The sequence below is a fragment of the Hydrogenophaga sp. PAMC20947 genome (assembly GCF_004795855.1).
Taxonomy (GTDB): Bacteria; Pseudomonadota; Gammaproteobacteria; order Burkholderiales; family Burkholderiaceae_C; genus Hydrogenophaga.
Genome location: NZ_CP039252.1, coordinates 2,759,339 through 2,988,009 on the forward strand (window position 1 = coordinate 2,759,339; position 228,671 = coordinate 2,988,009).

213 protein-coding genes and 3 pseudogenes (2 of these 216 running past the window's edge) are annotated in these 228,671 nt (G+C 61.3%); 114 read left to right on the top strand and 102 right to left on the bottom strand.

Annotated features, from left to right (window positions below; translation table 11 throughout):
- The 3 genes in view from E5678_RS12450 to E5678_RS12460 are tightly spaced (at most 54 nt apart) and all read right to left on the bottom strand, a layout consistent with a single transcriptional unit that may run on beyond the window.
- On the bottom strand, nt 1-1,421 hold the 5' portion of the coding sequence (locus E5678_RS12450) for an ABC transporter substrate-binding protein (RefSeq protein WP_136178820.1). Its footprint begins 157 nt before the window's first position; the window shows 1,421 of its 1,578 coding nt (coding positions 1-1,421); its start codon is at nt 1,419-1,421; its stop codon lies beyond the left edge, outside the window.
- 54 nt (nt 1,422-1,475) lie between these two features.
- On the bottom strand, nt 1,476-2,702 hold the full coding sequence (locus tag E5678_RS12455) for a M20 aminoacylase family protein (protein WP_136180760.1): 1,227 nt from the start codon (nt 2,700-2,702) through the stop codon (nt 1,476-1,478).
- 17 nt (nt 2,703-2,719) lie between these two features.
- Nucleotides 2,720-3,700 carry an ABC transporter permease gene (locus E5678_RS12460; protein WP_136178821.1) on the bottom strand — a complete coding sequence of 327 codons (981 nt, stop codon included), beginning with the start codon at nt 3,698-3,700 and terminating at the stop codon, nt 2,720-2,722.
- 397 nt (nt 3,701-4,097) lie between these two features.
- Between E5678_RS12460 and E5678_RS12465 the strand changes: the two genes are divergently transcribed.
- Nucleotides 4,098-4,463, top strand: a complete 366-nt coding sequence (locus E5678_RS12465) for a helix-hairpin-helix domain-containing protein (RefSeq protein WP_136178822.1) — start codon at nt 4,098-4,100, stop codon at nt 4,461-4,463.
- 138 nt (nt 4,464-4,601) lie between these two features.
- Here E5678_RS12465 and E5678_RS12470 read toward each other — a convergent pair whose 3' ends face one another.
- Complete coding sequence (locus E5678_RS12470) at nt 4,602-5,528, bottom strand: porin (RefSeq protein ID WP_136178823.1); 927 nt, start codon at nt 5,526-5,528, stop codon at nt 4,602-4,604.
- Nucleotides 5,529-5,827: 299 nt separating this feature from the next.
- Nucleotides 5,828-6,787, bottom strand: a complete 960-nt coding sequence (locus E5678_RS12475) for a porin (RefSeq protein WP_136178824.1) — start codon at nt 6,785-6,787, stop codon at nt 5,828-5,830.
- 601 nt (nt 6,788-7,388) lie between these two features.
- On the opposite strand from E5678_RS12475, the gene coq7 reads away from it, so the two are divergent.
- On the top strand, nt 7,389-8,024 hold the full coding sequence (gene coq7, locus E5678_RS12480) for a 2-polyprenyl-3-methyl-6-methoxy-1,4-benzoquinone monooxygenase (RefSeq protein WP_136178825.1): 636 nt from the start codon (nt 7,389-7,391) through the stop codon (nt 8,022-8,024).
- Between the two features lie 242 nt (nt 8,025-8,266).
- Here coq7 and E5678_RS12490 read toward each other — a convergent pair whose 3' ends face one another.
- Nucleotides 8,267-8,716: an OsmC family protein gene (locus E5678_RS12490; RefSeq protein WP_136178826.1), complete on the bottom strand. Its 450-nt coding sequence runs from the start codon at nt 8,714-8,716 to the stop codon at nt 8,267-8,269.
- A 301-nt stretch (nt 8,717-9,017) separates the two neighbouring features.
- Here E5678_RS12490 and ilvA point away from each other — a divergent pair, with 301 nt between their 5' ends.
- On the top strand, nt 9,018-10,562 hold the full coding sequence (ilvA, locus tag E5678_RS12495; protein ID WP_247597031.1) for a threonine ammonia-lyase, biosynthetic: 1,545 nt from the start codon (nt 9,018-9,020) through the stop codon (nt 10,560-10,562).
- A 13-nt stretch (nt 10,563-10,575) separates the two neighbouring features.
- Complete coding sequence (cobT, locus tag E5678_RS12500; RefSeq protein WP_136178828.1) at nt 10,576-11,661, top strand: nicotinate-nucleotide--dimethylbenzimidazole phosphoribosyltransferase; 1,086 nt, start codon at nt 10,576-10,578, stop codon at nt 11,659-11,661.
- A 146-nt stretch (nt 11,662-11,807) separates the two neighbouring features.
- Here the strand turns inward: cobT and E5678_RS12505 are convergent, their stop codons facing one another.
- Nucleotides 11,808-12,311, bottom strand: coding sequence for a type II secretion system protein N (locus tag E5678_RS12505; protein WP_247596764.1), 504 nt, complete (start codon nt 12,309-12,311; stop codon nt 11,808-11,810).
- A 125-nt stretch (nt 12,312-12,436) separates the two neighbouring features.
- On the opposite strand from E5678_RS12505, the gene gspG reads away from it, so the two are divergent.
- The 13 genes from gspG to E5678_RS12575 all read left to right on the top strand — a co-directional run bounded on the left by gspG (nt 12,437) and on the right by E5678_RS12575 (nt 27,089).
- A complete protein-coding gene (gspG, locus tag E5678_RS12510; RefSeq protein WP_281728073.1) occupies nt 12,437-12,880 on the top strand; it encodes a type II secretion system major pseudopilin GspG in 444 nt (147 codons plus the stop codon).
- 364 nt (nt 12,881-13,244) lie between these two features.
- The gene (locus E5678_RS12520) at nt 13,245-13,667 is read left to right on the top strand and encodes a type II secretion system protein GspH (protein WP_136180763.1); all 423 of its coding nucleotides are present in this window, start codon (nt 13,245-13,247) and stop codon (nt 13,665-13,667) included.
- Nucleotides 13,664-14,041 carry a type II secretion system minor pseudopilin GspI gene (gene gspI / locus E5678_RS12525; RefSeq protein ID WP_136178830.1) on the top strand — a complete coding sequence of 126 codons (378 nt, stop codon included), beginning with the start codon at nt 13,664-13,666 and terminating at the stop codon, nt 14,039-14,041. Before E5678_RS12520 ends, gspI begins: the two co-directional genes overlap by 4 nt.
- A gap of 71 nt (nt 14,042-14,112) precedes the next feature.
- Nucleotides 14,113-14,805: a prepilin-type N-terminal cleavage/methylation domain-containing protein gene (locus tag E5678_RS12530; RefSeq protein WP_247596765.1), complete on the top strand. Its 693-nt coding sequence runs from the start codon at nt 14,113-14,115 to the stop codon at nt 14,803-14,805.
- Nucleotides 14,802-15,803: a type II secretion system minor pseudopilin GspK gene (gspK, locus tag E5678_RS12535; protein ID WP_247596766.1), complete on the top strand. Its 1,002-nt coding sequence runs from the start codon at nt 14,802-14,804 to the stop codon at nt 15,801-15,803. Before E5678_RS12530 ends, gspK begins: the two co-directional genes overlap by 4 nt.
- Before the next feature lie 141 nt (nt 15,804-15,944).
- Entirely contained in the window at nt 15,945-17,186 is a 1,242-nt protein-coding gene (gspL, locus tag E5678_RS12540) for a type II secretion system protein GspL (RefSeq protein WP_136178832.1), read from the top strand.
- Entirely contained in the window at nt 17,183-17,743 is a 561-nt protein-coding gene (gene gspM, locus E5678_RS12545; RefSeq protein ID WP_136178833.1) for a type II secretion system protein GspM, read from the top strand. The genes gspL and gspM overlap by 4 nt, the downstream gene beginning before the upstream one ends.
- 23 nt (nt 17,744-17,766) lie before the next feature.
- Complete coding sequence (gspN, locus tag E5678_RS12550) at nt 17,767-18,537, top strand: type II secretion system protein N (RefSeq protein ID WP_247596767.1); 771 nt, start codon at nt 17,767-17,769, stop codon at nt 18,535-18,537.
- 35 nt (nt 18,538-18,572) lie between these two features.
- Nucleotides 18,573-20,738 carry a type II secretion system secretin GspD gene (gene gspD / locus E5678_RS12555; RefSeq protein WP_136178835.1) on the top strand — a complete coding sequence of 722 codons (2,166 nt, stop codon included), beginning with the start codon at nt 18,573-18,575 and terminating at the stop codon, nt 20,736-20,738.
- A 15-nt stretch (nt 20,739-20,753) separates the two neighbouring features.
- Complete coding sequence (gspE, locus tag E5678_RS12560; protein ID WP_136178836.1) at nt 20,754-22,196, top strand: type II secretion system ATPase GspE; 1,443 nt, start codon at nt 20,754-20,756, stop codon at nt 22,194-22,196.
- Between the two features lies 1 nt (nt 22,197).
- Nucleotides 22,198-23,424 (top strand): type II secretion system inner membrane protein GspF, encoded by a 1,227-nt coding sequence (gspF, locus tag E5678_RS12565; RefSeq protein ID WP_136178837.1) that lies wholly within the window; start codon nt 22,198-22,200, stop codon nt 23,422-23,424.
- A 666-nt stretch (nt 23,425-24,090) separates the two neighbouring features.
- Complete coding sequence (locus E5678_RS12570; RefSeq protein WP_136178838.1) at nt 24,091-24,984, top strand: 5'-nucleotidase; 894 nt, start codon at nt 24,091-24,093, stop codon at nt 24,982-24,984.
- 344 nt (nt 24,985-25,328) lie between these two features.
- Complete coding sequence (locus E5678_RS12575) at nt 25,329-27,089, top strand: ABC transporter ATP-binding protein/permease (protein WP_136178839.1); 1,761 nt, start codon at nt 25,329-25,331, stop codon at nt 27,087-27,089.
- A gap of 22 nt (nt 27,090-27,111) precedes the next feature.
- On the opposite strand, the gene E5678_RS12580 is transcribed toward E5678_RS12575, so the two are convergent.
- Both E5678_RS12580 and E5678_RS12585 read right to left on the bottom strand, forming a co-directional pair.
- Entirely contained in the window at nt 27,112-28,191 is a 1,080-nt protein-coding gene (locus E5678_RS12580) for an ATP-binding protein (RefSeq protein WP_136178840.1), read from the bottom strand.
- Entirely contained in the window at nt 28,188-28,928 is a 741-nt protein-coding gene (locus E5678_RS12585) for a response regulator transcription factor (protein ID WP_136178841.1), read from the bottom strand. The genes E5678_RS12580 and E5678_RS12585 overlap by 4 nt, the downstream gene beginning before the upstream one ends.
- Nucleotides 28,929-29,192: 264 nt before the next feature.
- Between E5678_RS12585 and xopAW the strand changes: the two genes are divergently transcribed.
- From xopAW to E5678_RS12610, 6 genes are all read left to right on the top strand, one after another.
- On the top strand, nt 29,193-30,047 hold the full coding sequence (gene xopAW / locus E5678_RS12590; RefSeq protein WP_168708553.1) for a XopAW family type III secretion system calcium-binding effector: 855 nt from the start codon (nt 29,193-29,195) through the stop codon (nt 30,045-30,047).
- Nucleotides 30,048-30,585: 538 nt separating this feature from the next.
- Nucleotides 30,586-30,933, top strand: a complete 348-nt coding sequence (locus E5678_RS12595; protein WP_136178843.1) for a metalloregulator ArsR/SmtB family transcription factor — start codon at nt 30,586-30,588, stop codon at nt 30,931-30,933.
- A gap of 20 nt (nt 30,934-30,953) precedes the next feature.
- Complete coding sequence (locus E5678_RS22465) at nt 30,954-31,199, top strand: hypothetical protein (protein WP_210731908.1); 246 nt, start codon at nt 30,954-30,956, stop codon at nt 31,197-31,199.
- Entirely contained in the window at nt 31,192-31,620 is a 429-nt protein-coding gene (arsC, locus tag E5678_RS12600) for an arsenate reductase (glutaredoxin) (RefSeq protein WP_136178844.1), read from the top strand. Before E5678_RS22465 ends, arsC begins: the two co-directional genes overlap by 8 nt.
- Nucleotides 31,621-31,657: 37 nt before the next feature.
- Nucleotides 31,658-32,347 carry an arsenical resistance protein ArsH gene (arsH, locus tag E5678_RS12605; protein WP_136180765.1) on the top strand — a complete coding sequence of 230 codons (690 nt, stop codon included), beginning with the start codon at nt 31,658-31,660 and terminating at the stop codon, nt 32,345-32,347.
- A gap of 37 nt (nt 32,348-32,384) precedes the next feature.
- Nucleotides 32,385-33,452, top strand: a complete 1,068-nt coding sequence (locus E5678_RS12610) for an alcohol dehydrogenase family protein (RefSeq protein WP_247596768.1) — start codon at nt 32,385-32,387, stop codon at nt 33,450-33,452.
- Between the two features lie 56 nt (nt 33,453-33,508).
- Here E5678_RS12610 and queC read toward each other — a convergent pair whose 3' ends face one another.
- The 13 genes from queC to flgB form a co-directional block, all read right to left on the bottom strand.
- On the bottom strand, nt 33,509-34,285 hold the full coding sequence (queC, locus tag E5678_RS12615; protein ID WP_136178845.1) for a 7-cyano-7-deazaguanine synthase QueC: 777 nt from the start codon (nt 34,283-34,285) through the stop codon (nt 33,509-33,511).
- Between the two features lie 42 nt (nt 34,286-34,327).
- Nucleotides 34,328-35,572 (bottom strand): HDOD domain-containing protein, encoded by a 1,245-nt coding sequence (locus E5678_RS12620; RefSeq protein WP_136178846.1) that lies wholly within the window; start codon nt 35,570-35,572, stop codon nt 34,328-34,330.
- A gap of 65 nt (nt 35,573-35,637) precedes the next feature.
- Nucleotides 35,638-36,852: a flagellar hook-associated protein FlgL gene (gene flgL / locus E5678_RS12625; protein ID WP_136178847.1), complete on the bottom strand. Its 1,215-nt coding sequence runs from the start codon at nt 36,850-36,852 to the stop codon at nt 35,638-35,640.
- Nucleotides 36,853-36,873: 21 nt separating this feature from the next.
- A complete protein-coding gene (gene flgK, locus E5678_RS12630; RefSeq protein ID WP_136178848.1) occupies nt 36,874-38,784 on the bottom strand; it encodes a flagellar hook-associated protein FlgK in 1,911 nt (636 codons plus the stop codon).
- A 138-nt stretch (nt 38,785-38,922) separates the two neighbouring features.
- Nucleotides 38,923-39,813: a flagellar assembly peptidoglycan hydrolase FlgJ gene (gene flgJ / locus E5678_RS12635; protein WP_136180767.1), complete on the bottom strand. Its 891-nt coding sequence runs from the start codon at nt 39,811-39,813 to the stop codon at nt 38,923-38,925.
- Between the two features lie 256 nt (nt 39,814-40,069).
- Complete coding sequence (locus tag E5678_RS12640) at nt 40,070-41,149, bottom strand: flagellar basal body P-ring protein FlgI (RefSeq protein ID WP_247597032.1); 1,080 nt, start codon at nt 41,147-41,149, stop codon at nt 40,070-40,072.
- Nucleotides 41,150-41,281: 132 nt separating this feature from the next.
- A complete protein-coding gene (locus tag E5678_RS12645) occupies nt 41,282-41,989 on the bottom strand; it encodes a flagellar basal body L-ring protein FlgH (protein ID WP_136178850.1) in 708 nt (235 codons plus the stop codon).
- Between the two features lie 41 nt (nt 41,990-42,030).
- Nucleotides 42,031-42,813 (bottom strand): flagellar basal-body rod protein FlgG, encoded by a 783-nt coding sequence (gene flgG / locus E5678_RS12650; protein ID WP_136178851.1) that lies wholly within the window; start codon nt 42,811-42,813, stop codon nt 42,031-42,033.
- A 37-nt stretch (nt 42,814-42,850) separates the two neighbouring features.
- Complete coding sequence (gene flgF / locus E5678_RS12655; RefSeq protein ID WP_136178852.1) at nt 42,851-43,591, bottom strand: flagellar basal-body rod protein FlgF; 741 nt, start codon at nt 43,589-43,591, stop codon at nt 42,851-42,853.
- 133 nt (nt 43,592-43,724) lie between these two features.
- Nucleotides 43,725-44,939 carry a flagellar hook protein FlgE gene (flgE, locus tag E5678_RS12660; protein ID WP_136178853.1) on the bottom strand — a complete coding sequence of 405 codons (1,215 nt, stop codon included), beginning with the start codon at nt 44,937-44,939 and terminating at the stop codon, nt 43,725-43,727.
- A gap of 66 nt (nt 44,940-45,005) precedes the next feature.
- A complete protein-coding gene (locus tag E5678_RS12665; RefSeq protein WP_136178854.1) occupies nt 45,006-45,662 on the bottom strand; it encodes a flagellar hook capping FlgD N-terminal domain-containing protein in 657 nt (218 codons plus the stop codon).
- Nucleotides 45,663-45,679: 17 nt separating this feature from the next.
- Nucleotides 45,680-46,084, bottom strand: coding sequence for a flagellar basal body rod protein FlgC (gene flgC, locus E5678_RS12670; RefSeq protein ID WP_136178855.1), 405 nt, complete (start codon nt 46,082-46,084; stop codon nt 45,680-45,682).
- A gap of 164 nt (nt 46,085-46,248) precedes the next feature.
- The gene (gene flgB, locus E5678_RS12675; protein ID WP_136178856.1) at nt 46,249-46,647 is read right to left on the bottom strand and encodes a flagellar basal body rod protein FlgB; all 399 of its coding nucleotides are present in this window, start codon (nt 46,645-46,647) and stop codon (nt 46,249-46,251) included.
- Nucleotides 46,648-46,899: 252 nt separating this feature from the next.
- On the opposite strand from flgB, the gene flgA reads away from it, so the two are divergent.
- From flgA to E5678_RS12710, 7 genes are all read left to right on the top strand, one after another.
- Nucleotides 46,900-47,688 (top strand): flagellar basal body P-ring formation chaperone FlgA, encoded by a 789-nt coding sequence (gene flgA, locus E5678_RS12680; RefSeq protein WP_136178857.1) that lies wholly within the window; start codon nt 46,900-46,902, stop codon nt 47,686-47,688.
- Nucleotides 47,689-47,815: 127 nt separating this feature from the next.
- Entirely contained in the window at nt 47,816-48,178 is a 363-nt protein-coding gene (gene flgM / locus E5678_RS12685; protein WP_136178858.1) for a flagellar biosynthesis anti-sigma factor FlgM, read from the top strand.
- Between the two features lie 28 nt (nt 48,179-48,206).
- The gene (locus E5678_RS12690; RefSeq protein ID WP_136178859.1) at nt 48,207-48,566 is read left to right on the top strand and encodes a hypothetical protein; all 360 of its coding nucleotides are present in this window, start codon (nt 48,207-48,209) and stop codon (nt 48,564-48,566) included.
- 610 nt (nt 48,567-49,176) lie between these two features.
- Nucleotides 49,177-51,654, top strand: a complete 2,478-nt coding sequence (locus tag E5678_RS12695) for a hypothetical protein (protein ID WP_136178860.1) — start codon at nt 49,177-49,179, stop codon at nt 51,652-51,654.
- On the top strand, nt 51,651-52,952 hold the full coding sequence (locus E5678_RS12700) for an NTP transferase domain-containing protein (protein ID WP_136178861.1): 1,302 nt from the start codon (nt 51,651-51,653) through the stop codon (nt 52,950-52,952). The genes E5678_RS12695 and E5678_RS12700 overlap by 4 nt, the downstream gene beginning before the upstream one ends.
- 25 nt (nt 52,953-52,977) lie before the next feature.
- On the top strand, nt 52,978-54,330 hold the full coding sequence (locus E5678_RS12705) for a hypothetical protein (RefSeq protein WP_136178862.1): 1,353 nt from the start codon (nt 52,978-52,980) through the stop codon (nt 54,328-54,330).
- A gap of 102 nt (nt 54,331-54,432) precedes the next feature.
- Nucleotides 54,433-55,128: a TylF/MycF/NovP-related O-methyltransferase gene (locus E5678_RS12710; RefSeq protein WP_136178863.1), complete on the top strand. Its 696-nt coding sequence runs from the start codon at nt 54,433-54,435 to the stop codon at nt 55,126-55,128.
- A gap of 166 nt (nt 55,129-55,294) precedes the next feature.
- Here the strand turns inward: E5678_RS12710 and E5678_RS12715 are convergent.
- From E5678_RS12715 to flhD, 13 genes and pseudogenes are all read right to left on the bottom strand, one after another.
- Nucleotides 55,295-56,201: pseudogene (locus E5678_RS12715) on the bottom strand (IS5 family transposase).
- Between the two features lie 288 nt (nt 56,202-56,489).
- Nucleotides 56,490-57,206 (bottom strand): RNA polymerase sigma factor FliA, encoded by a 717-nt coding sequence (locus E5678_RS12720; protein WP_136178864.1) that lies wholly within the window; start codon nt 57,204-57,206, stop codon nt 56,490-56,492.
- Between the two features lie 5 nt (nt 57,207-57,211).
- Entirely contained in the window at nt 57,212-58,006 is a 795-nt protein-coding gene (locus E5678_RS12725) for a hypothetical protein (protein ID WP_136178865.1), read from the bottom strand.
- Nucleotides 57,999-59,507 (bottom strand): flagellar biosynthesis protein FlhF, encoded by a 1,509-nt coding sequence (gene flhF / locus E5678_RS12730; protein ID WP_136178866.1) that lies wholly within the window; start codon nt 59,505-59,507, stop codon nt 57,999-58,001. The genes E5678_RS12725 and flhF overlap by 8 nt, the downstream gene beginning before the upstream one ends.
- Nucleotides 59,504-61,585, bottom strand: coding sequence for a flagellar biosynthesis protein FlhA (gene flhA / locus E5678_RS12735; protein ID WP_136178867.1), 2,082 nt, complete (start codon nt 61,583-61,585; stop codon nt 59,504-59,506). The genes flhF and flhA overlap by 4 nt, the downstream gene beginning before the upstream one ends.
- A complete protein-coding gene (gene flhB / locus E5678_RS12740) occupies nt 61,582-62,739 on the bottom strand; it encodes a flagellar biosynthesis protein FlhB (protein WP_136178868.1) in 1,158 nt (385 codons plus the stop codon). Before flhB ends, flhA begins: the two co-directional genes overlap by 4 nt.
- Nucleotides 62,740-62,847: 108 nt before the next feature.
- Nucleotides 62,848-63,903: a glycosyltransferase gene (locus E5678_RS12745; RefSeq protein ID WP_136180768.1), complete on the bottom strand. Its 1,056-nt coding sequence runs from the start codon at nt 63,901-63,903 to the stop codon at nt 62,848-62,850.
- 62 nt (nt 63,904-63,965) lie between these two features.
- Entirely contained in the window at nt 63,966-64,538 is a 573-nt protein-coding gene (locus E5678_RS12750) for a protein phosphatase CheZ (protein WP_136180769.1), read from the bottom strand.
- 58 nt (nt 64,539-64,596) lie between these two features.
- A complete protein-coding gene (gene cheY, locus E5678_RS12755) occupies nt 64,597-64,983 on the bottom strand; it encodes a chemotaxis response regulator CheY (protein ID WP_136178869.1) in 387 nt (128 codons plus the stop codon).
- 62 nt (nt 64,984-65,045) lie between these two features.
- Nucleotides 65,046-66,065 carry a flagellar motor protein MotB gene (motB, locus tag E5678_RS12760; protein WP_136178870.1) on the bottom strand — a complete coding sequence of 340 codons (1,020 nt, stop codon included), beginning with the start codon at nt 66,063-66,065 and terminating at the stop codon, nt 65,046-65,048.
- Between the two features lie 267 nt (nt 66,066-66,332).
- On the bottom strand, nt 66,333-67,193 hold the full coding sequence (gene motA, locus E5678_RS12765) for a flagellar motor stator protein MotA (protein WP_136178871.1): 861 nt from the start codon (nt 67,191-67,193) through the stop codon (nt 66,333-66,335).
- 171 nt (nt 67,194-67,364) lie between these two features.
- Nucleotides 67,365-67,898: a flagellar transcriptional regulator FlhC gene (flhC, locus tag E5678_RS12770; protein ID WP_136178872.1), complete on the bottom strand. Its 534-nt coding sequence runs from the start codon at nt 67,896-67,898 to the stop codon at nt 67,365-67,367.
- 44 nt (nt 67,899-67,942) lie between these two features.
- Complete coding sequence (gene flhD, locus E5678_RS12775; protein ID WP_136178873.1) at nt 67,943-68,278, bottom strand: flagellar transcriptional regulator FlhD; 336 nt, start codon at nt 68,276-68,278, stop codon at nt 67,943-67,945.
- A gap of 911 nt (nt 68,279-69,189) precedes the next feature.
- Here flhD and E5678_RS12780 point away from each other — a divergent pair.
- From E5678_RS12780 to E5678_RS12795, 4 genes are all read left to right on the top strand, one after another.
- Nucleotides 69,190-69,990 (top strand): flagellin, encoded by an 801-nt coding sequence (locus tag E5678_RS12780; protein WP_281728074.1) that lies wholly within the window; start codon nt 69,190-69,192, stop codon nt 69,988-69,990.
- A 271-nt stretch (nt 69,991-70,261) separates the two neighbouring features.
- The gene (fliD, locus tag E5678_RS12785) at nt 70,262-71,677 is read left to right on the top strand and encodes a flagellar filament capping protein FliD (RefSeq protein WP_136178875.1); all 1,416 of its coding nucleotides are present in this window, start codon (nt 70,262-70,264) and stop codon (nt 71,675-71,677) included.
- Between the two features lie 226 nt (nt 71,678-71,903).
- Nucleotides 71,904-72,335: a flagellar export chaperone FliS gene (fliS, locus tag E5678_RS12790; RefSeq protein ID WP_136178876.1), complete on the top strand. Its 432-nt coding sequence runs from the start codon at nt 71,904-71,906 to the stop codon at nt 72,333-72,335.
- Nucleotides 72,336-72,337: 2 nt separating this feature from the next.
- The gene (locus E5678_RS12795; RefSeq protein ID WP_136178877.1) at nt 72,338-72,634 is read left to right on the top strand and encodes a flagellar protein FliT; all 297 of its coding nucleotides are present in this window, start codon (nt 72,338-72,340) and stop codon (nt 72,632-72,634) included.
- A 252-nt stretch (nt 72,635-72,886) separates the two neighbouring features.
- Here E5678_RS12795 and fliE read toward each other — a convergent pair whose 3' ends face one another.
- Complete coding sequence (fliE, locus tag E5678_RS12800) at nt 72,887-73,159, bottom strand: flagellar hook-basal body complex protein FliE (RefSeq protein ID WP_247597033.1); 273 nt, start codon at nt 73,157-73,159, stop codon at nt 72,887-72,889.
- A 242-nt stretch (nt 73,160-73,401) separates the two neighbouring features.
- Between fliE and fliF the strand changes: the two genes are divergently transcribed.
- The 14 genes from fliF to fliR all read left to right on the top strand — a co-directional run bounded on the left by fliF (nt 73,402) and on the right by fliR (nt 84,797).
- Nucleotides 73,402-75,075: a flagellar basal-body MS-ring/collar protein FliF gene (gene fliF, locus E5678_RS12805; RefSeq protein WP_136178879.1), complete on the top strand. Its 1,674-nt coding sequence runs from the start codon at nt 73,402-73,404 to the stop codon at nt 75,073-75,075.
- 35 nt (nt 75,076-75,110) lie between these two features.
- Complete coding sequence (gene fliG, locus E5678_RS12810; RefSeq protein WP_136178880.1) at nt 75,111-76,106, top strand: flagellar motor switch protein FliG; 996 nt, start codon at nt 75,111-75,113, stop codon at nt 76,104-76,106.
- A gap of 70 nt (nt 76,107-76,176) precedes the next feature.
- A complete protein-coding gene (locus tag E5678_RS12815; RefSeq protein WP_168708554.1) occupies nt 76,177-76,791 on the top strand; it encodes a FliH/SctL family protein in 615 nt (204 codons plus the stop codon).
- A complete protein-coding gene (fliI, locus tag E5678_RS12820; protein ID WP_136178882.1) occupies nt 76,781-78,208 on the top strand; it encodes a flagellar protein export ATPase FliI in 1,428 nt (475 codons plus the stop codon). Before E5678_RS12815 ends, fliI begins: the two co-directional genes overlap by 11 nt.
- Nucleotides 78,209-78,247: 39 nt before the next feature.
- The gene (fliJ, locus tag E5678_RS12825) at nt 78,248-78,718 is read left to right on the top strand and encodes a flagellar export protein FliJ (RefSeq protein WP_136178883.1); all 471 of its coding nucleotides are present in this window, start codon (nt 78,248-78,250) and stop codon (nt 78,716-78,718) included.
- The gene (locus E5678_RS12830; protein ID WP_136178884.1) at nt 78,715-80,115 is read left to right on the top strand and encodes a flagellar hook-length control protein FliK; all 1,401 of its coding nucleotides are present in this window, start codon (nt 78,715-78,717) and stop codon (nt 80,113-80,115) included. Before fliJ ends, E5678_RS12830 begins: the two co-directional genes overlap by 4 nt.
- Nucleotides 80,116-80,371: 256 nt before the next feature.
- A complete protein-coding gene (locus E5678_RS12835) occupies nt 80,372-80,944 on the top strand; it encodes a flagellar basal body-associated FliL family protein (RefSeq protein ID WP_136178885.1) in 573 nt (190 codons plus the stop codon).
- A gap of 18 nt (nt 80,945-80,962) precedes the next feature.
- A complete protein-coding gene (gene fliM, locus E5678_RS12840) occupies nt 80,963-81,967 on the top strand; it encodes a flagellar motor switch protein FliM (RefSeq protein ID WP_136178886.1) in 1,005 nt (334 codons plus the stop codon).
- Nucleotides 81,957-82,409 carry a flagellar motor switch protein FliN gene (gene fliN / locus E5678_RS12845; RefSeq protein WP_136178887.1) on the top strand — a complete coding sequence of 151 codons (453 nt, stop codon included), beginning with the start codon at nt 81,957-81,959 and terminating at the stop codon, nt 82,407-82,409. Before fliM ends, fliN begins: the two co-directional genes overlap by 11 nt.
- A 30-nt stretch (nt 82,410-82,439) precedes the next feature.
- Nucleotides 82,440-82,811 (top strand): flagellar biosynthetic protein FliO, encoded by a 372-nt coding sequence (locus E5678_RS12850; protein ID WP_168708556.1) that lies wholly within the window; start codon nt 82,440-82,442, stop codon nt 82,809-82,811.
- Nucleotides 82,812-82,869: 58 nt separating this feature from the next.
- Nucleotides 82,870-83,580, top strand: a complete 711-nt coding sequence (gene fliP, locus E5678_RS12855) for a flagellar type III secretion system pore protein FliP (protein ID WP_210732063.1) — start codon at nt 82,870-82,872, stop codon at nt 83,578-83,580.
- Between the two features lie 34 nt (nt 83,581-83,614).
- Nucleotides 83,615-83,884, top strand: a complete 270-nt coding sequence (gene fliQ, locus E5678_RS12860) for a flagellar biosynthesis protein FliQ (RefSeq protein WP_136178890.1) — start codon at nt 83,615-83,617, stop codon at nt 83,882-83,884.
- Nucleotides 83,885-84,031: a hypothetical protein gene (locus E5678_RS22315; protein WP_168708557.1), complete on the top strand. Its 147-nt coding sequence runs from the start codon at nt 83,885-83,887 to the stop codon at nt 84,029-84,031.
- Between the two features lies 1 nt (nt 84,032).
- Nucleotides 84,033-84,797, top strand: coding sequence for a flagellar biosynthetic protein FliR (fliR, locus tag E5678_RS12865; RefSeq protein WP_136178891.1), 765 nt, complete (start codon nt 84,033-84,035; stop codon nt 84,795-84,797).
- A gap of 26 nt (nt 84,798-84,823) precedes the next feature.
- Here fliR and E5678_RS12870 read toward each other — a convergent pair whose 3' ends face one another.
- From E5678_RS12870 to E5678_RS12880, 3 genes are read right to left on the bottom strand one after another with little or no spacing between them, the layout of a single operon-like run.
- On the bottom strand, nt 84,824-85,261 hold the full coding sequence (locus tag E5678_RS12870; protein ID WP_136178892.1) for a hypothetical protein: 438 nt from the start codon (nt 85,259-85,261) through the stop codon (nt 84,824-84,826).
- Nucleotides 85,258-85,887, bottom strand: a complete 630-nt coding sequence (locus E5678_RS12875; RefSeq protein ID WP_136178893.1) for a response regulator transcription factor — start codon at nt 85,885-85,887, stop codon at nt 85,258-85,260. The genes E5678_RS12870 and E5678_RS12875 overlap by 4 nt, the downstream gene beginning before the upstream one ends.
- Entirely contained in the window at nt 85,865-87,004 is a 1,140-nt protein-coding gene (locus E5678_RS12880) for a response regulator (RefSeq protein WP_136178894.1), read from the bottom strand. Before E5678_RS12880 ends, E5678_RS12875 begins: the two co-directional genes overlap by 23 nt.
- Before the next feature lie 169 nt (nt 87,005-87,173).
- Between E5678_RS12880 and E5678_RS12885 the strand changes: the two genes are divergently transcribed.
- The 6 genes from E5678_RS12885 (at nt 87,174) to E5678_RS12910 (ending at nt 93,049) form a co-directional block, all read left to right on the top strand.
- Nucleotides 87,174-87,605, top strand: coding sequence for a hypothetical protein (locus E5678_RS12885; protein ID WP_136178895.1), 432 nt, complete (start codon nt 87,174-87,176; stop codon nt 87,603-87,605).
- 57 nt (nt 87,606-87,662) lie between these two features.
- Nucleotides 87,663-88,025 carry a response regulator gene (locus E5678_RS12890; protein ID WP_136178896.1) on the top strand — a complete coding sequence of 121 codons (363 nt, stop codon included), beginning with the start codon at nt 87,663-87,665 and terminating at the stop codon, nt 88,023-88,025.
- Between the two features lie 34 nt (nt 88,026-88,059).
- Nucleotides 88,060-90,237, top strand: coding sequence for a chemotaxis protein CheW (locus E5678_RS12895; protein WP_136178897.1), 2,178 nt, complete (start codon nt 88,060-88,062; stop codon nt 90,235-90,237).
- Between the two features lie 40 nt (nt 90,238-90,277).
- The gene (locus E5678_RS12900; protein ID WP_136178898.1) at nt 90,278-91,162 is read left to right on the top strand and encodes a CheR family methyltransferase; all 885 of its coding nucleotides are present in this window, start codon (nt 90,278-90,280) and stop codon (nt 91,160-91,162) included.
- Nucleotides 91,163-91,184: 22 nt separating this feature from the next.
- Nucleotides 91,185-91,835 carry a chemoreceptor glutamine deamidase CheD gene (cheD, locus tag E5678_RS12905; RefSeq protein ID WP_136180770.1) on the top strand — a complete coding sequence of 217 codons (651 nt, stop codon included), beginning with the start codon at nt 91,185-91,187 and terminating at the stop codon, nt 91,833-91,835.
- A 119-nt stretch (nt 91,836-91,954) separates the two neighbouring features.
- Nucleotides 91,955-93,049, top strand: a complete 1,095-nt coding sequence (locus tag E5678_RS12910) for a chemotaxis response regulator protein-glutamate methylesterase (RefSeq protein WP_136178899.1) — start codon at nt 91,955-91,957, stop codon at nt 93,047-93,049.
- Nucleotides 93,050-93,204: 155 nt separating this feature from the next.
- Here E5678_RS12910 and E5678_RS12915 read toward each other — a convergent pair whose 3' ends face one another.
- The 6 genes from E5678_RS12915 to E5678_RS12940 all read right to left on the bottom strand — a co-directional run bounded on the left by E5678_RS12915 (nt 93,205) and on the right by E5678_RS12940 (nt 99,890).
- Nucleotides 93,205-93,879, bottom strand: a complete 675-nt coding sequence (locus E5678_RS12915; protein WP_136178900.1) for a hypothetical protein — start codon at nt 93,877-93,879, stop codon at nt 93,205-93,207.
- A 184-nt stretch (nt 93,880-94,063) separates the two neighbouring features.
- Nucleotides 94,064-94,528, bottom strand: coding sequence for a universal stress protein (locus E5678_RS12920; RefSeq protein WP_136178901.1), 465 nt, complete (start codon nt 94,526-94,528; stop codon nt 94,064-94,066).
- A gap of 85 nt (nt 94,529-94,613) precedes the next feature.
- Nucleotides 94,614-95,048, bottom strand: a complete 435-nt coding sequence (locus E5678_RS12925) for a response regulator (protein WP_136178902.1) — start codon at nt 95,046-95,048, stop codon at nt 94,614-94,616.
- Entirely contained in the window at nt 95,045-96,964 is a 1,920-nt protein-coding gene (locus E5678_RS12930; RefSeq protein WP_168708558.1) for a PAS domain-containing protein, read from the bottom strand. The genes E5678_RS12925 and E5678_RS12930 overlap by 4 nt, the downstream gene beginning before the upstream one ends.
- A 662-nt stretch (nt 96,965-97,626) precedes the next feature.
- The gene (locus E5678_RS12935) at nt 97,627-98,343 is read right to left on the bottom strand and encodes a response regulator (RefSeq protein ID WP_210731909.1); all 717 of its coding nucleotides are present in this window, start codon (nt 98,341-98,343) and stop codon (nt 97,627-97,629) included.
- Nucleotides 98,340-99,890 (bottom strand): ATP-binding protein, encoded by a 1,551-nt coding sequence (locus tag E5678_RS12940; protein ID WP_136178904.1) that lies wholly within the window; start codon nt 99,888-99,890, stop codon nt 98,340-98,342. Before E5678_RS12940 ends, E5678_RS12935 begins: the two co-directional genes overlap by 4 nt.
- 85 nt (nt 99,891-99,975) lie before the next feature.
- Here E5678_RS12940 and E5678_RS12945 point away from each other — a divergent pair, with 85 nt between their 5' ends.
- The 4 genes from E5678_RS12945 (at nt 99,976) to E5678_RS12960 (ending at nt 103,582) form a co-directional block, all read left to right on the top strand.
- Entirely contained in the window at nt 99,976-100,245 is a 270-nt protein-coding gene (locus tag E5678_RS12945) for a hypothetical protein (RefSeq protein ID WP_136178905.1), read from the top strand.
- Between the two features lie 52 nt (nt 100,246-100,297).
- A complete protein-coding gene (locus E5678_RS12950) occupies nt 100,298-101,269 on the top strand; it encodes a YHYH protein (protein ID WP_136178906.1) in 972 nt (323 codons plus the stop codon).
- Between the two features lie 76 nt (nt 101,270-101,345).
- On the top strand, nt 101,346-102,473 hold the full coding sequence (locus E5678_RS12955) for a HupE/UreJ family protein (RefSeq protein ID WP_136178907.1): 1,128 nt from the start codon (nt 101,346-101,348) through the stop codon (nt 102,471-102,473).
- 65 nt (nt 102,474-102,538) lie between these two features.
- Entirely contained in the window at nt 102,539-103,582 is a 1,044-nt protein-coding gene (locus tag E5678_RS12960) for a YHYH protein (protein ID WP_136178908.1), read from the top strand.
- A 296-nt stretch (nt 103,583-103,878) separates the two neighbouring features.
- Here E5678_RS12960 and E5678_RS12965 read toward each other — a convergent pair whose 3' ends face one another.
- The 5 genes from E5678_RS12965 to E5678_RS12985 form a co-directional block, all read right to left on the bottom strand.
- A complete protein-coding gene (locus E5678_RS12965; RefSeq protein WP_136178909.1) occupies nt 103,879-105,393 on the bottom strand; it encodes a tripartite tricarboxylate transporter permease in 1,515 nt (504 codons plus the stop codon).
- Between the two features lie 10 nt (nt 105,394-105,403).
- The gene (locus E5678_RS12970; protein ID WP_136178910.1) at nt 105,404-105,865 is read right to left on the bottom strand and encodes a tripartite tricarboxylate transporter TctB family protein; all 462 of its coding nucleotides are present in this window, start codon (nt 105,863-105,865) and stop codon (nt 105,404-105,406) included.
- A 138-nt stretch (nt 105,866-106,003) separates the two neighbouring features.
- On the bottom strand, nt 106,004-106,984 hold the full coding sequence (locus E5678_RS12975) for a tripartite tricarboxylate transporter substrate binding protein (RefSeq protein ID WP_136178911.1): 981 nt from the start codon (nt 106,982-106,984) through the stop codon (nt 106,004-106,006).
- A 25-nt stretch (nt 106,985-107,009) separates the two neighbouring features.
- On the bottom strand, nt 107,010-107,498 hold the full coding sequence (locus tag E5678_RS12980) for a heme-binding protein (protein WP_136178912.1): 489 nt from the start codon (nt 107,496-107,498) through the stop codon (nt 107,010-107,012).
- Nucleotides 107,499-107,566: 68 nt separating this feature from the next.
- Entirely contained in the window at nt 107,567-108,427 is an 861-nt protein-coding gene (locus E5678_RS12985; RefSeq protein ID WP_136178913.1) for a fumarylacetoacetate hydrolase family protein, read from the bottom strand.
- A 157-nt stretch (nt 108,428-108,584) separates the two neighbouring features.
- Between E5678_RS12985 and E5678_RS12990 the strand changes: the two genes are divergently transcribed.
- Both E5678_RS12990 and E5678_RS12995 read left to right on the top strand, forming a co-directional pair.
- Nucleotides 108,585-109,172: a malonic semialdehyde reductase gene (locus tag E5678_RS12990; protein ID WP_136178914.1), complete on the top strand. Its 588-nt coding sequence runs from the start codon at nt 108,585-108,587 to the stop codon at nt 109,170-109,172.
- Between the two features lie 74 nt (nt 109,173-109,246).
- Nucleotides 109,247-109,969: a GntR family transcriptional regulator gene (locus E5678_RS12995; RefSeq protein ID WP_136178915.1), complete on the top strand. Its 723-nt coding sequence runs from the start codon at nt 109,247-109,249 to the stop codon at nt 109,967-109,969.
- A 77-nt stretch (nt 109,970-110,046) separates the two neighbouring features.
- Here the strand turns inward: E5678_RS12995 and E5678_RS13000 are convergent, their stop codons facing one another.
- The 10 genes from E5678_RS13000 to E5678_RS13045 form a co-directional block, all read right to left on the bottom strand.
- Complete coding sequence (locus E5678_RS13000; protein WP_168708559.1) at nt 110,047-110,676, bottom strand: cupin domain-containing protein; 630 nt, start codon at nt 110,674-110,676, stop codon at nt 110,047-110,049.
- The gene (locus tag E5678_RS13005) at nt 110,673-111,650 is read right to left on the bottom strand and encodes a tripartite tricarboxylate transporter substrate binding protein (protein ID WP_168708560.1); all 978 of its coding nucleotides are present in this window, start codon (nt 111,648-111,650) and stop codon (nt 110,673-110,675) included. The genes E5678_RS13000 and E5678_RS13005 overlap by 4 nt, the downstream gene beginning before the upstream one ends.
- 79 nt (nt 111,651-111,729) lie before the next feature.
- On the bottom strand, nt 111,730-112,710 hold the full coding sequence (locus E5678_RS13010; protein WP_136178918.1) for an MBL fold metallo-hydrolase: 981 nt from the start codon (nt 112,708-112,710) through the stop codon (nt 111,730-111,732).
- Nucleotides 112,711-112,786: 76 nt separating this feature from the next.
- Nucleotides 112,787-113,251 (bottom strand): OsmC family protein, encoded by a 465-nt coding sequence (locus E5678_RS13015; RefSeq protein ID WP_210731910.1) that lies wholly within the window; start codon nt 113,249-113,251, stop codon nt 112,787-112,789.
- A 31-nt stretch (nt 113,252-113,282) separates the two neighbouring features.
- Nucleotides 113,283-113,675, bottom strand: coding sequence for a YciI family protein (locus E5678_RS13020; RefSeq protein ID WP_136178919.1), 393 nt, complete (start codon nt 113,673-113,675; stop codon nt 113,283-113,285).
- A 90-nt stretch (nt 113,676-113,765) separates the two neighbouring features.
- On the bottom strand, nt 113,766-115,085 hold the full coding sequence (locus E5678_RS13025) for a TRAP transporter large permease (RefSeq protein ID WP_136178920.1): 1,320 nt from the start codon (nt 115,083-115,085) through the stop codon (nt 113,766-113,768).
- A gap of 93 nt (nt 115,086-115,178) precedes the next feature.
- On the bottom strand, nt 115,179-115,706 hold the full coding sequence (locus E5678_RS13030; RefSeq protein WP_136178921.1) for a TRAP transporter small permease subunit: 528 nt from the start codon (nt 115,704-115,706) through the stop codon (nt 115,179-115,181).
- A 24-nt stretch (nt 115,707-115,730) separates the two neighbouring features.
- A complete protein-coding gene (locus tag E5678_RS13035) occupies nt 115,731-116,819 on the bottom strand; it encodes a C4-dicarboxylate TRAP transporter substrate-binding protein (protein WP_210731911.1) in 1,089 nt (362 codons plus the stop codon).
- A 57-nt stretch (nt 116,820-116,876) separates the two neighbouring features.
- Nucleotides 116,877-117,746 (bottom strand): dioxygenase, encoded by an 870-nt coding sequence (locus E5678_RS13040; RefSeq protein WP_136178922.1) that lies wholly within the window; start codon nt 117,744-117,746, stop codon nt 116,877-116,879.
- A complete protein-coding gene (locus tag E5678_RS13045) occupies nt 117,743-118,603 on the bottom strand; it encodes a fumarylacetoacetate hydrolase family protein (RefSeq protein ID WP_136178923.1) in 861 nt (286 codons plus the stop codon). The genes E5678_RS13040 and E5678_RS13045 overlap by 4 nt, the downstream gene beginning before the upstream one ends.
- A 267-nt stretch (nt 118,604-118,870) precedes the next feature.
- On the opposite strand from E5678_RS13045, the gene mdcA reads away from it, so the two are divergent.
- Genes mdcA through E5678_RS13080 form a run of 7 tightly spaced genes read left to right on the top strand, consistent with a single transcriptional unit; the run spans nt 118,871 to nt 124,996 of the window.
- Entirely contained in the window at nt 118,871-120,559 is a 1,689-nt protein-coding gene (mdcA, locus tag E5678_RS13050; RefSeq protein ID WP_136178924.1) for a malonate decarboxylase subunit alpha, read from the top strand.
- 14 nt (nt 120,560-120,573) lie between these two features.
- Complete coding sequence (mdcC, locus tag E5678_RS13055) at nt 120,574-120,906, top strand: malonate decarboxylase acyl carrier protein (RefSeq protein ID WP_136178925.1); 333 nt, start codon at nt 120,574-120,576, stop codon at nt 120,904-120,906.
- Nucleotides 120,903-121,811 carry a biotin-independent malonate decarboxylase subunit beta gene (locus E5678_RS13060; RefSeq protein ID WP_136178926.1) on the top strand — a complete coding sequence of 303 codons (909 nt, stop codon included), beginning with the start codon at nt 120,903-120,905 and terminating at the stop codon, nt 121,809-121,811. The genes mdcC and E5678_RS13060 overlap by 4 nt, the downstream gene beginning before the upstream one ends.
- A complete protein-coding gene (locus E5678_RS13065) occupies nt 121,808-122,509 on the top strand; it encodes a biotin-independent malonate decarboxylase subunit gamma (protein WP_136178927.1) in 702 nt (233 codons plus the stop codon). Before E5678_RS13060 ends, E5678_RS13065 begins: the two co-directional genes overlap by 4 nt.
- Before the next feature lie 39 nt (nt 122,510-122,548).
- Nucleotides 122,549-123,205: a malonate decarboxylase holo-[acyl-carrier-protein] synthase gene (gene mdcG, locus E5678_RS13070; RefSeq protein ID WP_168708561.1), complete on the top strand. Its 657-nt coding sequence runs from the start codon at nt 122,549-122,551 to the stop codon at nt 123,203-123,205.
- Between the two features lies 1 nt (nt 123,206).
- Nucleotides 123,207-124,079 (top strand): triphosphoribosyl-dephospho-CoA synthase, encoded by an 873-nt coding sequence (locus E5678_RS13075; RefSeq protein ID WP_136178929.1) that lies wholly within the window; start codon nt 123,207-123,209, stop codon nt 124,077-124,079.
- Nucleotides 124,076-124,996 carry an acyltransferase domain-containing protein gene (locus E5678_RS13080; protein ID WP_136178930.1) on the top strand — a complete coding sequence of 307 codons (921 nt, stop codon included), beginning with the start codon at nt 124,076-124,078 and terminating at the stop codon, nt 124,994-124,996. The genes E5678_RS13075 and E5678_RS13080 overlap by 4 nt, the downstream gene beginning before the upstream one ends.
- A gap of 38 nt (nt 124,997-125,034) precedes the next feature.
- On the opposite strand, the gene E5678_RS13085 is transcribed toward E5678_RS13080, so the two are convergent.
- The 3 genes from E5678_RS13085 to E5678_RS13095 are packed head-to-tail and all read right to left on the bottom strand — an operon-like array spanning nt 125,035 to nt 130,800.
- Entirely contained in the window at nt 125,035-126,420 is a 1,386-nt protein-coding gene (locus tag E5678_RS13085; protein WP_136178931.1) for an efflux transporter outer membrane subunit, read from the bottom strand.
- Nucleotides 126,417-129,557, bottom strand: coding sequence for an efflux RND transporter permease subunit (locus tag E5678_RS13090; RefSeq protein ID WP_136178932.1), 3,141 nt, complete (start codon nt 129,555-129,557; stop codon nt 126,417-126,419). The genes E5678_RS13085 and E5678_RS13090 overlap by 4 nt, the downstream gene beginning before the upstream one ends.
- 13 nt (nt 129,558-129,570) lie before the next feature.
- Nucleotides 129,571-130,800, bottom strand: coding sequence for an efflux RND transporter periplasmic adaptor subunit (locus E5678_RS13095; protein ID WP_136178933.1), 1,230 nt, complete (start codon nt 130,798-130,800; stop codon nt 129,571-129,573).
- 149 nt (nt 130,801-130,949) lie between these two features.
- Between E5678_RS13095 and E5678_RS13100 the strand changes: the two genes are divergently transcribed.
- The 3 genes from E5678_RS13100 to E5678_RS13110 all read left to right on the top strand — a co-directional run bounded on the left by E5678_RS13100 (nt 130,950) and on the right by E5678_RS13110 (nt 134,847).
- A complete protein-coding gene (locus tag E5678_RS13100; RefSeq protein ID WP_247596769.1) occupies nt 130,950-132,335 on the top strand; it encodes an ATP-binding protein in 1,386 nt (461 codons plus the stop codon).
- Nucleotides 132,332-133,027 carry a response regulator gene (locus tag E5678_RS13105; protein WP_136178934.1) on the top strand — a complete coding sequence of 232 codons (696 nt, stop codon included), beginning with the start codon at nt 132,332-132,334 and terminating at the stop codon, nt 133,025-133,027. Before E5678_RS13100 ends, E5678_RS13105 begins: the two co-directional genes overlap by 4 nt.
- 125 nt (nt 133,028-133,152) lie before the next feature.
- Complete coding sequence (locus E5678_RS13110) at nt 133,153-134,847, top strand: Na/Pi symporter (RefSeq protein ID WP_136178935.1); 1,695 nt, start codon at nt 133,153-133,155, stop codon at nt 134,845-134,847.
- Between the two features lie 133 nt (nt 134,848-134,980).
- Here the strand turns inward: E5678_RS13110 and E5678_RS13115 are convergent, their stop codons facing one another.
- From E5678_RS13115 to E5678_RS13125, 3 genes are read right to left on the bottom strand one after another with little or no spacing between them, the layout of a single operon-like run.
- Nucleotides 134,981-135,175, bottom strand: coding sequence for a DUF2783 domain-containing protein (locus tag E5678_RS13115; RefSeq protein ID WP_136178936.1), 195 nt, complete (start codon nt 135,173-135,175; stop codon nt 134,981-134,983).
- A gap of 1 nt (nt 135,176) precedes the next feature.
- Complete coding sequence (locus E5678_RS13120) at nt 135,177-136,793, bottom strand: FAD-dependent oxidoreductase (protein ID WP_136178937.1); 1,617 nt, start codon at nt 136,791-136,793, stop codon at nt 135,177-135,179.
- Between the two features lie 19 nt (nt 136,794-136,812).
- Nucleotides 136,813-137,364 carry a VOC family protein gene (locus E5678_RS13125; RefSeq protein ID WP_136178938.1) on the bottom strand — a complete coding sequence of 184 codons (552 nt, stop codon included), beginning with the start codon at nt 137,362-137,364 and terminating at the stop codon, nt 136,813-136,815.
- Nucleotides 137,365-137,557: 193 nt separating this feature from the next.
- On the opposite strand from E5678_RS13125, the gene E5678_RS13130 reads away from it, so the two are divergent.
- On the top strand, nt 137,558-137,998 hold the full coding sequence (locus E5678_RS13130) for a MarR family winged helix-turn-helix transcriptional regulator (RefSeq protein WP_136178939.1): 441 nt from the start codon (nt 137,558-137,560) through the stop codon (nt 137,996-137,998).
- Between the two features lie 225 nt (nt 137,999-138,223).
- Here E5678_RS13130 and E5678_RS13135 read toward each other — a convergent pair whose 3' ends face one another.
- Nucleotides 138,224-138,430: a hypothetical protein gene (locus tag E5678_RS13135; RefSeq protein WP_136178940.1), complete on the bottom strand. Its 207-nt coding sequence runs from the start codon at nt 138,428-138,430 to the stop codon at nt 138,224-138,226.
- A 170-nt stretch (nt 138,431-138,600) separates the two neighbouring features.
- On the opposite strand from E5678_RS13135, the gene E5678_RS13140 reads away from it, so the two are divergent.
- Nucleotides 138,601-139,188 (top strand): hypothetical protein, encoded by a 588-nt coding sequence (locus E5678_RS13140; RefSeq protein ID WP_136178941.1) that lies wholly within the window; start codon nt 138,601-138,603, stop codon nt 139,186-139,188.
- A gap of 198 nt (nt 139,189-139,386) precedes the next feature.
- Here the strand turns inward: E5678_RS13140 and E5678_RS13145 are convergent, their stop codons facing one another.
- The 4 genes from E5678_RS13145 to fumC form a co-directional block, all read right to left on the bottom strand.
- Nucleotides 139,387-140,826, bottom strand: coding sequence for an aldehyde dehydrogenase family protein (locus E5678_RS13145; RefSeq protein ID WP_136178942.1), 1,440 nt, complete (start codon nt 140,824-140,826; stop codon nt 139,387-139,389).
- A gap of 218 nt (nt 140,827-141,044) precedes the next feature.
- The gene (locus E5678_RS13150) at nt 141,045-142,262 is read right to left on the bottom strand and encodes a potassium/proton antiporter (protein ID WP_136178943.1); all 1,218 of its coding nucleotides are present in this window, start codon (nt 142,260-142,262) and stop codon (nt 141,045-141,047) included.
- Nucleotides 142,263-142,335: 73 nt separating this feature from the next.
- The gene (locus E5678_RS13155) at nt 142,336-142,812 is read right to left on the bottom strand and encodes a BON domain-containing protein (protein WP_136178944.1); all 477 of its coding nucleotides are present in this window, start codon (nt 142,810-142,812) and stop codon (nt 142,336-142,338) included.
- A 296-nt stretch (nt 142,813-143,108) separates the two neighbouring features.
- Complete coding sequence (gene fumC, locus E5678_RS13160; protein WP_136178945.1) at nt 143,109-144,503, bottom strand: class II fumarate hydratase; 1,395 nt, start codon at nt 144,501-144,503, stop codon at nt 143,109-143,111.
- Nucleotides 144,504-144,852: 349 nt separating this feature from the next.
- On the opposite strand from fumC, the gene E5678_RS13165 reads away from it, so the two are divergent.
- The 10 genes from E5678_RS13165 (at nt 144,853) to E5678_RS13205 (ending at nt 158,301) form a co-directional block, all read left to right on the top strand.
- Nucleotides 144,853-146,988, top strand: a complete 2,136-nt coding sequence (locus E5678_RS13165; protein WP_136178946.1) for an acyl-CoA dehydrogenase — start codon at nt 144,853-144,855, stop codon at nt 146,986-146,988.
- Between the two features lie 808 nt (nt 146,989-147,796).
- Nucleotides 147,797-148,354 (top strand): hypothetical protein, encoded by a 558-nt coding sequence (locus tag E5678_RS13170; protein ID WP_136178947.1) that lies wholly within the window; start codon nt 147,797-147,799, stop codon nt 148,352-148,354.
- Nucleotides 148,355-148,378: 24 nt separating this feature from the next.
- Entirely contained in the window at nt 148,379-149,035 is a 657-nt protein-coding gene (locus tag E5678_RS13175) for a hypothetical protein (protein ID WP_136178948.1), read from the top strand.
- Nucleotides 149,036-149,049: 14 nt separating this feature from the next.
- Nucleotides 149,050-150,339: a hypothetical protein gene (locus tag E5678_RS13180; protein WP_136178949.1), complete on the top strand. Its 1,290-nt coding sequence runs from the start codon at nt 149,050-149,052 to the stop codon at nt 150,337-150,339.
- A gap of 25 nt (nt 150,340-150,364) precedes the next feature.
- Nucleotides 150,365-152,494: an 8-amino-7-oxononanoate synthase gene (locus E5678_RS13185; RefSeq protein ID WP_136178950.1), complete on the top strand. Its 2,130-nt coding sequence runs from the start codon at nt 150,365-150,367 to the stop codon at nt 152,492-152,494.
- 12 nt (nt 152,495-152,506) lie between these two features.
- Nucleotides 152,507-153,580, top strand: coding sequence for a pyridoxal phosphate-dependent aminotransferase family protein (locus E5678_RS13190; RefSeq protein WP_136178951.1), 1,074 nt, complete (start codon nt 152,507-152,509; stop codon nt 153,578-153,580).
- Between the two features lie 57 nt (nt 153,581-153,637).
- Complete coding sequence (locus E5678_RS22320) at nt 153,638-154,381, top strand: hypothetical protein (protein WP_168708562.1); 744 nt, start codon at nt 153,638-153,640, stop codon at nt 154,379-154,381.
- A 19-nt stretch (nt 154,382-154,400) separates the two neighbouring features.
- Nucleotides 154,401-155,732 carry a penicillin-insensitive murein endopeptidase gene (locus E5678_RS13195; RefSeq protein WP_168708563.1) on the top strand — a complete coding sequence of 444 codons (1,332 nt, stop codon included), beginning with the start codon at nt 154,401-154,403 and terminating at the stop codon, nt 155,730-155,732.
- A 118-nt stretch (nt 155,733-155,850) separates the two neighbouring features.
- The gene (locus E5678_RS13200) at nt 155,851-157,158 is read left to right on the top strand and encodes a peptidoglycan-binding protein (protein ID WP_136178953.1); all 1,308 of its coding nucleotides are present in this window, start codon (nt 155,851-155,853) and stop codon (nt 157,156-157,158) included.
- Nucleotides 157,159-157,452: 294 nt separating this feature from the next.
- A complete protein-coding gene (locus tag E5678_RS13205; RefSeq protein WP_247596770.1) occupies nt 157,453-158,301 on the top strand; it encodes an amidohydrolase family protein in 849 nt (282 codons plus the stop codon).
- On the opposite strand, the gene E5678_RS13210 is transcribed toward E5678_RS13205, so the two are convergent.
- Nucleotides 158,249-159,610, bottom strand: coding sequence for a sigma 54-interacting transcriptional regulator (locus E5678_RS13210; protein WP_136178954.1), 1,362 nt, complete (start codon nt 159,608-159,610; stop codon nt 158,249-158,251). The genes E5678_RS13205 and E5678_RS13210 overlap by 53 nt on opposite strands.
- Nucleotides 159,611-159,736: 126 nt before the next feature.
- On the opposite strand from E5678_RS13210, the gene E5678_RS13215 reads away from it, so the two are divergent.
- The gene (locus E5678_RS13215) at nt 159,737-160,003 is read left to right on the top strand and encodes a hypothetical protein (RefSeq protein ID WP_136178955.1); all 267 of its coding nucleotides are present in this window, start codon (nt 159,737-159,739) and stop codon (nt 160,001-160,003) included.
- Nucleotides 160,004-160,283: 280 nt separating this feature from the next.
- On the opposite strand, the gene E5678_RS13220 is transcribed toward E5678_RS13215, so the two are convergent.
- The 5 genes from E5678_RS13220 to E5678_RS13240 all read right to left on the bottom strand — a co-directional run bounded on the left by E5678_RS13220 (nt 160,284) and on the right by E5678_RS13240 (nt 165,115).
- The gene (locus tag E5678_RS13220) at nt 160,284-160,649 is read right to left on the bottom strand and encodes an HPF/RaiA family ribosome-associated protein (protein WP_136178956.1); all 366 of its coding nucleotides are present in this window, start codon (nt 160,647-160,649) and stop codon (nt 160,284-160,286) included.
- A 609-nt stretch (nt 160,650-161,258) separates the two neighbouring features.
- Nucleotides 161,259-162,002, bottom strand: coding sequence for an ABC transporter permease (locus tag E5678_RS13225; RefSeq protein ID WP_136178957.1), 744 nt, complete (start codon nt 162,000-162,002; stop codon nt 161,259-161,261).
- Nucleotides 161,995-162,957, bottom strand: coding sequence for an ABC transporter ATP-binding protein (locus E5678_RS13230; RefSeq protein ID WP_136178958.1), 963 nt, complete (start codon nt 162,955-162,957; stop codon nt 161,995-161,997). The genes E5678_RS13225 and E5678_RS13230 overlap by 8 nt, the downstream gene beginning before the upstream one ends.
- Complete coding sequence (locus E5678_RS13235; protein WP_136178959.1) at nt 162,950-164,161, bottom strand: ABC transporter permease; 1,212 nt, start codon at nt 164,159-164,161, stop codon at nt 162,950-162,952. The genes E5678_RS13230 and E5678_RS13235 overlap by 8 nt, the downstream gene beginning before the upstream one ends.
- 30 nt (nt 164,162-164,191) lie before the next feature.
- On the bottom strand, nt 164,192-165,115 hold the full coding sequence (locus tag E5678_RS13240; RefSeq protein WP_136178960.1) for an ABC transporter substrate-binding protein: 924 nt from the start codon (nt 165,113-165,115) through the stop codon (nt 164,192-164,194).
- Nucleotides 165,116-165,474: 359 nt separating this feature from the next.
- Between E5678_RS13240 and E5678_RS13245 the strand changes: the two genes are divergently transcribed.
- The 7 genes from E5678_RS13245 (at nt 165,475) to E5678_RS13275 (ending at nt 174,402) form a co-directional block, all read left to right on the top strand.
- On the top strand, nt 165,475-167,547 hold the full coding sequence (locus E5678_RS13245) for a [FeFe] hydrogenase, group A (RefSeq protein WP_136178961.1): 2,073 nt from the start codon (nt 165,475-165,477) through the stop codon (nt 167,545-167,547).
- 253 nt (nt 167,548-167,800) lie between these two features.
- A complete protein-coding gene (locus tag E5678_RS13250) occupies nt 167,801-168,160 on the top strand; it encodes a TraR/DksA family transcriptional regulator (protein ID WP_136178962.1) in 360 nt (119 codons plus the stop codon).
- A 588-nt stretch (nt 168,161-168,748) separates the two neighbouring features.
- Nucleotides 168,749-169,813: a LacI family DNA-binding transcriptional regulator gene (locus E5678_RS13255; protein WP_247596771.1), complete on the top strand. Its 1,065-nt coding sequence runs from the start codon at nt 168,749-168,751 to the stop codon at nt 169,811-169,813.
- A gap of 367 nt (nt 169,814-170,180) precedes the next feature.
- Complete coding sequence (locus E5678_RS13260) at nt 170,181-171,161, top strand: tripartite tricarboxylate transporter substrate binding protein (RefSeq protein WP_136178964.1); 981 nt, start codon at nt 170,181-170,183, stop codon at nt 171,159-171,161.
- Between the two features lie 92 nt (nt 171,162-171,253).
- Nucleotides 171,254-171,748, top strand: coding sequence for a tripartite tricarboxylate transporter TctB family protein (locus E5678_RS13265; RefSeq protein ID WP_136178965.1), 495 nt, complete (start codon nt 171,254-171,256; stop codon nt 171,746-171,748).
- Nucleotides 171,749-171,782: 34 nt separating this feature from the next.
- Complete coding sequence (locus tag E5678_RS13270; RefSeq protein ID WP_136178966.1) at nt 171,783-173,261, top strand: tripartite tricarboxylate transporter permease; 1,479 nt, start codon at nt 171,783-171,785, stop codon at nt 173,259-173,261.
- A gap of 262 nt (nt 173,262-173,523) precedes the next feature.
- On the top strand, nt 173,524-174,402 hold the full coding sequence (locus tag E5678_RS13275; protein ID WP_136178967.1) for an NAD(P)-dependent oxidoreductase: 879 nt from the start codon (nt 173,524-173,526) through the stop codon (nt 174,400-174,402).
- 110 nt (nt 174,403-174,512) lie between these two features.
- Here E5678_RS13275 and E5678_RS13280 read toward each other — a convergent pair whose 3' ends face one another.
- The 3 genes from E5678_RS13280 to E5678_RS13290 all read right to left on the bottom strand — a co-directional run bounded on the left by E5678_RS13280 (nt 174,513) and on the right by E5678_RS13290 (nt 177,389).
- Complete coding sequence (locus E5678_RS13280; RefSeq protein ID WP_136178968.1) at nt 174,513-174,698, bottom strand: CsbD family protein; 186 nt, start codon at nt 174,696-174,698, stop codon at nt 174,513-174,515.
- A 393-nt stretch (nt 174,699-175,091) separates the two neighbouring features.
- Nucleotides 175,092-176,219: a TauD/TfdA family dioxygenase gene (locus E5678_RS13285; RefSeq protein ID WP_136178969.1), complete on the bottom strand. Its 1,128-nt coding sequence runs from the start codon at nt 176,217-176,219 to the stop codon at nt 175,092-175,094.
- Nucleotides 176,220-176,825: 606 nt separating this feature from the next.
- Nucleotides 176,826-177,389 (bottom strand): hypothetical protein, encoded by a 564-nt coding sequence (locus E5678_RS13290; RefSeq protein WP_136178970.1) that lies wholly within the window; start codon nt 177,387-177,389, stop codon nt 176,826-176,828.
- A gap of 329 nt (nt 177,390-177,718) precedes the next feature.
- Between E5678_RS13290 and E5678_RS13295 the strand changes: the two genes are divergently transcribed.
- From E5678_RS13295 to E5678_RS13305, 3 genes are all read left to right on the top strand, one after another.
- Entirely contained in the window at nt 177,719-177,973 is a 255-nt protein-coding gene (locus E5678_RS13295) for a ParD-like family protein (RefSeq protein ID WP_136178971.1), read from the top strand.
- Nucleotides 177,973-178,767 (top strand): type I methionyl aminopeptidase, encoded by a 795-nt coding sequence (map, locus tag E5678_RS13300; RefSeq protein WP_136178972.1) that lies wholly within the window; start codon nt 177,973-177,975, stop codon nt 178,765-178,767. Before E5678_RS13295 ends, map begins: the two co-directional genes overlap by 1 nt.
- A 261-nt stretch (nt 178,768-179,028) precedes the next feature.
- The gene (locus E5678_RS13305; protein WP_210731912.1) at nt 179,029-179,682 is read left to right on the top strand and encodes a class I SAM-dependent methyltransferase; all 654 of its coding nucleotides are present in this window, start codon (nt 179,029-179,031) and stop codon (nt 179,680-179,682) included.
- A 153-nt stretch (nt 179,683-179,835) separates the two neighbouring features.
- Here E5678_RS13305 and E5678_RS13310 read toward each other — a convergent pair whose 3' ends face one another.
- Nucleotides 179,836-180,741 (bottom strand): TauD/TfdA family dioxygenase, encoded by a 906-nt coding sequence (locus E5678_RS13310; protein ID WP_136178973.1) that lies wholly within the window; start codon nt 180,739-180,741, stop codon nt 179,836-179,838.
- Nucleotides 180,742-181,037: 296 nt separating this feature from the next.
- Between E5678_RS13310 and E5678_RS13315 the strand changes: the two genes are divergently transcribed.
- On the top strand, nt 181,038-181,640 hold the full coding sequence (locus E5678_RS13315; protein ID WP_136178974.1) for a hypothetical protein: 603 nt from the start codon (nt 181,038-181,040) through the stop codon (nt 181,638-181,640).
- Nucleotides 181,641-181,811: 171 nt separating this feature from the next.
- Here E5678_RS13315 and E5678_RS13320 read toward each other — a convergent pair whose 3' ends face one another.
- Nucleotides 181,812-182,270 carry an RcnB family protein gene (locus E5678_RS13320; RefSeq protein WP_136178975.1) on the bottom strand — a complete coding sequence of 153 codons (459 nt, stop codon included), beginning with the start codon at nt 182,268-182,270 and terminating at the stop codon, nt 181,812-181,814.
- Between the two features lie 686 nt (nt 182,271-182,956).
- On the opposite strand from E5678_RS13320, the gene E5678_RS13330 reads away from it, so the two are divergent.
- The 6 genes from E5678_RS13330 (at nt 182,957) to E5678_RS13355 (ending at nt 189,214) form a co-directional block, all read left to right on the top strand.
- A complete protein-coding gene (locus tag E5678_RS13330; protein ID WP_136178976.1) occupies nt 182,957-183,160 on the top strand; it encodes a hypothetical protein in 204 nt (67 codons plus the stop codon).
- A 389-nt stretch (nt 183,161-183,549) separates the two neighbouring features.
- Entirely contained in the window at nt 183,550-183,801 is a 252-nt protein-coding gene (locus tag E5678_RS13335; RefSeq protein WP_136178977.1) for a type II toxin-antitoxin system ParD family antitoxin, read from the top strand.
- Between the two features lie 112 nt (nt 183,802-183,913).
- On the top strand, nt 183,914-184,129 hold the full coding sequence (locus E5678_RS13340) for a type II toxin-antitoxin system RelE/ParE family toxin (RefSeq protein ID WP_348770379.1): 216 nt from the start codon (nt 183,914-183,916) through the stop codon (nt 184,127-184,129).
- 556 nt (nt 184,130-184,685) lie between these two features.
- Nucleotides 184,686-185,735: an IS30 family transposase gene (locus tag E5678_RS13345; protein ID WP_136177545.1), complete on the top strand. Its 1,050-nt coding sequence runs from the start codon at nt 184,686-184,688 to the stop codon at nt 185,733-185,735.
- 44 nt (nt 185,736-185,779) lie between these two features.
- On the top strand, nt 185,780-187,609 hold the full coding sequence (locus E5678_RS13350; protein WP_136178978.1) for an ATP-binding protein: 1,830 nt from the start codon (nt 185,780-185,782) through the stop codon (nt 187,607-187,609).
- Between the two features lie 72 nt (nt 187,610-187,681).
- A complete protein-coding gene (locus E5678_RS13355; RefSeq protein WP_136178979.1) occupies nt 187,682-189,214 on the top strand; it encodes a DUF2130 domain-containing protein in 1,533 nt (510 codons plus the stop codon).
- Between the two features lie 158 nt (nt 189,215-189,372).
- Here the strand turns inward: E5678_RS13355 and E5678_RS13360 are convergent, their stop codons facing one another.
- A complete protein-coding gene (locus tag E5678_RS13360) occupies nt 189,373-192,891 on the bottom strand; it encodes a pyruvate carboxylase (RefSeq protein ID WP_136178980.1) in 3,519 nt (1,172 codons plus the stop codon).
- 170 nt (nt 192,892-193,061) lie between these two features.
- Entirely contained in the window at nt 193,062-194,072 is a 1,011-nt protein-coding gene (locus tag E5678_RS13365; protein WP_136178981.1) for a hypothetical protein, read from the bottom strand.
- Between the two features lie 29 nt (nt 194,073-194,101).
- On the opposite strand from E5678_RS13365, the gene E5678_RS13370 reads away from it, so the two are divergent.
- On the top strand, nt 194,102-194,461 hold the full coding sequence (locus E5678_RS13370) for a hypothetical protein (RefSeq protein WP_136178982.1): 360 nt from the start codon (nt 194,102-194,104) through the stop codon (nt 194,459-194,461).
- A 49-nt stretch (nt 194,462-194,510) separates the two neighbouring features.
- Here the strand turns inward: E5678_RS13370 and E5678_RS13375 are convergent, their stop codons facing one another.
- The gene (locus tag E5678_RS13375) at nt 194,511-194,726 is read right to left on the bottom strand and encodes an RNA-binding S4 domain-containing protein (protein ID WP_136178983.1); all 216 of its coding nucleotides are present in this window, start codon (nt 194,724-194,726) and stop codon (nt 194,511-194,513) included.
- A gap of 648 nt (nt 194,727-195,374) precedes the next feature.
- Here E5678_RS13375 and E5678_RS13380 point away from each other — a divergent pair.
- The 4 genes from E5678_RS13380 (at nt 195,375) to E5678_RS13395 (ending at nt 200,280) form a co-directional block, all read left to right on the top strand.
- Entirely contained in the window at nt 195,375-196,370 is a 996-nt protein-coding gene (locus E5678_RS13380; RefSeq protein WP_136178984.1) for a TRAP transporter substrate-binding protein, read from the top strand.
- A gap of 360 nt (nt 196,371-196,730) precedes the next feature.
- Nucleotides 196,731-197,633: a LysR substrate-binding domain-containing protein gene (locus E5678_RS13385; RefSeq protein WP_136178985.1), complete on the top strand. Its 903-nt coding sequence runs from the start codon at nt 196,731-196,733 to the stop codon at nt 197,631-197,633.
- Between the two features lie 443 nt (nt 197,634-198,076).
- The gene (locus E5678_RS13390) at nt 198,077-199,294 is read left to right on the top strand and encodes a CoA transferase (RefSeq protein WP_136178986.1); all 1,218 of its coding nucleotides are present in this window, start codon (nt 198,077-198,079) and stop codon (nt 199,292-199,294) included.
- Nucleotides 199,291-200,280, top strand: coding sequence for a hydroxymethylglutaryl-CoA lyase (locus E5678_RS13395; RefSeq protein WP_136178987.1), 990 nt, complete (start codon nt 199,291-199,293; stop codon nt 200,278-200,280). Before E5678_RS13390 ends, E5678_RS13395 begins: the two co-directional genes overlap by 4 nt.
- A 341-nt stretch (nt 200,281-200,621) precedes the next feature.
- On the opposite strand, the gene E5678_RS13400 is transcribed toward E5678_RS13395, so the two are convergent.
- Together E5678_RS13400 and E5678_RS13405 are read right to left on the bottom strand one after the other, a co-directional pair.
- Complete coding sequence (locus E5678_RS13400) at nt 200,622-201,842, bottom strand: NADH:flavin oxidoreductase/NADH oxidase family protein (RefSeq protein WP_210731913.1); 1,221 nt, start codon at nt 201,840-201,842, stop codon at nt 200,622-200,624.
- 193 nt (nt 201,843-202,035) lie between these two features.
- Nucleotides 202,036-202,245, bottom strand: a pseudogene (locus tag E5678_RS13405) (IS3 family transposase); the annotation flags it as partial.
- A gap of 408 nt (nt 202,246-202,653) precedes the next feature.
- Between E5678_RS13405 and E5678_RS13410 the strand changes: the two are divergent.
- Nucleotides 202,654-202,986, top strand: coding sequence for a DUF3301 domain-containing protein (locus tag E5678_RS13410; protein ID WP_136178988.1), 333 nt, complete (start codon nt 202,654-202,656; stop codon nt 202,984-202,986).
- A gap of 211 nt (nt 202,987-203,197) precedes the next feature.
- Here E5678_RS13410 and E5678_RS13415 read toward each other — a convergent pair whose 3' ends face one another.
- The 7 genes from E5678_RS13415 to E5678_RS22470 form a co-directional block, all read right to left on the bottom strand.
- On the bottom strand, nt 203,198-203,440 hold the full coding sequence (locus E5678_RS13415; RefSeq protein ID WP_210731914.1) for a hypothetical protein: 243 nt from the start codon (nt 203,438-203,440) through the stop codon (nt 203,198-203,200).
- A gap of 5 nt (nt 203,441-203,445) precedes the next feature.
- Nucleotides 203,446-203,976 carry a TIR domain-containing protein gene (locus E5678_RS13420; RefSeq protein ID WP_210731915.1) on the bottom strand — a complete coding sequence of 177 codons (531 nt, stop codon included), beginning with the start codon at nt 203,974-203,976 and terminating at the stop codon, nt 203,446-203,448.
- Nucleotides 203,977-204,196: 220 nt separating this feature from the next.
- Nucleotides 204,197-206,764 carry a patatin-like phospholipase family protein gene (locus tag E5678_RS13425; protein WP_136178991.1) on the bottom strand — a complete coding sequence of 856 codons (2,568 nt, stop codon included), beginning with the start codon at nt 206,762-206,764 and terminating at the stop codon, nt 204,197-204,199.
- Nucleotides 206,765-207,062: 298 nt separating this feature from the next.
- On the bottom strand, nt 207,063-207,707 hold the full coding sequence (locus E5678_RS13430; RefSeq protein WP_136178992.1) for a hypothetical protein: 645 nt from the start codon (nt 207,705-207,707) through the stop codon (nt 207,063-207,065).
- A gap of 2 nt (nt 207,708-207,709) precedes the next feature.
- A complete protein-coding gene (locus E5678_RS13435; protein ID WP_136178993.1) occupies nt 207,710-208,207 on the bottom strand; it encodes a TIR domain-containing protein in 498 nt (165 codons plus the stop codon).
- A 10-nt stretch (nt 208,208-208,217) separates the two neighbouring features.
- Entirely contained in the window at nt 208,218-208,892 is a 675-nt protein-coding gene (locus tag E5678_RS13440) for a uracil-DNA glycosylase (protein WP_136178994.1), read from the bottom strand.
- Nucleotides 208,889-210,109: a nucleoside triphosphate pyrophosphohydrolase family protein gene (locus tag E5678_RS22470; RefSeq protein ID WP_210731916.1), complete on the bottom strand. Its 1,221-nt coding sequence runs from the start codon at nt 210,107-210,109 to the stop codon at nt 208,889-208,891. The genes E5678_RS13440 and E5678_RS22470 overlap by 4 nt, the downstream gene beginning before the upstream one ends.
- A 407-nt stretch (nt 210,110-210,516) precedes the next feature.
- Between E5678_RS22470 and E5678_RS13450 the strand changes: the two are divergent.
- The 3 genes and pseudogenes from E5678_RS13450 to E5678_RS13460 form a co-directional block, all read left to right on the top strand.
- Nucleotides 210,517-210,615, top strand: a pseudogene (locus tag E5678_RS13450) (IS481 family transposase); the annotation flags it as partial.
- Nucleotides 210,616-210,742: 127 nt separating this feature from the next.
- Nucleotides 210,743-212,677 (top strand): toll/interleukin-1 receptor domain-containing protein, encoded by a 1,935-nt coding sequence (locus E5678_RS13455; RefSeq protein WP_136178995.1) that lies wholly within the window; start codon nt 210,743-210,745, stop codon nt 212,675-212,677.
- A gap of 443 nt (nt 212,678-213,120) precedes the next feature.
- Nucleotides 213,121-213,423 carry a hypothetical protein gene (locus E5678_RS13460; protein WP_136178996.1) on the top strand — a complete coding sequence of 101 codons (303 nt, stop codon included), beginning with the start codon at nt 213,121-213,123 and terminating at the stop codon, nt 213,421-213,423.
- 25 nt (nt 213,424-213,448) lie between these two features.
- On the opposite strand, the gene E5678_RS13465 is transcribed toward E5678_RS13460, so the two are convergent.
- Nucleotides 213,449-213,952, bottom strand: coding sequence for a hypothetical protein (locus tag E5678_RS13465; RefSeq protein WP_136178997.1), 504 nt, complete (start codon nt 213,950-213,952; stop codon nt 213,449-213,451).
- Nucleotides 213,953-214,149: 197 nt separating this feature from the next.
- Between E5678_RS13465 and E5678_RS13470 the strand changes: the two genes are divergently transcribed.
- Complete coding sequence (locus E5678_RS13470) at nt 214,150-214,695, top strand: SUKH-4 family immunity protein (protein ID WP_136178998.1); 546 nt, start codon at nt 214,150-214,152, stop codon at nt 214,693-214,695.
- A 420-nt stretch (nt 214,696-215,115) separates the two neighbouring features.
- Here E5678_RS13470 and E5678_RS13475 read toward each other — a convergent pair whose 3' ends face one another.
- The 4 genes from E5678_RS13475 to E5678_RS13490 are packed head-to-tail and all read right to left on the bottom strand — an operon-like array spanning nt 215,116 to nt 221,560.
- On the bottom strand, nt 215,116-215,937 hold the full coding sequence (locus tag E5678_RS13475; protein ID WP_136178999.1) for a hypothetical protein: 822 nt from the start codon (nt 215,935-215,937) through the stop codon (nt 215,116-215,118).
- Nucleotides 215,934-217,187, bottom strand: a complete 1,254-nt coding sequence (locus tag E5678_RS13480) for a hypothetical protein (RefSeq protein ID WP_136179000.1) — start codon at nt 217,185-217,187, stop codon at nt 215,934-215,936. Before E5678_RS13480 ends, E5678_RS13475 begins: the two co-directional genes overlap by 4 nt.
- Complete coding sequence (locus E5678_RS13485; RefSeq protein ID WP_136179001.1) at nt 217,180-217,860, bottom strand: hypothetical protein; 681 nt, start codon at nt 217,858-217,860, stop codon at nt 217,180-217,182. Before E5678_RS13485 ends, E5678_RS13480 begins: the two co-directional genes overlap by 8 nt.
- Nucleotides 217,850-221,560, bottom strand: a complete 3,711-nt coding sequence (locus tag E5678_RS13490) for an ATP-binding protein (RefSeq protein WP_168708564.1) — start codon at nt 221,558-221,560, stop codon at nt 217,850-217,852. The genes E5678_RS13485 and E5678_RS13490 overlap by 11 nt, the downstream gene beginning before the upstream one ends.
- A gap of 159 nt (nt 221,561-221,719) precedes the next feature.
- Here E5678_RS13490 and E5678_RS13495 point away from each other — a divergent pair, with 159 nt between their 5' ends.
- Nucleotides 221,720-222,424: a histidine phosphatase family protein gene (locus tag E5678_RS13495; protein WP_136179003.1), complete on the top strand. Its 705-nt coding sequence runs from the start codon at nt 221,720-221,722 to the stop codon at nt 222,422-222,424.
- Between the two features lie 215 nt (nt 222,425-222,639).
- Here E5678_RS13495 and E5678_RS13500 read toward each other — a convergent pair whose 3' ends face one another.
- Complete coding sequence (locus E5678_RS13500; protein WP_136179004.1) at nt 222,640-222,870, bottom strand: helix-turn-helix transcriptional regulator; 231 nt, start codon at nt 222,868-222,870, stop codon at nt 222,640-222,642.
- A 147-nt stretch (nt 222,871-223,017) separates the two neighbouring features.
- On the opposite strand from E5678_RS13500, the gene E5678_RS13505 reads away from it, so the two are divergent.
- From E5678_RS13505 to E5678_RS13515, 3 genes are all read left to right on the top strand, one after another.
- Nucleotides 223,018-223,500, top strand: coding sequence for a hypothetical protein (locus tag E5678_RS13505; protein ID WP_136179005.1), 483 nt, complete (start codon nt 223,018-223,020; stop codon nt 223,498-223,500).
- 154 nt (nt 223,501-223,654) lie between these two features.
- Nucleotides 223,655-225,391: a TnsD family Tn7-like transposition protein gene (locus tag E5678_RS13510; protein ID WP_136179006.1), complete on the top strand. Its 1,737-nt coding sequence runs from the start codon at nt 223,655-223,657 to the stop codon at nt 225,389-225,391.
- 42 nt (nt 225,392-225,433) lie between these two features.
- Nucleotides 225,434-225,811: a hypothetical protein gene (locus E5678_RS13515; protein WP_247596772.1), complete on the top strand. Its 378-nt coding sequence runs from the start codon at nt 225,434-225,436 to the stop codon at nt 225,809-225,811.
- A gap of 1,214 nt (nt 225,812-227,025) precedes the next feature.
- Here E5678_RS13515 and E5678_RS13525 read toward each other — a convergent pair.
- Nucleotides 227,026-228,285: an ATP-binding protein gene (locus tag E5678_RS13525; protein ID WP_136179008.1), complete on the bottom strand. Its 1,260-nt coding sequence runs from the start codon at nt 228,283-228,285 to the stop codon at nt 227,026-227,028.
- A protein-coding gene (locus E5678_RS13530; RefSeq protein WP_168708565.1) for a DDE-type integrase/transposase/recombinase crosses the window boundary here: on the bottom strand, nt 228,282-228,671 show its end. Its footprint extends 1,815 nt past the window's final position; the window shows 390 of its 2,205 coding nt (coding positions 1,816-2,205); its start codon lies off the right edge, out of view; the stop codon is at nt 228,282-228,284. Before E5678_RS13530 ends, E5678_RS13525 begins: the two co-directional genes overlap by 4 nt.

Here is a 228,671-nt window from a genome sequence, read left to right on the forward strand (position 1 = left end):
CGCTTGCCCTTGTCGGTTTCCGACTGGATTTTTGCAGTCAGCTCGTCCAGCTTGGGATTGCAATACGCGCCCAGATTGAACTGGCCTGCCCCCTTGTCATCGACGCAATGCAGCAAGGCATTGAGCACGTTGTGGGCGTCGTAGGTGCTTGGTGTCCAGCCCAGCAGGTAAAAGCTGGTATCGCGCTTGAGCACCTTGGGGAAATAGGTGCCCTTGGTTTCTGCCTGCAAGTTGACCTTGACACCGATGCGCGCAAGATTGGCCGCCACGGCCTGGCAGATGTTGCTGTCGTTTACGTAGCGGTCGTTCGGGCAGTTCATGCCCACTTCAAACCCATTGGGGTAACCCGCTTCCACCAGCAGTTTTTTGGCTGCCTCGGTGTCGTAGGGCAGTCGTTTGTTCATGCCCTCATCAAACCCGTTGATGCCCGGCCCCACCATCAGGGCGGTCGGGCGTGAAGCGCCACGCATCACCGTCTTCTGGATGCCGTTGATATCGATCGCCTGATAAAACGCCTGGCGCACCCGCTTGTCTTTGAAAGGGTTCTTCCCTTTGACGTTGGAGTACAGCAGTTCGTCACGCTTCTGGTCCATGCCCAGAAAGATGGTGCGCAACTCAGGGCCCTGCAAGACCCGCGCCTTGCCACCCGAGGCGATGCGGGCCACGTCTTGCAACGGCACCGGCTCGATCACGTCCACCTGCCCCGACAGCAACGCGGCCACCCGGGTGGCATCGTTGCCAATCGGCGTGTACTCCACGTTCACCACATTGCCCTCGATCTTGCCCCAGTAGTTGCCATTGCGGACAAACGTGGTCTTGACGTTGGGCTGGCGCTCGCGCAAGCGGTAAGGGCCTGTGCCGTTGGCTTTGAACGAAGCCGCATTTTCGATACCTTTGCGGCGGTCCACTGGCCGCGTGGCCTGGTTCTTCTCAGACCAGTCCTTGCTCATGATGTAGAACAGCGTGAACACCTCGGGCAGGATCGGAAACGGCGCTTTGGTCTCGAATTCGACTGTGTGGCTGTCGACTTTTCGGACTTCCTTGATGTCGTTGGTGTACGACTTCATGTCCGAACCTTCACCCGAGCCCCGCGCAAAGCTGAACACCACATCATCGGCCGTGAAGGGTGTGCCATCGTGAAACAACACACCTTTGCGCAACTCGAAGCGCCACACGTTGGGCGACATCTGTTTCCAGCTGGTCGCCAAACCGGGCGTGAGGGCGAGATTCTTGTCCCGAGCCACAAGGGGCTCATAGACATTGCCTGTCACGCTGAGCTGTGTGGTCTCGTTCAGTGAGTGTGGATCCATCGACAGCGCATCACCCTGGTTGCCAATGCGCACTGTCTGCGCCTGTACCAGACCCGCCGACAAAAATGCCGCCGATACCAGCGCAGCGCCTAGCGTGGGTTTGAACATCATGAATCGCTCCTTCAAAACAGGGGTTACACAAATAGAATCTGCAGGCTGCTGGCCTCACGCCAGCTCAATCAAAGGCAGCCCATGCTCAACAAGGCCGGCGTGCAAAGCCGAGCCCAGGGGCAGAACCTCATCATTAAAATCGTACCGGCTGTTGTGCAGCGCGCAGCTCCCGATACCGTTTTCCGAGCGCTGTCCCAACCGAAGGTAGGCACCGGGCTTGGTCTGCAGCATGAACGAAAAATCTTCCGCGCCCATGCTGGGATCCATGGCTCGGTCCACATTTTCGACACCCACCAGCTGCTCAGCCACATCGGCCGCAAATCCGGCTTCGAGTGGGCTGTTGAGTGTGGCCGGATAGATGCGCTCGTATGTCAGATGGGCGGTAGCGCCCATGCCCAGGGCCACACCTGAACAAACTTCATTCAAGCGCCGTTCAACCATGGTTTGCACTTCAGGATTGAAGGTGCGCACGGTCCCGACCAAAGTCGCTGTGCCCGGGATCGCACTGAAGGCCCCCAGGTCCCCTGCCCGCATCGCACACAAGCTGATCACCGCGCTGTCCACCGCCCTGACATTGCGGGAAACAATGCTTTGAACAGCCGTGATGATGTGAGCCGCTACCAGCACCGGGTCCACCGTGTTGTAAGGGTGCGCACCGTGGCCACCTCTGCCCGTGATTTCGATCGTGATGCGGTCGGCAGCCGCCATCATGGGACCCGGGTTCACGCCCACGCACCCCGACTGCATGGACGGCCAGTTGTGCATGGCAAAGACAGATTGCACAGGAAAACGGTCAAACAGGCCATCCTCGATCATGGCCTTGGCGCCAGCAAAACCTTCCTCACCGGGTTGAAAGATCAGCACGGCTGAGCCGTTGAACCGGCGCGTCTCGGACAGATAGCGCGCCGCTCCGATGAGCATGGCGGTGTGCCCATCGTGTCCGCAGGCGTGCATCATGCCTTGCTTGGCCGATTTCCAGGTCACCTCGTTGTGCTCGATGATGGGCAATGCGTCCATGTCGGCGCGCAAACCCACCATATGACCGCTCTGCCGCTGCCGGCCATGGATCACAGCCACCACGCCGGTGCGCCCGATACCGGTGTGGACCTCGTCGACGCCACAAACCTTCAATGCTTCGACCACACGTCCCGCCGTGTAATGCTCTTCAAAACCTATCTCCGGATGGGCATGCAAATCCCGGCGCAGGGCAATGAGCTCAGGGTGGAATGCCGCAATGTGCGCGAACGCACGTCCATGGGCCTTGATGCGGGCAGGTATCAACATCGAATCAGCCCCCTTCAATGGCCCGCAACGCGCTCGATGCGCAGCCGGGGATCCACCACAAAGTACAACAAGTCCACCACCAGATTGATCACCACGAAAATCAAGGCGATCAGGCACAAATAGGCGGCCATGATGGGAATGTCGGCGAAAGTTACCGCTTGCAAAAAGAGCAACCCCATGCCCGGCCACTGAAAAACGGTTTCGGTGATGATGGCAAACGCAATCAATCCACCCAACTGCAGACCCGTGATCGTCATCACAGGAACCAGCGTGTTTTTTAAGGCATGACCAAAATGGATGGCCCGATCACTCAGGCCGCGGGCCCTGGCGAATTTGATGTAGTCGGTACGCAAGACCTCGAGCATCTCGGCCCGCACCAGTCGCATGATAAGGGTGAGCTGAAAGATTGCTAGCGTGACGGCCGGCAAGGTGATGTGGAGCCAACCGTTGGCGGTCAACAAACTGGTGGTCCAACCACCCAGCGCGACGACATCGCCTCGTCCGAAACTCGGAAACCAGCCAAGGTTCACCGAGAAGACCAGGATCAGCAGGATGCCAATGAGGAAGGTCGGCAATGACACGCCCAGCAAGGAAACCGTCATGAAGAGCTGACTGAGCCAGTGCCCCCGTTTCAAGGCGGCATAGACCCCCATCGGGATCCCCACCACCAAGGACAACACACCGGCGACCAGGGCCAGCTCAAGTGTGGCCGGCAACCGCTCGGCGATCAGGCGCGACACCTTGGCGCCCTGACGAAGGCTCAGACCAAACTCGCCTTGCACCGCATTGACCAAGAAATGCCAGAACTGCACAAACACCGGCTGATCCAGGCCAAGATCCGACCGCAGTTGGCGAATCTGGTCGGGTGTCGCATCCTGACCCAGCAGGAACACCACCGGATCACCGACGTACTGAAACAGCACGAAAGCGATCAATGCCACGCTGATCATGACGATGGCGGCCTGCGCCAGTCGTTGAAAGATGAAAGCAATCATCGGCGTGAAAAAAAATGGTGGCCGGGCAAAACGGGCACTCGGCCAAACTCAAAATGAATGACTGCTGAATGCACACGTTCAGTGTACCTGCGCGATGCCGCTTGAGCAGGCAGGGTTTGCGAGTGCTGACAGTTGCGAGCGCCAGTCCGAGCACAGGCTGCACCTCCGCAGGCCCTCGGCCCGCAAACAGCGCAGACGGCACCGGCAAGCGACGTGAAGCAAGCCACATCAAAGGCGCCGCTCATCCTTTGGAGGGATGCGCGCAGATCAATCATCGACTAAAGTAATTCCAAAGTTCTCTCATGCGAAAAACAAGGGAACAGGCTTGCAGATGGCTTCGGCTGCAAGCACTGAGGAGAACGGCACGCAGTTCAGTTAAACGAAAGGAGACGGCAGCATGTCCATCGTCAAACACATAATCGTCGCGTTCGGCGCGCTGCTGGTCAGTGCGGCCATGGCAGCTGTTGACGTGAATACTGCCAGTGAAAATGATCTTGAAAGCATCAAAGGCATAGGCCCGAGCACCGCGACCAAGATGATGGCCGCACGCAAACAATCGCCGTTCAAAGACTGGTCTGACCTCATTCAACGCCTCAGCGGCATCGGCGAAAGGCGAGCGGCCAAACTCTCAGCCGGGGGGTTGACGGTCAATGGGGCGCCCTACAAAGCAGGCACGGGTTCTGGCACCGATACCGCTTCGGTTGCAAGCCAATCCAAGGCACCTCAACGCAACCTCCCCATCGCCATGGCACCCCGCTACTGAACCCGGAAGGACGTGGAAAGCAGGGCTTCAATGCAGCACAACAACACCGCATCGGTCGCCGCATAAAACGAAAAAACCGCCTGGATACCAGGCGGTTTTTTCTTGTATCAGATCACAACGGCCCAAGGGCCGCAGTCATCAGAACGTGTGGCGCAGGCCCAGGGCGAAACGCGACTCAACACCACCGAAGCTGCTAACAGCTGCGTCGTTGTCTTTGCGGAAGCCGGTGTACACGTTGGTACGCTTGGACAAAGCGTAGTTCACGCCCACAGCGAAGCTGTTGCCATTGTCGCCAACGTCAGGACGCACTTGCGTGAAGCCGGTGGACAACACCAGAGCGCCACCCAGGGGAACGTCAACGCCGACGGTGATGTCTTGAGCCACGTCTTTCACGTCACCGAAGCCAGCCAGGATCTTGGCTGCGCCCAGATCATAGGAAGCGTTCAGGCGGGTGAACTTGACGGTATCGGCAGAAGAGGTTGCCTCTTGCTGGTGGCCCAAGGCCACATAGACTGGGCCGCCTTCGTAGGCAACGTTGAACGAGGTCACGCGCAGGTCGTCAGCGCTAGCATCCTTGAAGGAGGTAGCAAAAGCACCGCTGAAGCCACCAAAGCTAGGCGACGAGTAGTACACGCCGCTGTTGGGGTTGGAGGTGTAGTTCTGGTAAGAAGGAGCGATGCCCATAGGCGACAGCAGCGAGTCAAACACAGGGTCGGTTGCGCCGGCGACGTCGTCATAAGCCGTCCAGGTCTTGCCCAGCTTGACCACACCGAAAGCACCGCTCACGCCCACGTTGGCTTGGCGGGTAAAGCCAGAAGCTGCGCCGGTGGTCAGGTTAACGCCTTGTTCGAAGTTGAAGTTGGCTTTCAAGCCACCACCCAGGTCTTCCGAACCCTTGAGGCCCCAACGGCTGGTGCTCATGCCGCCGGATTTCATGTAAGCGCTTTCGCCTTTGTCTTTAACGACAGCGACATCAGCGATGCCGTAAAGGGTCACGCTGGATTGGGCCATGGCGGCGCCGGAGACGGCCAGAACGGCCAGAGCAATCAGTGTCTTCTTCATCATGATGAGGTTTCCTTATAAGAACAATCCGACCGCGAATCTCGGAGTCGGGGGTGAGTGGAGATCACAGACCAAATGGTAATACTGCTCGGATGGCTCATGAGGGTTTTCCCTCAAAAGCCACAATCAAATACAAATTTTGTCGGTTTTTTCAGACACTTGTCCTGCACACCCCCCTAAAGTTGGTACTTAGTCATTCAATTTTAATCAATTTGCAGGGGCACCAAAAAAAAACCCTGGCAAGAGGACCCTGCCAGGGTTTTTTTGGCTTGATGTCAGAGCTGGCTCACGCCAGCATTGCATCAGAAGTTGTGGCGAATGCCCAAACCAACGTTGTTCACGTTCATAGCGGTCTTGCCCTTGCCATCGCGCAGGAAAGCGGCGTAGGCGAAGGTGCGCTTGCTCAGAGGGTACTTGGCTTCCAACAGCAGGTCGGTGTCTTTGTAGTCGGTGTCACGAGCGACGTCGACCACCAGGTACACAGGGCCGGCTTGCATGCCTGCGCCGATGGTGAAACCCTTGCCTTTACCGGAAGCATCAATCACCGAACCAGCGATGGTTGCAGGACCCACTTTGTAGCTCGCGCCCAAAGCCACGTTCTTCTCTTGATCTTGCGTCTTGTTGTAACCCAGGGACACAGCCACAGGGCCATTGCGATAGATGGCGTTCAGGTCAACCTTGGCGCGCTCGACACCAGCCACAGCTGGCGTGGTGGCAGTGGCAGCCGTGGCGCCAACGATGTTGTTGCCCTTCATGATGTAACCCAGCGTTGCGCTGAAACCGCCCATGTTGGGGGTGGTGTAAGCGACTTGGCTGCTGTTACGAACGCCACCGGTGACGCCACCGAACTGGCTCATCACAGCGGAGTAGTTGGCGGTACCGGTCAATTCCCATGCGGCCACCGAATAGAACGATGGGTTCAGGGTACGGCCCAGACGCAGCTCACCGAAGCCGCCAGACAGGTTCATCCAGGCTGCGCGGGAGAAGTAGTTGCCACCGCTCAGGTTGGAGGCACCGGTGTTCAGGCTCAGGCCGTCTTCAAAGTTGAAGCCAGCCTTCAGGCCGCCACCCAGGTCTTCGGAACCGCGCACGCCCCAACGGCTGGTGCCGTTGTTCATGACGCCCGAGCTGCTCAGGACGGTCGATTTGTCGGTGGTCTTGACGATGGATGCATCGGCAACGCCGTACAGGGTCACGGAGGATTGTGCAAAAGCGGCACCGGTGGCAGCCACGGCAGCCAAAGCAATCAGGGTCTTTTTCATTGAGGGTATCTCCAAGGTTGAGCAACGAGGTCAGGGTCTTTTTCCCTTGACCAACCTCCATTTGGGAAGCTGACTCGATTCGACCAGAGTGCGCCCGGGACCGCCACGGGTAAAGGGAGTACCCGGGGGTATTCCCCTACCGTCTTGTTGCAGCATTACCACAGCCACAGCGTTCGACACACCGATCATTAGTACAAATTGATACAAGTACGGAAGATGGCCTTCCTGAGGGGCTACCTGATCGGCTCAGCATGGATCGGTGTGAAATGGAGACCCTCGCCACCTCCGTGTTAAAAATGGTTTGCGGCTTATTGGACGCGACAGCGCTTTCTAGACACCCACCCGAACGACGGTGACCCGCAGGACGGCTGAAAAATGAGATCGGCGGCGAACTCAGTCCGTTTCAGGATTGAGGCTCCAGGCGAAACTGCGGCCCCGCCGGAACCCGTTTTGAGCGGATTCGCCACGCCATGGCCCGGTTGGGAAGCAAGCAGACCGAGAAAAACACCGTTGCGGGCGATTTGCAACAGACAACGTCCCGATACGAGAGTCTTCTAGACTCGACACCTGCTCAGACACACCATCAGAAAGAGGAAGCGCCATGACCATGGACGCCGTACTAACCGCCGCAGACGCAGCGCTGAGAACCTTGTTCGTTCCACCCCGAGCCAGCCGGGTGTGCGCCACATTGCCCCACGAAACAGCCGACCTTCCCGAAATGGAGCGGCGTTTGTCAGGCGCCTTGATGCGGGTCAACCACGTGGGTGAGATCTGCGCCCAGGCGCTGTACACCTCCCAGGCGCTTGCAGCCCGCATGCGCGGGCAAGAAGACCGGCTGGTACAGCAGCTGGAAGCAGCAGGCCAGGAAGAGGTGGATCACCTCGCATGGACACAGCACCGCCTGGACGAGCTTGGAGCCCGCCCCTCCTTGTTGAATCCACTCTGGTACACAGGCGCCTTTGGCCTGGGACTGGTTGCCGGGAGCCTGGGGCCCCGATGGAGTCTGGGTTTTGTGGTGGAAACCGAAAGGCAGGTTGAGGCCCATTTGGCCGACCACATGGACCGACTGCCCGCTGCTGACCAGGCGTCAAGGGCGATCGTGGCGCAGATGAAGGAGGAAGAAGCCCACCACGCCCGAGAAGCCGAGCGGGCGGGCGCAGCCCCTTTGCCCCCACCCGTCAAGGGGCTGATGCGGCTCGCAGCCAGGGTGATGACCACCGTGGCTCACCGCATCTGAAGGGCATTGCCCCCACGCTCCACCGCTTCGCGGGTCGCTGCCCCCCGAGGGGGCGGATTTCCCTTGGGGCGGCCCGACGGGAAATCGCCCTGCCCCCACGCTCCACCGCTTCGCGGGTCGCTACCCCCCCCCGAGGGGGCGGATTTCCCTTGGGGCGGCCCGACGGGAAATCGCCCGGCCCCCACGCGCCGTCTCTGCACGGCGACGAAACGCTGGCATCAGTCGGGAAACGGGCACAGAAATCAGGCCTCGATCACTTCGAAGCCCGTGGTGATGGTGGCTGTTTTGCTCAACATGATGCTGGCTGAGCAGTATTTTTCGTGACTCATGGCAATGGCCCGCTCCACGGCGGCAGGCGGTATGCCCTTGCCAGTGACCGCGAACTGCATGTGAATGCTCGTGAACACTTTGGGATCGGTTTGTGCACGCTCAGTGGTCAGCTGCACGGAGCACCCCCGCACGTCGTGCCGGCCACGCTTGAGAATCAGCACCACGTCATAGGCGGTACAGCCACCGGTCCCTGCGAGCACCATTTCCATGGGGCGGGCAGCCATGTTGCTCCCCCCATTCTCAGGTTTCGCGGCATCAGGCGCGCCATCCATGGTGAGCACATGACCGCTACCGGTTTCGGCGACAAAGCCCATGTTTGAGCGGGTGCCGGTCGCGCCGGTCCAGGTAACTGTGCACTCCATCGAACGCTCCCAACGTGAAATAAGCAACAAATCTGAGGTTTGCTCCCTAAAAAGGAGCAGTTTTCCGCGTCCGCATGTTGCAATGCAGCATGCGAGCGATATACTGGCGTCATTGTATTGAAGGTTGTCTCCTCTACCCTCCTCGGGTGGATTTAAACCCGGACTGGTTCTACCAGTTCGGGTTTTTTTTGCCCGGCTGCGTGCTGGCTATGATGCTTGGCAAGGAAACCCCATGACTGCCAGCTCCAGAAAACCCTCGACCACATCGGCGCGCATAGCCGAAAACGCCGCCCCAACCCATATGGGGCCTGCCGACTACCTCAAGAAAATTCTCACGGCCCGCGTCTACGATGTGGCGGTGGAGTCGCCCTTGGAGCCAGCAAAAAACCTGAGCGCCCGTTTGAACAACACGGTTCTGCTCAAGCGGGAAGACCAGCAACCCGTGTTCAGTTTCAAGCTGCGCGGTGCTTACAACAAAATGGCGCACCTCTCGCCGGCTCAGTTGAAGAAGGGCGTGATCTGCGCGTCGGCCGGCAACCACGCCCAAGGCGTGGCGTTGAGCGGTCGCAAGCTGGGCACCCGAGCCGTGGTCGTGATGCCCACGACCACACCGCAACTCAAAGTCGACGCTGTGCGGGCCCTGGGTGGTGAAGTGGTGCTGCACGGGGAGAGCTACTCAGATGCCTACACGCATGCGGTGGTGCTGCAGAAGAAGCATGGCCTCACTTTTGTCCATCCGTTTGACGACCCGGACGTGATTGCTGGCCAGGGCACGATTGCCATGGAAATCCTGCGCCAGCTTCAAAGCCTGGGCACAACCCGGCTGGACGCGGTTTTTGTGGCAATTGGCGGTGGCGGCCTGATTTCGGGCGTGGCCAACTACATCAAGGCGGTTCGACCGGACATCAAAGTCATTGGCGTGCAAACCAACGACTCCGACGCCATGCTGCAGTCGGTGAAAGCAGGCGAGCGCGTGACTCTGTCCGACGTGGGCCTGTTCGCGGACGGCACCGCGGTCAAACTGGTCGGCGAAGAGACCTTCCGGATCGCCCGCAATCTGGTGGACGACTATGTGGTGGTGGATACCGATGCCGTTTGCGCCGCCATCAAAGACATTTTTGTGGACACCCGCAGCATCGTTGAGCCCTCCGGCGCGCTCGCTGTGGCGGCTGTGAAGCAATACGTAGCGCGCCATAAAACCCGCGGAGAGACCTACGCTGCCATCCTCTGCGGCGCCAACATGAATTTCGACCGCCTGCGTTTTGTCGCCGAGCGGGCTGAAGTCGGCGAAGAGCGCGAAGCTTTGTTTGCGGTGACCATTCCCGAAGAACGCGGCAGTTTTCGCCGCTTCTGCGAATTGATCGGGGATCTGCCCGGCACACCACGCAACGTCACCGAATTCAATTACCGCATACACAACGACAGCGAGGCCCATGTTTTTGTTGGACTGACAACCCAAGGCAAAGGCGAGTCCACCAAAATCGCGAAAAGCCTGGGCAAGCAGGGCTTCAAGACCCTGGACCTCACACACGACGAGCTGGCCAAAGAGCACATCCGGCACATGGTGGGCGGCCACTCCCCGCTGGCGCACGATGAACGTCTGCTGCGCTTCATCTTCCCTGAGCGCCCTGGCGCACTGCTCAAGTTTCTGAGCCTGATGCGCCCCGGCTGGAACATCAGCCTCTTTCACTACCGCAACCAGGGCGCAGACTATGGTCGCATCCTGGTTGGTCTGCAAGTTCCCCCCAAAGATGACAAGGCTTTTGCGAAGTTTCTCGAGGCTTTGGGCTACCCCTTTGTGGAAGAGACGCAGAATCCGGTGTACCGTCTGTTCCTGAAAAGCTGACCCCCCACTCAACATGAACGCCATCCCCTTGCCCGCTGTCGATGAAACCGAAGCCAAAGAGGCTGGCCCTGAACCCCGGCTGCCTTCCATTGCAGGGTTGTCCTCGCCAGGCCTAGACGACGCATTTCTGCCGCGATTCCGCTCAACGCTGGTCCCGGAGCGGGCATTGGGTCGCATGGAAACGTTGGCGCTGCAACTCGCCCGGATCCAGCACCCCGAGCCCAAACCACACCATGTGGTGGCGCTGAAGAATCCACAGTTGTTGATTTTTGCGGGTGACCATGGCATTGCCGACGAAGGGGTGTCCCATTTCCCACAAGAAACGACCCGACAACGGGTGCTCCAGATCTTGCGCGGCAAAGCCCAGATCAATGCCATGGCCGAGCACAATGGCTTCGATTTGAGCGTGGTGGATGCCGGTGTCGCGTCGCCGCTGCTGGACAGCAACCACGGCATGACCGAAGTCCCTTTGCTGGAGCGCAAGATCGGCTACGGCACCCGCAATATTCTCTTGAGTCCGGCCATGTCTGCGACGCAGGCCATCTCTGCGCTGCACGCGGGCATGGATGTGGTGCGCCACTTGCCCGGCAACGTACTGGCGCTGGGCGACGTCGGCGTCGGCAGCACTTCGATCGCAGCCTTGCTGCTGTCTCGCTTGTGTGGTGTTCCTCTGGGGGACGCCTGCGGCAAAGGCAGCGGGCTCGACGATGCACAGCAGGCGCGAAAGCTGGAGAAACTGTTCAATGCGGCGGGGCGCCACCGCAAATCCGTCAAGCCCATGGCAGTGCTGGCCTCGATGGGTGGATTTGAGATCGCCATGATGGCCGGCGCCATGCTGCAGGCCGCCAGCGAACGCCGGGTGGTGTTGGTCGATGGCTTCGTCGGGGGTTCAGCGGCATTGGTCGCGCGTGCGTTGGTGCCCGAAGTCATGGACTACCTGGTGTTTGCACAGCGGTCGTCCGAAGTGGGTCATCGCCTGATGTTGATTCACTTGCAAAACCAGCCACTGCTGGACATGGAGTTGCGCATGGGTCAGGGCATGGGCACCATGCTGGCCTGGCCACTGCTCAAGGCCGCTGAGCACCTGATCAACGACTGATACCCATTCGCCTTCAAAACGATCACTGCGTTGTTCGGCCTCGCCATGCTGCAGCACGGCCTGGGGCTTCTCGCCTGGTACTCCTTTGAAGGCAAATCTCTGTGCGTCAGCCTTTCCCGGATCTGTACCCAGGATCGACTGCCCGATCACGGGCCTGTCGGAAGCACCGCAGGCAAATTCAATTCAATGGTCGTGGGGCCCTGGCGGGATGGCCCGAGTCGGGCGATGCCCTTGGCCACCGACTGCAGCACCAACCCATCGCTCACGGCGTCACCCACCTGAACAGGACGGGGAGGCTCGTCGCCCACCGCAATAAGGGCCGCTCCACCTTGCCGAGCGGGCTGGGCCACCATGCCCCACAACCGATACCGGGTCTGTGCGGCGGGCGCTGCAGGGGTTTCGGCGACCACAGCCGCCGCACCGAGTGCACGCGCGATGGTGGCAATATCGGCTTGAGGAACGCTGGATGCGAGCGCAGGCACAGGCTCCCACTGCTTGCGTCCCACCGATTGAAGCACCCAATAACCCATGCTCAATCCTGCCGCCAGCCACAGCAAGCCTGTGACCACCAAGGGTGCCGCCGCAGAGCGGGCAGTGCCGGGGGCAGGCGCCATTCGCGCCATGCGTTGGGAAAAGGGCATCGCTTTCATGCCCGCATTATGATCCACCCACTGCCACGAACTTGTGGGCATGAGCCGGATCAACGCACTGTGCGAGTGCCTCCATTTTCTCGCCACATTCCTGTATTTGAATCTGCTTTCCGGGAGGATTTTTTTTGAATTACACCATCCAACGACCGTTGCGCAGCGCACCGCAGCGCGGCTTCACTTTGATCGAACTCATGGTGGTGCTGGTGATCATCGGCGTGCTGGCCGCCTTGATTGTCCCCAACGTACTCGATCGAGCAGACGATGCGCGGGTGACGGCGGCCAAGACCGACGTCAACAACGTCATGCAGGCGCTCAAGCTGTACCGGCTGGACAACCAGCGTTACCCGACCAGCGAGCAGGGTTTGGTAGCTTTATTGAACAAGCCCACGAGCAACCCGGTTCCACCCAACTGGCGGCGCTACATTGAGAAGCTGCCAGCAGACCCATGGAGCCGGCCATACCAGTATCTCAACCCTGGGGTTCATGGCGAAGTGGACGTCCTGTCGCTGGGGGCGGATGGTCAAGCGGGTGGAGAAGGACGCGACGCGGATATTGGCAGCTGGGAGTGATGACAAAAGCCCCCATGCTCCACCGCTGCGCGGGTCGCTGCCCCCCGAGGGGGCTGACCTTGCTTGGGGCGGCCCTGCGCTGTGGTCCTCGCGCCCTCACGTTCCGCCGCTTCGCGGGTCGCTGCCCCCCCGAGGGGGCTGACCTTGCTTGGGGCGGCCCTGCGCTGTGGTCCTGGCGCCCCCACGCGCCACCGTTGCGCGGGTCGCTGCCCCCCGAGGGGGCTGACCTTGCTTGGGGCGGCCCTGCGCTGTGGTCCTGGCGCCCCCACGCTGCACGAATCGCTGCAACACCGATAGCCGACACCCCTTGAAGCACACTCCGTCCTTGCGCCGACCGTCCTGCGGCTTCACGTTGCTGGAGCTGATGGTGGTGGTGGCCATCATTGCTTTGGCCACTGCGGGGGTGAGCCTGGCCCTGCGCGATGACGATGGCGGTCGACTGGAAACAGAAGCCCTGCGCCTCTCCGCGCTGCTGGAGTCTGCGCGGGCGCAATCGCGCAGCAGTGGCGTGCCAATTTACTGGCGGGCCACGCCAGATGGATTCGAATTCCTGGGCTTGTCGTCCAAAGGCAAGGCGCTCGATGACTTGATGGGTATGCGCCATTGGTTGCAGACGGAGACTGTGGCTCAGGTGGTGTTGCCGGCCGACGCAGGCAACCTGGTGTTGGGGCCCGAACCCTTGATCGCTGCCCAGCGAGTGGCGTTGCAATTGGGGGACCGTCAGCTGATCCTGGCAACCGATGGGCTGGCGCCCTTTGCTGTGCTCCCCGCAGGAGTGGCGCCGTGAGGTGCAAACGTCGTTCCGGGGGGTTCACGCTGATAGAAGTGCTGGTCGCACTGGCCGTGGTGGCGGTTGCATTGGCGGCAGGTGTAAAAGCGTCAGGCGCCCTCACCCGGGCTGCGGAGCGGCAAAGTGCCCAATGGCTGGCACAACTCTGTGCGGAAAACGCGCTGGTGCAGCTGCGACTGGCGCGTCAACTGCCGAGCACGGGTGACAACAGCAGTGCCTGCGTCCAGGCGGGCCAGACGATGCAAGTGCGCATTTCGGTGCAACCCACGCCCAACCCCATCTTTCGGCGCGTGGACGCCGTTGTCACGCAGCCGCAGGATGGCCTGGACGTGAACTTGCTGACCGTTTCGACCATCATGGGACGCTATTGATGCCTCGACGCTCCATGGTTGCAAGGCTACGCTCGCGCACCTGTTTGCACCCTGCCGGTTCGAGGCGGAGGGTGACCGTTGCGGGTTTCACGCTGATCGAGCTGCTGGTGGCTCTGTCCGTGATGGCCATGCTGGCCTTGTTGAGCTGGCGCTCGCTGGACAACCTCAAGCGCGCTCAAGATGTCACCCAGGAAAGGTCCGACCAGATCTTGCGCTTGCAGGCCTCACTGGGACAGTGGCGTGCGGATCTTGATGCGCTGGCCGAAACGGGTGAGCTCGACGCTCTGAGTTTCGATGGACGTGTGCTGCGCATGACACGGCGCGACAGCACTGAAGGCGGCATACAGAGCCCTGGCCTGCGGGTTGTGGCCTGGACACGCATGCAACCCCGCGCCGGAGATCAAGGGGCAGCCCAATGGATGCGGTGGCAATCGGCGCCCGTGCGTCAGCGCGACGAACTTGCACAAGCGTGGGAACGCGCTGCCATCTGGGGCCAGGGTGAACAACAAACGCCCGAGAACACCAACGAAGCCGACAGCGCCATTCAGCTGGTGCCGATCGACCAGTGGGAGCTGGCCTACCACCGGGGCAGCTCCTGGGGGAACCCGTTGTCTTCGGTCGGCAATGAAGGCGACAAGCTGGAGGGCAACGCCCGCTTGCCCAACGGCGTGCGCCTGACGCTCACCCTTTCAACGGGCCAGAGTCTTTCTGGGCCGATTGTCGTGGACTGGGTGAAGCCCACTCTCGCGGCCGGATCACCGTGAAGCTGCTTCGCACGCGCCCCGCCAGCACGAACGCTCAACGCGGCGCAGCCTTGTTGCTCGCGATGTTGGTCGTCACCCTGGTCGCCACTCTGGCGTCTGCAGCGCTGTGGCAACAATGGCGTTCGGCCGCGGTGGAGGCGGCCGAACGACAACGGGTTCAGGCCAGCTGGATCTTGACGGGTGCGCTCGACTGGGCGCGCCTGATCTTGCGTGAAGATGCGCGCAGTAACCGCAACAGCGGCAACGCGGACCACCTGGGTGAGCCTTGGGCCACGCCTCTGGAGGAAGCCCAGCTGTCGAGCTTTCTTGCTGCAGACAAAGACAACAACGCCGACGATCTGATGCCGGCCTACCTGTCGGGTGAAATCGTGGATGCGCAATCGAGGCTCAATGTGATGAACCTCATCAAGACCAGTGGCGAGGGGGCTGACGCCAAAGTCGAGATATCGGAGCCCGATCTGGCCGCCTTCACCAAGCTCTACCAGTTGCTGGACCTGCCCGCGGCCGAACTGAGCAATGCGGCGGAGTCTCTGGTGGCGACCACTCGGCTAGCGCAAGACGATCCCATGCCCTCGTCAACACCTATTTTGCCGATGCGCTTTGCGCAACTGAGCTGGCTGGGATTCAGCGAGGGCAGCCTGAAGGCCTTGAGCCCGCATGTGGGGGTCTTGCCCGAACGCACCCCCCTCAACCTCAACACCGCCAGCGCCGAAGCTTTGAGCGCCAGCATTCCCCAGATTGACCTCGCCATGGCCCAACAACTGGTCAGTGAGCGGGCCAACAGTCCGTTCAAGGACTTGCTGGATGTCATCAGCCGGATCCCGGGGGCGGAAAAAGAGTGGGTTAACGCCCGGCAACACGATGTTCGCAGCCGGTTCTTTGAAGTGCATGTGCGCATGCGGCTGGACGACCACACCACCGAGGAGCGATCGCTGGTGGTGCGCAGCGGGCTGAACGTGGGCGTGCGGTGGCGGGAGCGCGTGGCCACCCTCCCATGACAATCCGCTTGGAGCACACTGGTTGGCACACACTTCCTCCACAGACACGGCCTACCCTGATCCGCCTCTCTAAAATGTAGATTTTCCGCTGCAGAAATCCAACCTCCGACTGTTGCCCACCCCACACCCTGCAAGACCTCTGTGCTGATCCTGACCCCTTCCGCTTTTTCGCTCGCCAGCGCCGGCACGCCTTCAGCGGCCCTGGACTGGGCGAGCTCGCCCAACGGGCAGCAGTTGGACGACCAAGGCACCTGTGCGCCTGGCCTGCTGCCCGCCGACCAGGATGTTGTTCTGGTGTTGCCGCCATTGGCCGTGTCCTGGCACCGGGTCGATTTGCCCAAGGTCCCGGCGAACCGGCTGCGGGCTGTGCTGGACGGTCTGCTGGAGGAGCAGTTGCTCAACGACTGCGCCGACCTGCATTTCGCCTTGCCGCCAGGGGCAAGGTCCGGACAAACCGTCTGGGTTGCGGCCTGTCACAAGGCTTGGCTGCGGGGCTGGCTGCAAACCCTCGAAGAAGCCGGTCACCCCGCGTCGCGCATCGTCCCATCACTCTGGCCATTGGCGCCAGCCGGAGCGGAGCCTTCTTCCGAGCCCGGTGTCACGCACTGGGCTCACCTTCAATCGGGCCAACCATGGTTGGCCAGTGCCAGCGAGCTGGGCGTGTGTTGCGTGCCCTTGAGTTCTGCCGCCGACCCCACTGCCCTGCTGCAGCCTGCCAGCACAGAAAGCGCTGCGCCGGCCCGCTGGATGAGCGAACCCGGCACGGCAGCCCAGGCCGAAGAGATCATGGATCAGCGATTCGAGCTCGTTGCGCAAACCGACTGGCTGCTGCGCTGCGCGCAGTCCACCTGGAACCTTGCGCAATTTGATCTGCGCCTGTCAACGTCAGCCCGACGTGGCCAACGCTGGCGCCAGGTCTGGCGCGATTGGCGCAGCGCACCGGCCTGGCGCACGGCGCGATGGGGCCTGGGTGCGCTGGTGGCGGTGCAATTGCTGGGCGTCAACGCGGCTGCCTGGCAAGAGCGCCGAACGCTGGCGCACAAACAGGCGGCGGTACAACAGACGCTGAAACAGGCGTTTCCCAACGTGGGACTGGTGCTCGATGCGCCCATGCAAATGCAGCGTGAACTCACCCAACTTCAACAGGCGGGCGGACACCTCGCCATGCACGACCTGGAAGCGATGTTGAGCGCGCTGGCCCTCGCGGGCGCTGAACAGCCGCTGGTGGTCGAGAAGATTCGTTACGACGGCAAGACGGCCTATTTTGACGCTGGCGCCAGTGCAGACGCCCAGTGGCCAGCCCTGCAGGAGCCTTTGCAGCGTGGCGGCTGGAAGGTCTTGCGCGAAGCCAGTGAACTGGGCCTGACCCCCGACCAGCCATGACGCCCAAAAATCGCAAACACACGCCGGCTCTGACGGCCCGAAAAGACCCGGCCACTGGCCTGGGCCACCGTTTGAGCGCCACCTTGGTCGGCATGACTCCGCGAGAACGGCAAGCGGTGTTGATGGCCGCCTGGACAGTGGGGTTGGCCCTGCTCTGGTGGGTCGCGCTGGGTCCGGCGCTGAACACCTTGCGCCAGGCCCCCGCGCGGCAGGCCGCCGTCGATACGCAACTGACACAAATGCTTCGCATGGCCGCGACAGCCGAACAGGTGCGCGCTCAAAACAGCACGCCGCCACCCACGCGCCGCGGGGCTCAGGCTGCCATCGAAACCGCGACCGCCGCGCTGGGCGCCGAGGCGCAGGTGTCGGTGCAAGGCGACCGCGCCATCCTGACGCTGCGCGGCGTGGCACCCGAAGCCCTGGCCCAATGGCTCAGCCAGGTGCGTGTCAACGCCCGATTGCTGCCCATCGAGGCGCAGGTGCAGCGCCAGCCCAACTCTGCGGGATGGGCTGGCCAAATCACACTCGCAGGCCCCGGACTGGGGCCCAACAACTGATGGCACATCGTTGGACCACCCGCATGGCCTGGCTGGCAGCCTTCCTGGGGCTGACACTGGCGACCGCCCTGTTTGCGCCCGCCCGCTGGCTGGGCACTGCGCTGGCGTGGGGCACGAAAGACCAGGTCCGCCTGGTCAACACCCGGGGCAGCGTCTGGCACGGTCAAGGCGATTTGCTGCTCACGGGGGGCGAAGGGAGCCGCACCGAAAGCGCACTGCCCCAGGGACTGCGCTGGCGCCTCAAACCGACGTGGGCAGAGGGCCGTCCAGCCATCGCCTTGCAACTGGAAACGCCGTGCTGCTCACCGCGCCCGGTGAATCTCAAATGGATCCCGGCCTGGAAAGGGTTCACACTGCGGGTGGCCGCCTTTGGGAGCCAGTGGCCAGCGGTGTTGCTGACCGGCTTGGGCACGCCCTGGAACACCTTGCGCCCTGAGGGCCAGCTCGGGGTGCAATCAAGCGGATTGAGTATGCAGCTGCTCAGCGGCCAGCTCTCACTGCAAGGCGGCTTGCGCGTGGACGCGCTGGACATGACGTCGCGCTTGTCTACCTTGCGCCCCCTGGGCAGCTACCGTGTCAACCTGGAGGCAACACCCGATGGCAACAGCGCGCAACTTCAATTGACCACATTGCGTGGCGGGCTTCAACTGCAGGGCAGCGGCCAATGGATCGGTGGGCGCCTGCGGTTCCAAGGAGAGGCCCAAGCCGCACCCGGGCGCGAAAACGCGCTAGAGAACTTGCTCAACATCATCGGACGCCGCCAGGGGCCGCGCTCGATCCTGAAGGTGGGCTGAAGCCCACCTCACCGAACACGCGATAGGAATTCACCATGACCCGACTCCCTTTTCGATCCAGGCCTGGACACCGAGCGCCAGCGCTCGGCTCACTCGCCCTGGCTGTCAGCCTGGGCTTGAGCCTGTTGACCAGTCCCTTGGCGTGGGCTCAAAGTGGCGGCCGCGAACCTGTGATGCTGAATTTTGTCAATGCCGATATCGAAGCCGTGGCCCGGACCATGGCCACCATCAGCGGGCGCAATGTCGTGGTGGACCCGCGCGTCAAAGGCACGGTCAGCCTGGCCACCGACAAGGCAGTGCCTCCGCCCGTGGCGCTCAACCAGTTCAGCGCGGCGCTCCGCCTGCAAGGTTTTGCCCTGGTGGACACCGGTGGTCTGTACAAAATCGTGCCGGAAGCTGATGCCAAATTGCAGGGCAACCCGGTCAATGCAGGGCCGGTGAGCAAGCTGGCCTCGTCCAACCAGATCGTGACCCAGATCTTCAATCTGAACCACGAATCGGCCAACAACCTCGTGCCGGTTCTGCGTCCACTGATCGGACCCAACAACACCATCAACGTCAATCCGGGCAACAATTCGCTGGTCATCACCGATTACGCCGACAACCTCCAGCGCATCGGCCGGATCATTGCGGCACTCGACGTGTCGGGCGCGACCGACGTGGAAGTCATTCCCTTGCAATACGCCATCGCAACGGATCTGGTGAATATGGTATCTCGCCTGATCGACCAACCCACAGCGGGAGCAGCAGGCCAGGCCGGGGACCCTTCGTACAAGACCACCGTGGTGGCAGAGCCACGCAGCAACTCGGTGGTGATGCGCGCGGCCAACCCGGCGCGCATGGCGCTGGTGCGTTCCTTGGTCACCAAACTTGACCAGCCCACCTCGGCCAGCGCGAGCGGCAATATCCATGTGGTGTACCTGAAAAATGCCGAGGCCACTTCGCTGGCCACCACGCTGCGTGCGGCAATGGCGGGGGAGGGTTCAACGGCTTCCGCGGGCGGTGGCTCTGCGAGTGCATCGCCCACCGCTGCACGCGCGACCACGGCCAACCAGGCCACGGCTCCCGTGGCTGCCGCAGCAACCCCGTCCACGGGTGGGCAAATCCAGGCCGACCCCGCGACCAACTCGCTGATCATCACCGCGCCCGACCCGCAATACCGCCAATTGCGGGCCGTGATCGACAAACTCGACGAGCGCCGCGCCCAGGTGTATGTGGAAAGCCTGATCGCCGAAGTCAACGCCGACAAAGCAGCCGAATTCGGCATCCAGTGGCAGAGTCCGCTTGGCAGCATCGGCAACAGTGTGGTCGGCTTGTTGGGCACCAACTTCGGAACCGGCGGCAACAACATCCTGACCAACCTGATACCGATCGCTGAGAGTGATACGGCCAGCATCACAGCGCCGGGCACGGGTTTCAACCTGGGGCTGGCGACACAGCGCAACGGGGTCTATATCCTGGGTATGCTGGCGCGCTTCCTGCAAACCAGCGGCGAGGGCAATGTGTTGTCCACGCCCAACCTGCTGACCCTGGACAACCAGGAAGCCAAAATCGTGGTGGGGCAAAACGTGCCTTTCGTCACAGGGCAATTCACCAACACCGGAACAACCTCGTCCACCGGTACGGTCAACCCGTTTCAGACCATCGAACGCAAAGACGTGGGCATCACGCTGCGCGTCAAGCCACAGATCAGCGAAAACGGCACGATCAAGATGACCATCTACCAGGAGGTGAGCGCTGTCCAGGCTTCGTCGCTCACGTCCGCCACCGGCCTCATCACCACACAGCGCACCATCGAATCCACCGTGCTGGTGGAGGATGGCGGTGTGGTGGTGCTCGGTGGGCTGCTGCAGGATGAATACGGCGGCAGTGCTGAGAAAGTACCCGGGCTCGGCGATATTCCGCTGTTTGGCAACCTGTTCAAAAGCGAATCCCGCTCCCGAAAAAAGACCAACCTGATGGTGTTCTTGCGCCCTGTGATCATGCGCGATGCACGGGCCACCAACGCCCTGACGCTCGACCGCTACGACATGATGCGTGCGATGCAAAAAGACGCCCAGCCTGAGCGCAGCCGCGCCCTCGGGATCAACGAGGCACCGGTATTGCCCCCCCAGCGTGCGCCCCTTGCCGCACCGGCCGCCGCGCCCGTGCCTGCGGCGGCGCCCGCCTTCTTGCCGTATGAAACACCGCTGGCGAACTGAGGCTGCAGCACCACGATGAAACACCCGCTGCCCTACGCCTTTGCCCGGGAACACCTGTGGCTGCTGGAAGACGACGGCCAAGGCCTGGTGCTCATGGGCAGCAACACACCTGCCGCCACGCCCGCGCTGCAAACCCAGAAGCTCTCGGCCTTGTCTGAGATCCTGCGCCGCCACGAGGTGCGTGAGGTGGTCTGGGAATCGGGCGACACGCTGAGCCAGCGCATCAGCGCCGCCTATGCACAAGGGGAGTCCAGCGCGGCTGCCGTGGTGAGCGAAGTGCAGAGCGATGCCGACCTGAGCCGCATGATGCAGGAGCTGCCGGCGATTGAGGACTTGCTGGAGACGTCGGACGACGCGCCCATCATTCGCATGTTGAACGCGCTGCTGACGCAGGCCGCACGCGATGGCGCCAGCGATATCCACATCGAACCGTTTGAGCGCATGTCCAGCGTGCGCTTCCGGGTCGACGGCATGCTGCGCGAAGTGGTGCAGCCCAACCGCGCCTTGCATGCAGCCCTGATTTCGCGCCTGAAGATCATGGCCGAGCTCGATATTTCGGAAAAGCGCTTGCCACAAGACGGCCGCATTTCCCTGCGCATCGGCACCCGCGCGGTGGACGTGCGCGTCTCTACCCTGCCCAGCGCCCATGGCGAGCGTGCCGTGCTGCGTCTGCTCGACAAGAGCGAGAGCCGATTGACGCTGGAAGCGGTGGGCATGCAGGGCGATGTCTTGTCGCGCTTCGAGCGTCTGGTGAAGCAGCCCCACGGCATCATTCTGGTGACCGGCCCCACCGGCTCGGGCAAAACCACCACGCTGTACGCTGCCTTGCAAAAGCTGGATGCCAGCGTGCAAAACATCATGACGGTGGAAGACCCGATCGAGTACGAGCTGCACGGCGTGGGGCAGACCCAGGTCAACGCCAAAATCGATCTGGATTTTGCCAAGGCTTTGCGTGCCATCCTGCGCCAGGATCCCGACATCATCATGATCGGCGAGATCCGCGATTTCGAAACCGCGCAAATCGCCATCCAGGCGTCACTCACCGGCCACCTGGTGCTCGCCACGCTGCACACCAACGACGCGCCGAGTGCGGTTACCCGGCTCACCGACATGGGCGTGGAACCCTTCTTGCTCTCCAGCAGCCTGCTGGGTGTGATGGCGCAGCGCCTGGTGCGCAAACTGTGTGTGCATTGCAAACGCCAGGATCCCGAAGGAAGGTGGGTTCCCGTGGGCTGCACTCATTGCAACCAGACCGGCTACAAAGGTCGCACCGGTATCTACGAGTTGCTTGTCACCGACGACGCCATCCGCGCCCACATCCACAACCGCAGCGCCGAGAGTGAGCTCGTCGCCGCAGCCAAAGCGGCGGGTTTGCGCTCCATGCGGGAAGACGGCCAACGCCTGATCGAAGGCGGCATCACTTCTGAAGCCGAAGTCATGAGCGTGACACGAGACTGACATGCCCGCCTACGCCTACGAAGCCCTGGACGCCAAGGGCGCCACACTCAAAGGTCTGATCGACGCCGACACGGCCCGGGCTGCACGCGGACTGCTGCGGGCACGCTCCCTTGTGCCCCTGTTGGTCGAACCCGCCATGAATGCCCAAGGCGGCAAAGGCGGCGGCCTGAACATGACGCTGTGGGGTGGTCATGTGTTCAATGCCACCACCTTGGCGGTCTGGACGCGCCAGCTGGCAGGGCTGGTCGCAGCGGGACTCCCGCTGGAGCGCGCATTGGCGGCGCTGGCCGAAGAAGCCGACAAGGAACAACAGCAACGCCTCGTGGCCTCTCTTCGAAGCGAAGTGAATGCCGGTGCCCCGTTTGCCAGCGCGTTGGCGCAGCATCCCAGGGAGTTCTCCCCCATCTACACCTCGGTGATCGCGGCCGGCGAGCAAAGCGGCCAGCTCGGCACCGTGCTGGAGCGACTGGCCGACGATCTGGAGGAACGCGAAGCACTGAAGAACAAGCTGATCGCGGCCTCACTCTACCCCGCCATCGTCACCATGGTGGCGATCGTGATCGTGGTGTTTCTGGTGAGTTATGTGGTGCCCCAGGTGGCGGGCGTGTTCGCTGGCAGCAAACGTGCCCTGCCCTTTCTCACCGTGGCCATGCTGGCCATCAGCGCTTTTGTGCGCAACTACGGCTGGCTGATGCTGATCGCCATCGTGTTAGCCGCCGTTGGATTTGGTGTGGCACGAAAGCAGCCGGCCTTGCGCATGCGCATGGACGCCGCCTGGTTGCGTTTGCCATTGGTGGGCAAGCTCGCCAGGGGCTACAACGCCGCCCGGTTTGCCGCCACCCTGGCCATGCTCGCCGCGGCTGGGGTTCCGATTCTCAAGTCGCTTCAAACCGCGGCAGAGACCCTGTCGAACCAGGCCATGCGCGAAGATGCGCTGGACGCTTTGGTGCTGGTTCGCGAGGGTGCGCCCCTGGCATCGGCCATGGCCAGCAAGAAACGTTTTCCCCCATTGGTCGCCATGTTCGCCCGGCTGGGCGAGCAGACAGGGCAGCTGCCCGTCATGCTCGGACGCGCTGCCAAGCAGCTGAGCGCCGAAGTGCAACGCCGCGCCATGCACCTGGCCACCATTCTGGAGCCCTTGCTGATCGTGGGCATGGGGCTGGTGGTGATGTTGATTGTGCTGGCGGTGCTGATGCCCATCATCCAGCTGAATCAATTGGTGAAATAGGCCCACCCCCGCGCCGGCTTCGCCGTCACCCCCTCAAGGGGGCAACGCTGGCGGCCCGGCGAAGCCGGTTCCGCGGCGTTCTGGGTGGACTTCCCCTCTTTGACTCTGCAGATGGGTAAACCCCGCGCCGGCTTCGCCGTCACCCCCTCAAGGGGGCAACGCTGGCGGCCCGGCGAAGCCGGTTCCGCGGCGTTCTGGGGAGCTTCCTCTCGTTGGCCCTGGTGGTTGGTACTCCCCCCTGCGCCGGCTGTGCCGTCACCCCCTCAAGGGAGCAACGCTGGCGGCCCGGCGAAGTCGGTTCCGCGGCGTTCTGGGGAGCTTCCTCTCGTTGGCCCTGGTGGTTGGTACTCCCCCCTGCGCCGGCTGTGCCGTCACCCCCTCAAGGGGGCAACGCTGGCGGCCCGGCGAAGCCGGTTCCGCGGCGTTATGGGGGGCGGCCGTTCGATGACCCCGATCCTTGATTCACCCTGCGCTGGCCACGCTTTCACGCTCTCAAAGGGGGGCGGCTGACCGTCTAATCAGGATGATCTCCGATCGTTTTGGTTAAGCCTTCTCTCAGCCTTGACGTGCATACTCCGTGTGAATATGGCACAGCACAATCCTCTTTCGGGTGGATACACCGGTTCACTGATACGCTTCACTTTTTTACTTGGACACTCCGACAACATGGCAGCATCGCTGGACGGTCAATTGGTGGTGGCGATTTCTTCTCGGGCTTTGTTCGATTTTGAGGAAGAGAACCGCCTGTTCGAATCGAGCGACGACCGCTCCTACATGCAAATGCAGCTGGACCGGCTGGAGATCCCTGCGCCACCCGGCGTGGCGTTCTCTTTGGTGAAAAAACTGCTGGCCTTCAACGACTCCAAGACACAGCGGGTCGAGGTGGTGATCCTGTCGCGAAACGACCCGGTGTCAGGCATGCGGGTCTTCCGCTCAGCGCAGCACTACGGATTGCCCATCCAGCGCGGCAGCTTCACCCGGGGTCAGCCACCCTGGCGCTACCTGCGTCCGTTGCGCGCCAACCTCTTTCTCTCCACCCATCTGGCCGACGTGCGCGCCGCTCTCGCTGCCGGTGTGCCAGCCGCGCAGGTGTATCCGCAATCGGTACACGCCAGCGATGCACACCCCAACGAAGTGCGCATCGCCTTTGACGGCGACGCCGTCCTGTTTTCCGATGAAGCCGAACGCGTGTTCCAGGCAGAAGGTTTGTCAGCTTTTCAGGCCCATGAGGCGTCTCACGCCGCCCAGCCGCTGGCCGGCGGCCCGTTCAAGCCACTGCTGGAGGCGCTGCACCGCCTGCAAGCGGAAGGCACGAGCGACATGCACGTTCGCACCGCCTTGGTCACCGCCCGCAGTGCACCGGCTCACGAGCGCGCTATTCGCACATTGATGGACTGGAACATCGAAGTGGACGAAGCCATGTTCCTGGGTGGCTTGCCCAAGGGCGAGTTCCTGCGCGAGTTCGAACCTGACTTTTTCTTTGACGACCAGACTGGCCACATAGAGCACGCTTCGCTGCACGTGCCTTCTGGACACGTGGCTTCTGGAGTGTCGAATTAGCCCACCCCCGCGCCGGCTGTGCCGTCACCCCCTCAAGGGGGCAACGCTGGCGGCCCGGCGAAGCCGGTTCCACGGCGTTCTGGGTGAACTTCCCTTCTTTGACTCTGCCGATGAGTACACCCCGCGCCGGCTGTGCCGTCACCCCCCCAAGGGGGCAACGCTGGCGGCCCGGCGAAGCCGGTTCCACGGCGTTCTGGGGGCTCCTGCTTGTTGATCCAGAACACTGAAGGCATCCCCGACGCGGGTTGATTGAAAGCGGCCCTGGCGTCAACAACCATTGAACTTCTCTCCAGTGTCCCCTGTCTCATTGCCTGCTCCGTTCGACATCTTCAAGCCTTCCCCACATGTCAAAACTCAAAGCCTTTCGTGACTTCATGGGCCAGGTTGCAAAACTCGCCCTGCCCTACTTCCAGTCCGAACAAAGGTGGAAGGCCCGTGGCCTGCTGGTGGCCATCATTGCCCTGAATTTGGCGGGCGTTTTTATGCTGGTGCAGCTCAACGACTGGAACCGGGTGTTCTACGATGCGCTGCAAAACAAGGACCAACCGGTGTTCTGGCAGCAGCTGGGGCGATTCACCTATCTGGCGTTTGCGTTCATCGTGATTGCGGTCTACCGCTTCTACCTCACCCAACTGCTGCAAATGCACTGGCGAGACTGGCTGACGCAGCACTACTTGACCCGTTGGCTGGCCAACAAAGCCTTTTACCAGCTGGAGCTGGCGCGGTTTTCCAAGAGCGAGAACGCACCGCCGGACAACCCGGACCAGCGCATCGCGGAAGACGCCAACCTGTTCACCAACTACACCGTGAGCCTGAGCATGGGGCTGCTCAACGCGGTGGTCACCTTGGTCAGTTTTGTGGGCATTCTTTGGTCGCTCTCGGGTGATTTTGGTTTCAATTTCCGGGGAGAGAGCTACAACATTCCCGGCTTCATGGTGTGGATGGCGGTGCTGTACTGTCTGGTCGGCAGCGTCATCACCCACTACATCGGGCGCCCTCAGATCGCGCTCAACTTCAAACAGCAGCGTCTGGAGGCCGACTTTCGCCACCACCTGATCCGCGTACGGGAGTACAGCGAGTCCATCGCGCTGGACAAAGGCGAGGCGGTGGAGCGACAGCAGCTCGGCGGACGCTTTCGCGATGTGCTCGGAAACTACCTCACCTTGATCCGTGCCCAGAAGCGCCTGATCTGGTTCACCAACGGGTTTGGGCAGGCTGCGGTGGTGTTTCCATTCGTCGTCGCCGCGCCCCGCTTTTTCAGCGGTGCGATCCAGCTGGGCCAGCTGATGCAAATTTCGTCTGCTTTTGGCCGGGTACAGGATTCGTTGGCCTGGTTTGTGGACAACTACAGCAGCCTGGCCGAATGGCGTGCCACCACCGACCGGCTGACCAGCTTTGAAGCCAGCTTTCAGGCGTTGCAATCCCAGCCACGGGATACACCCCAGGTGGGTGAGGGCGACCGCCTGGAGTTGGCGCGGGTGAGCTTGTCGCTCCCCAACGGTCAGAGTCTGGTGGAAGCGCAAGGGTTGGCGGTGAAGGCGGGTGACAGCCTGCTGGTGAAGGGGCCATCGGGCAGTGGCAAATCGACCTTGTTCCGCGCCTTGGCGGGCATCTGGCCCTGGAGCCGCAGCCAGATCACGCTGCCGGCCGACTTCACCGAGCGCGGCATGTTCCTGCCCCAGAAACCCTATTTCCCCAACGGTCCTTTGCGCAACGCTCTTGCTTACCCCCAGGTGCCAGGGGCCTACACCGATGGCGATTTGCGCAAGGCGCTGCGCGATGCGATGCTGCCCCACCTCGCCGATCAGCTCGACACACCCGACACCTGGGGCCAGAAACTCTCTGGTGGTGAGCAGCAGCGCCTGGCCATGGCCCGGGCCTTTCTCAAGAAACCCCGTTGGCTGTTTGTAGACGAAGCTACCAGTGCACTGGATGAGGCTGCCGAAGCCACGCTCTACGGGCGTTTGAAAGACATGGTGGAAGCGTCAAATGGCGCCCTGGTGTCCATCGCCCACCGGCCAGCGGTGGCGGCCTTTCATGAGCGGCAGTGGACACTGGAGGCCGATGCCAATGGGCCCGCGGCGTTCCGTTTGAACGCGGCCTGAACGCCCACTGAACATGGAAGTCTTAGCGGGGAAACACCAGCTCGGCCTGCAGGCCGCCACCCGGGTTGCGGTTGCTGAGCAGCAAGTGGCCCCCATGGCGGCGCGCCATGTCGTTCACCGCCGCCAACCCCAGGCCCACACCACCGGTGTGGCGGTTGCGTGAACCTTCAAGGCGCACAAACGGGAGCACCACCTGGGCCATCGCCTCTTCGGGGATGCCGGGCCCTGAGTCCAGCACAAACACACGCACATCGGGTCCGTTGTCAATCACGCCGACCTCGGCCGAGCCACCATAGAACATCGCGTTATCAACCAGGTTGTCGATGCTCCGGCGCATGGCCGACAGCTGAGCCTTCAGCCGGATGGGCGGGCCACTGACATCGGACTCAAAACGGCCAAACCGGGTGACCTGTTGCCCCATGTCCTGGCGGTCAGCCACGATGCTGTCGACCAAGGAACCCAGATCGAGCATCACCGCAGGTTCAGCATCAGCGGTGCCACACAGGTAGTCCAGCGTGGAACGGATCATGTTGTCCATCTCACGGATGTCCTTGCCGAACCCTTGGCGGTCACCCTCGTGGGTGAGCGACTCCACCCGAAGCGCCAGGCGCGTGAGCGGCGTGCGCAGATCGTGGGAGACGGCAGCAACAAACTGGTCGCGCTCTTCGAGCTGGGTCAGGATGTGTTGCTGCAACTGGTTGATCACGGCGCCGGCCTCCCGGCACTCCCGAGTGCCCACCAGCGCCAAGGGGGCTGCGTGAATGTTGGAAGCCATGGCCTGGGTGGACCGGGCCAGGCGGCGCAGCGGGGCAGAGAGCCAGCGTGCACCGACCCACGCCGCGAGAATCACGGCGCCCAGCCGCACCACGATATCCAGCACCAAGCCGTGCAGCGGAGGCTGGTGGGGCGGTGGGGGCTGCAGATGCATGCCGGGCGGGGGTGGAGGCGGCGGGTGGTCAGGGCGCAACTCGAACATCAGCGCCAAGGCCATCGCATGGCTGGCTATCGCCACCACCACCAGCAAGAGCGCCAGACGCGAAAACAGGGTGTCTGGCCAGAAACGGTTCCAGCCCTTGTGCAGGCGTTGTGCCAGCGCGCTCATGTGCGCCACCCGACCCTGGCCTGCACCGACTGGGCATTGAACATGTAGCCTGCGCCGCGCACGGTTTTGATCAGGGACGACTCGCTGGACTGATCGGCGAGTTTGTGACGCAGGCGCGAGACCAACAGGTCGATGCTGCGCTCAAACGCGTCCATGGCGCGACCGCGGGCGTGTTCCATGAGCTGATCACGGCTGAGCAAGCGACGGGGCTTTTGCAGGAAGGTATTGAGCAGGCGGAATTCGGCGTTGGACAAGGCCGCGACCAAACCCGAGGGCGAGACCACGGTGCGTTCTTCGCGGTGCAGCTCCCAGCCGTCGAAGCAAACCACGTCGCTGGAGGCCAACGTGGTGGGCAGATCGACTGCGCCCTGGGCCCGGCGAAGAACCGACTGGATGCGGGCCACCAGTTCACGGGGCTCGAACGGTTTGCTCATGTAATCGTCAGCGCCGCTCTCTAAACCCAGCACCCTGTCCAGGGTGCTCACACGGGCCGTGAGCATGATGACCGGCAGGCGGGACTGTGAGCGAATGTGCCTGGCCAGGCTGAGCCCATCGGTACCAGGCAGCATCACATCCAGCACCACCAGATCCACCGTGTGAGCCTCCAGCTGCGCCCACATGGAGGTCGCGTCGCAAGCGCAGTGGACGTCAAACTGGAAGCGAGCCAGATAGGCGCTCAGGAGTTCGGTGATCTCCTGGTCGTCATCGACCAACAGGATGGAGGGCCTTGGGTTCATCGGGGCGGTTCTTCGTGGGGTGAATGGGGGCACCAGCGGGGAGCTGGGACACGCCTTCACAGCAGTTTATGAAAGGGCCTCGCAACAAGCGCAGGGAGATAAGGGGGAAACCACGGCCATTCCTGCGCCTTGCCCTGGCTTGTGTATCCACCTTGATACAGAGCTGAAAAGCTGGGCATACACAGGCGACCAACAATGGACTTGCTGCCCCAGGACCCTGTCTGGCGGGTGGCTCCCTACCACCTTCCTGAAAGGAAACACACCATGAGCAGCGTCAGCGGTACCAGCAATGCCTGGGCCACGGCCAGTAATGCACGCAGCCAGCATCAAGCCAAGATGTTCGCCAAGACCGACAGCGATGGCAGCGGCGGCATCGACAAATCCGAGCTCAGCACCATGCTGAGCAAAATCAGCCAGACCTCAGGCACCCAGGCGGGCGACGCCACCGAACTGATGGGAAAGATGGACAGCGATGGCAACGGCAGCCTGTCGAGCGCCGAGTTGGGCGAAGGCATGAACAGCTTCATGCCACCGCCCCCCTCAACCATGGAGTTTGCGCAGTCACGCAGTAGCAGCAGCAGCGACGGCGGCCCGGGCGAAGTGCTCTTCAACACAGCCGACGCCAACGGTGACGGATCACTGAACAGCGACGAGTTGAAAACCCTCACCGAACAGATGTCCAGCCAGACCGGCGAAGACGTCAGCGACAAGCTCGCTGCGCTGGACAGCGACGGCGACGGCAACCTCTCAATGGCCGAATTTGATGCGGGCCGACCCGAAGGGCCGCCTGGCGCTGGCGGCCCAAGCGGTGCGGGGGGGCCCCCACCCGGCGGTGGACCAGGCGGGCCCGGGGGCCCCGGCGGTCCGGGTGGGGTGGGCGGCGCGTCCGGGAGCAGCAGCTCCACCACCTACGACGCGCTGGACACCAACGAGGACGGCACGGTGTCGGAAATGGAGCGCCTGGCCGGCGCGCTGGATGATCTGGTTGAGTCCCAGGCCAGCGGCGAGGGGAGCAGTGGCATCAACGCTGAGATTGCCAAAATGGCGCAGCAACTGTACGAGCAGATCAGTGGCAGCGGCCAAAACGCCGTCAGCAGCCTCTTCAGCGAAGCGGTGTGACCTGACCTGGCGCTGCCGGCGTGCCCTGGTGTTGTGGCCGTTGCCAGCCATTCGGTGCTTGGCGCCAGATCGAGCTACGGTGTGTGTCCCAGGGCGGCAACGCCGGGTCGGCCTCGATCTGGTGAGACTGAAACGTCCACAGCACACACGGATTGCTGAGGCGGGTGAGCTCAAAACCGCCTGAGATCCCTGTCGGCGCTAGGGTGAAAGGGGCCCGCCAACGGAACACGGTGGGCCGGTCGTGCGGGGTACCCGAACGATCCTCCTCGTGGAGATCGCGCTGCAGCTGCTGCTCGAGACGCTTGCGGGTACAGGGCACACACCGGGAGGGGCAGCGCTCTCTCAAGCGCCTCGATATGCGCCCGCCATGCATCAAGACCCATGGCGAGTTCTTTCGTCAACAGCCTGCCAGCTGGCCTGCACTTGGGTTGGATGCGCTTGGGCATCACAGGGTTTTCAGCCGGGCATTGTGCCTGCCGCACTGGCCATGTTCCTGGATGGCTACAATTACTTCATCATTTCATGAATTAATAAAATAATGCATTCCCACCAAGCTGTATCGGCACTGAGTGCCTTGGCCCACGAGGCCCGCCTGGCGGTGTTCAGGCTGCTGGTGCAGGCCGGTCCCGCCGGCTTGCCCGCAGGAGCCATTGCCGATCAACTGGCGCTGGCGCCCTCGGGGCTCAGCTTTCATTTGAAAGAACTCACCGCCGCGGGCCTCCTGATCCGCCAGCCCGACGGCCGGCAGGTGCGCTACAGCGCGGGCTATGCGGTCATGAACGACCTGATGGCGTACCTGGCATCCCACTGCTGTCAGGGCGATGCCTGCGCACTCGTCAGCCGCACCGCCTGCCCGACCGACACCCTGGTGCATCCTCATGCCTGAACAGCCCAGCCCCATGCCCGGTGTCCACCACCGTGGGCGCCCACAACACGGCCAACGCATCCCCCTCGTTCGCCCACCCGCCGGTCACGACCCCCCGCAACTTGACCAGCACGTTTTTCGCCGTAGGCTCCATCGGCGTGCCCGGATTCGCTGGCGAACCCCTGGCGAGCGCGGCCATTTCCCCAGGCGTGTTCCGCTGGTTCTGTGCTGGCACCCCGATTTCATCAAAACCCGACCCCCAACAAGAGATTTCCCACCATGTCTGATACCAGCATCACGATTTACCACAACCCCCAATGCGGCACTTCGCGCAATGTGCTCGCCATGATCCGAAACAGCGGAGCTGAGCCAACCGTCATCGAATACCTGAAGACGCCGCTGAAGGCCGAACAACTCCAAGTCCTGGTCCAACAACTCGGCATGCCTGTGCGCGATCTGCTGCGCCAGAAAGGCACACCCTACGAAGAACTGGGCTTGGGTGCCGCACACTGGACCGACGCCCAGCTGATTGACCAGATCGAAGCCCACCCCATCCTGATGAACCGTCCTGTGGTGGTCACGGCCAAAGGGGCCAAGCTTTGCCGCCCCTCTGAAGCGGTGCTCGACCTCCTGCCCAACGAGCTGCAAGGCGGATTCACCAAAGAAGACGGTGAAGTGGTTGAGCCAGGGAAGGCGTCGAATGTCTGATCCGCGCCCCGCCTTGCTCGAACACTCACCGCTGGACATGGCGAATTTTCGGGCCCCTTCACCTGCGCACCTGCGCCCCGCCGCACCGTCTACCCACGCACCGCGCATCTTGCTGCTGTACGGTTCGCTGCGCGAGCGCTCTTACAGCAAATTGCTCACACTCGAAGCCGCCCGCCTGCTGCAAGCCATGGGCGCCGAGACCCGCATCTTCGACCCGGCCGGACTGCCCCAGCCCGACGCCGCGCCTGACACCCACGCCAAGGTGGCCGAGTTGCGAGCGCTCGCCGCCTGGAGCGAAGGCATGGTGTGGACCTCACCCGAGCGCCATGGCGCCATGACCGGTATTCTGAAGAGCCAGATTGACTGGATCCCGCTGAGCGTGGGTGCCGTGCGCCCCACCCAGGGCAAGACGCTGGCGGTGATGGAGGTCAGCGGTGGATCGCAATCGTTCAATGCGGTGAACCAGATGCGCATACTCGGCCGATGGATGCGCATGCTCACCATCCCCAACCAGAGCTCGGTGGCCAAGGCCTTCCTGGAATTCGAGGAAGACGGCCGCATGAAGCCCTCGGCGTACCACGACCGGGTGGTGGACGTGATGGAAGAGCTGGTGAAATTCACCCTGCTCACGCGAGACGTGTCGCCCTATCTGGTTGACCGGTACAGCGAGCGCAAAGAAAGCGCCGCTGAATTGAGCAAACGCGTGAACCACGCGCCCAGCCGCTGATCCATTTTTTACAAACCAACCACCTGCACATCCCATTTTGCAAAACACGAAAACCATTCCCACCCACATGAAGGGCGTCCAGCTCACCGGCCACGGTGGCCTGGACCAGCTCGCGATCCGCGACAACATCCCCGTGCCCACCCCAGGGCCGCGCGACGTGCTGATCCGGGTGCGCGCCGCGGGCGTGAACAACACCGATCTCAACACCCGCATCGGCTGGTACGCCAAATCCGAAGGCGACAGCAGCGACGCGGGCTGGAACGGCGAAGGCTTGAAGTTTCCACGCATCCAGGGCGCGGACGTCTGTGGCGAGGTGGTGGCCGTGGGGGCTGAAGTTGACCCTGCGCTGTTGAACAAACGGGTGCTGATCGAGCCCTGCCTTCAGGAGGCGAATGGAAAAGCTTTGGAGCAGCCCTGGTATTTCGGCTCCGAGTGCGACGGCGGTTTTGCGGAATACACGGTGGTGGCCGCGCGCCACGCCCATGCCATCAACAGCCCGCTCAGCGACGTGGAGCTGGCTTCGTTCCCCTGCTCCTACTCCACCGCTGAAAACATGCTCACCCGAGCGAACGTGGGCGCCAACGATGTGGTGCTGATCACAGGCGCTTCAGGCGGCGTGGGCTCGGCCGCGATTCAACTGGCGAAAGCCCGGGGAGCCCAGGTGATCGCCGTCACCTCGCCGACCAAAGCCGACGCCTTGCTGGCCCTCGGCGCCAGGCAAGCGCTGGACCGCAACGATGACATGGTGAAGGCGCTGGGCAAAAACAGTGTCACCGTGGTGATCGACCTCGTGGCAGGCGCCCAGTGGCCCAGCTTGCTGGACGTGCTCAAGCCTTTCGGCCGATACGCCACCGCAGGCGCCATCGCTGGCCCGATGGTCGAACTCGATGTGCGCACGCTCTACCTCAAAGACCTGAGCCTGTTCGGTTGCACGGTGCTGGGCGAGACCGTGTTCGCCAACCTGGTGCGCCGCATCGAGTCGGGCGACATCCAGCCGCTGGTGGCGCAGACGTTTCCCCTGGACCACATTCGGGAAGCGCAGACCCAGTTCGAAACGAAGGCTCACATTGGGAAGCTGGTGCTGGACATCGCCAGCCACCCCTGAATTCGCTCGGGCCACCGCAGCCGTTGGTTTCAGAGCACCATCCCCGGCAGCACAGGTCAACCCCCGACAAACCCCACCCAGCCCCGCGCCCGCAACTCGCACGCGGGGCAGGTGCCACATCCATAGCCCCAGGCATGGCGGTGTTCCCGGTCGCCGAGGTAGCAGGTGTGGGTGTGCTCCACGATCAAATCCACCAGCTGTTGTCCTCCGCCTTCGACGCCTGAAGCCGCGCCCACATCGTGAGCCAGCCGCCAGGTGGCGGCTTTGTCGATCCACATGAGGGGGGTGTCGATCAGGAAACGGTGGTCCATGCCCAGCGACAGCGCGACCTGCAACGCCTTCATGGTGTCGTCGCGGCAATCAGGGTACCCGGAGAAATCCGTTTCGCACACACCGGTGATGATCACTTGAATACCGCGCCGGTAAGCCAGCGCGGCGGCGAGCGTCAAAAACAGCAGGTTGCGGCCCGGCACAAAGGTGTTGGGCAGGCCGCTTTCCTCCATGCGAAACGCCATGTCCCGGGTGAGCGAGGTTTCGCTGACCTTGCCGAGCACGGCCAGATCCAGCACATGGTCCTCCCCCAGGCGGGTGGACCAGTCCGGGAACCGGCCTCGCAATTCACCCAGCACCTGCAGCCGAGCGGTCATCTCCACGCTGTGGCGCTGACCGTAGTCAAAGCCCAAGGTCTCTACGCGCGGATAACGCGCCAAGGCCTGAGCCAGGCATGTGGTGGAATCCTGGCCGCCCGAGAACAGCACCAGCGCACTGGTGTGGTGTGGGATGGCGGACGGGCGCAGGGGGACGGAGGAAGGGGGCGTGAGAGCGTCGGACATAGCGCGATGGTAGCGCGCCACGATGGACCTGCGCGCAGGCTCTCAACCGCGGTGGTGCGCGGGGATCGGTTCGACATCTCGACTGGTGGCCAGCATGCGCAGCAATGCCCGGTTGGCCTGTTCCAGAGAGATTTCATGTTCGGCACAGAGCGCAGGCAGGTGGTGCAGGCGCTCGATGCTGCTTTGCGCCCGGGACACTTCCAGCAGGCCGTGGTAGGGGCCGTCCTGGCGCAACAAGGCGTCCATCGTGCGCCCCGGCAGCGGGACCCGGTGCAGCACCGGACCCAGCGGTTCATGCAGCAACCGGTCCATCTGGCTCAGCAGCGAGGTGAAGTACACCTCGGCCCGCAGGTCTTCGTCAGAGCCCGAGTCCAGCAGGTGTTGTGCCAGACGCGAGCGCAAAACCTGAGCGTAGCGCACGGGGTGCAAGGCGTTGTCGGTTTCGCTGCCGTGCAGCTGCTCACTCAGCCACTGGCCCAGCGCTGTCAAGCCCAGCATCATGATGGCGTGGCGCAACGAATCGATCTCTCGGCGCAGGCCCATGGCCGCCGAATTGACCAGCGCCAGCAACCGGTAGACCAGCACCGGGTCTTGCCGCACGAACCGTTCCAGTTGCTCCAGCGAACAATCCTCCTGGATGGCCTTGCGGCATTGCAGGATGATGACCGCATCACAGCCCATGGGCTTGTCACGCCAGGCGTGCAGCACATCGTCTTCTGGCCAGCCCGAAACGCCCCACGCCCCCGCTGCGTCCAGGCAATGATCGGCCAGCAAGCGCCCGCCAATGCCTTCGTACAACTGACCCGCCAGCATGGGGCTGGTGCGACCGGGCACAGGCGTTCCATCGGCCGCGCACGACTGCAAAGCTTCCAGTGATTCGGCCGCGCTGGGTTGCAAAAGGCTGCGCACGCCCAGCGGAGCAATCACTTCGCCATGCATATCGGCCAGGGGCAATCGCCGCAACAGCTGATGGCCACCACGGACCGCCACGGCAAGCGCTGCCAAGCGGCCCGGTTCGGTGAAAGGCTCGGGGCCCAACTCAATCCAGGTATGGTGGACCGGCGGGCAGCGCGTGGCCTGCCACTGCAAATCGGGTGACTGAAAAGAAACGATCAGCAACGGTGCGCCTGCGGGCCAATCCTCTCCCAGGACCTGCATCACATGGGCGGCGTCCACCGATGCCGGCCGGGTTTCGAGCACGCCCACCCGAACGGCGGCGAGCCGGCGGCGCCGGTTCCAGACCGGCTGGTAAGCCATGGCCACACTGTCCAGTACGCTTTTGCTCATGGTTTAAGGCCTGTGAACACTGTTTGTTCCAAGTGCGAATGGGGTGAGAATAGTGTTCACAGGCCCTAGCTGATGTACTGGAACAAGGACAGGTTCTGAATCTTGGCGTAGGACTGCAAGGCGACCTCCAGGGCAGTCTGCTTGTTCTGGAAATCGGAAATGCCCTGGATCATGTCGAGATCTTCAAGGTTGGACTGCTCGGTTTTGTGCGCAACCGCGCGACCGGTGAGCAAAGCCTCGGTGGCATCAGCCCGGTTGAGCCAGGCGCCGGTCTGGCTCCGTGCCTGCGAATTGCGATCCAGGCTGGCATCGATTTCGCCCATGGCGCGGTCGATCACATGGGTGCGCGACGCGCCATTGCCGGTTGACCGCAACGCATCAATAGCGTTCTGCATGACTTTGAAGATATCGGTTGGGGACGTGGGCGTCGCCACAGCGATGGAGTCTAAGTCTTGTGGCGCTCCACTCACCACAAGCGACATGCCATCGAATTCAATGGCACTGCCTGCCACATAAGGCACACCGATCATGCCAGCCACCGGCGCACCAGTCGTGGTGTTGGTCACGCTGAACTGCATCACGCCACCGACATCGGCAAACGTTAGGTTGTAGTTTTGGCCAGTCAAGGCCGTGGGACTGGTCACTTTGCCGGAGTCGGTGCGCACACTGCCGGTGTTGCCTGCGCCCAGATCAACAGCAAAGGTGCCATTCCCTTTGGGCACCTGCATCCAGATGGCCTCACCGTCCAGCGACTGGGGCAGCGTGTTGTTGCCAGTGGCTTCCTGCCCGCGCTGTCCATCGAAGCGCACGTCGCCGCCCCCGGAGGGACCGTACACCTCAACAAAGGGTGTCTGCGAACCACCCAGCCCGCCAAACAAGGTGCGGCCAGAAGAATCGCGCTGGTTGGCTACGCCGAGCAGGCGCTCGCGCAGGCCCTCGATCTGCAGGGCAATATCGGCCCGCTCCCGGTCACTGTAGGAGCCATTGCCCGCCGACACCAGCAGCGTACGCACATCCTGGATGAGCTCATTGGCCTCGCCCAGCGCGCTCTCGGCCTGGGTGAGGCTGGCACGCGAACTTGCCAGAGCGCGTTTGTCGGACTCCACCCGGGCATAGCGGTTTTGCACCGCCTCGGACATGACCGCCGAGACCGGATCATCGCTGGCCTTTAGCACGCGTTTACCGGTCGAGATGCGGTTTTGCTGGTCCACCAGATCCGACTGGCGCTTGCTCAGATTACCGATGGTGTTGTCATAACTGTTGGCGGTGGCGACTCTCATGGTGTCCTCTCATTCGCTGAATCAGCGACCCACAGATTGCATCAGGGTGTCAAACGTGCTCTGGGCAATTTGCAGGAATTTGGCCGACGCCTGGTAAGCCTGCTGGTACTGCAACAACCGGGCTGCTTCCTCGTCCAGGTTGACACCAGAAACCGACGAACGCGCCGCCTCGGTATTGGACGCAACTTGCGCCGAATAGCTGGCTGAGAATTTCGCGCTCTGCACCTGGGTACCCAGGTGCGAAAGCAAAGCGCCATAGCCATCGCTGAGCGAAACGCCATCAAAGGTGGCCAAATCGCGCAAGGCCAATACCGCTTCTGCATTGCCCCCGTTCTGGCTGTTTCCTCCAGCGGGCGACGCGGTCACGGTGAAGCTTTCCCCGGCCGTGGGCGAACCTCGCAGGGTCAGGCTCCAGCCGTTGAACTGCAAGGGCTGCCCGGGTGTGTAGTTGTAGCTTGAGAGCGCGGCGTTGTCGGGCGGGGGATTGCCCGGCCCGAGGCCGGTGGCTGTGAAGCTACCGTCTGCAAGGAAAGTGATCGTGACCGGATCGGTCAGGTTGGCGGAAGGCTCCACCGCGTAGAGCTTTTCAATGGTCATGCCACCGGTGTTGCCCGTGCCGGGGGTCACCATCACTGGGCTGCCCACCGCCAGTTGGTTGGGCGCTCCGATGGCGAGCTGCATGTTGCGTGCAGCCGCAGAAAAGGGACGCACCTTGAAGCTGTCGCCCACGGCGCCGGCGCCCGAGTCGAGCTGGAAGCTCAATCCGTCAACCTCGGCCGGCAGGCTGGCAAATGACGAAGTCGTGCCATCGGACATGCGGGTCACCGTGACGCCGCTCGCCACAAAACTGACCTTGTAGTCCGAAGCCTTTAAAGCCGCCGGATCCGTCACTTCACTGTGGATTTGCGCAGTACCCGAGTTCGTGTTCGCAGGTGTTCCCACCACCGGCGCAGCAGGGACAAAGAAATTGCCACCCGCATTGCCCTGCAGATCCACGCCCAGCGTGTGCTGGGTGTTCATCTCGGTCGTGAGCGCCAGCGACATGCGCCCCAGCAGGTTTTCCATCTTGGGCAGATCGTCTTTCAGAAAGCCCATCAAGCCGCCCAGGCTGCCTCCCAGCGAAGCATGCGCCATGGTGTGCGACACCCCCCCCTGCACAAAATTGATCTGGATCTGGGCAGGGTCGGTGTTGTCGGCCACCACCTGGAGCTTGTTTGCACTCTGCCCCAGGACCAGCGGCTGGCTGCCGCCCACAAACACGCTGACACTGCCGTCGTCGGCAGACACGGTGCTGATCTGCACGTATTGGCTGAGCTCGGCAAGCGCAGCGTCGCGCTGATCGAGCAAATCGTTGGGCTGCCCCTGGTTGCCCTGGTTTTCAATCACCTTCTGGTTGAGTTTGGCGATGTCGGAAGCAAGGCGGTTGATGTTGTCAACCGAAGTTTTGGCCTGAAGGCGGCCACTGTTGACCATGGTATCGAGCTGCGTTGCCGTGTCGCGCATGCGAGCGGCCAGATCATCGCCACGCGAGATCGCCACCACACGGGCCGACAGATCAGATGGCGAGGACGCCACATCGTTCCAGGCGTTGAGCATGGAGTTGACGGCCGCTCCCAAGCCCTCTTCACCAATCGGGAACAGCGACTCCAGCTGGCTCATGCGCGTATAGCGTTCGCTGTCGGCAGCCGCCACGGAGCTGGCCACTTGGGCTTCCCGGGTCAGGTAGGCACTGTGCGAACGCGTCACACTGGACAGCTCGACGCCTTTTCCGAAATACATGCCACCCAGCGTCTGGTAGCCCGCCGACTGGGTCTGCACCGTTTGCCGAGAGTAACCCGAGGTGTTCACATTGGCAATGTTGTTGCCAATGACCTGCAAGGCCGCCAGGTTGGTGGTGAGGGCGCCGGCGCCAATGCTCAGTGAAGAGGTCATTTCAACGTTCCTCGTTTCCAGGCGCAAGCTCTCGCCGCCACAATGCCATCAACACCACCGGCAACACCTGCAAAACCGGACGCCTGCGGGTCCGTGAAGCATTGCCAAATTCAGCGTGAGAAACGGCGAAAGCGGTGCTCATAGCGAACTCCGTTGCAGGCTCAGGGTCGTGTTGATGGCCTGGCTGAGCTTGGCCGCATAGCGCGGATCGGTGGCGTAACCGGCCTTTTGCAACCCGGTGGTGAACCCTTGCACCGAGTCCAGCTGATCCATCACCTGGTCGTACCGCGGGCTCTTGCTGATCAGCTTCGCGTAATCGCGGAAAGCGTCTTCGTAGGAATCGTAGGCCCGGAACTTGGCCGTGGTCTTGTGGGGCGTTCCGTTGCTGTACTCGGTGGTCCGCACTTCGGCGACCTTGCCTTTCCACCCACCGGTGGCTTTGATACCGAACAGGTTGAACGATGGCGCCCCATCGGCATGGCGGATTTCGCTCTTGCCCCAACCGGTCTCGTGGCCAGCTTGCCCAATCATGTAGCTCGCAGGAATACCCGAATCCCGCGACACCGCTTCAGCCGCCTGGCTGTGCTGGTTCACGAAACCCGCCTGACGCGAATTGCCCGAAGCGCGCGAGACGGTGCTACCGCCTGAGACCCAGGGCGCTTCTGACATCTTGGCCGAAGGGGCTTTGACCGCGTCACCCGCGTCACCCGCCTTGCCCCCTTGATCCGTGATTTGCTGGCTGAGCTGGCGCTCAATGGCGCCCGACAAGCCCCCAGGGAGGCCCGACATCTGCACCGCAAACTGCTGGTCGAGCAAATCATTGCCCAGGCTGCTGCCCTGGCCTTCCAGAATGCCCGACTTCATCGTCGCTTCGCGCATGCTCTTGATCACTTCGCGCATGAACAAGGCTTCAAATTGCTTGGCCGCCTGTTTGAGCGCAGCCTTGCCATCGTCGCCCGATTTACTGGCCTGGTATTTCAGACCGTTCAGCGAAGAAGGATCGGCCGACAAGGCCTGCTGCATGCCCATCGAAACGGTGTTCACACCCAGGCCCTCCCGAGCGGCATGGATGCGCGACGATTCGAAACCGCCTCAACACGCAGCATGCCCGTGATATGCCCGCCACAAGGCTGCGAATGACACAAGCTGGACTCAGAAGCAGCAACCAGACGACGTACTTTCCGTAGCGATGTGCCGGAACCCGGAATGCCGCTGGACCGGCTTTGCCGGGCTGCAGGCATTGCTGCCCCCTTGAGGGGGCGACGCGAAGCGGCGCGGGGGCGGGTCATATCACCTCCAGCTCTGCATTCATGGCACCGGCGGCCTTGATGGCCTGCAGAATGGCCAGCAAATCCTGGGGCGTGGCGCCCAGGCCGTTGAGCATGCGCACGAGGTCCGACAGCTTGGGGGATGCCTCCATCTGCACCAGCGCCCCGCCTTCCTGTGTGATCTTGATATCGGTTTTTTCAGCGACCACGGTCTGGCCGCCTGACAACGGGTTGGGTTGGCTCACCACGGGTGTGGAGCTGATGCTCACCGACAGGTTGCCGTGGGCCACGGCACAAGGGCCAATGGTCACAGCCCCGTTCATCACAATCGAGCCCGTACGGGTATTGATGATCACGCGCGCCGCGGGCACACTGGTTTCCAGCTGGATTTCTTCCACCTCGGCCAGAAAGCTCACTCGGGCGTTGGGATCGATGGGTGCGCGCAAGCGCACCAGGCGCCCGTCCATGGCATTGGCCGTGCCCTTGCCCATGCGGGTATTGATGGCTTCAGCCACCCTGCGGGCGGTTTGAAAATCGGAAGCGTTGAGGCCAAGGTCGATGGTGTCGCCCAAAGCAAATGCGGTGGGCACCGTGCGTTCCACCTGCGCGCCCGAGGGAATCCGGCCCGCGCTCAAGTGGTTGATCTGCACCTTGCTGCCGCCGCCCGAAGCGCCAGCGCCACCCACCAGCAAGTTGCCCTGGGCCAGGGCATAGATTTCACCGTCCACCCCCTTCAACGGGGTGGTGATCAGGGTGCCACCCCGCAAGGACTTGGAGTTGCCCATGGACGACACCGTGACATCGATCATCTGCCCGGGTTGGGCAAAAGCGGGCAACTGCGCGGTGACCAGCACAGCCGCCACGTTCTTCATCTGCACCTTGGCATCGGCGGGCAGGGTCATGCCCAGTTGCTGCAGGTAGTTGCTCATGCCCTGGGAGGTGTAGGGCATCTGGGTGGTTTGGTCGCCTGTGCCATCCAGCCCAACCACCAGACCAAAGCCGGTGAGCTGGTTGGTGCGCACACCCTGAACCGCGGCCACTTCCTTGATCCGGATCGCATGGGCATCCAGCGGCCAGCCCAGCCACACCGAACCCATCAACAGCAGGGTGCTGCAGACCACCACACGGCGCATGCGCGCCAACCAACGTTCTCGCTGGCCATACAGGCGGCGAATGAACTCGGCGGTGGGGACTGGTGCGTGTTTCATGGTTTCCATGCTACGGGAGCATCAGAAGGGGAAAACGCTCAAAAAGGCCCGTGACAACCAGCCAATTGAAAGCGCTTCGTCCACCGGACCTCGTCCACGCGATTCAATTCGCGCGTTGGCGACCTGGGTGGAGGCCACCGTATTGCCGGGTTTGATGTGGCGCGGATCAACCGTGCCAGAGAAACGCAACACGTCGACGTTGTTGTTGACACCGATCTGTTTGTCTCCAGCCACCAGCAGGTGGCCGTTGGGCAGCACCTCTCGCACGGTGACGGTGATCACACCGGAAAAATCGTTGGCATTGGTGTTGTCACCTGAGCCTGCAAAAGTGTTACTGGATTCGGCGCCCAGCGTCAGGTTGTTGATTTTGGCCAGATCGGCCGGCTTGATCAGGGGAACTGCGGTGACGGTTCCACCCACACTGCCGCTTCGATCCACATTGGAGGAGGAGGACTGGTTGGCACTCACCTTTTCGGTGATCTGGATCGTGAGGGTATCGCCGGGCCAGCGCGCGCGCGGGTCTTCAAATCCGGGTCGGTAGCTGCTGGCCTGAAACAGGCTGCCATTGGTGGGTGTACCCCAGGCTTTGGTGTGGGCGTAATCGATGGGCTTCAAAGGCTCGAACTCCACCGGCGTGCTTTGACAAGCGCCCAGCAAGACTGCCGCCCCCAACCAGGCCAGGCGGCCCAGGTTGGCCACAAAATACAGCACAGTTTCGCGCAAGGTCATGGCAGGCTTTCGATGCGACTCGCAATCGGTCGTCACGGTGATCACAGTTGTGCCAGGCGCTGCAGCATCTGGTCGCTGGTCTGGATCGCCTTGGAGTTCATCTCGTAGGCGCGCTGGGTCTGGATCATCGTCACCAGTTCCTGCACCACGTTGACGTTGGACGTCTCGACATAACCCTGCATGATCTGGCCCATGCCTGCGCTGCCGGGTGCGCCCGTGATCGGGTTGCCCGATGCGACGCTCTCGGCATAGAGGTTGCCGCCCAGCGGCTCAAGACCGGCCGGATTCACGAACGTGGCCAGCTCCAGAGTGCCCACCTGCTGGGGCGTGGCATTGGCGGGGAGCTTCACGGTCACCACACCGTCTTTGCCCACCGTGATGCTCTGGGCTTCTGCGGGGATGGTGATTCCACCAGCCACAGCCAGGCCGCTGGAAGTCACCAGGCGGCCATCTGCGTCAACCTGCAGGCTGCCATCCCGGGTATAGCCCGTGGTGCCGTCGGCCATGGAAACCTGCAGGAACCCGCTCCCGTTGACCGCGAGATCCAGCTGGTTGCCCGACTGTTGCAAGCTGCCTTGCGTGAACGAACGCGAGGTGGCCACGGTGCGCACGCCCAGACCCACCTGCAAGCCGGTGGGCAAGTTGTTTTGCTCGGTGTCGGCCGCACCCACCTGCCGCAGGTTCTGGTACATCAGGTCTTCGAACACGGCACTGGAGCGCTTGAAGCCATTCGTCGAGACGTTGGCCATGTTGTTGGAAATCACGTCCAGCTGGGTTTGCTGGGCCTGCATGCCGGTCTTGGAAATCCACAGCGAATTGATCATGGTGTGCTCCGGGGAATGGGGTTGTCTTCAGAGGGAATCAGCCGTTCATGCTGAGCAGCTGGCTGGCGGTCTTGTCGTTGGTCTCGCCGTTTTGCAGCATGCGCATCTGCAATTCGAACTGGCGGGAGACGGCGATCATGCCGACCATCGCCTCAATGGGGTTCACGTTGCTGCCCTCCAGGGCGCCGCCCTGCACGCGGGCCTGCGCATCGCCCGGCAGGGGCTGCCCTTGAGACCCCCGAAACAGGCCATCGACGCCACGCTTGAGAGCGTTCTCTCCATCGGGCGTCACCAGCTTGAGCTTGCCCAGGCTTTGCGGTGGCGCTTCGCCCACACGAGCGTTCACCGTTCCGTCGGAGCCTATGTCGAGTTGAGCATTGTTGGGCACCACGATGGGAGCGCCCCCTTCGCTCAATACCGTGTAACCCTGCGCCGTCACCAGCGAGCCGTTGGCGTTGACTTCGAATGCACCGGCCCGTGTGTAGGCCTCAATGCCATCCAGACCCTGCACACCAAAATAGGCGTTGCCTTTGGCGGCCACGTCCAGGTTGCGCCCGGTGGGATTGATCGGGCCGGGCGCTTCCAGGTGGCCTGCCGTGGCCTCCAGCGCAAATACCCGCGTGCTCGAACCATCGCCGCGCACCGGCACCGCCCGAAATGTCGCCAGCTCGGCCCGAAAGCCAGGCGTAGAGGCGTTGGCCAGGTTGTTGGCCAGGATCTGCTGCCGCTGCGAAGCGGCATTGGCACCGCTCATGGCGGTGTAGATCATGCGGTCCATATCGGGCTCCGGTCGTTTTCTTGGTTTCGAAACAGCTCCGACGCATGGGCTGAAGCCCAGGGCGCCGTGGAACCGGCTTTGCCGGGCCGCCAGTGCCACCCCCATTCAAAGGGTCACACACGGCTCGGCCGGGTTATCTCATGTTCAACAGCGTGCTCATGATCTGGTCTTGCGTCTTGATGGTCTGGGCGTTGGCCTGGTAGGCCCGTTGCGCCGTCATCATGTTGACCAGCTCACCGGTCAAATCGACGTTGGAGTCTTCCAGAGCGCCCGATTTCAGCGAGCCAAACTTGCCCTCGCCCGGGGCGCCCGCAATCGGCTCGCCTGATGCGGCCGTTGCGACCCAGTTGCCTCCACCTGTCGGCGAGAGGCCCTGCGCATTGCGGAAGTTGACCAGCGCAATCTGGCCGGCGGCCTGGGACTGACCATTGGAATAGCGGGCCGTGATCACGCCGTTGTCGCCAATGCCCAGGCTGGTCAGTTCACCAGGTCGGTAACCGTCCTGCGACAGATTGGACACCGCAAAATCTGCACCGAATTGGGTGATGTCATCGAAACTGATGTCGACGTTGAATACCTCAGCAGGGTCGTTGGGCGAGGCCAGCTGCAACTGGGGAATCACCGTCGCGGGATCCAGCGTGCCGTCGGCCAGGAAGTTGACGGCAAAAGGCACCGAAGCCGCAGGATCCGCGCCGTTCACGCCCGGATAAACGTTCCACTGGTTGTTGCCAACCTTTTCAAAAACGAAGGTCACCGGCACTTCCAGGCCCTGGGCATCAAACCCGTTGAGCGAGGTGCTGTAGGTTCCAAATGGCGTGGGGGGAACCACGGCCGCGGCGATGGGTGCCCGCGCATCCAGATTGAACTCGGCGGTGATGGCGGTCGTCAGCTTCGCCGGAATGGGGCCGCCCGTCGGCAGCTTGAGTGGCTGCGACTCAAATGCGGTCCGCACACCTGCGGCATCGGTCGGATAACCCATCAGGTTGGCACCTTCGTTGGTGATGATATTGCCAACGTTGTCCAGCTTGAACATACCCGCTCGCGAGTAGGCCATGGAACCATCGGGCATGGTCACTTCGAAAAAGCCGTTGCCGTTGATGGCCACGTCCATGTCATTTCCGGTGACCGTGATGTTGCCCTGAGTGAACATCTGTGACACCGTGGCCACGGTCACACCAATGCCCGAATTGATGCCGCCCGAAGCGTTGATCGAGCTGGCGTACAACTCAGAGAATTCAGCTCGCGACGTTTTCATACCCACGGTGTTGGCGTTGGCGATGTTGTGGCCAATCACGTCGAGGTTGCGGCTGGAGGCGTTGAGGCCAGAGAGGCCATGCTGGAAAGCCATGATGATGTCCTTTGGAGGCGGGTGATGGGGGGTCAGAAAAGAACGATGGAGCGGGTCTGCAAGGGGTTACATGAACGCCCTGGCCTGGTCGTAGGCGACCGAACGGCCGTTTTGCAACTGCAGCGTCATGGCGCCATTGGTCATGCCGACCGAAGCCACCTTGATGCGCGACAGCGGCGTCGCTTCGATCACCTGGGTGCCTTGAGAAGCGCGCACGGAAAAACTGGCAATACTGGCTGGCGGAATGGCACCGGCGTTCCACTCAAAGGCATGCTGCCCAGCGCCCTGCGCGCCCATGTCCACGGTGTCAATCAGCGCGCCGTTGACGCCCACGATGTCGACATAGACCTGGCTGGCGCCCGACGGCAGCGACAAGGCGCCCTTGCCTACCGTGCCCTCAAAGCTGAGTTCTTTGCCATCGATCAGGACTTCGCGCCCGATCAACGAAGCACCCTGCAGGGACTGTGTGGCGCTCATCTGACTGGCCATGCCCTTGAGCGTGGCGTTGAGTTCCTGGATGCCGCTGACCGTGTTGATCTGCGCCATCTGGGTCGTCATCTGCGCGTTGTCCATCGGGTTGAGCGGATCCTGGTTGTTGATCTGTGCGACGAGCAACTTGAGGAAGCGGTCTTGCGAGGCCTCAGGGTCCGTGGCGCTGTTGCTGCTCGTGGATGTGGTGGAACCCACGGTGTTACCGAGGTTGCTGAGATCAATCGGCGTCATGGTTTTTCAGTTCTCGTTTATTGACCCATTTGAAGGGTCTTGAGCAGCAGGGACTTGGCCGTATTCATGACCTCAACGTTGTTCTGGTACGAACGCGAAGCCGACATCATGTTGACCATTTCTTCCACCGGATTCACATTGGAATGGGTCACATATCCTTCGGCATCAGCGCTGGGGTGGTAGGGGTCGTGCACCTTGCGCCCGGGCGCTTCGCTCTCGGTGATGTTCTTCACCTTGACGCCCGCATCACCCTGCCCGCCCATGGGCACGCTCTGAAACACCACCTGTCGCGCCTTGTAGCTTTGCCCGTCAGGCCCGGCCACCGCATCGGCATTGGCCAGATTGCTGGCCACCACGTTGAGACGCTGCGACTGCGAGCTGATGGCACTGCCGGAAACCCCAAAAATGGCAAACATCGACATGACTGATTCCTTTCAGAAACCGCACAGACGCAGGAGCGAGGTGCATTGAACCAAGGACACCGCAGAACTGGCTTTGCCAGGCTGCAGGTGTCGCCCCCTGGAGGGGGTCGCGCGCAGCGCGGCGGGGGTGAGGCAAAGAACTGCGATGCGGGGGGTGCTCATATTCACTGCCCCGTGATCGCGCTGAGCATGGTTTTCACATGCGAGTTGATGAAACGCAGCGTGGACTCATAGCGGATGCTGTTGTCCACAAAATTGGCCCGCTCGCGGTCCAGGTCCACCGAGTTGCCATCCTGGCTGGGCTGGGTCTGCACCGTGTAGGCCATGGCGGGGTCCCGTGCATCGCGGGTGCCCAGGCGCATGTGTTGCGCGTTGGTCTGGGTCGGCGCTGTGGTGCTGGTGCCTGACACATCTTTGAGCGCCGCCGCAAAGTCGAAATCGCGAGCAATGTAGCCCGGCGTATCGGCATTGGCAATGTTGCTGGCGATCACCTGCTGACGCTGGGAACGCAGCACGAGCGAGTTGGCGTAATTGCCCAACTGGCTGGTCATTTGCTCAAGCATCTGGCACTCCTGACTTGTTGATGGGGCGGTGCAAAACTGCGAAAAACGCATTTATCGACCGGGATGAAAGTGAGTATGGGAAAACTTGAGCCTGAGCAATGGCAGGAACAAGCGCTGCTTTTGCAGGTATTTCCCGGCTTTCCCCGTCAGCCACCCGCACTACAGTCGTTTTCAACGGGCAAGGGTCCGGGTTTCACCGCCCGCCTCTGAAACCGGCCAATCGGCCGAATCTGCTGCCCACGTCTGGAAGCCATGAAACACGATCACCATCTCCGTCCAGTCCGCAGCCGCCTCCAGGCGCTGTGCTGGCCGATGCTGGCCGGCGTGTGGCTGGCCATGGCCAGTACCGCCGGCCTGGCCCAGGTGCCGTTCGCCTCGGGCGCGGCGGTCACCGCCAACGACCGCGCCCACCTCGCCCAGATGGCGCGCGACTGGATCGAGCCAGCCTTGGTCAACACCTTGTCCGAAGTTCCCGACAATGTGCTGCGCCCTGAAATTCTCATGGGATCGCTGGACTCGCGATTGCGCCTCGCGCCTTGCGCGCGCATCGAACCCTACCTGCCCAGCGGCACCCGGCTCTGGGGCCGCAGCCGCATCGGTTTGCGATGCATCGAAGGCCAGGTGCATTGGAACGTGTTTGTGCCCGTCACCGTCAAAGCCTGGGGCCCCGCCTGGGTGCTCAAGCGCCCCGTGCCAGCCGGCACCATGCTGACTCAAGATGACGCCGACATAGCCGAAATCGACTGGGCGGAGCAGTCGTCCAACGTCCTGGCCACCCCCGACAGCTGGGTGGGACAACAGGCTGCTTTTTCCCTGGCGCCTGGTCAGGCGCTTCGCTTTAATATGGTGCGGCCCACGCCGGTCTTCACCCGTGGCTCCCAAGTTCGGGTCAAAAGCGTGGGCTCGGGCTTCCATGTGGTGGTGAGTGGTCAGGCCATGGATGAAGGCATCGTGGGCCAGGCCGCACGGGTGAAACTCAGCAGTGGCAAAATCATCACCGGAACGGTGCGCACTGGCCAGGTCGTTGAGGTCCGGCTGTGAACGGGCGTTTATTTAGTGCATTTGCTTACTTTTTCGTGATTTACTCGTCGAAAAAGACCTCAAGTTCCCGTTCTTTTGAGCCGATAGTCTTTCCACAACGCCCCTGTTTTGGGGTTTGGAGAGTGAAATGAAAGTCGATTCGTCCCCTGATTCCTATATTGGATCGGTTGCCGGTGGCCCGCAAAGAGCGGCCGCACAGCCTCCTGCTGGCGCCGAATCGGCGGCGGCAGCCAGCGCTGCGGCCAAGCCGCAGGCCAGTGCAGGCGTTACCGTCACCCTGTCGTCGTCCACCACCCAGGCGCTGTCAGGTGCAGGTGGCAGCAACAACGATGTGTTCAACGCCGACAAGGTTGAGTCCATGAAGGCTGCCATTGCCAATGGCACCTTCGAGGTCAACGCCGAAGCCATCGCCGACAAGATGCTGTCCAACGCCGCTGAAATGCTCAACAGCAGCAGTGGCGCAGGTGGCAGCGGCGGCGCCTCAAGCTGATCTGCCTCATTGACAGGGTTTCTTCACCATGAGCACCACCGCCCACCCCTGGACCATCGAGTTGCGCAACCGGCTGGACGCGCTGGAAGCGGCTTTGATTCGCGGTGATGCCAACGAGGTGGAGAGCGCCAGCGCCCAGGTGCAAGCGGTCTTGCAGCATGCCCCCAAAACGGCTGAATTCGGCCAGGCGGGTGGAACGCTGCGCGCGGAGATACTGGATCAGGCGCAACGTTTTGGCCAGTTGCGCCAGGCTGTGATGCGCGCCAACGGCCTCAATGAGCGCGCCTTGCTGAGCCTGTTGCCCGGCCATGCCCGGAAACCCACCTATGGGCGCCTGAACGGCGCCAAACAGGGCGGCGGGCCAAGCCAGGCCTACCTGAGCGCCTGACCCGAACGGCAGTCCTCTATTGCTCACGCCAGTCGTCGCTGGCGGATGCATTGGCGGCCACTTCCGTCACCCCGTGGCGCGCACTGCCAACGGAAAAACACGCACACATCGCATTGTGAAATCGCGCTTGTGGCAGATTTGAGGCGGCTATTCAACCCCGAAGGGGCAGCGCTCTCGATCTGGATCACCCAATGCGCCACCAAGCCTAGGGGTTCAATCAACACGCCCAGATCTCGGCCCAATGCTGTGGCTCCAGCTGACCGGGCATTGCATCGTGATCACAGCGGTGCCAGCTCACGGCACCTTTGCTCGCAGCGAGGCAAACCGGCGGTGGCACGGTGGGCCTGGTCGCGTGGCCCGATCCGCAGCAAGGGGCGATCTCCTCGCAAAGCAAATTGGTGTGAACAGCCCCAGTCCGACGAGACGGCCTTGCCGTATCCGCGTTCCGACGCCGCACGGCCCTAGGGCGATCACCCAAACAACCGCACTCAGGTTGACTTGTTCAGTGCTTCAGCGTGTGAGCCGCGCTGCTACATTGACTTTCACTCAGCAAGGCGTCGCCACAGCGCGCCTTTCGCTCACGGCTTGACGCCCTGTAGGAAGCCTCCCCATGAATCAAGAAATTGGCGCTCACGAACTGGACACACTGCTGGAGCGGCTCCCGCCACAGACCAAAGTGCTTTCACTCGATTGTTTTGACACCCTCTTGTGGCGCAAGGTGGTTCGACCGACCGATGTGTTTTTCAGTCTGCAGTCTCTGGAGCCATTCCGCTCCGCTGGAATCACCGCAGCCTTGCGGGCCAAAGGTGAATCTGGTCTGCGCCGCAAGCATCTCATGCTCACCGGAACCAGCGAGGTGACGCTGGAAGAAATTCACCGGGAGCTGCTGCCTCAAGCGAACCCGCAAGGTATTGCCGAAGCGGGAGAGGTCGAAATCGCCTGCGAAATCGCACACGCTTTCATCTTTGAACCGATCGCGCAACTGATCCGACGCGCGCATGCCAAAGGGTTGCGCGTGATCGTGGTCAGCGACACCTACTTCACTGGCCGGCAACTCGGTCACATGCTTGGCACACTGATGGGAGACGCGGTCGACGCCATTGCGCACATCTATTGCTCGTGCGACTTTGGTGCCTCCAAGACCACGGGCATCTGGAAAGAGGTGTTGCGGCGGGAAAAGGTCCAGCCCCAACAGTTGTTTCACCTGGGGGACAACCGCCAAGCCGACTTGCAAGGACCGGCACCCCATGGCATCGCCTCGGCCTGGCTCAGGCAACATCCGGAGTCGGTCACCAGTCAGCTCGACCAGCGCGCCAGCGCCGCCGTTCAGCTCATGCCTGAACTTCGCTACACCCACGCGCTGCCCAGCTACTTCCATGGCCTGCTCGCCGCCACCGACACAGAAACGCTGAGTGCGCCGCAGCAAATCGGTTACCGCTCGCTGGGCCCCATCCTCTATAGCTTTGGCCGCTTCATCGACCAGCAACTCCAGACGCTCAAGGCGGCCGGCAAGAATATCAAGATCGCATTTTTGCTGCGTGATGGCTACCTGCCCGCCAAGGCGTGCGAGATCCTGATGGGTTCCGAGGGATTGCATCAGGTCAACCTATCGCGATTCACGGCCATCGCCTCATCGCTGCAGACAAAGGCCGACGTCGTCCGGCTGCTCACGAGCAGCCTGTCGGATAGCTCCATGCCGGCCATCGCCAAACAACTGCTGCTCCCGCCGGCCAAGGCCAAGGCGCTGCTGGACCAGGCCGGCCGTTCGGACCAGCCGGCTCAGGCCTTCGCCCGTATGGTTTTGCGCGACGACACCTTGAAACTGGTGTTCCAGCAATCGGCCGCCTTTCGCGAGCGCATGGTCACTCACGTCAGGCAGCGCACCGGGCTGGCAACAGGCCACACCTTGGTCCTGGTTGACCTCGGCTACAGCGGCACGGCACAAACCTTACTGGCTCCCGTGTTCAAGCAGGCTATGGATGTCGATCTTTTCGGGGTCTACCTCATTGCCAGCCGCGTCAAGGGCCAACAGACAGACCGCAAAGGATTGATCGATGCCAGTTGGGCAGACGAGCGCTTGATCCTGACCTTGACGGCGTACATCGGTCTGTTCGAGATGATGTGCACCACCCCTGAAGCCACCACCGTGGACTACACGGCGCAAGGTGCGCCCATCCGAAGCCAGTCCAATACCGCAGGCCCTCAAGCAGCGGTTGTGGCCGACATCCAGGCCGCCTGCCTGCGTTTCGTAGCCGACATGGCCCGCACACCCACACGCCATCAGGGGCGCGAAGCCCCGCTGGAACTGGCACAGCAGGCCGCGGCCGACCTCGGCCGACTGCTCTACTTTCCCAGCGAACCAGAAATCGCCTGCCTCTCTTCATTTGAGTTCGACTTCAACCTGGGCACCGACCTGTTGCTGCCCACGGCCAACCTCGAAGCCGGTATCAGCGAGTACCGCAAGGAAGGCTTCGCCCTCATGACGCAGGAACTCAATGAGATGCGCATCAGCTACCCCATGGAGATGCGGCAAATGGACATCTCGCTGGCCACCACGCTGATATCAGCTCAGCGGTTTGGCTATAACCTTGCGCCATCAGAAGCCAGTTTCCGGACCACGACCATTCCAACCTTGATCGCCAATCTCAACCAACACGCACTCGGCCAGACTCAGGCTACCGCCACCTTCGACGGCTACTACCGCGTGCACCTCCCCATGAGCGCAACATTCGACCAAAGCCTGCTGCTGGGGCGGACATTCGAGTGGTTGCAGCTCGATGCGATCGAGAAACTCCCCATTGAGAAAGACAGCGGTGGGCGGCGGCAGGACATGGTGCTGGGCGAGTCGGTGATGCTCGACGGCGTCGCCGCATGCGAAGGCAACCTGATCAAATTCGACGAAGCCGGGATGATGTTTTTCCCGGCCTGCAGTTCGGAGGAGCACGGGAAATTCATGATCCGCCTGGTATTTCGGCCGGTGTTGACCCGCGCTGAATCGACCAGTGAGCCTTCCCTCTGCGTCCAAGAAACAGCGGCTCCAGCCCAGCCTCTGAACACCACCCCACGTCCCATTGAGGAGTCTGTATGAAGGTCGTTGCATTCCTGCCAGCCAAGGGCGCCAGTTCACGGATCAACAACAAAAATACCAAGTTGCTTGATGGAAAGCCCCTGTTCCTGCACACCCTGGAAAAGCTGGTGGCATGCGACTTCATCGACGAGGTGTACCTCGACACCGAGTCCGAAGAGATCATGGCTATGGCCAGCGAGGTGCATTGCAAATTCATGCGTCGCGATCCGGCTCTCGCATCCAACCAAACCGACGGCAACCGCCTGTTCATGAACGAGGTGGCCCATGCCGAAGCGGACGTCTACGTACAAATTCTAGGAACCAGCCCATTCATAGAGGTGGAGACCTTGCGCCGTGCGGTAGACATCGTCGCCGCGCCCGGCGCCACCCACGACTCAGCGGTGCTGGTCCGCAAGGACAAGCACTACCTCTGGGCCAACGGCCGCCCTGCCTACGACGTTGAGCGCATTCCCAACAGCGTGGACCTGCCCGATGTTGTTGCCGAAACCATGGGCATGTATGTCATCACCCGCGATGCTGCACTCAAAACCCGGCGGCGCATCGGCGACCACCCGGCCATGATCGAGGCGTCACCGCTGGAAGCCTTTGATGTGAACTGGCCCGAAGACTTCGAGATGGCCAATCTGATTGCTGCGGGCATGCGCGAGAAAGACCGCTACCTGCTCACCAACATCAAGAATCACCTCAACAGCTGCCTGCTGTCTGACCTGCTGGACGACATGGGGTACAGCGACCAGGTCGTCCGGGGACTGGCGCCCAACATCGCCAGCGCCAAGTTCCTCGGTCGGGCCAAGACGCTGAAGCTGCGCCTGCTCGAAGAAGGAGAAGATTTCAAGGGCATTTACAACGCACTGCATTCCTATAAGGAAATCGTGCCTAACGACATCATCGTGGTGGAAAACGAGGCAGCGGACTACGCATACTTCGGCGAGCTGAACGCCAACCTTGCGATCCGCTCAGGCGCATCGGCGGTGGTCGTGGGCGGCAAGACGCGCGATTCCGTGGAGGTACAACGCATCGGACTTCCAGTGTTCGCTGCGGGGTACTCCTGCCAGGACGTTCGCAAGCGCGCCACCGTGGCCCACATGAACAAGAAAATTCAGCTCTATGGCGTGAGCATCAGCCCGGGCGACCTGGTGTTTGGCGACGCGGAGGGCGTGGTAGTCATTCCCAATCAGATCGAAAAACAGGTGCTTGAGGAGGTGTACCGCCGCATCTCGAACGAAAAAAGGATCCTGGTCGACATTTCATTGGGCGTGGAAGTCGACGCCCTGGTCAGCGATTACGGCTTCTTCTGAACCGCCCGTACGCCCTTTCTCAGACATGAACAACCCGATCGAATCCAGCCACCCGCAGCCCACGGCGCAAGCGGCACTGGCCGTTCCGACCCGTGGCATCGTGCTGGCGTTGAATTTTGTGCCAGAAGCCGTGGAGCCCGGCATACATGCATTTTGGCAAAGCGTCTCAATTGTGCTGGAAGCGCAAGGGCATTCCCTCGTCATGGCCAGCACGACACCCATGGCCCCAGCGCTCAACAGCCTGCCGGTCCCCTACCTCCTGACCGATTTCACCACCCGTTATTCGGCCAGCATTGACCTGGCATCTGCAGTCCTTCCGTGTCCGTTGTTTGAGCGCAAGGTACAGGATTGGTACGGTTGCGACCAGACACTGGCCCGCACGAGCATCCAGATCGCCTCGGCATTCCTCAACCAACTCATCACGGCCATGGGCCCCGTCGCGGTGATCGCCTGGCAATCGACCCATCCGTTGAGTCATCTGATGCTGGAAGTGGCTCGCAGCCACAGCCTCCCCACTTGGTCTGCGGAGCGCGGCTGGTTTCCGCAAACACTGATGTTCGATGTGGCGGACAACAACTACCTCTCCGAAGTGGGACGCAGCTTGGTGGCTCAAAGCCTGATCAACAGCTACTCGCCGAGTCGCGACGAACTGGACAACATGGCGCTGCGTCTCATGAACGACAAAAACGGTCGATACGCAGCCGCCCCAACACAAAGCGGAGCTGAACTGCGTCAGCGCCTGGGTATCGCGCCAGAAGCCAAGGTGTTTGCGCTGTTTACGCATGGCGAGCCCTTCCTGTTTGCTGGCGACGGCACCTTGGCAGAACTCCATGGCCTCAGCCGCAGCAACTACCTCAATATGTTTCAGGACATCAAGCGCTATTGCACGGAGGGTGGCCACTATCTGCTTGTTCAGGAGCACCCATTCAACCGTGACCAACCGCATGAGCTAAGTATCAATGATGAACCAGGCGTCATATCGTTGCGTGAAAACGTGCACACATTGCTCGATGCAGCTGACCACTTCATTTTCACCCTAAGCACGGTTCAAGCCTACGCTGTAGCCTACAAAAAAAGCTTTGGACTGCTAGCCAAGAGTTTCTTGCATGTCAGCGACGGTCCTTATTACCACGGAGACTATCCAGACATCCGCGAATTTATGAATACCATCGTGAGTGGCGCTGACTGGCAGTCTCGTCAAGCAACCATCGAAAAGCGAATGGCATTCTATCTAAAGCATTTTCTTCTGGATATATCGCCTGACCAGATCAACTCCAGCGCACACCGCCTCGCAACCCTGATGAAAAACTTCGAGCGTCCTTTGCGTACAGATTTTGATGAGGCCATCAATGAATTTATTCTGACGTGGGCATCTTAAATAAATATTTTCTCAATCCCGCCTTAGGCGCTGATTTTGGGTGACCGCAGACGCCTGCAGTCGCCAAACGAGCCCAAAACACCTGCACGAACTGAAACAGCAATGGATGAACACACCAAGCAAGACTCCCCAGCGATAAGAGGTCTACTCAAGAGCAACGTTTGGGACCACGAAAATGCATTTTACTGGTTTAGTCATCCAACACGAATCAACAAAATGCTTGCTCACTACGAGCTATACAAAAGCATCGTCGATCTGCCGGGCGATATCTTTGAACTTGGCATATATAAAGCAGCCTCGCTAATTCGACTCGCCACATTCAGAAATCTGCTCGAAAATGACTTTTCAAGAAAAATTGTTGGGTTCGATGCCTTTGGGAAATTTCCTGTCGACAACATTACTCTTAAAATTGATCTGGATTTTATTGAAGCATTTGAATCGACTGGTGGTGAAGGGCTTTCACTTCAAGAGGTAAAAAACATTTTCAAGGACAAGAATTTTCAGAACGTCTTACTCAATGAGGGCAATGTATTTGAAACCTTGCCTGAGTTTCTAGAAAATTACCCGGCAACACGAATCGCTTTGTTGCATTTGGATATGGACGTAAAAGAGCCAACATTTTTTGCTCTTGAACTTTTGTATGAACGGGTCGTGCCAGGTGGGCTGATTGTTTTGGACGACTACAACTCTGTAGCCGGAGCGACAGATGCAGTAGATGAGTTTCTAAAAAAACATCATCTGAAAATTGAAAAAACCAGTCACTACTATGTGCCGTCGTTCATACGTAAACCGCTATAAATAGCGCCAAAACTAGTTTTTGAAAATACCCCGGACACAGCACGAATCCAAATGCTTCCAGTGGCCTCTCGAGATGGTCTGCGCAACATCCGCCAAGGCGTGAGTTGATGCGTTCGATTTCAGATGGCTGCGGTTGAAGGCTCGCGGGTGCCGTTTGAAGGCCGATTTAGCCCCCCGTTTTGCGACCCTCTTGCCGCAAGACGCACTCAGCCCGGATCTCCTGCAGCAATATGAGCCGCACCATCCACAGGTTTGAGAGTGCAAACAGCGTGTGCAGCTGCGCCGCGTTCTTGGCCAGCGCCCGATAGCGCGGCTTCACATGCCCGAACTGGAGCTTGATTGCTCGAAACGGGTATTCGACTTAGGCCCGGATGCGCGCCGTGGCCTGCTCCAGCTTCTCGATGATCGCGCCCATCGGCGTAGCGCTGTCCGTTACCCGGCGCTTGACCGGGCGTCGTGACGTCGTTGACGTTGGCCGCCGTACCCACAGCCGTGTGCACCCGGCCCGAGTCCGCATCAAGCCCAATGTGCGCCTTCACCTCTGAGTGCCACTGATGGCCCTTCTTGGTCTGGAGCATCTCGGGGTTTCGCTCGCCGCTGTTGTTCTTAGTTGAAATCGGTGCGGCAATGAGCGTGGTATCGACCACCGTGCCGCTCTTCAAGAGCTACCCCGTGGCTGCCAGCATGGCGTTGATGGTGGCCTGGATCTGAAGGTCCAGGTTGTGGGTTTCGAGCAGATGGCGAAGCCGAAGGATGGTGCTCTCGTCGGGCAGGGTACTTTCACCGGCGTCCGGGACCACGAATTCACGAAGCAGCGCCATGCCGTACAACGCTTTTGCCATCGCAGGGTCCGAGAGGTTGAACCACGGCTACATGAAGTGGAAGCGTAGCATGGTCTTGACGGCAAGCGGTGGGCGCCACCCTTGGCACCGGGCGCAAGTGCGTGCGAGGTGATCCGCGAGACCCGCTCAACCGCGGGGCACAGCCAGATTCATTTCGTCGACGAGCTCCCGCTTGCGCGTTCTCTGGGTCTTGCCCTCGAATCCGCCCTCTCCCAGGCTCGATTTCTCCATGCCGTTACTGGCTCACATCGGGCGCGGGCGCCGACGTTTTGCAGACCTTCCCGAGTGCTGTGCGAGGTGGGCCAAATATTCGCTGACTGCTGCTGTGCTTGACCTCACGAAGGGGTTTGGACCTCTTGTGGCGGCTTTTTTTATGCCTGTGCCTGTGCCAACCTGCGGCCACCTCGCCGAGTTGGTCCAGCACGCCGCGCCCTATCGACTGCACGCTTCCAACGAGGATGCGCCGTTTCTATCGGCCGCTTGAGATGAACGACTCAAGGCCGCTCATTTTCTCTCACGCTAATGTTCGCGCAACTTGGAACGCAAACGGGCGATGGACTGGCTGTGCAGCTGGCAGATCCGGGATTCGGTCACGCCCAGAACGGCGGCGATTTCCTTGAGGTTCATGTCATGTTCGTAGTACATGCTCATGATTTTCTGCTCGCGGTCGGGCAAGACCTTGATGGCAGCCACCAGGGCCGTGCGCATGCGCTGATCCTGCAGGCGCACGGAGGGCTCGGCCTCGGTGTCCCCCATGTGGCGGTCGAGAAAACTGTCCTCGTCATCGCCCTGTCCACTGATGTCTTCCAGGTACACCAGCTGGGTACCCCGGACCTTGGCCAGGAGGTGCTGGTATTCGGCCAAGCCGAGTCCCAGCTCCTGGGCAATCTCGGACTCCATGGGCACGCGGTGCAATTTTTGCTGCAGGCGGTGTACTGCCTGCTCGATATCTTTCTGGCTCTTGCGCGACCCACGCGACATCCAGTCGCCTTCCCGCAGCTCATCGATCATCGCGCCGCGGATGCGCTGGCTGGCGAAGGTCTCAAACTGCACACCCTGCGAGGGCTCGAAGCGCGAGATGGCTTCGGTCAAGCCAATCATGCCCACCTGGATCAGATCGTCCACTTCCACACTCGGGGGTAGCTTGGCAATCATGTGGTGCGCGAGACGGCGCACCAGGGGACTGTATTTTCGCAGTTGGGCGTCCCTGTTGAGGGTGCCTTTGGAGGTATACATCGTCATCAACTCCAGGTGGTTTGAGCGGTCCACGGCCGCATGCTCTGCGCCTCGGCCCATGCGTCGCGACGCTGGGTGGGCTGTGTGGGAACACCCAGTGCGGCTTCTTGCACACGCAAGCCCCAGGTGTGCAAAGGCCAGGTTGAGGCCTCCAGATTCAGGTGGCGCCGGGCACAATCGATCACGGTCTTGACCACCTGCTGCAGCGGCAACTCAGCCAAGACATCGCTTTGCTCCAACGGTGCGAGCACGGGCGAAAACCCCGCTGCGTACAACGACTTGAGAGAAGCGTAAGCATCGATGCTGGCCTGTTTCTGGGGCAGCACCGGCACCATGACCTGGACCGGCATGCCCGCCAGGATCGACACCAGAGTCGATGCTGGGGCGTACAACAGCACCACCACCTTGGCGGCGAATGGCGCCAGCAGGCGCGACAGCGCCACCTGACCACCGGCCGCACGCGCGGTCTGCTGCAGTGCCTGCAATCCCAGCGCACCCGGCATGACGAGCCACTCCGTCCCGTCGGTGGGCCGGTCGAGCCCCGCCAGCGAAGCATCGTTCAGCACCTGCAACAAGCCCACGTGGCTGCCTGCGGCCTGGCGCCATTCCCCCGACTCCTGGGCGCTGCCGTCCACAATGACTGGATGACACCCCATCGAGCTCAGGTGCGAGGCCAGTGCACACAGCATTTCGTAAGCGCGTGCCGGCTGTGCCGGGCTGGCCACCGGCATCAGACGTGCCTCACTTTGCCGAGATTCGCCGCGCAGCCCCGCTGCCTGGTTCCAGCCGACCTCAAACACGGGCGCCTCCCAGGTTGATGCCGCGGGCTGTGGCCTGCGAATAGTAGAAACCCATGTCGGTCGACACAGGGTCGTGGGCCTTTTTGCCCTCGCTGCCCAAGGACAGGCGCACCAGGGCATGTCCGTCAGGGGCCTGCCAGTCTTCGGGCACGCGCTGGCCATTGGCCACGCCGCGCAACACCGCCTGATGGCGAATCAACGCGTCGAGTGCCGGACCCAGTTTGACCGCTTCGTCCACTTTGCTGAGCACCACGCCATGGAGCGTGCTGGCCTTGAAGGCGTTGAACACATCGTCCAGCGTGTCGCCATGGGCGCCGGCATTGACCACCAGGGTCTTCTTGATTTTGGGCATGTCCAGCACATCGAACATGTCCTGGATGCGTTGATCGCGTTGCCCCAGGCCAGCCGTGTCCACGATGACCATGCGCTTGGTGGACAGGAGATTGAGCAGATCCTTGAGCGCGGCGCGGTCGTGGGCCAGGTGAGCGACCACGCCCAGCATGCGGCCGTAGGCCCGCAACTGTTCGTAGCCCGACACGCGGTAGGTATCCAGCGTGATCAGGCCCACACTGCCTTCACCGTAGGTCTTGACACATTGCGCTGCGAGTTTCGCCGCGGTGGTGGTTTTGCCCACACCGGTGGCGCCAATCAGAGCGATCACGCCGCCTTCATCACACAGGCTGCCGCCCGCGGCCGGCACTTTCAGGTTGCGGATGAGCACGTCTTGCACCCAGCGCACGGCTTCGGCTGGCGATGCATCAGACGGCACACGCTCCAGCACGGCGCGCGACATGGACGGCGAATACCCCGAACGAATCATCTTCAGCATGAGCTGGGACTGGATGGGGTTCTGCTTGGACGAGCCAAGCCAGGCCAGGGTGTTGAAGCGCTCTTCGATCATGTCCTTGAGCGCGGACAGCTCCACCGCCATATTGGGACTGGCGGCCTCGGTCATGCGGGCAGGGGGAAGCGGCAGCGAATCCTCCCACGCGGGCGGCGCTGCCGATCGGGTGCGGATGGGGGCCGGGGCCGCCTCGGGCATGGCCATGGGCTCATTCATGCGCTGAACAGGCACTTGCACGGGTGGCGCCGCGCGGCGCGGTTCAGGCGCCGTCCGGATTTCGGGCGCCAGGTCGGGCGCGATTTCATTGGAGAGCGCGGCTTTGCGTTTGCGCAGCATGCGTTCGCGCACATACTCTTGAAACGACAGCGTGCTCATGGACATGGCTTCGGTATCGCTCTCCACGGAGTCGGTCGCTACCGGGGCCCGCGCTGTGGTCCGCTCAAGGCCTTTGCCGTCGCGGGTGACGATTGAGGGCATGCGATCGTTGCGCGCCGCAGACGGTGTTGGCGGCGCCAGGCTTTCTTCGGCTGCCGCCATGACCTCAAACCCTTCGTCGGTCGCCCGGCTGGAGAGGATCACGGCGCTGTCGCCGAAGGTATTGCGGGCCTTCGACATGGCTTCGCGGGATGTGGCGGCGATGAAACGCTGGATGTTCATGATGCTAGCTCTCCAAGGATCGGGCCAATGCGGATGAGATGGGTTTCGGGAATTTCACTGTGCGCCAGCACCTGCAGGCGCGGCGCGGCCCGGCGCAACAGGCGCGCCATGGCGGTACGGATGGCATCGGGCACCAGCAAGCAGGCTGGAACGCCCTTTTCCTCTTGCTGGTTGGCGATATCGGTGGCCGACTTGCTCAGCATTTCAGCCACGCCAGGATCAAGCGCACCAGTGGCATTGGGCGAAAGCGATTGCATCAGCAGGCGCTCAAGGCCGGGCTCGATCGCAATGACTTCCAGCTCTTTGACCGGGCCATAAATCTGCTGCACGATGGCCGGTGCCAGCGCCATGCGCACCCGCCGGGCCAGTTCCACGGGGTCTGTGGTGGCGCTGGCGTGCTCGGCAATGGCTTCGATGATGGTGCGGATATCCCGCACGTGCACCGACTCTTCCAGCAGCAGCTGCAGCACTTTCTGGAAGATGGCGACGGAAATCATCTTGGGTACAACTTCTTCAATCAGTTTGGGGGCCAGGCGGGTCACGTGTTCAACCAGTTCCTGGGTCTCCGTCCGGCTCAGCAACTTGGCTGCCTGGACTTGCATCAAGTGTGAAAGATGGGTGGCCAGCACAGTCTCGGAATCAACCACCGTAAAACCCGCCATTTGCGCGTTCTCTCTTTGTTTGTCTTCGATCCAGTGCGCAGGCAAACCAAAAGCGGGGTCGGTGGTGGGGGTGCCGATCAGGGGCATGTTCACACCGCCCGGATCGATCGCCAGGTACATGCCGGGGAACACCTCGCCCTCGCCCACCACCACACCCCGCAAGGTGATGCGGTAGCCGCTGGGCTTGAGCTCCAGGTTGTCGCGCACATGCACCGCTGGCGGCAGAAAGCCCACCTCCTGTGCAAACTTCTTGCGCACCCCTTTGATCCGGGTGAGCAAGTCGCCCTGGCGGTTTTTGTCCACCATGGCGATCAGGCGATAGCCCAGCTCCAGCCCCAGCAGGTCCACCGGCTGCAGGTCGTCCCAGGTGGCTTCTCCATCGGGATTGACGGGTGCTTGCGCTTCCACCGCGACGGGCCTGCGGGATTCCTGCAGGCGCCACCAGGCCAGCGCACCAAAAATGGCGGCAAACGACAGGAACACCACATGGGGCATGCCGGGGACCACGCCCAGCATGAAAAGCACCGTGGCCGTGATGCCCAGCACCTTGGGTGAGGAAAACATCTGGCCCACAATCTGACCGCCCAGATCGGCGTCTTTGCCCACCCGTGACACCACCATGGCCGCGGCCACCGAGATCAACAAGGAAGGAATCTGCGCCACGAGCGCATCGCCCACCGCCAGCAAGATGTAGCTGTCAGCCGCTTCGCCGGCGCTCAAACCGTGTTGCGCCACGCCGATGATCAGGCCACCGATGATGTTGATGAACAAAATGATGATGCCGGCGATGGCGTCGCCTCGTACAAACTTTGAAGCACCGTCCATGGAGCCGAAAAACTCTGCTTCTTCGCCCACTTCCTGGCGGCGGCGCTTCGCTTCCTTTTCATCGATCAGGCCCGCGCCCAGATCGGCATCGATGGCCATCTGCTTGCCTGGCATCGCATCCAGGGTGAAGCGTGCCGACACTTCGGCGATGCGCTCCGATCCCTTGGTGATCACCACAAAGTTGATCACCACCAAAATCGCAAACACGATGAAACCCACGGCAAAGTTGCCGCCAATGAGAAAGTGGCCAAAAGCCTCGATCACCGCACCGGCGGCACCGGGACCGGTGTGTCCCTCCATCAGCACCACCCGGGTAGACGCCACGTTGAGCGACAGGCGCAACAAGGTCGTCAGCAACAAAACCGTGGGGAAGACCGAGAAGTCCAGCGGCCGGCGCATGTAAGCCGAGACCATCATCACCATCAGAGCCAGTGCGATGTTGAGCGAGAAAAAGGTGTCCAGCAGCCAGGCCGGCAGCGGCAGCACCATCATGGACAGCACCGTGATCACCAGCAGCGGTGCCGCCAGGCCCTGTGCCCAGCCCGCGTTGTTGTCAAACCAAAGCTGGATCTGTTTCAGTTGCGCATTCATGGGCGGGCCTCTGAGGCGGGGTTCTTCCAATGGGGATCCAGCTCCCGCGGCACTTCGGGCGTGGGCGCGGCTCCGGGCATGGCGCCTTTGCCGTTCATCGCGGCCTTGAGCTGGTACACATACGCCAGCACCTGTGCCACAGCGGTGTACAGGGCCGAGGGAATTTCGCCGTCGATCTCGGCGTGTGCAAAGAGAGCGCGCGCGAGCATGGGGGCCTGCAATACCGGAATCTTGTGCTCTTTGGCTACATCGCGGATCTTCATGGCGATCAAGTCGGCCCCCTTGGCGATCACCCGAGGGGCGTTCATGGTCGTGTCGTCGTACTGAAGCGCCACGGCGTAGTGGGTCGGGTTCATCACGATCAGGTCGGCGCGCGGCACGGCACCGATGCTGTTGCGCTGGGCCATTTCGCGCTGGCGTTGGCGGCGTTTTCCCTTCATCTGCGGGTCGCCCTCACTCTGTTTGTGCTCCTGCTTCACTTCCTGCATCGACATCTTCATGCGCTCGCCATAAAGGTACTTCTGCATGGGGAAATCCACCATCGCCACCACGACGACCACCGCCATGAGTGAAGCCACACCGAACATCAGCCACTGACCCAGCTGTCCCAGGGCGCCTTCCAGCGGCTGCATCAGCAAGGTGGCAAAAAGTGCCAGATGGGAAGACAGAAAATGCCAGCCGACCATGCCGACGATGGCGGTGAGTACCGAGAGCTTGCCGGTCTCAAACAACTGCTGCTTGGAAAACAAGCGGCCGATGCCCTTGAGGGGGCTCAAGTGCGAGAGATCTGGCGTCATGGGCTTGGTGCTCAGGGCCCAGCTGCCCGCAACAAAAGAAGTGCCCACCGCCACCGCCAGCATCAGCACGCCCAGCGGGAGGTAAATCATCAAGCCGCCGCCAAAAGCGCCGATCATGACTTCGATGACCTGGGACGGGTCCTCCAACTGCTTGTGGTCAAAGTGGAGCTGGTTTTTCAATGCCGAGCGCAGGGCCTCAAAGCCCATGGGCATCAGCGCCACCAGCAGCGCGGCTCCGCCCCCCAACACAGCCAGGTTGGACAAATCTTTGGAGCGCGGAATATTCCCGTCCTCGCGCGCCTTTTTCAGGCGCTGCGCGGTCGCGGGTAAATTTTTGTCCTGACTGGAAGAATCCATGGCTCTGCTTCACCGGGTTGATGAAACAGATTGTGGAATTCGGGTCAGAAAACTAAAGGGGAATAAGCCGCTTTGCGACCCCGCTTTTCATCGACAAGCGGTGGGGCATTAGTTCGGCCTGGCCGAAAACCCGTCTGCAGCCGCTCGCATATGGCCACTCATCTGCAGGTACCTTGCGGCCTCCCCAGCCTCACCAAGACCGCCGTGAACCACCGACAGGTTGTGCGCGGCCAGGTAGCTGCCTCGCCCAAGGACGCTGCCATCTTGCTCGGCTCGCTCGCCGATCTCCAGGCAGCGCTCCCACGCGGCCTTGGCCATGGGCAACCATTCGGCCGCGGCATCCTGCGGACAGGCAACGGCGGCATCCAGACACAGGTCGCCCACGGTAAAGAAATAGTCGGGCGAATCAGCGAGTTCGGCAAGAAAGTCACCGGCCATGGCCAAAGCTTTTTGCAGACGGCCAGATTTTCCCAGGCAATGAAGGGTGCGAACGATCAACGAGGTGCGGCTGTTGGCGATGGGCCTGGCCGCGCCCAGGCTCCTCAGGTAGAGGTTTGCGGCTTCTTCCAGCTCGCCATAGGCTTCGAAATCCTTGCCCAGTTGAAACAACAGATAGGCATCATCGCCGCCAGCTTGCACGAGCATGGCCTGCAGCAAAGCCTGATTGCGCCCCTTCTTGGCCACCATCGCGTCGGGCTCATAGCCGTCATGGCCCACAACGAGTGCCATTCGGTGACGTGGCAAGGCCGATTCCGGCTGTTCGTGTACAGCCCCGATATACCGGACCCCGCGGGGCAGCCAGCGTGTCAACCAATCGACACCGACACCCGGGTTCGCAGCACCTCCGCACGAACTCTCCACGCGAATGGTGCCCAATCCGGCCGTTTGGTGAACGGTCTCCCGCAGACACTCACCGCCAGAAACAATCCACTCGTCGGCGTCCAGGATCAGATTCCAGTCCGCATTCGCGAGGACGAGGGCCTTGTTGCGGGCAAGGGCAAAACTGCCCGGCCACTCCATGTGCTGAATTTCGGCGCCACACGCTTGCGCCAGGGCGACCGTGTCGTCGCGCGAACCCGTATCGAGCACCAACATGCGATCCACATAGGGTGCCGCACTGCGGAGGCAACGCTGGATGCAACGGGCCTCGTCCCGGGCAATCATGACCAAAGCCGATGAGGTGGCTGCTGGTTTTTCGAGGCCGAAACGGACCACAGGAAGATCCCTCAGAAGCCCAAGCTGGCCAGCAAATCATCCACAGCGGCCTGGTCATTGACCACATCGGTGCGGCCCTCGCTTTCGACCACCGGCCCTTGCAGGCCAGGCGCCAGATCGGGCACGCTCTGCACGCTGGGCGCCGATTGCAGCAACAGCTCCATCAACTGCTCTTCGATGGTGGCCGCCAACTGGACCACACGCGCGATCACCTGGCCGGTGAGGTCGTGGAAGTCTTGCGCCATCATGATCTCCGTGAGACGCTCATCGGACTTGCGGCTGTTGTCGGCCACCTCCTGCGCCCACTCGGTGAGCTCGGGCATGGCCGCAGCCAGGCCGGGAACGCCTTTGATGGTCTGGCTGAGCAGGCCTGCCCGGTCCATCACCAGCGCTTGTTCGGCCTTGGCCGCATCGACATGGTTCAGCACCTTTTCGGCAGCCTCGCCGGTCAGACGCGCAATGTAATTCAGTCGGCTCTTGGCATCAGGCAGCTGACCCATCGTGCCCTGCAGCTTGTCTGCGTGCCCCAGCTCCTGCAGCGCATTGTGCAGTTGCCGCGTGATGCCACCCAGGCGTTGGTACATCTCTGGGTTGCCGGCTGCGTTGTTGATTTCTGTATCCACGGTGAGATCTCTCAACGGGTCAAAGACCCAGTTTTTTGAAGATATTGGCCATCTTGTCTTCCAAGGTGGCCTTCGTGAAAGGCTTGACGATGTAGCCAGCCGCTCCGCTTTGTGCCGCGAGCACAATGTCCTCCTTGCGGGCTTCGGCGGTCACCATGAGCACCGGCAGGTGCTTGAGTTTTTCGTCTTTTTTGATCTCGGCCAACAGCTGGAAGCCGTTCATGTTGGGCATGTTGATGTCCGACACCACGAAATCGAATTTGCCGTTGCGCAGCTTGTTGAGTGCAATCGCGCCATCCTCGGCCTCGTCGGCATCGGCGTGGCCGATTTCCTTGAGCAGGTTGCGCACGATGCGTCGCATGGTGGAGAAGTCGTCAACGATCAGGAATTTCATCGGTTGGCTCATGGAGGGCTCCACGAAGGAATGGTCAAAAAAATCGGGCGGGCAGTGTGATCCACCTGCCTTGTCTAGTGTTTCGTCACTTCTGGGGCAATCTGTAGTCTGGGAAGCGCTATCTTTCCCTCTGTCGGTGGTGTGTCCACGGGTTCGGCACCGCCGCTCTCGCTTTGCGACGCTTCGCTTGCCGGCATTTCACTTCCGTCCAGCGCTGGATCGGGTGCGCCACCCGACAACACCCGGCGTTCAGCTTCTTTGGTCAGGATCAGGATGCTGATGCGCCGATTGGTTGGCGCGCTGGGGTCTTCAGGCGTCATCGGACGGCTGGAGGCCAGGCCCTCGACCCGCAACATCTTGCTGTCGGGCAAGCCACCCACCACCAGTTCGCGCCGCGAAGCATTCGCTCGGTCTGCCGACAGTTCCCAGTTGCTGTAGCCCCGGTCGCCACTGCCGTACGGCATGGCATCGGTGTGGCCGGCCAGTGAAATCCGGTTTTCGACATCCACCAGCGCGCCACCGATCTCGCGCAAGATATCGCGCATATAGGGCTTCACAATGGCACTGCCCGTATCAAACATGGGGCGATTCTGTGCGTCAACGAGCTGAATCTGCAGGCCTTCAGGCGTTTGCTCGAGCTTGATCTGGTCGCCGAATTCGGCCAGCGCAGGGTTGCTGGCGATCATGTCGGAGATTTTTTGTTCCAGCGCGTCGATGCGTTGAGCATCCTGGCGGGCCAGTTCGGCGCGCGCCATTTGTGCGCCAATGAGCTTGGCCGCCCGCTCTGCATCGCCGCCGTCGACCTGGCCAGCCGATCTGCTCAGGTCACGCCCGCCGCCAGGCAAGATGCTCTCGCTGTTGCCTGTGCCGTCACCACCCAGCAACGAAATTTTGACCGGTGCCGTGAAATAGCTGGCGATGCCGTTGAGATCCCCCTTTGAGGTGGAGCCCAGCAGCCACATCAACAAGAAGAACGCCATCATGGCCGTCACGAAGTCGGCGTATGCGATCTTCCAGGCGCCGCCATGCGCCACATGCCCGCCCTTCTTGACGCGCTTGACGATGATGGGCTGTAGTTTTTTCCCATCAGCCACGGTGAGCCCCCCCCTGCGCCGCCTGCGGCCTCACCCCCTCAAGGGGGCGGCACTTGCAGCCTGGCGAAGCCAGTTCCGCGGTGCCCTGGGCCAGCGAAACAGATCTCCGGGCAGGCACGGGATATCCACTCGAAAAGACAGAGCCCACTCGGCGCGAGATACATTGGCCCAGCGCACCCGTGGAACCGGCTTTGCCGGGCCACAGGGTGCGCTCCCCCTCGCGAAGCAGAGGGGGGGTGACGCGAAGCGGCGCGGGGGGGTGATCCCTCATTTCTGCCCCTTGACGTGACTCTCCAGCTCGGAGAACGTCGGGCGCTCGGTCGAATACAACACTTTGCGGCCGAATTCGATGGCGGTCGACGGGGCATATCCCTGCATGCTGGCCAGCAACGTGGTTTTCACGCACTGGAATTCCTTGCCGGCCTCTTCCATCTTCTGTTCCATGAGGCCGCCCAGGGGCTCCACCACGCCGTAAGCCAACAGAATGCCCAGAAACGTGCCGACCAGAGCCGAACCGATCATTCCACCCAGAATGGCCGGCGGCTGGCCCACCGAGCCCATGGTGTTGACCACGCCCAGCACGGCGGCAATGATGCCGAATGCGGGCAAGCCACCCGCCAGGCGGCCAATCGCAGCCACCGGCGCATGGGCTTCCTGGTGGTGTGTATCAATTTCGGCGTCCATCAGCGACTCGATCTCATGGGCATTGAGGTTGCCTGAAACCATCATGCGCAGGTAGTCGGTGATGAACTCGACCACATGGTGGTCGCCGGCAATGGTGGGGTATTTCTTGAAGACAGGTGACTGTTCGGGGTTCTCCACGTCTTGCTCGATCGCCATCAGGCCTTCTTTGCGCGCCTTCTGAAGAATCTCGAACTGCAACGAGAGCAATTCCATGTAGCGTGCCTTGGTGTACTTGGAGCCCTTAAAGGCAGCCCCCACCCCAGCCAGCGTGGATTTGATCACTTTCATCTGGTTGTTCATCAAGAAGGCGCCCATGGCCGCCCCCAGAATGGTGATCGTCTCGAACGGCAAAGCCTTCAAGATCACGGAGATGTTGCCGCCGTGAAAGATGTACACCCCGAAGATGCAGACCATCGAAAAGAGAAACCCGATGATGAGAAACATGTTGTTGACCTCGAAAACTGAAGCGATCCCGTCACTGCCGGCATGAACGGGCAGGTGCTTTTTCTATCGGTCAACTCTAGGTGTGAATGCAACAGGGCATGCACGCAAAAAGGGCCCTGTAGAGGGCCCTTTTTTCGCTTTGCCGGTTTTAGACCGGGCCAACGTCTGCGGTCAATGCAGACGCAAACCCGATCCACTGCCCTTGCCTGCGCGGGCAGGCGGCGCGCACAGGCCACAGGTGAAGTTGCGCGCATTCTCATAGGGCTCCGTGACAAAGCTTCCACCGCAGCAAGCGCATTTGGTCAGGGTCAGCATGCCGTTGTCGACAAACTTCACCAGACGCCAGGCCCGCGTGACAGAAAGAAGCGGATCGATCTGGCTGGCCGTCATCTGATCGGCGTAGAGGCGGAAAGCCTTGATCACCGTGTCGATCTCTTCGAGTTCGCTGGTTTTGGACAGGTACTCATGGATGTTCAGAAACAACGAAGCATGGATATTGGGCTGCCAGGTGAGAAACCAGTCCGTGGAGAACGGCAGCTGACCCTTGGACGGCGATTTGCCAGCCACTTCCTTGTACAGACGCAACAGACGCTCATACGACAGACTGGTCTCATACTCCAGCACCTGCAAGCGTGCACCCAGCTTGATCAGGGAGATGGCGCGCTCAATATCGCGTGACTCGTTGAGAATGCTTTTGGTGGCCATGGTGTCTGTCTCCTAAGGGCGTCGAAAAAAGGCAGCGCTGGAAATCAGTGCGTTGCCATGGACTCGGCGTAACGGCCGGCCATCAGGATGCTGGCGTGCAGCTGCGTGGTGGTGGTGTTGTCGACCTTCTTCACGTTGTGGTTGGTCAGCAGGCTCCAGACCAATTCGTCGTCCACCCGAAAACGGCACAACAACATGTTGCTCGAGGCGATTTTGAGCAGCTGGGCCGTGGACAACATGCCCAGCAGATCAGCGGCTTCTTCGCTCAAACCCAGACGGAACAGAGCTTCAGCGCGGTCCTTGCGGATCATGTTTTGCGCCAGCATGAGGTAGGTCAGGTTGGCTTCGCGGATTTCGACCAAGAGTTGTTCGCTGTCCATGGGGTTCTCCTTCGGGTGAATGACCCAGGTCTTCGATGTGGGCGGGTTGCTTACATCTGTTGACCTGATGTGAGTAATTGTGTCGAGCGTAAAAATTTCTTGAATCGGCGAATGGCTGTTTGACTTGTCAGGGGTCACACCTGTGCTTGTCAGGTTTTTTCCTACAACCAAAGAACTAACACCGCGCCAACCGGCCCGATCCTCCCATTGATCTCATCGAGATCTCACGCAGATCACGTCCAGGTCCGGCCTTGAACTCACCTTGAGCGGCCCTGAACCCGCCCTGCCCACGCTCGCACCTCCGAACACGCTGCGGCCGAGCGGTCGCCAAACTTCACATCGCCTGTGGCAGGCCGATACAGGTGAAACCGGATGCAGAGAAACCCAATCAACCAGGGCTTTTGAACCCTCTACCCCAGCGTTTTCTCAGCCACCCTTCGGCGCGGCTCACAGCGCATTTCAGGGAGGCGCGGTGCCGGGCCATGACCAAGCGCATTGGATGGAGGGTGCCCACAAGCTTCAAACCCAAGGGAGCCACGCCACTCACAAGTAGCCCGCACCGCACCGCTGGAAGGCTCGATCCCACGACCATGCAGTTGGCCGGGCTGGGCGCAGCAAAGGCGAGAACTGGGACACACATTTCCCTCTTTTTCAAGCAAACAGATACAAGTCAACGCTAAAGAATAGGCCGGGACCACCGAAATTGAACTCAACGGACTTCTAAAAAGGGTTCGTCGTCCGGCAAGCGAAGCGGCGAGATGGCAAAAGTGGCCCCAGGGTCCAGCCGGCTCGCCACCAGCAACCGGTCATGGCGGCTGGCAGCAATGCTGGCGTTGAGATTGGCAGCAATGCCGGATTACTTTTATTTCATTTTTTAGGAGTTAGTTATGAGCTCGATCAACACCAACGTAATGTCCCTGAACGCACAGCGCAACTTGTCGGCATCGTCCGGCGCGCTGGCCACCTCCATGCAGCGCTTGTCCTCGGGCCTGCGCGTCAACAGCGCCAAGGACGACTCCGCTGGCCTGGCCATCGCAGAACGCATGAACGCCCAGGTCAAGGGCATGAACGTGGCCATCCGCAACGCGAACGACGGTATCTCGCTGGCTCAAACCGCTGAAGGCGCGTTGGGCAAGGTGGGCGACAACCTGCAGCGCATGCGTGAATTGGCTGTGCAGTCTGCCAACGCGACCAACTCGACCTCGGACCGCACCAACCTCAACGCCGAATACACGCAGCTGTCCGCCGAGGTGACGCGTGTCCTCACCGGCACCAAGTTCAACGGCACCGACTTGTTGTCCACCGCTGCCTCCCAGTCCTTCCAGGTGGGCGCCAACAACGTGGCCACTGACAAGATCGCTGTCAACACCACCAACCTGACCACCGGCACCGGCGTGGCGGCAGTGACAGCCGGAAACATCTCCACCGCCGCCACAGCCTTGACACAGATGGACAGCCTCGACACGGCCATCAACGAGATCACCTCGGCCCGGGCGACCTATGGTGCCGTGCAAAACCGCTTCGACTCCGTGATTGCCAACCTGCAGGTGGCCTCTGAGAACCAGGCTGCTTCGCGTGGTCGCATCATGGACGCCGACTTCGCCACAGAAACTTCCAACCTGTCGCGAGGGCAGATTCTGCAGCAAGCCGGTACCGCCATGATCGCCCAGGCCAACCAGCTCCCCCAAGGCGTCTTGTCCCTGCTGCGTTGATCACCCTTCGGGCGACCGACTCTCCACTTCGAGGGCCGGAGCCCGACAAACGGAGGTTCGATTCACCTCCGTGGTCCCAGCATCCCCTCTCAAGGGGGATTCACAGAGCACATGCCATTCGCGTGTGGTCTGTGAATCCGCATTCACACTTCGACACCGCCGTCTCCTGGCACCTGCATTCCCCGCCGGAACAGGAAACAAGCCTTCGGGTTTCCCAGCCTCACGCTGCAGCTACAGGAGACGCGAGCGGAGCAACCGACCAGGAGTTCCCATGGCAACCATCTCGTCCCCAGGCATCGGCAGCGGCATCGATGTCTCGTCCATCGTCAGCCAACTGGTGGCCCTTGAGCGGGCGCCACTGACCCAGCTCCAGTCCACGGCCAGAACCACCCAGACCAAGCTCTCAACCTATGGCACGATCGCCTCGCAGGTGTCGGCACTCGGCGACGCAGCGGCCAAGCTGGGCTCCAGCTCGGGATGGAACGCGGTCAGCGCCACCTCATCCAACACCTCCGCGATCGGTGTCACGGTTTCGGCCGGCACAGCAGCCACGGCCTTGACCATGGAAGTGTCCCAATTGGCCAAGGCTCAATCGGCCGCGTCCAGCGCCGTCCCCACGGCCTCAGCCGTGGGCACAGGCAGCATGACCATCGAGCTGGGTGCCTGGAGCGGCAACAGTTTCACAGCCGGTTCGGCCACCCCGGTGAGCATCACCATCGAAGCGGGCCAAGACAGCCTCACCGAGATCGCGGCCAAGATCAACGATGCTGGCGCTGGCGTATCGGCGACGGTACTGAAAGATGCCTCGGGCGAGCGCCTGTTGTTGCGCTCAAAGGAAACAGGCGCAGAGAACGGTTTCAAAATTTCGGTGACCGACGACGACGGCAACAACGGCGACAACATCGGTTTGTCCCGGTTGGGGTTTGACCTGGCGAGCGGCTCCGGCCTGACGCAAACCCAGTCCGGACAAAATGCCCTTGCCACCATCAACAACGTGTCCATTTCTTCGGCGAGCAACCTGCTGAAAGACACCTTGCCCGGCATCAGCATTCAGCTCTCACAGGTGACCACGTCTCCCGTAGAGATCAACGTCACCAAAGACACGGAAACGGTCAGCGCCAACGTGCAAGCTTTTGTGAGCGCATACAACACGCTCAATGCCACGCTGGCCAGCGCAACCAAATACGACTCGTCGACTCAAACGGCAGGTACATTGCAAGGCGACTCCACGGCCACAGGCCTGCAAAATGCCTTGCGCGCCATGATGCGCTCGGTGACCGGCAGTTCGGCCTACAGCCGGCTCTCGGATGTCGGCATCGAACTCCAGTCCGATGGCAGTCTGGCAACCGACTCCACCAAGTTCTCGAGTGCCCTAAGCAATCTGGACGAACTCAAGTCGTTGTTCACCATCGCCACCGGCAGCTCAACGACACAAGGGTTTGGTTTGAAGATCAAAGAATTCGCCTCTGCCCTGATTGACACCGGCGGGCGAATCACCAACCGCACAGACGCTTTGCAAAGCGCCATCGACCGCAACACAGACGATCAGGAACGCGTAACCGACAGGGCCGCCCGTGCCGAAGTGCGGTACCTGGCGCAGTACAACGCCATGGACGCCAACGTGGCCAAGCTGAGCGCCCTCAACAGCTTCATCACCCAGCAGATCACGTTGTGGAACAACGCTTGACCCTGCCCAGTCATGTCGCGCAACAACATCAAGTGCAGGAGCCTCCATGTTTGAAACCGCACACAGCCCAGTGACCGCCTGGAACACCACTTCAGGCAGCCGCTTCACGTCTGATCCTGATTCCGTTGAAACCATGAACACGGGCACCGAAATCCCTCTGCCCATGGCTACAGTCCCCGCCTTTGATGCCGATACAAAAAGGTATCAGCCACAAGGAAGCGACACCATGTTTACCTCCGTACAGTCCCGTGCCAACGCCTACCGCCGCATCGCCGCAGAGACCAGCGTGCAGGGTGCCAATCCTCACCAACTGGTGGGTTTGCTGTACGACGCACTGCTGCAATCGATTGCCGCAGCGCGCGGTGCCCTCGCACGTGGCGAGATCGATGCCAAAGGCGTTGCCATCGGCAAAGCCGTTCGCATCCTTGAAGAAGGGCTCAAGGCTGGCTTGAACCTCGATCAGGGCGGCGAGATCGCTGCCAACCTGCAGGGGTTGTACGCCTACAGCGTGATACGCCTGACCTACGCCAACCTCCGCAACGACGAAGCCGCGCTTGAGGAGGTGACGCAGCTGATCGAGCCCGTGGCCTCTGCATGGAAACAGATCAGCGGGACCGCACCCACCCCATCGTTGCCCGCCACGGGCCCTGGAGCCTGACCATGGAGCACACACTGTTGGACTACTACAAAGCCATTGAAAACGCGAGCCAGAAGATGCTGGACGCCGCCCGCACGAAAAACTGGGACCAGGTGGTGCACATGGAAGGGACCTGCACGTTGCTGATCGCTCAGCTGCGAAGCAAGGCCAGGTCCAAAGCGCTGGACGCCGAAGAGCGCAAAGAAAAGACGCGCATCATGCAACGCATCCTGCGCACCGATGCCGAGATCCGCAACCTGGCCGAACCCTGGCTCAGCGACCTCGCCTTGATGATGGACAAAACCGCGAGTATTCATTGAACCACCTCCGCGCCGCACCTGCGGCGTGCGACCCCTTCAAGGGGGCGGTGCTGGTGACCCGACAAAGCCCACTCCACGGCACCCGGGATAAAGCCCGCTCGCTGGAGAAATGCTGGTGAACGAATGAAGATCGAAACGGGACGGGCTTGGCCATCGAAGGGAGGCCATTCCAGAACGCAGCGGAACCGGCTTCGCCGGGCCGTCAGCTTTGCCCCGTCGAGAGAGTCGTCCGAAACGCGGCAGGGGGGAGCGTCAAACGCTCATGTTCATGATGTCGGTGTAAGCCTGAACCATGCGATTGCGCACATTGAGCGTGGTCTGGAAACCAATCTGGGCCTTTTGCATGGCCAGCATGGTTTCTTCCAGGCTGACCTTGGGGTTGCCCAGCTGCACTTCGGTCTGCAAACGGGTCACCTCGTTCTGGGATGCGCTGACTTCCTTCAGGGCGGTCTTGAAGTTGTCGGCAAAACCACCCCCCACACCGCCGGCGCCGCCCGGGCCATTGGCGGAAGCGGGTCGCTTCATCTGCAACCCGGCCGTCGGGCTCAATGCCTGGCTGCTCAACGGCGAAATTCTTGCATCCATGGGGGGCTCCTTGCAGATCTAAAGCTAGGCCCCCATGCTAGGGACGCAGCGAAGGTCACGCTGTGGGAATAGAGGGTCAAAGTCCACCCTTTTCCCGGCTATGCCTGAGACGGGGGAATCGAATAATGGGTTGCACAAGGGGTTGAACCCCCACCAATGTCGTTACCTGAGCACCTCGCCCCATGAGCACTTCTGTCGCTGAACTGGATATCCAGCCCCCGAAGCAAAGCGCCCTCGGCGCGGGCTTCGCTCGCATGGACAACACCCAGAAGACGCGCCTGGCCATGGGTGTCATTGCCCTGCTGGGCATTGTCATGGCCCTGTTCTTCATGGGTCGCGAGCCCGATTGGCGGGTTCTTTACGCGAACATCAACGACAAAGATGGCGGCGCCATCGTGGCGCAGCTCACCCAGATGAACGTGCCTTACAAGTACACCGAAGGCGGCCAGGCCATCATGGTGCCTTCTGACAAGGTTCACGACACACGCCTGCGCCTGGCCTCACTCGGTCTGCCCAAGGGTTCGGTCACTGGCTTCGAAATCATGGAGTCCAACCGTTTTGGCATGACTCAATTCCAGGAACGGCTGACATTTCAACGGGGCCTGGAGGGCGAGCTCACCCGCTCCATCCAGTCGATTTCTTCGGTGCAGTCAGCGCGCATCCACCTCGCTCTGCCCAACCAGAATGGCTTCTTTCGCGAGCAACAAAAGCCCTCGGCTTCGGTCCTGCTCACGCTCTACCCCGGACGCGTCCTGGACAAGGCACAGATCGCCGGCATCGTCCATCTCGTGGCTTCGAGCGTGCCGGAATTGAATCCCAAGGCTGTGAGCATCGTCGACGATGCGGGCAGCCTGCTCTCAAACTCCTCAGACGACCAGTCGCAGGGCGCCGACAGCGAAAAGCTCAAGTACGTGCAGCAAATGGAGCAGATGTACACCCGGCGAATCCTCGACATGATCGAACCCCTGGTGGGCGTTGGCAATGTCAAGGCGCAGGTCAATGCCGATGTCGATTTCTCCTTGGTGGAACTGACCTCTGAGCAGCACCGCCCCAACCAGTCCGCCGAGACCAGCGCTGTGCGCAGCCAGCAAACAGTCGAAGATGGCACAGCCGCCGCTGCACAGCCTGCAGGCGTTCCCGGCGCCACAACCAACCAGCCGCCGGTGACAGGGACGGCCCCCATCAACGGCGGCGCCGCGCCCCTGAGCGCCGCAGGCAACGCCGACCAGTCTGCCAAGACTCGCCGCGAATCGGTCATCAACTACGAGGTGGACAAAACGGTCAAGGTGGTTCGCGAAGCAAGCGGTACCGTCAAGCGCCTGAGCGCCGCTGTGGTGGTGAACCACCGCACCTCCACCGACAAGAGTGGCAAGGAAACGTCAACAGCCATCCCGCCCGAACAACTGGAGCAAATGACCGCCCTGGTGCGCGAAACCATCGGCTTCAGCAAAGACAGGGGCGACTCCGTCAACGTGGTCAACGCCGTGTTCAATGTCTCCAAACCCATCGCGGAGGAACCCGTCGCCTGGTGGCTTCTGCCAGACAACCAGGAGCTCGCGCGCAGCCTTTCATGGCCCGTCGGCCTGGTGCTGATGGGGTTGGTGGTGCTGATGGGTATGGTCCGCCCCGGAATGAAGATGATGCGCACGCCCGTTGTTGAAACGCCCGTGAAACCGCAATTTGATGCCGTGCTCAACGAAATGCCAGACCGCCCTGGTTTGCCCATGCCAGAAGTGGACGTGCAAATCACCAAAGATCAGACCCGGCTGGCAGATGCCAAGCGCCTCGCGCTGGACAATCCAGCCGCCGTGGCCAACATCGTCAAGGGCTGGGTGAACGGCGAAGCCGCTACCTGATGCCACATCCCCACTACGCACACTGAAGCAACAGCATGGAAGACCAAGGACTGCACGACGCCGCCATCTTTCTCATGTCGCTGGGCGAAGAGGAAGCGGCTGAAGTGTTCAAACACCTCAGCCCCAAGGAAGTTCAGCGGCTGGGCGAGACCATCGCCAAGACCCGCTCGGTATCCAACGAACGGGTGAGCCAGGTGATGGAAAAATTCACCAGTGCGGCCTCTTCTGAGAGCCTGCTGGTTTCCGACACCGACAACTATGTGCGCGCGGTGCTCAGACGGGCTCTGGGCGATGACAAGGCCTCGTTGCTGATCGACCGCATTTTGCAAGGCGGCGACGTCACAGGGATCGAGAGCCTAAAGTGGATGGATGCCATCTCTGTGGCCGAGTTGCTGCGCAACGAGCATCCGCAGATCATCGCTGCGATCCTGGTGCACCTGGAGTTTGACCAGACGGCTTCCATTCTCAAGAACTTCACAGAACGCACACGCAATGACGTGATGCTGAGGATTGCCACGCTGGAAGGCATCCAGCCCACAGCCCTCAAAGACCTCAACGAAGTGCTCTACAAGATCCTGGCCGGTGGCGACAAGGTGCGAAAGACCTCCATGGGCGGTGTCAAGGCTGCGGCCGAGATCATCAACATGATGGGCACCCAGATTGAATCCTCGGTGATCGAAACCATTCGTGAATTCGATGGCGAGCTGGCGCAGAAGATCATGGACAAGATGTTCACCTTCGAAGACCTGCTCAAGCTGGACGGGAAATCGGTGCAGATGATCCTCAAGGAAGTTTCTGGCGATGCGCTGGTGATCTCGCTCAAGGGTGCTTCGAGCGAGCTGCGAGAGCTGATCCTGGCCAACATGTCCACCCGCGCCGCCGAAGGCTTGCGCGAAGACCTGGAGTCTCGTGGACCCATCCGCCTGTCGGAAGTGGAGACACACCAAAAGGAAATCCTCAAGGTGGTTCGTCGCCTGTCCGACGAGGGCAGCATCATGATCGGTGGAGGCGAGGATGAGAGCTTTGTCTAGGTCCAGTGCCCACTCACGGTTCGTCCCTCGCGAGGAAATTGACGGCGTATCCGCCTGGCAGTTTTCCTCCATGGACGACGAGGAAGACAGTCCATCTGAGGCCACGGCCCCCGAAGTCGACCCCATGGACAACAGTTCGGTACAGGAAGCTCTGGATGCGGCCTACCGGGAAGGGTATGCCACCGGCCATGAGGCGGGGACGCAAGAGACCCACGCAGCCATGGAAGCCGGGATTCGCAAGACCACGGACGAGGCTGCCGTGCGCATGGGTGAACTGTTGCACACCATGACTGATCAGCTGTTGTCCAGCGAGCAGGCCATCGCGCGGCAGATGCTGGACCTTGCCTGCGAGCTGGCCCGCCAGGTGATTCGGCAAGAGCTCAAGACCAACACCCGTCACCTGCGCGCCGTCATCGGCGAGGCCCTGGAAATGATGGTCGACGACGGCTTGCCAGCCGCCGTCCACATGAACCCGGACGATCTCGCTGCGATGAAAGAGGCTTTGCTCGAGACCCTGGGTGAAAACGCCCCCGAATTCATTGCCGACCCCACCATCTCGCCAGGGGGATGCCTCGTGAAATCGCCGAGTACAACGGTGGATGCCAGCATCGAAAAGCGCTGGTCCAGGGCCATGGGCAATCTGGGCCTGGAAGCCAGCTGGCAAACCGAGAGCGATGATGTCTGAACACACCAGTCCCTGGGGCCAATTTCTGGACGATGCACAGATCTGCGCCGAAGCCCACAACCCACTCGAGGTCAGCGGGACCTTGACCCGTCTGGCGGGTCTGGTGCTGGAGGCCGTGGGGTTGCGGGTACCGGTGGGCTCGCAGTGCCTCATCAGCAACGGCGGAAAAACGCCTGTGCTGGCGGAGGTGGTGGGCTTCTCCAACGACCGGGCCTACCTCATGCCCGCAGGCGATACCCACGGTCTGTCCAGCGGCGCCATCGTGACCCCGCTGGCGCCCTACCGCGCCATCCCCCGTTTCGGGCAGGTCAACAAACCGCCCTCGCCCGGCGATCGGGGTGCCCTGCGCCTGCCATTGGGCAGAGGCTTGCTCGGCCGGGTGGTCGACTCCCACGGGCACCCCATGGACCACAAGGGCCCCATCGTCGACGTCGACATCGAACCGCTGGACCGCTCACCGCTCAACGCCATGGACCGCGACCCGGTGCGCGAACCGCTGGACACCGGCGTGCGGGCCATCAACGCCCTGCTGACCGTGGGGCGCGGCCAGCGCATCGGCCTCTTTGCCGGATCCGGGGTGGGCAAAAGTGTGTTGTTGGGCATGATGGCGCGCTACACCCGCGCCGATGTGATCGTGGTCGGCCTGATCGGTGAGCGTGGCCGTGAGGTGAAGGAATTCATTGAAGACATCCTCGGCGACGATGGACGCAAACGTTCGGTGGTGGTGGCCGCGCCGGCCGATTCCCCGCCCCTGGTCCGCATGCAGGGGGCCAGCTACGCCACCGCCATTGCCGAGAAGTTCCGCGACGAGGGTCTGCATGTTTTGCTGCTCATGGACTCGCTCACCCGCTACGCCATGGCGCAGCGCGAAATTGCCCTGGCCATTGGCGAGCCCCCGGCTACCAAAGGTTATCCGCCCAGCTGTTTTGCAAAGCTGCCTCAGCTGGTCGAGCGCAGCGGCAACGGCTTGAACGGCGTGGGTTCAATCACGGCGTTCTACACCGTGCTCTCGGAAGGTGACGACCAGCAAGACCCGATCGCTGACGCAGCGCGAGCCATCCTGGACGGCCACATCGTGCTCTCGCGTGCACTGGCCGAGTCGGGCCATTACCCAGCCATTGATGTGGAGGCATCGGCTTCCCGCGTCATGCACAACGTGGCGTCGCCGCACCACCTGGATCTGGCCCGCAAGTTCCGCGCGAACTATTCCCGCTACATGAAGAGCCGCGACCTGATCCAGCTCGGGGCCTATGCCGCAGGTAGCGATCCTGAGACCGACCGCTCTATCGTGTTGTACCCGGCTTTGCAACGCTTCCTGCTGCAGGACATGAACGAAGCAGCGACCCTGGACAGCAGCCTGAAACTGATGGCCAAAGCCCTGCAGGAAGACAAGCCTGGCCGGGGCTCTCAGCAATAAACGCATCCCCCCAACACAACCCCATAACGAAAGCCGGGCATGAGCAACATCAAGACACTGCAAAAAGTGGTCGAAATCGCGGAAAAGCGGCGCGACGAGGCCTTGACCGCCCTGGCCCAGGTCCAGCGGGAATGGTTGATGGCCAAGGAGCAAATGGATCAACTCAAGGCCTATGGAAAAGAGGCAGAAGATCGCTGGGTGTTACGCAGTGGCACAGGCGTGGACGCCGCCTTGTTGCACCACCACCGGCATTTCATGCAGAAGGTGGAACACGCCATCGAATTCCAGCGCGGCGTTCTCAACCAACGCGAAGCGCTGGTTGAGCGAAACCGAAGCCATGTCTACGCGGCCGAACGCGATGTGGCCGGTCTCAAAAAATACACCGAACGCAAGCAAGAGGCCCTGGATCTCAAGGCCATGCGACAGGAACAGAAAAGCACGGACGAAATGGCGTTGACCATCCACATGCGCCAGAGCCTGATGCGCGCGCAGCAAGGACTGCGCACATGAGCAACACAACCGCCTCCGCCGGGGCCAACCGCGCGTCGGGCAGCAACCAGGCCAGTGCAACCAAGAGCCCATCCAGCAATGCGTCACGGGCTGACAAAGCTGCCCAGACACCGACCGACATGTTCGCCAGCCTGCTCGGCTTGCTGAGCGCCACCCGAGATGCCAGGCTCAATGCCGACGGCACCGAGGCCACAGCCCTGGGTGCGGCGAATCCCGACGATGACGCCGGAAGCGGCGAAACAGCCGACCTCAGCAGCAACCCCCTGGCGGCTCTCTTGGGCTGGCCCGGTGCCCCCGTGTTGCAAGCCGACCTGCCTCGCAACGGCGAACCCCTTGGCGGTGCGGACAAACGTACCCTGGACGCCAGCGCCGGACTCGGCAATCCGTCGACCGCTTTAGGCACCGCAGCTGACAGTGCCCTGAAGACCTCGGGCGCAGGGCCAGAGGGGATAGACCTCCAGGGCATGACCTTGCTGGACCAACCCGAGGAAGCCGGTGCGGAGCTGAAGGCTTCACTGACCGCCGCCACTCAGGGCTCAGACAGCCACCGCACAACCGCAGGCAACAGCGCCCGAGCCGATGCCTCGGCCTTCGCCTCTCGTCCGGCAAACTGGCGCAGCACAACGGCACTTGCCCACAATGCCGCCAGCGCAACCAGCGCCACTCTTTCAGCCGCGCCGACCACCACGACCCAGATTCAACTGGGCCAGGCAGCCCAGGTTCGTGTGGCCGTTGACACGGCTTTGCCCGCATCGCGCAGCACCCTGAATCTGGACGAACGCTTCAGCGCCAGCAATCTGGGGGAAGGTTCGTCACCCTTGGCCGGACTCGGTACCCACGGCCAAGCCACGTCACAAGGGGGCTCTGACCAGCCGCCACCCGGCAGCGCCGCTTTCGCAGAGGCACTGACCACCGAGCGCTCGGAGAGCGGCGCAAACGATGGCGAATTCACGCTGACACCCGAGACCCCGGCTGAAGAGCCCCTTCCGGAGGAGACTGCCATGAGCCCCCACCAGTTGCGGCATGCCAGCCTGCGCATCGGAGAAGGCACCGAAGAAGCGATCGATATCCAGCTCGCACTGCGAGGCGAACAGCTCAACGTGGATTTCCGCACAGACAATTCTGAGGCCCGGGCCAGCCTGCAGCAAAACGCCAGCGGCGCGCTGGCTGATCTGCTCCAGCGCGGCGGCATTCAACTGGGGCAAGTCTCGGTTGGAGCACAGAACCAAGGCCAGGAACGGCAAGGGCAAGGGCAAGCGGGGCCCCGATCGGCGGGCGCGTCCGCCGTCGGACGAACGGGTGCATCGGGTCTGGACCGCGCCGGGGCTGGCGCCCCCGGCCCACAGGCCCCCGCGCGTCGCAGCGATGGGAGCCGCCCACTGGATCTCTTTGTCTGACCTGCCTTTGATCACGCCTCTTGCTCGAGGTTTGCCAGGGTGGATGCTGTAGCGCCGGCGCGGCGCCCCGGTCACACACCCGGAAAACCGCAAGACCGGCCAGACCTGTACACGGGGCATCCTGACAGAAAGCGCGGCTTTTCCAGCTCTTTTCTGCGTTAAGACGGGCACCCCGGGGCTCAATAATTCTTCCAAACCACACCGCATTCCCCGCGAGTGTGCTGCCCTGAAAAGGGCGCCTGTCTGGAGAATTTTCATGTCTGCCGCTGCTGCCGCCCCCGACGCCACGTCCGAAGCCAAGCCCAAGAGCAAAAAACTGCTCTTCATCCTCATGGGTGTGGTGATTCTCGCCCTTGCCGGCGCGGGCGGAGCATTCTTCATCCTGAAGAAAAACACCACCGACCACGGCGATGGCACCGAGGAGGAGGCCTCTGTAGAACACGCAGCCCCCAAGCCCGGAACACCGCCGACCTTTCTGCCGCTGGACAGCATGGTGGTCAACCTGGCCGATCCCGGCGGCAACCGCTTTGTCCAGCTGGCCATCACCTTGCAGGTGCAAGACGCCGCCACCAGCGAGGCGATCAAGCCCTACATGCCCAGCATCCGCAACGGCATTCTGATGCTGGTCTCGCAACGCACAGCCGAAGTGATCCTCAAGCCAGAAGGCAAGGAAAAGCTGAGCCTGGACATCATCGAAGAGGTCTCAACCACCATGGGCTATGAGCTCGACGATCACGAAATCGAAGACACGTCCAAGAAGAAGAAGCGCCGCCGCGCACCGCCCAATCCCGTGCAGGGCGTGCTGTTCTCCAGTTTCATCGTGCAATAAGCCGACAGGACAACCACCATGTCTGATTCCGCGCTGTCACAGGAAGAAATTGATGCCCTTCTAGAGGGTGTCACTGGAGAAAGCCAAAAGCTGGAGAAGGAAGAAACGCCCAAGGGCGGTGTTCGGGACTACAACCTCTCCAGCCAGGAGCGCATCGTGCGTGGGCGCATGCCCACCATGGAAATCGTCAACGAACGCTTTTCACGCAATTTGCGCCTGGGTCTTTTCAACCTCATCCGCCGCAGCCCCGAGATTGCCGTGGGCGCGGTGCAGGTTCAGAAATACAGTGCCTTCCTGCGCGACATGGTGGTTCCGACCAACATCAACATCATGGCCGTTCGGCCCTTGCGTGGCAACTGCGTGGTGGTGTGCGAACCCACCCTTCTGTTCGGCGTGATCGACAGCCTGTACGGCGGCAATGGCAAGTTCCGCACCCGCATCGAGGGCCGCGACTTTTCACCAACCGAGCAGCGCGTGATCAACCGCCTGGTCGATGTGGTGGTCGAAGAATACAAAAAGGCCTGGCGCGGTGTGTACCCCCTGGAGCTGGTTTACCAGCGTTCGGAGATGCAACCGCAGTTTGCGGCCATCGCCACACCCAGCGAAATCGTGGTCTCCACCAGCTTCACGCTGGAGATCGGAGAGATATCGGGTTCCCTGCACATCTGCATTCCGTACGCCACGCTGGAACCCATTCGGGACGTGCTGTATTCCAGCGCCCAGGGCGATGCGATCGAAGTCGACCGCCGCTGGATCAAGCTGCTGAGCCATGAAATTCAGGCCGCCGAGCTGACGCTGGTGGCCGAACTGGCCAAAACCGAGGCCACTATCGAACAACTGCTGTCCATGCAGGTCGGCGATTTCCTCGAACTGGAACGGGCACCCAACCTCGAAGCCAAAGTCGAAGGTGTGCCCCTGTTTGAATGCCAGTACGGCACCCACAAGGGCAAATACGCCCTGCGCATTGACCGCAAGCTTCGCGGTCTCGAAATGAACTGGCTGGGAGACTCTCATGTCAACTGACGCATCCGACACCACCACACCATCCACCGACAGCGTCAGCGACGACTGGGCCCAGGCCCTGGGCGAGCAGGCCAGCGCCAGCAACGGTTCATCCGATGACAGCGCACCCGAATTCGATTCGGTGACGGCGCCTGCCAACCCGAGCGCCAACAACGGCAGCGGCAGCAGTGGAGGGCCCAACGACATCCAGATGGTGCTCGACATCCCGGTGCAACTCACCGTGGAGCTCGGACGCACCAAGGTCCCGATCAAATACATCTTGCAGCTCGCCCAAGGCTCCATCGTCGAACTTGACGCGCTGGCCGGTGAACCCATGGATGTGCTCATCAACGGCTACCTCATCGCCCAGGGCGAGGTGGTCGTGGTGAACGAAAAGTTCGGTATCCGCCTGACCGACATCGTCACACCGTCCGAGCGCATGCGCCGGGTCTCCCGAGGCTGATCGCCGCCCCCCTACCGGATGAACGCCCCCATGTTGCAAAACGCTGCTCCTGCGCTGGTGCTACTGGCCTTGATGATGCTGATCGCCTGGTTGCTCCAGCGCTACCGCCGCCACCTGCCCGGTGTGGCCACGCAGGCGGGCCCCAGCCTGAAACTGATGGGCTCAATGGGCCTGGGACCGCAACAACGCGTGGTCACCGTTCAGGTCGGCGAAGGCGCCGACCGGGTGTGTCTGGTGCTGGGTGTCTCTCCTGGCGGCATCACCGCCTTGCACCAGATGCCGCTGCCCGACACCACCCCCACAGCCTCGGCTGTTGACCCACAGCCCGGCGCGACCGGCTTCAAGGCCCGTCTGGCCCAACTCACGCAAACCGCGTCCCAAGGCTCCCATGCGACACGCTGACTCCCACCGCAAACAGGGCATCGTCGGGCTGTTGCTGATCGGCCTGGCCTTGCTGGGCATGGCCAGCGCATGGGCGCAAACACCACCCACCGGCGGCGCCTCGTTGCCACTCGTCATCGGCCAAGGCGCCAATGGCAACAGCTACTCAGTGCCGATTCAGACCTTGCTGTTTTTCACGGCACTGTCCTTTTTGCCAGCCATGCTGCTTTTGATGACAGGCTTCACCCGCATCGTGATCGTGCTGTCGCTGCTGCGCCAGGCGCTGGGCACGCAATCGGCCCCTCCCAACCAGGTGATCGTCGGCCTTTCGCTGTTCCTCACGCTGTTTGTCATGGGTCCCACGCTGGACAAGGTGTATCAGGATGCCTACGGTCCTTACACCGCCAACGCCATCAGCTTCGAGCAAGCGCTGGAGCGCGGCCAGGCACCCATGCGGGCCTTCATGCTCAAGCAAACCCGGCAGTCCGACTTTGAGTTGTTCGCCAAACTCGCCCAGTTGCCCGCCGATGTCACCGCAGAGGACGCGCCCTTTCGCGTCATCGTGCCGGCCTTCGTGACCAGCGAGCTGAAGACCGCCTTTCAGATCGGCTTCATGATTTTCATCCCCTTTCTGGTGATTGACATGGTGGTGGCCAGCGTCCTGATGTCGCTGGGCATGATGATGTTGTCACCGGTGCTGGTGGCCCTGCCCTTCAAGCTCATGCTGTTTGTGCTGGCCGATGGCTGGAACCTGCTACTGGGTTCGCTGGCGGCATCGTTCGCGCGCTGAGCCCAAAAGAACAAGCCAGAACAAAGGACAAGCCATGGATCCGCAAGCCGCTCTCACCATGGGGCAAAACGCCCTCTTTCTGATCCTGATGGTGGCCGCGCCTGTGCTGGCCACGGTCCTGGGCGTCGGTCTGCTGGTCAGCCTGTTCCAGGCGATCACACAGATCCACGAGGCCACGTTGTCGTTTGTGCCCAAGCTCATCGCTGCCATTGCCGTGTTCGCCATCGCCGGTCCCTGGATGATGACCACACTGGTCGAGTTCATCCGCAACACGATCTTGTCCATCCCGAACTACGCGATCTAGATGAAGCCTCCCCACCGCGCTTCGCCTGTCCCGCTCGCGGGGGCAACGCTGGCCGACCTCAAAACCCGGGTTGGCGGTGGCCTGGACGCACGCACTTTGATCCGGCCATGCCCCGTCAAAGGCAACAAACACGGGGCACAGCGCTGACATGCCGACCTTCACCGAAGCCGACATCATGGCGCTGGTGTCGCCCGTGTTCTGGCCCTTCCTGCGCATTCTTGCCGTGTTCTCCAGCGCGCCGATCTTCTCCGCACGCTCGGTTCCCGTTCGCACGCGGGTCGCATTGGCGATGCTGATCGCCATCTGCGCACAAGCCGGCTTGCAGGATCAGGTTGTGGTCAGCCTGACCGATCCACAAGCCCTGACCACGGTCTTCCAGCAAGTGGTCGTGGGCATCGCGATCGGCCTGGCGGTGCGCATCGTTTTCGCTTCCGTTGAACTGGCCGGTGAAGTGATCGGCTTGCAGATGGGCCTGAACTATGCGGGCTTCTTCGACCCGTCGACCAACTCACAGACCAGTGCAGTCGGACGCTTCTTCGGCAACACGACCATGTTGCTGTTTGTCGTTCTCAACGGCCACCTGATGGTGCTGCAAGCCGTCGTGGCCAGTTTCGATACGTTCCCCGTGGGAGGCGCTGCGCTGGAGTCCATCAACCGCATGCGGCTGCACGAACTGGGCGCCGTGGTGTTCCGCTACGGCCTGTGGATCGCGTTGCCCATGATCGGCACACTGTTGTTCATCAACATCGTGCTGGGCTTCATCTCCCGCATCGCGCCACAGATGAACGCCTTTGCTATCGGGTTCCCCCTCACCCTCACCGCGGGCATGGTCGGCATCGCCATGACCCTGCCCATGCTGGACGGTCCGGTGATTGCTTTGCTCAAGCTGGCCACCGAAATGTTCACCGGCTGAGGCCCCCAGGCAGGCCGTGCCGGACTTCAATCCCAATGGAGATCGCGCAGCTTCCAGTCATCGCCTTCACGGCGCCAGCGCAAGGTCACCGTGTAAGGCGCCAGACGCTCGGGGATCAGACCCTGCGCCCCTGTGACCAGCACCTGGGCCTCGGTCAGGCCCAACGTGCCACCTTCTCCGTCTTCCAGACGGCTGCGGCTCGACACCGCGACGATGCGCACCTGGGCATAGCGCAAAAACATCAACATCATGGTCTTGCGAGCCCAGTCGGCGTCCAGTTCGTCCTGCGCACGAAACCGCTCATCGAGCTGTCGCATCACATCCGACGTGCTCCTGGCTTCCAGTGCCTCCTGGAGCGACACCACAGCCAATTCCAGCTTGGCCAAAGGCGTCTCGGGTGCGCTGCAACCCGGTAACAGCCAGGCTGCGGCGAGCAGCAGGAAACGCCGGGAAACCACGGTCACACCAGGCTGTTGCGAATCGCGTACACCGTGAGCTCGGCGTTGTTGCTCAGGTGCAGCTTCTCCAGCACCCGTGCCCGGTACACGCTCACCGTCTTGGGGCTGAGCATCAGTTCCTCGGCAATTTCCGAGAGCTTGCGGCCCGATGCGATCTTCTGCAAGGTCTGCAGTTCGCGCTCGGACAAACTGGCATGCAGCTCTGCGCTCTCAGGGGCATTCAGGTTGTCGACCAGCATCTGCGCGACTTCAGCGGTCACATACTTTCGACCTTGCATCACCGTGCGGATCGCCGTCACCAGTTCCGCGGGATCACCCGCCTTGTTCAGGTAACCGGTCGCCCCGGCGCGCAGGCAACGGATAGCGTACTGGTCCTCCGGGTACATCGACACCACCAGCGTCTTGACGCTCGACCCTTCTTCCTTCAAAGCTGCCAGCACCTCCAGACCACCCCGCCCCGGCATGTTCAGATCGAGCACCAGCACATCACAGGCATGGTTTCGCAATTGCTCTCGCAGCTCGGGATAACTACCGGCCTCACCCACCACCTGAACATCCACCGCTTCGGAAATGGTGTCGCGGATTCCCCGCCGCACCATCGCGTGGTCATCACACAAAATCACTTTGATCATCAGCAAGCTCTCCAGTGGCAAGGGCAATATCGTCCGCTCCCGGACGCAAGGGCACCGAAAGAATGATAGATGTGCCGCCAGACGTGGTGCTGACATCCAGCCAGCCCCCCACCTTGGCCGCACGCTCTCGCAGGCCCAGCAGCCCAAATGAATGGGACTTGAGCATCGCATCAGGCGCCATGCCGGGGCCGTTGTCGGAGACCTCCAGCGTCAACACACCTTCACGGTCGCTCAGATCGATCTCGATAGCCGTGGCCTGTGGCGCGTGTTTGGACACATTGGTGAGCGCTTCCTGTGCGCTGCGGTAGGCCACCAGCTGCACTTCGCGGCTGACTTCCAGCTGTTCTGACGATCGTCGCACATGCGTCCGGACACCTGTGCGCCGCTCGAAACCCGATGCCAGCCAGACCACGGCAGCCACCAGACCCTGGTCCAGAATGGGTGGTCGCAGGTTCATCATGATGCGTTGGCTTGCGCCCAGCGCGTGTTGCAACATCTCCATCGCGCTGTCGAGGTGTTTGCGCATCGCCTCGTCTTCGGCGCGTCGCAACACCCAGGCCAGATCCAGCTTCACCGCGGCGAGCGAGCCCCCGATATCGTCGTGAATCTCGCGCGCAATGTCGGCACGCTCCTGCTCGATGCTGGTCTGCAAATGCTCGGCCAGTTCGGCCAGACGCTGGCGGGACTCGGCCAGTTTGGCATCGGATCTGGTTTTGGCGCGGCGCGTCTGGCCCAGCACCAGCGCCCGCTCGATCACATGCGACAGACGCGGCATGCTGTCTTTGAGCAAGTAGTCGCTGACGCCCCGGTACATGGCTTCCACAGCGGCAGCCTCGCCGATGGCGCCTGAGAGGATCACAAACGGAATATCCGTCCCCGATGCCTTGACATGCTCCCAGGCGTCCAGTCCTGAAAACCCGGGCAGGTGGTAATCGGCCACCACCACATCGTATTGGCCGGAAGCCAGCTCACGCTGGAACTCGGGCATCGTATCCACCAGCGTCAGTTCGTGGTGCATGCCGCTGCGCTGCAACGCGAATTTCACCAGCGTGTGGTCCACACGGGAATCTTCGAGGTGCAGGATACGAACCAGGGGTTTTTCGGGGGTATCGGTCATGCCGCTGGCAGGTGGAGTTGAAAGAAAAAAACAAGGACACGAAATGGCGCTGAATTCGCGACGTTATCGGCCGATACATCCAGGCACAGGTAGTCAAAAATTGTACTGCCCGCTTGATGAGACCCCATCTATGACGCTTCACACCGATGTACCCAGATCAGCATCCCGGATGCCCACACATGATTTACCGACACTATCACTGTCGGTGCATCTGGTAGCAGACCTCCAGGATGCCTTGATGATGGCCATGACCGACCTGCAGCGCCTGGAGGGACTGCTGGATCATGCCACCAGCAATCTGCTCGAACGCTTTGGCTCGGCCAATCTGGCGCTGGCCCAGCTGACCGATACAGACCCCCAGCGCCTGCTCCCCATTCGAGACCACCTGCACAAGGCGGTGACAGAACTGCAGTTCCACGACATGTCCACCCAGCTCATCGTGCACACCGGCAAAGTTCTTCAAGCCTGCGCCTGGAAGCTGGCGGACAGCGCCATGGAACCGGATGAAGACGAGATCCCCATGGAGCTTGACCCGATGCCTGATCGGCCAAGCCCTGTCACGCAGAGCGAGATGGATGCGGGCTCCATCGACCTGTTCTAAGCCCCATTCAAGACTGGCCAAATCTGGCCGATAGAAACATGACTTTCGGAGTACCTCATGCAATCGATTCTCGCCGTTGACGACTCGGCCTCCATGCGAAAAATGGTGGCATTTACCCTGACTGGGGCTGGCTATCACGTGGTGGAGGCTGTAGATGGTCAGGACGCCTACGAAAAGGCACAGCACCATGCGATCGATCTGGTGTTGACCGATCAAAACATGCCGCGGCTCGATGGCCTGGGTCTTACACGCAAGCTGCGCGAGAACCCCAAATTCAAAACCACGCCCATCCTGATCCTGACCACAGAGTCCAGCGACCAGATGAAGCAGGAGGGGCGCAGCGCAGGCGCCACCGGTTGGCTGGTCAAACCCTTTGATCCGGGTCGCCTCATCGAAGTCATCCAAAAAGTCATCCGCTGAGCCTGACCAGGCACGCCCGAATCCAGGAGCCCACATGGCTGAAATGATGAACGAAAGCCCGTCTTCCAGCGGCAATTTTGACCTGACCCAGTTCTACGAGATCTTCTTTGAAGAGGCCGGAGAAAACCTGGACCAGATGGAGCAGATGCTGCTTCAACTGGATCTGGAAAATGCCGACGACGAGGAATTGAACGCCATCTTCCGGTGCGCGCACTCCATCAAGGGAGGTGCGGCCACCTTTGGCTTTGCTGATGTGGCCGAACTCACGCACCAGATGGAGTCTTTGCTCGACAAGCTGCGCCGCCACGAGCTGAAGCCCACGGCCCCCATGGTCGACGTGTTGCTGGAGTCTTCAGACGCCTTGCGCTCCCTGTTGGCGCGCCACCAGGGCAAGTCGATCGATCCGCCTGCTACCGCAAGTCTGGTCCAGCGCATCAGTGATCTGGCCCAAGGCCAGGTGCCGGTGCCTGTTTCGACCGCAGCACCTGTCTCCGTCGCAGCACCGTCCGTCACCGCACCGGCCCCAGCGCTGGCACCGATCCCCGAGACGCCCAAGGCCGCACATCCGGTGGCCAGCGGCGTGCGTGTGCTTGAAATCCACGTGGGTCCCATGGACGACCCGGCAGAAGCCGACAGCATCGCCGAGCTTTTTCGCGACATCACAGGTCTGGGCACTATCGAGGCCTTGCCTTGCGACCAGAGCACCAAGCGTGTTTACCGGGCACACACCACCGCCACCGACACGGACCTGATGGATCTCTTCACGTTCCATGTCAGCAAGGAGCACATTCGCATCGACGAAATCGTCTCGGGCTCCGGTGTGGAAACAGCCGCTGCGCCCGAGGCCGCCGAAACGATCGCCGCGCCTGCCGCGGCAGCGGCAGACACCTCCAGCAAGGATTTTGGATTCTTTGACGATGCACCCGGCGCACCCGCCCCGGCGGCCACTGCAGCGGCTGCGAGCATCGGTGAAGCCACCCCAGCACTCGCCGCACCCCCACCCGCAGCTAAAACGGAAACCAAGTCCGCCAGCAGCGCGACCCAGATGGAGTCAAGCACCTTGCGCGTGTCCGTCAGCAAGGTTGATCAGCTGATCAACCTGGTGGGCGAACTCGTCATCACACAAGCCATGCTGGCCCAAAAGAGCCGTGAACTCGATACCGCGGTGAACCAGCCCTTGCTCGCGGGCCTGGCCGATCTCGACCGCAACACCCGCGACCTGCAAGAAGCGGTGATGTCGATCCGCATGATCCCCATGTCGGTGGTGTTCAACCGCTTCCCCCGCATGCTGCGCGACCTGGCCAGCAAGCTCGGCAAGAAGGTGGAGCTCGTCACCCACGGCGAAGCCACTGAACTCGACAAGGGCCTGGTGGAAAAGATCACCGATCCTTTGACCCACCTGATCCGCAACAGCTGCGACCATGGCCTGGAGTTGCCCGAAGAGCGGCGTGCCAAAGGCAAACCCGATCAAGGCACCATCACCCTGTCGGCCAGTCACCAGGGTGGCTCGATCCTGATCGAGGTGCGCGACGACGGCAAAGGCTTGTCCCGCGACCGACTGTTGACCAAAGCCCGTGAGAAGGGAATCGATGCCCCCGACACGATGAGCGACAACGAGGTCTGGAATCTGATCATGGCGCCGGGCTTCTCCACCGCCGAGGTGGTCACCGACGTCTCTGGGCGTGGCGTGGGCATGGACGTGGTCAAGAAAAACATTGCATCGCTGGGTGGCACCGTCGAAATCGACTCGGCCGAAGGCTACGGCATGAGCGTCAAAGTGCGCTTGCCCCTGACCTTGGCCATCATGGACGGCATGAGCGTTCGTGTGAGCGACGAGGTGTACATCCTGCCCCTGGCCTCCGTGATCGAGTCGTTTCAGATCAAGCCCTCAGACATCAACACTGTGGCTCAGGGCGCCCAATTGGTGAAGGTACGGGATGAGTACATGCCCGTGATCGAGCTCGAACGGGTGTTCAACGTGCCGCGCTTTGAATTCAACGCCACCAGCCCCATCATGGTTGTCGTTGAGTCCGATGGCGCGCGCGTAGCGCTCATGGTCGACGAATTGCTTGGCCAGCAACAGGTGGTGATCAAGAACCTGGAGTCCAACTACCGCCGTGTGCCCAACATCTCGGGCGCCACCATCCTCGGCGACGGCAAGGTCGCATTGATCCTCGATACCTCAGGTCTGGTTCGTCGTTCGCGTCATTGAGACGCGCGACACCACCTACCCCACCCCACCCGAGGTCTTCATGTTGCTATCCACCCGCAGCGCCGAGCGCGCTGCCCCAACGCGATTCGAAGAACCCTCTTCTGAAGGCGGGCCATTGGCCCAGGGGCGCGAGTTCCTGTGGTCCGATGCCGACTTCAAGCGGATCAAGGCGCTGATTTACCAGAAGGCCGGCATCAGTCTGCACGAAGGCAAACACGCCATGGTCTACAGCCGGGTCTCCAGGCGCCTGCGCGATACGGGGCACACCAGTTTCAAAAGCTATCTGGACTGGCTGGAGCAGCACGACGGCGCCGAGTGGCAAGACTTCATCAACGCACTAACCACCAACCTCACCGCGTTCTTTCGCGAACAACACCATTTCACCGAGCTCGACGCACTCTTGCGCAGTGAGCGCAGCAAAAATTGGCGCATCTGGTGCTCTGCGGCCTCCACCGGTGAAGAGCCCTACTCCATCGCCATGACGGCCACCGAGGCGCTGGGCCCACAAGGCCAGTTTCACCTCGACAACAGCGACATCGACACACAGGTGCTGTCCAAAGCGGCCCGTGGTGTCTACAAGGCCGACGGGATCAAAGGCCTCAGCCCCGAGCGCTTGCAGCGCTTCTTCATGCGCGGCAAAGACAGCAATGCCGGCCTCATCCGGGTCAAGCCCGAGCTGCAAAAAAACATGGCCTTTCAAACGGTCAACCTGATCCAGGATCTGCCGTTCCGGGATCCTTTTGATGTGGTTTTTTGCCGCAACGTCATGATCTACTTCGATGCGCCCACACAGCGCCAGGTGCTCGAGCGCATCCACCGCGTGATGAAGCCCGGCGGCATGCTGTTTGTCGGACACGCCGAAAACTTCAGCGATGCGCGCAGCCTGTTTGCGCTGCGCGGAAAGACAGTCTATGAACGCGTTTGATCAAACGGCTTTCAAGTCGCGGATGAGCAGCCCCCAGGTCACAAGCGCAACAGGTGAGCGCTCCCGAGTGGACGCGCTCAAAGCACGGGCGCCCAAGCCCGGCGAAGCCTCGTTTTTCTACCGCGACCACCATTTCAACCAGGACGCCGTCAAGGTACTGCCCGGCGAGTACTACGTGACCACCGACGACATGCAAGTCATGACCGTGCTGGGCTCCTGCATTGCCGCCTGCATCTGGGACCCCAGGGTTCGCGTGGGCGGCATGAACCACTTCATGTTGCCCGACGGAGGTGGAGATACTTCCGGGCGCTATGGTTCATACGCCATGGAGTTGCTGATCAACGAGATGATGAAGCTGGGCGCTCGACGCGAGACCATGCAGGCCAAAGTCTTCGGCGGCGGCCAGGTCATGCACAGCTTCACCACCATGAATGTGGGGGAGCGCAACACCCAGTTTGTGCTGGACTACCTCCAGACCGAGCGCATCGCCGTCATCTCCAAGGATGTGCTCGACATCCATCCTCGCAAGGTGTGCTACTTCCCCTCCACGGGCAAAGCCATGGTCAAGCGCCTGGCACACTCCCACCCGGAAACCCTTGAAACCCAGGCGCGCAAGGGCAGCGCGGCCACGGTGGCCAAAGTCACCTCGGGTGGCTCGGTGGATCTGTTCTGAAATTCGTTCGTGGTGCGCCAGAAAACGTCCTGTGCCTCTGCCACGCGGGACATCCAGAAAAGGCGTCCACGCCAGGCATGTTGAATGCGCCAAAGCGCTGAATGTTCGAAGGGATTGCAATGACAAAAAAAATCTCGGTGGTGGTGGTGGATGATTCGGCGCTGGTGCGCAGTCTGCTCACTGAAATCATCAACCGCCAACACGACATGGTCTGCGTGGGTGCAGCGGCCGACCCCTTGATCGCGCGCGAAATGATCCGGGAACTCAATCCCGACGTGATCACACTCGACGTGGAAATGCCCCGCATGGACGGCCTGGAGTTCCTTTCGCGCCTGATGCGCCTGCGGCCCATGCCGGTGGTGATGGTCTCCACCTTGACCGAACAGGGGGCGGACATCACCTTGCGTGCGCTGGAAATGGGCGCTGTGGACTATGTGGCCAAACCCCGAATTGGTGTGAGCAATGGCCTGCAAGAGCTCGCAGGCGACATCGTTGACAAGATCCGGGTGGCTTCCTGTGCCCAGGTGCGCCGGCTCGCCCCAGCGCCAGCCGCTGCAGCGGCAGGTTCACCCGCCACGCCATCACAACCCGCCCGTGCGCCCTTGCCGCGTTTGTCCACGGAAAAAATCATTTGCATCGGTTCCTCAACCGGCGGCACCGAGGCCATCCGCGAAGTGTTGACGCCCATGCCCGCCGACGCGCCGGCCATCGTCATCACCCAGCACATGCCGCCCGGCTTCACCACCAGTTTCGCCGCACGCCTCAACACGCTGTGCCGCATCCAGGTTTCCGAAGCCCAGCAAGGTCAACGCATCTTGCCGGGCCATGCCTACATCGCACCCGGCGGGCACCACCTGCGCATCGACCGCAGTGGATCCAACTATGTCGCCGTGATCGAAGACACCGAGCCCGTGAACCGGCACCGCCCCTCTGTTGAGGTGCTGTTCAAGTCTGCAGCCCATGTCCTGGGGCCCAATGCGATTGGCATCATGCTCACCGGCATGGGCGGCGACGGTGCGCAGGCCATGCGTGAAATGAAAGATGCCGGCAGCTACAACTACGTGCAAGACGAAGCCTCTTGCGTCGTCTTCGGCATGCCCCGCATGGCCATCCAGGCGGGCGCTGCCCACGAAATCCTGCCCCTCACCCAGATCGCAAACGCCGTTCTCAACCGCCTGGCCAGTTCGCCAGCAGGCGTACGCCACCGCATTTGAAGGGGCCTCCTGGCGTGACGCCGCAACCTTCGGCCGTCGGGGCTGCGACCCACGTTCGCCGTGAAGGTCTCTGAAAATTGTGGGGGCTCAGAGCGCCTTGGCATCCTCTGAAACAAACCTGCACCGGAACCAGGCGACCGGACCGCCGCAACCGATCACACCGTCTGATTCAGGCGGGTCCCGGTCTCAATAGCACCCCAGACGCTGGCGCCCTGGTCGTTGTAAGTGACCGGCTCGCTGGCGATGCGGTCTGCGAGCGGCGCGGGGGCATCTGCCGCTGGTTGGGGCGTTTGCGATCGGGTGACCACAGGCGCCCCCTCAGCGGTCACAGCCCGGGATGATCCCGGGAGCGCAACAGCTGCGTCCAGGCTCGCTCCTTGAGACACGTTCCCCACGCCCGCATCGCGTCCCAGAATCGCATCCACCACCGCCGCACTGGCTTTCCACACGGTGGACAACACCTCTTGCAGCTGCGGTTGCTGTGCGGCCTTTTCTTCGGCCTGCACCTGCGCCTCTCGAGCCTGCTTTTGAGCCAGCGCCGCATCAGCCACCGAGCTTGTTTCACCTCGCTGACCCCCTTCGGGCTGCTCCCGCGGCAGTATGGGTGCAGCCATGGCTTGCGGCATGACCTTGTCTGTGGACGCACGTCTGTCCTGGGGGGTGTCTGGCGCGGTGCCAGCTCGGCCTTCGCGCCCGGATCCGAAGCCAGACGCCTGATCGCGGGTTTGGCTCTGCACGGGCGCAACAGCACCCACCGGCGTGACAGGCGACACCGCGGGCGAAGGAGACAAAGGCCAATGAACCGGCTGACTGGTTGTAACGCTCAACATGACAAACCCCTTAAAACGGGAGCAACGGAAGCTGACATCTCCGCTGTTCTAAAGGATTGATCGGCCTTTGAAGCCCAGACTTGAGGGGTTTTTACCCCCCAATTCTGAAAATCATTCAAAAAGCACCGTATCGGCGCCATCGGAAACACCAGGCCCGCTCACTGAAGGCGGTCTGGAAGTCACCTCACTCGCTCTCGCCTTCGTCAGTGGTGTCTTCGTCATCGGGCACCCTCACGAGGGTCACGGGCACCGGCGAGTGCTGCACCATGGCCTGCGACACGGCGCCCATCACCGCCGCCCGCAAGCCGCCGCCGCGCGTGCTCATGATCACGGCTTCACACCCGTGGCGCTCAATGATGTCCACCAGCACATGCGCCGGGTCCCCACTGCCCACTTCTTGCTCTACCGGCACACCCGCAGCCTTCAGGCGCTGCACCGCACTGCGCATCAGGTCGTTCCCAGCACCGGTGCTGACTTCTTGCAGCACCGCTGGATCGTGGGCGACCACCATCTCATACAGGTTGGCGCCTTCTTGCACATTGGCGACCAGAAAGCGGGCCTTGAGCCCAGCCTCCACTAGGCGCACCGCGTGCTGCACGGCCAGCAAGGCCTGCTCGGAGCCATCAACGGGAATGAGAATTTTGATCATGGTTTTGTTTTCCTTGTTCTGATTGGTCTGATTTATGGGGCAACAGTGGCACCTGTGAGCACCCAGATCCTGGCATCAACGATGCTCATGGGTTGGGTCGTTCATTGAGTACACACCAGTAAAGCTCAATCTGGTCCGCCACTTCCATGAATTTGCTGAAGCTCACCGGCTTCTCAATATAAGAATTCACACCCAGATCGTAAGCCTCTTTGAGATCGCGGTCTTCGCGAGACGATGTGAGGATCACCACGGGGATGCGCCGAAACTGCGCGTGTGCCTTGAGCGCGCGCAACACCTCGAGCCCATTGATTTTTGGCAGATTGATGTCCAGCAGGATCACCGCGGGCCAGGGCTCTCCCGCCGCCCACCGGTCCATGAATGCCAGGGCTTCTTCGCCATCACGGGCCACCTGGATGTCGTTGGCGAACCTCTTTTTCCGAAACGCACGCAACGATAGATCCAGATCGACTGGATTGTCTTCCACCAGAAGAATGGGGGGCAACACTGGCGAGCTGGTCATGCGGAAAACTCCAGGAAAAAGGTCGCACCGTGTCCCGGCTCGCTTTCGGCCCAGACCCGCCCCCCCATGCGCTGCACGGCCTTGGCCACCAGTGCAAGCCCCACGCCGGTGCCTGGAAATTCTTCGCTCCGGTGCAGGCGCTGGAAAATGCCGAAGATGCGATCGTGGTATTTCATGTCAAAGCCCACGCCGTTGTCACGCACCCAGATCCGGATGTGTTCATCCTCACGACCCGCCCCGACCTCCACGCTGGGGTGCTCGCTGGCCGCGCAGAACTTGATCGCGTTTCCAATCAGGTTGCGCAGCACCAGCGCCATGCCATCGGCGTCAACGGCCAGGTTCAACGAACCCACATCCACGCGAACGGCCACACTGGCGGCCTCAATATCGAGCTGGTAACCCGCCACCACTTTGTCCACCAAGGGTCGCAATGCCTGGGACTGCGCACTCATGGCCCGGCGCTCCAGATGCGCGTAGTCGAGCAGGTCGGCGATCAGTTCGCCCATCTGCTCAACACCGCTCCGAATGCGAGCGACAAATTGCTGCCCTTCCGCGTCCAGCTGCTCGCCGTACTCTTCCATCAGCAACTGGCTGTAGCCATCGATGCCGCGCAACGGTGCTTTCAAATCGTGAGACACGGTGTAGGTGAACGCCTCCAGCTCCTGATTGGCGATCCGCAATTCCTCGGTTCGCTGGCTCACGCGGTGCTCCAGCTCCTGATTCAAGGCCTTCAAACGCGCTTCGGCGTGCACCGTCGCGGTGATGTCTTGTAGCGTGCCGATGTGAAGCGGCTTGAGCCCCTGCGCCTGGCGATCGATCGTGCGCACCGTGCGGCCCAGCCATCGCATGGGGCCCAACGCCGGGTCGGTGCGAAACACCAGCTCGCCCACAGGCAATCCGGCACGGTTGCGGGCCATGTCCGCGGCGACCAGTGCGCGGTCTTCCGGGTGCAACTGCGCCAGGTAGACCTCGTCCGTGGGCAATTGATCTGCGGGCTCCAGACCGATGTTGCGGAACAGCTGGGCCGAAATGCGCGTCTGCCCCGTTTCGCTGTCACCCGACCAGCTGCCCAGCTGGACCAGGGCTTCCGCCTGCTCCAGCATGGCCTTGTAATCCTGGGCCTGGGCTTCGGCGTCCAGGCGCTCGGTGACGTCCTGGACCGTGGTGAACATGTGCTTCAACCGACCATCCGCATGCTTCACCGCACGCACCGATATATCGGTGTGTACCGCTGAGCCATCGGGCCGCAAAAACCGTTTGCGCATGGTGTAGGCATTGGATGCGCCGCTCACCATGCCTTCAAAGAGGGCCACGTTGGCCTGCAGATCGTCGGGATGGGTGATGTCAGACCAGCTGGACTGCAACAGGGTCTCCCGGGGGTATCCCAGGATTTTGCACAAACGGTCGTTGACGTGCAGCCAGCGCTTGTCGGCTGGCGAACTGATGGCCATGCCAATGAAGGGCAGATCGTAGAACAGGCGCAACAGCTCGGTCTGTTCGACATGCGCGGCCTCTGCCTCTTTCTGATCGGTGATGTCCAGCAAGATGCCACTCAAGCCCACCACCTCGCCCTGCGCATTGCGCTCCAGGTTGGTGCGGTCGTCGATCCAGGCCCAGTGGCCGTCGGCTCGGCGCAAGCGGTATTCCTGACGGTATTCGTCTGGCCCCATCGCAAAACGGTTGGCAGCTTCTTTGTTGACGCGGGGCTCATCGTCTGGGTGGATGAGGTCGTTGTACCGGAAACGGCCTTCGGTAAAGTCCCCGGGCGAATAGCCCCATTGCGCCACCCGCGCCCCGACAAACATCACCGGCCAACCCGGTGCATTGCGCCACTCGATCACGACCAGTGACGATCGATTGACCAATTGAGTCAGCCGATCCAGGTGGGCCTGACTGGCTTGCAGGCGTTCAGCCATGTGGTCAGCGTCATGGCTTTGGTGGCCCGGCCCATCCCGTCCGGCGGGCTGTGCACCGGTATTCGCTGGCTCCGACCCGATGGCGGACACGCTACGGGTCGCATGGCTTTCGCGCCCGTTCATCGCAGCTCCCGGGTTGGCGCCATGGGAGGCAAGCACTCGAGATGCAGGCCAAAAGTCCGAAAAAATGGCGTTCCAGCCGCAAGGCCAGACTCAGGCGGATCCACAACGATGCTGCGGCGTTTCCATACCGCCCTGGCGCGCTCGGGTGCGCGCAGAAACCCGGTCGACCCCCCATTGGACATGCATACCTTTCTCATGGAACCGAATTTCACGACGCCCGCACTTGCTTTCGATCAACCAACGCAACACATGCGCACAACTTGATGGGTACCTTCCGGTTTCTACCCTTCGCTGCAGCGCGCATGAAAAATGCTCGGGAGCAACGCCCCCTGCTGCCATTGTGTCCGAATTGGGGCCGCCTTTTCGCATCGCCCGCGAAAGTTGAGTGTGCGGGTGTGAATCCCAAGGAAAACGCATCGGGTGGCTGCCCCAGAGACCGACCACCGGCATGACTTGCATGGGAAATCCGGATGCGCCTGGCAACCATGGGGCCACCGAGAGGCGGGTCAGAACCGGCAGGAAAACGCCGCGGCCAAGCGCTACAACACGGGGAGCCCTTGGCCAGAGGCGACCGGTGCGTCAAAGCGATAGCCCACGCCATACACCGACACGATGCCATCAAAAGACGAATCCACCGCCTGCACTTTTCGGCGCAGGTTCTTCACATGGCTGTCCACGGCGCGGTCGCTCACGTCCCGCTCATCGGCATGCAACGTATCGAGCAATTGGGAGCGCGAGAAGACGCGCCCCGGGCGGCCGAGCAGCAGGCGAAACATGCGGAACTCCAGCAAGGTCAGACCCAGCGTGTGGCCGCGCCAGTCCACCCTCAGCTTCTCATCGTCCACGACCCAGAGTGCAGGCTGCCGGTTCAACCGGCCTTGCGAACGGCGCAACAAGGCCTGTACCCGAGCCATCACTTCGCGGGGGCTGAAAGGCTTGCAAACATAGTCATCGGCGCCGGTTTCCAGCCCCAGCAAACGGTCCAGCTCGTCGATCCGCGCGGTGAGCATGATGATGGGCACGTCGGAAAACGTGCGGATCGAACGGCACACCTCGACACCATCGAGCCCGGGCAGCATCACATCGAGCACCACCAGAGACGGCCGGCAAGCCGTCACCTGCTGCAGGGCCGCCGCCCCATCCGCCAACACGAGCGACTCCAGCCCTTCCCGCTTCAGGTAATCCTGTAACAGGCGGGCGATCTTGGGGTCGTCCTCCACCACCAGGACATAAGCGTCGGGTGTCACATGAATCATGATGATCGCTCCGGTTGTGCAGGCAGGGACACCTGCAATTGCATGCCGCCCAGCGGCGAGGGCTTCGCCGTGATCCGTCCGCCATGCGCCTTGGCAATGGCCGCGCAGATGGCCAGGCCGAGCCCACTGCCACCATTGTGACGGCTGCGTGCGCTGTCGGCCCGGTACAGGGGGTCGAACAGCCGGGCCAGATCGGCTGGCGCCACGCCCGGTGCACTGTCATCCAGGCGGATGTGGACCACGCCATCGCTTGCCCACAACCGCACCTCGACCCGACCGGGGGCATCGGTGTAGCGCAAACTGTTGTGCAGCAGGTTGCTCAACAACTGTGCCATTCGAGCGGTATCCCAGCACACGGCAATGGCTTCCTCGGCCGGATCCACCCAGGCCAGTTGCAACCCGGCTTCCTCCATCAGGCGTTCATGCCGCTTGAGGATTTGTTGCACGAGCTGAACGGCGTCTTCCGGCGCAAAGTTGCACGACAAGGCTTGAAGATCGGCCATGGCCAGGAGGTGCAGGTCTTCAACCAGGAGCCCCAGGCGCAGCACATCTTCTTTCAGCGAGATCACCGCGGCCAGATCCAGCGGGCGCACACCGTCTTCCATCGCCTCCAGTTCGCCGCGCAGCACTGTCAGCGGTGTTCTGAGTTCGTGGGACAGATCGGCGAGCCAGCGACGGCGCGAACCTTCCATGCGTTGCAGGCTTTCGGCCATGGTGTTGACATTGCGCACCACATCGCCAATTTCATCACTGCGGTCCACCGGTATGCGCACCGCCAACTCGCCTTGGGCAATGCGGGCGGTCGCGTGCTGCACCGCCACCAACGGGCGCGCCCACTGCCGCGCGAGCCAGGCGGCAACACCCAATGCCAGCAGCAGCAGGACCGATGCCACCACCGCGATGCCGGTGTACTGGGTGCGTAAAAACTGCGATTCCTGGGCCTCGGGCGCCCGTTGCCGAGGCCGGAACCGGACCCACACCCGGACCACGCCATCGACCCGCACTGGGCGCTCCACCACGCCGGGTTCATCGCGCTCGATGCGCGGGCCAACCCAGTGATCGCCATTGGGACGGACCAGCGCCACGCGCGAGCCGAACGCCTCGCTGGAGCCCGGTGGTGGACCAGAACGGGGGGGCAACAAACCACTCCCCTCAGGGGGTGAAAAACCGGGACGCCGGGGCAACATGCCCTCGCTGTCCGGAGGTGGTGAATCCTGCCCAGCGTCGCTGGGCTTGGCCACCGAGCCCTCTTCTTCGGCCAGGGTGCGCAGCAGTGCCCGCATGTCGGGTGCGTTGAATGGAGCGGAAGCATCCGACGCCACCTGAGCGGACAGGCGGGAAGTCACCAGAGCGGTGAATCTGTCCAGCCGCTCGAGATCACGGGTTTGCAGATAGGCGCTGAAACCTTCACGAAGGTGCCAGGCGGTGAGACCGCCCATCGACAAGACACTCAACGCCACAGCCCCGAGCAACCAGAAAGAAAGTGTGTAAGCAATACGGGCGCGCATGAGGGTAAGGAGTGTGCCGGCCAATTGTGGAGGAGCCATGGAGGCATCCCCGCACTTCTTCCATATTCTCACCCCAAGATCTGGATTCCCTGGGCACACGCCCAACAACCCGAGACCTTCTGTCATGAACGTACCCACACTCCTCCGCTCGACCCGCCAATGGGTTGCCCCCCTGTTGATCGCCTTGAGCGCCACCGGCGCATGGGCTCAAGGCCAGCCAAAGGACGGCCCTCCCGGCGGCGGCGAAGGTCGTCCCCCAGCCGAAGCGATGGCAGCGTGCAAATCGGCTCAGTCGGGCGGCTCTTGCACCTTCTCCGGCAAGCAGGGCACTGTGACGGGTACGTGCGGCGGACCCGAAGGCAAGCCCCTGGCTTGTATTCCGGCGTCCAAATAACAGCACCACTGGTGCCGTCGGTGCCACCGCAGCCCCTTCTGAGACACATTCCATGAAAATTTCAGCCCCTTCAAACCAGGCACCCAGAACGTGGCGCCAGCAAGCGGCGCTGCTCGCGGTGGTGGCCCCCGCCCTCGCGGCGTCCCTCGTCGCCTGTGGCGGCGGCAGCGACAGCACCACCACAGCGGGCGCAAGCTACGACACCGCCGGTGTGCAGTGTGGCTACAGTTACAGCGGCTACAACAGCTCCGCGTCGGTACAAAAAACCAGCACCGCCAGCTGGACCTGCTCCAGCACAACGCGCACGCTTGCGGCCAACGGCATTCCCGACCACACGGTGGGCACCTTTCCCAACTCGGACAACCCCAACACCATCAGCGCCCAGTCGGTTTCGGCCAGCTACACGCTGACCCCCGTCGTCAGTTCGGCCAGCACAACCCTCGGCGGCCCCCGCGGCGCCACGGGCTACATCCTCAACGGCATCAAGATCGACGCCGGCACCAACGGCACCTGTGACGACAGCGGCTCCAATTGCGATCTGGGCAATGGTGGCACCGGCCAATGGCGCGTTGAAGCCCTGGGCCAGAGCTCGTTCAAATTCGGCACCGACAGCAACAATGCCCACGTCCAGCCAGACGGGGCCTACCACTACCACGGCATGCCCGAAGGCTTTGTGAGCTTGCAAGGCAAGGGGTCCGCCATGACCCTGGTCGGCTGGGCCGCCGATGGCTTCCCGATTTACGCGCGCTACGGTTACAGCGATCCGGAAGACGCCACCTCGGCGATCAGGGTCATGCAAGGCAGCTATGCGCTCAAGAGCACGCCAGACACCAGCCGCCCGTCCACAGCGCTCTACCCCATGGGTGCGTTCACCCAGGACTACGCCTACGTGGAAGGCCAGGGCGATCTGGACGAATGCAACGGCCGCACCGGCGTCACCCCCGAGTTCCCACAAGGCACCTACCACTACTTTGCGACGGACAGCTATCCGTTTCTGCAGCGCTGTGTGAAAGGCTCGGTGTAAGCGCGCTCGCGCCCCACACCCCGCCATCCCGCCCCTCGACCACCCCCGTGGCGGGGGTTTGCATGTTGACCCCACTATGAACGCACCCCAAAACCGCCGAAGCATCGTCGCAGGCCTGATGGTTCTGCTGCTCTGGCTGGCCTGTCTGCCCCAGGCCCAGGCCCACCTGATGGTGGCCCAGCGCGGCACGATCAACATCGTGAACGATGGCGCCTTCATGGTTTTGTCGTTGCCGGTGACCGCATTCAAAGGTGTCGATGACGACGCCGATGGCGCCATGAGCCCATCCGAGCTGTCGCGCCATGGCACACGCATCGAACAGCAGATCCAGCTGGGTGCACAGCTGCTCGCCAACGAAAAGCCCTTGCCCCTGCAAGGCGTCATGGTGCAACTGTCCCACACGGACGAGGCCGAATCCGCCGCCGCTTCACAGCTCATCGTGCTGGGTCGATTCCAGCTTCCAGAGGCGACACCCAACCTGCGCTTCCGACTGCGCCTGTTCGGTACAGGTGCCGACGAGCAGTCCCAAGCCATCACGGTGAGCCAGGGCGACTCCGCGCAGCGCATGGTGCTCTCGGTACAACATGAAGTGGGCGAGGTGCTGCCCTCGGGCTGGAGCACCTTCGCTCAATACATTCAAGAGGGCATGAACCATGTGCTGGGCGGCTGGGATCACCTGCTGTTCCTGGTGGTGGTGATCGCGTCCGGATGGCGCCTGCGGGCCATCGCCCTGGCGCTCACCGCCTTCACCGTCGGGCACGCCATCACCCTGCTTGCGGTGGCGTTTGGCCAGGTTTCGGTGTCACCCGCTCTGGTGGAACCCGCCATCGCGGCGACCATTGTGGCCATGGCGGTATTTGACCGCTGGAACGACCACCGCATTAGAGCCGGCCGCAAGGCGTGGCCAGAGGGCCTGCGCCTGGGGCTGATCTTCGGCTGCGCCATGATCCACGGCCTCGGCCTGGCCAGCGCCCTGGTCGACCTGGGCCTGGACAGCACACACCGCCTGTGGAGTCTGGCTGGCTTCAATGTCGGCATCGAAGCGGCCCAGCTGCTGGTCGCAGGTGGTTGTGGCTTGTTGCTGTGGGCGTGGCAGCGCTCCGGCGGAGCTGCTCTCATCGTGCCGGCGCAGCGCCTGGCTTCGCTGGCCGCTGCGCTGGCGGGCGTGGTCTGGTTCTTCGAACGCGTGGCCATCCTGGCCTGAGCACGCCAACGGCGCAACGCGCGCGCCCGTTTCTTTCCCCGTTTTTACTGATCCGAAAGCAATCCATGTTGAACATCCCCTTTCCGCGTTTGGCCGTGAGCGGCTGCGTTCTGTTGCTGGCCGCCTGTGTGAACCGAAACGGCCAGGAGGTCACACAAGGTGCCGACGCAACGCCCACCGCCGGCGTGGCCTGCGAATGGAACCAGTCCATCAAGAACGACTCGCCGTCTGTCCGGGCCACCAGCAAGGCACACTGGTCTTGCACCGGCACGGAACGCCGCCTGAGCGCCAACGGTTTGCCCGATCACGCTGCGGGCACTTTCCCCAACCCGGACAACCCCAACACCATCAGCGCACAGGACATCGCCGCCACCTTCACGCTGGCGCCCGTCAAAACCCAAGCGGCCACCCGCCTCGGCGGCCCCCGGGGGGTGATCGGCTTTGTGCTCAACGGCGTGAAGATCGACGCCGGGACCAACGGCGGATGCAACGACGCGGGCTCCGAATGCGACCAGGGGCGGCCCAGCGGCCAGTGGCGCATGGAGGCCTTGGGCATCACCAACTTCCGCTTTGGCACCGACAGCAACAACGCCCACGTACAACCCAACGGTGAGTACCACTACCACGGCATGCCCGAGGGTTTCATCGCGTTGCAAAACAAGGGCCAGGCCATGACCCTGATCGGCTGGGCCGCCGACGGCTTCCCGATCTATGCGCGTTGGGGCTACAGCTCAGCCACCGATGCCGCGTCTCCAACCCGTGCGATGCAGGGCAGCTATGGCATCAAGTCGCAGCCCGACGCCTCGCGCCCTCCGGTGTCGACTTTTCCGATGGGCACGTTCATGCAGGACTACGAATACGTTGAGGGTCTGGGCGATCTCGACGAATGCAACGGGCGCACCGGCGTCACACCCGAATTCCCCCAAGGGATCTATCACTACTTTGCGACCGACAGCTATCCGTACCTTCAACGTTGCGTCAAAGGTGCGCTGACGGTGTCGGAACGGCCTCGCGGTGGCCCACCGCCACAAGGCCGAAATCAACAAGGCCTTACCGATCCGATGGCACCGACACCACGGACAAGCCGTTCGGTCGCCCCGCTGGTCTGAACAACTGCCCGCCCCAGCAGGCTTCATTTTTGGTGGAATACGCGGGTCTCTGCCAGCGATAGCCCGAGAGGATGGGCACGCGACAGTCCCACCCGAACCTGGTGCGTTCTGGGTGCGCTGACAAATGAGGGCCACTCAGCCATTTCCAGGCTGGCGTGGCTGGCCTTGCGTTCTGATCCGCCAAGGTCTTCTCCAGGCCCTCGAGGTACGCACGGACCAGAGACGCAGCCACATCAATCCAAAAAAATGGGTTGGCGGATCCTTGATCCGCCAACCCTCAAACTCCACTCGACATCTCAATCTTCTTCGGCAAATGCCTCTTCTCTTTTGCGCTTGATCGAAGGCAAGGACACCACGGCCACCAGGGCTGCGGCCGCCAACAGCAGTCCCAGGGAAATCGGCCGAGTCGCAAACGTGCTCCAGTCGCCTCGGGCGAGCAACAAGGCACGCCGCAGGTTTTCTTCCATCATCGGCCCCAGAATGAAACCCAGCAGCAAGGGCGCGGGTTCGCAGTCCAGCTTGTAAAAAATGAACCCCACCAGGGCGAATCCGGCCGCGACAAAAATGTCCCAGTTGTTGTTGTTCAAGGTGTACAGCCCAATGGCGCAAAAAACCACGATAGCCGGGAACAGGAACCGGTATGGCACGGTCAGCAGCTTGATCCAGAGCCCGATCAAGGGCAGGTTCAACACGATCAACATGGCGTTGCCGATCCACATCGAAGCGATCAAGCCCCAGAACAGCTCGGGGTTGCTCGTCATAACCTGAGGACCCGGCTGGATGCCCTTGATGGTCATGGCACCGATCATCAAGGCCATGACGGCATTGGACGGAATGCCCAAGGTCAACATGGGAATGAACGAGGTTTGTGAGCCTGCGTTATTGGCGCTCTCAGGGCCAGCCACGCCTTGAATGGCCCCCTGGCCAAACGGCACACGGGGGTTTCGAACCAGCTTCTTTTCCAGCGAATAGCTCGCAAATGAAGAGAGCAAGGCACCGCCGCCGGGCAACACGCCCAACACCGAGCCCAGGGCCGTTCCACGCAGTACAGACGGAAAGGCGTCCTTGAAGTCTTCCTTGGTGGGCCACAGGCCTTTGACGTCTTTGGTGAACACCTCCCGCTCTTCCGCCGGCTGGCTGAGGTTGCGGATGATCTCGGCGAATCCGAACACGCCCATGGCGATGGCCACAAAATCAAGGCCGTCGGTCAGCTCGGGGATGTCAAAGCTGTAGCGTGCCACGCCCGACATCACATCGGTGTTGATCTGACCCAGCAACAGACCCAGCAGGATCATGGCGATGGCCTTCAGGAGCGATCCGGAAGCCAGCACCACGGCACCCACCAGGCCCAGCACCATCAAGGAGAAGTACTCGGCAGGGCCAAACTTGAAGGCGAGCTCAATCAGCGGCGGAGCGAAAGCGGCGATGACCAGCGTGGCCACGCACCCTGCAAAGAAGGACCCCAGCCCGGCAACCGCCAGAGCCGCGCCCGCACGCCCCTTTCGGGCCATCTGATAACCATCAATGGCCGTGACCACCGACGACGTTTCCCCCGGCAGGTTGATCAAAATGGCGGTGGTGGAGCCGCCGTATTGCGCGCCGTAGTAGATCCCCGACAACATGATGAGTGCAGGGGTTGCGTCCAGCGCATAAACGCTGGGCAGCAACATGGCGATGGTGGACAAAGGCCCGAGCCCCGGCAGCACGCCAATCAAGGTGCCGAGGAAGACCCCGACCAGCGCATAAAGAACGTTCTCCAGTGACAGAGCGACCGACAGGCCCAGTCCCAGGTTGTTGATAAGGTCTTGCATGACGATGACTTCAGGTGAGGAAACGGGGCCACAAAGGAATGATGAGGTTCAACCCCATCACAAACACTGCCCAGCTACCCAACGTGAGCACGGTGGCATTCAGCAAGACATCGCGAAGGCGAAACTCGTCCCCTGCCAGCGCGGTCGTGAACACCAGCAGCGGAAGTGCCACAAACAGGCCAAGGCTCGGCAAGGTGAACCCAAACAACACGACCGAACCGATGACCACGAGCAAGGGTCTCCAGGCCACGCGCTCAATGTCACCAGAGCTGTCGGACCGGTAGACCAGGGATTTCAGCAAGATAACCAGACCCAGCACCGCGGTCAGGATGCCCAGGCCAAAAGGAAAGGACCCTGGCCCTGGCCGCACCTCGTTGCCAAAGCTGTAGTTCGTCGCACCCCAGGCGAAGCCCACGCCCACAGCCAAGAACATGACGCCGGACCAGAAGTCTTTTTGGTGGCCGATTCGCATACGCTGTCTCCATCTGAATGGCCTCAGGCACTCGCGCGCAGCGAAGCCTGCGCCTGACCGTGTCAGGCACCGAGCCTTGTTTACTCAAAAGAAGTCCACAGGGCGCGGAGCCCGCCACCGTGTGCCTTCAACGCGCCATCACCGCCCGATAGCAGCACCCAGGCTGGTGATCACGGGCTTCCACTTGGCCGCTTCGGCCTTCACGTAGGCACCCGCGGCCACATCACCAATGTGCAGATCGGCGAACATGCCCTGCTCTTCCAGGCTGGCATTCATTGCGGGCGCGCCCATGACCGCCGTGGTGGCGTCTGCCAACGCCTTCATGATGGGTGCGGGCAGGTTGCGGGGCACCGCGACCACGTTCCACAGCATCGCTTCAAAGGGCGCCGACATCTCCGCCGATTCGGCGATGGTCATGACGTCTGGCGCCATGGACAGACGCTTGGCGGTGGCCACACCCACGATGCGCAGCTTGCCGCTGCGGTGCAGGGGCAACAAGCCTCCCAAGGTGCCGACGGCCATGTCGATCTGGCCACCCATCAGGTCTTGCAGCGCGGGGCCTGTGCCCTTGTAGGGAATGTGTGTGATGTCGGCGCCAGTCATCTGTTTGAAACGTTCGGTGGCCACGTGCAGCAGCGTGCCGGTGCCGGGCGAACCGTAGTTCAGCTTGCCCGGCTTTTCCTTGGCCAGGGCCACAAGGCCTTTGAGCGTCTTGGGCATGGCAGGCGAGACCGCCAGGGCCACCGGCGCGCCGCCCAGCACACCCACATAGTCAAAATCGTCCGTGGCGCTGTAGCGCGGGTTGGGCTCGATCAGGTTGTAGAGCGCATGCGTCGAAGCCGTGGCGAACAACAGGGTATAGCCATCGGCTGCACTGTTCTTCACATCCAGGCTGCCAATCGCGCCCGATGCACCCGCTTTGTTCTCAACCACCACGGTCTGGCCGAGTTGTTTGCCGAGCGCGTCAGCATACAAGCGGGCAAAGCTGTCGGTGGGTCCGCCAGGCGGGAAAGGAACCACCATGCGCACGGTGCGCGACGGGTAGGCTTGGGCTTGCGCAGGCAACCAGGTGAATAGGGTTGTCGCACCGGCGGCTTGGATGAAATGGCGTCTTTGCATGGTTTGCTCCTGTGATGGCCTGCTTTTAAAGCTGGCTCTGGTTCCAATCCGGAGCGGCTGCTTCCGGTTCGCTTTTCAGTCCTGCGGCTTGAATGGCCGTGATGGCGCAGAACTCGTCCTTGTCCGAGGTGTCGCCGCTGATGCCCACCGCGCCCACCGCGAAGCCGCCGGCGTCCAGGATCAACACACCACCCGGAACCGGGATGAACTGGCCTTGGGCCGCTGCGGCCAAGGCGCTCTGAAATGCTGGACGTGCAGCGAGTCGGTCGCGGATCATCCGGGTCGACATGCCCATGCCCAAGGCGGCAGCGGCCTTGCCGCGGGCGATATCAAAACGCAACATGCCACAGCCGTCTTCGCGTTGAAAGGCCACGAGGTGCGCACCGACATCCAGGACGGCCACCGCCAGCGGTTGCATGTTGTGTGCACGGCCCGTGGCCAGCGCGGTTTCAATGATGGTGTTGGCCTGGCTCAGGGAAAGGCTGACTTGAAGAGGACACAAGGTTTCAGACATGCAGGAACTCCTGTCGGGGTGGGCTCGGGGACCGGTGGATGTGTGTAGGTTGCGCGGGCTGCGTGGGGTTACGCGACCACCTCGTTGGCCAGAATGCCGATGCCGTCGATCTCGATCTCGATGCGGTCGCCCGCCTTCATCCACACTGGCGGCGTGCGCGCATAACCCACCCCACCCGGCGTGCCCATCACCACCACATCACCCGGCTCCAGGGTCAGCGACTCCGACAACAAGGCAATCGTGCGCGCAACGCCAAAGGCCATGTCGCCCGTGTTCGCGCTCTGCATCACCTGCCCGTTCAGGCGCGACTCGATGCGCACACCCGAGCAACCCGCTGGCAGCTCGTCGGGCGTGACCATGCAGGGACCAAAGGCGCCCGTGGCATCAAAGTTTTTGCCGATGGTCCACTGCGCCGTCTTGCGCTGGTAATCGCGCAGCGTGGCGTCGTTGAAGCAGGCGTAGGCAAAGACCGATTTCAAAGCGTCGTCTTGCGAGACAAAGCGCGTGCGCCGCCCGATCACCACAGCCAGCTCTGCCTCGAAATCCAGCTTGTCCGAGACCTTGGGCACTTGCAGCGGCGCGCCGTGGGCCAACAAGGAAGTGGCACAGCGCAGGAAGATGGAGGGGTAGTCGCCAATGGTGTTGCCACCTTCTTTGGCGTGGTCGATGTAGTTCACCCCCAGGCAGATCACCTTGCCCGGGCGGGGCACGCAGGGCAGCAGACTCACCTCGGCCAGCGGCAGCGATGTGGCCTGGGCCGCCCGCTGGGGCAGCTCAGCCAGCAGCGCGGGCCAGCCCGCTTCGTCGGCCAGCAAGGCCATCAGCGAGCGGGGCACATCAGCGCCCATCGCTTCGCTGGGCACCACAGCCCCATCGCGCAATACGCCCCAGTTCGGGCCTTCGGGGGTTTCAAAACTGACCAGTCGCATCGCGGTTCCTTTGGCGGGGAAATAGGTAGGTGGAGATGGCGCTCGGTGAACAGTGACAAAAAGCCCACAACACCCAGCGTTGTATTGGGAAGTGAGCTTAAACGATTATTTATGTTTTAATCGATTTAAGTCAGCTAACTTCGTTGGTATATACCCTATGACAGAATTCAATCATTTAATCGAATCGCTTTTTGAAGAGGCCCGATCCCACGCCCACTGGCTGGCCGAACCCGTCAGCGAGACGCTGTTGCGCTCTTTGTACGAACGCGCCAAATGGGGCCCCACCTCCATGAACAGCCAACCCATGCGGCTCCAGTTTGTGGTGAGCCAGGCCGCCAAACAGAAACTGGTTGAATGCATCAACGTGCCCAACCGGCCCAAAGCCCTGGGAGCGCCTGTGACGGTGATCGTGGGGCAGGACCTGTCGTTTCCAGAAACCCTGGCCACCCAGTTCCCCCACAAGACCGACGCCTTGAGCTACTACGAGGGCAAGCCCGAACTGGTGGCGTCCACCGCCCTGCGCAACAGCAGCCTGCAAGGGGGTTACCTGATCATGGCCGCGCGGTCGCTGGGGCTGGACTGTGGTCCGATGTCGGGCTTCGACAACGCGGCGGTCGACCGGGCCTTCTGGGCAGGGACCACCGTAAAAACCAACTTCCTGTGCAATCTGGGCCACGGCGACCCGGCTTCGCTGCACCCGCGGGGTCCGCGTCTCTCTTTTGATCAGGTCTGCCGGTTCGTCTGACAGGCCCAGCCGCCCTACGAGGCTCGAAGGGCACTCCAAGGGCACATAATCGATTAACAGATATCATCCGCACCATGGCACGCAAAAACGCACTCACCGAAGTTTCTGCCCGTGGCGGCACCACGGCAACCCGCGCGAGCGCGGTGTACGAACAGCTGCGTTCTGACATTGCCCACGGTGTGCTCGAGCCGGGCAGCAAGCTGCGTGTTGAGGCCATGAGCACCCGGTACAACGTTGGGGCCAGCCCCATACGGGAAGCCCTCAGCCGTTTGTCTTCCGAAGGTCTGGTTAGCCGAACAGACCTGCGTGGATTCAGCGTGGCCGGCTTGAACTGGGATGAACTGCCCATCCTCACGCACAACCGCGTGCAGCTGGAAAGCATCGCGTTGAGTGAGTCCATCGAACACCGCGACCAGGCCATGGAGGACGAGCTGGTCTTGCTGGTCCACAAGCTATCGCGCACGCCCCGTTCGCTGTCCGAAGAGCAGTTCGTCACCAACCCGGCGTGGGAAGCTTTGCATTTCGAGTTTCACCGTGCCTTGTTGTCGCGATGCCCTTCGCGCTGGATGCGCTCCTTCTGCGACAGCCTCGCCGACGAAGCCTACCGGTTCCGCCAGGTGGCAGCCGGCAAGACCTTCAGCTCACGCAACGAACACGCGGAGCACCAGGCCATTTTTGAAGCGGTGATCGAAGGTCGAAAGGAAGAGGCGGTGCGCCTGTTGACCGATCACTACACGCGCACAACGACCGTGATCGAGTCACAGGTGAAGGAAAGCGCCGACGCTGCACCGGTCTGACCCGGCCGTACTGCGCTCCCGCCCTTCACGGGAATGACAGGGCCGCCCGCCGGGCAGACCTTGTTAATCACCCCGAATCAGGCGCCGTCCACTGCGGCCAGCAGCGGCGGCAAGGCAGGGTCAAACTGCCCGTCGATCAAGACAAACAGGATGCGGCAGGGTTTGCCAGACCGGTTGGCCCAGGCGTGGTTGGTGCCCCGCTCCACGGCGAAATCGCCGGTGCGCATCAGCACCTCTTCCTGGTCCAGAACCAGCGTGATTTCGCCTTCCAGAATCAGGCAATAGTCAACGGTTTGCGTCCGGTGGATCAGCGGATGTTTGGCCTTGCCGGTGCGGTTGGTCGAAGCCGCATCGGTGCCAAATGCACCCCATGCCTCTCGCGTGCCTGCGGCATCGAGCTTCTCCAGCCACTCGCCTTCCGGGCCAAATTCGACGATGCGCACCACCGTGCCGCTCTTCGGCGGCTCCAGCTTGATGGAGCGGCTGGTCGTGGGGTCAACATCGTTGCCTACAAAGGCTGGCATCTCCTGGGTCATCCAGAGCTCGGTGGCGCAAAAACCCACCCGGCGGGGGTTGGTTCTCACCACCGGCGCGGCGCCGTCTTCGCTCACGATGGACCGCCCCTGGCTGTCGTGCCCGGTGACGATGCGTCGAACCACCCCCTGACCAGCGGGAACTGGGGACTTCTGTGCAGAAACTTCGCTCATTGCGGGGACACTCCAGTCTGTTTGATGATGCCACCCCATTTGGTGACTTCCTTGCCGAGGTAGCTGCCGAATTCGGCCGATGAACCTGCTTTGGCATCCAGCCCAGCGGCGGCCAGTCGTTCGCGGTACTGCGGTTTGGCCAAAGCTTCATTCACGATGCCGTTGATGCGCGTGGCAATGTCAGCCGGTAACTTGGCGGGGCCAAACAGACCCACCCAGGTGTAGTCCTCAAAGCCCGGGAACCCGGACTCGGCGACGGTGGGCACATCCGGCAACGAAGGGTTGCGCTTCAGGCTGGTGACGGCCAGGCCTTTGACCATGCCGCTGCGCACCAGCGGAATCGCCGGCGGCAAGGCCACGCTGGCGACCTGCACCTGGTTGGCGGCGGTAGCCTGCAGGGCCGGGGCGGCGCCCTGGTACGGAATGTGGGTGGCGTCCAGCCCGCCCAGCACCCGCAACACGTTGTCGCCGGTCAGGTGGGGCGTGCTGCCGATGCCGGCTGAGCCATAGGACACGCTCTTGCCTTTGTACAGTTGCAGAAACGCCTTCAGGTTGGGGGCCGGCTCGCTGGAATGGGCCACCAGGATGTTGGGGCTGTCGGCGATCAGACTCACGGGCGTGAAATCCTGAAGCACATTGAACCCCGGATCTTTGTAGAGCGTCTGGTTGACCGCGATCGAACTCGTGGTCACCAGCAGGGTGTAGCCATCGGCCGCATCCTTGGCGACAAGACGCGCCGCGATGTTGCCCCCTGCCCCGCCCTTGTTTTCGACCACCACCTGCTGACCCAGTTTCTCTTGCAGCGCCTGGGCGACGATGCGTCCAGCGATGTCGGCCGGGCCGCCTGGCGCAAACGCCACGACGATGCGGATCGGTTTGGTGGGCCAAGTCTGTGCCTGAACCATGGGGGCCTGCAATGCCGTGCCGAGCACGAACACACCGCCTAAAGCCTGCACTATGCGTCTGCGTTTCATGTCAATTCCTGGTTGTTGCCCCGCTTCTGGACCTGAAACACCAGATGGCGCGGGTGCAACCATCTGGCAGGAAGCTCATTCAGGGATGGCGTGAAGAAAGAGGGATCACCTGGTCCCGCTCCAGACGGAAAGCCATCAGGTCTTCTCCGATCAATAGCGGCCCTGAATAAGTTTTGCGGGCCAGCTCCAGCACCGTCGCTTCGTTCACAGCAGGCACCGCGGGTGTTCCAAGCAGAACAAAGTGGTAGAAAACGGCCAGCCGGGGCTTCACACGGCTGAACACGGTCCCGGCCTCTTCGGGTGAGGTGTGGTGTTCCATGATCACTTTGAAGGCTGGCAGCTTCAGAAGCTCAGGTCGGGCCGCCGCCACCTGGTGGATCAAGAGATCGGTGCCAGCGGCTTTGTCGATGAGGTTCTCGCTGAAGCGCGTGTCCCCCGACACCGTGACCGATCGACCCTCAAAATCAACACGGTAAGCAAATGCGGGTTGCAACAGTTCACCGTGGTCGACTTCGATCGCCGTCACTTTGAGCCCGCCAGCGTCGAACACCACACCGGGCTTCAGTTCGGTGACATTCGACCCAATGGCCTTGGCGTCCAGCCCTTGATCAGCGATGCGGGCCTTGATGTCCCAGTCAAAAGCTTGGGCCAGGCCACTCATCAGGTTCTGCGTTCCCACAGGGCCATAAACCACCAAAGGCCCCTTTCGCTGTGCATAACCCGCCTCCAGCCAGCCGGTGAGCCAAAGGTCGGGCAGGCCCACGATGTGATCGGAGTGCAAGTGGGTCAAAAGCACCGCATCCACCTGGCCCAGGCGCAACCCGGCCTGCATCAACCGCTGTGTGACGCCTCGGCCCGCGTCGATCAGCAAGCGCTTGCCGCCTGCCTGAATCAGTACACCCGGTCCAAAGCGCCGCATCACCGGAGCCGGACTGCCCGTGCCAAGAAGCGTGACGCGAAATTCGTCTGCAGCTGCCGGCTGGGCGTGCGCTTGAGCCAGAACGGCGGTGTGCGATGACAACACCACCAATGAAATGAGAGCCAGCAAAATGCGTTTCATAGATGTCTCCGGAGAAGGACGATCAAGCAAGGCACAGCGCAATCGTGATGGGTACGCGACGAGAGAAAACGATGGTTCAGATAGGAGTGGTGGTCCAGAGTTCGGTCAGCTGTGTGCCTGACGCGCGCACCAGCTTGGCGATCGGACAGAACATGGCGAGCTCACGTTGAAGTTGTTCCATTTGTTCGGGGGTGGCGTCGGTGGCCACATCGATGTGCAGCGTCATCGCCGGGAAGGGCACGGCCACCTCTTCCACCAGCGTCACGCCACGTCGGTCAAAGTCGGCCTCCAGGCGCAGGCTCATGGCACCGAACGTGATGCCCATCCGGTGCGCGATCTTGTGGCTGATCACGCTGGTGCAACCCACCAGGGCAGCGGCAAAGGTTTCGGTTGGGCTGAAACCCAGGTTGGTGCCACCCCGTTCGGTGGGTTCGTCGATGGTGGTCGACAGGTCGCGCACGGTGACATCGGTTCGGGCGTGTGAAATCACCTCGCCTTGCATCCGCATCTTGATGGTGGTTTTGGGTCGGATATTGACCATGTGTGTACTCCGTAGAAGTGATGTGATGGTTTCAGGTGACGGTGCGAAAAGGCTCGGAATAGCGCACGGTCACGGTGTAGGAGCCCTCGTTGAGAAGCCACGGCCTGACCAGAAAAGTCCGCGCGCCGCTGCGGTGCATGGGGTCGGCTTCGGCCAGCGCCCGGGCTTCTTGCATCGAAGCCGCCCGCACAATGACCATGCCTTCACCGCTCCACTCCGTTTCGCTGTCGTTGGCGAAAGGGCCTGCGCCGAACGTGATGCCACGGGCCTCCAGGTCTTTCTGGTACCGCAGGTGTTCTGCAAGGTGCTCACGCACCGCGTCCAGCCCGTTGGCGGGTTTCGTGAAGATCACATACAAGGGCTTGGCCAGCACCCCTTTGGCGGTAACGTGGTTGATGTGTTCTTGCCAGCTGTTTTGGCTCATGATGGGACTCCGTGCGGAACGTTCAGGAAAGCAGGATGCTCGGGCGCTGGTGCGGCGCGAAACCCCACAACAAAATGCGAAGCCTTGGCCTCATAAAAAAGCCAGACTGATCTGCGGAAAGGCAATCAACAGGGCCAGCACCACCAGCATCACCGCGGCAAAGGGCAAGGCCCCCATGAACACATCGTTCAAGGTGATGGAGGGGTCGTCGATGGTGGCCTTGATGACAAAACAAGAAATGCCAAAGGGCGGCGTGAGCAAGCCGATCTCAGCGCCCACCACTGTGATGATCCCGAACCAGATCAGGTTGATGCCAAAGGGCTCCAGCGCGGGGAGAAACAAGGGCACCACGATCAGGATGATGGAGGCCGTGTCAATGATGGTGCCCAGCAGCAACAGCAAAGTCACATACAGCAGCATGAATGAGGTCAACGACATGTTCACCCCACCCAGCCATTCGCCAAACAGGGTGGGCAGGCCGGCGATGCCCATCATGCGGCTGTAGATGGACGCTGCAATGATGAGAAACAGGATATTGGCGGTGATGTGCCCGGTGTCGACCAGCGCACCCCAGATGGCCTTGAAATTCAAGCGACCCTTGACCGCGCCAATGATTGCCGCCACCACGGTGCCCGCTGCGCCCGACTCCACCGGGGTCAGGATGCCGCCATAAATGCCGCCCAATACAACGGAAACCAGCAGCAACACGGGGCCCAGCTTCGCGGCGCCCTCCTTGAGCACAATGCTGAGCGGCGGGCGTTTGTGGCCCGAGAGTTCACCCCCCACAAAACCGGAGGCAAACCGGACCATCAACAGAATAGCGACGCAGTATGCAACCGACAGCAGCACACCAGGCAAGACGCCGGCCAGGAACATGGCGCCAACCGATTGCTCTGTGACCACCGCGTAAATGATCAACATCGTGCTGGGCGGAATGATCATGCCCAGCACCGAGCTGCCCGCCACAATGCCCACCGCGAAGCGCTTGCCATAGCGGTAACGCACCATCTCCGGTATCGCCACCTTGGCAAACACGGAGGCCGATGCAATGGACGAACCGGTCACCGCCGCAAAGATGGCATTGGCCGCCACGGTGGCCAGCCCCAAGCCACCACGCACCTCTTTGAAGAGCGTGTTGCCGAAGTCGTAAACATCTCGCCCCAGGCCACAGCGGCTGACCACCAGCCCCATCATGACAAAGAGGGGAACCGTCGCAAACGCCTCATCAGTAACCGAATCGGCCATGGCCAGCGACAGCAAATTGAAAGCGACGTCGACGTTGCCCTTGAGCAGCCAGACACCCAGGAAAGACACCATACCCAAGGCGATCGCGATGTGGGTACCCGCGTAGATAAGCACCACGATCGCCACCACCGAAGCCAATCCGACATTGACGCTGCTGAATTCCATCAAGATCTCGATCCAAAGAAGGCGTGGTGCCCGCCGCCATGGGCGGGCACCGGTTTGAAATGGAGGGGAAAGGCCGGGGAAACTGACGCTGCCTCAGGGCGCAGGCGCCCGCCGCCACGCAGCAATGGCTTGTCGGGTGAACTCGATGAAGGTCACGATCAAACCGAGCACGATGATGGTTTTGATCGGCCAGACCTTGACCGTGAACACTCCCACATTGCCCATGAACTCGTCGCGTTCGTAGGACTCCAGCAGCAAAGGAACCGAACCCCACAGGCCCAGCACCATGTAGGCTGCGCCCAAGGCTAGAAACACGGCTTCCATGCGCCATGCCAGGCGCGGGCGCTTGGCATGCAGCAGGGTCAGGAACGAATCCGCCCGCGTCAACCGGTGCGTCCGGACCGCGTCGGCCAGCTGGAGAAAAACGATGCCGATGATGGAGATCTGGATCAGCTCGGTCACACCCGCAATGGGACTGGCGAAGAGGCTTCGCCCCATGGCATCGGAAGTGACCAGCAGCACCAGAAACAGGATCCAGAGTGATCCCAGGGCGTTCAGGCCGACCACCAGTCGGTCAAAAAGCCCCAGGTTTTCCGTTGGGGTAGAGACGGCTTCGCTCACAGGCGCTCCTGGTTGGGCGGGTGCTTACTCGCGGTCCCACTGCCGCTCGATCGGCTGCTTGGCGGCGCGCATGGCATCCATGTAGTACTTGAGCATTTCGCTGCCTTGCGCGCCTTCTTTGTCCAGGCCTGCCGCCCACTGCTGGGCCAGATTCGGCAAGGCCTTGGCCCAGGCTGTGCGCTCTGCCTTGGGCAAGTCATGCACCGTGCCGCCGGCTTTCTTGTAGTCGGCCACGCTGGACGCGCCCTCTTCCTTGGCCAGCTTGGCCAGCAGGTCGCGGTATTCGATGGCCACGTCTTGCAGGATCTTCTTCACCTCGGCCGGCAGCTTGGCCCAGACGTCGGCATTGACCGTGAGGACCTTGGTGTTGACCGCTCCGATGTCGGCTTTCAGCATGTTGGGGGCGACTTCGGCCATCTTGAAGGTGGCGGCGGCTTCAGGCCACAACAGGCTGCCGTCCACCACACCAGTCTGCACCTGGTTGTAGTAGCCCGTCAGCGGGCCTGATACGCCCACGGCGCCCACCGGCTCCAGGTAACGCAAGTTGAATCCCGCACCCGCAACTTTGAGCCCCTTCATGCCGGCCAGCGACTTGACCGCGGGCTTGGTGAACACCTGGTAGGTGTCCAGCACCACGGCATTGGTCAGGTAGACCTGGTTGTAGGAAGCAAACGTCTTTTTGATCGCGGGAAATTTGTCTGCCATCTCGTCGATGGTCTTCGACACCAGCTCTGGATCGTTGGTCACAAACGGCGTGGCGTAGGCCACGGCCAGGATGTTCATCTTGTCGCCGTAGATGGCGGTGGTCACGATGCCGATGTCGCCCAAGCCCTTCTGGATGCCTTCCAGCACACCATTGGGCTTGACGATCTGGCCTGCCCAGGCCTGGTTCCAGCGGATCTTGTACTTGTTGTCCTTGGCCAGCCGCTTGTCGACTTCCGGAATGTAGAACTCGATGAACTCCTTGATCCAGAGCGATTTCGGCGGGTAACCGTCCACCGCCGTGAGGTTGATGGTGGTCTGGGCAACTGCCGGCATGCTGGTGGCGGCCAGGGCCACCAACAATGCGGCCAAGGGCTGGCGAAGGGACACGGGTTTCGGGTAGCGCTTCATGGTCTGTCTCCTGGTTTTTTTAGGCGAGTGGACTCGCCGGGGGCGAACGTCGATGGGTCAGGTCTGTTGGGCGGGGGCCAGGCGCAGCTCGATGCGCATGACCAGACACTCTTTGCAAGTCAAGCCGTGGCGTTGGCACAGGGCTTCGTCTTCGGTGGGCTCAAACTGGCCCACCAGCGCTTCGCGCACGCCAAAAACGGCGTCGTTGTCGAGGTAGGCGTCGTCGGCATCAAAGAGTTCGGTCACCAGGCTTCTGTAACCGGGCGCGGACACGATCACATGGCCATGGGCCGAACGCCATGAGCTTCGCTGCGCGGGCTCAACGAGGTCGTGCCAAACCGGTCCATCGGTCGGAATCTGGTAAGGCACCGGGCGGATCGTCGCCATCTCGAAACACCCGTTGCCATCTACCTTGAGCTGGCAGCGCAAGTTGTCGGTGGGTTGCGCGTCATCGACCTGCCAGTAAAGACCGTTGGCGGCGTTTTGCCAGTAATCCAGCGAGGCCTGTGGCAGTGGCCTGCCAGCGGTGTCACACACCCGCCCGAGGTAGATGACGCGCTGCCCGGCGTTGTCGCTGACCAGGTTGGCCGGGTTGTCCAGCCAGGGTGACCCGACCGTGTGGAAGGGGCCGAGCACACTGCCCGGCGTGGCCCCCGGCACACTGGCCATCAGATCCACCAGACTGGAGATGCCCAGCACGTCCGAGAGCAAGGAGAACTCGCTGCGGCTGTCGCTGCTGATGTCGGCGCAGCGGTGCAAAAAAGCCAGGGCACCTCGCCACTCTTCGTGCGTCAGCGTCACCTCTTTGGCGTAGGTGTGCAGGGCCAGCACCAGCTTCTGCACCAGCTCACGGCGGCGCGCGTCGGGCAAGCCTTCAAAGCTGCTGGCCGCGATGGTGGTGAGATTGTCGAGGTTCACATTTCTCATGCGACCACCTCATTGGAAAGGATGCCGATGCCGTCGATCTCGATCTCGATGCGGTCGCCCGCCTTCATCCACACTGGCGGCGTGCGCGCATAACCCACCCCACCCGGCGTGCCCATCACCACCACATCACCCGGCTCCAGGGTCAGCGACTCCGACAACAAGGCAATCGTGCGCGCCACGCCAAAGGCCATATCGCCCGTGTTCGCGCTCTGCATCACCTGCCCGTTCAGGCGCGACTCGATGCGCACACCCGAGCAACCCGCTGGCAGCTCGTCGGGCGTGACCATGCAGGGACCAAAGGCGCCCGTGGCATCAAAGTTTTTGCCGATGGTCCACTGCGCCGTCTTGCGCTGGTAATCGCGCAGCGTGGCGTCGTTGAAGCAGGCGTAGGCAAAGACCGACTTCAAAGCGTCGTCTTGCGAGACAAAGCGCGTGCGCCGCCCGATCACCACAGCCAGCTCTGCCTCGAAATCCAGCTTGTCCGAGACCTTGGGCACTTGCAGCGGCGCGCCGTGGGCCAACAAGGAAGTGGCACAGCGCAGGAAGATGGAGGGGTAGTCGCCAATGGTGTTGCCACCTTCTTTGGCGTGGTCGATGTAGTTCACCCCCAGGCAGATCACCTTGCCCGGGCGGGGCACGCAGGGCAGCAGACTCACCTCGGCCAGCGGCAGCGATGTGGCCTGGGCCGCCCGCTGGGGCAGCTCAGCCAGCAGCGCGGGCCAGCCCGCTTCGTCGGCCAGCAAGGCCATCAGCGAGCGGGGCACATCAGCGCCCATCGCTTCGCTGGGCACCACAGCCCCATCGCGCAATACGCCCCAGTTCGGGCCTTCGGGGGTGTCAAAACTGACGAGTCGCATCGGTTTTCCTTGTCCAGATTGGAGGGCGGGCTGTGAGGCAGTCAATGGGTCGAGTGGTCCCATCAGCAGAATCGATTTCATGTTCCGAAACAAAGCTTAAACGATTATTTGTGTTTTAATTGTTTTAATCGCTTAAACAGAGGGTGGTACTTTCCCCTAGTAGAAAGAGACACCCTCGACAGGCCTTGTGCTGCCGCTGTCGCCCACCCTTGGGGGCTCCGTGTGTGTACCTGGCCTCATTTGTGGAACCTGTTGAGCAGCACCCCGATGACACCCCAGCCCACGTCTCCATCTCCCGTCTGGAACCAGCGCAGCGCGCGGCGTCAGGCCCGGCTTGCCCGGGCCCAGGAGGCCCTGGGCGCCCAGCTCAAAGGCCGACAAGTGGCGGCCACATCGATCCAGCACCTGCTGAATGCCGTGCTGGAGCCCGGTGATCGGGTCTGCCTCGAGGGCAACAACCAGAAGCAGGCCGATTTTCTGGCCAAGGCGCTGCTACAGGTGGACGTGGAGCGCGTGCACGACCTGCACATGGTCCAGTCGGTGCTGTCCCTGCCCGAACACCTGGACGTGTTTGAACGTGGCATCGCCAGCAAACTGGACTTTTCTTTCTCTGGGCCGCAAAGCACCCGTCTGGCACGGCTGGTCTCACAGGGACGGCTGCAGATCGGCGCCATCCACACCTACCTGGAGCTGTTCGCCCGCTACTTCGTGGATCTGACACCCCAGGTCTCGCTGATCGCCGCGCACAGCGCCGATGCCCACGGCAACCTCTACACAGGCCCCAACACCGAAGACACCCCCGCCATCGTGGAAGCCACCGCCTTCAGCGGCGGCATCGTGATCGCGCAGGTCAACGAATGGGTGGATGTCGTACCACGCGTGGACATTCCGGGCGACTGGGTGGACTTCGTGGTGGTCGCGCCGACGCCCAATGTGATCGAACCCCTGTTCACGCGCGACCCGGCGCAGATCAGCGAGATCCAGGTGTTGATGGCCATGATGGCGATCAAGGGCATTTACGCTGAATACGGTGTACAGCGGCTCAACCACGGTATCGGTTTTGACACCGCCGCCATCGAGTTGCTGTTGCCCACCTATGGCGAATCGTTGGGGCTCAAAGGCAAGATCTGTCAGCACTGGGCGCTGAACCCGCACCCCGCCCTGATCCCCGCCATCGAGGCCGGCTGGGTACAGTCGGTGCACTCCTTCGGCTCTGAGCTGGGCATGGAAGACTACGTGCGGGCACGGTCCGACGTGTTCTTCACCGGGCCCGACGGTTCCCTGCGCAGCAACCGCGCTTTGTGCCAGGCCGCCGGCCACTACGCCTGCGACCTGTTCATCGGATCCACCTTGCAAATGGACCTGGCGGGCAACAGTTCCACCGCCACGCTGGGCCGCATCGCCGGCTTTGGCGGGGCGCCCAACATGGGCGCCGACGCCCGCGGACGTCGCCATGCCAGCCCCGCCTGGCTCAAGGCCGGCGCCCAGGCACGTCAAGGCCTCAGCGGTGCGGCCGGCACGCCACGGGGACAAAAACTGGTGGTGCAGATGGTCGAGACTTTTCGCGAGCACATGCAGCCCGCCTTCGTCGAGCACCTCGACGCCTGGACCCTGGCCGAGCAAGCCGGCATGGCTCTGCCCCCCATCATGATTTATGGCGACGACGTCAGCCATGTGCTGACCGAAGAAGGCATCGCCAACCTGCTGCTGTGCCGCACCGACGAAGAGCGCGCACAGGCCATCCGGGGCGTGGCCGGATTCACACCGGTTGGCCTCGCACGGGACCGCCGCATGGTGGAAAACCTGCGCGACCGGGGTGTGATCCAGCGACCCGAAGACCTGGGCATCGATGCCCGCGATGCCACACGCAACCTGCTGGCCGCCCGAAGCATGCGCGACCTGGTGCGCGCCAGCGGCGGCCTGTACCGCCCACCCAGCCGCTTCCGAAACTGGTGAGAGACGCCACAACCATGAACACATCCACTTCTCTGGAAACACTGCACTTCCAGCTGCCGGGTCACCAGGCAACGCCCCCTTTTCGCCCGTTTCTGGTGGGGGTGGTGGGCTCGGGCAACCTGGAAGTGCTGTTCGAAGCCCGGCCCGGCTCGGGCCACTGCAGCTTCGCAGTTCAGACCTCGGCCCGGGGGTTTGAAGCCATCTGGACAGCCGTGCTGCAAGACTTTCAGGAACGCAGCGGGCTGAGCGATCTGCACATTTCCATTCACGACATGGGGGCCACGCCGGCCATTGTCAGCTTGCGCCTTCAGCAAGGGGTTGCCCAGCTGAAAGAGGGGACACCATGAGCGCCATCAGTTGGGCCGAAAGCAGCGCACGCCAGCGCATCCAGCGGCTGCTCGACCCCCACAGCTTTCACGAATGGCTGCCGCCCGAGGAGCGCCTGACCAGCCCCCATCTGGCCCAGCTCGGCGTGCCAGCGGCGTTCGACGACGGTGTCGCCATCGGCCGCGGGCAACTGGACGGAAAAACCGTGTTCATTGCCGCTCAGGAAGGTGAATTCATGGGCGGAGGGGTCGGAGAGATTCATGGCGCCAAGCTTGTGGGCCTGCTCAAACGGGCCGAGCTGGATCGCCCTGAGGCGGTCTTGCTGCTGGTGGATTCCGGCGGTGTGCGCCTGCACGAAGCCAACGCTGGCCTGATCGCCGTGTCCGAAGTGATGCGGGCTGTGCTCGACACACGGGCCAGCGGGGTTCCGGTGATCGTGCTCATCGGCAGCCGCAACGGTTGTTTTGGCGGCATGGGCATCGTGGTGCGCTGCGCCGACCACATCATCATGAGCGACATCGGCCGCCTGGCCATGTCGGGGCCCGAAGTGATCGAAGCTTCCCATGGCGTGGAAGAGTTCGACTCGCGGGACCGCGCGCTGGTCTGGCGCACAACGGGCGGCAAACACCGCTGGCTGTGTGGTGACTGCGATCAGCTGGTGGAAGACGGTGTCGGGCCGTTCCGCGCCGCCACCCTCAAAGCCATGGCAGCGCTGCCCCGCTCATGCCCCACCACATTCGCTTCGCTTCAGGCTGAACACGCCCTGCTCAGCGCGCGGCAGGCCCAAGCACCGGCCGACGGTGAGGCGATCAGCCTGTGGTCCAGCATGGGCTTGCCAAATGCCGACCGCATTCCCGACCTGAGCGTGCACGAAGTCCTGACGTTGCGTGCCCGGACCATCCCCCTTCTGGAGACAAGCACATGATCTGGCAGACACTGGTCAGCACCCTGTTTGGTGATCAACACACCGTCACGGCCCAAGGCAACTTCCTGCAGGGCGAAGCCCAGCTGGACGGCGCGACCCTCACCGTCGTCGGCACCACCGACCACGCACCCATTGGCGTGGAACTCGCCCTCGCGCAAGCCCAGGTGATTCTGGACACGCTCCAGCACCATCCCCAACGCACGCTTTTGCTGCTCATCGACACCCAGGGCCAGATGCTGCGCCGGCGCGACGAACTGCTCGGCATCAACCGCGCCATGGCCCACCTCGGCTGCTGCATCGATCTGGCCCGCCGCACGGGGCACTGCGTCATTGGCCTGGTCTACGACCAGGCGCTGTCAGGTGGCTTCATCACCTCCGGCCTGATCGCCGATGCGTGTTATGCCTTGCCCGAGGCCGAGATACGGGTCATGCGCATCCCAGCCATGGCCCGCATCACCAAAATCAACGCGGAGCGCCTCACCGCGTTGTCTCTGGACAACCCCGTCTTCGCGCCGGGAGTGGACAACTACGTCGCCATGGGAGGCATCCGGGCGCTCTGGCCGGACGACCTCAAAAACCGCTTGCGCGAAGCCATCGAGCACAGCCCATGTGACGACGTGCGCGCCCAGGACGGGGAGCGCAGGGGTGGACGCCGGTGTTCTGCCGACATCGTCCGGCGGGTACTGCACGCAGCCTGATCCAGTCACGCCGCCCCCCCAAAACCGCAGCGCATGGTCATGCCCTACCTCGTTCGCCACCGCCTGATTCACCTCCGCAAAGAAACGCTCTGGCAACTCGCAGATCGGGCCACAACGGAACACGAATGCTCGGGTCTCAGGCACTGGGCAGACCACCACCTGCCTCTGGTCGTGACGCGTCAGGGCGCTGAAACTCCACCCCACTTGCTGAGCCTTGGCCTGCCCCTGCCCCTGCAATGGGGCCGCCTCAAACTGGGTTTTTTGCTGCCCCGGGCAGACGTGGTGGTCTACGCCTCATTCCCGACCCTCACCACGGTCACCCGTTCATTGGCGCAGCATATGCGCCCCCTGGTGTACGCGCTGCAAAAACACGGGCTGCAAGCCCATGTGCATGGCAGTTATGGCTGGCAGACCCTGTCGGGCCTGACCTATGTGCACGAAGTTTCCGACCTCGATCTGTTAATCCGCGTGAACGGTGAACGGCAAGCCGACTTGGCCACCGAAGCTTTGTCGGCCTGTGAAACCGATGCACCAAGGCTCGACGGCGAACTCATATTCCCCAATGGGGCGGCCGTTGCCTGGCGGGAATGGGCGGCGTGGCGATCGGGGAAAACGCCTCAGTACCTGGTCAAAACCCTGCTGGGCGCGCACCTGGCCTCCAGCCTCCCGGGTTCGCAAGCCACACTGGCCGCTTGAGATGAAGCGCGACGCCATTCCCTGGGCCGAAGCCCACCTGCCCGGCTTCCCACAACACGCGAGTGCCACCGCGAGAGCGGCCACCCAGGCACTCCATGACGAACTCGCGCTGTATCCCAAGCCCGGCCTCGTGTCGTTTCAGGACACCGGCAGCCACACCGACATGGATGCCGCCATGTTCTTCCGGAGCCTGAGTTGTCTGCGCCACTACTTCCGCGCAACCACCCTGGCGGGCTCGCGGGGTGCCACATTTGCCGAGCTCGAAACGCTGGGCATCGCAGCGGAGCAGCGCATGCTGGTGCGCACCCAGGGAGTGAACACCCACCGGGGCGCCATCTTCACCCTGGGCCTGCTCTGCGCCGGGGCAGGGGCACTTCATGCAGGCTCACGCCCCCGGACCGCTCAACACTTGAGGGAAGAACTTCGGGCCCGTTGGTTTTTGGCCCTCGTTGCCCGGCTCGGCCGAAAACGCGCCTCGAATGGCCATCGGGCGGCCGAAGCTTTCGGGCTGCAAGGGATCGAGCAAGAAGCAGCGCTCGGCTTTCCCACCCTCTTCGAAGTCACCGCACCCACCTTGCGAGAGGCCTTGGGCGCCGGACTGGGCCACCCAGCTGCGCAGCTGCAAGCCTTGTTCAAAACGATGGCGGTGCTGGACGACACCAACCTGGCACACCGGGGCGGCCTGGCCGGTCTGCGGTGGGCCCAGACGCAGGCCCGGCTGTTTCTGGAGCGGGGCGGGATGCACCAGATCGATGCCATCGCCCAGGCCCAAGCCATCCACCGCGCCTTTGTGCACCGCCGCCTGAGCCCAGGCGGCTGCGCCGATGTGTTGTCCGCCGCCTGCTGGCTGGAACGCATGGACCTGCTGGCATGAGCCTCGGCTTGTTGTTTCCCGGCCAGGGCACACAACACCCCCAAATGTTGCCCTGGCTCGAAGACCCCGGGCCACACGCCCCTGTGCTCAAACACATGAGCGCACGCCTCGGCGCAGACTGGCGACAACGCCTGAGCGACCCCACCTGGGCTTTTCAGAACTCGGTGGCCCAGGTACTGCTGACGGGGGTCGGCCTCGCCGCGTGGAGCGCCATTCGAGACCAACTGCCCTCCCCACGGGTCGCGGCAGGCTACAGCGTGGGCGAGTTGGCGGCGTTCGGTGCGGCGGGGGTATTCCCGGTTGAACACGCTCTGGCGTTGGCTGCGGAGCGGGCCACACTCATGGACGAGGCCATGAAAAACCAGCAAACCGGCTTGATCGCCATTCATGGTCTGAGCGAACACCAGATCGATGCACTGTGCACCCGCCATGGCGTGTTCCTGGCCATAGACCTCCATGCGTCAGCCTGTGTGATCGGTGGTGCGCTTTCGGCCTTGAGCAGCGCTGGCTCCGACGCCCGGCGGCTGGGCGCCACCAGCACCCCACTCAACGTACCGTTGGCCTCACACACCCCTTGGCTGGCACCGGCCGTCGCAGCGCTTCGCGCGGAACTGGAGCAGCACCCATTTGCCCCCCCCGCTTTCGCGCTCGCCTGCAACATCCACGGCCACACCGAGCACCGGCCTGACGGCTTGCGGACGGCCCTGGCCGGGCAAATCGCCCAGCCCGTGCAATGGCGAACCTGCATGGCGTCGCTTCAGGAACAGGGCATCACCTGTGTTCTCGAGGCCGGCCCCGGCACCACACTCTCAGCCCTGTGGAACGCACAGTACCCCGACATCCCGGCCCGATCGCTGGACGAGTTTCAGCACCCCAGCGGCGCGGTGGCCTGGGTCAGGCGCCACCTCAATCCGTGAGTTGGCCCCGCACCCTGAGCGGATGACCTCAGGCGCCATCAACGGCCGCCGAGCACCTTGAACAGGGTCAACCGATTGCCCTGTTCGATCAAACGCAAGCCGATCAAGCCTTGCTGCGCGGCATACAGCGAACGCTGGGCGTCCAGCACCGCGGTGGCCGTTTCGGCCCCCGCTTGCTGTCGCGCCAGCACCAGCCGCAAGGTCTCGGCATAGGCCGCATGCAGCGCGTCTTGCGCCTGCAGCCGCGTTGCCATGCTTTCGCGCACGATCAAGGCATCGGCCGTCTCCTTGAACGCCGTCTGGATCGCTTTGTCGTAGTTGGCCAGCAGCACCTGCTGCTGCACCCGGGCCGCTTCTTCTGCCAGCCGGCTGGCGCCGCCGTCGAAAATTGGCAGGCTCAGCGAAGGCATGAAACTCCACACGCCATTGCCCGCTGAAAACAGACTGCCCACGTCGCTGCTGCTGCGGCCCACCGCCGTTGTCAGGCTCAGTGTGGGGAAGCGTGCCGCGCGCGCGGCGGCCACATTGGCACGGCCCGCCTGCAATGCTTGCTCGGCGGCCCGCACATCGGGGCGTTGCAGCAACACCGTGGACGACAAGCCGGCGGGCACGTCCACCAGCTGAACCGCGGCGTTGCCCGAGGCCTCACCTGCGTTGGCCACCCGGATGACCGGCAACGCCTGTGTCGGGAGCTCCGTGCCCACCAGCAAGCGCAAGCCGCTGAGGTCTTGCTCCACTTGTGCTTGCAGCGTGGCCAGATCGCCCCGCGCTGTTTCCACGGCGGCCCGAGCAGTGGCCACTTCAAGCGCACTCGCCGCGCCCAGCGTGCGACGGCGCCCGATCAATTCCAGGCTGCGTTCCCGACTCTGCAGCGTCTTGTCCGTCAGTTCGCGCTTTTGTTGATCCGCGTCCAGCGTCAGCCAGGCCTGGGCCACCGACACCACCAGGCTCGCTTGCACGCTGTCGCGCGTCTGCTCGCTGGCCAGGAAAGTGGCCAAGGCGGCGCCTTTGAGGCTGCTCAGTCGCCCCCACAAATCCAGCTCCCAGGCGGCAACGCCCAGCGAGGCGGTGGCGGCCCGCGTGGTGCCCGCCGTGGCGGTGGCGGCGGCTTTCACCGTGGGGCCCATGTCGGCCGATCGAATCCCGTATTGCGCCCGGGTGGCTTCGATGTTCAACGCCGCCACTCGCAAGTCGCGGTTGTTGAGCAACGACAGCTCCACCGCGGCTTTGAGGGCCGGGTCCACGATCATGTCGCGCCAGGCCAGCGCAGTCCCCGCAGGGAGCGGCATGGCGCCATCGACTGCCCGGCTGCCCACTGTGGCGGGCACCCGTTGCGACACATCGCCGGCCTGGCCGCCGCCATCCACTGCGGCACAGCCACCCAATGCCAGCGCACACGCCAAAGAAACCCAAGTGGCCTTCATGCCGAAACTCCCTGCAAGGCTGCCGCATCGGCACCGCGACGCCGGTCAAACCAGCGCCGAATCAACACATACAACACCGGCACAAACAACAAGCCCAGCACCGTGGCGCTCAACATGCCACCCAGCACACCCGTGCCAATGGCCCGACGGCTGCCCGAGCCGGCGCCGGTGGACAAGGCCAGCGGCAACACACCAAACATGAAGGCCAGCGAGGTCATCAGAATGGGCCGCAGCCGCAGCTTCACAGCATCCAGCGTGGCGGCCACGAGGGTCTCGCCCTGGGCCTGCAACTGCTGCGCGTACTCCACGATCAGGATGGCGTTCTTGGCCGACAGCCCCACCGTGGTGAGCAGGCCAATCTGGAAATACACATCGTTGGACAAACCCGCCAACCAGGTCGCCGACACCGCTCCGATGACACCCATGGGCACCACCAGCATCACCGCGAACGGCACCGACCAGCTCTCGTACAACGCAGCCAGACACAGGAACACAAACAGGATGGACAGGGCATAAAGTGCGGGCGCCTGGGAACCCGACAAGCGCTCCTGGTAGGACTGCCCCGACCATTCAAATCCAATGCCTTGTCCCACGTCTTGATTCAGTTTCGAGATGATTTCCTCGGCCGCGTCCATGGCGTCACCCGAACTGGCGTTCTCGGTCGGTGAGCCCACGATTTCGTAAGACGACAGGCCGTTGTAGCGCTCCAGCTTCGAGGGGCCGCTGCTCCAGTCCACCGAGGCAAATGTCGACAGCGGCACCATGTCGCCCGCGCGGTTGCGCACCTGCCAGCGCAAGACGTCCTCAGGCTGCATGCGGTAAACCGCATCGCCTTGCATGTACACCTTTTTCACACGCGAGGCGTTGATGAAATCGTTGATGTAGGTGCCGCCCAGCGCCGAAGACAAGGTGGCGTTGATGTCTGCGGTGCTCAAACCCAGGGCCGATGCCTTGTGGTCATCGATGCTCACCTGCAGCTGCGGCGAGGCCGGCACCCCACTGGCGCGCACCCCGGTGACGCGCTCATCCTGGCCGGCCAGCTCGATGAAACGGTCGCGTGCAGTTTGCAAAGTTTCCTGGCCCAGTCCGCCCAGGTCCTGCAACTGCAGGGTGAAGCCGGCATTGCTGCCCAGTCCGCGCACGGCGGGTGGCAATGCCACAAAAACCCGCGCATCGCGCGTCTTGGAGAGCTCGCGGTTGAACCGCTGAGCCAGCGCACCGGCGCTCTGCCCGCTGCCACCGCGCTCACTCCAGTTCTTGAGGCGGATGAACATGTTGCCAATGGCCTGATCACCCCCCCGGCCGCGCAGCGCAATGAAACCCGCCACCTCGGGTTGTTTGCCCAGATAGGCTTCAACATCTTTCAAGACGGCAGCCGTGCGGGAGTCCGTAGCGCCCGAAGGCAACTGCACCGTGAGCGACAGCAAACCCTGGTCTTCATCGGGCAGAAACGATGTGGGCAAGCGGGTAAAGCCGTAGGCCAGACCCGCCACCAGCAAGGCGTAAATCACCATCATGCGCCCGCCCCGGTTCAAGGTCTTGGAGACCACGTTGCGGTAGCCTTCGCTGCTCTTCAGAAACCCGGTGTTGAACGCCGAGAAGAAGCTCCCCAGTGGCCCTTTGATTTTGGCGTGACCGGCGGGCGGCAACAGCGAGGCGCACAAGGCGGGCGTCAGCGTCAAGGCCACCAGCACACTCAAGACCATGGCCGAGACGATGGTGATACTGAACTGGCGGTAGATCACGCCGGTGGACCCGGTGAAAAACGCCATGGGAACGAACACCGCCGACAACACCAGGGTGATGCCCACCAACGCAGGCGTGATCTGGTCCATGCTTTTGCGCGTGGCTTCGCGGGGCGACAGGCCCTCTTCAGAAATCAGGCGCTCCACGTTTTCCACCACCACGATGGCATCGTCCACCAGCAAGCCAATGGCCAGCACCATGCCGAACATGGTGAGCGTGTTGATCGAATAGCCAAACACCTGAAGCACACCAATGGTGCCCAGCAACACCACCGGCACGGCAATCGCCGGGATCAAGGTGGCGCGCAGGTTCTGCATGAACAGCGCCATGATCAACACCACCAGCAACATCGCCTCGGCCAGGGCCTTGACCACCTCTTCAATGGAGACCTGTACAAAAGGCGTGGTGTCGTAGCCGATCTCGGCCTTGATCTGATCGGGGAAAAATGGCGCGAGCTGCGCCAGCTTGGCCTTCACCGCAGCCGACACCGCCAACGCATTCGAGCCGGAGGCCAGGCGCACCCCCATGCCCGTCGTGGGCTTGCCGTTGTAAGCCCCCTGCACGGTGTAGCTCTCACTGCCCAGCTCGAGGCGGGCGACATCGCCCAGCGTGACCACCGAACCATCGCTGTTCGCCTTGAGGAACACTTGCTCAAATTCGGCCACGCTGCGCAACTTGCTGCGCGCGGTGATGGTGGCGTTCAGCTGCTGGCCTTCAACGGCAGGCAAAGACCCTAGCGCACCGGCAGACACCTGGGTGTTCTGCGAGGTCAGTGCAGCGCTGATGTCGCTGGGCATCAACGCATACTTTTCCAGAAGCGTCGGGTTCAACCAGATGCGCATGGCGTAGCCGGAACCCAGCGTCACCACCTCGCCCACCCCGTTGATGCGGCTGATCTGGTCCACCAGACTCGACGCCACGTAGTCGCCGATGTCGGACGAAGTGATCTTGGGATCGTCAGACGTCAGGCTGGCGATCAACAGAAAGTCCACCCCAGTCTTGGTCACCGTGACCCCCTGGTTTTGCACAGCCTGGGGCAGTTGCGTCATGGCCTGCTCCAGCTTGTTCTGTACCTGCATCTGCGCCACATCGGGATCGGTGCCCGAGATGAAGCTGAGCGACACGGTGGCACTGCCGGTGGAGCTGGAAGACGAGGACATGCTTTGCAACCCGTCGAGCCCGGTCATGCGCTGCTCGATGACCTGGGTCACAGAATCTTCCACCGTCTGGGCCGAAGCGCCGCTGTAGTTGGCCTGCACCCGGATGCTGGTGGGAGCGATATCGGGATACTGCTCCAGCGGCAGCGTGAGCATGGCGAGTGCGCCAGCGAGCATGATCGCAATGGCGATCACCCAGGCAAAAATCGGTCGGTCAATGAAGAAGCGGGCCATGGGTGCGTTCCAGTCAGTGAGCAGCGGCAGGAGCAGCAGGCGCCGCAACAGGCGCGGCATCGGCCTTGGCAGCCCCCATGGGCACGGCATGAACAATCTGGCCGTTCTTGACCTTGGCCACACCTTCCACCACCAGCCGGTCGCCCGACTTCAAACCCTCGGTCACACGCCACTGGCCGTTGACAGCCGCTGCGGTTTTTACCGCCCGCTTCTCGATCGATCCGTCTTCCTTCACCACCATGGCACTGGCGTCGCCCCGCGCATTGCGGGTCACCCCCGCCTGGGGCACCAGAATCGCATCAGGGTCCACCGCCTGGTTCAGACTCACCCGCACATACATGCCGGGCAGCAGCAGGCCGTCGGGGTTGGGCACCTGGGCACGCAAGGTCATGGCACCCGAGCTGGCGTCCACGGCCACGCCCTGCACCTGCAAGACACCGTCGTGTTCATAACGCGAGCCGTCTTCCAGCGTCAGGCCCACAGCGGTTTCACCTTTTTCCAGTGCACCGCTGTCGAGCTGCCTGCGCAGGCGCAGCCAGTCGGCGCTGCTCTGCGCCACATCCACCCAGATCGGGTCGAGCTGCTGCACCGTGGTGAGCGCGGTGGTCTGGTTGGCCGTCACCAGGGAGCCCCGGGTGACGGTGGAGGTGTCAACCCGGCCCGCGATCGGCGCCACGATGCGCGTGCGGTCCAGGTCGACCTGGGCATTGACCTGCGTGGCCTTTGCGGCCTGCACCTCGGCCCGAGCCTGCAGCAAGGCGGCCTGGGCATCTTCATTGTCCTGAGGCGTGCTCACCTCGGCCTTGAGCAAGGCCGCCTGGCGGGCGGCTTTCATCTCGGCTGCCGAGAGCGTGGCCTGGGCCTTGGCGACATTGGCCTGGGCCACGCGCAAGGCGGCTTCGGCACTGGTGCTGTCCAGCTGGTACAGCGCTTGGCCCGCCTTGACCAGGCTGCCTTCTTTGAACAGGCGCTCGCGCACCAGCGCCGTCACCTGGGGCCGCACCTCGGCCGACAGGGCGGCCACCGTGCGCCCGGCCAGCTCGGTCTCCAGCGCCAAAGGTTGCGACACCACCGTCACCACCCCCACCTCCACAGCGGGGGGTGCCGCACCGGCACCGTCGGCTTTGCCATCGGAACACCCGGCCAGCACCAGGGCAAGGCCCACACACCACAGCGTTGGCCGGGCAAAGGGGACGGGGATTCGTGGCCCGGGTTGAGATACCCGGTGGGTAGAGGCGGTCATGGGGGTTCCTGCGTTCATTCTGAATAACTGCACAAATGGTGCGGTGCAAATATGCAGGGAAATTGAAGACCCTCTGGCTCTGAGGTGCCATGGAACCCGGGCTTGGCGACACCGCAGGTGATCGGTTCCAATGCGCTATGCGTTTAGGTATGTCCACCCGCCTCTTTCTCGCCGTTCTGGCCACATCCGCACTGGCCATCGTGCTGGTGGGGGTGGCCACGCGCCTGAACTTTGAACGGGGGTTTCTGGGCTACCTCAACGATCTGTCCACCGAGCGCATGGCCGTGGCACAGCCCCGGCTGGAGCGTGCCTACCTGGAGCACGGCAACTGGGATTTTTTGCGCGAGAACCCCAAGAGCTGGCACAAGATGCTGCGTCCGCAACCCGAGGACGATCTGCGCGCGCAATCGGTGACCAGCAACATTCTGACTTCCGATCTCACCGGCGCCATGTTGCGCATGAGCTTGCTGGACCGCCAGAAACAGTGGGTGGGGGGCTTCCCCAGCACGGGCAAGGAAGTGGTGCAAGTGCCGATTCGTGCCCGAGGCGAAACCGTGGGCTGGTTGACCATGGCCCCGTTTGAATCGGTTGCCGACGGCGGCGACCAGCGATTTCAACAAGGCCAGGCCAAAACCACCGTGGCCATCGCCATCCTGGCCCTGGGGCTCTCAGCCTTGATTGCGTGGTGGGTCGCTCGCTCCCTGCTCGCGCCCGTTCGCCGCGTGGCCGCCGCCACCCACCGGCTCGCCGCCGGCCACCACGACGTCCGCGTGCCGGTGGACAGCCAAGACGAGGTGGGCCAGCTCGCCCGTGATTTCAACCACCTGGCCTTGACCCTGGGGCGCAATGAAAGCCTGCGGCGCGAATTCATGGCCGACGTGTCGCACGAATTGCGCACCCCCTTGGGCATTCTCAAAGGCGAGCTGGAAGCGCTGGAAGACGGCATCATGCCGTTGAACGGCGAGTCCGTGGCTTCCCTGCAAGCCGAAGTGGCCCGCATCGGCGGCTTGGTCGAAGACTTGCACGAACTCGCCCTGTCCGATGCCGGGGCCTTGAGCTACCGCCAGGAGCCCCTGGATCTGGTGCCTTTGCTGCAGCGCGCCGCACAAGCCCACCAGGGTCGCATGCACGCCGCCGGACTGGCGCTGAACCTGTCGCGGCTTCCGCCGAGCGCCATGGTGTCCGGCGATGCCGCGCGTTTGCACCAACTCATGGACAACCTGTTCGAAAACTGCAGGCGCTATACCGATGCACCCGGCACGGTCCAGATCACGCTCGAAGGCACCCCCGGCGAATGGCAACTGGCGATCGAAGACAGCGCGCCCGGCGTGCCCGCAGCGATGCAGGACCAGCTCTTTGACCGCTTTTTCCGGGTCGATGGCTCGCGCAGCCGCGCCACAGGCGGATCCGGGCTGGGGCTCGCGATTTGCAGCAACATCGTGCAGGCCCACGGCGGCCACATCACCGCACGCGCGTCGGCCTTGGGTGGCGTGTGTATTTCGGTTCAACTGCCCCGGGAAGCCCCATCCACATGACCACGGTTCTGATCGTCGAAGACGAGCCCAAGCTCGCCACGCTGCTGGCCAACTATCTGCGCGCAGCGGAACTGGAGCCGCATCTGGTCTCTGATGGGGCTCTGGCGGTCCAGGCGGTTCACGATCTCCAACCGTCCATCATCCTGCTCGACCTGATGCTGCCTGGCCGCGATGGCGTCGACATTTGCAAAGAAGTGCGCCTCTTCAGCCGCGCGCCCATCATCATGCTCACCGCGCGGGTGGAAGAAGTGGACCGCTTGCTCGGGCTGGAAATCGGGGCCGATGATTACCTCTGCAAACCCTACAGCCCGAGGGAAGTGGTGGCGCGGGTGAAGGCCCAGCTCCGGCGTTCACAATGGCACGCAACCCAGGGGCGCCCAGACAGCCCTGTATCCGAGGCGCCATTGCGCATCGACGAATCGGCCTGTCGGGCGAGTTGGGGCCACCACGACCTGGATCTGACAACCGCGGAGCTTCGGTTGTTGGGAACGTTGGCCAGGCACCCAGGCCGGGTTTTTTCCAGAGACCAGCTGCTGGAGCACCTGCATGACGACGGCCGGGCCGTCACCGACCGCGCCATCGACAGCCACATTCGCAACATTCGAAGAAAGCTCGAACAAGCCAGCGAGGGCGACAGCCCCATTCGCTCGGTCTATGGTGTGGGTTACGCCTACGAATGGCTGGCGCCCTGAAGGCCAGCCTGAATGAAACGGGCGCAAGGCCCTGGTGCGGGCCGGCATGCGACCCATGAATGGACTTCGTTTCCATTGCTACATTAGACAGCGCTATCCACGCCGCACCTCTTCAAGACAATGTCATGCTGACCGTTCTCCAATCGGGCGCCCTCCTCGGCGGCATCGGCCTCTTTCTGCTCGGCATGTGGCTGATGACCGAAGGGCTTCGCCTGGCCTCGGGCTCCGCCCTGCGGGAAGTACTGGCGCGGTCCACCCGGACACGTTGGCGCGCGCTCGGGAGCGGCATCATGCTCACGGCTGTGGTTCAGTCATCGAGTGCCGTGACCGTGGCGGCGATCGGTTTTGTCAATGCCGGCCTGCTGACACTGGGGCAGGTCCTGTGGGTGCTGTTCGGCTCCAACGTGGGCACAACCATCACTGGCTGGCTGGTGGCCCTGCTGGGCCTGAAGATCAAGATCGACCTGCTGGCGATGCCGCTCATTGGCCTGGGCATGCTGCTGCGCCTGACGGGTGGCAATGCGCGGCGCGGCAGCATCGGGCTGGCACTGGCAGGATTTGGCGTGCTGTTCCTCGGCATCGACGTGTTGCGCACAGCGTTCACCGATCTGTCGGCGGGCATCACTTTCCCGCAAATCGAGGGCTTCTGGGGCATGGTCGCGCATGTGCTGGTCGGCGCACTGCTCACCCTGCTGATGCAATCCTCCAGCGCGGCCACCGCACTGACACTCACGGCTGCGCAAGGTGGGCTTCTGGGGCTGGAAGCGGCCGCTGCCGTGGTGATCGGCTCCAACATCGGCACGACTGGAACAGCACTCATCGCAGCCATAGGCGCCACCGCCAACGCGCGCCGCGCGGCCGCCGCTCACGTGTTGTTCAACCTGATGACCGGTGGCGTCGCCTTCCTGACGCTGCCATGGCTTCTGCACGCAACACAATGGTTTGGTGGCTGGATCGGTGCACCAGCAGACATCGCCACGGCCCTGGCGCTGTTCCACACCGTGTTCAACTTGCTCGGTGTTCTGCTGATGTGGCCACTCAGCGACCGCCTGGCGGTATTTCTGCAAGCGCGCTTTCGCTCTGCCGAAGAAGACGAGTCGCGGGCGCGCTACCTCGACACCTCCACCGCTGCCCTGCCCGCCCTGGCCATCGATGCCCTGAACCGGGAGGTTGCCCGGTACGGAAACATAGCCTTGCGGGCGGCATGCAACGTGGCGCTGCTGCGCACCACGCCCTCGCGCGAACTGCCACGCGCCCAGCGCACGCTGGCCGCACTGGATTCGAACATCGACGCTTTTGTCATTCAGCTGAACCGGGCAGCGATGACGCAGGAGACTGCGTTGCGCCTGGCCAAGGTATTGCGGCGCTCCGACTACTACACCAGCGTGGTGGAACAACTGCCGGCCATCGCTGCTGCCACGGAGAATCTTCCTGCACACCTCTTGAACTCTGGCCATTCGATCGTGACCACGGTGGGCCGCCTGCGGGAGGCCGCTGTGGCGCTTTTGCAGCGCCTCGCCTCACAAGACGACGCTGAAGGCGAAGCAGCGACCAGCAGCGACACCAGCGCCGCTGTAGGAACAGAAACAACCACAAGCACGGACCCGATCGCCAACGCAGAAGCGGACGCGGACACGTGGGAAATGCACTACCAGCAGGTCAAGGCGGCCTTGCTCGAGGCCGGCGCACTGGGCACGCTGGCCCCAGCTTCCATGGAACTGCTGCTCCGCTCCAACAGTGCGCTGCGCCGCACCGTGCAGCAAGCACTGAAGGCCAGCAAAGTATCCATCATTGACGACAGCCCATTGAACGGCGCTTAGCAGAGCCGCAGGCGCGTTCGTGAACTCGGTTCAAGCGCGCTTTAGTGGCCCGCTGAAGGCAATGGGCTTTGCTTTCAGGCGCTGGCAGGCAAACCCTGGCGGAAAGTGCCCCATGCGGGGTGGCTCGCTGCGCTCACCGCGTGGACGTCACCGCCAATTGAATCGCTTCGCTGAGCACCCGGCGATCGCCCACGTGGTTGGCCAGTATCAAGACCAGCTTCGCCAGCAAGCGCTGTGCCTGGTCATCTGACAGGTCGCGTTGGGCGCCCACCAGCTCTTCGTAGAAACCATCGGGGTCTTCGATTTGGGTTGTGCGTATCAGTGCCATGTCATTCTCCTTTTTTGGCGATGCAACGCAGCAGTGCCGCCTTGATCTTGGGCACGTCAAAGCTGCGCCAGCGGGCCGCCACGTGCTGGTCGGGTCTGACAAGATAAACCGTCCCAGGTTGGCCGTCGTACCGCTGGGCCAGCAGGCCTTGGGTGTCCAGCAAATCGGTGCCCACGGTCAATACCCTGACATCAACCTCGCCCACGCGGACGCTGGTCACCGGTGCAGGCCCAAAACACAGCAAGACGAAGGAGCGCCCCAGCTGGTTGAGCAACCAGCCTGCTGCGCCGCCCACCTCGATGGGGGCATCGGCACAGTTGGTCCCCGGGCGCATCAAGCCCTTGAATGCGTGCTCCTCGGGCGTGTTCAGCGAAGAGTGCACGTAAGGCGTGGGTGTGGACAGCCGACCGCTGTTCACAAAGGCCCGTGCGAAAGGCTCACTGCGCGCCAGCTCCAGCACGGCATCGCGCAACGTTCGGCTGGTGGCGCTCTTGGGCGTGATGAAGTCGGTCGAACGCGTCGAATTGAGCAGGTTGTCGTCCGCTGCAAATGCACGCTCTTCATCGTAGGTGTCCATCAATGCGGCAGACGCCTGGCCGTCGAGCACCAGCTTGAGCTTCCAGACCAGGTTATCGATGTCTTGCACCCCCGTGTTGGCGCCCCGGGCGCCGAAAGGTGAAACCTGGTGCGCCGCATCGCCGGCGAACAGCACCCGTCCGTACCGCAGCTTGTCGATGCGTCGGCAGGCGAACTGGTAGACCGACACCCATTCGAGCTCAAATTCAACGCCTTCGCCCAGCATGGCCTGAATACGGGGAATCACGTTTTCCGGCTTCTTTTCTTCGACAGGGTCGGCGTCCCAGCCGAGCTGGAAGTCGATGCGCCAGACGTTGTCGCATTCCTTGTGAAGCAACACACTCTGGTTGCGGTGAAACGGCGGATCAAACCAGAACCAGCGCTCGGTGGGGAATTCCGCCTTCATGACCACATCGGCGATCAGGAAGCGGTCCTGGAAGAACTGTCCGGTGAACTCACCCCCCACCATGCGACGGGTGTCGCTGTTGGCTCCGTCACAGGCGATCACCCAGTCGGCCTCCATGCGAAAGACCCCATCGGGCGTCTCCACGGTCAGCACGGCGTGATCCTCGTGCTGCGTCAGGCTGATGAGCTTGTGCATCCAGCGCAGGTCGACGTGCTCAAGCTTGTCGCATGCCTCGACCATGTACTCTTCAAGGTAGTACTGCTGCAAATTGATCATGGCGGGCATCTTGTGCCCTTCTTCGGGCAGCAAATCGAAGGCGTAGGCCAGCTCGCCTTCGACAAACACTTTGCCAACGTTCCAGCTCACGCCCTTCTTCACCATGCGCTCGCCGACGTTCAATCGGTCCAGGATCTCCAGCGCGCGTTTGGCGTAGCACACAGCGCGTGAGCCGATGCTCACCGTGTTGTTGTCGTCCAGCACAACGGCCGGAACACCGCGCGCGGCGCACTCAAGCGCCGCCGCCAGGCCGATCGGCCCAGCGCCAACAATCACCACCGGATGGCGACGCACCGTGCCCGAGCGCTGCTCGTCGCTTTGCCGGTAGGGAAATTCTGGGTAGCTATAGGTTTTCTGCATGTGTGTTTTCCCCCGGGGCTCAGGCTTTCGTGGCGCCAGCGCCGAATTCCGCTGCGTGCATCCAGGCGGCGTGTTTGGGGGCGCGTTTGGTCTTCGACCACTCTTGCAGCATGTCCCATTTGACATCGTCGAGCTGCTTCATTTGCTCGGGTGTAGCGGTATCCGCCGCCAGCTCAAGGCGGTGCCCGTTGGGATCGAAGAAGTAGATCGACTTGAAGATCGCGTGGTCGGTGATGCCCACGACCGGAATGCCGCTCGCCTCAAGGCGCTGCTTGGCCTGCACCAGGTCGTCAACGCTGTCGACTTTCAACGCGATGTGTTGCACCCACTCCGGTGTGTTGGCATCACGGCCCATCGCAGGGGAATTGGGCACCTCGAAGAAGGCCAGAATGTTGCCGCCGCCTGCGTCGAGAAACAGGTGCATGTACGGATCGGGCGCATGCGTGGACGGAACCTGGTCCTCGGCGATGGCGAGCACGAAATCCATGTTCAGGTGTTTCCCATACCAACGCACGGTTTCTTCGGCGTCGATACAGCGGTAAGCCACGTGATGGAAGCGTTGAACTTTCATGATGTCTCCTGGTCTTGTTTCTCGGAAACCATATCGTAACTCACGTTACTATATTTTGGCAACAATTCCGATTTGGAGCATCAGGAATACCTTGATACCTTCAACAGGCGCCACAAATCGTTCGGCCACGGGTCGATTCCTTCTAAATATCATCCGTTACCATAGAGGCAAAGGCAAAACACCCAAGGTTGTCATGGATCTCAGCAGCTTCCTCCCCTACCGGATCGCCGTCCTCAGCGAGTCCGTCAGTCAGTGCATCGCCCAGGTCTACCGGGAGCGTTTCGGGCTGTCCCGCGATGAATGGCGGGTACTGGCTGCGCTGGCCGATGCCGGCAAGGTAAAAACCTCGACGGTCATCGCCAGCACAACGCTGGAAAAGATGCAGGTCAGCCGCGCGGTCAGCCGCCTGGAAGGCGATGGTCTGCTTGAGCGCATACCCGATCCCGAAGACGGCCGCGGCTGGCTGCTGCGCCTGCGGCCCGCAGGCCGAGCGTTGCACGGCAAGGTGGTACCGATGGTGCAAGCACGCGAGCAGTTCCTGCTGGATGCCCTGGCTCCGCAAGAGCAACAAGCCCTGCACCAGGCGCTGAACAAGCTGCAAGAGCGGGCGCAGCAGCTCAGCGCGCAAGGTTAGCGGTGGCTCTGGAAATGCACGCCAAATCGCGCCCCAAATGGGGAAAGTCAGCGGGATCGCAACGGCCCGCGTTCTGGGGATCGATTCAGACTTGAGCCAGCCGCGCCACTCGGGCAAGGCAGCGCCTCATGAGCGAATTGCGCCGACGAGCCGTCTCATCTGCACCGGGTGCAGCTTCCGGGCGCAACGTCAATTTTGCATTCGGTTGCCATGGCGAATGCAGGTTCATCCCGGCTTGCCCGCAGGCAAGTCCGCTTCAAAAGCGTCGAGCGCTTGGCGCAGCGCCTTGAGTATCAAGCGATCCGACAAGGCTTCGTCAACCTCGGGCACATCCCAGTCGAAGATGGAACGGTACTTTTCGATCAATGCGCTGAGGTCAGAAGCGAGTTGCGCGCGGTGTGCGTCCATTTCCAGTTGTTCGATTTTTGACATTCAATGCTTCTCGCGTAGGTGGTGCCACCCAGTCGTGGAGGGCGAGTGCCTGAACAACACCCCTGTAGAGCCCTCGCCTGGGCCGGTCTGTTCGGCGACGCACGCAACCGTTAGCGCATTTCAGTGCACAACCCGAACCAGCACAGGCTCGCCAGTCTATGCTCGGGGCCATGAACGATCAAATCAACACCATTCTGAACCAGATGGCCGCGCTTGAAGCGGAACTGCGCACTGCCGTCCAAGCTCAGGAGAGCCGAATGTTTTTTCAGATCAAGGGAAAACGCGTCGAATTCGAGCAATCGGTCGGTGAAGCCCACCGGAAACTCAAGACCAATTTCTTTCGCTGGCTGGTGACCAACCGCCCACAGAACCTGATCACCGGCCCGCTCATCTACGGCATGGTGATTCCATTGCTGCTGATCGACGCCTGCGTCAGCTTCTACCAGTGGGCCTGCTTCCCCATCTACGGCATCACCAAAGTCCGGCGCAGCGACTACCTTGTGTTTGACCGCCACCACCTCGGCTACCTCAACTTCATCGAAAAATTTCACTGTACTTACTGCGAATACGGCAATGGGCTGATGGGCTACATGGCCGAAATTCTGGCCCGCACTGAGCAGTATTTCTGCCCCATCAAGCATGCGCACAAGATCCTGGGCACGCATTCGCGCTACAACCGGTTCCTCGACTACGGCGAGGCGGAGGCTTACGAGGCCAAGCTTGAGGCCTATCGGGTGGCGCTGGGCAAGGTCAAGTAACGCTGGGGCTCCCGGCGGTCAGCGCGCCGGAACCGCATTGATGGAATGTCGGGCAGGGTGCCGGCGCTCGGAGGAACACCCGCCCTAAGGCCTGCGTTTGGGCCGTCGTGCTCCGTCAAGACCCAGCGTCAACAGCCTGCGAAAACACCGGTCAGCCAGGCAAGGCGATCGCCAGACGGGCCTTGCGGCGGCAAGGCCTCAAAGGATTTTGAAGGCCGACTTCATGGCTTTTCGGATCATCATTGGCACCTCCCCGGCGGCAAACAAAGTAGCGACGAAGGCGAACTGTGTGCGCACCACGCCACGTTCATGGCTGAACGACTTGAAGCCGTAGTGGCCGTGCGCGTTGCCAATACCCGAGTTGTTGATGCCACCAAAAGGCAGATTGCCATGCAGGAACTGCATCAGTGCGTGGTTGACGCAAGCGCCGCCGGAAACGGTGTTGGTCAGTACCTGGTCGATATGGGTGTTGTTGCGGCTGTAGATGTACAGCGCCAGGGGTTTGTGACCCTTGTTGATGTGGGCGATGACTTCGCCGATATCCCGGTAGCCAATGATCGGCAGCAATGGGCCAAAAATCTCTTCATCCATGATGCGCGACTGGTCGGAGACCTGGTCAAGCAACGTGGGTTGAATGAAGCAATCAGCCTCGCTGACCCCGCCGCCGATCAACGACCGCGCGCCTTGGGCATTGGCATCATCGAGCAACGACTTGATACGAGAGGTGTGGCGCGCATTGACCATGTGCGCCAGGTGCGGGCTGTCTTTCTGTTCGGCCAAACTGCTGCCATAGGCCTTCTTGAGTTGTTGGCGGCAAGCTTCCACCCACGCGTCTTTCACGCTCTCATGCACAAACACATAGTCCGGAGCGATGCAGGTCTGTCCCGAGTTGGCAAATTTGGCCCACATCACATTGGTGGCCGCCAGTTTGAGGTCGGCACTTTCATCAATGATGGTCGGGCTCTTGCCACCCAGTTCCAGGGTCACGCTCGTGAGATGCTTGGCCGCCGCGCCCATGACGTACTTGCCGATCGTCGGGCTTCCCGTGAAGAAAATGTGGTCAAACGGCAGCTCCAGCAACGCCTGCGACACGTCGGCTTCTCCCTCAAATATCGCGACCTCGTCTTCCGCAAACACCTCACGCACCACCTTGCAAATCAGGGCGGACAACTTGGGCGTCAGCTCTGAGGGTTTCAGAATCGCGGTGTTGCCCGCGGCAATGGCCGAGACCAATGGCCCCAAGGTCAGATTCACGGGGTAGTTGAAAGGCCCGATGATCAAGCAGCGACCCCGCGGCGCATATTGCACATGGCTGCGCATGCCCAGCGTCAGCAGGGTCGGCCAGACACGCCGAGGCTTCATCCATTTCTTGAGGTTTCGAATGGCGTCGTTGGCCTCTACACACACTGGCAGAATTTCGGCCAGATCGACTTCCCCCGGGGGTTTCCTGAAGTCATCGTGAGCGGCGCGGTACCAGTCTTCGGTGTGGGCAATCACGGCGTCGCGCAGTTTGCGAATTTTCGCGATGCGCTCCTGCGCGGTTGAGCTGCGCAGGCGCAAGGCCGTCGCAGCCTGCAGCTCAAACACCACCTGCATGCGGGATGCGCTGAGAGTGGGGTTGTGTGCGTCAATTGACATCGTGTCTCCAGTACTGTTTGTTTCTTGAAATAGTCAAAGAGGAACCATCATCTGCTCGCATTGTCCACACCTCCGCCAACCGTGGTGTGGACAAAGCACGCAACCACCCGGCTCGGCAACCGAACGCCCACAGGGCAATCGAAGCGGGCTTCCAACTCAGGTCGGGTTGCGAGGACAGATGCGCGGGCCGGCTGGCAGACCCAAGCCAGTGGCACCGCTCAAGCGGCGTCCGTGCGGTCGGGCAAGGCAACCCCATGCAACCCGAGGCGGCGCGCCAGCCAGCCCAGACTCGGGCCCTGCAGCAACAGCGAGCTCAGCACAACCACAAAGGCGACGTCAAAGAAGCGGTAGGCGCCCGGCACGCCCGCCAACACGGGGTAGACCGCCAGCACGATGGGAACCCCACCGCGCAGCCCCACCCAGGAAACCATCAACTGCTGGCGCCAGCCAAAGCCCAGCGGCGTCAGGCAGATCACAACGGCCAGGGGCCTCGCCACCAGCATCAACGCAGCAGCCACCGCCAGCGCTGGCCACGCCAGACGCAGCATTTCGTGCGGCGTCACCAGCAAACCCAGCAGCAGGAACAGGCCGGCCTGGGCGACCCAGGTGTAGCCGTTGAGCGCAGTCAAAGCCGGCTTGACGATGGCGCTCACTCGGTGCCCGACGACCAGGCCAAACAAGTAGACAGCGAGGAAGCCCGAACCGTCGAGCAGGCCCGCGATCGCGAACACGGCCATGCCGCCGGTGGTCAGCAGCAGGGCGCTCAGGCCATCATGGTCCCGGTCAATCGGCAAGCGCCGCAGCCCAGCAGCAACCAGAGCGCCGCCCGCCAGACCAGCCACCAGTCCGACACCGGCCTGGCGCGCCAGCAGAGAAGCCAGCCCGGCATCCTGGCCGGCCGGTGCGGTGATCAGCGCGATCATCGCCAGCGTCAGGAAGACGGCAACCGGGTCATTGAGCCCGGATTCAACCTCGATCGTCGCAGCCAGCCGCCGGGGCAAACGGGCGCCGCTGTTGCGCAACTGGCTGAACACGGCCGCCGCATCGGTGGAGGCAATCACCGCACCGAGCAGCAGGCCGTTGCGCCAGTCCATGTCCATCGCCCACATCGCAGCCACACCGGCCACCGCGGCCGTGATCAGCACCCCGACGCTGGCCAGCAACCCGGCCGGCAGCAGGCCGGCGCGGATGCTGGACAGCGGTGTGCGCAAGCCACCGTCGAGCAAGATCATCGCCAGCGCGATGTTGCCGAGGCCGAGTGCAAGCTTGTGGTTGGCGAACGGCAGCCCCAGCGGTCCGTCGACGCCAGCCAGCATGCCCACCAGCAGAAACACAAGCAAGTGGGAAAAACCCAGCTTGGCCGAGTACAGGCCAGCGACCAGACCCAAGGCCACCAGCAGGCTCCCGGCGAGCAAGGCGATGTAGAGGCTGCTCATTCAGGCAAACAAACGAATTGGACAACGCTGTGCGCCTGCCCATGCCCGCTCACAAGACAGCGGGTGCAGCGGCTCAAGCCCGCACCACCAACTGGTTGTCGACGCTGATCACGCCCTGAACGCTGGCCGTCAGGCGGTCTGCACGCTCGCGCGCGGATGCGTCGGGCGTCGTGCCCAGCAACTTGACTGCGCCACGGCGGGTGTCAACGTCGATCTTCAGCGCGGCGAGTTGATCGTCTTTGGCCAGTTCGGCTTTGACACGGACTGTGATTGCGGTGTCTTGCACCTTTGACGCGACCTTGTCGGTGGCGGATTCGAGTTTGCTGGTCAGCTTCTGTGTGGCCGCCGTGGTGTCAGACGTGGCCTGGGCCATTTCCCGCCGGATATCGACCCTGGCCTCGTCGGCCTTCTGGCCGAATGTGGCAACAGTGCTCTCGATCTGCTGGCCGACGGTGCGCTCGTCCGCTTTGCTCCAGGCGAGCAGCGCAAGCACGGCAACGGCGGTCAGCCAATACCTGAACCTGAATCGGCGGTGGGGATGTGAGTTCATGGGGGGGAGTTGCCCTTCAGGAGCGGTTGGCGAGAGCGGGATCGGTGGCCATCAAGCCAGGCAGGGCAACCATACGATGCGGCGACCACGGCTTGAGTTTGCTCCCGCCGGAATGATCCACTCTAGACGTTGTGGCCGGCGGCGTCTATCGGAGGGCTGCGCGCCAGCCTGTAGGACAACGGCCCGTCGCGCCACCAAACGTCGACAGGATTTATCGCAAGTAAAGGGGCACTCCGCTGTCAGCAGGACGCTGCCATTGCCCATCCGACCGGTTCGCTGCCGATGCCCTTCAGACGTCAGCCACGGGGGCCCACCATCCGTTCAGCCTGTACCCACGCATCGAAGTCCGAAGCGCTCAGGTGCCCCGAGGCGATGGCCGCCTCGCGCAGGGACAAACCTTCCTGGTGCGCGCGCTTGGCAATCTCGGCCGCTTTGTCATATCCGATGTGCGGGTTCAGGGCCGTCACCAGCATCAGCGAACGCTGCACCAGCTCTGCGATGCGGGCTTCGTCCGGCTCGATGCCGCTTGCACAGTGCACCTCGAAGCTGCGCATGCCATCGGCCAGCAGGCGCAAGCTTTGCAGCAAGTTGTGCGCGATCACAGGCTTGTAGACATTCAGCTCGAAGGCACCCGATGCGCCGGCCAAGCCGATCGTGACGTCGTTGCCCATGATCTGACAGCAAGCCATCGTCAACGCCTCGCACTGCGTCGGATTCACTTTGCCCGGCATGATCGAGCTGCCCGGCTCGTTCTGCGGGATGCGCAGTTCGCCCAGTCCGGCGCGTGGGCCTGAGGCCAGCCAGCGCACGTCGTTGGCGATTTTGTTGAGCGCCGCGGCCAGGCCCTTCAGCGCGCCGTGGGCATGCACGATCGCGTCGTGTGCGGCCAGCGCCTCGAACTTGTTGGGCGCGCTGACCAATGCGGTTCCGCAGGCACGGCTGAGCGCATCGGCCATGCGCAGACCGAACTCGGGATGCGCGTTGAGGCCCGTGCCGACGGCCGTGCCGCCGATCGCGAGTTCGCGCAGGTGCGGCAGTGTGGTCTCTATATGGCGGCGTGCATGGGCCAGCTGAGATGCCCAGCCAGAGATCTCCTGACCGAGCGTCATTGGCGTGGCGTCTTGCAAGTGCGTGCGGCCGATCTTGACGATACCGGCAAAGGCCCTGGCTTTGGCCTCCAATGTGGCGTGCAGGCCGTCGAGCGCGGGGAACAGGGCCCCTTCGATCGCCAATACCGCAGCAATGCTCATCGCGGTCGGGAACACATCATTGGAGGACTGCCCGCGGTTCACGTCGTCGTTGGGGTGCACGAGGCGTTCGCGACCGATGGGGCCCCCGAGCAGCTGCGAGGCCCTGTTGGCCAGCACCTCGTTCATGTTCATGTTGCTCTGTGTGCCCGAACCGGTCTGCCAGACAACGAGTGGGAACTCTTCGTCGTGCAGTCCATCGAGCACCTCACGCACAACTTGTTCGATCGCAGCCGCCTTCGATGCGTCGAGCTCACCCAGCGTGGTGTTGACCTGTGCGGCGGCGCCTTTGACCTGCGCCAACGCGCGCAACAATTCCCTGGGCATGCGCTCGCCCGAGATCGAGAAGTGCTCGATCGAGCGCTGTGTCTGCGCACCCCACAGGTGCTCGCCCGGCACTTCGATGGGGCCAAAACTGTCGTCTTCGATACGGGTGTTGCTCATGTGGCGCTCCGGCAATCAATGTGCAGACCATCATGCCGCGAAAAATCCGGACAAACCAGATGCGCGCCCGTTGCGCTCAAAGTCCCTTGATCCCTGAATGAGCCACCGCCCAAGTCGCACGGCCAACCCACCCGTTCAGATCGTCCGACAGGGCCTGAGACTGAGGACACGGCCTATCCACCGATCTGGACGAGCGCCCCCCTTCGCAAGTGGTGGGGGCCCCCCCGGCTTCAAGCTCACCGCGTGGGACCGTGGTTTTGCCTGGGGCGAAGCAGGCCGCGTCAATAACCTGTCCGTCAACGCCAAGGGGGCCTATCATGGGTCGGCACACCGCCACAGGGAGAAGTCGATGGGACTCGCAGACATTCTGGGCCGCACCGCACTCGGCCCGTTTTCCAAAGCCCTGCCAGCCATGGGCGACACCGAGCGCGCTGCGCTGGAAGCCGGCACGGTGGGCTTCGAAGGCGACCTGTTCGCCGGGCGGCCCGATTTCGACGCTTTGCGCGCGCGCGGGCCGAACCGCCTGAGCAAAGCCGAACAGGCCTTCCTTGACCACGAGGTGCGCGATCTCTGCGCCATGCTCGATGAATTCGAAATCGATGAGGCGCACGACATGCCCCCAGCGGTGTGGCAGTTCCTGCGCGAGAAGAAGTTCTTCGGCATGATCATCCCGGTGGAACACGGCGGACTTGGCTTCGGTCACTTCGCCCATGCCACCGTGGTCACGCGCATCTCCACCGTCAATGCCGCCGTCGCCGTGACGGTGATGGTGCCCAATTCGCTCGGCCCGGCCGAACTGCTGCTGCACTACGGCAGCGACGCGCAAAAACAGCACTACCTGCCCCGCCTGGCCGACGGCCGCGAGCTGCCGTGTTTTGCCCTGACCTCACCCTACGCCGGATCCGATGCGGCGTCCATCCCCGACATCGGCACGCTCACCGAGGTTGAGATCGATGGCCAGCGGGTGCGCGGCTTCTCCGTCACCTTCGACAAGCGCTACATCACGCTGGCGCCAGTGGCCACCGTGGTCGGCCTGGCTTTCCACGCCATCGACCCCTCTCGCCCGGAAGGCGAGCGTGAACTCGGCATCACCTGCGCCCTGATCCCGGTGCCCACCGAGGGCATGGACGTGGGCCGGCGCCATATGCCGATGAATTCCTCCTTCATGAACGGACCGGTGCGCGGGGTGGATGTGTTCGTGCCAATGGAATGGCTCATCGGTGGCGAAAAACAAGTCGGTCAAGGTTGGCGCATGCTGATGGAAAGCCTCGCGGCGGGGCGTGCAATTTCCCTGCCCGCCATGGGTGCGGCGCTGCAGCAGACGACGTTGTTCGTTGTGAACGGCTATGGCCAGATCCGTGAACAGTTTGGCCTGCCGATCGGCAAGTTCCACGCCGTGGCGGCGCTCATCTCCGAAGTGGCAGTGGATCTCTACGCCAGCGACGCCGCGCGGCGCTACACCGCCGCGGCGCTCGACGCAGATGAGCGCCCGAGCGTGGCCAGTGCGATTCTCAAAGTGCAGCTCACCGAAGCCGGCCGGCGCGCAGTCAACCACGGCATGGACATTCTGGGCGGCAAGGCCATCATGCGAGGTCCGAAGAATGTGCTCGGCGTTGCTTACCGCCACGCACCGATCGCGATCACGGTGGAAGGCGCCAACATCCTGACCCGCGCCCTGATCATCTTCGGACAGGGCGCCGTGCGCTGCCACCCGCAGGTGCTGAATGAGATGGCGGCGGTCGAACAAAAGGACGCCTCCGCGCTGGGTACCGCACTGCTGGCGCACGGCGCCCATGTGCTGCGCAACCTGGGGCGCAGCGTGTTCGGCCCGTCGCTACAAGGCCAACCCCCGCCCGAACTGCGCGCAGAGGCTTTAAAAATTGCCCGCCTCTCGGCGCAGTTCGCATTGACGGCCGATCTGGCCATGGGCCTGCTCGGCGGCAAGTTGAAACAATTGGAGCTGCTGTCGGCGCGCTTGGGCGATGTCTTGTCTTGCCTGTACCTGGCATCGGCCAGCGTCTGGCGCTTCGAGGTCGAGGGCGAGCCCAAGATGCTGCCGGTGGCGCGCGCCGCCATCGATGTTCAACTGGCGCGTGGCGCACGCATCCTGCGCGAACTCCACCACAACCTGCCCTCGCCCGCGCTGGCTTTCGTCGCACCGCTGCTGCTGGGCGGCACGCGCAAGCTGCGTCCTTTGAGTGACAAGCGCGCCCTGGCTCTGGCCGAGATGCTGCGCTCCGACCCGGTGTTGATCGCCTGCCTGTGCCCCGATGTCAGCCGCCCCAAACAAGGCGGTCTGCTCGACCTGATGATGGCCCTCGAACTGGCACGACCGCTGGGCGAGGAACTGGCCGAACTCAACAAAGTGTTGCGACGCACCCGCTCACTGGAAACCGCCGCCGCTGGCGCCAGCGACCCGGCCGCCGCGCTGGCCTACCTGCAGGCTGCAGACCGGGTGATCCAGGTCGACGACTTTTCGCCGTGAGTGATCCCTCCAGACGCCACTGCGTGATTCGCAGACGTGGAAAGTTCTGCAGTCAGTTTGCCTGCTGATTGCCTCGGTAACGGCCATGCGGGGTAGATCACGGCGTCGACCGTGATGACGTGGACCGGCGCCGTGCCGATGGACCCAACGGGGCTTTGGGCCAAGCCTGCCCACGACACCAGTGACCGTGTCAATGCAGTGGTTCTGTTCAACATTTCAAGCCCCCAAGGCGCTGGTACAAACGCGCCGCCTGCACGGGCGGGTTCGAAGCCTCGAGCCGATCGCGGTCGGCCGGCGTGGCAGCCAGCGCCAGACCAGGTAGCCCGGCATCAGCCGCTCAAGCAAAGGCACAGGGCGCAGGGCACAAATGCTGTCGCCATGGGAACGCCGCCGATCGAGTCCACACCGACCCTGACCCTGTCGGGCTGCGAGCAACAGCAGTTCGGCACACGGCCCCAACAAGTCCGTCTCGCCCAGGCGTTCTCACTTTCGTGTGCTCCGTGCCTTGCACGTGAATCCTCGTTCATCCAGCGGCAAGGGTTTCACGCCGTCGTCAAGGTCTGACACCGAGCTCGGGCAGTGTCGGTGTCGCAAGCCCTCCCGAAAGCACAACCGCAAACGGGGGCTTCTCCGCCAAACCGAAGAACGGTTCGCAGATCGATCCCGCTCCGTCGGCGCAAACGAAAAGCGCTTCGCTGTGAGCACCCATTGCCCCCGGAAAACCGGGGAAAAACACCTGGCATGGGTTGTGCAATGAAAGGTCCAGGCGGCGCGCAAATGACGTGCTTCCCCGCTGATGGAGAGCTTGATGAAACACAGTCTTCTCGACCACCGTCCGGTCATCGATGCCTTGGAGGGCCCGCAGCGACTGCCGTTGCGGCTCGCAAGCCCCGCAGTTGGCAACGAAATGTGGATCGCCACCGAGTTGCTCGAGCACGCCGAGGAAGGCGAGCTGGAGTCCTACCTGACCCAGCTCGTTGCACGCATCAGCGGACGCCATAGGGCCGCCGATGTGGACACCGCCCTGGCTCGAATCCTGACCCGGGTCGGTCGACCCATGTTGCAACAGCGCAGCACATTGACCAGGGCCTCATCGGGTCGGGCTTTTGGCATCGAACTCGAAGGCTTGAGTCCCGAAGACCAGGCGTTCGAACTTGCACGCCACTTCGCACGCTTTGCCACCGACGCCGCGCACCGTGCAGGCCGAGCCCATGGTCCGGCTTCTGCGCAACAGGTGGCGCAGCGTGCGGCGGGCGAAGCGGCGCGGCGTTTCGCGCCGGGTCTCGCCCCTGTCAGAACGGGCAATCGACCGCTCATGAACCCATTTTTTCGCCGAGGGCGCTCCATCGACGCCCTCAATCCGTAGTACCTGCCACCCAAGGAGTCTGTCATGCATGACATTGATCGCAACCAATTGGAATTCGAAGACGAATCATCCTTTGACGAAGCCGACGAGTTCGAGTCAGACGAGTCGGAATGGTCTGGCGAGTATGAAAACGATCTCACCGAAGCCGACGAGTACGAGCTGGCCAACGAGCTGCTCAGTGTCGACAGCGAGGAGGAACTCGATCAGTTTCTCGGCAAGCTCATCAAACGGGTGTCCAAAGGCGCGCGCCGCTTGATCCGGTCTCCCATTGGCCGGGCTGTCGGCGGCGTGCTCAAGGGCGTGGCCAAAAAGGCCTTGCCCTTTGGCGGCCGCGCACTGGGCGGCATGGTGGGTGGACCGCTCGGCGCCAAGATTGGCAGCGGCGTGGCGTCTGCCGCCGGTCGAGCGCTGGGCCTGGAATCCGAAATGGAACAGGAAGAACAGGAGTTCGAGGGCGCCAAACAGTTTGTGCGCCTCGCCGCAGACACGGTGAAGAAAGCCGCCGCCGCCTCCCCTGGTGCCGACCCGCGCGCGGTGGCACAGTCAGCCGCCATCAGCGCCGCACGCAAGCTCGCACCTGGCCTGGTCAAGCAGGCCGGTAGCATGGCAACTTCGGCCAGCAGTGGTCAAAGTGGGCGATGGGCGCGGCAGGGCAACAAGATCGTGCTCTACGGAGCCTGAGGGGGCGGCGCACCATGACACCGTTCGCTGCCTGGATCCTGGCCCAAGAGGCGCGTGCCTTGATGACGCGGCTTGCGCGCGTGCAGCCCTTTGCGCTGCTCGAGCCGATGGTGCCGGCCGCCGCCTTGATGCCCCGCGCACAAGTTGCGATCGAGCGCCACCTGGCGCTAGGCCGCCGCGACCTCGAACGCATGGTGCAAGGCTTCCTGGCTTGGTTGCGCGGTGCCGGGCGTTCGGGCAGTGCCGCGCAGGCCCAAAGACGGTTCACCCACCTGCGCCTGCAATTCAATGCGGCGCTGACGCAATTCGATTTGTTCAGCGACGTGATCACCCAGCGCAGCGAGCACGCCTCGGGGGTTTGGTTGTCGGGGCTTGATGTGGTGGCCGCAGACGCGCTAACGCTGCCTGGACGCTACTTCGATCTACCGCCCATCATCTGCTACCTCGACCGCGGTGCAGGTGCAGCGATTCGCCGCGCACGCACCCGTTTGCCAGGCGGTGGAGAGAACCCGGTGGCCGTGATCCGCGTGCCGCGCGAACGCATGGTCGGCAGTGGCATCGCTTCGTCGCTGGTGCACGAAGTGGGGCATCAAGCCTCGGCGCTGCTGGACCTGGTGGCCTCACTTCGCCCTGTGTTGAGAGGCATGCAAGCGGTTGACGGCCCTGACCGCAGTGCCTGGATGCTTTGGGAACGCTGGATTTCCGAGATCGTGGCCGATTTCTGGGCCATCGCCCGGGTTGGCATTGCTTCGACCCTGGGCTTGATTGCGGTGGTCAGCCTGCCGCGCGCTTTCGTGTTTCGAATGGAGTCCCAGGACCCGCATCCAGCCCCATGGATTCGCGTGATGCTGAGCTGCGCCATCGGACAGGCGCTGTACCCGCATCCGCAGTGGGCGCGTTTTGCCGCGCTGTGGGAAGCGTTCTACCCTCCACAGGGCCTGGAAGCTGCGCGCGCGCAGTTGCTGATGCGCTTGCGCGCCACCATGCCGGCGTTTGTAGCGCTGCTGGTGCAGCACCGCCCGCGCTCGCTGCACGGTCGCCGCCTGGTCGATGTGCTCGCCACCGAAGAGCGCCAACCGCTGCACTTGGCGCGGCTGTACCGCGCCTGGTGCGAAACACCCGCGGCCATGTACCGCGCCGCGCCGTCGCTGGTGTTCGCCGTCATTGGCCAGGCGCGTGCCAACGGGCGCATGAGCCCCGAACTTGAGAGCGAGCTGCTGGCGCGCCTGCTGACCCATTGGGCACTCGAAAGCTCGCTGAAAGGCGCAGCGCAATGCGCAAACGTATCTTCCATTTCCGGTTGATTTGATGTTCACCAAGGAGAGCAACATGATTGTCAAGACCACTGATTCAAAAAACACCCGCAAGGGTTCGATCGCTGTCACCGTGGCTGACGCCGGTGGCGAGGGAGCCCCCATGAGCGGCGCCTGGGTGAGCCTCTACGCCACAGCCGTTGGCAGTGGCGGTGGCGGTGAAAGCAAGGCGGCGGCCAAAGTCAAGACATGGACACCGGACGAAGCACTGTGGTTGTCCAGCGAGCGAACGGATGGTGGGGGGCGGGTCCGCTTCACCGAGCTCGATCCCGCAACATACTTCGTGAAGTACGAACACCACCCAGAGACCAGCGCACAGTGTGTGCATGTCGAGGCGGGTTGCGAAGAGTCGCTGTGCTTGCGCCTGCCCCTGAATGCGCGTCTGGAGGTCGTTTTCATGAATCCCGACTGCCAGGAAATCGCCTGCCCACACCCCAGGGTCGGTGACCATGCTTGCGCAACGCTGGAGTTCAATGACTCCAACGTACTGACAGAGCACCTGAGCGTGCAGTGGGGGCCGGGTATGCGGCCCGTTCGAAAAGAGAAACTGGTCGCTACGAAGCCGATCAAGAGCACCGGGGATCAGAAGGTCCAGGCGGCCATAGGTTTCTCGCTGGTGGGCCCCTTGCCCGGGGGACAAGCCGGCGGCCAGATGGCCGAGATGGCCTTTGAGGAAGCGTACGAAGCAGACGATCGCGGGCCTTCGCCCATCAACGGAAGCCTGAACGTCTCATTGGCGCGCTCCGAGTCGGCGCCCACGCCAGACCTGCAACTGTGGGGGGCGATACGCGCAAGCACCGAAGCACTGTCGTTCGACAATTACATGCGCTTCATGGACCGGCTTTTCTGCTCCGACGGCCCGTCCAAACCAACCCAGGCCGAAACGAAAGCCAAAAACACCTATACGAACTTGTTGGGAAAGCGCTACCTGCCCTTCTCCGACACCGACGCCTACCGCGTGCTCAAGGTGGCGACCGAGGCCTTCGTGATGGTCAACTGCGGCGTGTTCACCGACTTCGCCAACGGGGAGGGGCACGCCCAGCTGCTGGGCATCAACAATGACGACCTGCGTCGGCGCGACTTGCCCAACCTGGGTCCCGAGCCATACCTTGAGAACGTCGATGGCATCAACATGCTGCCCTACCTGGCCATCATCAAGAGCAAGCTGCCCGAAGTGTCCTTCAACAAGGCCCCCAGCAGCTTTGGGCGCCCCAGCAATGCCGAAATGGATCTGTGCGATGTTTTCGTGCAGGAGAAACTGAGCAACCCTTGCCTGCTCGAACTGATCTGGTCTTACTGGCACGAAGAAGGCATGCAGGTGCAGACGATGAACGCCATCACCCGGCGCTTTCAGAACGTGCGCGGCACACGCCAACCCGACCCGCTCGTGAACGTGGAAGTCAATCCCTTGCGCCCGTTGAACAACCTGCTGTGGGGCTACATTCAGGACGAACAACACCGCTTGACCGTGGCGCGACGCAACGGCGAGTACGACCACCACTACGGCTTGCGACTGGAGGGGCGCGCGGTGCAAGACTTCCGGCCCGCCGATTCGCGTTCGAAGTTCATCGAGGCCTTCCACCACCTGTTGCGCCTGTGCACCGTGTTCTACAAGCAGGACGACAACACCACCATGAAGGCCGATGCTTTCGGGGTGCTCAATGCACTGAAAGAGGTGCACCTGATCCTGTCGCAAGGGGCGCACAGCCAGTTCGGGGACATGCCACCGACCGCACGCATCGAGATGCTGATCCAGCAATGGTTGCTCTCGCGCGCCGAGTTCCGGGAGTTCCTGCCGACGCGGGTGATGGTGGCCTACCCCGAGCCCTGGATGGACCGGGTCGATGCCATGAAAAAACTGCAGGGCTGGACCGACACCAGCGTGGTGCACTTTCACAACCTGGCCGTCTTTGGCGAACAGCTGCTGCTGTCGATTCGCTACGGCGCCTGGAGCACGGTCTATGAGCCCAACCACGCCTTCAACTTTGCACGTTTCTGGCGGCCGCAGGTACAGGGTTATATCCATGCCTACCGTGCCGCCACAGGCGCCGAACTGGGTGGCGAGACGGTGGAGACGCGGGTCGACTCGACCATACCTTCGGTGTTGCTGAAACAGCGAATGGAGGCGCAGCGGCGGAGTGCCTGACGTGAAACCACCATGCTTGATTTCACCTCGTCGCTCTACCTGGGTCTGCACCATGGCAGCACAACACTCGATCCGTGGGACTCGCTCAGCCTCGGGCGTCCAGCGGCGCTGGACGAGGCTCCCGAAGCGAGAGTCGCTGCCCATGAACTGGCCCGGCTGGTGGGTTGCGCCGATGGCACGCTGTTGCCATCGACCTTCCACCTCTTTTGGGACCTGCTCGGTGTGCTGAGCCGAGAACAGATCGAGATTTTCATGGACGCTTCGACCTACCCGATTGCCCGCTGGGGTGCCGAGCACTGGGCCACCAAGGGCGTGCCGCTGCACACCTTTGCGCGCCACGACCCAAAATCCCTGGAGCGCTTGATGGCACGCCGGCATGGCTGCCGACCCGTGGTGCTCTGCGATGGCATGAGCCCCGGCAGCAACAGCCAGCCACCGTTGGCGGCCTACGCCGGCCTGGCAAATTCACAGGGTGGCTGGCTGGTGATCGACGACACCCAGGCTCTGGGTGTCTATGGACAGCGGCCTTCAGCGGGCGCTCCTTACGGGGTTGGAGGCGGCGGCTCGCTGCTGCAGCAAGGGTTGGCTGGCCATCACATGGTGGTGGGGGCCTCGCTCGCCAAGGGCTTTGGTGTGCCAGTGGCCTTGCTCGCTGGCAGCGCTGTGCTGTTGCGGCGCTTCTTGCGCAACAGCGCAAGCCGCGAACACATGAGTCCGCCCTCACTGCCGGTTGTCCTGGCCGCACGGCAGGCGTTGGTGGTGAACGCCCACCATGGCGAACACCTGCGTTTGCGGCTGTGGCGCGCCGTGCGGCGGCTGCGCAGCGGTCTGGCTGCGCTGGGCATCGCCACCCGCGGCGGCGACTTCCCAGTGCAGACGCTGATCACCCCGCCAGGCGCTGTTGTGCCACTGCTGCACACCCTTCTGTTGCACGCCGGCGTTCGCACCGTGCTGCACCGCGATAGCGGTGGCGGTAGCGGCGCGCAATTGAGCTTTCTGCTTCGCGCCGATCACAGCGCGGCACATATCGACCAGGCGGTGATGCGATTGGCACACGCGTGGAACACAGCCCTGGAGCCGGCGTGAAAACACCGCGTTCAAGCTGGCGCACCTTCGTTTCAACCTTTTCACCAGGAGAACACCATGCACAAGATGACCTGCCAATGCCCCCAGTGCAACGCCAGCACCCGGGCCGAGTTCGAAACCTTCTCTTTTGACCTATCGCCTCAAAGTGAATTTGAGGAAGAAGACGAAGCCGCAGACGAGGCTTCAAACCCCTTTGGTCAGCAATACCAAGGGGAATATGAAAGCGAGTTTGAAGGCGAATACGAATACGAAGACGAAGGCGCGGCCAGCTTTGGTTCGCGCGATGCCGAGAGCCCGTTCAGCGAGGACGAAGAGGCCGAGTTGGCGATGGAGCTGCTCTCGGTGTCCAGCGACGCAGAGCTGGACGAGTTCTTGGGCAAGATGTTCAAGAAGATCGGCAGGGGCCTCAAGAAAATCGCGCGGCCACTGGGTGGCGCGCTCAAGGGTTTGGCAAAGAAGGCGCTGCCATTTGTGGGCGGTGCGCTGGGTTCGTTCATTCCCATCCCCGGCGTCGGTACCGCCGTGGGCACCGCGTTGGGCAGCGCGGTGGGCAATGCACTCGAAGCCGAGTTCGGTGAACTCGATGCCGACGAACAAGAGTTTGAGATGGCGCGCAGGTTCGTCCGAATCGCGGGCACTGCCGCGCAGCAGGCCGCGGCCGCCGGGGCGTCTACCGACCCCAGGCGTGCAGTGCAGGCGGCCGTCGCCCATGCCGCGCGTCGGCATGTGCCGGGCCTGGATCGAGGGGGCCGGAGCGGGCGGTGGGTCCGACGTGGCAACACGATCGTCGTCGGTCTCTAACCGCCCAGGGAGAACTTTCATGAACCACGCTGTTTTTGAGTTTCTGCCGTTCGAGCCCGGGGGCGAATACCCACCCGAAGCCGAATCCTCTGCCTGGGAAACCGAGAAACGCCGAGGCCGCGGTGCTTCGCGCAGTGGTTCAAAGCCGCGGCGCAACGCTTCGCGTTTTTCGTCAAAGGCCATGGTGCGGTCAACAGCACGCTCGAGGCCGAGACCACCGAGCCGGAACACGCAGCGGCCTCGGTCCCGCCTGGGTGCACCGGCAGCGCCCTGCGTGTGCCCGGCCCACGGCACGGAGTACGTGCGCTGGGTGCAAAGTGCGCTGAACCAGGTGGCGTCGACCAACCTGACGGTCACCGGTGTGATGACCGCGACCACGCGCAACGCCTTGCGCCGCTTCCAAAGCAGCAAGGGCTTGCCGGTTGATGGCATCGCCGGGCCAGACGTTGAACAGGCGCTGCGCGATGCGCGCCAGCCGGCCGACAGCGGGCCGCCAACCGAGGCGCTGGCGTCAGACCAGGGCGAGGTCTACGAATTTGAAACACTGGCGCTTGAAACGCCCACCAGCAGGCCAACACTGCGCCTTGGCTCGCGCGGTTCGGCGGTGGCCGATCTGCAGCGCAGGTTGGGGGCCGCCGGGTTCAGCGCGGGCGCAGCCGATGGCATCTTCGGCGCCAACACCGGTGCGGCCGTGCATGCCTTTCAACGCGCGCGGGGGCTGGGGGCGGATGGCGTTGCCGGGTCCATGACCTGGGGCGCCTTGCTCGGCGGAATGCCGAGCGGTCCAGCCGTTCCAAGCGGCGCCGGGGCACGCTTTGGCCCCGTCCCCGAGGTGAACACGTTGCTCCCAAAAACCGGTGCCGGATTTGTCGGCGTGAAGAGTGAGAGCCGACGATTCGGTTTGTCCGAAACCATCGAGGCACTGAAACAGGTCGGGCAACGTTGGCAATCTCGCTATCCATCCGGGCCGCTGGTTCAGATATCAGATATCGGCAAGCAAGGCGGTGGAGCGCTCAAGCCGCACAGCTCTCACAGAATGGGAATTGATGTCGACATTCGATTCATCCGGAACGATGGAAATCTCGGTTCTGTCAACCCGTTGATACGTTCAGAAGCGCCATTTTTCGACCGTGCGCGCACACAAGATCTTGTCAATATCATCCGGGCCAATGGCGTACTGAAAGTCCACAAACTCTGGGTGAACCAGCGCATAGGCCTGAGCGGAATCGATGGCGACAACATTCACAACAACCACATGCACGTGCGGTTTTGCGTTCCGTCCCGTCTCAACCTCAGCCAGACGAAGAAGGCTGCAAAAATTTCAGCCAAAGGCACCTATTCAAGTTGTTGATGAAGTGGCCGTCGTCACCAACTTGCGGGCCTGACACCCCTCGCGCCATCCGGGGCACCAACGCCGTCGGAGGCCAGTGATCTACCCAACGCTATCAACAGCACACCGGAGAGACATCATGAACCACGCTGAATTCGAACTTGTGCCCTTCGCGCCTGACATCGGGTACGAATACGAAGAGGAAGGCGACACCTGGGAAACGGAGCGGCAGCGTGGCCGCGCCGCACCACGGGGGCGTTCGACGCCTTCGCGTGGCACCTCGCGCAATGCGCCAAAGGCCGGTTCGCGATCGGCGGCACGGTCGAAGCCGAGGCCGCCGAGCCGGAACGCGCGGCGACCTCGGTCACGCTTGGGCGCGCCCGCAGCGCCCTGCGTGTGTCCGGCCCACGGCACTGAATACGTGCGCTGGGTGCAAAGCGCGCTGAACCAGGTGGCGCAGGCGAGCCTGCCAGTCACCGGTGTGATGACCGCGACCACGCGCAATGCCTTGCGCCGGTTCCAACGCAGCAAGGGGTTGCCGGTTGATGGCATCGCAGGGCCAGACGTTGAACAAGCGCTGCGCGATGCGCGCCAGCCGGCCGACAACGGGGCGCCAACCGATGAGCCGGCGCCGGATCAAGGCGAGGTTTTTGAATTTGAAACGCTGGAGCTTGAGGCGCCCACCAGCATGGCCACCGCCAGGCCAACGCTGCGCCGAGGGTCGCGCGGATCGGCCGTGGCCGATCTGCAGCGCCGCTTGGGGGTGACCGGGTTCAGCGCAGGCCCGGCCGACGGCATCTTTGGTTCCAACACCGATGCCGCAGTCCGTGCCTTCCAGCGCGCGCGGGGTCTTGGCGTGGACGGCATCGTTGGTTCAAACACCTGGGGCGCCTTGTTGGGCAGAGCGCCCAGCAGGCCGCCAAGCCCGGGCGGTGGTGGTTCATCGACGGCCAATGCATGGGGACTACCCTCCAGCGTGCGTGCTGCGGGAGACGCCCAGACTGTTCGCTACGATTCGCCGCCAGCCTGGGCCGGCTCACCTGGCAACTGCACCGGCAACTTCACCGCAGGCGCAGCGGCCTTGAAGAGCCACATTCAGGCCACCTTTGCAGGCGTGTCGAGCATCGGCGGCTATTCGTGCCGTGCCAACAGCGCCAACCGCTCCGAGACATCGGTGCACGGCACCGGCCGAGCGCTCGACATCATGATTCGCACCGTCGGCGGCAAGGCGAACAGTGCCGTGGGCGACCCGATCGCCAACTGGCTGGTGCGCAACGCCTCGTCCATCGGCGTGCAGTACATCATCTGGAACCGCATCCGTTGGAGCGGCAACCGCACGCCGCGTGTGGCGCGCTACACCGGACCGAGTCCACACATCGACCATGTGCACGTCGAGTTGAACAACGATGGCGCGGCTCGGCGCACGCCGTGGTTTCAGGGTCGGTAGACGACACCGCTATCGCTGCGCGCCTTTGAAAGGAAAGCTCATGAAGGAACTTGAATTTGAGTTCGTGCCATTCACTTCAGCGCAGCCCGTCGCCGCCGCGCTGAAAAAAAGCTGGGAGCGCGCTCCTGAGGTTCAAGTACCTGCGCGCATTGGCCGAACCCCAACGGGCCATGGCCCGGCAAACCCGGAACGGTTCGACGTCGATCGACGTTCACCGAGTGCTCTAACCATCGGGTCCCACAGGGCGACTGGCGGGGCGCAACGCACGAGGGGCTCGAAAGAACGCACAAAGTTATGCACACCATTTCCTCGCACCCACAAGGGGTCACCCTGTTTGGTGACCCGGCCTTGAAACAGCGTTCGGCCGTGATCATCGACACCCACTGCCACGCTGGCAAAGGCGACGGCCTCACTGGCCCCTGGAACACCGACGCACCCCTGCACGGCTACTTGCGCCGCTGCGCTGCCGCCGGCATACGGCGCAGCGTGGTCTTCCCCGCCTTCCATAGCAACTACACCCTGGCCAACCGTGAGGTCGCGCGCCTCGTCGCTGCGCGGCCCGACCGGCTCTATGGTTTCGCCTTCGTCCATCCCGAACGAGACAAAGGCCGCGTGCGGTCCATGGTGCAAGAAGCGGTAGAGGCGCATGGCTTCGTCGGCATCAAGGTGCACCGGCACGACGCCCGCATCACGCGGGAAGTCTGCGAAACGGCGCGGGAGTTCAGCCTACCGGTTCTGTACGACATCGCCGGTGAGGTCTCGGCATGCGAACTGCTCGCGCAGGAATACCCCGGGGTCAACTTCATCATCCCGCACCTGGGCAGCTTTGCCGACGACTGGACGGCCCAGCTCGCGTTGATCGACCACCTGGTGCGCCATCCCAACATGCACGCGGACACGGCTGGTGTGCGCCGCTTCGACTTGCTTGAGCAGGCGGTGCTGCGGGCAGGCGCGCACAAGTTGCTGTTTGGCTCCGACGGTCCGTGGCTTCACCCAGCGGTAGAGCTGGCCAAAGTGCAGCTGCTCAAGCTGCTGCCGGCAGACGAAGCGCTGGTGCTGGGTGGGAACTTCATGCGGCTGATCGGTCGCGTCAATGCGCGGCCCGCTGGTTGGCGCGCCGAATTTGCAAGGCGCGGTCGGTGACGCCCAAGCGGGCCGCAGCGCGCTGCAGGTTGCCGCCTTCTTGATCCAGCGCCGCCTGGGTCGCCAGCTCGGCTGCGATCTGACCAATTTCCTTCAGCCCAATCCCCAGCTCAACGGCATGGCGAACGGCATCGTCGAAGTGGCGGTCCGGCCAGAGCGGGCGACAGGCCGCACTGCTGGGTCGCTCGTGCTCAGGCACATCGCCCACCGTGAGCGGGCCATCGCCACTGTGTCGCTGCCACAGCCGAGCCACAGTCTGGCGCAGATCGCGCACGTTGCCCGGGTACTCGCGCGTAAGCAGGTACTGCTTGACCGCCGGGTCCATCTCCAACTGCGCAGCCCGGGCATCGAGCTGTTCAAGCATGAAGTGCACCAGCGGAATGATGTCTTCAAGGCGCTCGCGCAGCGGCGGCGTGGTGCAACGCCAGGCAGCAATGCGGTAGTACAGGTCGGCGCGAAACGTGCCCTCGGCCACAGCCGCTTCTAGATCGCGGTGCGTGGCGCAGATCAGGCGAAAGTCGCTGCGTTGCCAGGTGTTGCTGCCCAGTCGCTTGTACTGGCGCTCTTGCACCACGCGCAGCAGCTGCGCCTGCAGCGCAGCGCTCAGCTCCCCCACTTCGTCGAGAAAAAGCGTGCCCCGGTGGGCCATGGCAAACGCGCCATCCCGTGCACCGGCTGCGCCCGTGAATGCGCCGCGCTCATGGCCGAAGAACTCGCTGCCTGAGAGTTCGGCCGACAGCGTTGTGCAGTCCACCACAACGAACTCGCCGACATCTTCGCGCCCATCAAGCTCGTGGATCAAGTTGGCCACCTGCTCCTTGCCCGTGCCGGTTTCGCCGGTGATCAACACAGCCGACTGCGTGAGCCGCGCCACTTCCACCACGTCGCGTATCAGCGATTGCCAGGCGCACGAGCTTCCAGCGACCCGTTGGCGAACGGTGTCCGATTCAACCAGCGCGCGGATCGTCTGCCAGCGCTGCAGCCGACACGCTCCCTCGTCGGCATTGGGCGGAAGCTCATGCCACAACAGCAGATCGGTAGCGCCCGCATCGAGCACGCGCCACATCGCGGCAGGATCGAACGGTCTATCGCCCACCGCAACGGCGAGCACGGAGCAGCCTTGGCAAAGCTCGCGCAGGGTGTTCAGGGCATGTTCATCGGGTTGGGCCAGTACGGCGATGCCCAGCATGCAGGTGGGCGGCGGCGTGGCCGAGGTGTCAATGCCGGCCTGATGGAACAGCGACATCAACGGCGCTTGCAGATCGACCGGGACATCGCCCAAAAATCTCAGCCAAGCAGGGATGGCCATCGCTCATTCCGTCCGACGGTGCGGCGTTCTGTTGGGCCGGGTTTCGGAACCCGCACCGCACACAGCGTTGATGACCATGGTTTGCTCCCGCTTGAGAGCGATTCATTATAGGCGGATCGTCAGCGCATGCCTCCCCCTGTTGGGGGACTTTCGGCGATGTCGACCGCCCTTCCTGCCATGGTTTTCACCGGCTCGAATCTGAACAATGTTGTCGACAATCCGGTGAGCAATTGTGATCAGATTGATGAATTTTGTAACTCCCATTTCCAGGAGCCAACAAACTTCTGCACTTGTAATTCGATCCGCGTGTTCGAGCCGCCGGGGAGCCCTTTCACCCGACAAGTTGTCATTGTTGAACAGGGGGGCGCGGCGCGTGTCAAGGTGCAGGACTGAGGTCTGTCGTCTCGCATGGCAGGGAAGAATATCGCTTCGTGGAACAAAGGGCAATCAAATCGCCTGGCTGTAAAACCGGGTTGCTGCAGCTATTGCTTGCCCCCCGGGGAAACCACTGGAAGTTGGTGTTTGCCTGCGAAGGCAAGTGAAGTCCACAGCGCGCAATGAAGGCCTGGACCCAGTCCGACCGCCGCAGAGGCGGTGTTCATCGTTCGCCCCACAGACTTGAGATCACCCACGTTGCGCATGGGCTGGCACAAGGCGATCGTGCTGTTTGTGATCAGGGCTGCTCGAGATCCGCTCCGGGCATCGGTGCGTCTGACACTTTCTTGCGCGCCGCCTGCACACGCCCGTACGTGCTGTCCAGCAGGTGCGCCAGTTTCTGCGCCGCGCCTTGTACCGCCTGCGCCTGCGTTGCGGCGTGTTCGGTGACCGCAACAGGCTGCCGGCCCTGGAGCCGGGCCTCCATCATGCAGCGCTGGTCGTGCAACCCACCCTTGTCGCCGTTTTCGTCGCTCAGGTGTACCTCCACTCGAGTGACGTGGTCACTGAAATGACCCAGCGCCTCTTCTATTTGCGCGCTGACGTGCGCGGCCAACCGGTCATGGCCGTCGACATGGGCACCTGTGTTCACTTGAATCTTCATAGGGTTCTCCTGTGGGTTGGGGGTTGATGAGGGGGTTGCACGCTGCCAGGTACCTCAACCCACGTTTTTTCATCCGTGGCTTCGTGGCTACCTCCAAGCGTTCAACTCCATACTAGGCCTTCATACCGTGGGTTGCTGTGCTGCTGCGGTTTGACCGGCCGGCGGATGCAGGAATGTTGTGGTCGATCAAAGAGTCAGCACATACTGTCGAAAGTTGGGCGACCGAATCAAAGAACCGGTGTGTCACGCAGGACCGGATCTTGTGTGCAGCTACGGTGGTCAACCGCGGGTCGGCACATGGCCCGATGTTTGCTCAAATCGGGGGCGGCGCGGTGCAGAGGCGGGCGGAATCCTGTTCAAGAAATCGCCTGCCCGGTGGTTGCCGCCATGGTGCAACCCCCATCAGCGTCAGGTCTCTGACTTTTTCCAGGGCGTCGAACACACCGCCATCCAGCACCTCCGAGCGGTCGGTGTAGCTGAACCGTTCGGCACAGGCGCTCTGGTTGGGTTTGCCTGGCTGAATGGGTTCGATGTCAACGTCAGGCTGGCTCAGCAATCCGCCCGTTTGACGCCGCCGTATGGTGGCGAAAAGCCGGCAACGGCTCTCATTCAGTGCGCCCACCTCACGCGCTGTGCCAGCCGCTCAAACCCCATGTCCACCACCACGGCCAGCATGCCCACCACGACCGCGCCTTGCAGCACATAAGCGGTGTTAAAGCCGCTCAAACCCACAATGATGGGTGAGCCCAGCGTCTTCGCCCCCACGGTGGAGGCAATGGCTGCCGTGCCAATGTTGATGATGACCGACGTGCGCACACCCGACAGCCAGACCGGCAAGGCCAGCGGCCCCTCCACTTGAGTCAGGCGCTGCCACGGTGTCAGGCCCATGCCATTGGCGGCTTGTAACACCGGGGCTGGCACGGCTTCCAGGCCCGTGATGGTGCCCTGCACCACCGGCAGCAAGCCATACAGCGCCAATGCCATCAAGGCGGGCAGCTCGCCAAAACCCACCGCGGGTACGGCGAGCGCCAGCACCGCCACCGGCGGCAGTGTCTGCCCCATGGACACCAGCGTCTCCACCACGGGCCGAAAGGCTTTGCCCCAGGGCCGGGTCACCCAGATCCCAGCCAGCGTGCCCACCAGCACCGAGGCCGCGCCGGACACGCCCACCAACAGCAGGTGCTGCCACAGCAGTTGCGTGAACGGCTCCTGGCGGTACACCGGGCGCTCCAGTTGGGGAAACAGGTGGGCAAACAGCGGCTCGCTGTGCGGCAGGCCCATCACCAACACCGCCAGCAGCAGCGCGGCCCACAGCAGCTTGTCACGCCACCAAGCGGGGCCCGGTTCAACCATGAGGGGCGTCCACAGCCGACCGATTGAACAGGTCGGCCGCCAACAACAACCCGGCAGGGGCGCCCGAGTCGTCGGTGAGATTGAGCGTGGCGCAGCCGTGCAAGGCCATGATGGAGACGGCTTCGCGCAGCGAGGCGCTGGCCGCCAATGTGGGCACGGGCTGGGCCGCCCCGGCGCGCGCCAGGCTGCCCGCACGGTGCAGGGACAGCAGTTTGATGCCCACATCGCTGCGTCCCACAAAATCGGCCACGCGGTCGTTGGCGGGCTGGCTCAGCAGCGCCAGCGGCGTGCCCACCTGCGCAATGCGGCCCTGCTCCATCAACACAATTTTTGTGCCCAGGCGCAGCGCCTCGTCGATGTCGTGCGTCACCATGATGATGGTCTTGCCCGATGCCTGGTGAATGCGCTTCACCTCGTCTTGCAAAGCGGCGCGTATGAGCGGGTCCAGCGCGCCAAAGGGCTCGTCCATCAACAGCACCTCCGGGTCGCCCGCCAGCGCGCGCGCCACGCCCACGCGCTGCTGCTGGCCGCCCGACAACTGGTGCGGATAGCGCGGACCGTAGGTGGCGGGGTCCAGGTCAAACAGGGTCTGCAACTCGTTCACGCGGGCGGCAATGCGCTCGGGTGGCCAGCCCAGCATGGTCGGCACCACACCAATATTGCGCGCGACCGTCCAGTGCGGGAACAGCCCCACCGACTGAATCACGTAGCCCATGCGAAGGCGCAAGTCGCGCACCGGCTGCTGCGCGATGTCCTGGCCGTCCAGCGACACGGTGCCGGTGCTGGGCTGCTCCATGCGGTTGATCATCTTGAGCAGCGTCGATTTGCCCGAACCCGAGGCGCCAATCAGCACCACCAGCTCACCGCGTGCTATGTGCAGGCTCACGCCGTCCAGCGCCTTGGGAGCATCGGCCGCATGAGCGTAGATTTTGGACACGTTGCGAATGTCAATCACGGCGCAAAAACTCCATAGAAGGGGTGGCCGGCCGGGTCAACCGGATCAGTCCTTTGAACACGCCATCCACCAGCGCGCCCATCACAACGATGGGCACAACGCCCAGCAAAACCAGGTCCTGGGCGCTGCTGAACAAGCCTTCAAACATCAGGCTGCCCAGGCCCCCCGCGCCGATCAGTGCCGTCACGGCGGCCAGGCCCACGGCCTGAATGCTGGCGGTGCGAACGCCGCCCAGCACCACCGGCAGCGCCAGCGGCACCTGCGCCTGCCAAAACAGCTGGCCTTGTGAAAACCCCAGGCCCTGCGCCGCCTGCGTCACCGCCGAAGGCACCTGCGCCAGTCCGGCCAGCGTGCCGCGCACCACGGGCAGCAGGCTGTACAGCATGAGGGCCAGCACGCCGGGTGCCAAGCCCACGCCACTGATGCCCGCGCGGCCCAGTGCCGGCCAGCTCGCGGCCAGCCAGGCCAGCGGCGCCATCAGCAGGCCAAACAAGGCAATGGAGGGAATGGTTTGAATGATGTTGAGCACCGGGAACATCGCCCGCGCCGCGGCTGCATAGCGGTGCGTGGCCCAGCCCAGCGGCAGGCCAACGGCCAGGGTGAAGAAAAGCGCCAGCCCCACGATCTGCCCGTGGCGCGTGATGGCCGCCCAGAAAGCTTCGTCGCGGTTGGCGTATTCCTTCATGATGGACAGCTCATCGGCAGCGCCACTGGCCAGCAAAAACGCCAGCGGCAACAAGGCCATGGCCGCCACGCCGAGTCGGGTCAGCGTGCCCGCGCGCAGGGTTTGCATGGCGTCGGCCAGCACCAGGCCCAACAGCAGCCAGGCCAGCCACAAGCCACTGCCCAGCGAGGTGCGGCCAAACGGGTTTTCGGCCGTCACCCCCTGGGTGGCCTGGCTGGCGGCAAAAGCACCCAGGCCCACCACCAAACCGATGGCCGCCGCCACGGTGAGCCACAGGGTGACCCGCCTGGCAGGCAACAGTGAGAGCCCCAGCAGGGCCATCAACAAGGCGGCCAAGCCCCAGACGGGGCCATGTAAAAGGGCAAAAAAAGACACCGCTTCGCCCGACACCAGCCGGTTCGGGGCCACCCGCACCAGCGGCAGGCTCCACAAAGCGCCCACAGCCATCAGCGAAAGGGCCGCTTGCGCCGCGCGCCAACGGGGTGGCGCGGCGGGGTGCAGGGCACTAGCCAACGTCATGGCGGCCCCGGTGCGGCGTCACCGCCGGGCTTATTTCAACAGCCCTTTGGACTTCAGGAAGTCCGAGGCCACTTTTCTGGCGTCTTGGCCTTCCAGCTGAATCTTGGCGTTCAGGCTCTGCAGCGTGGGACCGTCCAGCAGCTTGAACACCGGCGCCAAAGCGTCAGCAATCTTGGGGTTTTGCTTGAGGACCGCTTCGCGAACGATGGGCGCCGGGGCGTAAATGGGCTGCACGCCTTTGGGGTCGTCCAGAATCACCAAGCCGAGCGCGGCCACCGCGCCATCGGTGCCGTAAGCCATGGCAGCGTTCACGCCTGAGGTTTTTTCACCCGCTGCGCGAATCGTCACCGCCGTGTCGCCACCAGCGAGCGTCAGCAATTGCTCGGGCTTGAGTTTGAAGTTGTAAGCGGCCTGGAAAGCCGGCAGCGCGTCCGAGCGCTCCACAAACTCGGCTGAGGCTGCCAGCTTGAACTGCCCGCCCTTGCCCAACCACTGGCCCAAGTCGTCCAGCGTGGCCAGCTTGTTGGGCGTGGCGACGTCTTTGCGGATGGCAATCGCCCAGGTGTTGTTGGCGGGCGATGGCGCCAACCACACGATTTTGTTTTTCTCAAAGTCCAGCACCTTCACGCGCTCGTAGCCCGCCTTGGCGTCTTTCCAGACCGGGTTGGACTCTTCGCCAAAAATGAAGGCGCCGTTGCCGGTGTACTCGGGGTACAGGTCAATCTCACCGGCGGTCAGGGCGCCGCGCATCACCTTGGTGTTGCCCAGGCCAGACTTGTTCTCAGTCTTGATGCCATTCGCCTCCAGCGCCAGCACGATCATGTTGCCCAGCAACTTGCCTTCGGTGTCGATCTTGGAACCCACGCGCACCGGCGCGCCCGCCTGCGCAAAAGCGCCGCCAACGGCCAATGAGCCCACCAGCAGCAGCGCGGTTCTACGTTGAATGAATGTCATGGTGAGGAATGTGTAGACAAAAAAATAGGAGGCTTGGGCGCCCGGCCGTTGACGGCAACAGCCACCGCCGCCAGCATTGAAGCCCATTGCGGCGCCAATAGCCTTGGAGCTTATCAAAGTTAGCCGTTTTCCGGATGCCCCGCCACAAGAGGCCAGGCAAGACCCCAAGGCCATTGCTTGCGGCGTTCTGGGTCAGCTACAGATGCCTGGGGACTGGTCTTGCCTGTGGTTGGGTTTGATGGCAGGGCTGTCTTCGCGCTGGATCAATGGCCCGTTTCGGCCTATGCTTTCTGAAGCGAGGCAGGGATCTCCAATGCCAGACCACGCTCCCGACAGGAGCCATTCACGACAAGGACGCCATGATCCATCTGACAGTGAACGGGCGGTCTATCGAGGTTGACGAAGGGTCAACCTTGCTCGATGCCGCCCACCAGGCCGGTGTGCATGTGCCAACGCTTTGCCACTATCCCCGCCTGCCCTCGCGCGCCGTGTGCCGCATGTGTCTCGTGGAAGTCGAAGGCGAGGCACAACCCCAACCGGCGTGCGCCACGCGGGCAAAAGAGGCCAGCCGTGTCACGACCGACTCCGAAGCCCTGCGAAGCTTCCGCGAAACCAACATGCAGTGGCTGCTGGCGCGGCACCCGAACGACTGCATGCGGTGCGAAGCCAACGGCTCCTGCCAGTTGCAAGGGCTGGCCAGCGACTACCCGGTGGTGAATGCATTTGAGTTTGTGCCTCTGGGCTCGCCCGAACATCCCGAGCGCCACCTGACGGACCACACCTCGCCGAGCATCTGGCGCGATCTGTCGAAGTGCGTTGAATGCGGCCTGTGTGCAGATGCCTGTGGCGATGCGGGACAACGCCAACACGTGATCGGGTTCGCAGGGCATGGGTCTGACCGCCTGCCCGTCACCGTTTTCAACCAATCGCTGGCCGACACCAACTGCATCTCCTGCGGCCAGTGCACGCTGGTGTGCCCCGTCGGCGCGTTGATCGAAGCGCCCGACTGGCATGAGGTGCTCCATACCCTCGATGCCCGAAGGCGGGTCTCCGTGGTGCAGGTGGCGCCGGCAACGCGTGTGGCCATCAGCGAAGAATTCGGCATGGAACCCGGCACCGTGAGCACGGGCCGCATGATCAATGCGCTGCGGCAACTGGGCTTTGACCACGTCTTCGACACCAACTTTGCGGCCGATCTGACGATCATGGAAGAAGGCACCGAGTTGATGACACGGCTCAAAGACGGGCAAAGGCTGCCCCTCTTCACGTCGTGCTGCCCGGGCTGGGTCAACTGGGTCGAGATCAACCGGCCCGATCTGCTGCCCAACCTGAGCACCACCAAATCGCCGCAGCAAATGCACGGCGCCATGACCAAGCGCGGCGTCTTCGCGAGCACGCTGGGCCCTGCATTCGCGAGTGGCGAAGCCGAGCCTTATGTGGTCAGCGTGATGCCCTGCACGGCCAAGAAGGACGAAGCCCGGCGGCCCGATATGGCCGGCGATGTGGACCACGTACTGACCACGCGCGAACTGGCCAAAATGATCCGGGCGCGTGGCATCGCCTTTGGTGCATTGCCGGACGACGGCGCGTTCGACAACCCCCTCGGCGAAAGCACCGGAGCCGGCCAAATCTTCGGCGCATCGGGTGGCGTCATGGAGGCGATGGTGCGCACCGCAGCGCACTTCCTCGGCCAAGCCAGCACCCTGCCGCTGGAGTGGCACCAACTGCGAGGCGTGGACAAGGTGGTGAAAACCGCCGAAGTGCCCGGGCTGGGCCGGGTCGCCATCTGCAATGGCATCGCCGCTGCACAGGAATTGCTCGAAGACGACGCCTGGCGGCAGGCCTTCGTGGCCATCGAGGTCATGGCTTGTGTGGGGGGTTGCCTGGGCGGGGGCGGCGAGCCCAAGTCCATGGATCCCCTGATTCTTGAAAAACGCATGAAAGCCATTTACGCGATCGACAAACAGGCGCCGAAGCGGCGGTCGCACGAAAACCAGGACGTTCAGAAACTGTATTCAACGCAGTTGAAACACCCGAACTCCGCTGAGGCACACACCTTGCTGCACACCAGCTTTGCCGCCCGCCACTCCAAGCGATCGCTCTTGATGCGGTTTCTCGATGGCGTGGACAGGCGAGACGGCAGCGCCGCCGCCGCGCTGTTGCATCCGCAAGCAACCTGGTCCACGGCATCGCCCTTCGGCGAGATCCACGGCGCCGCAAGCATCGAAGCGTTCATCACCACCCGCCTGCCCCCGCGCCAACAGGGCCCGGCCTATGCAAGACACCGCATGGCCTCCGCCGCCGATGTCAACGACCTGTCGATCATCACGCCCGCCGGCGAGCGGTGCCGCTTCAGCGTCGAAACCACCATGCTCCACAGAGAGGGCCAAGACCGAATGGTGATCCAAAAACTCGTGCGCCACGTCCCGTGATCGGCGCCAGGCGCCCATGCGGTTTGGGGGTATCTGCCCCGAGTGCGGGCAAGCCGCCGCGGCAGGACCGGGTATCGGCGATCGACCGGGGCGCGCTGAAGGGGATCGCAACTTCACCGGCGTTGCCCGGGTTGAAATAGGTGCAGCGGCCTGTTTTCCCTGGCGACGAAGCTGGTAGGCTTGTCATTGAACGGGTGCCCCGCGCTTGCACGCAGCGCATCGTCCCCCCCAACCCATTCAAAAGAGGACTCCAATGAGCCAACCCCTGACTTCCGCCCAGCGCGATGAACTCAAAGCCTTGCTGCTCAAACGCCGCGAAGAACTGCAGCTGGAGATGCAGCAGAACCGAGAAAACCTCACGCCGCCCACCAGCGACGAAGGCGGCATGGTGCAGCGCAACGTGACCCGCGAAGTGGACCAGACCCTGACCGACCTCGATGCAACCGACATCACCCGCATCGATCGCGCGCTCAAGGCGATGGCCGACGGCAGCTACGGGCAATGCAGTGAATGCGGCTGTGACATCCCCTTCGAGCGACTGCAGATCGAGCCGCAGACCGAGCACTGCGTGGCTTGCAAAGGACGCAGGGAGGAAGCCTCAGGCCAGGTCTAAACACCCGCCCGATCCCACCGGAGTCCTGTTGCGTCATGTCGCGCAAACATCCAGCTCCCAGAGTGAAGCCCCAACCCATGGGGCACCACTCAAGCACATGAAATGCGGTGAACACCGTCAGGCTGCTCTCTTCAAGCGCCGGTGCCCGCAAAGCAAGTTCGGTGTCAGGCCTCGTCTTGTCTTTCGTCATTTCCGGACGCGGGTAGGCAAAAGGGAAGGCGGTCTTTACCTCTGAAGTCCACGTTCAAACAGGCCGTGGGATCAAGAAAGCGCCCAGGCTCACAACGAACGGGTGGCCCATGCAGCGGCGCCAAAAAAGCGCCGTCGGCCAGACCCAGGCCACTCAAGCGCCGAAGTCCAAAAAGCTTTAGGGTTCATCCCGCTGAACTGGCATTTTTACGCCCGTATGCCACCGGCAAGCTCAGGCCATGCTCAGATGCAAAACCCCTCATGAAGTTCTATCAAGAGACTTCAGGGGAATCAAACCATGGCTGCGCGCGCCGATTGAATACACGGTGTCGGTGCTACGATATTGCTGAAACTGGTTTCATAAAATCACAAAAAAAGAGACAAATGCGAGATCCAGCGATGAAAAATGCAGCACCGTCGCCCCCCCTTGCCAAAGCCACAATCGCCGATGTTGCGCGGACTGCCGGGGTATCCAAAGCCACGGTGTCCCGCTTCCTCAACCACCGGGACAGGCTGCTCTCCAAAGACATTGCCACGCGCGTCGAGGTGGCCATTGCCGCACTCGGCTACAGCCCAAGCCCCATGGCACAAGCCCTCAAGCGGGGGCGCACAAAACTGATCGGACTGGTGGTGGCCGATGCCAGCAACCCCTTCTCCATCGCGTTGCTGCGCGGCGCCGAAAAGGTGTGCCAGCAAGCAGGCTATCTGATCATGCTGTTCAACCTGGCTGACGATGACACCCGCGAGCAAGAGGCCATTGAAGCCCTCTCGACCTACCAAGTGGAAGGCTTCATTCTCAACACACTGGGCCATGACGGCGGTGCAGCCGCCAACGCGATGAGCCAAGGCAAACCTGTGGTGCTGATTGACCGGCGCCACCAGGATCTGCAGGTGGATTTTGTGTCACTCGACAACGCTGGCGCCATGCGGTTGGCCATTGAGCATTTGGTGGCTCAAGGCTACCGCCACATGCTCTATGTCACAGAGTCAGTGAAAGGCGTGAGCACACGGGAGGAACGGGCTTCATCGTTTCACCGTTGGATCAAGGAACAACGAGAAGTTGACCCGCTGCTGACCGGTCGAACCCTTGAAAACTCAGCCCGGCAGGGCGAAGGGCTGGACGAGGGCTTGCGAACCCTTTACGCCAGCGCGCCCTGCTGCCAAGCGGCCGTGATCACCAGCAACGCCGTCACATCGCTGCGCGTTGTCGCGTCCATGGCGCGTCTGAATCTTCGCCTGGGAATGGACATCGGTTTGGTCGGCATCGACGAGACCGAATGGGCACCCTACATCGGGCCAGGCATCAGCACCATCGCCCAGCCGACGGGTGAACTGGGCCATATCGCAGCCAGCTGTTTGATCGAGCGCCTGAAAGGGCAACAGCCCCCTCCGCGACAAATCTTGCTGTCAGGCGAGCTGATCCGCCGGGGCAGTTCGCTGACCCACCCACCCACCGAACCCTAGGGTTTTCCATGATTGCAGAGCGCCGGTTGATTTTTACAATCAACTGAAACCGGTTTCACGAAATGGCGGAAATCGGCTGAAATCCAGCTCAAAAGATTCGTGTCTGCAAACCTTTGTAGGGGCACAGCGCAAGGCCACCGCATTGCCGCATGGGGGTTTCGCGACCTTTGAAATCCGTCAGGCCCTGGCCGACCAGATGGCCAGCCCGACCCCGCCACCAACGATGACCAACAAGCAATTTCGTTTTCTTCTTAACAAGGAGCCCCACCGACAAACCCTTGAAGCATTCCCCTAGGCGACCCTTTCAGATCGCCGATTGCCACCGCGACCGTTTTCTCAAGAATTCATACAACCCCAGGAGACATCCATGAAAAGCATTCAATCTTTACCGCGCCTCGTCAAAAGCATTCTCTGCGTCACCACGGTGCTGTCGGCCACGCTGGTCGGTGTCTCGGCCCACGCTGAATACCCCACCAAGCCAATCGAACTCGTCGTGCCCTACTCGCCAGGCGGCGGAACCGACTTGCTCGCGCGCACGTTTGCAGACATCGCCAAAAAGTACTTGCCGCAATCCATGGGTGTCATCAACAAACCAGGGGCTGGAGGCGCACTGGGCTTCTCGGAAATGATCATCGGCCGCCCCGATGGCTACAAAATCGGCATGGGCACGGTCGAGCTGACCATGTTGCCGCACATGGGTCTGGCTTCGTTCAAAGCCGAAGACTTTGCGCCCATTGCCCGCCTGAGCGCCGAGCCCAGCGCCATCTCCGTGAGTGCCGATGCACCCTGGAAAACCGTTGAAGAATTCATGGCTTATGCCAAAGCCAATCCGGGAAAAATTCGCGTCGGCAACTCCGGCACCGGCGCCATCTGGCATCTTGCCGCGGAAGCGCTGAGCGACAAAACCGGCGTCAAGTTCAACCACATCCCTTATGACGGCGCCAACCCCGCCATTGCGGCCTTGTTGGGCGGCCACATTGAAGCAGTAACCGTGAGCGCAGCCGAGGTGTCGAACCATGTCGCGTCTGGCAAAGTCAAGATCCTCGCGGTCATGTCCGACCAACGCTTGCCCTCGTTTGACAAGGTTCCTACCTTGAAAGAAAAAGGCATTGATCTGAGCGTCGGCACCTGGCGCGGCATTGTCGTCAACAAGAAAGCGCCCAAAGAAGCACAAGACGCTCTTCGCGCTGCTACAGCCAAGATCGCCGAAGACGCTGACTACAAAGCTGCCTTGATCAAGATGAACATGACCTACGCCTACCAGGACGCAGCCGCGTTCCAGAAGACCATTGACGCCGACAACGTCAGCTTCAAGACGCTGATGACCAAGCTGGGCATGGCCAAGTAAAGGCCGGCCATTGACGCGCACCCAGGGTGCTGGGAACAGGTGCGCGTTCTCTCTCAAAAAAAATACAAAAACAAAAACAGAACAGGCCAGTCATGCAACCGACTCACACCCCATCGTCCGCCAGCATTTCACCCGCAGATCGACGCGCCGATCTCGTGATCACAGTCCTGCTCACGGGCGTGGCGACAGCCGCCATCGCCGTGTCCTACAGCTTCCCCAGTACCTCGCTGGAGACCGACATCGGTTCCGCCCGCTTCCCCCTCATTTACGCCAGCATTTTGATGCTGCTGTGCGCTCTGCTGTTTTGGCAAAAGCTTCGCGCCCCCGTTGTGAACACCCCTGCAGCAGACACCCGCCCGCTTCGCACGCTCTTAGGCGTGCTGCTGAGCATCGGCTGCACCTGGCTGATTCCCATTGCGGGCTATGGCTTGTCAGTGACCCTCTTTTTGACCCTCATGATGCGTTTGCTGGGTCGCCTCAATTGGTGGCTCAACGGGGTTTTGGCCATCGCCATCGCAGGCGTTCTCTACGCTGTTTTTTCCCTCGGCCTGGGTGTTCCCCTGCCCAAGGGCGCTTGGTTTGAATAAGCGCCCAACGCGCACCCTTTCCGGAAATTGATCCATGCAAGAACTGAATATGCTGTTTTCAGGGTTTGGTGCCCTGCTGAACCAACCGTTGGCGCTGTTGCTGTCTGTGCTGGGCGTCGCCCTGGGCATCGTGATCGGTGCCCTGCCCGGCCTCACCGCCACCATGGGGGTGGCGATCTTGCTGCCTTTCACCTTTGGCATGGACCCCGTTCCCGGCTTGTTGATGATCTCGGGCGTGTTCTTCGGCGGCATCTACGGCGGCTCGATCACCGCCATCATGCTCAACATTCCCGGCACCCCGGCGGCCGCGGCCACCGCCATGGACGGCTATGCGCTAACGCTCCAAGGCAAAGCCGGCCTCGCCTTGGGAACAGCCACCATCTCTTCATTCATTGGCGGCTTCCTCAGCATCATCTTGCTGGTGTTCATGGCACCAGTACTGGCCGGGTTTGCGCTGGAATTCAGCGCGCCTGAAACCTTTGCCCTGGCTGTTTTTGGTCTCAGCATCATTGCCAGCATCGCTGGCGAGTCCTTGCTCAAAGGCTTGATCGCCGGCTTTATTGGCCTGCTGATTTCCACCGTGGGCCTGGACCCGATGGGCGGGTTCCCCCGCTTCACAGGTGGCTTCAATGAGCTGATGACCGTGCCCTTCATTCCCGTGATGATTGGCTTGTTTGCCGCGTCCGAGGCCTTCAAATCCATGGCCGAAAGCAACCTGTTGAGCACGCAGAAAACCATCATCACCGAGATGATTCCCTCACTGAAAGACTGCAGACGACTTTTTGGAACGGTCATGCGTTCTGCCGGACTGGGCGCCACCATCGGCGCCATTCCCGGCGCCGGAGCGGACATTGCGGCTTTTGTGGCCTACAGCGAAGGCAAGCGCTTCAGCAAAACGCCCGAAAACTATGGCAAAGGCGAACTCGAAGCGGTGGCGGCCTGCGAATCCGGCGCCAGCGCCTGCACCGGCGGGGCCTTGCTGCCCATGCTGACCCTGGGCATTCCGGGCGACGCCGTCACCGCCGTCATGCTGGGCGCGTTGACGCTGCAGGGCCTGCAACCCGGCCCCATGCTGTTCAAGGAACATGGCGACATGGTCTACACCCTGTTTGCCGGCATGCTGTTTTGCTACGTGGTGATGCTGATCCTGGGCTTCTCCAGCTTCCGCTTCATTGGCCGCATTCTGCAAACCCCCAAGTCGATCCTGACGCCCACCATCATGGTGCTGTGCATTGTGGGCACCTATGCCTTGAACAACAGCATGTTCGATGTCGGCATCATGTTGGTCGCCGGTGTGATCGGCTATTTCATGCAGCGGTCCAACTTCCCGGCATCGCCTGTGGTGCTGGCCCTCATCATGGGCCCCATGGCCGAGAGCAGTTTCCGCCGCTCCCTGGCACTGTCCAGCGGCAGCTACGACTTTTTGTACACCCGCCCCATCACGGCCGGTCTGTTGTCGGTCGCCTTCATCACACTCCTGGTGCCGCTGATAAGGGGAATCCGCAAAAGATGAGCCCCGACGTCTCAGGCATGGGCCCAAGGCAAGTCACTCAAATCGACTGGTGTGTTTCTGAACTGTCGCGAGGCGCTGCGCCACATGCAGCCCCGTTCTCCACAGGCGAAGCCCTTCAAGTCGATGGTGGTACCGCACGGCATTAACCCGTGAGGGACGGCCAAATGCTGTCGTCACACCCTCGTCCTTCACTCTTCATTCAAAAACAAAGTGTGTTTCACCGCACATGGCGTTCCACCCACCCCCTCTTTAGGAATTGCATATGAAAAAACCAGTCATCGGCTTCATCGGCCTCGGTCTCATGGGCGGCAACATGGTTGAGTGCCTGCAAAAGAACGGCTTTGAGCCGGTCGTGATGGACCTCAACAAGGAAGCCGTCGCGGCCGTTGTCGCCCGTGGCGCTACCGTGGCCAACTCGCCCGCCGAACTGGCCGCAGCCTGCGACATCGTGATGCTCTGCCTGACCACCTCGGCCGTGGTCGAAAAGCTGGTCTACGGTGAAGACGGCATCCTGGCCGGCATCAAAGAAGGCGCCGTGCTGATCGATTTCGGCACCTCGATCCCGGCCTCTACCCGCAAAATCGGCGCCGATCTGGCCAAAAAAGGCGCGGGCATGGTCGACGCACCCCTCGGCCGCACACCCGCCCATGCCAAAGACGGCAAGCTCAACATCATGGCCGCAGGCGAACAGGCCACCTTCGACAAGGTGAAGCCCGTGCTCGACGTGCTGGGCGAAAATGTTTTCTACCTGGGCGCACTCGGCGCCGGTCACACCACCAAGCTGATCAACAACTTCATGGGCATGACCACCGTCTGCGCCATGTCACAAGCGTTCGCCGTGGCCGACCGCGCCGGCGTCGACCGCCAGCAGCTGTTTGACATCATGTCGACCGGCCCGTCGAACTCACCGTTCATGAAATTCTGCAAGAACTACGCCGTGGACGGTGTGAGCGACCTGGGCTTCTCCATCGCCAACGCCAACAAGGACCTCGGCTACTTTCTGGAGATGGTCAAAGACCTGGGCACGCGGGCACAGATTGCCGAGGGCACTTCGGCCAACCTCCAGGCCGCTTTTGATGCCGGCATGGGCAACGGCAACGTGCCGGACATCTTCGATTACTTCCTCAAGCTCGAGAAGTAATTCGGGCATTGCGCGCCCACGGGGCACCCTTGAGGCACGCACGCAAGAATGGCTGACAGACCCCAGGGGCCTGTCAGCCATTCAACTTGCAGGGCTGTTTGAACAGCCGATCAGAGCTTGTCGATGGTGTCCTTGAGGTCTTCTTTGGCATCGCCATAGTTCTTTTGAACCTTGCCTTTGACCTGATCAACTTCGCCTTCAACCTCGAGGCTTTTGTTGCCGGTCAGGTCGCCCGCAGCTTCTTTGAGTTTGCCCTTGCCTTGCTCGGTGGCGCCTTCAACTTGATCCTTGTTCATGTCATTCCTTTGGTGGGTTCGAAAGAGGTATCGGGGTGTCTTTTTTCATCCGATGACCCAGTGTCTGCGGTAGACCCTTCGGCGGCAGTCGGAGCAAGTTGTGCCTGGCCGTAGGACAACACCTCACGACGGGGATCGGGCTTGCGGCTGAGCGGGTTGCGAGATGGGCGCGAGGCGCGGGTCAGTGGATCAAACCGACGGGAGGCCCGATACCCGATACCCAACAGCCGCTGCGTTGGGCCAAGGAAAGAGGCGCGGAGCGCGGCTTCGACGGCAAAAAGCAAGGCCTTGGCTCTGAACCCAAAGCTTTGCAATGCCAGGTCCCGCATGCGGAGAAAGCCCAAGATCCTGGGTGGGCCACAGACGCCTGAGATGAACAACCGGTGCAGCGACTCAGGACCGCGCCAGGCCCTTTGCCTGCGACAGCAATCGCAAGCGCGAAGCGAACTCGCCGCGGTCCACATAACAACCCTGCAGATGCCGAAGCCCCGAGGCGGGATCAAAGGCATCGCGCCCGTGCAGAACGCGCCTGTTGTCAAACACAACCATTTCACCGGCCTTCAGCTTGAGCACCAAGCGGTATTTTTCATCCCGGGTCTTCGCCATGTACGCGCGGTAAGCCTGGTAAAAAACCGACATGATTTCGGCTGGCATGTCAAAGATGCCCGCCAGGTGGGCGTTGTAGCGGATCTCGATCACCTCACCGGCTCCATCCAGCGTGATCACGGGCTTGTACACCTGAATGTCGGCCTCTGCATCGTGGAACCGAAACGGTATGGGCACCTCACACAGCAGGCGAAAGGCGTCCGGATCTTCAACCCGCAGGTCTTCTGCCATGGCAAAACCGTCCGCAAACACCGAGCCGCCACCCGTTGACTCGTTGGCCAGACAATGCAGGAACTGGTACCCCGGCGGAACCTCCTGGTTGGGCAAATCCGTGTGCAAAGGCAAGGCGATGGCGGTGTAGGCCAGGTTGTTCGGTTCAGGCTTGTTGATCACCTCAAACGTGGTGCCGAAGTTGGTTTTCCTCAGGAACCCCACCCGTTCGGCCACATCAATGCCCGCGCCAACCCGGTTCTCGAGGCCTTCGACAATGCTCAGTCCGAAGGCAGCGGTCGCCTGCATCCACGCATTGAGTGCCGGGTCATCCACCATCAGGGGCGCGGCTGGGCAGCGCGGGAGGCCAGACGCCCCCAGGTCGGATCGCCAAAGCTGCGCTGCAATGGCGGCGGGGTCTGCTGCCTGTTGGCCAGGCCGGTTGGCGCTCAGCAAGGGCAGCGGCATGCGGCTGACATGGCCATCGGCATAGCTTAAAACCGCACAGCCTGCCTCAAGCTGCGCCGCGCACAGCACGGGTGCATCGTCGAGCGCGAGCAAATCCAGTACGCGCTCGCGCGTCTGCGGGTGCAGCCCGGAGGGGCAGTTGTCACGAAGCCAAATGGTAGGGAATGGTGTCGAGGTCTTGTCTGCCCAGGTCACGAGCAAGGTGTCTGCACGAACGGATAGATCGTGTTCTGTCATGGGAAATCCAGTCTGTTGTGTTGGGTGGAAAAGCAATCAAAGGCGATCCACCGCCAGGCGGCGGCCACCATTCCTGCGCTTTTCCATAGGGCGCGCCGTTGGCATGGCGGCCCAGCACCAAACTGGATATCTCTGACTTCTCTGTCTTCAAAAAAGGGAACTCTCTTTCAGCGGTGGCCAGACGGCAAGCGTCAGCGTCTGGCCACGCACCGGAAATCGATGGCCAAGGTCTATGAGCCCGCCCCGGCGGCAAAGACCGCAGGGGCCAGGGGGTACGTGGGTGGGGGTATTGGGTCTGCAAACGGGTCGTTTGCCGCGCCGCTTCGGGCGCTCATGCGGGCGCGAAGCAGAAGCTCGGCCCAGCGCCCATGGTAAACGGTTCGTTCTCAGCAGCCCCAAGAGGCAGATTTTGTCTTGTCGTCTTGTCTTGTCTTTTGCCATTTCCGGCTGCGGTCAGGCAAAAGGCAAAACAAGATCTCGAAGGCTCAGCCAAAGAAGAGCAAGCCACTGCGCTCCACACCACACCACGCTGCTCGCACTGGCCACTGAACCGCATGCACCGGGCACCCCGTACAACGGGGTCAGTGCTCGACAACCAGCGGGCCTTCAACGGGCCAGCAAACCGCTTTGATGAGCGGCTTCAATTTCAGCCGGTGTCGCTGAGCCGTCGTGATCCGTATCGACATCCTCAAAGAACTTGGCAAGTCCCATCTTGCGGTAGCTGCGGCCAGGTTGATCGGCGTACGCTGCCACTTCGGCCCGGGTGACCACGCAGTCGGCATTGGCATCCACACCATTGAACGACCATGGTGGGTCGACCTTGGCGAATTCGCGGTCGCTGAGCGTGCCGTTCTTGTCGGCATCGAACCGGTCAAAATAGGCCAGTATGGTGACCCGTCGGTATTCCCCATCGCACATAAAGCGCGTCAACTCGGCCTGAGTAACCGTGCCATCGCGGTTGAAGTCGGCATTGCTCAACGGTCCATTGGGCGTGTGGCCCGGCCCCTGCGCCAAGGCCTGGCATTTGTCTTTACCTTGCGGCGCCCCACCCGGGCCACCAGGACCGCCGCGTCCCCCTGGGCCACCCGGGCCACCAGGACCACCTGGGCCAGCGCAACCAGCCAAAACCCCAACCAGACCCAACGCCACGCCGTATGCAGCAACTCTCATTGATTTTCCTTCTTCGAACAAAGCAGGCCAACGCTGCCAGAGCTTTCAGGTGCGGCGGTTACAGCACAAGAATGGACCCAGCCCAGTTGCAATGATCGAGGCGAAATATGGTCCAAATATGTGCGAGCCCGGTGCAAACGCAAACCATCACCCTCACCCTCACCCTCAGCCTGCGCCAGCCATGACCGCCATGCACCCAGGCATCACCCGATGGATTGCCTGGCCGTCATGCGGGAGTCGCTCCCGCACCAAGTGAAAACGGTAAAACGGTAAAATCGATCTTATATGAAACATATACAATACATATACGTTTCATATGGAGGCATTGCATGGGTATCGTTAAAATTTCAGATCTGATGCACGAAAATTTGAGGGTCGCAGGCAGCGCGCTCAGCAGGTCCATCAATGCACAGGCAGAGCACTGGATGCGGGTCGGCATGCTGACCGAAATGCACCCCGAGCTGAACCACCGGGAAATCAGCCAGATGCTGATTCGCGCCGAACTCGCAGGGGGCCTGGACATCGCCATGGCCGCCAAGGGCGAGCTCAACAAACCCGGCGCAACGGCAACCGGGAAACACTGATGGCGCGCGGCGGCGTTTCCATCAAGTCCCCCGAAGACATCGAAAAGTCTCGGGTGGCGGCCCAACTGGCCGCCGAAGTGCTCAGCATGATCGAGCCCTTCGTGGTGCCCGGCGTGAGCACCGACCGGCTCGATCAGATCTGCCACAACCACATCGTGAACGTGCAGGGCGTGATTCCCGCCAACGTGGGCTACCAAGGGTTTCCCAAGACCATTCTCACCTCGGTCAACCAGGTGGTTTGCCACGGCATCCCCTCGTCCGAGAGGATTCTGAAAAAAGGCGACATCGTCAACATCGATGTGGCCGTGATCAAAGACGGCTGGTTCGGCGACACCAGCCGCATGTTCTTTGTGGGCGCGCCCAGCGTATTGGCCCGGCGCCTGGTGGAAACCACTTACGAAGCCATGCTCGCCGGCATCAAAGCAGTGAAACCTGGCGCCACGCTGGGCGATGTGGGCCACGCCATTCAAACCGTGGCCCACCGCGAGCATTTCAGCGTGGTGCGCGAGTTCTGCGGGCACGGCATTGGGCAGGTCTACCACGACGACCCCAACGTATTGCATTACGGCCAGCGCGGCGAAGGGCTCAAGCTGCAAGCCGGCATGGTGTTCACCATCGAACCCATGCTCAACGCCGGCAAACGCGACATCCGCCACCTGCCCGACGGGTGGACGGTGGTGACCAAAGACCGCTCGCTTTCGGCTCAGTGGGAACACATGGTGGCGGTCACGCCCGAGGGCTACGATGTGTTAACCGCCTGGCCGGGTGGAACCGGCAGCTACGCGCCGATCTGAGATCCGGCAGCAACCGTGAATCGGACCTGAGTCGTGCAGTGGTCTCGGCTGGGGGCAAACGGCGAAACCGCATTCTGTGCCCTGGCCCTGCAGCGGCCCTCGACAAGTCGTTCACTGGTGCGGAGGCGCTGCTGCTGTCAGGCTTTGCTATGGTTGGCCTGGCGATGCTGAACGCCTACGTCGGTGGCCGCCTTGCTGCAAGTCGAGACAAAATCATCTTGAGACCGGCCACGCTGCGGCGTGCCGAGTCCCCATGGAGCCATGCAACAAATGACCGAGTTTTGGGAAAAAGCCTTCTCCGAGAATCAACTCATGTGGGGCGAGGCACCGGCGGCGTCGGCCGTCTTCACCAGCGACTACTTTGCTCGAATGGGCATCAAGCGGGTTCTCATCCCGGGGGTGGGCTACGGCAGGAACGCACAGGTGTTCCTCGTTCACGGCATGTCGGTCACGGGCATTGAAATTTCCGACACCGCGATTGCGCTCGCACGTTCGCAGCTCGGCTTTCAGTTTCCCATTCACCATGGATCGGTCGCGAACATGCCTTACGACCATGAGCCGTTCGACGGCATCTTCTGCTACGCCCTCATCCACCTGTTGGATGCCCAAGGGCGCGCCAAACTCATCCGTGATTGCTACCGACAACTGGCGCCCGGCGGGCTAATGGTCTTCTCCGTCATCTCGAAGGCTTCCTCGATGTATGGCCAGGGGACAAAGCTGGGCGAGGATTGGTACGAAAGACTCCCAGGCCTGACCATGTACTTCTACGACGCTGCGTCGATCGAACGCGAGTTTGGTGCATACGGGCTTTTCGAGCTCTCTGAAATGGACGAACCGATGCCCAGTGGCGCCCCGCTGCCGTTCATCAATGTGTGCTGCGAAAAAGCCAGAAAAACGCCGGAGCACGTTGGGTAATCCCCCCGACAAACCAAAGGCCCCAGCGCCTTTCATAAGCCGGTTTTGCGTTTTTCCTCTGCCAGTGGAGGCAAGCCAAGCGGCGTCTGACTCTGGAACCCAGGGCAACGCGCCAAGCCGACCTTGCCATGGGTAAAGCGCCACCCAACCGACCTAAGCCTCCGCGAAAAAGTCGCCCAACTCGTGTTCCGCTGCCGATGGCCGTATGGCGGGCGCATCGATCCACAACCTGAGCAGGTGGCGGCGCCGGTGCGCGTCGGGCCAGTCTTCGTAAGCGGCGCGGGCATGCATGACGGCGCGGTTGTGCAGCACCAGGCTCTCGCCGGCGGCAAGCGTCAGCCGAATCTGGAACTGGGGCGAATTGGCCAGCGCGTCGAAATAGTCGAGTGCCTGTACGTCAAGCGCAGAAAGGGGTTCGCCTGCCGCCTGGGCTGCGGCTTCGATAAAGGGGCGGTAGTAGACACAACTGACGCAGCCGTTGTGCTGCATCAGGATAGGTCGGGTCCAGCTGGAGGCTTCGCCTGCGCCGGGCTCGGTTTCCGATGGCTCCCAATAGCGAAAGCCACGTTGCAGCACCGGCAGCAGATCGGGCCGCTGCACCGCGATGTGGTCGTGAATCGCCTCGATGTTGACCAGCTGGTTCTCGCCGCCCGAGCGCGCCGGCGCCAGGCAATGCAGCACGAGCAGGGTGGGCGGATCGGTGTGCAGCGACAACTCGCCCGGCGAACGGTAGCCGCGGTTGTCGAAGGCATCGGTGTCGGAAAAGTCGCGAATGTCTTCCAGCAGCGAGCCCGCCTTGTTCTGCCGCGTGATGGTGCCCAGCTTGGCGCCGAAGCGGTTGAGGTAGGGGGCGATCACCTCGCGGTCGAGGGCGGTATCGCGGTCGGCATCGACCGGGCCCAGGCCCCGCACCAGCGCGAAGCCGTATTGCTGCAGCGACGCGATCGCCGCCTGCTCCAAGCCGCTCGCCTGGCTGCGCGCGTCGATCCAGAGGTCGGCCAGCGCGCCCTGCAGCTTGTGGTCCCAGTTCAGCTGGGTGGGTGGTGGTGTTGTCTTCATTAGGTCTTTCTTTGTGAAGGTTGGCGCTTTCGACCCCAAGAGCACCGAAAGAGCGCCGGAAGGGCCCAGGGTCAGTCGCGAGGTGTTGCGTTTGGCCCGTGATTCAGGAAGTGGGGAAGCAAAGGGCAAATGGCAAAACCAGCCCCCCAATCTCTTGACCCCAAATCGCGCCTTGATGGTCGACTGAAACCAGGCAAGTGATGCGGACAAAGCCGAAAAACTCTGCGGTTTAGAGTAGCTCTTTTGTCAACCAGGTTCAGCATGGTCCAGATGAACCGCTTTGATGGCGCTCGGCGATGCTAGATCGCATGCCGCCGTTCGTGTCCGCCCCTGCCTCGTGCCAATTCGCGAAGAACGGATTGTGGGAGCGTGCCTGGTCGTTTCCCAGTGACCGCCTGCCGACACACGCCGAGTTGCTTGCCTACTTGGCCCAGAGCACCGAAGTTGCCTTTGAGGCTTTCTTCGGCCGCTCGTTCTTTGGCGCGCGCGTGGTCGGTGCCGTCGAAGAAGTTGAAACCTTCGGCATGAAGTGCCTTCAAGCGGCGCGCGCGCAAGCCGCGTTCTTCGATGTCTTTCGTGCAGAACTGAGTTGCCCTGTGGCAGATCAACCACCCGACTTTGCAGAGATCGGCTGCGTCGATGCCTGGCGCAGCGTGGGTGCCATCCGCATTTCCAGGTCGCAACTCGCGTTGATGGACTTCGACCCTTTGTGGCGCTCGCTTCAGGACACTGCGGTCAACCGCGATACGCGCCATGCCAAGGCCATCGAGTTCGCATTTACCGAACCCATTCCGCACTGGTTTGGCCTGCCTGTGTCAGCGCCAGATGAACACCATGCCCTTTCCGAGCGCTTGCTGCGCCAGGCGATTGGGCTGACTTCGCGATCCGGCACAGGGTGATCATGGAGCCCTGGACCAGGTCTTGCCTTTTGCTCACAGTCGAAGAGCGGGGAAGCCAAGGGGCAAAAGGCAAGACATGACCCCTACGCCCACACGATGGCATGGGCGCATGGAACAAAAAAAGGCCAGCGCGCTGTTCAATGGCTGGCTCCTTCACCCTGCATCTAAAAGTCAGCGGTTCAGGACGATGCTGGCGATGATGCCGGTGGCGACGGCCACCAAGACATAGTCGGCGCCGACCTGCACCCATTGCTGACCACGGGGTGGAGCTGCCAAGCGATGTTGACGGTGGTTGACAACGACATATTGGGGCGTGCGCAGGTCGCGCGGAAGCACCCGTCCACGAACGAATTCTGGGCCGCGGGCGTTGTAGTAATACTGCCGCTGATCTTTGGCGCGTTGGTCGCGAGAATTGTCACGGCGGTCGTTCCGTTGTTCGTCCTTCTTCTGAACGATGATCACTTTGCCGTGTTGGTCGCGAGAATTGTCGCGGCGGTCGTTCCGTTGGTCGTCCTTCTTCTGAACGATGATCACTTTGCCGCGCTTGTCGTACGCCTGCGCAAAGCTTGACAGAGAGCTCAAGGCAAGCGTGGCCGCCACTGCTGCGATCACGATGGATTTGAATTGCATGTTGGAACTCCTTGGCTTGTTGAAAAGCCAATCTTGCTCCGGGCTTGTGTCTGAAACGTAAACAACTGGGGCTTCAAAAGCAAAGTTGCGTTGGCGGTCTCGTGCGCGTGGTGGCAAAGCCCTTGTTGCACGGGGGTAGCGCCGGGGCGGCATCTTTGGCTCGCATCTTGGCCGCAAGGGTCGGCAGGGTCATGTCCTGTCTTTTGCCTGCTCAAGCTCACCAGACACAGGCAACAGCCCTATCTGACCAACCCATACCCCGTGCTCCGCCCCGCAACCTTGCAGTCTGCCCAGCACCCCGCGCGCCAACAAGTCGGTGATACCGCGCAACGCCATATTCGCAGAGCATTTGCCTATCGCTGCTCGCCCAGCGTTGCCAGAACTGGGCTTTGTCGAACAGGCATGCCAGCCTGCCGTCAACGCCCTGCCATCAGCCGCTTGATCTGCGGTGAATGGGGCGCCTGCTCCCCGCGTCAAGAGGGCGATGGGGCAAAAGGCGAGACCACCCCGAAGAGCGGAAGCATCAAGAAACCTGCGTTTGCTGGCGCTTTGCAGCGCTTTACCGTCTGGGCAAAGGCAGAAGATGAGGCCGTGCCTTGACTGAGCGACCCGAGGCATACGGGGCCCGCGGCATGGGGTACGGGCCCTGGTAACACCCGGTTGCCGCTCTGTACCAGGGAATGCACATGACATCCCAAAACGACTCGGCACACCATCAGTTGTGCTTTGCGCCGTTGCTTCCGCAAGGCCAGGGCGTGTCGGTGCCTTGCGACACCCATGGTGAAGTCGATTTGAACAACCTATCCGAGCGGCTGAGAAATGCCTACCTGGGCGCCCGTGCGCTGATCGGGTGGGAGTACGCACGCCCGATCGTCGAAGAGGTGCATTGAGTTCCACCCGAACACCTGAGTTCGGGCCTTGCGATCACCGTGTGGCGAAGCGGGCTCCAACTTGAGAACTGCTGAGCGCGGTCTGTTGAACGGATACGTGTCGGAGCCAAGTCTTGTCTTTTGCCTGCATCAGGTGAAAAAAGACGAAGGGCAAGACCCGGTAGATGTAAATGCGCGCCTGATCCCGTGGATGCACGCATGCCATCGGCGCTCAGCTATTCGCCGCCTTCTATGCGGTGAATGTTGGGTTTAATCGCTGCATTCGGGACGGCAGGGGGCAAGCCTCAGATCTGACCCTCAAGCTTTGAACGTCAAGCCCCGGAACTTGGCACAACACCCCCTGGCATTGAACCCATGCCTATTCTTGCCAAACTCGATATTCTTGCGCCATGGCCACCATGAATATCTCATTGCCGGATGCCCTCAAGTCCTTCGTTGACGCGCAGGTGACCGAGCGTGGCTACAGCACCAGCAGCGAATATGTGCGCGAGCTGATCCGCACCGACCAAGATCGCCGCCAGCTACACAGCTTGTTGTTGCAAGGCGCAAGCTCTGCGCCGGGCGAACCGGCTGGCGCCACCTACTTTGACGCATTGCGCCAACGCGTCGCTCAACACAACAAGCCCCGTCCCAAGGCTTGACGGCCAAGAAAGTGATTCCCCGCGCACAAGTCAGCGCGAATGTGGACTCGGCCATTGATCACTGCCTGGCCGAAGACGCGAGCGACGCAGCCTCCTAGGTTTTATTGATGCGCTGGAGCAAGCCTATGCCTACCTCAGTCGCAACGCTGCCACAGGCTCACCCCGCTATGGGCATGAACTGGGTTTGCCAGGCTTGCGTGCTTGGCCGCTGACCACGTACCCGTTTCTGGTGTTCTACCTGGAGCGAGAAGACCACATCGACGTGTGGCGGGTGCTGCACACCCGACGCGACATTCCGCAGCGCATGGCAGAGCCAGATAGCCACTGACGACAACGCTTGTTTTCAGCTCACTTACAGGCGACGACACGCGGGATCAGTTCTTCAGCTTCAGAAAGTACTCAAAAATATCTGGCACATTGACAAACGGCAAAAGGCATGACCTCGTCGTTCTCCTGTAGGTCAGATATGAGGGCTTGTGTTTTGCCGTCAAGCTGTGAAAAGAAGCGCAAGGGGGCAAAAGGCAAGACCTGACCCTCAAGCTCATGTGACCCTCAAAATCGGTCTTGCCTTTGCCTGCATCTACCGCCATGGGCAAAAGGCAAGACCCTCAAGACCCTCAAGCCCCTCAAGCCCAGACCCGCATGACACAAGCCGGATCTTCTGGGCAATATTCACCAAAAAAACCGCCAATGATTCATCAATAGCCGGCAGAATGTATCAAAAAGCTACAGTGAACCCAGCTCGAAGGTGATTGAGGATCTCGCTAGGCAAAAGGCAAGACCTGACCCTGAAGTCCTGATGAAAATGCAAATCTCAATCAATATTTGAAAAAACAGGGCGGAATCAATAATCAAGTGCAACACCCAACCGGTAAGGTACCGCCATGGGAAAGCACTACGAACAACTCACCGCTGAAGAACGAGCGGCGATCATGATGATGAAGTTGAACAACTGCTCGGCGCGGCAGATCTCTTTGATGCTGCGCCGCGCGCCTTCGACCATCACCCGGGAGCTGGCACGCTTTGCGGCCTGGCCGGATCGGCATGCACAGACTGCCAACGCCCCTTCTGTGTACGACGCCCGCCTCGCCGGTTTGCGCGCTCGACGCGAGCGTTTCAAATGCCGCAAACGCTCCAAACTGACCACCGATACCGTGCTCTTCGGCGTGATCCAGCACTTTCTGACTCAGGGATGGTCGCCCTCGCAGATCGCGGGCACACTCAAACTCATGTGGCCCGATGAACCTCAACGCACCGTCTCGCACGAGACCATCTACAACTGCATCTACGCCATGCCCAAGGGTGAGCTGCGCAAAGACCTCATCGCCTGCCTTCGCCGGGCCAAAGCCAAGCGCATGCCGCGCAGCCGGGGCGAGGACCGCAGAGGCCAGATGCCCGATCTGCTGAGCATTCACGTGCGTCCGCCCCAGGCCAACGACCGCGCCTTCCCCGGCCACTGGGAGGGTGACCTCATCAAAGGCGCCGCCAATCGCTCTGCCGTGGGTGTGCTGGTCGAGCGCAGCTCTCGTCTGGTCATGCTGATCAAGCTGGCCGATGCAACAGCGGCCTCTGCCCTGGAAGGTTTCACGGCCAAGCTGCGCGGCGTCGCAGAACCGATGCGCCAGACCCTGACCTATGACCAGGGAAAAGAGATGGCCCGCCACGCCGAGCTGACAGCCAACACGGGCGTGATGGTGTACTTCTGTGACCCACACAGCCCCTGGCAGCGTGGTTCCTGCGAGAACACCAACGGGCTGATCCGCCAGTACTTGCCCAAGGGCACGGACTTGTCTGCTCACAGTCAGGAGCAGCTCGATGCGATCGCCGACCTTCTCAACAACCGCCCGCGCGCCGTCCACGGTTTCTACCCGCCGATCAGCGTCTACCAGGCCATGTTGGACAAGCTCAATCAACCCAATTCCTCAATTCAATAAATCAGTGTTGCACTTGGGACTTGACTCCGCCCAGGGAGAAAAGTATGAAACTCGAATCGGTGTCAATAAAAAATTTCCGTTGCTACGCAGACGAAATTAACGTTAGCTTTCAAGAATTGACCACATTCGTTGGGAAGAACGATATCGGGAAGTCTTCGGTCCTTGAGGCTCTAGAAATCTTCTTCAATAACGATACCGTTGCCATGGAGCAGGGCGACGCAAACATTCATAGCGAACAGAAGAGAGTAGAAATAACCTGCGAATTTTCAAACCTACCGAAGGAACTTAGCTTGGACGCTGGCGCAGAAACCACGCTCGAAGCTGAGTATTTACTGAGTGCAAGTAAAACCTTGAAAATTCGCAAAGTATTTGACTGCAGCCTTAAGAAACCTTCTGTGGAAGTTTTCGTGATTGCATACCATCCCACCGCTCAAGGCGTAAGTAATCTTCTAGAACTAAAGGAGAAAGAGCTCCAAGCCATTGTTAAAGAAAAAAAACTTGACGTTCCGCTAAAAGGAAATCCAGGTATGCGCCGCGCGATTTGGGCAGCCACTGAAGAACTAGGCCGAGCAGACGTAGCGATTACGGCGAGCAAAGCAAAAGAAGACGGTAAGCGAATTTGGGAACAGATAGAAACACATCTACCAATATTTGCACTATTTCAAAGTGATCGCAGTAGTCGCGATTCTGACGATGAAGTTCAAAATCCAATGAAAGCCGCAGTCGCGGCAGCAATTGCCGAGGTACAGGACGATATCGCTCGAATTCAAACGCGTGTACAAGAAAAGGCCGAAGAAATTGCCAGAAGTACCCATGCCGCTCTGATGACAATTGATGCAAGCCTCGCAAGCGAGTTGACACCTGAATTCACGCCACCAACCCCTTCAAAGTGGATCTCACTCTTTTCGGTGGGACTCAATACCGACTCAGGCATCCCACTAAACAAACGCGGCAGCGGCGTACGGCGCTTAGTGCTGGTTAGCTTTTTCAAAGCTGAAGCTGAACGTCGATTGAAGACAAGCAATAAGCGCAGCATCATTTATGCGATAGAAGAACCCGAGACAGCTCAACATCCGAATAACCAACGCATTCTTATTGATTCATTCAAATCTCTATCCAGCGAAACGGGCTGTCAAGTTTTGTTGACAACGCACAGTCCCGGCTTTGCCTCTGAACTCCCCGTTAGCAGTATTAGATATGTGAGCCGAGATCCAGATACACGAAAACCACAAATTAGTGCTGGAGATGATGTGTTCGGTGCTGTGGCCGACGCCCTTGGCGTGACACCAGATAGCCGAGTAAAAGTTTTGCTTTGTGTCGAAGGGCCAACCGACGTTATAGCCTTCAAGTGTCTCAGCAAGGCACTGCACGCCGCTGACCCAACACTGCCGAACTTGGCTACCGATGAGCGAATTGCCTTCATTGTTCTTGGTGGTTCTACCTTAAAGCATTGGGTAGATGAGAACTATCTTCAGTCCTTACGTCGACCCGAGATTCATATTTACGACCGGGATGTGCCCGCTTACGAAGCAGCGGTAGATAAAGTGAATTTGAGGACTGACGGATCGTGGGCAGCGCAAACTACTAAGCATGAAATTGAAAGCTACCTGCACCCTGAAGCGATTCGTGAAGCCTTTGGCGTCACCATCTTGGTTGACGACCACCCGGTGGACGGCAAGGCTGTACCAAAAATTTTTGCGGAAGCTTACTCAGCGGCGCAAAAGTATGACGGTGTAATGAAAGATTCAAACGCCAAAACTCGTCTGGCCGATAAAGCCTTTCCACTAATGACCGCGGAGCGCATAAAAGAGCGCGACCCACTTGGGGAAGTTTCGGATTGGCTACGCCGCATTGGCCATCTAGCCGCAGCTTAGTAAACTTTACTGCATAGCTCTACTTGCCGCAGCACGGTACCAGTCCAACCAAAAAGAAGAGGCCCCGTCGCCATGCATGAAATCATCTGTCCACACTGCAGCAAAGCCTTCAAGATCGACGAAGCGGGGTACGCCGACATCCTCAAGCAGGTGCGTGATGGCGACTTTGACAAACAGTTGCACGAGCGGCTGGAGCTGGCCGAGCGGGAAAAGCGCGACGCGATTGCCTTGGCCGAGGCCAAGGTCGCCAGTGAGCTGCAAAAAGCTGCAGCCGTCAAAGACACGGAGATTCAGGCTCTGAAAGCCCAGCTCGACGCGGGCGAGGTGGCGAGCAAGCTGGCGTTGGCCGAGGCCTTGGGCACGGTAGAAAAGCAACGCGATGTCATCGCCAACGAGTTGGCGCAGGCAAAGCTGGACCAGCAGGCGGCGCTTAAGCTGGCTGAGGCCCAGCTGGCCCATGAGCTGCAAGGGGCTGCGGCGCGCAAAGATGCGGAGATTCAGGCCTTGCAGGCCCAGCTTGCTGCCGGTGAAATAGCCCGCAAGCTGGCGGTGACGGAGGCTTTGGGCGCGGTCAGCAAAGAGCGCGATGGGCTGGCGAACGAGCTGGAGCAAGCGCGCAACGCGCAGCAAGCTGCCGCGCATTTGGCCGAGACCAAGCTCCAGTTGGCCGTGAATGAAGCCGTGGATGTCGTCGCCCGGGAGCGCGATGGCTTGAAAAATGATCTCAACCTCATCACCGTGAAAAATCAGCTGGAAGAGAAAGCCATCAAGGAGCAATACGCCTTGCAGCTGCGCGACCGTGATGGGGAGATTGAGCGTCTGCGCGATATGAAGGCGCGGCTATCGACCAAGATGGTCGGTGAAACCCTGGAGCAGCACTGCGAAATCGAGTTCAACCGCATCCGTGCTGCCGCCTTTCAGCGGGCGCATTTTGAGAAAGATAACGACGCCCGCACCGGCAGCAAGGGCGACTATATTTTTCGCGACTCGGACGAGTCGGGCGCCGAGATCGTCTCCATCATGTTTGAGATGAAGAACGAGAGCGATGAAACGGCGACCAAGAAGAGGAACGAAGATTTTCTGAAAGAGCTGGACAAGGACCGCACGGAAAAGGCGTGCGAGTACGCGGTGCTCGTGTCCCTGCTGGAGCCGGAGAGCGAGTTGTACAACAGCGGCATCGTCGATGTCTCGCACCGCTATCCGAAGATGTACGTGGTGCGGCCGCAGTTCTTTGTGCCCCTGATCACCCTCTTACGCAATGCAGCTTTGAACGCGATGAAGTACAAGTCCGAGCTGGCGCTGGTGCGCTCGCAGAACGTGGACATCACAAAGTTCGAAACCCAGCTCGACGAATTCAAGACGGCGTTTGGGCGCAATTGGCGCCTGGCCTCCGAAGGCTTTGAAGAAGCCATCAAGCGCATCGACGATGCGATCAAGGACCTGGAAAAAACAAAGGAGGCGCTGCACAAGTCAGCCAACAATTTGCGACTCGCCAACGACAAGGCCGATGATCTGACGATCAAGAAGCTCACACGTGGCAACCCCACGATGGCGGCCAAGTTTGCGGAGCTGCCGGGCACCATCACCCCTGCTGAGGCAGAGTAGGACCGCCAATTTGATACTTGGCTCCACCCCGTGCTGCGTCCCCTCCCTCCACGCGGCTCAGCATTTCAGGGTCAGGTCTTGCCTTTTGCCCTCAAGCTGCACTTCTCCGTCGTAAATCTGACCCCAGAAGCTAGAAGAACTCCTGGGGTCTGATCACTTCACGCTGTAGCGTCTTTCGCCCCACCCCCCACAGCCCGCAACACCACCAACAATTCCTTCGCCTGCACCCGGTCCCCAGCCACCACATAAACAGCCTCCACCTCGGCATCGCGGTCCGCGGCCACGTGGGTTTCCATCTTCATGGCTTCCAGTGACAGCAGCGTGCTGCCGGCGTTCACGCGCTGGCCCACCGTTACGGCCACGTTGACAATCGCGCCGGGCATGGGCGCGGCCACATGCCAGGGGTTGCCGGGCTCGGCCAGCGGGCGGGCGCCTTCGGCGGCAGCCGCGTTGGCGGCGGCCACGCGCACGGTGCGCGACTGGCCGTTGAGCTCAAACTGCACCTTGTGGGCGGTTTCGCCGTCGTCGGCGATGCTTTGCAGGGCCACCAGCAGGGTTTTGCCGGGGTCGATCTCCAGCGCCAATTCTTGCTGCAGCTGCGGGCCGTAGAAAAACACGGGCGTGGGCAGCACCGAGGTGTCGCCGTTTTCCAGCACGTGGGCGCAGTACTCGCGCATGACCTTGGGGTACATCAGGTACGAGGCGAGCTGTTGCTCGTTGAGCGGCATGCCGCATTCGGCTTCGGCCTCGGTGCGCGCGGCGGCCAGGTCGACATCGGGCATGTTGTCGCCGGGGCGGTAGGGCTTTGGTGGTGAATCGCCTTCGGCGAGTTTCAGCACCTTGCGGCTCACGGCTTCCGGGAAGCCGTCGGGCGGGAAACCCAGCTCGCCTTTGAACAGCGACACCACCGAGGCGGGGAAAGCCACCTCGCGCGCGGGGTCGAGCACGTCGGCCGTGGTCATGTCGCTGGAGACGAGCATGAGCGCCATGTCGCCCACCACCTTGGAAGAAGGTGTGACCTTGACGATGTCGCCGAACAACTGGTTGACGTCGGCATAGGCTTGGGAGACTTCGGTCCAGCGGTGGGCCAGGCCCAGCGAGCGGGCTTGCTCGCGCAGGTTGGTGTACTGGCCGCCCGGCATTTCGTGGCGGTACACATCGGCGGTGCCGCTGCGGATGTCGGCCTCGAAGGGCGAGTAAAAGCGGCGCACGCCTTCCCAGTACATGGCGGTGGCGTGCAGGGCGTCTTGCGAAAGGCCGGGGTCGCGCTCGGTGCCGGCCAGCGCGGCGGCAATGGCCGAGAGGTTGGGCTGCGAGGTCAGGCCGCTCATGGAATCGATAGCGCCGTCCACCGCGTCGCAACCGGCTTCAACGGCTGCCAACACCGAGGCGGCGGATGCACCGCTGGTGTCGTGGGTGTGGAAGTGCACCGGCAGGCCGGTTTCTTCTTTGATGGCTTTCACCAGCGCGGCCGCCGCGCGGGGGCGGCAGATGCCGGCCATGTCTTTGATGCCGATGATGTGCACGCCGGCTTCTTTCAGCTCTTTGGCGATGCCGACGTAATAGGCCAGGTTGTACTTGGGGCGGGAGGTGTCAAACAGGTCGCCGGTGTAGCAGATGGCGCCTTCGCAGAGCTTGCCAGTTTCCAGCACGGCGTCGATCGCCACGCGCATATTTTTCACCCAGTTGAGCGAATCGAACACGCGGAACAAATCGATGCCGCCGTCTGCGGCCTGCTGCACAAAATGGCGCACCACGTTGTCGGCGTAGTTGGTGTAGCCCACGGCGTTGGAGCCGCGCAGCAGCATTTGCAGCAGGATGTTGGGCGCGCGCTCGCGGATCTGCGCCAGCCTGTCCCACGGGTCTTCTTTCAAGAAGCGCAAGGCCACATCAAAGGTGGCGCCGCCCCAGCATTCGAGCGAGAACAGCTGCGGCAGCTCGCGCGCCACATAGGGGACGATGGGCAGCATGTCGGCGGTGCGCATGCGCGTGGCCAGCAACGACTGGTGGGCGTCGCGCAGCGTGGTGTCGGTCACCAAGACCTGCTTTTGGTCCAGCATCCATTGCGCAAAGCCTTTGGCGCCCAGCTTTTCCAGGCGCTGCCGGGTGCCGTCGGGCACCGGGCTGCTGCGGTCGACCTTGGGCAACACGGGCTTGGGCAGCGGCAGGGCCGGCAGGGTGCGGCCGGCCACTTCGGGGTTGCCGTGCACGGCGGTTTCGGCCAGGAAGCGCAGCAGCTTGGTGGCGCGGTCGCGGCGCACGGTGAATTCCAGCAGCTCGGGCGTTTCTTCAATGAAGCGCGTGGTGACTTCGCCGGCGGCGAAATCGGGGTGGTTGATGACGTTTTCCAGGAACTGCAGGTTGGTGGCCACGCCGCGGATGCGGAATTCGCGCAGCGCGCGGTCCATGCGCTGGCTGGTCTCGATGGCCGTGGGCGCCCAGGCCGTTACCTTCACCAGCAGCGAGTCGTAATACGGGGTGATCACGGCGCCGGTGTAGGCGGTGCCGCCGTCAAGCCGAATGCCGAAGCCGGCCGCGCTGCGGTAGGCGGTGAGGCGGCCGTAGTCGGGCAAGAAGCCGTTTTCCGGGTCTTCGGTGGTCACGCGGCATTGCAGCGCGTGGCCGCGCAGCGGAATGTCGGCCTGCAGCGGCACGCCGGTGGGGTGGCGGCCGTCTTTGGTTTCCTGGTTGACGCCAATGAAGCCGCCTTCGCTGATGCGGATCTGGGCGCGCACGATGTCGACCCCGGTGACCAGCTCGGTCACGGTGTGCTCCACCTGGATGCGCGGGTTGACCTCGATGAAATAACACTGGTTGTCGTCGGCGTCCATCAGGAACTCCACCGTGCCGGCGTGGGTGTAGTTCACCGAGCGCATCAGGGCCAGCGCGCTTTCGCACAGCGTGGCGCGGGCGGCGGCATCGAGGTAAGGCGCGGGGGCGCGCTCAACCACTTTCTGGTTGCGCCGCTGCACCGTGCAATCGCGCTCATGCAAGTGCACGATGTTGCCGTGCAGGTCGCCCAGAATTTGCACTTCCACATGGCGCGCGCGGCGGATGAGCTTTTCGAAATACACCTCGTCGTTGCCAAAGGCGGCCAGCGCTTCGCGGCGCGAGGCTTCCAGCGAACCTTCCAGCTCAGCCGCCGATTCGATGACGCGCATGCCGCGCCCACCGCCACCCCAGCTGGCCTTCAACATCACCGGGAAACCAATGCCTTCGGCCAGGCGCTGGCACTCGGCCAGATCAAGCGGCAGCGGCGGCGTGGCCGGCATCACCGGCACACCCGCGGCCACCGCCGCGTGGCGCGCGGCCACCTTGTTGCCCAGGGTGCGCATGACATCGCCGCTGGGGCCGATCCAGCGCAGGCCGGCGGCCACCACGGCATCGGCAAAGTCGGGGTTTTCTGAGAGGAAGCCGTAGCCGGGGTGGATGGCGTCAACGCCGGCTTCGCGCGCGATGCGCAAAATGTCTTCACCATCGAGGTAAGCCGCCAGCGGCTTCTTGCCTTCGCCCACGAGGTAGCTCTCGTCGGCCTTGAAGCGGTGCAGCGCCTGCCGGTCTTGCTGCGAGTAAATGGCCACGGTGCGGATGCGCATCTCGTTGGCGGCGCGCATCACACGGATCGCAATTTCGGAACGGTTGGCGATCAGGATCGAGCGGATCGGGTTCGGCTGCATGTGGGGTCCTCTGGGTTGGCGTCAGCCTACATCATGCAGGATTCGAGCCAGGCAAACGGAGGGCGACCCCAGAGCAACGCTGAATTAATTTTGAATGACTTTTGACGAGGATTGCCGCGTGCGCGCAGCCGCCTCGGCTGCCCCGCTTGACCGGGCTGGGGGAAGGCCGCTCAGTCCTTCCACTCGAGTTGATACGAGAGGTCGTGACCGGCCAAACCGGAGTATTTCCGGATGGCTTTGCGGGCCAGCGTGAGCTTGACCGCCGGGGGGAGCCCGTCGCTGATCCGGCCAAACAGGCTGCGGTTTTCGCCCACCGGGGCGGTCTTGGTTCCAGGAAACACAATCTCGACATGGGCCTGCCGTTGGCCGGCGCGGTTCAGCAAGGCCGACAGCCTTTCAAACATCTGGAGCAGCGGATCGGCCCGGTGCGTCGACCAGTTGGCGGCCGGCATGAAGTCGACGAAGTGCATCAGGTGGTAGTTCAGGTTGATCCAGAGGTTGTCTGCATCGATCGTGAGCGGTTCGTTGTCGATCACCCGGTGCAAGCGCAGCGCCTTGAGTTCGCCGAGGCGGTGCAGGTTCTGTTCGAGCTCGTTGAGCAGGCCGTCGTTGTAGAGCAGCCGCAGGATCGACGGGAAGGTTTCAACGTGAATCGCTTCGAAATCGGTGAGCAGCGCCTTGAGCTGGGGCAGCTTGCTCGCGTCCATGGCGAAGGTGTTGGTTGCGGTACCCAGTATGGAGTGGAGCAAGGCCACGTTCGGCGAGTGCCCGGGGTAATGGCGGGCGGCGTAGTGGTGGCAGAACACGAGGTGTTCGAGGAATGTGCCATCGGCGTGTTCCATACTGAAGTCGCACTCGCTGACCATGAAGTCGATCAGCCGTTGATCGATCGCCGGCGCAGGTTGAGCCAAATCGGCTTCGGCGTAAGCGGCCTCGATATCGGCTGCGGCAGCGCGGTCCCACACCGATTCTTTTGCCAGCTTCTCATCCATGATCTTGCGGGCAATCCCCTCAAGCCCCCCGAAGATGGTGCGGCCCATGTCGAAGTCGGCCATGCGATTCACTTGCACCCGACCTGCATGATCAAACGCGCCGCCGCGTGTGATGGCTGCCTTGCGTTGCAGATTCAGCGGTGCGCTCAGCTCGGCGCATCCGGTGTTGATGTTGGTGTTCTTGTTCATACGGACCAGATGGTGTCGTGTGAATTCAATTGAGTCAACGCGCTTCGTACAAGGATTTCCCTATTGGCCGCCGCGATCAGGCGTCGCACCATGGAAGACCCACGATCAGGAACACACCCCTGGCCATCTTCAGTGAACATCCGCTCCGCACGCTCGACGACTTGAAGCGGTTCGAATCCGAACCGACACTGGCGCACCGTTTGCCGGAGCGCAGCGTGCTCGATGCGTTCATCGACGCCGCCGCGCGCCAGCCCGAAGGCCGACTGCTGGCCAGACCGGGCTACAGGCTTTCTAAACAGCGCGCATTGAGCAAGGCCCATGGACGCCGCTATTGGCCGCAGCGGTGTTTGAGCAACTTCTTGTCAGCAGCAGCTCAACAGACGAATTGAACAAGCCTGCGTCTCAGCCTGGGTGTCAGCCTGGGTGTCAGCCATCAACTCAGCCATTAAAAGAGATCTTGAATGCTTCACCATTGAACTCAATCACATCACCCGAAACGATTTTTTTCCCCTTTTGGGTTTCGACGGTGCCATTGACCTTCACCAATCCATTCCCGATGACCATTTTGGCTTCCCCTCCACTGCTGGCCAGACCTTCAAATTTGAGAATTTTGAACAGTTCGACGGGTACCTTTGTGATCTCAATTTCTTTCATATTTCACTTCTTCTAAAACTCAAAACGAGCGGTATTGCACTTGATTTTTTAATCCGCTTTCTCCGCAACTAAAATCGAAAGCCCCATTTTTCGGGCATGCCCACCAGGGGAGTATCGATCATTGCGGTGAACGGAGCCGCACCCGGGCTGCAAGGCTTCAGCCCACTGGTTTTCGACGGGTTGAGGCGACGGTGCACAATGCCCGCCTGGCCCGTTTAACCCGTTGGATCCGCTTGCTCCCCCAGCAGGGAGCGGCCATTTGGTGGTGACAGGGGCCGCCCCCGCTCAGCCGGGTGTCGGCCTTGAACCTCGGGAAAACCCATGCTTGCTTTCTCGATCCGCGAAAACACGCTCGTTGCCATTGGCATTCCGTTGGCGGCCGGAGGTTCACATAATTCGGCCATGCACACGGAACCCTCGATCTTTCCCAAGCCACGGCCAGGGCCGCCCAGCCACCATTCGACCTAGCCAGCGCCCGCAGCCCAAGCCTGGGCATGATCGGGCCGCAGCGGCTGGCCACCAACCTCGAAACCCAGCCAACCACCCTTTTCAACGGGTCACCGACCCACTACCCGTGCCTCATGTTCGCTCATTGAGGCACACGACTTTCCGGCCGCCACAGCGAGCCGCTCAACAGCAGGAGACACCATGAAACTTCACCATTTGATCCGAGCCGCGGTTGCCTTTGCAGCCCTTGGCCTTGCACAGGCCGCTTCGGCCGCAGGGCCCATTGTTATCAAGTTCAGCCACGTCGCAACCGACAACACGCCCAAAGGGCAGACCGCGCTGAAGTTCAAGGAACTCGCCGAGAAAGCCTTGCCAGGCAAAGTGGACGTGCAACTGTTCCCGAACAGCCAGCTGTTCGGCGACGGCAAAGAGATGGAAGCCTTGCTGCTGGGCGATGTGCAGATCATCGCGCCGGCATTGGGCAAGTTCAGTCGATACACCAAAAAGCTGCAGGTATTTGACCTGCCCTTCCTGTTCGACGACCTTGAGGCGGTCGACCGTTTCGAAGACGGTCCCATCGGCCAGTCGCTGCTGGACGAAATGAGCGGCAAGGGCATCAAAGGTCTGGGCTACCTGCACAACGGGGTCAAGGTTCTGTCCGCCAACAAGCCCCTTCGCACGCCGGCAGATGCCAAGGGTTTGAAGTTCCGTATCCAGAGCTCCGACGTGCTTGAGGCTCAATTCGATGCCATCGGCGCGGTGTCTCAAAAACTCGCTTTCAGCGAAGTGTATTCAGCACTGCAAACGGGTGTGGTGGATGGCCAGGAACAGACTTGGCCCAACATTTACACGAAGAAGTTTCACGAAGTTCAGAAGTTCATCATGGACTCCAACCACGGCGTGATCGAATACATGTTGATCACCAACAATGCCTGGTGGGCGGGCCTGCCGGCAGACGTGCGCGGCGCGCTGCGGACCGCGATGACAGAGGCCATCCAGTACGGCAACACCATCGCCATCAACGAGGCGAAGGACTACCGCCAGAAAGTGATCGCCGATGGCAAGGCCAAGGTGCTGCCGATGAGTAAGGCAGAACTCGCTCCCTGGCGCGAGGCCATGAAGCCGGTGTGGAAGCAATTTGAAGGTGAGATCGGCAGCGACGTCATCAAAGCCGCACAGGCGGCCAACAACAAGTAACCCGCAGAGCACGCACCACCGCGCCCCCATAGCGCGCAAGTGGTCCTGCTCCACGCCGTCAACTCCGGCCCTTTCTGGGCACTGGAGCTGACGGCTTTTTTCTTCGCCGTTTTGATCTTTGTCGGCACCCGCGGTGGCGTGGGCGTGGGCCTGGGTATGGCGGGGTGGTCATGGGCAAACGGGTGGTCGCCCTCAGACAACGCGCGCTGTCGGCCCAAACAGGCAGTACACGGCCCAAGCTCAGGCTCCCTTCAAGGCACACGCCGTGTCGAATAGACTGCCTCGAAGCCAGTCACGCGCCGGCAGTTCAACCACCGCCGTCCAGTGCGAGAAATGGCTTCAATCTTTCGAATGTGCAACGTGAATATCCACCGTCTCGACCTCTTTTCACTGTCGCTCTTCAGCCTGATCGCACGCGCCGGCAGCATCAGCAAAGGCGCCGAGCTGGCGAATCTGGCCATTGGCGCGGCCAGCAAACGGATCACCGATCTCGAAGCCGCCGTCGGGACACCCCTGCTCGAACGGCATTCGCGGGGTGTGACGCTCACAGCGGCGGGGCAGGCATTGCAACGCCATGCGCAAAAGATTCTGGGTGATATCGATCAGCTGACCGCTGATCTCTCGGACTATGCGTCCGGTCTCATTGGTGTCGTGCGCCTCTGGGCCAACACGTCTGCGGTCACCCAGTTTCTGCCGACCGACATCGCTGCGTTTGTGCACGGAAATCCGGGCATTCGCATCGAACTTGAGGAGGAGGACAGTACCGAGGTCGTGATGGCGATTCAGGACGGGCGGGCGGACTTCGGGATCTTTGCCGACCGCACACCCACTTACGGCCTTCAGGTCTTCAATTATCGGAAGGATTGCCTGGTGCTGGTGGTCCCGCCCGGCCATCCTCTGGCACGCCGTCGAAGCGTCCGGTTTCTGGACACCGTCGACTTCGACATGGTGAGCCTGTCCAAGGGAACCTCGCTGGCCAAGCGGCTTCAGATTGAAGCAGAGGCCATCGGCCGCCGTTTGAAGCAGCGTATCCACGTTCGAAGCTTTGACGCGATGTGCCAGATGGTCGCCGCTGGCATGGGCGTCGCGGTCCTGCCCCGAGACGCGGCCCAGCCCCTGTTGCGCGCCATGAACCTTCGCCAGATCGAACTCCAGGACGACTGGGCCCAGCGCCAATTGCTGATTGGCCTGCGCGATGTGAATGCGGTGCCACGGCCAGTGCGCTTGCTGCTTGACCATCTCTGCGAGGCGCCCGCCCGTTGAGGAGCGTAAGCGCTTCGGGAATGAAGCCCACGGGACAACCCCTACGAGGTTTCGAATTCTACGAAAGCTGGTCGTTCACTTTTGTCATTCCCTTGCAAAGGAATGCCGTTCAGAATTGCGTCTTGCGGTGGTGACCGAGCCAGGCCGGCGACAAGCCCACAAGATGACATTGTTCAACCGGGCCTAACGAGACCATGGCCACTGCACCCAGCCTATCGCGGGGCAGCCCATGATTCACCTGTTCACCTGTTCACCTGTTCACATTCCAGCCCGGCTCAAGGCTCACGCATTGAGAAGACCTCATCCGGATCAAAGGGTCTCGATTTGAACCTTCCGGCAACAGACCGCAGCCCCTTGACCACCCCTCACCTCAAGTTGAGCGAAACGCCGCCCTGCGCGACGAATGCGCCAGCCGACCGATCCGATCCAACAAGGGAAACCCCATGACCAACACAACCAATGGGCCGCTCGCGCCCGGTGCCCTGCAAGGGCTGCGCATCATCGAGATGGGTCAGCTGATTGCCGGTCCGTTCGCCGGGAAAATGCTCGGCGAGTTTGGCGCCGACGTCATCAAGATCGAGGCGCCCGGCACCGGAGACCCGCTGCGCAACTGGCGACTGATCAAGGACGGCACTTCCGTCTGGTGGCAGGTGCAATCGCGCAACAAGCGGTCGATTGCGTTGGACCTGCGCAGTGCCGAAGGTCAGAGCATTGCCCGCAAGCTGATTGCCGAGGCGGATGTGCTGATCGAGAACTTCCGGCCCGGCACCCTGGAAGACTGGGGCATGGGCTACGAAGAACTCGCCAAGCTCAACCCGGGGTTGGTGATGCTTCGCATTTCCGGCTACGGCCAGACCGGCCCGTACCGCGACTTGCCGGGCTTCGGCGCCATCGGAGAAGCGATGGGCGGGCTACGCCACCTGACCGGGGAGCCGGGCAAGGTGCCGGTTCGCTGCGGCGTCTCCATCGGCGACACCCTGGCGGCCTTGCACGGCACGATCGGCATCCTCACCGCGCTGTACCACCGCAAGGTCAACGGCGGCCAGGGCCAGGTGATCGACGTGGCGCTGAACGAAGCGGTGTTCAACGTGATGGAAAGCCTGATCCCTGAATACAGCGCCTTCGGCGCGGTGCGCGAAGCCGCCGGTAGCGCCCTGCCCGGCATCGCGCCATCAAACGCCTACCGCTGTAGCGATGGATTCGTGCTGATTGCCGGCAACGGCGACAGCATCTTCAAGCGCCTGATGCAGGCGATTGGCCGCGACGATCTGGGGGCCGATCCGGCGCTGGCGGACAACGCTGGCCGCGTGGAGCGCGTGGCGGAGCTGGATCAGGCCATTGAGGCCTGGACGCAGTCGCGAACCGTGGAACAAATACTCCAGACCCTCGGCGAAGTGCGCGTGCCTGCGGGCAAGGTCTACACAGCGAAGGACATCTCGGAAGATCCCCACTACCGGGCCCGCGACATGATCCTTAGCCAGACCACGCGCGACGGCCATGCGCTCGAGGTACCCGGCGTGGTGCCCAAGTTGCTCGGCACGCCAGGCAGCGTGCGCTCATCCGCGCCGGGACTTGGCGACGACACCGATGCGGTGCTGAGCGAACTCGGCTTTTCAGCTCAGGACATCGCCGCGCTGCGCGGCAGGAAGGTGGTGGCATGAGCACGGTCTGGAACGGCGCTGGACGGCGCATCTACATGCAGGAAGTGGGCACGCGAGACGGGCTGCAGGTTGAGAAGGTCTTCGTACCGACGCAGGACAAGATCGCTCTCGTCAACGCGCTGTCACTGGCCGGTATGGCAAAGATCGAGGTCACCGCGTTCGTGTCGCCAAAGGCCATCCCGGCGTTGCGCGATGCCGAAACCGTGCTGCGCGAGATCGATAGGGTCGCAGGCGTGGTGTACAGCGCGCTGGTTCCCAACGTGCGCGGTGCCGAACGCGCCATCGATGCCCGCGCCGATGAGTTGAATCTCGTGATGTCGGCCAGCGAAAGCCACAACCTCTCCAACCTGCGCATGACACGCGCCCAGTCTTTCGCAGCACTGAGCGAAGTCAACGCGATAGCGCGCGGCGCCAAGGCCGCGGTGAATATTTCGCTATCGTGTTCGTTCGGCTGTCCCATGGAGGGCGACGTGCCTGAATCCACCGTGCTCGACTGGTGTGAACGGTACATCGGCGAACTCGGGGCGCGCGGCGTTACGTTGTGCGACACGACAGGCATGGCCTACCCGGGTCAGGTCGCGGCACTGACGCGAGCGTTCCGCGAGCGCTGGCCCGAGACGGAGTTGACGCTGCACTTCCACAACACCCGCGGCATGGGCCTGGCCAACGTGCTGGCCGGCATAGACGCCGGAGCCGACCGCTTCGACGCCTCGCTGGGCGGTATCGGCGGTTGTCCTTACGCACCTGGCGCCTCTGGCAATGTGTGCAGCGAAGAGATTGTGCACGCGCTCGAACTGATGGGCTACGACACCGGGGTCAACCTGATCAGCCTGATCGACGCCTCGATGCGCCTGCCCGCTTTGATCCGCCACGACATCCCAAGCCAGATCGTCAAGGCAGGCCGCCGCCTGGACCTTCATCCGCTGCCAGACGATTTCAACGCCACACGGGAGCGTGCGCTCGGCCGATCGACCGGTCGCGATTGAAGACGCCACTCCCACTTCAGAAGTGAAGCTGAAACGGCCCCCAAAATGCACGTCCATGGCTCAATGAAACGCCCCTGATTCGAGCCGGCGTCTCTAGTTGTCAGTGCCGCAGGGGTTTGGGCGCTGCTTGCCAAACGCCCAGCGCTATGACGCCGACTCAAACGCTGAACACCGCTCCCTCAGGTTACCGCCGGCGCAAGACGATCCCAAGCAAGCCGTCAGACCACTTTTCAATAGGGGGCCGTTTTTGGTCATTCAAACAAGCCATGCAAACCGGTTGAGTGGATGGCGGTTGAATGGATGGCGGTGGAGCGGCGAAGCGGTCAAAAATTGACCCTGATTCAGGCTTGTCCCAGGCCACCATAGGCGAAGTGGCGCAACCAAACCTCCGTTCGGGCTTTGTCGCGGGCTTCATAGTCGCGAATGGCCAGCCCGAGTTCGCCCACATTTGGCGTCTCTTGGTCGGCTCCGATCTCGGTCAACCGCATCGTGTACCACGCGGTGATTCCGCCCTCTGGGGCATCGGCGAATCTGGGGAAGTCCGGTTCAAGTTTCTGATTGGCTTTCCAGAGATCGGGAAGTGAAGGCTCAAGGACAAGCGCGCGGGCAAGGCCGACGATGTCGACCGCGCCGCTGGCCACAGCGTCTTCCGCCTGAGCGCGCGTCTTGAACCCTCCGGTCAGCATCAGTGGCTTGGTTGTCACCGCTCTTGCACGCTTCGCAAAGTCAAGAAAATACGGGCCTTGTCGCGTGCCATCGGACGCCGCTTTTGCACCGGGGAAATAGGTTCCACCGCTGATGTCGATCAGGTCAACCGTGGACTGGTCCAGTGCGGCCACCACTTCAAGCGCATCGTGCTCATCGAAGCCGCCCTCAAGTTGGTCAGAAGAATTGAGCTTCACCGCGATGGGGAACTGGGGCCCTACAGCGGCGCGGGTGGCTTCAATTGACGCCAGCAAAAGGCGCATTCGATTGGCAAGGGCACCCCCGTATTCGTCGCTCCGTTTGTTGAACAGTGGCGAGAGAAACTGACTGAGCAGGAATCCGTGCGCGGCGTGAATTTGAACGCCGCCGAAACCCGCTTGCTGCGCCACCCGGGCTGTCTTCGCAAACTCAGCCGGCAACTGTCGAATCTCAGCCGTGGTCATTTCAATGCAGCTCAGCCCGGGAAGATCAAGAGCGCTCGGCCCTTTGGGGGTGCTGGTCGGCGTGTAGGCCAGTGCTCCAGCGTGCCCGAGTTGCAGCCAGAGCAAAGCGCCATGTTCGCTGCCGTTTTTGGCAAGCACCCGAAACCGGTCAAGGTCAGACGTTTCGTTGAGCACCAGATTGCCGGGCTTCTCCGCGCAACCTGAGTTGCCTTGCACCTCGCCGACAATGGCGACGGCCAATCCACCCTCGGCCCAACGCTGATACAGCCTGCACTGTTCAGGGGTGGGATGGCCGGTGCCGTCCCCCAAGGAATCCGACATCGCTGATTTTGCGATCCGATTTTTGAGGGTGACGCCACAGGGCAGTTTGAACGACGCGAACAAAATTCCAGGCTGGTGCTTTTGAGCTTCCACGTTCAATTTCTCCGGGTTTCATCTACATCCACAAAATTTGCAGCATGCCAACACTGCCCCACGCGAGGGCGCGCTGCGCTTCAGTGGTTGCGCGCCCGCCGTTCCAGGGGGCCAACAGGGGCGTCAACAGATTGCTCAGAGGCTGTTTGGGCTTCCCCCAGTTTCCCGGACGGTTTGCTTAGCCCATTAAGCCTTACTCAAATTCGACTGGGCTGAGGAAGTCTAGCTTTGAGTGTTTGCGCACCGGGTGGTAGACGAGCTCGATGTAATCGAACACATCGGACCGGGCTTCTTCCCTTGGCCGATAGACCTTGCGGTTAAGCCGCTCGGTCTTCATCGATGAGAAGAAGCTCTCCATCGCTGCGCTGTTCCAGCATTCACCCAGACGACTCATGCGAGAGCAGGCACTGCGCGCCGGGCCCAGATGACGTGGACTGGCTTGCGAGCGAGTCCCGTCCCACAATCGCCAGCCTAGGTCACAGTCAGCAACTTTGTTATCTCTACAAAGAAGCCAGTTGCCGACTTTGTTTCGCAGTAAGCGCCATTGTTTTCAGTCAACGACTTTGTTTCCCGCGCACACAAACTGTTCTTTGCCATTAAAGTCCGGGACAACCTCCCCAGGGAAAAAAGCACGAAGCGGAAAATTTCAGCGGCTAAAGTCTGGGACATTCGCGGACTCCAGAGAAGAAACTGAGCGAGGCGCGCATTAATGTCTGGGACAACGCAGTCAACAGGACGAGCTGTCGCATCCCGTGGGTGCCGCGATCTTCAACCTCTCGCCATTTAGGCGGCAGGATCACCCTCTTTTGTCATGTCATGGTTTGAAATCATCAGCGTAGGCATTCTGGGAGTTCTTTTCTGGCTATGGTTCGAAAGTACCCGTGTCTACGAGATCGCTGTGAAGCGCGCCCGCAGCCCATGTCATGTGAGTGATGTGCAATTCCTTGACAGTACATTCTCCCTTGAAAATATCAAACCCGCACGTGTCGAAGACGGACGCCTCGCGCTCAAACGCACCTACACTTTTGTGTACAGCGACACTGGCAATACGCGACAGCCAGGCAGCAGCATCATGCTTGGCCAGGAAGTTCAGTTCCTGAATGTCAGCCCGCGACTGGCTGGCACGGACATCACCCTGCATTGAATACATAGGCTGATGATGAAATTGTCCGGCTGCTCCACTTTCCTGGCTTTCAGGGCGCACAGAGCGGTGAGACAAAAGTGAAGAGGGCCCTGTGGAAGGCGATTTTCGGCAGTCGACAAACAATGCCTGACCTAATTGGACCTCCCTATCGCTACCTTTGGAGGGCGACAGCTAGCGTTGCAAAGCCCAAACAGGTACTCTGAAAGTCGCTTCAAGGCTGACTGCAGTCGGTCAGGTTTTGCAGACCAATGACATCCGCCGCCGAAACCTGCCATTCGTTATCCTGCGATGCGACCGACCGCTGCACCTTCAGCAGCGACCATTCAACAGCGATGGGCCGCACGAGGTACCGATCGACTCCTTCCCGCCAAGGCGACCGGCTCTTCTCCGGCCCAAAGCGGAAGTAAATCATGCCGGAATTGCTTCCCAAGAGCGGACATTCAAGCGCCGACATTTGTTCTATCCGTTTCTTGATTTCATTGGCATGGAGTTATCAATCATCGTGCTTGATGCACTTGCCGCTGTATGCAATGCCAATGCCAGAGTTTGGGCATTCAGGTTTTCCCAGAAGACGTAGGACGCATATCCTGTAACAACGTTGTGCTGAAACCGATCCGGTACGACAATTTTGCCCTCGGTGCCTCGGGAGTGGGACGGCAAAACGATGCCAAGAAGCCCATGCTGCTTATCCAGAGTCGCCCTAATTTCCCAATCCACATACTTGCGCTGATGGGTTTGTCCGCCGATTAGGACCACCGTGCAGGATGTTCCCGTAATGTAGTTGTCGCGAATCCGTTGCATAACATAGGCAGTGTTGTCACTGTCTATCTGTCTTTCCAGCGAGTTGTCATAAACAGCCTCGTAACTGTCGTGGAACACGCGTGAAAACTCGTTGTAATACCACTGATCACCACCATGGTGATAGCTGACAAAAATCCGCCGCCGAGGCGGAGCCGACATAGCCGAGCCAATTATTCCAAGTGAAGCCATGCTGAGTGGTCCGTAGCCAGCCATTTATTTCCCCTCGAAGAGCGCCAAGCCAACACCCAGCAAGCCCAGCATCACTAAGCCCTCCTGTTTGTCAGCCTTGATTTGATCGGCGAATCGTCCAATAGCCGCATGCGCAGGCCTATCACTAGAAGGACAGAATAACGCTGCCAGCACCATAGAAATATCTTCCTTCTCGGTTAGGGTTGAAGTAGCGCCATGATTACAGCAGCAGCCGCTGCTCCAACTGTAGCAACCAATCTGCCGCTCCTTTGGGGTCCGACCCTGCAAGCAATGGATCGAATGCAGCCTCGGCAGCATGTTCGCCTAGTGCGCGATAGGCTTCAAACTGTTCCTCGCTAAACAGTTGCTGTGCGGTGCTCTGATGCGGGAAAGTGGGATTGAGTTGCTGGAATTGCATCAGCAGTTCCGACTCATTGCCTGTCAATGCCAGCTTGATCACCAGAAGCAGGCCATGAATCGGTTGGCCGTTTTCCTCGTCACCATAGTCGATCCGCGCCATTGCGAAGTGAGCACGCTTGAACGGCTCAATGCCGTGGCGAAGATCCGACAGGTCAGGCTCGATGCGCACGCCCAGATCGATCTTAGCCATCCGGATCGAATTCAAAAGGCCACCAAACGAGTGTTGAGGGTCTGCTTCACCATCGATGAGCACGATGTACCGGCACCGTCGGCGAAGCAGTTCGTACATGCCCATGTTCTCGACGTGCCCTCCGTCGGAAACATTGACGAACGACTGATTCTCATGCATGCGCCCCGTAAGTTCGCGCGTGAAGTAGAGACCACCGGGGACTGCATCCCAGCCGTTCGATTCGGTGGGTTTGCGAACCCAGTAGCCGAGCCGCACGTTCAGCATTGCGAGCAGTGTTGTATATCTACTCGAGGTGAGCGTCCCCATCCTCGGAGCCGCTGCCGCACCGGAAATTGCCATGGCGGTCCCGAGGTCCAGATGTTTGTCTTTGGCCTCCCAATCCTTCGTCGGCCAATAACCCACTGTTGGGCCGCCGCAGTAATGCTGGGCAAAGATGAAAAAATCTGTGTCGCGGCCGCGTAGCTCTGGATTTCGACTCGCTGGTAGGTTGACCGCCGCATTTATCAGGTGCAATGGTGCCTTGTGGAAAGGATTGAGCGCCGATAAAGGCTGTGGGTCCACGGCTTCGGGCTGGTGCACGCGTCGCAAGTAGGTACGTGCGAGGCGGCTACGGTAATACAAGTGCAGCGAGGCAAAATTAATGTTTACACCGACCCAGCCGTAGATCCAAAGTAAGGCCGTTAAGATCCAAGGCCACCAGCGGTTTTGTTCTTTCAGTTCAACCACAACGTCAACTGCCACCAGCCACAAGGTCAGAAAAAAAAGCGGCCCAAAGAACACCATCAATGACCACACAACCCGACCTAGCCTAGTCTCCAGGCCCAACCACAAACCAGACGCTCCGAGGGCGAACGGCAGCAACACCACGGCCACCAGCAATCCAACAGAGTTACCGCGACTTAATTGCACCAGGTCTGGCAGTTGTTTTGCAGTAAGTAGCATTAGCCCCAACGCACCCAATGCGATAGCCACTTTCTCCATGACCTCTCGCGATTCCCGAGATGGATTGCGCAAAGCCGATAGTACGAAGATCGCCACCCCAAAAGCGGCCCATGTCACGGTGTTTAGAGTCGCATAAGTAGACGAATGGCTGATAGACCTCTCACCGACGCCAAAGAAGTCAACTGCCACGGCAGCCATAAACATCAGTAGCGGTGCGATGAGCAGCAAGGACATCACCACGCCATAAGCTGCTGAGAAGACCATCAGCGCTAGCGTCGCTACACCGCCTTCTGAAAGGTATTTGCTGTGATTGCGTAAATGCCGGATGGCCTCCGACTCGATCTGTCCTTTCGTCGTGAACGGCAACTTGTCGGGGTTCAACCCCACCCGCGCGTCGTTGTCGTTCATAACCGAGGTGATGAAGCTACCAAGATAACCGCCTCCAGACACCGTCGACATGACGTCAACATCCTTCAGTACCCCGTGGCGGGCCAGAACGTTCGTTACACCCAACGCGAAGGTCGCAGAACGGATTCCTCCGCCTGAGATTGCCAAACCAATCGCGTCGTGTATCTCAGTCGCATCGGCATCAGGCCCGCCGGCCCGCCGTGCGGCAAGAAGACGCACTTCCTCAGCATTTAACGCATCGACCTTTTTTGAATTCTGGCCTTTGTCCGATATGCCAAATTTGACCTGGCCGCGCGAAGTTGCCTCATTCTTTCTCGTCTGCGATAAGGGCGCGAGTAGCGCTAGCGCATCGCGATCACCTGCGATCTGACCAAGCAACGCAGCGAAGCCTCGCAGGACAGTTTGCAGTTCGGTCAACTCGAACCGGAAGCGGAACCGCTCGTCCAGATTCGCGAGATCACCCGCCTCCATCTTCGAGTGCCACCGCGCGGTGAGTGGTCTTATCCGGCTGTTTAGACAGTGAACGAGCAACGACGACACGAGCACCGCCTGCGGCTGTCCCATCATCGCTTCGCGCGAAAGGCTGAATAGGTCCACAAGGCTCTTCAATGCGGACGCTTCCACCCCATCTCGAAGCGGCAACTCCTGCGTCGCGATTCGGGTACGCAATTGCGTGTACATGTGCCAGGCCAGTAGCGCATCCTGTTCATTAGGATGCCACGGATCAGTGGCTCGACCAGGCGGGATCAGAGCGGCAACAAGGTCGGAGGCTGAACCACACATTTCGGTTACACGCTGTTCCCAGCTTGCCTCTGATTCGTTCGTCATGTTGGTGCCCTCATTTTCGAATACTCGGTTCGAATGCAACTCGCATCCAAGGTGTCACTGGTGGCAACGGATGTCTCCAACTTAAGCAACGCGTTGTCGCTGCTCCATTTTGTGTCGCCCCCAGCAACGCGAGAAAGAGCTGCGGATTCGCCGTCTTGAGGCAAGACCATCAGTTCACCGACGACTGCAACAATCATGTACGCAAATGAAGGAACTGCCCGCAGCAGTTCCCGTTCCAGCTTCTGACGCTAGCACCAGGGTCACTCTTATTGTGTGATTGGATATCCATAATTCCCCGCTAGCTGTGAGCCGTAACTTTATTGTCCTTAGCGGAATATCTCGAACTAGCAGCGTCAAAATCGAAGGGATCTGCTATCAACCGATTTGGAATGGAATTTGCTTCAATAAAGGAGGTGAGTGGCTGCGCCACAACGCTGTCGAACGTTCGATGATTGCGCCGATTTGCGTATCCCAAATTCTCAAGGATCGATATTGGAATCTCCAGTGCAGCAGATCCGAAGTAAAAAAAATGATCTGATACAAGAACTGCATCAGTTTGTGTGTCGTTCTTGACGTTATGAATATTGGGTGAACCATCCGGATAGCTATGGTGCGAGTCAAGTTGTCGCCATTCACCGTTGAACTTGTGATAGATATTATCGCCAACAATCATTTTCAAGCTGCCATTGCGGATTGGGCGTTTGTCTCGATAGCTCGGATTTGTCCAATATTCGTTGAAAGTGATTGAACGAGATACTTTCATGGCAAATATGCACCGCCCGGTTGCCTTTAACCGCGTACCACCCATTCCAATAACCCAGTCAGCTTCTTTTGCTACCCGTCGGATGATTGGCTTGCATGTTGCCAAGGTGCAAACGCCATGGAATGGATTCGGTGCAAATCCGAAGTCTCGATCTACAACATACATGTATGTGTTAGACATACTTAGCAACTTGTCCTCACGGAACCGTTCACTGATTGGCGTAACTTGCCGTCTGAACCTTCAAAGAAATTCTCTGAACTGTCTATAGCCCTTTGAATGCTACTGGCATTCCAACCAACAATTGCCGATGCATATTTTTCAAGGCTATTGGGAATATCTGCGTCTTTGCCACCCTGTTCAAAAACACCTACTATTCTTTTTCCTTGCGCATGTGCTTGATCAATTTCCCAATTAACCCAAGGTCTAGAGTGAGTCTGCTCACCAATCAGAACTACGACCGTAGATGCCCAAGAAACCTTCATCCGGAGCAAGCGTTTTAATACGGCATCTTTCACTAGCCCGTTTTTTAAGCGCTCATCGTTGGCTGGTTTCGCTCGGATCGAACTATTGCGAACGTCCCAACCCTTACCCCCTAACAAATTGGTAAATTTGTCGACGAGCGAATCATCTTGATGATGGTGGCTAATGAAAAGGTGACGTCGCTCATCGGGTGTTGCCATAATGATCTGCCTAAAACAACAAAGTCTGGGTTGAGGAATTCGCCCGTTTGCTGACGTCAATGCCGTGCAACTGGCCAATTCCGCGGCGAAAATCCGTCACACCGCCGTAGCTGGGATGCCTGACACAGGCCACTTCGACGCCAAATTTCTCAGCATATGACGCCGCGTCCTGTCCGATGGAAACGATCCTCCGTACTCCAAGCCAAGAAATCAAGGCGGCATTTAATTCGTCCACGCAGCGCAACTCTCGAGCAGTAAACCTCCGATTTGTAAAAGGCTCGCCGGGCTCATGAGGATGGAATGGAAACACATTCCACAGCAAAGGTGGTTTGTCCAACAGGCAGAGTACCGCCCATATCTCTGCTGCTGTCCGTTCTGCGACCTCCGGGCCACGGGTGGTTTTAACCGACTCACTCCCAGGGTATACCTGCTGCATCATTGGTAAATGCCGCTCGTCGGTCAAAGCAAGGCCAGTTCGCCGCCCTCCACGATATCCAAGATCTCGTCCCATCCATATGGTGTCCACTCCCAATTGCTTGGCAGAGGTTAGCAGGAGTCTGAGATTTCGACGACGTGTTGATGGAGCGTCGGCTTTGTCATGGACATCGCACACATGGGCATAGGGATTAAAGACATCCGGCAACTCAATGCCAGCCATCTGTTGGACGAAACTTTGTGGGGTCATATAATTTCAGTGCTCGGCACTGGAGGATTGAATATCAATTTGTGCCTTTTAAGGTCAACAATTACGATGCCACCTTTGTGGTGGTACAGCTCCCGGAACACTCGGAATCCATCAAGAATTGCATTTTCCCATTGCCAAAGTGGGCAATTCGCCACCATCAAACCATCAACCATGCTACGGATCTGCTTTAAGAGCGAGTAATCCAGTCGCCCGGGGGGTACATCGGCATACAGCTTGCGATCATTTCCCTTTGCATGATTGAATATCCACGTGGCAATTCCTTCTTCGAGAATAATGGCTCTAGCCCCGTCCTCGTTCTCATCGAGTTGAGGCTCAGATTTACGCTTCAGCTTCAACAATGCGCGTATTACTGGTGACCATCCAAGATGCGCTGCGTAGGAAAGATGGAAAACGTCATGAAAACGATAACCATCTGCGCGGCGACTGTTGTCTGTCAGCGGATCACCGATATTCAGCCCCTTGATTTGCTGAACCACCATCAACCGATTGCCGATCTTCCGTTGAATGAATTCAACTTCCATTCGAGCTGGGAACTGCTCAAAATCTTTCCCACCAGGTTCAATTAAATAGTAGCGCTTTTGGGGTGGCCAACGATCGTAGATTTTCAAAAGGTTTTGGTTAGCGATTTCCCCCAACTCCAACGCAAAGCAAGCGCTGACCAATGCGAGGTCGCCAAGCAATTGACCGAACATGCTTGCCCGATTCTCAACAGGCTCGTTCAAGATGCGGTCAAATTTAAATGAAGTCGCTAAACCACTATCGTATGCCAATTCTCGCAGGAGTTCCTCACTGCTCCTGCTAAGGGTTGTATGATGCAGTGATGCAATGCCATCCAACTGGCGAAATGTAATTGCTGTAATTTCACTTCGAGACGTTTCGTTGAATCGTCGGCGCAGAAAAAAGAGTCCCGCCTGGCCAAGTTCATTGGGACCTATGCCCGACAAGCCAGCTGCATTGACTAGATACCAGAGTGCATCCCCGATCTCGTCTCGGACAACTTCTGAGTCAGTTTGATAGAGCTGATCTCGGCGTCTCTTTTTCAGCGCTGAAAGCAGCCCACCAATTTCTCCAAAAAATCCGAAAGTCAGCTTCTTGTAGTGATCATGCGCGGCTTCATTCGTGAACCTATCAGTCTTGGCAGCCTGTTTGCAATAGCTCAGCAGAGTCAGCGGTGCCCCAATAATTTGTGCTTTCATTTTTGCCCTCTATGTTCATCATAAAGGATATGCAACCCGAATTGCTCGTAAGCAGTCAGTCGTATTTGACCGCTCCTGGTCGTCATGAACCGGTCACGACACGAAACTCTATGACTGGATACGCTGGAGGCCGTGTGATAACTCCCTGGCAGCCCGAGCGAGTCACGCGTCGATTGCAGATTTGTCTGTTTATGCGAGTTGATACCGTCTGACAGAAGCCAAGGCGATGCTGAAGACCAGTTTGGCCCTTATTTCGGGCCTGCAACGACCGCAAAGGGCGCCTATGCACCCAACAACCGCATCGCTTTTTTGGTCCCCTCAAAGCCCAAGATGCTGAGGACGCGTTTGAAGTTGTAAGCCAACACGGCCAGGCTCATCTCAGTTGCCACGTTCTGGATGCCACGGCGTACTACAACCTTCACCGCCCTCACTCAGCAACCGGACATCGCCCTCCAGCTTCTCGCCTTGGCCTTGCAGTGAACAACGTCGTGAGAAACTACAGCTAGAGACGAACCTGCGTAGCTATGATCTTAAGTGAAAGCAGAATTGCGTTAGCCCAGAAAAATCAGGGCTACACCTTTCCGGCCAAATGCATTACCAGCACGCTTGTCAAAGAGGACGAGGAAAAACCAAATGAGTGACAGCCAGCTGATCTCTGATTTTTTCAGCCGAGATGTGCTACTGGGCGATCGCGCTTTAAAAGCTGCAGTCGCGGACCGTGGGGAGGAAGCGCTGAGACTGTTCATTCCCGAACAAGAAGGTTATGGAGCCAGCGGGCTTCAGATTGAGCAACGACTGGCAAAGCTTGCCGCGTCGATCGGCGCCAACGCCGTCGACTACCTTATCCGAGTGATTCGCAATGGATCATGGCAGAGTATGCTTTCGGCCGCTCCAGCTTTTGCAGGGTTACGAGAACACAAACAACGAGCCACCGAGGGGCTGGTAGACGTTTTAAAGCAGGGTGAAATTGATTCTCAGCGCCTCGCAATCGAAGCGCTGGGATACTTGGGAGCAGACGATCTAGCATTCTGCATATCAGAGTTTGCCGAGAATGGCGAGTGGATACCTCAGAGGGACCATAGGCGACAGCCTAGTAGGTATCACCTAGACAAATTCTATTTCTACGTCGCACAGGCACTCATACGTATGACCGCGTCGTTAACCAGTGTCAACGCCATCAGTCGTTGCCTTCGCCAGTTCAGAGATTTCCTCCCAATTTGTGACGAAGTACTTGGCCAAAATCGGATCAGTGGCTGGGATGTGCGCTTCGTTCAGCACAATTTTCCGTCGCGGGCAGCGGATCCTCTGGTGAGAGACTGGATCGCCAGTGACTCGCATTTTCTTCAGGATTGTGGCGTCGAAGCACTGGGCCATTTGCGACTCAGTCGAACGAGCGCATTCCTGTTGAGTGTGCTCGAGGACCCACGATTCAACGACTCAGTACGCAAAACCGCGGGCATCAGTCTCTCTGAGTTTGCAGACGCTGGAGCGGCGGCGAAACTTGCGGAACGCTTGAACAGTGCTTCAGATTCCCCGGGATTCTCCTGGGCGTTTGCATCGCTCTATGCGCATGATGTGGCGTGGCCCGCGTGCGATGAATTCGTTGAGGAGCTTTTAGGCCAGGAGAACAACGACTCTGAGATCTCGGCACACATGATTTATTCGCTAGCATGCCGAGGCGACACCCGAGCGGAACGAAGTTTCTCAGCATTGAACTCACAGCATCTCCACATGCGCGGAACAGGCGCAATCGCCTGCGCTCGATTCAATCCAGAAAGTGCTCGCGAAGCGCTGTTTGGGCGCGATGAGGAAGCTAATAATCCGATGGAACTCGCGTGCATACTCGCTGCCCAAGTGCACGCTGGTCACGTAGAGAAGGTCGACTCGCTGCACCAAGCACTCACCACGTTTGGTGAATTGCCGTTTCTCAGACCCATCTGGAAGCGTGAGGTGCTGTATGCGTTCTTTGTTGCGGAGGGAAGCGACTCGGAGCGAGGGAGGCTCTGGTGCGAGGCAGCTTTGGAGACACCTAGGCGAGTCGTCACGGAGATGCAGGCACTGCTCAAGCGCAGAGCCAGGGAAGTCAGTGCGAACCGGTTGCCGAGGTCGCAAGCGGAACTGGCCTCGGCAGCATCGCGTGAGTCGCAAGAAGTTAAAGACAAATTCGACGTGTTTATATCGCACGCCTCAGAGGACAAAATAAACCTCGCGGAACCTCTCTATCATGCTCTCGTGGCTGCCGGTGTAACCGTGTGGTTCGACAAGACCGAGCTTAAGCTCGGAGACGGGCTACGCCGCAAGATCGACGAAGGCTTAGCGCGTTGTCGCTATGGTATCGTGATATTGAGCCCAAGTTTTCTAGCCAAACAGTGGCCACAAAATGAACTTGGTGCATTAATGGCGCGGGAGACAGTGTCAGGGGTTAAAGCGATCCTGCCTATCTGGCACGATCTGAGCGTTGAGGAATTGCTCCGCCAAGCACCGATGCTGGCCGATCGACTCGCGTGCCGCAGTTCAGAAGAGATGAGCTCAATTGTGGCGAAGATCCTGGATGTACTAAAAGACTGAAGCTCGACCAAAGAAAGCAATTGTAGAGTTAGCGTCAACGTCATATCACTCACCGAGCGTTGAGCGTCGTCAGCTAATAGGTGTTCCAGGAGTCGACTGTGCCACCGAACAAAGCGCTGCACCTGACTGCTTACAGCGTCCGCTCCTACGTCGGTCCCGCTTTCAGCAGCAGGTGAGCGCCAGCGTTGAACGACCGCATCCCCATTTGACGGCCGACCGCTCCTGGCCGACAGTGTGAGTTCGCAGAAGTGCCCGAGAGCTGCCGCTCGCGGGAATGCGCATGCGACTGACCGAGCGCTGTCCATAGGCGAAACGAGTTGATCCGTGATGCCCCCATGCTCGGCCTCAAGTGAGTCTCAGATATGCTCTGGTCAGCCGTTAGACAGGGTGGAGCAGAATCGACTTCGAAGCTCAAGTCCCGGCGGATTATTGAGTCACGTCCGATGTACATCACCGACCTCACACATTTTCTCGACAAGTCTGGCGCAATCGGCCCCGTCAAGGGTCCGGCTCGCGCTATGGCGCAATTTCTTGTCAATGTGGTCACCCATGCGTCTGACGCCACGGAAGACGCCGTGGCTGCTCCGTTCTGCTTTAAATGCAAGAAGATTGCGGTCGAAGCAACTCACGCCCAGGACGACGCTATCGTATGGACCTGCCCCGCCTGCCGAACGGAGGGGCGGATTTCGAACTGGAAGGGCAGCCTCTGGGATTTACGCGACCGCCCACAGGCCCGCAGCAGCTAACCAGAGAAATCCCATGGGGTTGTCGTCAAAGTTGTTCCTGCTCTCTGCCGACGACACTGTGCACGCTCTGTCCAACGCGGCCTTCATGCGAATGTTGCGCCAGGAATCCGTCGCCCGCATTCCCGAATTCGCAGGCCAACGCGTTCGCCAAGTCAGCATGGTTGTCGCCGTGGTGAATGGCGCGCCAACGCAGATAGTCCGCTGCACATTCGCCATTCTCGACATCGATGGGGATGGTGTGCTCGATGTTGAACGCTGGAACGCCCAGCAATCCGCCCGTGTGGGTGACCCGTTTGCACCCGAGCGACCAGATCGCGGAAGCATGCCTCAAATCATCGATGCCGCCAGTCGCTTCATCGCTCGCGGCGGATCCTGGGAGCCGGATCAAACATTGTTGCATCGCATAGAAGAAGCGGCGCTTCTGAAAATGGTCTGCCCCCGGGTGAAAGTTATGCGTTGAACGACCCGTCCACCCACCCGTTCGCACCCGAGTCGAGTTCCGCTCGCCCACGAACTGCTGGTCGGCCATGCCCCTGACTTCGCCGCCACCTTACGTACACGGCCGCACCAGGAAGTCTTCAGACCGGGTGGCGACCTGACCCTCGGCGGTTCGAGATGGCCAACAGCTTTTGCTGAAAGTCAGCTTCCTGGCCCGACGGCGTACTCACACTGTCGGCCATGAGCGGTCGGTGGTGGAGGGCGGCTGTCGGGTAGGCTAGGCACACCATGAACGCCGAGATATTTGACCAATTCACTCTCTATCCCGAATCGAGCCTACTCACCTTTGCTCTTCCAGATGAGCACGTGAGGTTCCTCGCTCACGTAGGGCTTCCTACGTGGTGTGCTCCAAATATGCACTTCGGCGAGGTCGGCGAAAAATGGGTTCTGTTGCCGGCCATAGAGGCTGGCAGTAAGCGTTGCCTTGCCCTTGGCGAAGATAGAAATGAAGCCCCTATCGGCATAGATCTAGTTGACCATTCAGTTTGGGTTCTCCCACATCAGACTGAGCCACTCTTTATGGCCAGAAACGTTTTGGAACTAGCCAAGGTACTCTCGCGCTTTCAAGCTTCAATAGACGCTGCGGTTGACCACGATTCTTCTGCCTATGTTGAGAGGCGAGTTCGAGCCAGCTACCTTCACTCGTTCATTTCGTGGGCCAATGAAGAAAGTCCTTCATTGCTTCGAGCAGGCTCATACTGGCACGGCGTATTGCTCTGGTTGGGTGTGCCTCACGATTCGCTGCAGGCGACGGGTCTGTCGGATCGCACTTGAGCTCAAACGTTGAGTGACTACTCTTCGGCGATCTGTTGGCGTACTCGATCGACAGCCCTGGGTCGACAGTGTGAGTTCACCCTTCGAGCAGCTGACATCCAACCGCGATTTGAAGAGGTACCTGCGGCATGCAAAGCTGGGTGACTGCAGTCAACTCGATACCGGTCATCAAGGCTGCCGCACTGCCGGCCAAGCCAATGACAGCTTCGTGCCAGGCACCGTGAACTCAGCTCCCGGCCGCGACAGACGGCAATCGCTTCAACACTGACACTCGAGCCACAGCGGGAAGATCGACAGTACACACCGAGTGCCCAGGACGGCAGAACGTCAGATGGAAAACTGAACGAGGCGCGCACTAATTTCTGGGACAACGCTGTCAAGAGGGCTAGCCAAATCAAGCCATGCAGCAGTCAAGTCAACTTAAGATTCAAGCGCATCCATGTACTCCTGAGCCAAACCCAGCCGCAGGCGTTGCATGTGGCGCCATGGCGTTCTGATGATCTCTCGGCTATCCGCGTCAAGTGTCGGCGACCACTGCATTGTTTGGTCGGCAAACAGTCGAACCTGGTTGGCTTGCCGGGCAGATGTTTCGAGAGAACCTTCGCAAGGAAGGAGCAAACGCTCAAGTCGAGGAAGTCGTGATGCCATACCGAGGCCAGCCGGATCGAAGTCGAAGTAGGCCCAAACTGGCTCCTTCCTTGCCTCAATCACTTTCAAGGCTGCATCGGCTCGCAAACCATTGTCTCCCCGAAAGATCGCCAAAACGTCTTTTCCCAGATAGTCGAGCCAGCGATTGCGCTCGAGGAAACGAAAGCTCTCTAGGTTTTCCACCACCATCAGCGCGTCGGCGCGCACCGAAACTGACTGCTCGTGTGTCAGCACCTGATAGCCAATCTGAGGTACCGAATTGGCATCCAGGAGGCATCTTCCATGAGCCGTTTTGATAGCAACCGAGTCGTAATGCGGGGAGAGCGTGCCACTCTTCTCGCTACCAGCAATATTCAGAACAGCGTCAATGCGGCGTAGCGTTTTCTCTGGCGATACCGCTGCGATACGACGGTTGACCAGCATCTGCGCAGCTCGTTCAGCGTCTTCTTTCGAATAGACGAACCTTGATCCCGCTCGGAGACCTAGCCCGTGCTGCGTGAGGAAGAACTCCGCTGAAGCACTTGCGCCCTTCTCTATGGCACCCCGTGCGGCCAAGTTCCGCAGGAAGGCAATCTGGGAATAACTGAAGCTCATGGTCGAGAGGCCTCTGCCAGTCGAGCGGATGCATCCGTGAACAGGTCATTGAATTCGCCGGGGGCACGCGTCCCAATCTCCAAATCTACTGCGTAACCGGCTGAAGAAATCTGCGAGTAGGCGTAGAGAAGCCATTCCTCATCGGTGGTGTCGTTGTCTAGTCCGTATGCAGAACCCAAGCGCCGACGCCATCGCAGCAACGACAAATCTGCTTGTACGCTCAACACTTCGTCGCCGGTCAAGAAGTCAAGGTAAGCGTCGACGAGCTCATCGATCGGTGCAGGCTGCGGCTGCTCGATCTCCTGACGAGTGGACACCACCACCGGTGGCGTCATTGGTGCCTGCTTTGCAACAGGCGTGGCCGAGGGCAAGCGTTTTGCTGCAGTGAGCATGCCTTGAGCGACAACCGGATCTGTATCGGTCACATCGATATTCCAGGTGCTGATCAGTGCAACAGGTGCCGTCAGGCGATCGGCAATCTCCGTCGTGATTTCCACCTCAAAACCATCGCTCAAGCGGTTCTTAGAAAGCCAAAGAGCCACGCGGGCCAAATTTCGCTGCTGCGCCTCAAGCTGCCGAAACGAAAACAGGTTCTTGGAAACCACTCGCTGGATGTCAGTGATGCGCGCAGCCCAGTCGCGCAATCGAGAAAGGATGCGTACGTTGAGCAGGCGGTGCACTTCTGCGAAGCCCTCTCCGATGGACTGAGAATCCATTTCCTGCGCCTTGGCGTCCAGACTGCTAATCTGCTGACCGAAACGCTTGACCTCGCCGTAGTAGAACTGGTTCTCCCGGATCTTGCCTCCCACCGAGTCGACATCACCGAAATTGGTCGAGACTTTGGCGCTAAGCAATTGCAGGTTCTGATCCATGTAGAAGCCGATCCTGACGATCGACTCCTCAAGCCTGCTCATTGCACGGTCCGAATCGCGAAACGATCCCTCCCGACGAAAGTCGCGCAAGCTGTCAAACTCCAAGCGCAGTTGGCGGATAGGGCCATCCAACCGTGTGAGCTGGCGAAATGCCCCGTAGCTCACCACGTAGTCGCCGATGAATTCGCGCAAGAGCGGGTTGAGGTAATACGTATCCTCATCGACGGGCATCAGCGCGCGCATGCGGATCAACGTCTCCACACCCTTGTCGCGCTTGCCGCCGGTGGACACAGGTCCGCGCATGGCAATGCCCACCAGAGCGCTGTGCTCCGACAGTGCCTTCAGCAGTTGCTGGATGTGATTTGGCGTCTCACTCACGCTCATCATCCTGGCCCAAGTTTCGCAACAGGTCCGACTGCTCGATCGCTTTGTTCTGCCCTTCTTCGCCCACGCCCAGCTCCTCCAATGGTGCTTCGGAGAGTTCGGGCACATTCTCAACCAGGTACTGCAACACCGCATGCAGATGGTCTATTTTTCCAGCGATTTGGTAAATCTCACTGGCCTCATTAGAGAGGACTAGGTACCCATCGGCTTTTAGCTTTTCTAGCATCCGACGCATGAGGTCGTGGTTGGACCAGCGCGAGTCGGCACCCGGGATCCGAAGTTCACGCAACTGCGCCACCAAAGTCGAGTCCTCGTTGACTCTGAGCACAATCTCAGCAAGTTGGACATATTCTCCAGGCACGCCGCGAAACCCCTCCTTAGCCAGGCGCACCAGATTGAGCATCTGGGTGAGCAACCCATAGCTGTCTCGAAAGCGAATCAAGTCTGCACGCACTTTGGAGACGTCTTCATTGCGGTGCACCTGCAGTGGCGCCACGTAGAAGGCCCCATCCTCGCCCAGCCGAGCCAGTCGCCGGTCAATTCCAGCAAGCCACGCGTCAACGCGCTCGGAGTCGCCTGCTGCGGTAAGGTCTTCGTATGCCTCAGGGAAGGCGAACTGGCAGATGAAATTGCCTGCCAGCAGTTCTTTGAGGGTGTCAGGTTTCATGGTCTGCTCCTTCAAAACCCACCGTGGCACCAACACGACCATCGACTGAACCAGATTTACCACGGCGCGCCGCCGGGGCAAAAAGACCGATCGCGCCTCGGTCTCTAAAAAGGTAGCGGCGTTCGAAATGGCGAAACTCAGCTGGCGTGAGTTTTGGCGATGCCGTAACTGGATCGATTCGGTTCTCGCGCAGCGTGTCCATAAGTCCCTTGAAGTTGCCAGCATCAAATTTGCCAACCTCATCTGAGATCCACGGAATGTAGAGATCGGCCTTGCCGCGCACCATATTGAGCATTCCCACGAGCAAACTGATCAAGATGATTGCATTGATACCGGTCGAGGAGATGTGCTCCAGATCGGCCTCGCGGCTGAAGTGTCGAGTTTCGCCGTTGACCGTGACGCTGCCCCGGAGTGCTACATGCGACGCTAGGTCTAGCTCCACGGTGGAGTCCGAGCGAAGGAGCGCCAAGAACTTGGTCAACGCGCCAGCCGTGTTGGCGTCGGGTAGCTGAGGAACATCACTCACTCGGATATTGGCCTCGTGATCGCGCGCCACCCGCTCAATCTCGTCAACCTCTTTGATGAGATCCAGGTCAGAAAAGTTTGAGACTATGGCAACCTTGAAGTCATCGATACGCTTGAAGTGGGCAACACTCAGTCCCTTTTGCAACTCCGCATTGAAGCGTTTGACCTCGGCTTCGAAGCGCGTGATGACGCCGCGGAACTGGCGAACCTGTTGCAATATGACCGACGCCTCGTTAATCACGTTGGGAAGTACCTGCCTTCCAAGCTCTTTGTGCAGAATGCAAAGCTCCTCTGCCACCCGGATCCGACTTACTCCGTCAGGCATGGAATCAAGGTGGCTCTGCACGAACTCGGAGACTGCGCTGGTGGTACCAGTTAGCGCATCGCGAATGGGTGAGGCCCGGCGGGTCACCAGATCGTAGCGCTGCTCCACCATCAACTGCGCACGGCCGAGATCTCCCTTGATATCTTCAACACTCACATCGGGGTCAGCCTCGCGGGTCGTGATCTCTGGCAAGCCGTGCCCTTTCAACAGACCCGCCAAGTCTAGGATTTCCTGATCCATTCGCTTACCGATTTTTTCCAGTCGCTCGACCTCGACGCTGAGCTCATTCTGTTTGGATTTGAAATCACGGTTGTGCTGGCCGAGTTCTTCCATGGCGCGCCTGCTTTCCTTTTCGGCCAGGCGATGTTGCTCGATCAGGCTGGCTAGAATCTGGTCGCCCCCCTCGCTCAACCATGCGCGCCACAGGTTCACTGTCGGCCGCCGAGACTCAGCAGATTCGATTTCTCTATAGAAATCTTCTGCCCGTTTGTTGAGCTCTTTCAGTCTTTGTGGGTCAACCCCTGCGCTCTTAAGTTCAAGGTCTAACTCCTCGCCTAGCCGAGCTGCAGAGTCTTCACCGCGTTTTTCAACGATAACGGCCTCCTCCTCGATTCCTGCGATCTCAACGGCAAGCGCACGCTCGTTCTCTTTCAGATCGGATTGCAACTCGGAACGCAACCGCTCTTTGGTTCCCTTGTGAGCGTTCTTTGCTGCGTTGATCTGATTCGTGAGCTCCTTGAACCTGTGATCAAGCTTGTCAAAGTGGGATTGTCCATCCACTTTCAACGCTTTGATCTCTAGCTCAGAGGCCAACTTAGCGCTCTCCATCACACTCTTTCGGGCACTCAGCCGCGATGTTGCCGCTGTGGACTCGGCCTCAGCAAGCAGACTGGCTTCTGCGGACTCTTTTTCGGACTTGGCGGCAGCAGCTTGCGCATCTTCCGCCGCGCGAAGCTTGTCCAACGCTGCGACCAAAGTTTTTTGCGCTTGGATGAGCGCATCCCGCATTTGCTGGTCGTCGGCCCATGCTGGCGCCTCAATGCCTTGGGTTCGCAATTGCCAACCGTAGACTGTTTCACTTTCCTCACCCGATAGCCGAACGGGATCAAGGTCGCTGCGCTGCAGCAGGGCAGGATCCAAGATTTTTGCCAACGAAGACTTCCAGTCGTCGCCGGAGCTGGCGCGCAGGACACTAAGCAAGGTGCCATCAGCGGGGGAAATGCGTGCCTGTGCATCGCGCACCTGCATCTCGCATTCGATCACACGGGTTTGCGCCCTCGCCACGACACCTTCAGCGTCCAGAAATGCGCGCGTGGCAGTCTGGCTCTTCAGTGCTGCCTGACCGGCCACACGCAAAGTTTCCGTCTGCTGGCCCTGCGAAACCTCAACAGCTGACCTCGCCAGTTCGAGCGCCTCTTGGGTCGCTGCGCTTGCTTGAGCGGAGTTGATCTGGGCCTTAAGAGTTGCCTTCGCCTCGATCACATTGTCGAGCTGGAAGCCAATTTCTCCGGATTGGCCATCCAACTCTTCATCGACTTCACGAACACGCTGCTGGTGCAGTTCGGTCAGCCGGGTGGAATCAGCAGACCAACGAATTCGCACCGCATCCTTGCCATCACGGAGCTTGGCTGCGGCCTTGGTCGCCATCTGACTTGCGTTGTGGATCAAGTCCTTGTAGTTGGAAATGATCTTATCGGCTTTACCACTGTGACTCTCGATCTGAGCCTTCACCGTCGCCTGATCGTCCTGTAGCTGGGGGATCCGTTCCACAGCTGCGCTCCATGAATGCACTGCATCCAACGACAGGGATCCGCGTCGCGCCTCCTCGGCTGTGACGGAAGTCTTTGCAGCGAGCATCGCATTGGCCGCCACCGAAGCCGTGTCGTTCAACGTTTGGTACCGATCCTGTCCATCGGCCGCATGTTCAGACTGATCCGATATTGTTTTGGACAGAAACCTACTGTTTGCACCGAGCTGGTCTCGACGCAGCATAAGGGCTGGTGCGATTCGCAAGCGGGCAGTTCGCAGGTCAGTTTCCGACTGGGTATGCTCCTTGCAGGCTTCCCGCAGCAATTCAACATCCTTGGTCATTGAGAAGGCAAGCTCTAGCGCATGGCGGTCCCGCAGCCACCGCTGAATCTGCTCTTTGCTTTGTCGTAGGGTTACCCGCTGGCGACTAGGAGCATCCCCGTTCGAGCTCAAACGCTCCTGCACGATGGTGATGGCCAGCCTTACAAAATCCTTGAAATCAACGCGCTCCTTTGCCACTGCCGCGATCAAGCGATCGAGATTGGTCAATCGCGATCCGAAGCCGTAGACCGTACTGAGCACTCGCAGCTTCTTGGCATCTTGTGTGCGGGCTTCCATGCCTAAGATCACCGCCCTGTAATCGGCGATGTCGAGCAGCTGCGAGACTTGAACCCCCATAGCCTCATAGGCTTGGGCCGTCTGACGGTCATCGCAAAAAGTTAATTCGCCTTCGTCGTTGGTGCGGAGGAAGGCCTCCTCACGAAATCCGCCATTGATCAATCGAAACACGGGTCGATGGTCGTTGTCCGTGCGGCGCAAAACGGCGCATCGCACGTCATGTGTTTCGTCGCTTCCGCGCTGGTATTCGAAAACTATCGCGCTCTGCGCCATTGGTAAAACAAACTTCAGCATCGGCTCGCGCCCACCCACCGTCTCGGTGATTTGGCTTGGGAGGGTGCCGAAGAACAACGGGAACAGCTCTAGCGTCGTGGTCTTACCCACTGCGTTATCCCCGGTGATGGCCGCACCTCCTCGTGGGTCAATCTCATTGATGCTTGCAGAACTTGCGCTCCCGCTCGTGCGAGTGTTGACCAGCAACATGCGCCTCAGTCGTGATGTCACGTCGAGCCTCCTTTCATTTATCTAGGAATGTTAGCTGTAGGCTTGGTCTTTCCCTGGTTTCATCCAAAATGAAAATAGATCGCATTTCTGGAAGGGACCGTGTAGGCAGTTCAATCGAGCAACTATTGGAGCCATGGCATGCACCAACGAGAACGTGAACAACTGCATATTCGGGCTGAGCCTTCAGAGCTGCCCTCGCGAAAAATTTTGAGCACCTCGCTTTCCATCCTTTGCGTGCGCCATGGCCAGAGCACTGCCAACGCCGGAGCCAGCACCACAGACCCCGGTAAGATTCCCCTGAGTGAAACGGGCCACTCACAAGCCCGCCGATGGGCCGAATCACTGGAGCAACCGCCAAGCCTGATTGTGGTTTCGCCCTTCCTTCGCACCCGTCAAACCGCTGCACCCCTCCAAGATCGATTTCCGAACGTGCCCATGGAGATCTGGCCTATTCACGAATTCACCTATCTGTCGCCCATCAAAAGCGCGGGCACCACGGCTGCGCAGCGTCGCCCGCGCGTTGAGTCCTACTGGGCTGCTGGAGACGTCAACTTTGAGGATGGGGATGGCTCAGAGAGTTTTGCGATGTTCATGACTCGGGTCAACGCCGCCAAGCACAAGTTGGAGGCGCTACAGCCGGTCGAGGCTCAGGCTGTTGTGTGTGTGGGACACGGCCAGTTTTGGCAAGCCCTGCGAGCGGTGATGCAAGGCTCAATCGTTGATATCAATGCTGAGGCAATGGGCCACTTCAAACACTTGGAAGAGAACGAGGCAATAGCCAATGCAAGCGGCTTCACCGCTTGGTGGACCGGGGACACCTGGTGCAACATTAAGCCTGTTTGATAACTGCGCCCTGAAAAATACTCTTTTGAGCCACGGTCCAAGTACATCCTGCGACTCAAGCGCAGCTCAGAACCTGGGGTATTTGGTCCGCCAGAGAAAGCGACTTCAGGCAGCGGCAAGTAAAAAGGGCCGTAGTTGTTTGTGGCCTACGAAAGCATTTTTCACTCCCCAACTAAACAGCACGGCTAGCAGCCCTGCCGAAAAATCAGGTCAGTTCAGTTTTGAGCCGCGAGGCGCTCTTCCACTAGCGCGATGATGTCGCTCGCAGGGATCCCGAGACCTCCGGCGATCCTAAGAATCAGAGCCAACGACGGCTGACGCTCCCCCCGCTCCAGCTTGCCGAAATACGAACGGTCAACGTTCGCCAGCAAGGCGAACTGATCCTGAGCTATGGCTTGCTTCACCCGCTCCGCACGAATGACCTCTCCGAAAACAGCAGCAGCCATCGGATCGAACGAGGTCGCTCGGCGCGTGGGCGACTGAGGTTTGGTGGCGGGCGGCGGAAGTTTTGGCACGGGCCGAGGATGCCAACTGTGCTATGTTATTGGCCACGGCATATATGCCTCTTTAAAACAATTACCAATCACGCTGCCATGCCGGATCAGGACCCTTCACGAGGCCCCCACGCCCCCACCGCTCATCGGCAGGCAGACCCTATTCGCGATTCCAAGCGAGTCTCGCCGACGCTCGAAGCGCTTGTCGCGCAGGTGCTGACACAACCGCCCGCCGCCGCCCTCCCCTGCAACCTCACAGATGAGTGGCTGGACTTGATCTCTCGCGATCTCGAAGTCGCGCTGGGTAAGGATGTACCTCAGGATAGCGATGCCAAATTGCTGGCGCCACCGCTTGCGCTCGTCATCCACATCCTTGAAGGACAACACAACAAAGCTGGGGATGCCTGGTCTTTCGAAGAACTGTTCGACCGGTTGCAAGACTATCGATTGGAACTTGCCCTGGAGCTATTGAATCGCCGTACCGGTGTGCGCGCTACACCAGCGACGATGGCAACCATATTCCTCAAGCAGCGCGAAATTTTCTTCGAGGTCGCCACTCGCCCAAAAGACACCGACAAATGAGTTCGGTGGACGGGTGATTCAAAGCTCAATCGTTGAAATCAATACCGCATCACAGGCGCATCAAAGTGCATGAGATTTTTGGTCACTCAGCGAACGCATCTTCAAGCAACGACCAGTTGATAGAGGCCAGGTGAATCATGCGGGAGGAAGTTGCATGATGAGTTCACGTAGCGTCGGCGCCTCAAAACCCATTCCTCAATGGCTCCCGGACGAGACGATTTTCAGCTTGATCAGCCGATACCATTTTCTCTCTGGAAACCGGCTCGCTTCCACGACCAACCTCTCACTGTTCGGCAACAAAAAGTCGGGATGGCAACACGACTTTCCGAGCCACCTCTCTGAGCTTTGCAGGCGCACCCAAGGCGTCCTGGGATCAGGCATCGATCTCTGTCTAGACCGAACGATCATTCCCTTTTACTTGCCACTGCAGGAGCATGCCTCCAGGAAGTCAGCACTGGCATCACTGATGGATCAACCGGAGGGAATGTTGAAATACCGTCTCGGCATCGTGACCAGTCGATTTCGGGCAAATCACCCGTTGAAAGCTTGCGTGGCCTGCATGGCAGGCGATCTCGCAAATTTCGGCACGCCGTATTGGCACCGTACGCACCAATTTCCAGGCGTTTGGGTGTGCCCCCAACACGGCAACCTATTGAGACAGGCCACAGTCAAATCCACCGGTGTAGAACGCTTCGGATGGGTGTTGCCGCGAAACGAGCAATTGTGTGGGCCCGTCGCTACTGAGCTTGGCGATGCCTCGGCGCGGTCGCTGAGCCGCCTGGCGGCTATGGTGGAGGGCTGGACCTCATTGCCTGTAGGAACACACCTCTCGCCCGAAACACTGAGCAGAACCTATAAGTCTGCGCTCCCGGAGACAATTGCGCACGAGACACCTGGAAGGCGCTTCGAGTGGGCCGAGGCCTACCGAATGACCTTGAGCCCATTGCGCGCAATACCCGAACTGGCTGGTTTGCCTGAAACGCAACGCCAAGCCTCGCTACAACTTGATCGCTGGCTTTTTGGTCCAAGGGGAAACACGCACCCGTTACGGCACCTGTCGCTGATCCTGTGGTTGTTTCCGGACTGGCAGACCTTCTGGCAAACGTATTTGGGTAGCGCATCGTCTCCGGCCCAGATCGAACACGCCGCCTCAATGTCGAGTCGAAGTGTCGATCCGCGTCAAGCAAGGCTTTTGCACTTGCTGACCAGGGGGAACTCCGCCACCGCAGCCGCCGCAGAACTGGGTATTGACGTAGGCACGGCCATCGCCTGGGCGGCCAAACACGGGATTTCGACGGCGCGTCGAGCCAAGGTTCTCAAGCCCGAGGTGCTATCCAACTTGCTTCTTGACCTCCAAGGTGGCATCGACAAAACAGTGGCTGCCCAACGCAACGGCGTTTCCTTTCAGGTCGTCACGCGATTGCTGCGATCCGAGGTAGGGCTACAGAAAGCCTGGCATGCCAAACGTTTCAGCGAGGATCAAGCCCGAGCTCGCTCAGCCTGGCTTGAATTGGCCACCAGTGCACCGGGCATCGGGGTTACAGCTCTGCGCGCTCGACAGCCCTGGGCCTATGCCTGGCTGTATCGCAATGACCGCGATTGGCTCAGTGACCAAGCACGCCACTTTCGGCTTCCACGCACCTCTGGAGCAGCTGGGCGCATTGATTGGGCTGCTCGTGACGGCACGCTCGCGGACGAGGTCCTCCGCGTCGCGTCCGAGATTTCGGCCGCCACCCGTAGCAACCATGTCGCCCTTTGGCAGCTCTACCAAGTGATCCCGGAGTTGAAGGCCAAGCTTGGTGCGCTTGCCCGATTGCCGTTGACCCAAGCAGCCATTGAAGGTGTGACCCGCTCTCGCCGTCGTCAGACGACCTTATCTCGTTTGATCTGATTACATTGCCACGTTTTTATGTATTTATGCATAATACTATGCATGAACACACCTTCAAACCTGCAAATGGAAGCCCTCTTGGCTGCAACGAGAGCGCGGGAAGTTGGTTTGACCCAGTGGGAAATAGCATCAGCTCTAGATGCCAGCCAATCACAGGTCAGCCGTGTGCTCACTGGGCAATCAAAACGTCGGTCTCGATTGTTTGACGAAGTATGCAAATATGTATTTTCCGTAGGCATATTGACCTCAAACGACGCTCCACCAGCCGAACTCACAGAAGCACTCCACTCGGTCTGGGACGGCACGCCAGAACATGCGAAGGCATTGGCTCTGGTGATTCGAAGTCTCGGCGTATTGGGCAACGCCGGACCTTCAGGCGCTCGGAATCGAAATGCGGGCGTCGTTAGGGAGGTCGCATGATCCACACACCGAGCTTGATACCCGATGAAGATGTGAGGGCCTACTGGGGTCGGGTCCTTCGACTGAACGCAGTGCCAGCTACATGGCAAGCGGAGGAAAAGTTCACTGCCGCCATCCGCAAGCAGCTCACTGTCGAAGGTGGTGCTGCACCGGAACCAGCTGTTGCCATCAGTTCGGTAGCGAACGTGCCACTTTCAACGGTCGTTCAGGCGCACACCTTGGTTCCATTCAGCGGAGCAGTTCTCACGGTTACCCATGGCAATTGGAGCGATGGCAGCTTCGCATCCAAGGAACTGAGAAGGGCCGCAACGTGTCCTCGCATGGTCCGCCAATCGCTATGCCCTGAATGTGTGCAGGAGGACATTGGGTTTTGGGGGTTCTCCTACTGGCGCAGATCCCAGCAACTGCCAGGCATCGTCTGCTGCCAAAAGCACGGCTGCGCCCTTTTTCGCGTCCGCGAAAACGCCTCTTGGCAAACGATGCCCCATGAAGCAATGTCGCACGCGACCCCCGAGCTAAAGGACGTGGTCGCGCATGCGGTCGCAAACCCGGTGCTCCAGCGATACACATTGATTTGCTCGGAGCTTTTGCACCAGTCTCGGCCTCTTTCGGCTTTTCAGGTGGTTCGCGCCTTGCAGAAGCGATCGAGACTGACCGGCTTGGCGCACCACGCGGACGACTCTGGTCAAAAATTGAGCGACTTCGCGGCCGAATGTATATCGGGACCATGGCTGGACCAATGCTGGATCCCTCCGAAGTCGAGACCTGCGGTTACTGGCCTTGGCGCCCTTGACTCAACGCTTGTGCGGCTGCGAGGACCATATGCTGCTTGCGCCTACGCGCTGGCGATCGCATTGTTGTATGACTCTGTCGATGAGGCATTCCATGACCTTAGCGCGCCATTGCCTCCATTGCTTGCCCTTCTTCCCTCACTAGACGAAGAAGCAAGAAAGCCAATTCGAAACGCTCCGTGGAGGAGCGCTGAGGCCAAACAACTACGTCAAAAAGAATTGCGTTCGACTGCCGAACGCCTGCTGAACGGATGCCAGGTGTATGACGCTGCTCGCAGGCAGAGCTGGAGCCAACCTGCGCTTGATCGCATTATCCTGAATGCATTACTTTCAGTTGAACCGCAAAGCCATTCCTATGCGAAGTCACAGCTGCAAGGCCGCGTAAATACATCTAGCCGGTCGACAGCTCAACTATCCGGAAAACTATGAGGCACCGTGCACGGGAACCATCAGGTCTTCATAGCGCTGGAGTCGACGAGGGTCGTCGCTGAGCAGCGCAGTCACCGCTGGTCTGAGTGGCCCCATTGCATTCGCCCCGACGTGTAGGAAGTCTTCGAATGACAAACCGTTCGCGTTGCGTTGAATAGCCCGCCTGCTGGCATGAAACCAAGCCATCAACGCCATCCGGGGCACCCCTGCACTCAGATCAAACAAAAGGCGACGAAGCTCGTCTGACGCTGACAGCTTCTCAGGCAGCCATTGGTATCGACACAGGATGGGGAACAGCCGCTTCCTAAAAAACTCATCGTCAGCAGACAGCGCATGGGGGACGGTGTGGAACCCTGCCGTCAACATGCGCTGCGCCGTGCTCATTCGCGTGTTGAGTGCGGTCATGCCATCGGGGGTGGAGCAATAGAGCGTCGGGATCTTGGCGAAGTTGCTCAACGTCAATAGAAACTTCAGCACCTCATCGTCAACGATTCGAAGCATGGGCCGCTGCCCATCTTGCCGCCTTGCGGCGGTAGTACGGACAGCCTTGGTGGAAATGCTGAACAGGTTCTGCAGCTCGTCAAGCACCAGCAAGCCAAGGAAGTTGCAGGAAATTTTCTGTAACCATTGATGGGCCAATGCTGCACCCTTCAACCGACGCCCTTTGAACAGGTCTTCCGTATGCGAAGTACCCAATGCCGCGTCGGTTGCCCGCGAGAGATTCTCCACAAGATCCATGATCTTCCCAGACGCAGGCACATCCACCTTTAGCCACAGAAGTTGCGGACTGGGTGTTGCAAAGCCAGGCACATGGTCATGCCTGACCACCTGTGGGAAAAGTTGCAAGGCTCGCTCAATGGCTGTGGACTTCCCCGCGCCAGAGACCCCGGTGACCATTGCTCCCAACTGAATGGGACTGAACGCGGCCTGTGTGCCTACAGCGCTGTAGATGCGACGCCACGTCTCAGGATTCTTTGGATTCCGGTGCACATAGCCTTGAGTCAACATGTAGCCAATGGTCTGGGCAATTTCAATTCCTGCAGCACTGGGAATGTGCATCCGAAAGATATCGGCTACCAGGTGTTCCAATTGATGGCGCGGAAGGTCAACTGAGACTCCTGGGGATGGGGGAAGGTAGATCAGCCTCTTACCGATTTCCACGGGTTCGAGCGGCCGGCCACAGGCTGAAATCAGAATGTTGTCGCGGTGACTGGCCGGCAGATGAATCTCGACGTCACGAAGGATTGTTGTCATGGAGCCGCCTGACGATTCATGGAGGAAAACACCTCATCCATCAGGGCCTCATAGGCCACATTGGAGACTGCGGAGGCATCGGTGAACTCGTTTAAAGGCTCCGCCCCATCACTAGGCTTTGGCATTGGGCCAACCCTCGACACCGTTTCCAGCAAGCGAGCCTCGCGAGTGTTGGGCTTAGGTCCTACGTAAGCCGCATCCGCTTCTGCAGTGAGCACCAGAGCCTGCTTTCGAAGCAATGAATTGGACTCCATGTTCTTCAACGCGGCCTCAAAGCGACGATACTCCCGGTCATCTTTTTGAAGGCGATCGAACATAAGAACATCGCGCCATTCATCCATGCTGACCTCACCCGAAGCGCGAGCAGTTGTGCGAAGGGAAAACTC

Excerpts from the sequence above, each read along its gene's own strand:
- E5678_RS12460 (WP_136178821.1), bottom strand. The coding sequence starts at position 3,700 with ATGATTGCTTTCATCTTTCAACGACTGGCGCAGGCCGCCATCGTCATG.
- E5678_RS12465 (WP_136178822.1), top strand. The coding sequence starts at position 4,098 with ATGTCCATCGTCAAACACATAATCGTCGCGTTCGGCGCGCTGCTGGTC.
- E5678_RS12470 (WP_136178823.1), bottom strand. The coding sequence starts at position 5,528 with ATGATGAAGAAGACACTGATTGCTCTGGCCGTTCTGGCCGTCTCCGGC.
- E5678_RS12475 (WP_136178824.1), bottom strand. The coding sequence starts at position 6,787 with ATGAAAAAGACCCTGATTGCTTTGGCTGCCGTGGCTGCCACCGGTGCC.
- coq7 (WP_136178825.1), top strand. The coding sequence starts at position 7,389 with ATGACCATGGACGCCGTACTAACCGCCGCAGACGCAGCGCTGAGAACC.
- E5678_RS12490 (WP_136178826.1), bottom strand. The coding sequence starts at position 8,716 with ATGGAGTGCACAGTTACCTGGACCGGCGCGACCGGCACCCGCTCAAAC.
- ilvA (WP_247597031.1), top strand. The coding sequence starts at position 9,018 with ATGGGGCCTGCCGACTACCTCAAGAAAATTCTCACGGCCCGCGTCTAC.
- cobT (WP_136178828.1), top strand. The coding sequence starts at position 10,576 with ATGAACGCCATCCCCTTGCCCGCTGTCGATGAAACCGAAGCCAAAGAG.
- E5678_RS12505 (WP_247596764.1), bottom strand. The coding sequence starts at position 12,311 with ATGAAAGCGATGCCCTTTTCCCAACGCATGGCGCGAATGGCGCCTGCC.
- E5678_RS12520 (WP_136180763.1), top strand. The coding sequence starts at position 13,245 with ATGGTGGTGGTGGCCATCATTGCTTTGGCCACTGCGGGGGTGAGCCTG.
- gspM (WP_136178833.1), top strand. The coding sequence starts at position 17,183 with ATGACGCCCAAAAATCGCAAACACACGCCGGCTCTGACGGCCCGAAAA.
- gspN (WP_247596767.1), top strand. The coding sequence starts at position 17,767 with ATGGCCTGGCTGGCAGCCTTCCTGGGGCTGACACTGGCGACCGCCCTG.
- gspD (WP_136178835.1), top strand. The coding sequence starts at position 18,573 with ATGACCCGACTCCCTTTTCGATCCAGGCCTGGACACCGAGCGCCAGCG.
- gspE (WP_136178836.1), top strand. The coding sequence starts at position 20,754 with ATGAAACACCCGCTGCCCTACGCCTTTGCCCGGGAACACCTGTGGCTG.
- gspF (WP_136178837.1), top strand. The coding sequence starts at position 22,198 with ATGCCCGCCTACGCCTACGAAGCCCTGGACGCCAAGGGCGCCACACTC.
- E5678_RS12570 (WP_136178838.1), top strand. The coding sequence starts at position 24,091 with ATGGCAGCATCGCTGGACGGTCAATTGGTGGTGGCGATTTCTTCTCGG.
- E5678_RS12575 (WP_136178839.1), top strand. The coding sequence starts at position 25,329 with ATGTCAAAACTCAAAGCCTTTCGTGACTTCATGGGCCAGGTTGCAAAA.
- E5678_RS12580 (WP_136178840.1), bottom strand. The coding sequence starts at position 28,191 with ATGAGCGCGCTGGCACAACGCCTGCACAAGGGCTGGAACCGTTTCTGG.
- E5678_RS12585 (WP_136178841.1), bottom strand. The coding sequence starts at position 28,928 with ATGAACCCAAGGCCCTCCATCCTGTTGGTCGATGACGACCAGGAGATC.
- xopAW (WP_168708553.1), top strand. The coding sequence starts at position 29,193 with ATGAGCAGCGTCAGCGGTACCAGCAATGCCTGGGCCACGGCCAGTAAT.
- E5678_RS12595 (WP_136178843.1), top strand. The coding sequence starts at position 30,586 with ATGCATTCCCACCAAGCTGTATCGGCACTGAGTGCCTTGGCCCACGAG.
- arsC (WP_136178844.1), top strand. The coding sequence starts at position 31,192 with ATGTCTGATACCAGCATCACGATTTACCACAACCCCCAATGCGGCACT.
- arsH (WP_136180765.1), top strand. The coding sequence starts at position 31,658 with ATGGCGAATTTTCGGGCCCCTTCACCTGCGCACCTGCGCCCCGCCGCA.
- queC (WP_136178845.1), bottom strand. The coding sequence starts at position 34,285 with ATGTCCGACGCTCTCACGCCCCCTTCCTCCGTCCCCCTGCGCCCGTCC.
- E5678_RS12620 (WP_136178846.1), bottom strand. The coding sequence starts at position 35,572 with ATGAGCAAAAGCGTACTGGACAGTGTGGCCATGGCTTACCAGCCGGTC.
- flgL (WP_136178847.1), bottom strand. The coding sequence starts at position 36,852 with ATGAGAGTCGCCACCGCCAACAGTTATGACAACACCATCGGTAATCTG.
- flgK (WP_136178848.1), bottom strand. The coding sequence starts at position 38,784 with ATGACCTCTTCACTGAGCATTGGCGCCGGCGCCCTCACCACCAACCTG.
- flgJ (WP_136180767.1), bottom strand. The coding sequence starts at position 39,813 with ATGGGCATGCAGCAGGCCTTGTCGGCCGATCCTTCTTCGCTGAACGGT.
- E5678_RS12640 (WP_247597032.1), bottom strand. The coding sequence starts at position 41,149 with ATGGGTTCGGTGTGGCTGGGCTGGCCGCTGGATGCCCATGCGATCCGG.
- E5678_RS12645 (WP_136178850.1), bottom strand. The coding sequence starts at position 41,989 with ATGACCTTGCGCGAAACTGTGCTGTATTTTGTGGCCAACCTGGGCCGC.
- flgG (WP_136178851.1), bottom strand. The coding sequence starts at position 42,813 with ATGATCAATTCGCTGTGGATTTCCAAGACCGGCATGCAGGCCCAGCAA.
- flgF (WP_136178852.1), bottom strand. The coding sequence starts at position 43,591 with ATGGACCGCATGATCTACACCGCCATGAGCGGTGCCAATGCCGCTTCG.
- flgE (WP_136178853.1), bottom strand. The coding sequence starts at position 44,939 with ATGGCTTTCCAGCATGGCCTCTCTGGCCTCAACGCCTCCAGCCGCAAC.
- E5678_RS12665 (WP_136178854.1), bottom strand. The coding sequence starts at position 45,662 with ATGACGCCGATTGATCTCAGCAACCTCGGTAACACCGTGGGTTCCACC.
- flgC (WP_136178855.1), bottom strand. The coding sequence starts at position 46,084 with ATGTCGATGTTTGCCATTTTTGGGGTTTCCGGCAGTGCCATCAGCTCG.
- flgB (WP_136178856.1), bottom strand. The coding sequence starts at position 46,647 with ATGCTTGAGCAAATGACCAGCCAGTTGGGCAATTACGCCAACTCGCTC.
- flgA (WP_136178857.1), top strand. The coding sequence starts at position 46,900 with ATGAAACACGATCACCATCTCCGTCCAGTCCGCAGCCGCCTCCAGGCG.
- flgM (WP_136178858.1), top strand. The coding sequence starts at position 47,816 with ATGAAAGTCGATTCGTCCCCTGATTCCTATATTGGATCGGTTGCCGGT.
- E5678_RS12690 (WP_136178859.1), top strand. The coding sequence starts at position 48,207 with ATGAGCACCACCGCCCACCCCTGGACCATCGAGTTGCGCAACCGGCTG.
- E5678_RS12695 (WP_136178860.1), top strand. The coding sequence starts at position 49,177 with ATGAATCAAGAAATTGGCGCTCACGAACTGGACACACTGCTGGAGCGG.
- E5678_RS12700 (WP_136178861.1), top strand. The coding sequence starts at position 51,651 with ATGAAGGTCGTTGCATTCCTGCCAGCCAAGGGCGCCAGTTCACGGATC.
- E5678_RS12705 (WP_136178862.1), top strand. The coding sequence starts at position 52,978 with ATGAACAACCCGATCGAATCCAGCCACCCGCAGCCCACGGCGCAAGCG.
- E5678_RS12710 (WP_136178863.1), top strand. The coding sequence starts at position 54,433 with ATGGATGAACACACCAAGCAAGACTCCCCAGCGATAAGAGGTCTACTC.
- E5678_RS12720 (WP_136178864.1), bottom strand. The coding sequence starts at position 57,206 with ATGTATACCTCCAAAGGCACCCTCAACAGGGACGCCCAACTGCGAAAA.
- flhF (WP_136178866.1), bottom strand. The coding sequence starts at position 59,507 with ATGAACATCCAGCGTTTCATCGCCGCCACATCCCGCGAAGCCATGTCG.
- flhA (WP_136178867.1), bottom strand. The coding sequence starts at position 61,585 with ATGAATGCGCAACTGAAACAGATCCAGCTTTGGTTTGACAACAACGCG.
- flhB (WP_136178868.1), bottom strand. The coding sequence starts at position 62,739 with ATGGATTCTTCCAGTCAGGACAAAAATTTACCCGCGACCGCGCAGCGC.
- E5678_RS12745 (WP_136180768.1), bottom strand. The coding sequence starts at position 63,903 with ATGATTGCCCGGGACGAGGCCCGTTGCATCCAGCGTTGCCTCCGCAGT.
- E5678_RS12750 (WP_136180769.1), bottom strand. The coding sequence starts at position 64,538 with ATGTACCAACGCCTGGGTGGCATCACGCGGCAACTGCACAATGCGCTG.
- cheY (WP_136178869.1), bottom strand. The coding sequence starts at position 64,983 with ATGAGCCAACCGATGAAATTCCTGATCGTTGACGACTTCTCCACCATG.
- motA (WP_136178871.1), bottom strand. The coding sequence starts at position 67,193 with ATGTTTCTCATCATCGGGTTTCTCTTTTCGATGGTCTGCATCTTCGGG.
- flhC (WP_136178872.1), bottom strand. The coding sequence starts at position 67,898 with ATGGCCACCAAAAGCATTCTCAACGAGTCACGCGATATTGAGCGCGCC.
- flhD (WP_136178873.1), bottom strand. The coding sequence starts at position 68,278 with ATGGACAGCGAACAACTCTTGGTCGAAATCCGCGAAGCCAACCTGACC.
- E5678_RS12780 (WP_281728074.1), top strand. The coding sequence starts at position 69,190 with ATGTCCCTGAACGCACAGCGCAACTTGTCGGCATCGTCCGGCGCGCTG.
- fliD (WP_136178875.1), top strand. The coding sequence starts at position 70,262 with ATGGCAACCATCTCGTCCCCAGGCATCGGCAGCGGCATCGATGTCTCG.
- fliS (WP_136178876.1), top strand. The coding sequence starts at position 71,904 with ATGTTTACCTCCGTACAGTCCCGTGCCAACGCCTACCGCCGCATCGCC.
- E5678_RS12795 (WP_136178877.1), top strand. The coding sequence starts at position 72,338 with ATGGAGCACACACTGTTGGACTACTACAAAGCCATTGAAAACGCGAGC.
- fliE (WP_247597033.1), bottom strand. The coding sequence starts at position 73,159 with ATGAAGCGACCCGCTTCCGCCAATGGCCCGGGCGGCGCCGGCGGTGTG.
- fliF (WP_136178879.1), top strand. The coding sequence starts at position 73,402 with ATGAGCACTTCTGTCGCTGAACTGGATATCCAGCCCCCGAAGCAAAGC.
- fliG (WP_136178880.1), top strand. The coding sequence starts at position 75,111 with ATGGAAGACCAAGGACTGCACGACGCCGCCATCTTTCTCATGTCGCTG.
- E5678_RS12815 (WP_168708554.1), top strand. The coding sequence starts at position 76,177 with ATGGACGACGAGGAAGACAGTCCATCTGAGGCCACGGCCCCCGAAGTC.
- fliI (WP_136178882.1), top strand. The coding sequence starts at position 76,781 with ATGATGTCTGAACACACCAGTCCCTGGGGCCAATTTCTGGACGATGCA.
- fliJ (WP_136178883.1), top strand. The coding sequence starts at position 78,248 with ATGAGCAACATCAAGACACTGCAAAAAGTGGTCGAAATCGCGGAAAAG.
- E5678_RS12830 (WP_136178884.1), top strand. The coding sequence starts at position 78,715 with ATGAGCAACACAACCGCCTCCGCCGGGGCCAACCGCGCGTCGGGCAGC.
- E5678_RS12835 (WP_136178885.1), top strand. The coding sequence starts at position 80,372 with ATGTCTGCCGCTGCTGCCGCCCCCGACGCCACGTCCGAAGCCAAGCCC.
- fliM (WP_136178886.1), top strand. The coding sequence starts at position 80,963 with ATGTCTGATTCCGCGCTGTCACAGGAAGAAATTGATGCCCTTCTAGAG.
- fliN (WP_136178887.1), top strand. The coding sequence starts at position 81,957 with ATGTCAACTGACGCATCCGACACCACCACACCATCCACCGACAGCGTC.
- E5678_RS12850 (WP_168708556.1), top strand. The coding sequence starts at position 82,440 with ATGTTGCAAAACGCTGCTCCTGCGCTGGTGCTACTGGCCTTGATGATG.
- fliP (WP_210732063.1), top strand. The coding sequence starts at position 82,870 with ATGGCCAGCGCATGGGCGCAAACACCACCCACCGGCGGCGCCTCGTTG.
- fliQ (WP_136178890.1), top strand. The coding sequence starts at position 83,615 with ATGGATCCGCAAGCCGCTCTCACCATGGGGCAAAACGCCCTCTTTCTG.
- E5678_RS22315 (WP_168708557.1), top strand. The coding sequence starts at position 83,885 with ATGAAGCCTCCCCACCGCGCTTCGCCTGTCCCGCTCGCGGGGGCAACG.
- fliR (WP_136178891.1), top strand. The coding sequence starts at position 84,033 with ATGCCGACCTTCACCGAAGCCGACATCATGGCGCTGGTGTCGCCCGTG.
- E5678_RS12875 (WP_136178893.1), bottom strand. The coding sequence starts at position 85,887 with ATGATCAAAGTGATTTTGTGTGATGACCACGCGATGGTGCGGCGGGGA.
- E5678_RS12880 (WP_136178894.1), bottom strand. The coding sequence starts at position 87,004 with ATGACCGATACCCCCGAAAAACCCCTGGTTCGTATCCTGCACCTCGAA.
- E5678_RS12885 (WP_136178895.1), top strand. The coding sequence starts at position 87,174 with ATGCCCACACATGATTTACCGACACTATCACTGTCGGTGCATCTGGTA.
- E5678_RS12890 (WP_136178896.1), top strand. The coding sequence starts at position 87,663 with ATGCAATCGATTCTCGCCGTTGACGACTCGGCCTCCATGCGAAAAATG.
- E5678_RS12895 (WP_136178897.1), top strand. The coding sequence starts at position 88,060 with ATGGCTGAAATGATGAACGAAAGCCCGTCTTCCAGCGGCAATTTTGAC.
- E5678_RS12900 (WP_136178898.1), top strand. The coding sequence starts at position 90,278 with ATGTTGCTATCCACCCGCAGCGCCGAGCGCGCTGCCCCAACGCGATTC.
- cheD (WP_136180770.1), top strand. The coding sequence starts at position 91,185 with ATGAGCAGCCCCCAGGTCACAAGCGCAACAGGTGAGCGCTCCCGAGTG.
- E5678_RS12910 (WP_136178899.1), top strand. The coding sequence starts at position 91,955 with ATGACAAAAAAAATCTCGGTGGTGGTGGTGGATGATTCGGCGCTGGTG.
- E5678_RS12915 (WP_136178900.1), bottom strand. The coding sequence starts at position 93,879 with ATGTTGAGCGTTACAACCAGTCAGCCGGTTCATTGGCCTTTGTCTCCT.
- E5678_RS12920 (WP_136178901.1), bottom strand. The coding sequence starts at position 94,528 with ATGATCAAAATTCTCATTCCCGTTGATGGCTCCGAGCAGGCCTTGCTG.
- E5678_RS12925 (WP_136178902.1), bottom strand. The coding sequence starts at position 95,048 with ATGACCAGCTCGCCAGTGTTGCCCCCCATTCTTCTGGTGGAAGACAAT.
- E5678_RS12930 (WP_168708558.1), bottom strand. The coding sequence starts at position 96,964 with ATGGCTGAACGCCTGCAAGCCAGTCAGGCCCACCTGGATCGGCTGACT.
- E5678_RS12935 (WP_210731909.1), bottom strand. The coding sequence starts at position 98,343 with ATGATTCATGTGACACCCGACGCTTATGTCCTGGTGGTGGAGGACGAC.
- E5678_RS12940 (WP_136178904.1), bottom strand. The coding sequence starts at position 99,890 with ATGGCTCCTCCACAATTGGCCGGCACACTCCTTACCCTCATGCGCGCC.
- E5678_RS12945 (WP_136178905.1), top strand. The coding sequence starts at position 99,976 with ATGAACGTACCCACACTCCTCCGCTCGACCCGCCAATGGGTTGCCCCC.
- E5678_RS12950 (WP_136178906.1), top strand. The coding sequence starts at position 100,298 with ATGAAAATTTCAGCCCCTTCAAACCAGGCACCCAGAACGTGGCGCCAG.
- E5678_RS12955 (WP_136178907.1), top strand. The coding sequence starts at position 101,346 with ATGAACGCACCCCAAAACCGCCGAAGCATCGTCGCAGGCCTGATGGTT.
- E5678_RS12960 (WP_136178908.1), top strand. The coding sequence starts at position 102,539 with ATGTTGAACATCCCCTTTCCGCGTTTGGCCGTGAGCGGCTGCGTTCTG.
- E5678_RS12965 (WP_136178909.1), bottom strand. The coding sequence starts at position 105,393 with ATGCAAGACCTTATCAACAACCTGGGACTGGGCCTGTCGGTCGCTCTG.
- E5678_RS12970 (WP_136178910.1), bottom strand. The coding sequence starts at position 105,865 with ATGCGAATCGGCCACCAAAAAGACTTCTGGTCCGGCGTCATGTTCTTG.
- E5678_RS12975 (WP_136178911.1), bottom strand. The coding sequence starts at position 106,984 with ATGCAAAGACGCCATTTCATCCAAGCCGCCGGTGCGACAACCCTATTC.
- E5678_RS12980 (WP_136178912.1), bottom strand. The coding sequence starts at position 107,498 with ATGTCTGAAACCTTGTGTCCTCTTCAAGTCAGCCTTTCCCTGAGCCAG.
- E5678_RS12985 (WP_136178913.1), bottom strand. The coding sequence starts at position 108,427 with ATGCGACTGGTCAGTTTTGAAACCCCCGAAGGCCCGAACTGGGGCGTA.
- E5678_RS12990 (WP_136178914.1), top strand. The coding sequence starts at position 108,585 with ATGACAGAATTCAATCATTTAATCGAATCGCTTTTTGAAGAGGCCCGA.
- E5678_RS12995 (WP_136178915.1), top strand. The coding sequence starts at position 109,247 with ATGGCACGCAAAAACGCACTCACCGAAGTTTCTGCCCGTGGCGGCACC.
- E5678_RS13000 (WP_168708559.1), bottom strand. The coding sequence starts at position 110,676 with ATGAGCGAAGTTTCTGCACAGAAGTCCCCAGTTCCCGCTGGTCAGGGG.
- E5678_RS13005 (WP_168708560.1), bottom strand. The coding sequence starts at position 111,650 with ATGAAACGCAGACGCATAGTGCAGGCTTTAGGCGGTGTGTTCGTGCTC.
- E5678_RS13010 (WP_136178918.1), bottom strand. The coding sequence starts at position 112,710 with ATGAAACGCATTTTGCTGGCTCTCATTTCATTGGTGGTGTTGTCATCG.
- E5678_RS13015 (WP_210731910.1), bottom strand. The coding sequence starts at position 113,251 with ATGGTCAATATCCGACCCAAAACCACCATCAAGATGCGGATGCAAGGC.
- E5678_RS13020 (WP_136178919.1), bottom strand. The coding sequence starts at position 113,675 with ATGAGCCAAAACAGCTGGCAAGAACACATCAACCACGTTACCGCCAAA.
- E5678_RS13025 (WP_136178920.1), bottom strand. The coding sequence starts at position 115,085 with ATGGAATTCAGCAGCGTCAATGTCGGATTGGCTTCGGTGGTGGCGATC.
- E5678_RS13035 (WP_210731911.1), bottom strand. The coding sequence starts at position 116,819 with ATGAAGCGCTACCCGAAACCCGTGTCCCTTCGCCAGCCCTTGGCCGCA.
- E5678_RS13040 (WP_136178922.1), bottom strand. The coding sequence starts at position 117,746 with ATGAGAAATGTGAACCTCGACAATCTCACCACCATCGCGGCCAGCAGC.
- E5678_RS13045 (WP_136178923.1), bottom strand. The coding sequence starts at position 118,603 with ATGCGACTCGTCAGTTTTGACACCCCCGAAGGCCCGAACTGGGGCGTA.
- mdcA (WP_136178924.1), top strand. The coding sequence starts at position 118,871 with ATGACACCCCAGCCCACGTCTCCATCTCCCGTCTGGAACCAGCGCAGC.
- mdcC (WP_136178925.1), top strand. The coding sequence starts at position 120,574 with ATGAACACATCCACTTCTCTGGAAACACTGCACTTCCAGCTGCCGGGT.
- E5678_RS13060 (WP_136178926.1), top strand. The coding sequence starts at position 120,903 with ATGAGCGCCATCAGTTGGGCCGAAAGCAGCGCACGCCAGCGCATCCAG.
- E5678_RS13065 (WP_136178927.1), top strand. The coding sequence starts at position 121,808 with ATGATCTGGCAGACACTGGTCAGCACCCTGTTTGGTGATCAACACACC.
- mdcG (WP_168708561.1), top strand. The coding sequence starts at position 122,549 with ATGCCCTACCTCGTTCGCCACCGCCTGATTCACCTCCGCAAAGAAACG.
- E5678_RS13075 (WP_136178929.1), top strand. The coding sequence starts at position 123,207 with ATGAAGCGCGACGCCATTCCCTGGGCCGAAGCCCACCTGCCCGGCTTC.
- E5678_RS13080 (WP_136178930.1), top strand. The coding sequence starts at position 124,076 with ATGAGCCTCGGCTTGTTGTTTCCCGGCCAGGGCACACAACACCCCCAA.
- E5678_RS13085 (WP_136178931.1), bottom strand. The coding sequence starts at position 126,420 with ATGAAGGCCACTTGGGTTTCTTTGGCGTGTGCGCTGGCATTGGGTGGC.
- E5678_RS13090 (WP_136178932.1), bottom strand. The coding sequence starts at position 129,557 with ATGGCCCGCTTCTTCATTGACCGACCGATTTTTGCCTGGGTGATCGCC.
- E5678_RS13095 (WP_136178933.1), bottom strand. The coding sequence starts at position 130,800 with ATGACCGCCTCTACCCACCGGGTATCTCAACCCGGGCCACGAATCCCC.
- E5678_RS13100 (WP_247596769.1), top strand. The coding sequence starts at position 130,950 with ATGTCCACCCGCCTCTTTCTCGCCGTTCTGGCCACATCCGCACTGGCC.
- E5678_RS13105 (WP_136178934.1), top strand. The coding sequence starts at position 132,332 with ATGACCACGGTTCTGATCGTCGAAGACGAGCCCAAGCTCGCCACGCTG.
- E5678_RS13110 (WP_136178935.1), top strand. The coding sequence starts at position 133,153 with ATGCTGACCGTTCTCCAATCGGGCGCCCTCCTCGGCGGCATCGGCCTC.
- E5678_RS13115 (WP_136178936.1), bottom strand. The coding sequence starts at position 135,175 with ATGGCACTGATACGCACAACCCAAATCGAAGACCCCGATGGTTTCTAC.
- E5678_RS13120 (WP_136178937.1), bottom strand. The coding sequence starts at position 136,793 with ATGCAGAAAACCTATAGCTACCCAGAATTTCCCTACCGGCAAAGCGAC.
- E5678_RS13125 (WP_136178938.1), bottom strand. The coding sequence starts at position 137,364 with ATGAAAGTTCAACGCTTCCATCACGTGGCTTACCGCTGTATCGACGCC.
- E5678_RS13130 (WP_136178939.1), top strand. The coding sequence starts at position 137,558 with ATGGATCTCAGCAGCTTCCTCCCCTACCGGATCGCCGTCCTCAGCGAG.
- E5678_RS13135 (WP_136178940.1), bottom strand. The coding sequence starts at position 138,430 with ATGTCAAAAATCGAACAACTGGAAATGGACGCACACCGCGCGCAACTC.
- E5678_RS13140 (WP_136178941.1), top strand. The coding sequence starts at position 138,601 with ATGAACGATCAAATCAACACCATTCTGAACCAGATGGCCGCGCTTGAA.
- E5678_RS13145 (WP_136178942.1), bottom strand. The coding sequence starts at position 140,826 with ATGTCAATTGACGCACACAACCCCACTCTCAGCGCATCCCGCATGCAG.
- E5678_RS13150 (WP_136178943.1), bottom strand. The coding sequence starts at position 142,262 with ATGAGCAGCCTCTACATCGCCTTGCTCGCCGGGAGCCTGCTGGTGGCC.
- E5678_RS13155 (WP_136178944.1), bottom strand. The coding sequence starts at position 142,812 with ATGAACTCACATCCCCACCGCCGATTCAGGTTCAGGTATTGGCTGACC.
- fumC (WP_136178945.1), bottom strand. The coding sequence starts at position 144,503 with ATGAGCAACACCCGTATCGAAGACGACAGTTTTGGCCCCATCGAAGTG.
- E5678_RS13165 (WP_136178946.1), top strand. The coding sequence starts at position 144,853 with ATGGGACTCGCAGACATTCTGGGCCGCACCGCACTCGGCCCGTTTTCC.
- E5678_RS13170 (WP_136178947.1), top strand. The coding sequence starts at position 147,797 with ATGAAACACAGTCTTCTCGACCACCGTCCGGTCATCGATGCCTTGGAG.
- E5678_RS13175 (WP_136178948.1), top strand. The coding sequence starts at position 148,379 with ATGCATGACATTGATCGCAACCAATTGGAATTCGAAGACGAATCATCC.
- E5678_RS13180 (WP_136178949.1), top strand. The coding sequence starts at position 149,050 with ATGACACCGTTCGCTGCCTGGATCCTGGCCCAAGAGGCGCGTGCCTTG.
- E5678_RS13185 (WP_136178950.1), top strand. The coding sequence starts at position 150,365 with ATGATTGTCAAGACCACTGATTCAAAAAACACCCGCAAGGGTTCGATC.
- E5678_RS13190 (WP_136178951.1), top strand. The coding sequence starts at position 152,507 with ATGCTTGATTTCACCTCGTCGCTCTACCTGGGTCTGCACCATGGCAGC.
- E5678_RS22320 (WP_168708562.1), top strand. The coding sequence starts at position 153,638 with ATGCACAAGATGACCTGCCAATGCCCCCAGTGCAACGCCAGCACCCGG.
- E5678_RS13195 (WP_168708563.1), top strand. The coding sequence starts at position 154,401 with ATGAACCACGCTGTTTTTGAGTTTCTGCCGTTCGAGCCCGGGGGCGAA.
- E5678_RS13200 (WP_136178953.1), top strand. The coding sequence starts at position 155,851 with ATGAACCACGCTGAATTCGAACTTGTGCCCTTCGCGCCTGACATCGGG.
- E5678_RS13205 (WP_247596770.1), top strand. The coding sequence starts at position 157,453 with ATGCACACCATTTCCTCGCACCCACAAGGGGTCACCCTGTTTGGTGAC.
- E5678_RS13210 (WP_136178954.1), bottom strand. The coding sequence starts at position 159,610 with ATGGCCATCCCTGCTTGGCTGAGATTTTTGGGCGATGTCCCGGTCGAT.
- E5678_RS13215 (WP_136178955.1), top strand. The coding sequence starts at position 159,737 with ATGCCTCCCCCTGTTGGGGGACTTTCGGCGATGTCGACCGCCCTTCCT.
- E5678_RS13220 (WP_136178956.1), bottom strand. The coding sequence starts at position 160,649 with ATGAAGATTCAAGTGAACACAGGTGCCCATGTCGACGGCCATGACCGG.
- E5678_RS13225 (WP_136178957.1), bottom strand. The coding sequence starts at position 162,002 with ATGGTTGAACCGGGCCCCGCTTGGTGGCGTGACAAGCTGCTGTGGGCC.
- E5678_RS13235 (WP_136178959.1), bottom strand. The coding sequence starts at position 164,161 with ATGACGTTGGCTAGTGCCCTGCACCCCGCCGCGCCACCCCGTTGGCGC.
- E5678_RS13240 (WP_136178960.1), bottom strand. The coding sequence starts at position 165,115 with ATGACATTCATTCAACGTAGAACCGCGCTGCTGCTGGTGGGCTCATTG.
- E5678_RS13245 (WP_136178961.1), top strand. The coding sequence starts at position 165,475 with ATGATCCATCTGACAGTGAACGGGCGGTCTATCGAGGTTGACGAAGGG.
- E5678_RS13250 (WP_136178962.1), top strand. The coding sequence starts at position 167,801 with ATGAGCCAACCCCTGACTTCCGCCCAGCGCGATGAACTCAAAGCCTTG.
- E5678_RS13255 (WP_247596771.1), top strand. The coding sequence starts at position 168,749 with ATGAAAAATGCAGCACCGTCGCCCCCCCTTGCCAAAGCCACAATCGCC.
- E5678_RS13260 (WP_136178964.1), top strand. The coding sequence starts at position 170,181 with ATGAAAAGCATTCAATCTTTACCGCGCCTCGTCAAAAGCATTCTCTGC.
- E5678_RS13265 (WP_136178965.1), top strand. The coding sequence starts at position 171,254 with ATGCAACCGACTCACACCCCATCGTCCGCCAGCATTTCACCCGCAGAT.
- E5678_RS13270 (WP_136178966.1), top strand. The coding sequence starts at position 171,783 with ATGCAAGAACTGAATATGCTGTTTTCAGGGTTTGGTGCCCTGCTGAAC.
- E5678_RS13275 (WP_136178967.1), top strand. The coding sequence starts at position 173,524 with ATGAAAAAACCAGTCATCGGCTTCATCGGCCTCGGTCTCATGGGCGGC.
- E5678_RS13280 (WP_136178968.1), bottom strand. The coding sequence starts at position 174,698 with ATGAACAAGGATCAAGTTGAAGGCGCCACCGAGCAAGGCAAGGGCAAA.
- E5678_RS13285 (WP_136178969.1), bottom strand. The coding sequence starts at position 176,219 with ATGACAGAACACGATCTATCCGTTCGTGCAGACACCTTGCTCGTGACC.
- E5678_RS13290 (WP_136178970.1), bottom strand. The coding sequence starts at position 177,389 with ATGAGAGTTGCTGCATACGGCGTGGCGTTGGGTCTGGTTGGGGTTTTG.
- E5678_RS13295 (WP_136178971.1), top strand. The coding sequence starts at position 177,719 with ATGGGTATCGTTAAAATTTCAGATCTGATGCACGAAAATTTGAGGGTC.
- map (WP_136178972.1), top strand. The coding sequence starts at position 177,973 with ATGGCGCGCGGCGGCGTTTCCATCAAGTCCCCCGAAGACATCGAAAAG.
- E5678_RS13305 (WP_210731912.1), top strand. The coding sequence starts at position 179,029 with ATGCAACAAATGACCGAGTTTTGGGAAAAAGCCTTCTCCGAGAATCAA.
- E5678_RS13310 (WP_136178973.1), bottom strand. The coding sequence starts at position 180,741 with ATGAAGACAACACCACCACCCACCCAGCTGAACTGGGACCACAAGCTG.
- E5678_RS13315 (WP_136178974.1), top strand. The coding sequence starts at position 181,038 with ATGCTAGATCGCATGCCGCCGTTCGTGTCCGCCCCTGCCTCGTGCCAA.
- E5678_RS13320 (WP_136178975.1), bottom strand. The coding sequence starts at position 182,270 with ATGCAATTCAAATCCATCGTGATCGCAGCAGTGGCGGCCACGCTTGCC.
- E5678_RS13330 (WP_136178976.1), top strand. The coding sequence starts at position 182,957 with ATGACATCCCAAAACGACTCGGCACACCATCAGTTGTGCTTTGCGCCG.
- E5678_RS13335 (WP_136178977.1), top strand. The coding sequence starts at position 183,550 with ATGGCCACCATGAATATCTCATTGCCGGATGCCCTCAAGTCCTTCGTT.
- E5678_RS13345 (WP_136177545.1), top strand. The coding sequence starts at position 184,686 with ATGGGAAAGCACTACGAACAACTCACCGCTGAAGAACGAGCGGCGATC.
- E5678_RS13350 (WP_136178978.1), top strand. The coding sequence starts at position 185,780 with ATGAAACTCGAATCGGTGTCAATAAAAAATTTCCGTTGCTACGCAGAC.
- E5678_RS13355 (WP_136178979.1), top strand. The coding sequence starts at position 187,682 with ATGCATGAAATCATCTGTCCACACTGCAGCAAAGCCTTCAAGATCGAC.
- E5678_RS13360 (WP_136178980.1), bottom strand. The coding sequence starts at position 192,891 with ATGCAGCCGAACCCGATCCGCTCGATCCTGATCGCCAACCGTTCCGAA.
- E5678_RS13365 (WP_136178981.1), bottom strand. The coding sequence starts at position 194,072 with ATGAACAAGAACACCAACATCAACACCGGATGCGCCGAGCTGAGCGCA.
- E5678_RS13375 (WP_136178983.1), bottom strand. The coding sequence starts at position 194,726 with ATGAAAGAAATTGAGATCACAAAGGTACCCGTCGAACTGTTCAAAATT.
- E5678_RS13380 (WP_136178984.1), top strand. The coding sequence starts at position 195,375 with ATGAAACTTCACCATTTGATCCGAGCCGCGGTTGCCTTTGCAGCCCTT.
- E5678_RS13390 (WP_136178986.1), top strand. The coding sequence starts at position 198,077 with ATGACCAACACAACCAATGGGCCGCTCGCGCCCGGTGCCCTGCAAGGG.
- E5678_RS13395 (WP_136178987.1), top strand. The coding sequence starts at position 199,291 with ATGAGCACGGTCTGGAACGGCGCTGGACGGCGCATCTACATGCAGGAA.
- E5678_RS13410 (WP_136178988.1), top strand. The coding sequence starts at position 202,654 with ATGTCATGGTTTGAAATCATCAGCGTAGGCATTCTGGGAGTTCTTTTC.
- E5678_RS13415 (WP_210731914.1), bottom strand. The coding sequence starts at position 203,440 with ATGTCGGCGCTTGAATGTCCGCTCTTGGGAAGCAATTCCGGCATGATT.
- E5678_RS13420 (WP_210731915.1), bottom strand. The coding sequence starts at position 203,976 with ATGGCTTCACTTGGAATAATTGGCTCGGCTATGTCGGCTCCGCCTCGG.
- E5678_RS13425 (WP_136178991.1), bottom strand. The coding sequence starts at position 206,764 with ATGACGAACGAATCAGAGGCAAGCTGGGAACAGCGTGTAACCGAAATG.
- E5678_RS13430 (WP_136178992.1), bottom strand. The coding sequence starts at position 207,707 with ATGTCTAACACATACATGTATGTTGTAGATCGAGACTTCGGATTTGCA.
- E5678_RS13435 (WP_136178993.1), bottom strand. The coding sequence starts at position 208,207 with ATGGCAACACCCGATGAGCGACGTCACCTTTTCATTAGCCACCATCAT.
- E5678_RS13440 (WP_136178994.1), bottom strand. The coding sequence starts at position 208,892 with ATGACCCCACAAAGTTTCGTCCAACAGATGGCTGGCATTGAGTTGCCG.
- E5678_RS22470 (WP_210731916.1), bottom strand. The coding sequence starts at position 210,109 with ATGAAAGCACAAATTATTGGGGCACCGCTGACTCTGCTGAGCTATTGC.
- E5678_RS13455 (WP_136178995.1), top strand. The coding sequence starts at position 210,743 with ATGAGTGACAGCCAGCTGATCTCTGATTTTTTCAGCCGAGATGTGCTA.
- E5678_RS13460 (WP_136178996.1), top strand. The coding sequence starts at position 213,121 with ATGTACATCACCGACCTCACACATTTTCTCGACAAGTCTGGCGCAATC.
- E5678_RS13465 (WP_136178997.1), bottom strand. The coding sequence starts at position 213,952 with ATGGCCGACCAGCAGTTCGTGGGCGAGCGGAACTCGACTCGGGTGCGA.
- E5678_RS13470 (WP_136178998.1), top strand. The coding sequence starts at position 214,150 with ATGAACGCCGAGATATTTGACCAATTCACTCTCTATCCCGAATCGAGC.
- E5678_RS13475 (WP_136178999.1), bottom strand. The coding sequence starts at position 215,937 with ATGAGCTTCAGTTATTCCCAGATTGCCTTCCTGCGGAACTTGGCCGCA.
- E5678_RS13485 (WP_136179001.1), bottom strand. The coding sequence starts at position 217,860 with ATGAAACCTGACACCCTCAAAGAACTGCTGGCAGGCAATTTCATCTGC.
- E5678_RS13490 (WP_168708564.1), bottom strand. The coding sequence starts at position 221,560 with ATGTTGCTGGTCAACACTCGCACGAGCGGGAGCGCAAGTTCTGCAAGC.
- E5678_RS13495 (WP_136179003.1), top strand. The coding sequence starts at position 221,720 with ATGCACCAACGAGAACGTGAACAACTGCATATTCGGGCTGAGCCTTCA.
- E5678_RS13500 (WP_136179004.1), bottom strand. The coding sequence starts at position 222,870 with ATGGCTGCTGCTGTTTTCGGAGAGGTCATTCGTGCGGAGCGGGTGAAG.
- E5678_RS13505 (WP_136179005.1), top strand. The coding sequence starts at position 223,018 with ATGCCGGATCAGGACCCTTCACGAGGCCCCCACGCCCCCACCGCTCAT.
- E5678_RS13510 (WP_136179006.1), top strand. The coding sequence starts at position 223,655 with ATGATGAGTTCACGTAGCGTCGGCGCCTCAAAACCCATTCCTCAATGG.
- E5678_RS13515 (WP_247596772.1), top strand. The coding sequence starts at position 225,434 with ATGAACACACCTTCAAACCTGCAAATGGAAGCCCTCTTGGCTGCAACG.
- E5678_RS13525 (WP_136179008.1), bottom strand. The coding sequence starts at position 228,285 with ATGACAACAATCCTTCGTGACGTCGAGATTCATCTGCCGGCCAGTCAC.